Origin of the sequence: Paenibacillus shunpengii (genome assembly GCF_042684905.1) — a bacterium.
Lineage (GTDB): Bacteria > Bacillota > Bacilli > Paenibacillales > Paenibacillaceae > Paenibacillus > Paenibacillus shunpengii.
The window spans coordinates 2,469,459-2,700,144 of record NZ_JBHUMJ010000002.1 but is presented as its reverse complement, the minus strand read 5'-3'; the positions used below and the strand labels follow the sequence as shown (position 1 = coordinate 2,700,144).

The following is a 230,686-nucleotide window of genomic DNA, read 5'->3' as shown; positions in this document are numbered from 1 at the left end:
CCGAGCGAATCTCTTTTTCTTCAGCCGGCACACCCTTATACCCAGGCATTAATTAAGTCCGTACCTCAAATCAGCAGAGGTAGAGAGGAAAGAAGTTACCATCTTCAGGGGGAAATTCCTTCGCCATCAAGCCCACCATCCGGCTGCCGATTTCATACCCGCTGCCCGTTTGTGACTTCACGCTGCCGTGAGGAAGAACCGCAGCTGCGTCAACTGGCAAGTGGACATTTAGCGGCATGCCACTTTCCTTTATAGAGAAGCTGCTATACATTAATTTAAAGAGCATCCGAATAACAGTAGCGAAAGATATGAAGGAGTTGTTGTAGATCATGGAACTGGGATTACAGGGAAAACGGGCCATTATTACAGGTGGCAGTAAGGGCATTGGCCTCGCTACGGCGATGCTGCTCGCATCGGAAGGTGCACAGGTAGCCCTCGTCGCCCGGAACGAAGGACCGCTTAAGGAAGCAGCAGAGCAAATTGTGGCGAAAACAGGAACTGAGCCTTTCATTATCGTGGCAGATGTGTCAGTTGAGGAGGACGTACGCCGCGCGGTGGCTGCAACAGTCGAGAGATTTGGCGGCATCGACATTCTGGTGAACAACGCAGGTATCTCGGCTGGACGACCATTCGAATTAGTGGATACAGCCGCATGGACTGCCGATCTAGATTTGAAATTGTTAGGCGCGGTACATTTCGCTCAGGCTGCGCTGCCATATCTACGAAAGGATGGCGGAGGAGCGATTGTTAACGTTACGGCCGTGGGAGGGAAGACGCCTCTTGGTTCCTCCCTTCCCAGCTCGGTAAGCCGTGCGGCAGGACTGGCTCTGACGAAAGCGATGAGCAAGGATTTGGCGCCAGGCGGGGTTCGCGTAAACGCAGTCTGCATCGGACTCATTCACAGCGATCAGATCGAGAAATTGTGGCAGTCGACAGCGCAAAATCTATCGTGGGAAGAATTCGCGGCCGATCCGCGTCATGACATCCCGTTAGGCAGAATCGGGGAAGCAGATGAAGCCGCTAACGTGATTGCATTCCTTGTGTCGGACGCTGCATCCTATGTAACCGGTACAGCAGTCAATATTGATGGTGGCAAGGCGGCAGTTCTCTAGAGAGCAGATGACAAAGTAAAGTATTGACAGTATAGAATCTCCATGCTAAATTGTAAATTATCTTATTGGTTTAATAGGAATTAACAATTCTAGGTTTTAAGTGTGTTACCCATTATGATTCTGATATATTTTCGACCGGATAACCGGAGACAATGTTCTGTGAAGTGTCACAGCTATTGTCTTCGGTTTTTCTATTTATTTATAACTAGAGGAGGTTAATTAAATGGAATTTCGAAAATTTGGAAGAACAGGTTTAAAGGTATCATCAGTAGCTTTAGGAACTATGGCATTTGGCAGATGGATTGATGAACAAGCTTCATCTACAATTCTGGATTTAGCACTAGATAAGGGTATCAATCTAGTGGATACTGCAAATGTATATGGAGAAGGTGCCTCTGAAACTATCTTGGGTAACTTGCTCAAGGAAAGACGTCATCAAATTGTGTTGGCTACCAAAGTTCACGGTCGTATTGGGTCAGGACCTAATGATGGCGGACAAAGCCGTTACCATATTTATAAAGCAGTTGATGACAGTTTGAGAAGATTGAAGACAGATTACATTGATTTGTATCAGGTTCACCGATTCGATGAGGAAACTCCGCTTGAGGAAACACTCCGTGCACTGGACGATTTAATACATCAAGGAAAAGTGAGGTATATAGGAGCTTCAAATTATGCAGCCTGGCAGCTTGCCAAAGCCCATGGCATCAGCGCTTTACACGGATTACACCGATTCGAGAGTTTACAACCGGAATATAGTCTAATTTCACGTGAAATTGAGAACGAGATCATTCCTTTCGTACAATCAGAACAAGTCGGAGTTATTGTATACAGTCCACTTGGGCGCGGTGTCTTAACCGGGAAATACAAAGAAGGAGAGGCACCTCCTGAAGGCACACGTCTAGCTGCTGGGGAACCGAGACTCCAACAACTTCTTCAGAAGAATGCAATAAGCATTGCCGAGGCCATCAAGCCGCTAGCCCACGAACGAAATTTAACACCTGCACAATATGCCTTGTCCTGGGTGTTAAGTCGTCCTGGTATAACATCAGCGATTCTCGGAGCATCAAAGCCTGAGCATATTACAGAAGCCGCCACTGCGTGGAACGAACGACTGAGTGAAACGGAATTGAAGCGGGCTGATGAAGCCACTGACTTGTTAAGACTGAGAGAAGCAGTTACGAACTAATAAATCTAGTATATATTTCTACCATACCAATGGAGGATATCAATGTTACTTGATATCCTCTATTTTAGTGCGCCCGGCATGGGCGATAGCTCGGCGGTGAAAGTCCGCTACAGGCTTGGCAGTAGGAACTGTTAGCCAATGGCAAGGGTGTCCGCCGCGAGACGGAATCTGAAGGAAGCCGGAGGCAAACCCTCGGTCTGACGAACAGGAATCACATACAAGGCATGACGGGACGGACGAGCTTGCTAATCAAAGCGAAGTCCAATACTGCCCGAATCCCGGCATGTAAATGTGGCAGATGGATGAGGGGAAGGCTATCGCTCTTACCCGGGGAGGTCTCGCAGACGTCCGGTAGGAAAAAAAAATCCGAAAAGACGGAGTAAAGCTTGCTGTGAGAAGTCAGCAGAGGCCATAGTACCGAGAATTTTTTTTTTCGGGAAGGGCCGAACAATCGTGAGTCTTGAGTACATACAGAAAGGAGAGTCGTTGCAATGAAAGCAGAATACCGAAAGGGCTGCCTGCAAAAGGATAGCGTGGAACGCAAAGAATATGCAGGAGTGCAGAGCACCGACCCTCGGGATTGTAGAGAAAGAGACGGTGCAACCGACCTGCTTGAGAGGATACTAAACAGGGATAACCTGAACAAGGCCTACAAGCGGGTCAAACGTAATCACGGAGCGCCGGGAATCGATGGAATGACAGTCGAGGAAGCACTACCGTGGCTACGGGAACACAGAGAGGGGCTTTTGGAAAGTATCCGGGACGGAAGCTACAAACCAAACCCGGTACGGCGTAAAGAAATCCCGAAACCAGATGGAAGTGGAGTGCGGAAGCTCGGTATCCCCACGGTAATAGACCGCGTGATTCAGCAAGCGATATCGCAGCAGCTACAACCCCTGTTCGAACCGTTATTCGCGGAAGGAAGTTATGGCTACCGCCCTGGGCGGAGTGCGCAGCAAGCCATTCGCAAAGTAAAAGAGTATGCGGAGCAGGGATACGACTACGCAGTAGAAATCGATCTATCCAAATATTTTGACACGCTGAACCATGAGCTGCTTATGAATCTTTTGCGCAAACAAATGCAAGACAAGCGCGTAACCGATCTGATCAAGAAGTATCTCAAAAGCGGGGTCATGGAGCACGGAGTGCGACGCGAAACGGAAGAAGGATCACCTCAAGGTGGCCCGCTATCGCCGCTGCTGGCGAATATCTATTTGAATGAGTTCGACCAAGAGATGAAAAGCCGAGAAGTGAATGTGATCCGCTACGCAGATGACATTGTAGTGCTGGCGAAAAGTAAACGTGCAGCAACGCGGCTGTTGGAGTCCTGCCAGAAGTATCTAGAGAAGCGAATGAAACTTCAGATAAATCGGCGGAAAAGCAAAGTCGTAAGCATCGTGGCCCGAAAGCATTTTAAATTCCTTGGTTTTGCTTTGGGAAAGAGCAGGGACCGAGTACACATCCGCGCCCATGGACAATCTCTTGCGAAAGCAAAGAAGAAACTGAAGGAACTCACGAAACGCAGCCAGGGCAAGAATGTCCGTCAAGTAATGGAGCAGGTGAAGGTCTATATTCGCGGCTGGATAGGTTACTTCTACGTAGCCGACATGAAACGGATTCTGCAGAGATGGAACGAATGGCTGAGAAGACGATTCCGTATGTACATCTGGAAACAATGGAAGAAGCCAAGAACAAAGGCGCAAAACCTGCGAAAGCTGGGAATACCAGAGTGGCAGGCCTACCAATGGGCAAACTCACGACTGGGATACTGGCGCATCGCCGGAAGCCCGGTGTTGTCTCGTTCCATAACAAACAAAAGGCTCGCACAAGCAGGGTATTATGACTTCCCTGCTCAGTACGAGCATTTACGTAACTTGCACTTAAGCGGTTGAACCGCCGTATACCGAACGGTACGTACGGTGGTGTGAGAGGTCGGCTACTCAATTAATGGGTAGCCTCCTACTCGATTTTTGAACAGGAGGATTTCTTAAATGGCGAGCGTGAGCATTAAACATTTGTATAAAAGGTATGAAAAAGAAAAAAATTCGGTTGTTCAAGATTTTGATTTGGATATCAAGGATAAAGAGTTCATCGTCTTCGTTGGTCCATCAGGCTGCGGAAAATCCACCACACTTCGTATGATTGCAGGATTAGAAGATGTTACGGAAGGAGAAATCTTCATAGGAGATCAATTGGTTAATCACCTTCCTCCGAAGGATCGGGATATTTCAATGGTTTTTCAAAATTATGCGTTGTATCCTAATCTCTCGGTTTATGAGAATATCGCATTCGGACTGCGCATGCGAAAAATGCCCAAGCACGAAATTGATCAGGCTGTAAAACAGGCAAGCAGGATACTCGAGATAGAACCGTATTTAAGTCGAAAGCCAAAAGATTTGTCGGGTGGACAACGACAGCGTGTAGCGCTGGGACGAGCCATCGTTCGTAATCCAAAATTATTTTTGATGGATGAACCGTTATCCAATCTTGATGCCAAGCTTCGTTCTACTATGCGGATGGAAATCACCAAGCTGCATAAACGGCTGGGCACTACATTTATATTTGTCACACATGATCAAGTTGAGGCAATGACCATGGCTGATCGGATTGTCGTAATGAGAAACGGAGTTATTCAGCAATGTGATACCCCGGAGACCGTATATTCAAAACCAGCTAATTTGTTTGTTGCAAGCTTCATAGGTTCTCCTCAGATTAATTTAATTGAAGGTAAGATAGCCGAGGATCATAAAGGACAGCTCGTTTTTAGAACAAAACGGATTGATATTTCTATTCGCGAAACAAAAGAAGCCTTGCTGCGAAAAAATAACCTAGTGAATAAAACAGTCATTTTAGGCATTCGACCAGAGCATGTGAAGCTGGAGGGATTATTCTCAGAATCGATTATTACTGGTATTTATAAGGACAATGAATTAATGGGAGCAGATCGTTTTTTGTATCTCGATATTGGTGAGGAGAAGCATCTAATTGTAAGAGTAGAGCCAGATCAGCATTTCTCAGACGACGAACAGGTCAAAGTAGTACTGGATTTGTTTAAAGCCCATTTCTTTCATGTGGAATCTGGTATCAGGATAGCCGATTGAAAGAGCTACTTTCGTCGAAAGAGGGTGTATCAGAAATGAACTTAATGAAGCAAAAGTGCCTTCTTCTTGCCGCCATGTTTGTAGTCTTATTTATATTGTCATCTTGTGGGGAAGAGGCAGAATCAGTTACAAATGGAGATTCCGTCTCCTTTGATGAGCTTATAACTACATTCGAATATGAAAGTGATCCCTATTATAGCGAAAAACTATCGGAATGGTCTGAGCAGAATATACCCCTAGCCAAATCTACAATTAAAATAAACGCATCTGAGCCGAAAAACGTTTCACATCCCACAGAAATATACGTGGGTGATTACGAGAATAAACAAAATGTTTTGATATGGAATAGTTCAGAAACAGGCTGGGTTGAGTATGAAGTTGATGTGCCCACAGCCGGGCTTTACGAAATCCATGCTTCTTATATACCTGTAAAGAACACAAAAGATAAAGCTCCAATTCAGTGGGATATCACCATTGACGGCACCAGACCTTTTCGAGAAGCATCCTCAGTTCACCTTTACCGAGCATGGGCAGATGAACTCCCGATTCTAAAAAATTCGGATGGTGATGAGATTCGCCCACGATCCTTCGATATATCTACTTGGAACTCCCAGCCGCTTGTCGATTCGGGAGGGGCTTATTCACAACCTTTACTGTGGGAGTTTACTTCAGGAAAACATATGATTCGATTACATGGACGTGTGCCTGTTGCCCTCGAAAGCTTACAGCTTGTGCCTCAGCAGAATATTCCCACATACGAGGAAGCCTTCGCATCCTATAACAACCAATCCACAACGAATTCGTCAGAAACAATAACAATTCAAGCAGAACAATTCACATCAAAAAACGATACCGCAATTAAAATGTATTCGGATAAAAATGACAGGACTGTACCCCGGTACACCGGCAGAATTATATACAACACTATCGGAGGACAGAGATGGCTCGAGCAGAATCAAGAGATCACTTGGACTTTTGAAGTTCCGGAAACAGGCGTGTACAAATTAGGATTTCGTGCACTACAAAATACCGTAGCCCAAAAAACATCCTTCCGAACTGTGAAAATAGATGGAAAGGTCCCTTTTGAACCTTTTCAAGCCTATGGTTTTCCGTATTCTGCATCCTGGGAAGGCATCGTATTACAAAATTCAAATAAAGATCCATATTTAGTACAACTTGAGAAAGGAGTACATACACTTTCGCTTGCAGTTACCCAGTCACCCGTCAAGCCTATCATTATCGATTTAGAGAAGCTGCTTGCTCATCTTGAAGCAATCGATTGGGATCTCAGAACAATATCTGGTAATAAAGCGAACAGCGATCGAACGCTTGATCGTAACCGAACCTGGGACATGGAGCAAGATTTTCCGGGTATGACCGAGCATATAAGGGCAGCTGCTGCGGCAATGGAAGCACTTGCTGACGACTTGGAAGGAGTTAACGGCAATAAAGATTCCGTCAGTCAAGGTTTGGATACATCAGTCAAAGATTTGCGGGCAATGCTCGGTAATCCTGAAGAAATACCATATAACGTAGATGAAATTTCCTCGATTAGAGAAAAGATAGCTACTTTTATGGATACGTTATCCAAGCAATCCTTGCAACTAGATGAGATTTACATCATTCCGGCAGATGCTTCTCCGCCTAAAATGGTGGCTGGTTGGTTTGACCGGGCTTGGGGGAGTATACAAAACTTTGGATACTCATTTGATACAAGAGACAGTCTGAACGATATGGATGATACCAAGCTAAATATTTGGGTTCAGAGGGGGCGCGATTATGTGGATCAACTACAGCAGCTTGCTGACGAATCATTCACCCCAGAGACAGGAATTGAAGTGAAAGTAAATCTTCTGCCTGATCCAGAGCTCTTGCTTATGTCCAACGCGGCAGGAGTCCAGCCAGATATTGCTTTGGGGCTGACGCAGGATTTGCCTGTCGATTATGCCATAAGAGGCTCTTTACAAGACTTGTCTGAAATGGATGGATTCCAGGAGCTATATCCTCGCTTTAGTCCAGGATCATGGCTGCCGCTACATTATAACGGAGGATATTATGGTGTTCCCGAAACGCAGTCATTTCAAGTTCTTTATTATAGAAAAGACATACTGGAACGATTGAATCTTAAGATTCCCGAAACCTGGCAGGAAGTCTATGACCTTCTACCAACGCTGCAGCAAAACTTCATGAATTTCTATGTCAATCCAAAGGAATATGCAACCTATTTCTATCAAAATGATGTTGAGTTCTACGAACCAGGAGGGCTGAAAACAGCACTTGATCAGCCTGAAGCCTACACCGCATTTAAACAATGGACAGACTTGTTTAACACCTATGCCCTTGAACGAGAAGTGCCTAGTTTTTATCAGCATTTTCGCAGTGGAACCATGCCGATTGGCATCTCTGACTACAATATGTATGTTCAGTTATCAGCAGCAGCACCTGAACTGAATGGAAGATGGGGCATTGCCCTTATTCCAGGAATAGAGCAGGAAGATGGAACGATTAGCAGATGGGCAGGTGGGGGACAACGCACAGGAGTTATTTTTAAACAATCTCAGAAGAAAGAGGAAGCATGGGAATTTATGAAATGGTGGTTATCTACCGAGGTTCAGACACAATACGGATCAGATTTGGAAGCCGTTAATGGCGTTGCTTTTCGATGGAATACGTCAAATGTGGAAGCATTTATCAATCTGCCATGGAAAAAAGAGGATGCTGAGGTCATATTGGAGCAATGGACATGGTATAAAGATATTCCTAATGTTCCAGGCGGATATTACCTGGACCGCGAGCTGAATAATGCCTGGGTGAGGTCTGTAGTCGGGACAGATAACTATATGTCTTCACTGGAGCAAACAGCTCGAGATATCAACCGTGAGCTGATTAGAAAGCAGCAGGAGTTTGGATTTGTGGATGAGCAGGGAGAGACCTTATCGGAAATTGATATTCCGGTCGTTGATCAGCCATGGACAGGAGGCTTAATCGATGTGGAGTAGGGTATGGCATTATCGTATATCATATTTGTTTATCGCTCCTTTTCTAATCTGTTTTACTCTCTTCATCGTTGTTCCGATCACGTCTGCCGTCGCCCTAAGTTTTACTTATTATAACGGCATAGAGCAACCGCGTTTTGTCGGTTGGAGTAATTTTCGATATTTGATTGCCCAGGATATGCTTTTTCTAAAATACGCATTGCCAAATACTTTTAAATTTGCAGTTATCGTCGGTCCTGGAGGATATATCGCGGCATTTCTGCTAGCCTGGCTTATCTCACGCCTGCGTGGAGGTTATCAAAAGTGGGTAGCTCTGGCCATGTATACTCCTTCGTTGACCATTGGTATTGCCATGACGATTATTTGGCTCCCGCTTCTGTCCGGTGATCGGGTAGGCTACTTGAACAGCATATTATTGAAGCTCGGTTTAATTGATGTGCCAAAATTATGGGTTACAAGTCCTGAGCTACTGATGAATTCCATGATCGTGGTTACATTATGGTCAAGCATGGGGGTGGGTTTCCTTGCGATGCTTGCCGGAATACTTAATGTGGATAAGACATTATATGAAGCTGGCCGAATTGACGGCATACGGAACCACCTTCAGGAGCTGTGGTACATTACGATTCCGTCAATGAAGCCCCAAATGCTGTTTGGTGCAGTAATGGCCATCGTCACTACTTTTAAAACGGGTTCAATCGGTGTTGAATTGTCCGGGCTTAATCCTACACCCGAGTATTCTGGACATTTGATTGTCAATCACATCAATGATTACGGATTTATCCGATTTGAGATGGGATATGCGGCAACCGTTTCCGTATTTCTTCTAATATTAATGTATTTTGCGAATAAGCTCAGCTGGGGATTGTTTGGCACAAAGGAGGAGTAAACACTGAAGTCGTCGGGATTAGTGAAAAGAGTCCTTTTCAATGTGTTCATGTTGATTCTGTCAGTCTTAATGCTGCTGCCTATTATATATATTTTTAATCATGCATTTAAGCCCTATCATGAGCTGTTCGTTTATCCGCCAACCTTTTTCGTTAAAGAGCCTAATATTCAAAACTTTGTGGAACTTATCTGGGTTACGTCTAACTCCATCGTTCCTATTTCGCGATACTTGTTTAACAGCTTGTTTGTGTCGTTGATTAGCGTAATGGGTATTACCATAGTCAGTGTTTTGTGTGCTTATCCCTTGTCGAAGCATGCATTTCCCGGTAAAAAGTGGATATTTTCTCTCATTATTCTCATGTTGATGTTTACCCCTGAAGTTATTCAAATTCCCCGATATTTGGTTGTAAGCAATCTTGGTATTTTGAATTCGTATTGGGGGCACTTACTGCCCATGCTTGCACTGCCAGTCGGTGTATTTTTACTTAAGCAATTTATAGATCAAATTCCGGATACACTCCTGGAGGCGTCGCGTATAGACGGTGCTAATGAATTCATTGTGCTTGTAAAAATTATTATACCCATGTGTATGCCTGCGCTTGCTACCGTTGCCATTCTATCCTTCCAAAACTCATGGAGTAATGTGGAAACGTCAGCTTTATTTATGCAGGACGATGAGATGAAGACATTTCCTTTTTTTCTTTCTACATTAACAAGCAACCTGGCAAATAATGTTGCACGTCAGGGAGCTGCAGCTGTGGCTGCATTGATCCTGCTCGTACCTAATCTAATCTTCTTTGTTATTCTTCAAAGTAAGGTCATCTCTACAATGGCACATTCGGGTATCAAATAGATGGAGGAAACAGAATGAAAAGCAGGTTCCGGCGAACTTTTCCGTTGTTACTTGTCATCATGGCGCTGATGTCAGGTGTGCTGCCAGCAACTAACATAGATGCTTCCCAGTTGCCGTATGACACATATTACAAAGATGGTTTTGGTCAATTAATACAAACTCAGGCAGCCTATTTGCCTTCAGAAATTATAGGGTACGATATGGAAGTTACGGCGGAGAAAGACATTGATAACCAGGAGACTGAAATAAGGCAGCTTCATCAGCCGAAAGATCTTTTTGTTGATAAGAAGGATCATATGTATATTGCCGATACAGGAAACAATCGGATTGTAGAGCTTGATGATCAAGGTGTTTTTATTCGAGAGTTGGTTGTTGCTGAGAGTCCTCTAAATAAACCGAGCGGTTTATACGTTGATGAAGCAGGCTTTATCTATGTTGCGGACACAGGGAATAATCGAGTTATTAAGCTTGATGCGAGAGGAAAGCTGGTTAAAGAATTTCCTCGCCCTGAAACGGAATATTTGCCGGAAGACTATAAATACGATCCAGTCAATTTGATTGTAGATAAGCGTGGATTTTTGTATATTACATCGCTTGGCGCTTATCAAGGATTGCTGGAATTAGATCCGGATGGAAACTTTATTGGATTTTTTGGACCCAACAAAGCAGAGTTTTCGCTATTTGATGCTTTTAAGCGATTTGTATATACCCGCGAAATGTATCAAAGAGAATTGAAAAAACTGCCCGGTGCTATTGCAAATGCGACAATTGATAACAATGGATTCATATACACAGTAACGAAAGAGATAGAAACCGATCAAATAAAAAAGTTGAATATTGCGGGTCTGGATCAGCTAGCAGGAAAGGGGGATTTTTCCCACCTCCAAAGTGAGCGTAGTTACGGGGAGTTTCATCAGCATACGCAAAGAGATGCTCTGCCCCAATTAAATGATATTACAGTTGATGCATCAGGAAACATGACAGTTATTGATGGGCTTTGGAATATGATCAGCCAATATGACTCCAACGGAAATTTGTTGTTCTTTTGGGGAGGAGATGTAATTACGGCAACCTCAAAAATAGGTGTTGTCAAATCCCCATCGGCCATTGCTACGAATTCGAACGGAGAGCTGCTTGTTCTGGACAGTACAAATAACTTGATCCAAAAGCTACGATTATCTGAGTTTGGCCATTTGGTTCATGAAGCAAATGCGCTGACTCAGGAAGGAAAATATGAGGAAAGCGAACCCTTATGGGAGGAGGTACACCGTTTAAATGAGCAGTACACCCCTGCACTAATCGGATTGGCGAAAGCAGCATACAAGAAAGAGGAATACAAGAGAGCAGAGGAACTTTTTTATGCCGCAGGAGTTGTCGGAGGTTATTCGGAATCCTTCTGGGAGAATCGCTTGGTATGGTTCCAGAAGCATTTTGGCCTGTTGATGAACCTGGCATTGGCAGCGGGTATTCTATATCTGGCATGGGCAAGACTACGTGGCAAACTTCGGCCCAAAAGTGGATTTGGCTTTCGATTTAAAATTCGCTTTCCGCTGCTTAACCAATTAAGACATGTATTTTATGTAATGAAACACCCGGTAGATGGTTTCTATGCCATTCGATATGAAAGCAAGGCAAGTTTCGCAGGCAGTCTAATCTTGCTTGTCCTCTCAGTTGCTTCCTTAGGTTACATGAGCGCAGGTACCAGCTTTGTCTTCAATCCAGAAATTCAAGCAGGGATTGATTTAATACCTCCGTTGATTCAGTTTGTAGGCTTATGGCTGGGATGGGTTGTTTCGAATTATTTAGTCAGCTCATTGTTAAGAGGAGAAGGGAGATTCAGAGACGTATTTAATAGCAGCACTTACGTCCTATTTCCGATTATTCTAATCGGTATACCCTTAACTTTACTTTCCAATGTACTTACTTTAAATGAATTATCCATTTATCAATTTTTGAAGTTTACGATAATCATATGGATTGTATTATTAACCGTTTGGATGGTGCAAGGGGTACATAATTATACCTTTGTTGAAGCCTTGTTCGTTATTTTACTGTCTGTTTTGACGCTGCTCATTATCGTCATTCTTATCTTTTTGTTTCTTAGTCTCAGTATCGAGCTCGTAAACTTTATAAATTCCTTGTATCAAGAGGTGATTATCCGATGAAAAGGCGTGTCGTTTCCTATCCCACTATTGCTAAAGCATCAATTATATCGCTGCTCCTCATCATGATCGGATGGATTCTCTGGCAAATATGGGGCTTTGACGGAAATGATCAAGCTGTCGAAGTGTCAGCTACTGAACAGTTCAGTGGATATAGTGGTCCGCTTTATAAAGCGGTGCTTCCATCGGAAGAGGCATTTCAGACGATGGCCGAAAACAATCAATTGAAACTAACAGCAGATCGCTCAACAGGCCATTTTCAAATCATCGATAAACTGACGGGCGACATCTGGCGCTCCTATCCAAATCCGGAGCACTGGCAGAAGGAAACCGCAACGGGAACTTGGAAAAATCATCTGCTTTCGCCTATTCTGATTGAATATGTCAATGCCAGCAATTATAAATCTGCTTCGGTTACGGCGGGACTTGTTGAAAATGGAGGCTATTTGGAGGAGTTTCAATTAAAGGGTGATGGCTTTAAAGTCACCTTTGCGTTTCCCAAAGCACAATTTAAGATTCCAATTGAAGTAACGCTTCATGAAGACTATGTGGAAACCAAACTAATGGATGATGGCATTATTGAAGGGGAGCTTAGTTTATTGAATGTTAAATTATACCCGTTATTTGGAGCAGAACCCTCACAAGGACAAGAAGGGTATATTATGCTTCCAGACGGTTCTGGTTCGCTAATTCACTTTGATCAAAATAGAATTATGCCGCAGCTTACTTATAATGAAAGCGTGTATGGTCCAGATCAATCCTACTATAGCGAAAATACAAATCGACAGCGTATTGCTATGCCGGTATTTGGAATGAAATCAGGTGAACAGGCATTTCTCGCTATTGTCAGTGAAGGGGAGTATTATGCCAACATATACGCTGCTCCCGGAGGGTCAGTTGGCAGCTCGAACTGGGTTACAACAGAATGGCAGTACCGAAAACGATTCTTTCAAAGCGTTAGCAGAAGTACAGGAGAGGGGTTCTATACTTACAGTGGAGAAGCGTTTGAAGCAGCAAGCAGATCAGCAAGATATTACCCACTTACGGGTGATAAGAGTAATTATGCCGGTATGGCTGAAAAGTACCGAGACTATTTGATGTCGGAGAAGGGGATTGAACCATTACAGACGGCAGCAGGACAAGATATCCCGCTATTTCTCGACATAGTTGGAGCAGATGCGGAGAAGGGACTTTTATTTGATTCTTATCTGAAGGTCACGACTACGGACGAAGCGACAAAGCTAGTTAACGATATCCATGCCCTCGGAATTTCAAACATGCAGGTTCAATACTCCGGATGGCAGCAGGAAGGGTATAGTTCACACGGTGATTATTTTCCAGTGGATAGGCGCATCGGAGGAAACAGTGGAATGAGAAGTTTTATAGAGTTTGCTCATTCGTTAAACATCCCTGTATATTTGACAGCTAACTATACAAGGAATACCGATGGAAATGGGGGATTTTGGTGGAGAAGGGACGGACTTCGGAATCTTGCCGGTACGGTACTCGAAGAGCAGGAGAGAGGAGAAGAGCAAAAAATCAGGTTCGTAAGCCCGGAGTATTACGAAAAAGAAGTATATTCTGATCTCGCTGATTTTAAAGAGCTTGGTGCAGACGGTATCTATTTTGAGAACGGGATCGGTGAACAGGTTAATACAGATTTTAATACTAGGTACATGGCGGACAGATCAGAGGTGGTAGAAATCCAGAAAAATATTTTTAAGCAAACTAAGGAAACGTTGGGGTCTGTTATTGGAAGTAACTCAAACTTCTATCTATTAGATCAATCCGATCATGTTCATCTGCTATCAAGCGATTATTCCTATGACGTATTCGTAAGTGAATCCATTCCTTTTGCTCAAATCGTACTTCACGGTCTTCGTTCGTACACTTTAGAGTGGTCCAACACAAGAGATGAATGGCAAAGTGGATTTCTTCAAAATATGGAGTACGGCGCATATCCATCCTACATTCTAAGCGGAACTAATGCTGAAAATACGCGGCAGTCGTATTCGCTTTGGCAGTATAGTTTGAAATATGACAACTGGACGGAGCATATTAACTCAGAGTATCAAAAATTGAATGAGGCACTAAAGGAAGTTCAGAATCGCTTTATTACCGGACACCGTACTTTGGCTTCGGGAGTGAAAGAAACCGTATATGAGGGTGGTTACCGAATTCTCGTAAACTATAACGATAAGCCCTATGACAGCCAGGATGTGTATATTCCTGCTCAGGATTTTATTGTTGAGAAAAGCGGGGATTCCATATGAAACGTGGGCATAGACTGAATGCACACCTATTGAGAAAAATAGAGGGGACTTTATTTATAGCACCCTGGGTGGTAGGTTTCTTGACCTTTGTTGCATTTCCGCTGGGCTATTCACTCTACATGAGTTTTCATCAAGTGAAAATCGGAGTAAACAAGGTAGAATATTCGTTCATCGGTTTTCAGCATTATAGAGAGATTTTGGTTGCGAATGGGAGCCTGCTTTATGAACAACTGCTTCCTTTTCTAAAGGAAGCAGCGATGATGATTCCAATTATATTGGTATTCTCGTTAATTGTTGCCATTCTACTGAATGCCAAATTTCCAGGCAGAACCTTATTCAGGGTTATATTCTTTTTGCCCGTCATTTTCTCCTCAGGTCAAATCGTTCAGGAATTCATAGCTCAAGGAGAGGGTTCACTCAGTATGATGGAGACGCTGCGTATTGATTACTACTTAAGGGAATACGTTCCGGCAGCGTGGGCAGAACCCATTGAGAATGTTCTCTCTTCCTTTGTACTTGTATTATGGTATTCGGGTGTTCAAATCCTGATTTTTCTGGCAGGACGTCAAACCCTCCCTGCTTCTGTCTATGAAGCTTCTCGTATTGACGGTTCAAGTCCTTGGAACACCTTCTGGAAGATTACTCTTCCCGGACTAGTCCCGTATATTTTCCTCAATTTGATGTATACAGTTGTTGATTTGTTTACTTTTCCTTCTAACCCAATAATCAGCATGGTCAACACAACGAATTATGGGAGCTCTAGCGCTCTCGCATGGATCTATTTCTCGATCATCTTATTCTTTGTTCTATTGACACTACTTACATTTAGTCGTGTTGATAAAGCATTCGCGGGCAAAAGATAACACAAGGGAGGTGCTGCAAAAGTGAAGATTGAAAGAAAACCGGGCGGAATTACACTGAACAAATTATCGGAGAACAGTTGGCATATCCGTAAGCAACATTGGAAATACCGGATACTTGGTACCGAAATGGATAAAGGACTTCTCTTTAAAGCCATTATCTACATTATATTAATAAATATCGCCTTTATTTATATCAAACCCATTCTATATATGCTAACAACAATGGTAAAAGACGCTAAAAACATTTTAGATCCCTCTGTTATTTGGGTGCCGCGCTCTATTTTTCTCGGGCATTTGCAGGAAGCCAGCGAAATGCTGAATTATGGGAAAAGCTTTCTCATCAGCCTTTCCTTAGCCTCGGCAGTAGCAATCCTTCAGGTATTTTCCTGCGCAATGGCAGGATATGCTTTTGCGAGGCTTGATTTTCCTTTTAAAAAATTATGGGGAACACTATTATTGTTTACTTTCATTATGCCTCCTCAAGTCACCATACTTCCCTCCATTATGCTCTTTAAGGAGTTTGGATGGATGAACACCTTCTTGCCCATGGTTATACCAGCTCTGTTTGGTCACGGCTTGAAGGGAGCGCTGTTTGTAATCATTTATCGATCCTTTTATTCCACGCTGCCGAAGGAGCTTGATGAAGCTGCGCGCATAGACGGTGCAGGTCCTTTCCGGATGTTTTTCCGTGTGATGTTTCCGATCTCCCGTTCTGCAACGATCGTGGTTATTCTGTTCTCCTTTGTATGGAACTGGAATGATTTTTATTTTCCGTCACTTTATATGTTTACTGCGGAGAACGTCCCGCTCTCGATTACACTTGCCAGAATGGCTGGTGAGATGGAACTAGCAGCAGGTGCTGGGGAAATTACAGTCTATGCAGAAGCCATTAAAATGGCAGCTTCTTTCCTCATTATTATGCCGCTTCTTGTTCTTTATTTGTTTGCCCAGCGTTGGTTTATTGAAGGAGTAGAAAGAACTGGGCTCGTTGAATAGCTGAGCAACAAGAGATACGTATGAGCTCGTATGTGCAGGAGTTCAGTAAATACTGATGATCCAATTGACAGAAATAGATAACAGTGATAAATTCATACAAATCATTGTATTCACATCAGAATAATAAAATTAATCGACCGGACGACCGGAGATTGCCCTACTAGGCAACTCCGGTTATTTGTGTTTGTGGCTAAAAAACAAGAAAGAGGTGTGTCTAATGACGAAAAAGAATGAGCGAAAGGTACATCTAAATGTATTTCTAAGGGCAACAGGCCATCACGCAGGAGCTTGGCGACATCCTGATTCGCGTCCTGACCTGGAACTTGATATTCATTATCTTGCATATCTTGCCCAAACAGCAGAGAGAGGAAAGCTAGATTCGGTGTTTTTAGCAGATGGGTATGCAGGGAATGGCAGCAAACTTGAACCGTTCACTCAGTTGGCCGCAATAGCCTCTGTAACAGAACATATTGGTCTTATTGCAACCGTTGGAACGGTATACAATGACCCTTTTCATGTAGCCAGACAGTTTGCTTCACTGGACCATATCAGCGGAGGAAGAGCTGGCTGGAATATAGTTACAGGAGCAGGCTCTGCAGCTCATAATTTCGGAAGAGATGCGCATCCGGAGCATTCCATCCGCTATCATACCGGCGAAGAGTTCGTCGAGGTGGTCAAGCAGCTCTGGGACAGCTGGGAAGATGATGCTCTGATCTTTGATAAAGCAGGAGGCAGGCTAATTGATTCGAATAAGGTGCACGAAATCCATTTCAAGGGACATACCTATGCTGTTCAGGGACCGCTTAATATACCTCGTCCCCCACAAGGATACCCTGTTCTTGTTCAGGCAGGCTCCTCTGAGCGTGGTAAAGAGCTAGCAGCAAAGACAGCGGAAGTCATCTTTACAGCACAACAGACATTCGATGCAGGAAAGAATTTCTATTTTGATGTTAAATCTCGATTAGCTAAGTACGGCAGAACAAATGATGAACTCATCATTTTACCCGGCCTTGCACCCATCGTGGCAGATACTGAAGCTGAAGCTCGTGAGCTGGAAACGGAGCTGCATTCTCTAGTTGATACTGAACAGGCACTGAATGCACTGTCCGAGCGATTTACAGTTAACCTGAACAATTATGATTTAGATGATAGGGTACCGCTTGATAAAGCTAAACCTTCTGAAGAATTTAATGGAATTCGCAGTCGCCAGGAAGTGGTGCTGGATGCAGCTCGTCGTGAGAATTTTACAATACGAGAGCTCTTATATCGAAGCAATGGAGGGCATGGTCATATCACGTTTACAGGATCGGTAATTCAGACGGCTGATTTTATTGAGAACTGGTTTACTAATCACGCAGCAGATGGATTTAACATTTTACCGCAGCTTGTTCCGACAGGATTAGAGGTTTTTGTTGATAAAGTAATTCCCGAACTCCAGAACCGAGGTATATTTCGCACCGAATACGAAGGGAAGACATTGAGGGAAAGTCTTGGTTTAAAACGAATTGAAAATGTCCGGTATATACAGAATCGTTAGTTATTACGGAGGTGAAAGCATAAGTGAGAAATATGTATTTCATTGGAATCATTGTTGTCCTAGTGTTGTTAACAGGGTGCAGTGGAGGCCAGCAATCTGGTCAAGAAGAATCGTTAAACCCAGGGGCAAATGCATCATCCAGCCAACTAGGTGAGTTTAAGAAGCTCGGGGACGAACCGCTTACTCTTTCTTTTTACGTTAGCGGAGCAACATTTACGGATGTCGAATTCGAAACAATGATTGCCGGACCCATCCATGCTAAATATCCGAATGTCAACATCGAACGCATAACTCCTGCTGCTGACACAACCCCTGAAGAAGTCCTCTCTACTCATGTGCCCGATATTATATTTTCAAGTGTATCGCAGCGGCTTGTTCGGACAGGGGTTTTCGAAGATTTGACCGGATTGATAAAAAAGCATCAATTTGATGAGAGTCGTCTTAAACCGATTGCTTACAATTATATTAAGGAAATAACCAAAGGCAAGGGAGATCAGATTTACGCTCTGCCTTTTAACGTAAACCAGCATATTCTCTATTACAACAAGGATATCTTCGACAAGTTTGGAGTGGCCTATCCAACGGATGAGCAAATGACTTGGGATGAGGCGCTTGATTTAGCAAAGCAGCTAACGCGTACCGAGAACGGCACTAACTATGTAGGCCTTGTCGTAGACAACTTGACTGGACTTGCGAAATCTCTTGGTCTTCCTTATCTGGATCGGGAAACAGGGCAGGCAGCTATAGATACGGCGGACTGGGTCAGAGTATTTGAAAAACTGAAGGAAATCTATGAAATACCAGGATATATCGCACAGGATGGTACATGGAACTGGAATCGCGATCACTTTATGAAGGATCAGAACATTGCAATGCGGGCAGCATGGCTTGCTAATATGGTTGGACCCCTTGAAGAATTAAGACAGCAAGGAGTCGAGTTCAACTGGGATATTGCTCCTGTTCCGAATTTCAGCGATCAATTAGGAAAAACAAGAGAAGCACAGATCCATTCTGTGTCTATCAATAGCCAAAGCGAACATAAGGATGAAGCTTTTCAAGTTCTTGCTGAATTGCTCTCTGATGAAGGGCAGCGGATTATTGCGAGAAATGGGCGTGTGCCGTCCATTATTAACCCAGAGCTGGAAACAGAGTTCGGAGCGGACATCCCCGTATTGCAAGGAAAATCTGTTCAAAATGTTTTCATAGGTGAGCCGATTCAAGAACACTATCAGCACCCATTCGAGCCCGAAATCAGCGTCCGTCTTACAGAGGCAGCGGAGGATATGGCTATTAATGGATTAGATGTGAACTCTGCGATCCGAAAAGCGACGGAAGCGATCAATAGGGATGTTGAAACACTAAAGACAACGATTGGACAATAGAAAAAAGAAGGAGGAATAGCAATGAACACAAGTGCACGCCAATTGCATTTAAATGCTTTCTTGTACGGAACGGGGCACCACGAAGCTTCCTGGCGTCTTCCGCAGGCAGAACCGGAGCTTAACCTGGACTTTAATCACATACTCAAAATAGTACAAACAGCCGAGAAAGGTTTGATGGATTCAGTCTTTCTTGCAGATGGTTATGTCGGACGATCAAACAAATTAGAGCCCTTTACGGAGCTCGCTGCGCTGGCTAGCCGAACCAAGCATATTGGTTTGATTGCAACGGTTGGAACGACATATAATGATCCTTTTCATGTCGCGAGGAAATTTGCCTCATTGGACCATATTAGTAAAGGTAGAGCCGGTTGGAATATTGTCACCGGTGCCGGCTCAGCAGCTCATAATTTCGGAAGGGAAGAGCATCCGGAGCACTCACTTAGGTACGAAGAGGCGGATGAATTTGTAGACGTAGTGAAGAAGCTCTGGGACAGCTGGGAGGATGATGCAGTAAGGAATGATAAAGTGGCTGGGCAGCTTATAGACAAGAATAAAGTGCACACGATCGATCATCAGGGAAAGTATTATTCCGTTCAGGGACCTTTAAACATCGCGCGTCCTCCGCAAGGATATCCTGTGCTTGTACAGGCAGGATCCTCAGAAGCGGGTAAAGAGTTTGCAGCCAAAATAGCAGAAGTCATATTTACTGCACATCAAAGTATCGGCAGTGCTCAGCAATTCTATGCCGACGTCAAATCTAGGCTCTTTAAGTATGGAAGATCACCAGATGAGCTCAAAATTCTTCCGGGCATTAGCCCAATTATAGCGGAAACCGAGTCCGAGGCGAGAGATATAGAGGAAGCCCTATTTAATTTTATTGACAAGGAAGGGGCTGTGGCTAGACTTTCTGAAAGGCTGGGCATCGATTTAACAGATCATCCGCTGGATTCTCCTCTTCCTATACATCGCCTGCGAGAAACTAAAGAAGTGAATGGTAATAAAAGCCGCCATCAATTGATACTGGATTTAATCAACGAAGAACGGTTGACATTAAAGCAACTTATCAGCCGTCTTGGAGGGGCCAGAGGGCATTATACATTTACAGGCACTCCATTACAGCTTGCTGATGTGATTGAAACTTGGTTTTTAAATGGAGCCGCTGACGGGTTTAATGTTATGCCCCAAATTTACCCAGATGGGTTGGAAGTATTTGTAGATCAAGTTATTCCTGAATTGCAGAACAGGGGCTTATTTAGGAATTCGTATGAAGGAAACACCTTAAGAGACCGCTTTGGGCTTCGGCGTCCGCAAAACAGCTTAAGTTATCGGCAAATTTCAAGTATTACTAATACGCAGAATATCTAAGGAGAGAATATTACAATGAGTAAATACAGATTATGGATGACGATTGCACTAGTGTTAACACTCCTTACTGCATGCACTGGCAACGAGTCCGGCGGAGCTGCTCAAGGAAGTTCGGTAACCTCCCCATCTGGGGAATCCGGTGAGCAGACGGGTAACTTTAAAAAACTTGGTGATGAACCAATTACATTATCCTTTTACAGCACAAGTGGAACATTCCCTGATGTCGAGTTTAATACTCTAATAGCGGACCCCATCAAAGAGAAGTATCCTAATGTAACAATTGAAAGAATAACACCGGCCGCGACTACGACGCCGGAAGAGGTACTTTCAACACATGTTCCTGATATTATCTACTCCTCGTCATCTTCCCATCAAAGAATTATTCGCACAGGCGCATATGAAGATCTTCGCCAGTTGATCGAACGCCATCAGTTTGACGATTCCCGAATTAAACCCATTTTGTATGACTATATCAAGGAAATGAGCAAGGGTGAGGAGATCTATGCGATTCCATTTAACGCCAATCAGCATGTGCTTTACTATAACAAAGATATATTTGATAAGTTCGGTGTCGAGTACCCAAGCAATGAACAAATGACATGGGACGAAGTGTTGGAAATCGCCGAGAAGTTGACGCGTACAGAAAACGGAGTTAACTATATCGGACTTTCCGTTGACAATTTGACAGGGCTTGCTAAGGGGCTTGGATTGCCGTATGTGGATAAGGAGACTGGGAATGCTGCTTTAGATACTCCGGAATGGCACCGTATATTTGAACTCAATAAACGGATATTTGATATACAAGGATATGTAACTCCTGATGGAACATGGAATTGGGGCCGCGATCAATTTATGAAGGATCAGGTGATTGCGATGCGTGTGACTTGGCTGGCTAACATGGTTGGTCCCTTGGAGGAGCTTAGACAGCAAGGTGTAGAGTTCAATTGGGACATTGCGCCTGCACCGAACTTTGAAGATCAATTAGGTAAAACCAGGGAAGCGCAAATTCATTCTCTATCCGTTAACAGCCAAAGTGAGTACAAAGATGAGGCTTTTCAAGTTATTTCAGAGATTTTGTCGGATGAAGGACAACGCATCCTTGCCCGTAATGGCCGGGTCCCTGCCATTATAAACGAAGAGTTAGAGTCGGAATATGGTCTTGATATTCCTGTCTTGCAAGGGAAAACAGTAGAAAACGTGTTTATTGGCGAACCCCTGCAGGAACATTATATTCATCCATATGAGCTGGAAATCACTCAGCGCTTAACAGAGGCTGCAGAGGATATGGCTGTGAAAGGACTTGATGTTAATTCAGCTATACGGAAAGCAACGGATGCCATTAACAAAGATGTGGAGACACTGCGGACAACACTCGGAGACTTGTAACCATATAATGGGCCGCCTCCTTTCGTCTTCCTCAAATCAGGAGGCGGCCAAAAATGGTAGGGTTACTAGAGTCTTTCACTTCGATATTTAGTTTTCTCTGATAGGTAAGAAATTATAGAGGTACATGCAGCTCGGATTCCAGCGACAAAGCCGAATGCAGGTCCGTGGGAATGACTTGCCAATGGACCAGCAAAGAATAAGCCGGGAACATTAGATTCGAACCTCTCATTTAATATAGGAAAACGATGAGTGAAAGGGTCTTTTTCGACAAGATGCAGAAGATTCGGGGATAGAAAAGGAAGTTTTTCTACATTTATTTGGTAGCCTGTTGCGGCAATAATTTGATCATAGCTTCGCTCATTACCATTTGAAAAACTAAGAACTGCTTGGTTATCTAGAATGTCGGTTCTTACAATTTGCGATGCTGGGAACATTGTAATCTTCCCTTCGACAAATGGCTTTAAAAAATACGCTACACTGCTCTTTCGAGGCCTTTTCCATATATCTTGCTTTTGGTGATCAGAATATAAATAAAATTGCTTAGCCGAATCAATTAATTTTTGGCCGGAAATGAAGTTGTCTTCTTCAGAATAGTTAGGAGCATTTGATCTGAAAATCAGTTCAACATCACTTCCGGCAAGATGTAATAACGCTGCAGCTTCCCAGGCACTTTGTCCACTGCCTATTACGGCGGTTTTGTGGCCTTTATAGGCTGAAAAGTCTGTCTTACCGTATGTGTGTGAGATCCTTGAATCAGGGAGGGAGGAGAGAGGGGCTGGAATAAACGAGAAGTGCTGAAGACCCGTTGCGATAATAACATGCTCTGAAGACCATTCTTTACCTGATTCCCCTGTGACTTTATATTGCTCACCGTTATAGCTGACATCAGCAGCAAGTTCACACGTAATTGAAATAGCAGTTTGTTGTGCAAACCAGAATGCATAATCTACAAATACAGGGCGAGGAAGCGGTGAAGGAAGAGGTGTATTTGTAGCCTCAGAAAATTTCTGAATAGTGAATAACTCTCGAGGATCTGACAAGCTGACAAACTGGGGATTTGTGCGGATAAACATCGATTGCGGCATCTGCTCTTTCCAAAAATGCATTGGCAGTCCCAAAAGAACATAAGAAAGACCTTCGGCTTCTGCATGGGCAGCAAGGGAAAGACCGTATGGTCCTGCACCAATGATAATTAGCTCTGTCATAAGTTATTCTCCTTATGCATTTGATAGATTACTTTATATCTGTATTATATATTCATAATATTGGAATACAAGTAAAATTATATATAATTTAGTTGACAACAACATTTATAAATGGTAGATTTGGTTTGTAAATCAAATTAAATCACTAGGATTTATTGGTTAATTAGGCTACCGGACAACCGGAGACACTTTGGTCAGAGTGTCTTCGGTTTTTTTTATATCCATCTACAGGAGGAGAAATGCTTAATGAACGAAACGATAACGTTGTTAAAGTCCCATCGTTCGATTCGGAGATTTAAAGACGTACCACTAGAGGAGGGTCATTTGCATGAAATTTTGACAGCTGCCCAAGCAGCATCGACTTCATCCAATATTCAAGCTTATAGTGCCGTTATCGTTAGGGACAAAGAAAGAAAAAGCAGATTAGGTGAACTGGCAGAAAATCAACAACAAGTTGAAGAAAGTCCATTGTTTCTCATCTGGTTGGCTGATCTAAACAAGATTAGTAAAGCTATTCAACTTCATGAATCTGCAGAGCTTAAACAGAACACGGAACTGTTCATACTAGCAACGGTAGACGCTACTCTAGCTGCACAAAATGCTGCTGTAGCAGCGGAGTCCTTAGGTTACGGAATCGTTTATATAGGAGGTATTCGTAATCGACCGCAGGAAGTGAGTGATTTACTGGCACTTCCAGACCTGGTTTATCCCGTATTTGGGATGTGTATCGGTGTGCCGAACCAAGAGCCTGACATTAGACCAAGACTTCCTTTTGATGCTGTTTTTTATGAGGAGTTGTATCAAAGCGATAAACTTTCGACATACATTCAGGATTATGACGAAATCACTTCTCGTTACTATGCGACACGCAAGGGCGGCGGTAAAGGCGGTGAGACGAACACCAGATGGTCTAAGGAGATGCTTAAAAGATTTAACGGAGAGCGACATCGTGAGCATATGTATGATTTTCTGAAAAGACGAGGATTTGATTTGACATGACCAAATAATTAGTAATTCGATTACCACTGATTACAGAAACAACGTCTGATTACGAACGGAAAGAGGTTATAGCAAATGAGTAGTTTAACCGGTAAAAAGGCACATTTTAACGTATTCCTTCGAGGTTCAGGCCACCATTCAGCCGCTTGGAAGCATCCGGATTCTGCTCCCCAAGAGGACCTTAGCTTGGAATACTACGTCGAAATTGCAAGGATAGCAGAACGTGGTTTATTTGACTCTTTATTCACAGCTGATAATTACTCTGGTCTTGGAAGAAGGCTTGAGCCGTTCACCTTATTATCTGCACTTGCTGCATTAACAGAGCGGGTAGGTCTAATAGCGACTGTAAGCACGACTTATAATGATCCTTATCACGTTGCCCGTAAGTTTGCCTCATTAGATCACATCAGTAAAGGTCGAGCCGCTTGGAATATTGTAACCGGACATTCTCAAGCAGACGCTGAAAATTTTGGTAGAGATGAGCACCCTGACGTCGAAAAAAGGTATGAAATTGGCAATGAATTTGTTGAGATCACAAAGCAGCTATGGGACAGCTGGGAGGAAGACGCCTTAATTTATGACAAGGTGAAGGGTGTGTCTATCGATACAAACAAAGTCCACGAAATTAAATTTAGAGGTCAATATCATGCTGTAAAAGGGCCTCTTAATATCCCGAGACCACCGCAAGGCTACCCCGTATTGGTTCAGGCAGGTTCATCGGAGGGAGGAAGAGAACTGGCTGCAAAGACCGCAGAAGTCATTTTCACAGCCCAACAGACTCTTGGGGCTGCTCAAGAGTTCTATACCGATGTCAAATCCCGATTGAGTAAGTATGGAAGGAGTCCCCATGAACTCCTTATTATGCCTGGGCTTAGTCCGATTGTTGCAGATACAGAAGCTGAAGCTAGAGAGATTGAAGAAGAATTTAACGGTTTGCTGAATACGAAGGCTGCTCTAAAGAGGCTATCCAGTTATTTTGAAGTTGATCTCTCCGAGTATTCGCTCGATGCACCTGTTCCGGTTGATAAAGCTAAGCCGTTTGGGTCAATAAAGTCAGGCATTACAAGCAGGCAAGAGGTTGTTGTTGACGCTGCGCGCAGAGACCAAATGACCATTCGCCAATTCATCGCCAGAAGCGCAGCTGGTCATGGCCATGTATCCTTTACAGGCTCCGTATTACAGACTGCTGATTTCATTGAGACATGGATCAAGGAGAATGGAGCAGATGGGTTTAATATCCTGCCTCATATCTATTTTGGAGGATTGGAAACGTTTGTGAATAAAGTGATTCCAGAACTGCAGAACCGTGGTTTATTCCGTACTGAATATGAAGGAAAGACTTTACGTGAAAATCTTGGTTTATCAAGACCTGAGAATAAAAATAGAGCTATATGGGCGAAGACACAACAGAAAGAAAAACTTGAAACATATGCAGATTAATAATCAAATCTATTAAATCTGGAGGATACGAGATGTCTATACAATATCGTCAATTAGGAGCAAGCGGCTTAAGAGTCAGCGAAATCAGCCTAGGGAGCTGGCTCACATACGGAGGATATGTAGAACGTGAAAATGCGGTCAACTCCATTCGCAAAGCGTATGAATTAGGCATTAACTTTTTTGATACTGCAAACGTATATGCGAAGGGAGAAGCTGAGAAAGTCGTTGGGGAAACGCTTAAGGACTATGCCCGGGAATCATATGTACTGGCTACGAAAGTATTTGGTAAGATCGGTGATGGACCCAACGATCGCGGCTTATCCCGTAAACATGTGATTGAATCTGCTAATGCAAGTCTTAAAAGACTGGGTCTCGAATATGTTGATATTCTGTACAGTCATCGGTTTGATAATCATACACCTCTGGAAGAAACGCTCCGTGCATTCGATGATCTGGTTCATCAGGGGAAGGTGCTATATATAGGAGTCAGTGAGTGGTCCGCTGCTCAAATTACTGAAGCCTTTGCAATCGCAGATAAATACTTGCTCGATCGGATTATCGTAAATCAGCCAATATACAATCTGTTTGAGAGATATATTGAGAAAGAAATCATTCCGCTTGGGAAACAGAAGGGATTTGGTCAGGTTGTCTTCTCTCCATTAGCGCAAGGTCTTTTGACAGGGAAGTACACCGTCGGAGGACATGTTCCATCAAATTCAAGGGCGGCAAAACATGAGAATTTCAAAGATAAGATAACAAGTGAAAAGCTAGAAAAGGTATCCCAGCTGAAAGAGATAGCGGATGAACTTGGAATAACTTTAAGTCAATTATCACTTGCATGGATTCTGCGTGAGCAAAATGTCTCGAGTGCACTCATTGGAGCAAGTCGTCCTGAGCAAGTAGAGGAGAATGTTAAGGCTTCGGGGATAACTTTGGACGAGGCAATAGAAAAACGCATCACTGACGTGATTCAGAACACCACGCTATTAGTTTAATTAGTCGAACTTTTTATTTAGTAAATGAGAAATAGTGATCATTAAGGAGCAGGACAGCAATCATAGTAAAAACTGAATGTATAAAAAGAGTACTTACTGTATAGTAAGTACTCTTTTTATATGTAATTTGTGTATTTCATTATAAGGTTCCATTTGCTGATAGCAAGGAGATTAAGTAATTGATAGGTGCAGTTATATGTTTATTTTTAGATAACAAAATTTGAGAGTAGAATGGCTGGATTGCACCATGTTTAATCGAAAAACCAGATACAGATTGCTTAGAGAGCTGTTCGGCAACAGCAATTTTGGGAATCATGGCAATACCCATTCCAAAAATTACGCATTGTTTAATACCTTCGATACTTCCCATCTCAGACACCGTTTCATAGGATACCCCATGTTCGTTCATGGATCGTTCCAGTGCTTCTCTGTATGTGCATCCTTTTTCCGTAAAAATGAAAGGGCTGTTATTCAGCTCATGAATGGATACATCATCCCTTCCGCTCAGCGGGTGGTTATTAGGGCAAATGAATACGAGCTCCTCATTACGAATAGATAGAGATCTTAAATCTGGTGCCGATATCGGCGTATTCAGAACGATCGCCATATCGATTTCGTTGTTTTTTAACTTGCGAATATTCTCTTCGTCGGACGTGGGGAAAAAAGTGACATTCAGCTTGGGATATTTCTTGCGGAACATTTGAAAGTAGGGAGGGAGCAGAAATGCGGCAAGCGTTTCCGTCGTTCCTATCCTCAAATCTACCGATGAATCAGGAATGAATAAATTTTCGGCCCCCATGTACCCTTCCACAATCTTATCTGCGTAAGTAAGCAACCTGGATCCATGATCGGTCAGTTTCAATTTGTTGCTGTTTCTTTCAAACAGCTTTGTTCCGAAATGATTTTCAAGTTTCTTAATTTGAACGCTGACTGTGGGCTGCGCATAATTCAGCTGCTCAGCTGCTTTTGTCAAGCTCTGACAGCGTGCGGCTTCACGGAAAGTAATAAAGTACTGGATGTCCATGATATTCCCCCATAGGTGAAGTATTAAACTTTGTAATAGAGTCTATTACGATCCTTAGATATGAGTTCTATTAAGCTCATGATATATTATAAACAATTCCAAGCGGAATACTATAGTATATTGGACAATTCAACGACTAAGGAGTGAAATTTGTACATGAAACATTATTCTCAATGGGCCTCCCGTGGGTTAATTACAGTTCTCATTCTTATTCTTACTGCTTGCAGTAGTACCCCAGAATCAACGGGTCACCAATCTTCAGAACAGGAAACCGAGGAAACAACACCCGTCTCGGGAGGTACACTCGACATCGCATATCCCGCCAATCCAGCTACACTCGATCCTCATTTGACGACCAATCAAGCTACAAGGGATGTTTCTCGTAATATTTATGAGCAGCTATTGACGTTGAATAAAAACTATGAGGTCGTGCCTCAGCTCGCTGAATCCTACGAGATTAGTGAGGACGGTAAAACCTACACCTTCCATTTGCGCCAAGGTGTTACTTTTCATAATGGGAAAGAAATGAAAGCAGAAGATGTGGTCGCTTCCATGGAAAAGTGGCTGTCAACTTCGACCCAAGGACAGGCTAATCTGCAAGGAGCACAATTTTCGGAAGTGGATGATTATACGGTGAAGCTAACACTGGAGAAACCTTCTCTTGTCGGATCCTACATCCTTGCTGACACCTCTCCGTTTCCCGGAATCATGCCCAAAGAGGTCATTGACACCGCAGGTCCAGAGGGAGTTAAGGAGTTCATTGGAACGGGACCTTACAAACTGGAGGAGTGGAACACGGACCAATATGTGCATCTGAATAAATTTTTGGACTACGCGGGGGAGGAAACCGAATCGAATGGGCTCAGCGGCAAGAAAAACGCATATTTAGACGAGATTTACTTCCGTTATGTAACGGATGAATCAACAAGAGTTGCTGGGATTATGACTGGTGAATACGACGTGGCGTTCGGCATTCCTTTTGATAACGCGGATCAAATTGAAGGGACGGACGGCGTAAGCAATTATTTCAGCGAAGGCGGTATAGTGACATATGTATTCAACAAGAAGGCAGGTCCATTCTCGGATCAGAAGTTAAGACAAGCATTCAACACAGCCTTGAATTATGACGAGGCTCTTACGGCTGCATACAGTGACAGTCGTTTTTACGAACTGGATTCGTCGCTTGCGCTAACCTCCCAGACGGATTGGTACAGTGATGCAGGTGCGGAACAATATAATGTGAATGATATCGAGAAAGCGAAACAACTAGTGGAAGAATCAAATTATGACGGTGAAGAAGTAGTGATCCTTACGACTCGTGATTATCCTGAACAGTATAATTTGGCGGTTGTCGCACAAGAAGTGCTTAAGTCTATCGGAGTCAATGCGAAGCTGGACGTCTATGATTGGCCTACAGTTCAGGAACGCCGGACAGACGAGAACAACTTTGATCTGTTCGCGGTGAGCTTTGCTACTCGTGCGACCATTCATCAATACCCGTTCTTGGAATCAAGTGCAAATTATCCAGGTTGGACAGACAGTCCTGAGATTGACAATTTGCTGGGTGAAATTCAGGCTGCCGCATCGATAGAAGAAGCAAAACCGCTCGTTGAACAGCTGAACGAGAAGAACTGGGAGTACCTCCCGATCATCAAGCTCGGCAACATCCAGAACTTAATTGCTGTTCGGGATAACGTTAAAGGCTTTGACGATCTCGTAGGACCTATATTATGGAACGTTTCACTTGACGAATAAGACCTGATTATGTGATCTGTCTATCAAAAAAGGTAGGCAGTTCACTATAAATACGGTATTCAAAGGAGTTAACTCTTATGGCCAAATATATTTTGCAGCGGGTTTTATCTTTGATACCTATTCTGCTAGTCGTGGCTGTCGTTGTATTCCTGCTTATACATTTGACGCCGGGTGATCCTGCCAGCGTTATTTTGGGAGACGAGGCTAGTCCAGAAAGCGTAGCTGAGCTTCGGGCACAGCTTGGACTGGACCTTCCACTGTATCAGCAGTTTATATCCTGGTTCGGAGGCGTCCTTACCGGCGATCTTGGGGATTCCATATTTATGGATATGAGCGTAACGGAGGCTTTCTTTAGCAGGGTACAGCCAACGTTATCTCTCGCTGTTTTGGCGCAAATTATTGCGGTCGTTATCGCTTTGTTCATGGGAATTCTGGCGGCTAGGAAGAGAGGGACTCTTGCAGATCAAGCTGTTATGGGCATTTCCTTGCTGGGGATTTCTGTGCCAAGTTTTTTATTGGGATTATTTTTAATTCTGTTTTTTGCCGTTGAACTGCAGTGGCTCCCCGTCGCTGGATACAGACCTATAAGCGAAGGATTATGGGAACATTTGCGTTATTTGCTGCTACCCGCCATCGCACTTGGAGCAATGCAAGCCGCTTTAATCGCGCGTATGACCCGTTCATCCCTGATAGAGGTTCTGAGTGAGCAGTACATCAAAACGGCACGAGCCAAAGGGCTTAAAGAAAAGATCGTTGTATATAAGCATGCGCTTAAGAATGCGTTCATCCCGATTCTCACGGTAATCGGCGAAACATTCGGAACGCTCATTACAGGAGCATCTGTCATTGAAACCGTCTTTAACATTCCCGGAATCGGGCAATTAATCATTAATTCGATTGAACGGAGAGATTTCGCGCTTATTCAGGGAAGCATCCTGCTTATTACAATTACTTACGTTTTGCTTAATCTGTTGATTGATTTATTGTATGGATTGCTAGATCCGCGTATTAAGCTGAACCGGCGATAGGAAGGAAGAAGTCAGATGATATCAGATAAGCCAATAAAAATTCCTGCTGGTAACACACTGCGGAGGTACTGGACGAATCCGCTGCTGGCTACGGGTACGATATTAATTAGTCTCGTAACGCTGGCTTCGCTCTTGGCTCCATGGATCACTTCCCATGATCCATTGGCTATTGATACTTTGAATCGGTTAAAACCGCCAAGCGGGGAACACATTTTCGGAACGGATAATTTCGGGCGAGACGTGTACGCCCGTGTTATGTACGGACTCAGAGTATCTCTCATGGTTGGTGGAGCAGTAACGTTAATCTCGGGAATTCTCGGATTGCTCGTAGGACTGTTATCTGCTTACTATTCCTTGTGTGATCACATTTTAATGAGAATATGTGATGGATTATATGCCTTTCCGTCCATTTTGCTTGCTATTTCCATCGTCGCTATTATGGGTCCTCGAACCTTTAATGTCATAATCGCTTTATCTATCGTATACATTCCATCAATTGCCCGAATCGTCAGATCCGCGGCGCTCGTCATTAAAGAAAAAACCTATATTGAGGGACTCAGAGCACAGGGTGCAGGTCCTTTTCGTATTATTGGTCTTCATATTTTGCCTAACGTGCTTTCTCCATTGATTGTCCAGGCCTCTTTTATCTTTGCGGTCTCGATTCTTACTGAAGCATCTCTTAGCTTTTTGGGAGCAGGCATTCCGGCTCCTTCCCCGAGTCTTGGCAATTTGCTGCTTGATGGGAAAAACGTCATTTTTAATGCCTGGTGGATGACCGTCTATCCCGGTACTTGCATCATACTGATGATTCTTGGGCTTAATTTGCTCGGAGACGGCTTGCGGGATTTCCTTGATCCAAAGACGAAGGCCAGGAAGCGGCTCAAGAAGAACAACATAAGTAACAAAACAGGGAGGGAACTTCATGAGTCAGACTCCACTTTTGGAAGTTAGACATTTAACGACCATATTTCCGACAGAAACCGGTATTGTGAAGGCGGTCGATGGTGTATCCTTCCATATTGCTCCTGAAGAAACTGTAGGAATTGTAGGCGAATCGGGCTGTGGAAAAAGCGTTACTGCGGAGTCTATTATGCGTCTGTTCGATGAGAAGACGACGGAATACCGTGGGCAGATCATTTATAACGGCGTTGATTTGTTGCAGTTGTCCGAAGAAAAAATGCGTTCGGTCCGCGGAAATGATATTTCGATTATTTTTCAGGATCCGATGTCATCATTAAATCCCGTATATACGATTGGAGATCAGATTGCGGAAGCTATCATGCTGCATCAAAAGCTCGGAAAATCACAAGCCAAACGAAAAGCCGTTCAGCTGCTTAGTTTAACGGGGATTTCTGATCCTGAAGAGAGGCTTCATGCATATCCTCATGAACTATCTGGGGGGATGAGACAACGGGTTATGATTGCACTGGCACTCTCATGTGAACCTCGGCTGTTAATAGCGGATGAACCGACAACCGCACTTGATGTGACGATCCAAGCGCAAATTCTTGAACTCATGAATGAGCTGAAGTCCACTCTTCGGATGGGCATTATGCTCATAACTCATGATTTATCGGTGGTCGCGCAAATGTGCTCAAGGGTCATCGTCATGTACTTGGGGGAAGTCATAGAGGAAGCAGATGTCGTTACTTTGTTTGATCATCCCTTCCATCCCTATACGCTCGGTTTGCTGAAATCCGTCCCACAGATCGAAGGTGTACGAAAGGGAAAATTATATGAAATTAAAGGCACCGTACCGCAAATGGACGAAGTCAGTAACAGCTGCAGATTTTCACCAAGATGTCCTTTTGCAACGGAGATTTGCCGTACAAGCCCTCCAGCATTAGAGGAAGCTTCGGATGGACACAGAGTAAGATGCTGGCACTACAAAGAAATTGCAGCAAATGGAGGGGCGGAACATGAACTCGAATTTGAGCCATACTGAAGAGCCGCTGCTACGGATTGAGCATTTAACAAAGCACTTTGTGTCCAGAAGCGGATCGATTTTGCGTAAAAATCATGTGAAGGCTGTAGAGGACGTCAGCTTTTCAATTTATAAGGGAGAAACCTACGGTTTAGTAGGAGAATCCGGCAGCGGGAAGAGTACAACGGGGAGAACCCTGCTTCGCTTGGCAGAACCGACTTCAGGCAAAGCCTATTTCGAAGATCGCGACATATTTTCTCTTCCATCCAAGGCACTTAAAGCGCTTAGAAAAGACATGCAAATGATTTTTCAAGATCCGCATTCTTCACTGGACCCCAAAAAACGAGTCGGTTACAGCATTGCTGAGCCAATGATGATACATGGACAGGGTACAAAAAAGGAAAGACAGGAAAGAGTATTTGAACTGCTCGAACGAGTAGGGTTTACTGCTCAGCATGCGAACCGATTTCCTTATGAGTTCTCCGGAGGACAGCGGCAGCGGATTGGGATAGCCAAAGCCCTTGCCCTGCAGCCCAAGCTGATCGTATGTGATGAGCCGGTTTCTGCGCTAGATGTATCCATTCAGTCGCAAATTTTAAATTTATTAATCGAGCTTCAGTCCGAATATCGGCTGTCCTATTTATTCATTGCTCATGATCTTAGTGTGGTGAGGCACATTGCCGACCGGATCGGCGTCATGTATCTCGGACATTTGGTAGAACAAGCCCCAACCGATAAGTTGTTCACTCATCCACTTCATCCGTACACTCAGTTCCTGCTATCTGCCGTTCCGGCCCCTCATCCCAAATTAAAGAAGGAACGGATCATATTGCAAGGGGATATTCCATCCCCGCTTCATCCGCCTTCGGGATGTGTGTTTCATACGCGCTGTCCATATGCAATGGAGGTGTGTAAACAGGTACGTCCCGTTTCACTCGAAATTTCGTCCGGTCATAGCGTGCAATGCCATTTATATAACGATCAAGCAGAAGGGAAGGATTTCTAATGTCCAATATCAATTGGAATCAAAAAGAAAACGAAATGTTATCGTTAATTGAAGAGATCGTCAATATCGAGAGCGGCACTTTTCTCAAATCAGGCGTTGATCGAGTGGGAACGACCTTAGCTAATCTTTATAAAAATATCGGTTTTCAGGTTGAATCCGACATTCAAGAAGAAAGAGGCAATAATCTGGTCATTACCCATCCTGAAGCAAACCAGCCGGAGATTCTCATTATTGCTCATATGGATACGGTATTTCCAGAGGGAACGGTTGCAGAACGCCCTTTCACAAGAGATGAAAAAAATGCATATGGACCTGGAGTATTCGATATGAAAGCCAGTCAAATCACGACGCTTTATGCGATTAAGCATTTGATCGAGACGGGTAGCCACAGTTATAAGAACGTTAAGGTAATTCTGAATTCGGATGAAGAAGTAGGTTCCGTTCATTCCCGGCCGTTAATTGAGAAACATGCAAGTTTAAGCAAGTACGCGCTGATCGTGGAGCCAAGCGATGAGGACGGAACGCTGGTAACCGGCAGAAGAGGGGGAGGCAAATACTACTTGACCGTATCCGGAATTGCCGCCCATTCGGGAGCTGAGCCTGAAAAAGGCCGTAGTGCAATTGGAGAGTTGGCGCATAAGATTATTAAGCTCCACGCTTTAACAAATGCCGAAGCTGGCATCCATGTTAATGTAGGAGTCATTGGCGGAGGTACTTCTAGCAACACAATTGCTCCTCATGCGTTCGCTAACATTGACGTCCGGATGGAAACGCCGGAGCAAGCAGATGAGCTTGATCGGAGCATTAGGGATATCTGTTCACGAGTGGATATTGAAGGTACATCTTTAGAGCTTAGAGGAGGCATTACGCGACCTCCAATGATCAAAAACGAGCTTACGGAGGAATTATTGAATATTATACGTGAGGAAGCAAAGTACCTCGGGGAGGAGCTGAGTGATAAAAAGGTAGGCTCCGGTTCGGATGGTAATATCACCTCCTCTGTCGGGATTGCTACAATTGATGCGCTAGGCCCAAGAGGCGGCCATGCTCACAGTAAAGACGAATATTTAGTTATCGAATCACTTGTACCTCGGGTTAAGCTCCTTGCTAATGTAATTGATCGACTCAGCAGTCATAAATAAAGTTTAAGGGGAAAAGCAGTTATGACAAAAGCATATATTATTCACGAGAATGAAAGCTGGATTCTCCCGCTTCGCGAGGCTCTTGAAGAAATGGAAGTGCCCCATGAGTTCTGGCATCTAGATGAGGGCGCGTTGGATTTAAGTCAGCGTCCGCCACAAGGCATATTCTATAACCGAATGAGTGCTTCCTCACATTCTCGCAATCATCGTTACGCACCTGAATACACCTCAAATGTGCTCGCCTGGCTAGAGCATCACGGAAGAACCGTGCTGAATACAAGCCGTGCATTAGAGCTTGAAGTCAATAAAGTTAAACAGTACCTAGAGCTTCAAAAGTTTGGGATTGAGACACCGGCTACCATCGCTGCAGTAGGAAAAAAAGCAATCGTTGAGGCTGCAAACAACTTTCCTTACCGCTCTTTTATCACGAAACATAATCGGGCAGGAAAGGGGCTCGGCGTTTATTTGTTTGAAAGCATAGACAGCTTGGAGACGTACGTGGACAGCGAAGCTTTTGAGGAATCCATTGATGGGGTAACATTGATTCAGCAGTATATTCGGAATGAAGAACATTATATTACCCGCTGTGAATTCATAGACGGTAAGTTCTATTATGCTGTGAGAGTAGATACCTCGGAAGGATTTCAGTTATGTCCGGCGGATGCTTGTCAAATCGGAGACCAGTATTGTCCGGTTGGCGAAGAAGAGCAGGCCAGGAGAAAATTTGAAGTCATCGATGGCTTTAATAGTCCATTAATATCTAAGTACGAAGCCTTTCTTGCGCAGAACGGGATCAGCTTTGCAGGCATTGAATTTATAACGGATTCCACGGGTCGAGCCTACACCTATGACGTTAATACGAACACGAACTATAATCCAGAAGCTGAAAGCCTCGCTGACGTATCCGGTATGAAAGAAATTGCGAGAATCTTATCTGACTATTTAAAACGTGAAATTCAATTAGGTTCTTAAAAAGCACGTTAACCATATCAAACAAAAAGCAAAAGACAGAACCATGCATTCGGATTAAGAAGGCATGATTTGTCTTTTGCTTTTTTTTATCTTTGAACATTTTTTACCGAAGATATCTATATTACTTGAATTTGATTTCTTGTTCGATCTCGTTAATGACTTCAAATGCGCCATCCGAAAGATTGGAACATACAACTGCAAGCAATGAATGATCAGGATAGAAGAGTGCACGAAAGTTTACTCCCGGATCATAACCCATAAGTACATACTTCTCAATTTGCTGCGTATCCTTATGCTGTGTGATCCATAGGCCATATCCATACGCCAAGCCCTCACTCACTTGTACATGGGGCGTTAGGAGCAGATCTGTAAGCTCCGTTGACAGTAGTCCTCCTTCGATCAACTCTTCCCACAGCTTCATCATGTCAATAGCAGTTACATAAGCACCTCCATCAGACCCACCTCTTGCCGGAAGCGAATAGACATTCGTGCGATAGCCAGTTTCGGTTTCTATATAACCGAGTGCTGTCCGTTCAGGCAAGTTATCCATTTCAAAATAACCAGAATCGGTCATTCCTGCCTTCGCAAAAATATGCACTTCCACGTATTCCTGAAAAGCCATCTGACTTACTTGCTCTACAATTAGCCCGAGCAGAATATATCCAGCATTGCTATAATGAAATTTACTGCCGGCAGGATGCTTCATAGGCTCATTTTGGAACAGGGGGAGGAAATCCTCCAGACGACGGATATGATACATCGGTAGTTGAACCCAGAGTTCCTCAAAGTCATTCATTACCTCCTCATCAAAATAGTCGGGGATACCTGAAGTATGCGTTAGCAATTGATGAACGGTAATGCTGGGATCCAAATAAGGGAAGGAATAGGCACTGAGACATTCTTCAATTGTTGTAGTGAAAGCGAGTTTCTTCTGCTCAACCAGCTGGCAGATTGCAATCGCAGTGAATAACTTACAACCTGAAGCAATACCGAAGCGAGTATTCTCTTGGTTGCGAATTTGCTCTGAACGATTTGCATAACCATGGCTGAGCTTAAGAACCTCTTTAATCTCTTTATTGTTAGATTTTGCGTAAATGCTTCCCGAAAAATGGTGTTGTTCCATGAGTTCCTGAATTCGTTCCTGCAGCTTGGTATTCATTTCATCCATCTCCCATCTATGAAAGTGTATAATTCATGTTAGCATGGTGTATGACTGCGAGTGTGGTGATAAATTCCTATAATGGTACTTTACAAGATTTAAAGCTTGCACACTGTTCATAGAGCGCTGTTAGTGCTGGTTATACATTCATCGGTCAACCTGGAATGATGAGGAGAATGTCGTTCTTGGACTCGGCTAATAGTTATTGTCTGATGTAATTGCTGTAGTTAGCATTAGATTATTTGAGTTATTATAGACAAGCAAGACAAAAGCAAGGCAATCTCAAACATACATGAGTTTGCCTTGCTTGTCTTATGCTGCGTATTTCAATCCACACATAACCTTTAATCATCATTCACCAACTCAATACTATCGTTATTCTCTTAAGTACTGAAGAATCATGCTCACAAACTGTTCTGGCATTTGTTGATTTTGATATGAATCTTCTGCTTTGATTGCCGTGATGCTTAGTTTTTGCAGGAGTCCCATCATGGAGGTGAATATAAATGGTGCCGTACGGAAAGGATCAATATCCGCTTTCAATGAACCGTCGCGTATTCCTGATCTTAAGGCATCCGATAAGAAATGCTGTTCTTTGTTCTTGTGAATGAACTCTGCATAGCGTTGTTTCAGATCCTGGTTGGAATTATAGGATTCATAATGAAGATCGAACAGCAGAATAAACTTGAAGTATTCTGGATGAACTCTGGCGTACTCAATCCACAGATTCAGGATCGATTCCAGCTGCATGAGGCCGTTCATCTCAGGGGTAACCTCTCGCATTATAAATTCAGTCATATCCTGCAAAATTTCCATTTGTATTTCAAATATCAAATCATCCATTGAAGGAAAATGCTTGTAGAAGGTAACCCGGCTGACACCTGCGGATTTACATATATCATGAATATTGACACTTAAGAAGCTGTTCTTCATAAACAGCTGTTTGCCGGATGTAATCAATTCTTCACGATTTTTGTTTTTTACAGCTTGCTGCCAGTTTTCGTTCATGATCAAGACACCTGTTTCCTTTCTTTCACATATATATGCCTGCTTCTGTTCATGTTATAGGTGATGGCGAGAGCAGTCAACAGAACGATCGAACCAAGGATATATGGTAAATTCAAATGCCAGTCAAACAAGATACCCGCAAGTAACGGTCCAAGAATGGTACCAAGGCTGGTATAGGTTGTGTTCAATCCTGAAGCATATCCCTGTCTGTCACCTGCTGCGTTGGATATGAGCGTGCTGAGTGTAGGTCTCAAAAAGGCATTAAACGCAAAGAACAGGGAAGAGACAATCAACAGATACACTAAATTGACTTGGAACAGCATTAGCAATAATGAAATTGAGGTCATGACTAACGATAGCCTGATGAGCCCAATTTCCCCAATCCATTTTATAAATCGGTGCAAGAGCCACACTTGAACGATAATCCCAATGATGGCTCCAGTGGTAATGACTATTGAGATTTGTGCGGCAGTATAGCCGTATTTTTGTTCAACGAAGAGCGCATACACGGTCTCATAATTTACCAAACCGAAGGTAATAACAAAGATTAGGATGAGGTAAGGGAAATATGGAGTTCTAAATGATTGTGAGATCTGCTGCCCAATCGGTTCCCGTACTTTACGACTTGCTGCAAGCCGCTTGTCTTCTGTAAGAGTCTCTGGCATGAGAAGAGTCAGGACTGTGGCAATAAGTCCCAATCCCGCTGCGACAAAATACGGAACCCTTATCCCAAATTCGGCAATGATTCCTCCGAGACCAGGTCCGAGAACCATGCCCAGATTCATCGCAGCTCCTAGATATCCCATGCCTTTGGCACGTGTGTCTGAGGTTGTGATATCTGCAACATAAGCCATATTGGAAGGAACCATAAATCCGAGCCCCATTCCTCCAATGAAACGAGCGAGATACAAGAGGGGCAGCGAATTCGATATGGCAAACATGAAATCAGAGATGACCGTGAGAAACAGTCCGAACATGATCATTTTTTTACGTCCCATCTGGTCCGAAAGCTTGCCGCCAATCGGGGAGAATATGAATTGTGCGGCACCGAACGCAGCGACAAGAAATCCTGCAGCTGCTCCCGCAGCATCGAATTGCTTCAGATACTCTGGCAAAATAGGAATAACCATGCCTTGACCCAGCAAAGCGATAAACAAGTTAAGCATCAAGATAAAAAGCGGGAATTTCGTGGATCGATATAAGCTCATAATTCCTCTCCTTGAAAACGTGTTTATGGTTTACGTATTGTAAACTTTACAACATGTAAACCATTTTAAGAAAAAAAGAGAAGGTTGTAAATCAAAAACTTGCCGTTTGTTTGACAGAGGGGTAACGCATAGTATACAGCTCAATATAATAGTTGGTTTACTTTTTGGAGAGAAGAAGTGGTTTTATGGCGAAAGCCAGCTGAAATCTTAAACTCTGCATACTTTCTTTTAGAGGAACACCAGTAATTTTTTCGCATTTTTCTAAACGATATATAACCGTGTTGCGATGAATGTATAGCTCCTTAGCTGTATCGAGCAGATGGCAGTGGTTTTTATAGTAGACATGAAGCGTCTTAAGCAGCTCTTCTCGTTCATTTTCATTTAAAGTCAGGAAGCCTTTGAATGTATCCTCATAGAAATGTTTAAGCTCCTCCACAGGAAGCATTCGAAATAAATATCCTATATCATTCGATTGATAAGTGTGAACAAAGCGTGGCTTCCCCATTTGTTGACCGTAGGTTAAAGCTTTTGCTGCTTCTTCATAGCTAAAACGAATGTCCAAGATATGGGTGAATAAGTTACCTGCTCCAAAAGAGAAGCTCCTGCCTTCGTTGTTGTATAAAAAGTTCGATATTTCCTCAAGCATGCGGACAAATGCAATTTCATCCCACTTCAATTCCTCCACGTAGAACAGGCTGATAAACTGGTCGCTTTTTGTGAACATTGTAAAAGGGATGCCGAGCAGCGAAATTCTCCTTTTAATCAGCTCGTATTTTTTATCACGAAGAGAGATGGCTGTTTCATCAAAAGATAGGGAAGGCTGCTTCAAATAATGCGAAATCTCATCCTCTTTTGCGATACATAGGAGCATACTTCTTGAGGCATCAAGGCCATATTTTTTCCCTCTGTGCAATGCTTCTTGTTCAGATATGAATCCATCGATTAAATCGGAGAAAAATTCATTTTTGTATCTTCGAGAGCGCTCTTTTACAGCCTGGTTTTTTGAAAATTCCATCCCAATTACATGCGCAGCCTGTTCTATTGCGATCATTAACAATTTATCCATCTTCCAATCGTGGTTTAGTTGTATGATATACCCTTCATTGCGGTAGGTATGAATCGGAAAGACAGTCATGTATCTATAATCCGTTTCAAACGAATGGACAAGGCCGAGTGTATCAGGTTCTTTATGACTAAAGGGTACTTGTAAAGCAGATAGGATGTTGTTCAGTAAGCTTCGTATCATTCCATCTTGAAAGTGTTCGCTTTCTTCAACAATCTGCAGCCTATGGCTCAGTAAAATGACTGGGGCGGACAGTATACCAGCGAGCGTTTCTATAATAAGTGCTTTCCCTTTCCCTGCAAAGTCATTGAGCTGAACTGCTTGTTAATCGAAATTGCATATTGGAGCTCATGATTTTTATTCTCTAACAGATAGCCAGTCGATTGTTCTAGAATTTCTCCCAGTGAATGATTAACAGAGGAAAGCTCAATAATGGGGAAGCTGAGAGATTCGGCTTTCTCTAGAACGGACTTGGGTATGTCGAGTTTAAAGCGTTTGGTCTTCACGGCAAGACCTGAGCAGCCCAGCTTGTCCATCTGTTGAATCAAATCCATCATAAGCGCGGGTTCTTTTTTCATGAAATAACCATTAGAGAGGAGCAGCTGTCCCGGTTTGACGTAGTGAATGATGTCAGGAGCATCCATCAGATTCACTGAATCAACTAATCGATCAAGTCCCAATTTGCCAGTAAGAAGCATAGATTTTGAGAATATAGGATTACTTAATAGATGCTTTAAATACAAGAGCAGTACCCCCTTATAATAATTGTGTAATGAAAGATAACATAAAATACTTATTTTTGGAATGTTTTTGTTATACAAGTCTGAAAACGCAAGAAATAATTAGATTTTATGTACAATGACGAACATAAAACATTCAGCTACAATGAAAAAAGAATAAAACAAGTCAGCAAAGCTAACATCTCAAGGTTGTTGAAAGTTTAGGGGGGGTTCTAATGCAGATTACTAGAAAACATGCTTCTGTATTTAACAAAAAAAGAGGGTCACCGAAGACAGGAGTTCTGAAGAGAAATACAAAGCTTATCCGTAACAATCCGGTACTGCTGATCATGATGCTGCCAGGAATCATTTATCTGATCATTAACAATTATTTACCGATGTTTGGTATTTTTATTGCATTTAAAGACATCAATTTCGCCAAAGGTATTTGGGGTAGTGAATGGGTGGGGTGGAGCAATTTTACTTACTTGTTCAGCTCTCAGGATGTATTGCGAATCACAAGAAACACGATTTTGTATAACGGGGCGTTTATCATCCTGGGAACAACAGCTTCCATTACCGTAGCGATTCTATTAAACGAAATCAAAACCAAAATCTTTGCAAGATTTTATCAGAGCGTTATTCTTCTTCCGTATCTCATCTCCATGGTCGTCATTGCCTATTTAGTACTCGCTTTTCTCAATGAAGAGAATGGCTTCATCAACCAAAGTCTGCTTCCATTGCTTGGACATGACTCCGTGTCCTGGTATACCTCGCCAGAATATTGGCCCTATATTCTTACCTTTGTTCACTTGTGGAAAATTATAGGATACTCCTGCATCGTATATTTAGCTGCCATTCTTGGCATTCCTCACGACCTTTATGAATCAGCAACTCTGGATGGTGCATCCAAATGGAAGCAAATTTGGAGCATCACCCTGCCCATGATCACACCAACCATAATCGTGCTGTTTCTTCTTGACGTTGGGCGTATTTTTTACTCTGATTTCGGTCTGTTCTTCCAGGTCCCCCTGAATTCCGGCGCTTTGCAGCCCACGACCGATGTTATAGACACCTATGTGTACAGAGGACTGATGACGTTTGGGGATTTAGGAATGTCATCTGCAGCCGGGTTATACCAGTCCGTTGTCGGATTTATGTTAGTGGTAACGATGAATGGGATGGTGAGGAGAAGAAATAAAGACCTCGCACTATTCTAGAAGGAGGCCAACAAGTGAAGGGAAACGGAATTTTCCAAACAATAACCCATTTGGTGTTAGCCATTCTAAGTATCATGGCTTTACTTCCTTTTGTATTGCTAGTATCCGCTTCGTTGACGGACGAAAAAGCGATCCTGGAGCACGGATACAGTCTAATCCCGGTAGAGTTCAGCTTGGAGGCATATCGTTATCTATTTGATCAGGCCGAAACCATCACGAGAGCTTACGGTATTACTGTGCTTGTGTCTTTAGCGGGGACTTTCCTAGGCGTGCTGATTTCCACTTTGCTTGCTTACCCATTGTCCAGAAGCACTTTGCCATTCCGAAATGCGTTTGCCTTCTTCGTATTTTTTACACTGCTGTTTAACGGAGGTTTGGTATCGTACTATCTCGTCTATACCGAATTGCTGAACCTGAAAGACACAATCTGGGCATTGCTGCTTCCTAACTTGCTGACCAATGGTTTTTTCATTCTTATCATGAAGAGCTTTTTCTCGATATCTATACCGCCAGAAGTCGTAGAATCCGCTTATGTCGACGGAGCAGGCGAGTGGAAGATTTATTACAAAATGGTGTTGCCGCTTTCGTTACCCAGCTTGGCTACAATTGGGCTCATGCTGCTCATATCTTATTGGAATGATTGGTATAACGGACTGATTTTCATTAATGACGGTAAATTATTTAGTATTCAAAATCTGCTGAACCGAATGCTTGCCGATGTGCAGTACCTCCAGCAGAACAATTTGTCCGGAGCAGCCGTTTCTACTTCGCTTCCTATTGCAAGCGTGAGAATGGCGATTGCGGTCATCGGTATTTTGCCTCTGGTTCTAACGTATCCGTTCTTTCAGAAATTTTTTGTCAAAGGTTTAACGATTGGTGCAGTTAAGGGTTGAAGCGAAAATTGAGCTCTGCGAGAACTCTTAAGATGAACTGAATTTATTACGGAGGAGGGCGAAGGTACATGTTCATGAAGCTGTTCAAGCCGGGAATTTTCACGCTTCTGTCTGTTTTCGTATTGTTAACGGGATGCGGGGTGAACGGAAATGACAACAAACAAGCGGCAACCGTAGAGGGGGAATACGAGGTTGTTATGGCTTATCCGGTATTTGGAGACGTCAGTGATGTGTCAAGCGTCGAAACGGCCATGAGTGAGCTGGCTCGGCAGAAAATAGGAGCTACGGTGAAGCTGATTCCGATTACAGGTTCCAATTACAGTAACCAGATGAATCTTATGCTGGCCGGTAGTGAGAAGCTGGACCTCGTATATACCAGTGTATGGATGGGATTTGAAACCCAGGCAAGCCGTGGACAGCTTATACCAATGGACGAACTGCTATCGACTCACGGAGCGAAAATATTAAACGAGGTTCCTTCTTATGGTCTGGAAGCCGGACAGATCCAAGGAGAGACCTATGGTATTCCCAGTTTAAAAGGCTGGGCACTCACGCCTAGTTTTGTTATTGCGACAGAGATCATTAAAGAACTGAATATCAATTCTTCAGGTATTCGTACCTGGACGGATCTTACCTCCGTGCTACAGAAATTGAAAGAAGTCAAGCCTGAAATGATCCCTATGGCTAGTTATAACACTTCCGAGGCACCCGGGACTGCAATGATGTATTTTGACCCCCTAGGGCTTACAGCCGGCGTGCTGCCTTTTGAAGGTGAGGGATATCAATTGTTACAGGCTGAAGAGACAGAGCTATATAACGAGACTGTCAATCTTATGCGTTCTTGGTACCAACAAGGATACTTTAGCAAAGACATTGCTACAACTCAGGAAACAGCGGCGACGCTGGTCAAGAACGGAAAGGCCGCATCCTATATCCGCAATATAAACGATTGCTATTCTGAATCGGTACCAGCAGGAACTGAATTAACCTGCATCCCCATGGAGGAGCCTTACATGACCCGTAACAGCATTTCATCTAATATGATCTCCATCTCGAGAAACAGTGAGCAGCCAGAGAAGGCGATGCAGTTCATGGAACTTCTGTACACTGATTCAGAAATGATGAATCTTTTTGTGAATGGAATAGAGGGAGTGCATTACGTCAAGCAAGGAGATCAAATTGCATTGCCTGAAGGAAAGGACAGTACAGGATATGCTTCAAATCCATCCCTGATCGGCAATAATTTCTTGACCTACGTGTGGTCTGGGAATGATCCGGACATGTGGACTGCTGTTCAGAAGACCAATGGAGCAGCGGTGAAATCAAGGGCTATGGGATTCAGCTTTGACATCTCAGGTGTCAAAAATGAGATTACCGCCGTATCGAATGTAGATAATCAATACAGCACAGGATTCATGACGGGAATTTCCGATCCGGCTTTGATTCCGGAATACGTGTCCAAATTGAAGGCTGCGGGTATTGAGCGCATCATCCAAGAGAAGCAGAAACAGATGGATGAATGGCTTTTGACCAATAAAAAAGATTAAGGATGGTGCTATATTTATGAATTATCCAGTTATTGATGTTCATCATCACATTATTTCTACTTCTCTTCAGGCCAAACAGAGAGAGCTCGGCATAACCATTCCAAGCTTTATGCCCAAATGGACCCCCGAAATCGGAATAGACAAAATGGATCACGCAGGAATTACATATTCCATTTTGTCTGCACCAAGCGATCTTACCTTTCTGAATCAAACCGATGCGAATCCTATGGCCAGAAGTATAAATGAAGAGATCGCCTCATATATCGAACGTCACCCAGAGAGGTATGGAGGCTTTGCCACTATGCCCTTGCCTGATGCTGAGTCCGCTCTTCATGAAGTCAGCTACGCTCTTGATGAATTGAATCTGGACGGTATTGCCATGCTGACAAGCTACCAAGGGAAATATTTGAGTCATCCGGACTATAAAGAGCTGCTTATGGAGCTGAATCGCAGGAAAGCGGTCGTTTTTCTGCACCCCATTCTAATCAAGGAGCATATTGCCGGTCTAAACCCAGCTTTGCTGGAAGGGACGTTCGACACAACAAGAGCCGTAACCACCATGGCAGTGCATCGAATTTTTGAAACGTATCCTGATATCCGCTTTATTTTGCCTCATACAGGGGGGATGGTTCCATATATTAAATGGCGGATTGCTCTAGCCGTTCTCCAAGAACAGTTCCTTCAAACGGAATTGACGGGTGAAATCATTGACGAAGAAATAGCCAAGCTGTCTAGCCTGTATTATGACAGTACGCTGAATTTGGGTACCATTCAGAAGCTGGTCGATCCTTCCCGCATCCTTTTTGGAGCGGACATTCCTTGGCCATCAGACAGTATTCTTAAACTGCAGCGAGAATCGGTCCTGACTGAAGCGTTGTCGATAAGCAGCGCTAATCTTATGAAAATAGCCTATCAAAATGCTTATACATTATTCCCGAGACTGGAGAGGTTGAAGTTAATGGATGGTGTAGAGGTATAATTCTATACAGAGATGGTTGTTATTTGTACCCTGACATCCAAATCATTTTAATGACATGCACCATAGGCTAGTGGTCAGCATATTTTAGCCCATATTTGAAATATGGGAGGACAAAAATGGGATCTTCTTTAGCTCAATATAAGTACAATTTTTATCGTTCTGATAAGCCAATACCATACGAAGAGGTTGCGGACTTAGGTGATGCTATTGATTTAAAGGACCTGCCAACAGATGAGCAACAAAAGCTTCTGAATTCAATGCCACAATTCTTCATTACAACCCCGGACCCCGAGGAAGTCGGGTATACTTTTGTGGATTTGGAGAGTCATCTGAGCTTGCCAAACGAGCAGAATCTTGTCAATAAAGAATTTCATGCTCAACGATTGTTAGGCGTTACGGTTCCTGAGTTCAAAGTTGTTCCTTGCAAAAAAACTTTTAAAACACCATTGGGTAAAGTTAATTTTACTTATCCTTGCTTAAAAAGACGCGACTCTGAATTCTGTATCTATGCTTACATCTACTATCCAACGAATCTGGATCAATTTATTTTAAATGAAATGATGGCTTGTTTAGAATTTGCATCCATTACTGCGGCTGAAACAGCGACTTATACCTTTAATTCGGCATCTGGTTCTCCAATTGAACGCGTCATCAAAGCCGTTCCTAAGACGTTGGAAATTTTTAAATCTACATTTAGTAACTGTGCTTCTAATGCAGAATTATGGGATTATATCAAGCATGATGTTGAGTATGGAGTGGATTATGCTAGCATAAAACTGACGGATTGGTATTAATCAATCCATAGCACCTGCGTCTAGGAGGTGCTTTTTTTCTCTTCTGTATTTATGAAAAGGTCCCATAAGTTAAGAAGCATACAAAAGGCAGCCGACAAGCTGCCTTTTGTATGCCTAGGTCTAGTTCCTCCTCTTCCCATCGGTGGAGTCGGAACTTGCCAGGCTATAGAATTTGATGTTACAGTACACCATTCAAACTTCCGTTTTTCGTGAATAGTTTTTCAATTCTTTTTTCAACAGCTTGGTCTAAAATAAGGGGTGGGGCATGATGAGGCTTGGTTCGAGCATCAATAATGACGTTGTCGCAGCCCCAATGCTTATACGAGTATTCCGCATTCACTCCGTACATGTCATGAGATGGGTTGCTCCGCGTAAAGGTTGACCATAAGAAATTATCAATGGATTCACTTAGAAAATTGCTGTCATCACACAAAATAATGAGCGGGCATTCCGGCATGTCTCCACGCATACGGATCGCGTTTGTCAGTTCTTCCAGCTGCTGTGCAGCATCAGAATAACTGCTGAAAGTAGGGCCTTCTAGTGCCACAGCGCCTGGGAGGACAAGTCTTGGATTAACGAAATCACGCAGCCCTTGTAGCTGTTCTGGAGCTTCCATACAGAGCTCGCGCTTCTTGTCTCCACATGCGGCGAAGACCACCTTGCTCCCTTGATTCAGTCCGCTGCCTGAATAGTCCAGCGTATCAATCGTAGTATTGGTCTGGAAATGAATATCCCGCTTGAGATCTATGCGCTCAAGTATGTATGAGAAAAATTCAGATATATGATGTGTGCTGAGCGGCTGTTCTTCCTCAGCGGCGATGAATAAGTACTTAGCAAGGCTGAGCTGTCCAGTGCCGAGAATTCGATTCGCAATCGTAAGCAGCTCTGCTGGCTGCTTCACCTTGGTATAAGGTGTATATCGTTCCGAGCCAATCGCAAGTAGAAGAGGGTGGACGCCTGCTGCATCGACAGCGTGAACCTCTTTTACTCCAGGTACCTCCTGCTTAACTGCCCCTCCGGTCAGCTGGTGAATAAGATCTCCAAATGCAGTGTCTTCCTGTGGAGGACGGCCAACGACAGTGAACGGCCAAATGGCATTTTGTTTGGCGTACACCTTTCGAACCCGCATCATTGGAAACGGGTGGATCAAGCTATAGTAGCCCAAATGGTCTCCGAACGGCCCTTCCGGTTTCGTTTCACCGGGATGGATCTCTCCGGTAATGACAAAATCCGCATCATGACTAATGCAGAAACCGTCCGCATCATATCCGTACCTGAATCTTCTTCCCGATAACAGACCTGCAAATAATAGTTCGCTTAACCCTTCTGGCAGCGGCATAACCGCCGATAGCGTGTGTGCGGGTGGTCCACCTATGAAGATACTCACCTTAAGCGGCTCACCTTTACGATTGGCTTTATGCTGGTGAATCCCGATTCCGCGGTGAATTTGATAATGCAAGCCGATATCTTCATTGGCTGTGTAATCATTACCGGTAAGCTGTACGCGGTACATCCCCAGGTTGGCTTTCATGATCCCTGCCTTGTCAGGATCTTCTGTATACACTTGAGGAAGTGTCACGAAGGCTCCTCCATCCATGGGCCAGTGCTTGATTAACGGAAGATCGGTTATTTGGATTTCTTTGAAGCCTGAGACGCTGCTTCCCCGTTTGAGCGGGAGGGCTTTAATTGCCGAAGTCGCCGCACTGATGTGGCGAAACGGATTTTTAAGTGCTTTCATGGGATCGTTGCGGAGCGCAATCACATTTTGAGTTGAATCCCAGGTCTGCCGGAACATAAATTTGCTGCGTTCAATGGTTCCAAACAGGTTCGATACCGCACGATATGACGAGCCTTTTACATTTTCAAATAAGAGAGCGGGGCCCCCTGCTTCAAATACTCTCAGGTGGATGGCGGCCATTTCGAGCTCGGGATCGACTTCTTCCCGTACCCGAACCAGATGTCCGTGCCGCTCTAGGTCAAGTAAACATGATTCCAGTGTTGTGTACATTAAAATAAAGTCACTCCTAGCTGAGCCTATTCTACATGTTCTGACGATATGAAGCTGAGCTTAAATACAATGGCTCTTCCTTTAATAGTACTTTCCAGCCATTAAATACTCAACTTCATATTGTTTAGTTCGCTGATTTGTCAAAATAAGACGATTCCGGCACATGCAGAGAGCAGGATGACCACGAGCGGATGAAGCTTATATTTGATAATCGCCAGAAAAGCAGCTGCAGCCGTAAGCAAGGTAGCAAACGTACTCCATTGAAGAATCGTTTCACCATTGCCCCTGAAGCCGAAATGAAGAGCGGCGTACACAATCAGTCCGGTGATGATTGGGCGTAGTCCGTAGAACGAGGATTGTACCAGAGGATTCTTGTTGATCTTGAAAAAGAAGGCGGCGATCAGTATGACGATAAGCAGGGAAGGAAGGATGATGCCTGTTGTGGATGTAACCGCCCCCGGAATTCCAGCGGTATGATAGCCTATCAGTGTAGCGCTGTTGGTAGCAATCGGGCCAGGGGACATTCCGGCGAGAGAAACTATTCGTTGAAACTCTTCAGCGGAGAGCCAGCTATATTTTTCAGCCTCAAACTGAACCATCGGGATAACAGCGTAGCCTCCTCCGAAGGATAGAAGTCCGATCTTAAGAAAAGTAATGAATAATTCCCAGTACAGCATAGTCATTCTCCTAAATGTAATATTCGATCGTTGCTGCCTGTTCCGAAGCCGATTTTTTCTCGGTTTGTACTTTCATTCCGAGTTTTCTCTTAACCGAGATAATGATCATCCCTAGTACAAGTCCAATCAGGATCATGAAGGTTGGATTGATGCTTGTTACCATTAATACAATAAGAGATGCTGCAGCAATCGTGATCGTGGTACGGTCAAACAAGGCGTTCTTAGCCATTTTATAGGCAGCGACGGCAATCAGACCGATAATCGCCCCGTGGATTCCCTTCATCGCGGTCTGAACCTTCGGTTCATGCTGAAAGACAGAATAGATGCTGCTTAGAATAAAAACGATGAGAAAGGTGGGAAGCGTAATCCCAACGGTGGCGGCAACAGCTCCTGGCACTTTACCTATCCGATACCCGATAAAAGCAGAGGCGTTAACGCCAACACCACCTGGAGCAGACCCGGCCAAGGACATTAAGTCATTCATCTCCTGCCTGCTGATCCAGCCCCGCTTCTCCACCATCTCCCGTTCCAGCACGGGAATCATAGCATATCCTCCGCCAAAGGTTGACGGTCCTATCTTAAAGAATAGCCAGAATAATTGAAAATAACGTGAAATGCTGTTCTTCATGTCTGATGTCATGCGGTGTCTTCACCTCTTGTTGACTGAATATAATATATCGTCATTATAGCACCTTTTTATCAAAATGAAATTAACTGCTGGTAAATTAGCTCTAAAAAGTGAGTTTTACACGTATAGTTTCAACTTAATTTGTAAATTTAAGTAATCTTTATTCTAAAATGGAATAAACAGCTCATATAAACTCACATAACATCGGTTAACACGATTATTATGAAGATAATGAAATCCATCTCGAACCACGGATTGGTGCTATAATAGATGGGCAATACGAACATAAGAAATAGTGTTCACAGTCTATTCATCAAAGGAGAATCGTTGATTTATGCGTTTTTTTTCATTCCTGAGCTCATTCTTATCCGCGTGGCGGGATTATCCTGCAGAAATAAATACGGTGCTTGGGGATCGTTATGTCAATTTGCAGCTGCTTGGTGAAGGAAGCTATGGCATGACATACAAATGCTTGGATCAGAAGAGTGGAGCGGTCGTTGCTCTTAAGCAGTCGAGGCCCAGTAAAGGGGAATATGCAGAACATTTGCTTAGAAGAGAAAAGAATATACTTCAGGCGCTACCTCATCCGCAAATTCCTGAACTGCTGGATTTTTTTGTTGAAGGCAAGCATACCTATCTTGTCATGACTTATGTGGAGGGAGACACACTCGAGGATTTGATCTTTGAGCAGGGCTGTATATATGATGAAGCCTCTTGTATTGAAATGACACTGAAGCTGCTGGATGTAGTCCAGTATATTCATAAGAAGGGATATGTTCATCTGGACTTGCGAATTCCGAATGTGCTTTTTCAAGAGGAGAGGCTCTCTGTAATTGATTTTGGTCTGGCAAGACAGATCGGTGAAGAACCTCCGCTTGGATACCAGAGGAATCGAAAGGGCCTGATAACATCCAAAAAGATGAGGAAGACAAGGAGGCCAGAGACGGCTTACCCTCCGAAGTCAGCCCGCAGTTCCTATACAGCGCAGTTCAAGCTGGCGGAGGAGCAATCCGACCTTTCAGATATTGGTCATTTTATGCTGTTCATGCTGTATTCGAGCTATGAATCTGAGGATGGCGCCGATACCGAGCGGAGCTGGCAGGAGGAGCTGTCCATTTCGTCTGAGTTACAGGAGGTCATTGAGCGGCTGCTAGAGCTGAGGGAGCCCTATTCAAGTACAGATGAGTTCTATCATGATTTGCATGTTTTGAAAACAAAATCATTCCTCTAAGTAGAGGAAGTCTTCTTCTATAGAAAGGAAATTACATCATGGCCTTATTTTTAAACATTTTGCTAAACAACGTTATTCCCTTATTTCTTGTTATTGCTGTGGGCTTTATTGTACGACGTACGAGAGGACTTGATGTCAAAACCTTATCGAACATTAACTTTTACATTCTGTCCCCGGCTGTAGTGTTTAATCTTTTATATACGACAGACATTACCATGTCTCTGTTTGGGCAGGTTATCGCCTTCTTCTTTATTTTCATGCTGCTGCAATATGTCGTATGTTCTGTCGTGATCAAAATTCGCAAGCTGGAGGGTGGAATGCCTGCAGCACTGCGAAACAGTGTCCTGTTCGCCAACAGCGCGAATTATGGGCTGCCGATCAACCAGCTTGCCTTCTCGGGCAACCCGCTGACGCTTGGAGTGCAGGTCATTATTCTTATGCTTCAATCATTTATACCCAATACATATGGAATTTACAGCGTCAATGCGCACCGTGCCAAGCTGAAGGATATTTGGAGAACCATTGCCGGACAGCCTGTGATCTACGCGATTCCCGCAGCGCTTCTGTTGAGGTTCCTTGAAGTACCTCTTCCGAATAGCATCCAGACGCCGCTGAATTATTTATATACTGCCTTTATCGGTATGGCATTACTTACGCTCGGTGTACAGCTCGGAGCGATGAAATGGACTTTTGCGAAAAAGGGCAGCACGAATGTAGCCATATCTGTGTTCTTAAGACTCATTGCCGGTCCGCTTCTCGCTGCACTAACCGTATGGATGATGGGGATTGAGGGGCTGGTTGCCAAGGCCTTGATCGTTTCGTCTGCGGTACCGACATCACTCAGCAGCATGATTCTTGCTGTACAATTTGATAATGAACCGGAATTTTCTTCGCAAACGGTCTTTTTTTCGACACTCCTGAGTACGCTGACAGTAACGGGAACGATTGCAGTGCTGCAAATTTAAGCCAGACTCAAACTGGAAAATAAGACTTATGACTAATGGTCGATTGAATCTGCATCGTATACAATAAGGGAACATACATACCCATATCTCCATGAGTATTCACTTCAGGATTGCGCATCATTTCAGTTTTATGAAGCTCGTGAATGTGTAGCTCTATTGTTTGATTAATGATGGAGGGAGAGGGTGAAGGTGCAGAAGATTGCGGTCATTGTGGTGCATGGACTCGGGCTTCAGAAGAAGGAATATGCCGAGAAGTTCATGAAGAAGCTGGACAAAACCTTCTCAGATATAATGCAGGTGCCTTCCGCCAGGCCATATATTGAAGTAGAGCCTGTATATTGGGCGGATGTATTCGGTAAGGAGGAGGAACGGATCTATCAGGAGCTGGTGTTAAGTAAAAAGCTTCGCTACAAGTTTTTGCGTCGTTATCTGATCTATTACTTGGCGGATGCTGTCGCTTATCAGCCAGTAGATACGAACGGGCATAATTACGATGCGGTGCACCAGGCGATCAGTAATGCACTGCACAGCTTATCCCAAAGAGCAGGGAAGAAGGCGCCTTTATGTGTGGTGTCCCACAGTCTGGGCAGTGTCATTGCGAGTAACTTTTTCTACGATTTGCAGTATACTTCAAGGCACTTTCCAGGAGTTGTTGATACCACTTCACCCTTGGAGAGAGGCGATACCCTGACGCATTTCTATTCACTCGGTACAACGCTTCCATTATGGAGTCTGAGATACCGCGATTTTAGCAAACCGATTGTCGTGCCGTCTAAGGAAAGTCAAGAGATTTATCCGGGTCTGCAAGGGGAATGGGTTAATTTTTTTGACAAGGATGATATACTGGGATACCCGTTGCGGAATATTGACCCCGCTTATGAGAAGGCGGTAAAGCAGGACATTGATACAAATGTCGGTAATCCGCTGAGCTTCTGGAACCCTTTCTGTCATAGCGGCTATATGAAGAACCGCAAGGTGGTTAGGCACATATCTGAGAAGCTTGCAGAAACCTATACGTTCATTAATCGAGATCAGGACTCGAGGAAGCGCAGTTCTCTAACAATAGGACAAAAAAAGAAGAAATAATACAGAAGCGATTTGCTGGACGGATTGATTGTAGATTCGTTCATAGCAAATCGCTTCTTTTTAGTTCGTTCATATGGAGGATGCTTTGTGCTCACCAGAAGACTCCTGCTTATGGGATTGTTTTTTCCGAAACACCATATAGAACCAGGTAGAAGCCAAGACATATAAAATTCCTGTGATCGTGAAGGTGATGGCATATCCCTGATAACTGCCGTAGGTTGTAACGAGATAGGATTGGACAGGTCCCATGGTAGCCCAGCCGATCATAAAGGCAGTCTGCATAAGTGAATTCGCGATGCCTCGTCTTCGATCTGACACATGGTCAATTAATATCGATGAAAAAATTGGATTGGCTGCATTCATGAGTGCTTGTCTAAACAAGAAGCTGACGGAAGCGATGAGCACCGAATAGGTGAAGCCGGTCAGCAGCAGGAAAGGCAGAGACATCGTTTGGAATATGAAGACGGCTCGCACGGGTCCTACCCGGCTCACAAGAGAAGGTCCAATCATCATCGAGATGATGGTCATGACTTGGCCTAAAGATATCAGGGCGCTCATCAAGCTGAGACTGATATGAAACCGGTCCGTAAAATACAAGTTTAGATAAGGAACGACGAGGCCTGAACCAATACCGATCAGGAGCTGTGTCATCACAAAGTGCTTAATAATTCGAAAGTCCGATTTGGACTGCTCTGCTGCCGTGTTGGAATGTACACTTGTGTTCATATTCGATTCAGAAACGGTGCTCGAGCGAATAGCAGATACAGGGTTATGTATGACGGGTGAGTCTTTTACTAGAAATAACGGAAGCGTCCCAAGAAATGTAGCTATGCCGCCCAGGAGCAGAACAATCTGTAAGCTCGAAATGCTATGGACCCCAATAAACCCAAGCACATCAGCAAGCACCCCGCCGCCGAAGCTGCCGATGACCTGGGCTGCCAGCACGAGGGAAGCGTGAATGCTAAACAGCCGAAGTCGATTATGCTCAGAGACATTGGCCGCTAGAAACGGGATCGCGAGCACTTGGAAGAAGGAAGCAAATAATCCTGAAGATACAGCCAGCCATAATAGGTGGGGTTCACCTATAGCAAAGGCCCGTCCAATGAAGGTTAGTCCGCTGAAGAGTGCACCAATAACGAGAATCGGCTTCTTGCTTATACGGTCCCCGAGCAGACCTATGGGGATGAACATGATTGCCGTGGCAATGGACTGTACGCTGATAATGGTGCCGTTCATCGTTGCATCGTAGCCTAGATCTTGAATGTACAAATTGTAGAGCACGGAGAACATGCCTCCGCCCATTTGATATAGGATGTTTGCAAGAAAAAAAAGCTGGATATTGCGGGGCCAGCCTCTGATTTCCGTGTTCCATTTCTGCCAAATACTCAAGTTGTCTTCTCCTCCTGTCCTCATCTATTAAGCCTCTATGCAGAGCTGTTTGTCAAGATAAGGATGATAAAACAAAAACAGCCCTGAGCATGCTCCACCCGGGAATGAAGGAGCATGCTCAGGGCTGTTGGTGATGTAACCTGAAAAGCGGAACGGTCAGCTTACGCGGCCAGGCTCGTCTCAGACTGAGACCGAAGCTGCTTGCGGTAGACCATTCTTGAGATCGTCAGACTTACTTCATAGAGTAAAAATAAAGGGATAATGACAAGAATATCGGACATGATATCCGGCGGTGTGATCGTGACGGCAACGACGACGAGAATAAAATAGGATACCTTGCGTGCCTTCGCGAGCTTGGCCGGATTTAATATTCCGAGCTTGGTCAGGAACATGACAACGACAGGCATTTCAAACAATAGTCCAAACGGGACCGTCATGTGAATCATAAACGTGAAGTATTTCTGTGCGGTATACATCGTCTCAAACGAATCAGCTGCCATTTCATTCAGAAAATGAAGCACCATCGGGAACAAAATGAAATAACCGAAGGAAATGCCGAGAATGAACATTAGAGTAAGTACGGGAATAAAGATCAGCGTAGACCGCTGAGCAGCAGTCGGTACAGCAGGCTGAACGAATTTCCATATTTGATAAGCAGCCACAGGAATCGTTAATGTAACAGCAACCACACCTGCGATCATGAAGTACACCCACATGACATCTGAAGGACCAAGAATGATTAGCTTGCGCTCCATATCCGAGACGAGAATATCATAGATGTCCTTCACAAAGATAAAGGCGATGACCATCCAGAGCAGGAAGGTGACGAGCGTCCGAATGAGCCGGCTTCGCAGCTCATCCAGATGCCCAATCATATTTAATTCGTTTGGATTGTTACTCATTGTGACTTCGTTCCGGAACTGCTAACCGAAGCAGAAGTGCCAGCTTCGGAATGTTTTTTCTTCTCATCCTCATCGTTGTCCCCGCCCATGAGTCCACGGGTGGCTCCCTTGAACTCACTGAGCGTCCGGCCAAAGGCCCGTCCAAGCTCAGGCAGCTTCGATGGGCCAAATATGATAAGTGCGATAATAAGAATCAGAATGAGTCCGCCGATTCCGATATTTCCGATGCCAGGCATAATATCATCTCCTGTTGAATGTTAGATTACAATATGATCGAAGAAAAAGCTTATCGTCGAAACTTACAGTCCGAGCTTGAATCCGCTAATTGCCGCAACGCCACAGCGGGCCTTCTTATCTCCCTTACGGTGAGGCCATGTGCTTGTTGGGTTGTTCAGGTCTGTAGTCATTTCGCCGGGATGCTGTACAGAGATAAACAGTGTTTGTTCATCTGGTGTAAAGTATGGACCGGTCAGCTCCGAATCCTTAGGGCCAGATGCGAATTGCAGTGCTTGTCCCTGGCTCTTGCCGGTTGTAGGGATGACGAACAAACCGTTGTTCATGAACGATTTATATACGCCTTTGTTGTGACTGCTGGTGGAAATGTCAGTTACGACCCACAAGTTGCCATTCGAATCGAACGCAAGGTTATCTGGGGAACTGAAGCCGGATTGTCTGCCGCCGGCAGCAAAGATTTCAAAGTTGAATTCAAGAGATCCGAGATCATCGTTGTTTTCAAAAATACGTGTAATATGACCGTGGATATTGCCATGAATATCGTTATTCGTGTGGCAGATAAAGACGGTGCTGTCGAAAGGCGAAATTTCAATATCCTCCGGACGATCGGTTGGAGTGCCGCCAACAATTAGAGCAGCTTGATTGCAATATGTAACGACATCCGCTTGGGAAGTGAACTTTTTCAGCAGCTCTTCCTTCGTACCCGTTACGCCATAAGGATTCTTATAGCTGTCGGAGGAGAGAACCTCCTTCACGGCCTCAATCGTAACAGGAGCCCATTTACCTGATTTGAGATTGGCAACATATAGTGTGCCTTCTTCAAGCAAGGCAGAATTGGAACGGCCGATGGCTTTGTTGTATTTCCCTTTGCTAATAAATTTGTATACGCAGGCATCCTTCTTGTCATCGCCCATGTATACAACAACACGTCCGTCCTTGGCAATACCCATTGCCGTATTCTCGTGATTGAATCGACCCAGAGCAGTATGCTTTTTGCGGAAAGAGGCTTCAAAAGGATCGATCTCCACGACCCAGCCATAGTGGGTCTCTGGCAGCTTTGCTTGTCCGGCAAGCTCTTCAAAATTTTCCTCACAGGACAGCACCGTATTCCATAATGTGACCCCGCCGGAGCAGTTGGCAAATGTACCTTGTGCTTTGGTTGCATTTCCAATTGTTGCGGAGCCTTTGGCAGGACCTGTGATGTCGAAGGAGGTGAAGCCTGTGATACGGCGTGCATATTTTGAAGTCGGATCAAGCTTCCATACCCCTTGCTCATCCCGGTACACTTCAGTTACGGACATCCCTTGGTAATAGAGGCTTTGCTCGATTTGTTTCTTGGTCGGACCGCTGTCCGCTACAGGACCGATTGCAAAGATGTTGGTGTATTCATGATTCGTAACAAGGAGTCCTCGCGTATTCGAGCCTTCAATGGGGAAAAATGCGTTGTAATCTGCACCCTGCCCAAATTTTTCTCCTGCCGGGTTAATAATATCATCGAAGGCGGCTACCACGTCATACTTAAAGTTCTTTGGCAATACGAGCTCGTCTTCCATAGTAGGCTCAATTGGATCGAAGAAGCCTGTAACTTTGTTCGTGTTAAATCCGAAGAGGTGGTTCGCACTCGAAGCTGCGGAGGCTTTGCCGTCAAGTGTACCAAGACCAGCAGAAGCGGCAGCAAGTGCAGCAGCACCTGTACCTAGATAGGATAGAAAGGTTTTGCGATCGATCGTTTTTTCGCTCAAAAGAACACACTCCTTGTCATTTATCAGTCGGATTTTGCCAAATCCTCATGTAAACAAGCATAAGTGTAGTTTGTAAATTCTAAATCATCCCAGTGCAATTGAAATGTAAAATTAACAGATTTGAATGGATGATTTCCAGCTGTTATATAACATACAACTGACATGTTCTAAGCTTGAATGAAGAGGGGGAAGGAGACCATTGATCATAATTTTACATAGCTGAAACAAATTCACAAAGGTTATTTACAAATAAGTGAGTTTGTTGTTAGAATAAATTACACAATTCATCTTCAGTTGTCTAATCAAGTCGCAGGAGCTCGGGACAGGACTCATTTGCATCCTTGATTAACCCTTAAACTGAAGCTGATCCAGGAGGACAAGCCATTGGACTATAATACGGATACGATATATATCGTGGGCGACGCACAGACCTCGGTCAATAATCCGATTACTCAGCAGTTCAGTGCTTTTTTTATCGGTCTGGTGATTGATACGACGAATGATAAGATTGTAGATGCCGGATGCTCTTCGACCATTCCTCTCACCTCGGCCTTTGTCAGAACCCTGTTTGTCGGGAAGACGATGCATGATCTCGATTCGATCAGCGAGCAGGTTCGTTCGAGATATCACGGGTCTTCTCAGAAGGCGATTATTGTCGCCTATAAGGATGCACAGAAGAAATATCGTTCAATTGTTAACCATAATTAAATATAGAGATAGGCTGCTTTATTTATTCGCATGTACCGGCTGTGTCATCTTTACAGGCCTTGCGTACAGCACATCGTAAATGAAATCCAGCAAATCATAATCGGGGTCAGACATGTTCTCATGCTAGGAGCAGCTGCCCATGTTATGGTTTGCTGTTTTTTTATATTCAAGTAAGACCTTAACGTCAGAATTAAAATTACGACTAATAGGGGGCCAATCAGCATGAAACTGTACATTTCGATAGATATGGAAGGTGTCACGGGTCTTGTGGATGACACTTTTGTCGATTCTGCGAAGCGGAACTACAACCGGGGGCAGCGGATTATGACGGCTGAAGCCAATCATGTGATCGAAACGTCGTTTGGTGAAGGAATTCATGAGGTTGTGGTTAATGACAGCCATTCCAAAATGAATAATTTAATTATTGAGGAGCTGTATCCAAGAGCTCAGTTAATATCTGGAGATGTGAAGCCCTACTCCATGATGCAGGGTCTCGATTCCAGCTATGGGGGTGCTGTTTTTCTAGGCTATCATTCCAGAGCGGCACGTCCGGGAGTGCTGAGTCACTCGATGATCTTCGGTATTCGTAATATGTACATTAATGATGTGGCCGTAGGAGAGCTTGGCTTCAACGCTTATGTCGCAGGACATCATGGCGTTCCAATCCTGCTTGTGGCAGGGGATGATGAGACTGCCGCGGAAGCCGAGGAGCTGATACCACATGTCACAACGGCCATCGTGAAAAAACAAATCTCACGCACGTCAGCCCTGTGCTTGACACCCGCCCAGAGCGGTGAACTCCTGCGGGAGAAGACGATTCAGGCCATAGCGAACAAAGAGCGGGTTCATCCGCTGACTCCACCAGAGAAGCCGCTACTAACATTAGAGTTTGCCAATTATGGTCAAGCAGAGTGGGCCCATCTCATGCCCAAAACCCGGATGGAACGTTATTCCCCGGTGGTATCCTATCAGGCAGACGACATCCTCGAAGCCTACCAAGCCATGCTTGTGATGACTGAGCTTGCAATGAGAACTGCATTTTGCTGATAAAGGAGCCCTGTCATGGCACAATATATTCTTCGGAAATTCATATCGATGGTCGTCACGTTATGGCTGATTATCACAATTACCTTCCTATTGATGCATTCGATTCCAGGGTCACCGTTTGATCGTGACGGCAAGGAAGCGAATGCCAATGTCATTCAGAACATGATGTCCTTCTATCATCTGGATGAGCCTCTTTACATTCAATACTTTGAATATATGAAATCTCTTCTCACCCTAGATCTCGGACCTTCGATATCTCATTATCCCGACAGCGTGAACAGTATGATTGAACGCGGATTTCCCGTTTCATTTCAGCTGGGCATAGTCGCCATATGCATCTCCATTCTCATCGGCATCCTTCTGGGAACCATTGCTGCTCTGCAAAAAAACGGCATCATTGACCATATCGCCATGATTCTTGCCGTAATTGGTGTTGCCATTCCAAGCTTTGTGCTTGCCCCGCTGCTTATCAAATATATTGCGGTTGAACTGAAGCTTCTGCCGGTAGCCACATGGGGAACCTGGAAGCACATGGTATTGCCTGCTCTGGCTCTAGCGGCAGGACCGATTGCGACAATCGCAAGGTTAACTCGAGCAAACCTCATTGAGGTACTCACTCAAGATTACATGGATACCGCTAGATCCAAAGGCCTTCCACCCCTCGTCATCGTCGTGAAGCATGGTCTGCGCAATGCAGTACTTCCGGTGATTACACTGCTTGGCGTGCTGCTGGCTAATGTGCTGACAGGAAGCTTTGTCATTGAGAAGATCTTTGCCATACCGGGTATGGGAAAATACTTTGTTGATGGCATTAACAACCGGGATTATTCCGTCATTATGGGAACGACTGTATTCTATAGTGCTTTGCTCATTATGATGATGTTCCTGGTTGATATTTTGTACGGCTTGATTGATCCGCGTATCAAACTTCATAAGAAAGGGGCCTAGGTTATGCAAGCATCCGACGTACCTGATCATCTATTTGTACCCATGAAGCGTGAAGCTAGAGAGGCTGAGGCGATCGTTAGACCCCGCATTCCTGCATGGAAAAGGGCATGGATACTGCTGTACAAGAACAAGCTTGCGTTTGCAGGACTTATTGTCATTATTCTTCTTGGTATTCTCGCTGTGTTCGGTCCTCTTATAGCTGAACACGGCTATGCAGAGCAGAACTTGGTGAATGCCAATCAGCAGCCCTCTGCGGCCCATTGGTTTGGGACGGACGATCTCGGACGTGATGTATTTGCCCGTATTATATACGGGGCGCAGATTTCGCTCGGCGTTGGTGTGATTGCGGCTGTTATTGATTTTGTAATCGGCGTTATCTACGGAGGGATTGCCGGATACTTCGGCGGAAGAATCGATAATGTCATGATGCGGTTTGTAGATATTTTGTACGGAATACCCTATTTGCTCATCGTTATTCTGCTCATGGTCGCCATGGGTCCCGGGCTGCTTACAATTATCGTGGCACTAACTGCGACGGGATGGATTGGAATGGCGCGCATCGTGCGTGGACAGGTTCTGCAGTTGAAATCCTCTGAATATACGCTTGCTGCCAGAGCACTGGGGGCAGGATCGTGGAACATTATTCGAAGACATTTGCTGCCTAATGCGTTCGGTGTCATTATTGTGCAGGTTACATTCTCGGTTCCGTCGGCCATATTCTCAGAAGCGTTCCTCAGCTTCCTCGGTCTTGGTATACAGGCGCCGCTTGCAAGCTGGGGGACGATGGCCAATGACGGGATGTCTACGATTTTGTCCGGATATTGGTGGCGCTTGCTCTTCCCATCCTTATTTATCTCTTTGACGATGCTGGCATTTAATTTGCTGGGTGACGGTCTCCATCAGATATTCGATCCGAAACAGAGGAGGTAACACAAGATGGCAACGAGGAATGATGGGGCAGATCCGCTGCTCGAAATCCATAACCTGCATGTTTCGTTTGCTACATACGGCGGGAGTGTACAGGCTGTGCGAGGTGTTGATTTAACCCTCTATAAAGGAGAAACGCTGGCGATTGTAGGGGAGTCTGGAAGCGGCAAGAGTGTGACCGCGAGAAGCATCATGCGTCTCTTACCCAAGCAGACAGCTACGATTAACAAGGGCAGCATTAAGTATAAAAATACGGAGCTCGTCAGCATGAGCGAGAAACAGATACGAAAGCTTCGCGGAAGCGAACTCACGATGATCTTTCAGGATGCGATGACGGCACTAAATCCCACAATCTCGATTGGCGAGCAGCTGATGGAAGGAATCAGGCATCATCAGAAGCTGTCCAGAGGAGAGGCGAAGAAACGCGCTATGGATATGTTACAGCTCATCGGTATTAAAGATCCGGAGGCGCGGATGAAACAGTATCTGCATGAATTCAGCGGCGGGATGAGACAACGGGTCATGATTGCGATCGCTGCCATAGGGAATCCTTCCATTCTTATTGCAGATGAGCCCACAACAGCGCTTGATGTAACGATCCAGGCACAAATATTGGACTTGTTTAAAATGCTGCAGGCAGAAACCGGTGTATCCATTATCATGATTACTCATGATTTGGGAGTTGTTGCTAATCTAGCCCACCGTGTTTGTGTCATGTATGCAGGTAAGATTGTGGAATCCGGTACGGTAAGGCAGATCTTCTATAATCCAAAGCATCCGTACACGCAAGGACTGCTTGCATCCATGCCCCGTGTAGACGGTGATCGCAGCAAGCCGCTTATATCCATACCCGGAACCCCGCCGGATTTATTTTCTCCACCCAAAGGCTGTCCATATACTGCCCGTTGTCCATATGTAATGGAAGTGTGCGATTCTTATGATCCGCCGTCAGTCAGCATGGACGGAGCGCCTGAACATACAGCCGCCTGCTGGCTGCTCGACGAACGCTCCAAGGGTGTGTTTCCGAAGAAATCTGTACCTACACCAAAAGTGCTTGAACCGGCGATTCGTTCTTCTATTAGTTGAGCGAATAATAGACACATGTATTGCCGGAATTCGAATCAATTTCAATATGAAACAGCTATGAAATTGATTCCATATACATTCATAAACTTAAGGGGGAGTAATCAATGAAGAAACATCGGTCCATGCTGTTGTCGTGCTGTATTGTGATCCTGTGTCTTGTGCTGGCGGCTTGTGGAGGAGGGGGTAGTGGAGCAGACGGAGACGCTGCTGATGCGAACAGTAAGATTCTGCTCGTTAATAATGGTAAGGAGCCGACGTCTCTTGATCCGCCTGTTGGTTTTGATCAGGTCTCAAATGATGTGTTGAATAATTTCATGGAAGGTTTGACCCGTCTTCAGGAAGACCACACCCCAGGTCCAGGAGTAGCCAGTGAGTGGACAGTTACAGAAGATGAGAAGCAGTATACGTTCACATTGCGGGAGGATGCGAAGTGGTCTAACGGTGACCCGGTTACCGCTTCGGATTTTGAATTTGCATTCAAACGCATGTTGGATCCAAATCTTGGTGCTGCATCGGCAACGCTCGCCTATGTTATTGAAGGAGCTGAAGCGTATAACTCGGGAGAAGGAACTGTAGATGACGTACAGGTTACAGCAGTAGATGAACATACCCTCGAAATAAAGCTGAACAAGCCCGCTCCCTGGTTTCTCGGTATGATGTCGAACCCTGCATTCTTCCCCGTACATAAGGCAACCGTTGAAGGAAATGCGCAGTGGGCAGCGGAGGCTTCTTCCATTCTAAGCAACGGACCGTTCAAATTGACGGAATGGAAGCATGATGCTGAGATTCAAATGGTGAAAAATGATCAATATTGGGATGCTGAAAATGTACAGCTGGATGGCATTACGATGAAGATGGTAGATGATTCGACGACAGCTTATCAGCTGTATGAGAGTGGAGAATTGCATATTACGGGAACCCTGCCGCCGGATGTAATTCAATCTCTGATCGACGAAGGTAAAGCAACAATTGAGGATTCAGCAGGAACGTACTTCTATCGTTTTAATACTACGATGGAACCTTTCACAAATGCGAAGATCCGTAAAGCCTTTACCTTGGCTGTAGACAGACAGCAGATTGTAGATCTGGTGATCAAGCAGAAGCATAAGCCGGCAACCGGGCTGGTCTCCTATGGCCTGCTCGAAGGTGAGAACGGAGGGGACTTCCGTGAACAGGGCGGCGAGCTGGTAAAGTTTGATATTGAAGAAGCGAAACGTCTTCTAAGCGAAGGGATGGAGGAAGAAGGATATGATACGCTTCCGTCCGTTACTTTATCCTACAACACGAATGATCTTCATCAGAAAATTGCGGAAACAATGCAGGCCATGATTAAAACGAATCTAGGTATTGATATCACACTGGCGAGTAAGGAGAGCAAGGTGCTGACCGATGAGCAGAAGAGTCTTCAGTTCCAAATGTCAAGAAGCTCATGGCTCCCTGACTTTGCTGACCCGATTAACTTCCTCGACATATTTGTATCCGGTAGTCCTAATAACCGGACAGGCTGGAGCAATAGTGAGTATGACCAGCTGATAGAAGCTGCTTACAGCGAGCCGGATGTGGAGAAACGATTTACGTATTTGCATGAGGCCGAGAGCATACTTATGGAAGAGATGCCGATCATGCCGATGTATTTCTATAATTCCGTGTACTTGCAGAAGGATCATTTAACTGGGGTGCTGCGGCACGCATACGGATATATTGATTACAAGTACGCTGAGCTACAATAAGCAGGGACTTCATACATGCTCTAGCTTGCAGGTTCTCCCGGTGATCGAACCAGATCACTGGGAGTTCCTTTCTATACGTGCCCGAGAGGAGTTGAGCGAAGGAGATGAACGCAGAGTTTAATACGATCTATCCTGATCCATTACGTATGGGGGATACGGTCGGAATTATGGCTCCGGCAAGTCCGGGGGACAGTGCTCGTATAACGAAGGCAGCTGATCATCTGCTCCGTCTTGGCTTACAGGTTCAATTTGGCAAGACAGTCTACAACGAATACGGATATTTGGCCGGAACGGATGAAGACAGAGCTCGTGAGCTGAATGACATGTTCGCCAATCCAGAGATTAAAGCAATTGTATGCGCCAGAGGCGGATATGGAACGGCAAGAATCTCAGATCTGCTGGATTATGAGCTCATTGGGCGTCATCCGAAATTTTTCTGGGGCTATAGTGATATTACATTCCTGCATAACGCTATATTTCAGCGTACGGGTCTGATCACATTTCATGGACCTATGCTGACCTGTCTGGCCGCTGATTCCGTTGATCCACTTACCCTACAAGGCTTTGATATATTGTTCGGTAAGGATATACCACCCTATACAGAGGCAATTTCTCCACTTGAGGTTCTCTTGCCTGGAACGGCAGAAGGGGTTATCGTCGGCGGCAATCTCTCGCTGCTTGTGACGACACTTGGCACTCCTTACGAGATAAATACGGAAGGCAGGCTTCTCTTGATTGAGGATATTGGCGAAGAGCCTTATCGAATAGACCGTATGATGAACCAGCTTCTTCAAGCAGGCAAGCTGGCGGCAGCAGCGGGCATCATCGTGGGTGATTTTCATCATTGTGATCCAGTTAAGCGAGCATTGTCTCTATCACTAGAAGAAGTAATACAGCATTATATTACGAAGGCGGGCAGACCCGCCATGGGTGGGTTTCGAATCGGCCACTGTTCCCCGAATATCACCATTCCTTTAGGGCTTCCTGCACAGTTAGATACAAGTCGCAAGCTTCTCCAATTCGGGTAGGTGTTGAATGAATTGTTCTTGTGGGATTTGGAATAGATCCTCGCTTAAAATTTCAAGGAGGTACATTAAAGTGCGAATACAGAATATTGAGGTCATGCGCAAATATACGCCATTAATCAAGCCTTTTAAAACCGCATTACGAACTGTTACGCAAAGTGAATCCATATTGGTTCGAATGACAGCCAGCGATGGACGAATTGGATGGGGTGAAGCACCGGCTACCGTTGTAATAACAGGAGACAGTCTTGACAGTATTGAGTCAGCTGTACTGTATACCCTAGGGCCTGCTATTCAGGGCAGAAGCCTGCTCTCTTACGAGCAGCTGTTCCAGACAATACATACGGTCATGGTCGGCTCGAGCAGCGCAAAAGCGGCAGTGGATATGGCGATTTATGATTTGCTCGCACAGTACAGCGGTATGCCTCTATATCAATTCCTTGGTGGATATCGGGACCGGATTGAGACGGATTTTACAGTAAGTGTGGGAACGATGGCAGAAATGGCAGATGATGCGGAGCGCTGTGTAGCTGAGGGGTTCAATGTCCTGAAGATTAAAGTGGGGAAAGATCCGATCGAAGAGGACATTGCCAGAATTCAAGAAATTCGCAACCGTGTCGGTAACGAGATAGGGATCAGGCTGGATGCCAATCAGGGCTGGCAAGTAAAGGAAGCGATTCGTTGTATCCGCAAGCTGGAGGATCTGAACCTGAATATAGAGCTGGTGGAACAGCCCGTGAGAGCGGGTAATCTTACAGGGCTCAAGACCGTATCAGACGCTGTGGATACGCTCATTATGGCTGACGAAAGTGTATTCACTCCGAGTCAGGCGCTTGAAGTGCTGCAGCATCGTGCTGCCGATTTGATCAACATTAAGCTGATGAAAGCCGGGGGGATCTACAAGGCCCAAATGATTAATCAGCTTGCCGAAGAATACGGTGTAGAGTGTATGGTGGGAAGTATGATTGAATCGAAAGTAGCGGTAACCGCAGCCGCCCATTTTGCAGCCAGCAAGAAAAACATAACAAGGTTTGATTTTGACGCACCGCTAATGATGGATGGCCAAGATATAAACGGCGGTGTAGTTTATGACGGCAGGGTTATCCGTTTTACGGATGCAGCTGGACTCGGAATTCATAATGTACACATTCAGGAAGGGATGGGGGTAACCGGATGAAACCTTTTGAATACAGACCCGGACTAAAAAAAATGGTAGTGAGTGTTCCGGTTGCAACGGTATGGACCACACCGGAGTCCCCGCGGGCAATGGATGTGAGCGTGCTGCACAATCCAATGGATATGAGAGGCTGGATTGGCAGTCTGACTACGGATGAACGGCTGGATTTGTGCATATCCAATCGCATCCAAACCCAGGTTCTATATGCCGAGGAGGTAGTAGTCTTAGAGGTGAGAGATGGATGGGCGAACATCCGCATACCTAACCAAGCGACAAAGAAGGATCCGCTCGGATATCCGGGCTGGGTTCCTTATATTCAGCTCACGGAATGGAGCCGTGACGTTGCACATGACAGCGGAGTACGATTAAATGCACAGGTGCAAATCAATTCATATGAGCAGAAGAGCGCTCAGGAGCACATTAAAGTTCAAGAGCACATGAATGCTCAAGTGCAGAATACCAATCAAGAGCAAATGAATACTCCTCTGGGGAATAACGTCCAAGAGCAAATGAATACTGTGGTTAATACTCGTATGCATGCTCAAGTTCAAAATAAGCGGGTTCAAGTTCGTGCTAAATTTGCCAGGATGGCGTTATTATCAGAAAAGGCAGGAGTATCTTACTTGGAACTCAGCTATTTAACAAGGCTTCCATTAATGGAAGTGAGAGATACAGAGGTTTATGTTCATTCTCCTCATGGAGTAGGTGTACTCAACAAAACGGATGTTACTATCTTAGATCACTGTATTGGAACAGGCTTAGACCTAGGGAGCCGCATTGCGGCAGAAGCAAGTCGATTTCTGGACCTGGCGTATTTGTGGGGGGGGCTGTCCTCATATGGCTATGATTGTTCGGGTTTTGCATATAGTATGTATGCGTCTCAAGGAATTACCATTCCGCGGGATGCTTCAGATCAGGCTCTAGCAGGAACAGAAGCAGCGAGTAATCAGCTGCGTCCGGGAGACCTGCTTTTTTTTGCATATGAAGAAGGAAAAGGCCGCATTCATCACGTAGGTATATATATAGGAGACGGGAAAATGATTCATTCTCCGGATTCGAAGAGCTGTATTGAGGTGGTGGAATTAACAAGTTACAAATTGATTAAAGAGCATTGCGCATCCAGAAGATACTATGACTAGCCGGTATTTAAACCATGTGATTCTACAGTACTTTATGATTTATTGCAACATTTTATCATCTAACCATTTTACAACTATAGAAATGGGGACTTACAATTAGGGTTAATTATAATAATGAAATTAACGAGATGGATCACTATAGATTAAAGCAATTTGTAGATTGGGTGCTGCAACAAAGCGATTGTTCAATCGGAGATTCAGGCTCGGAGAGCGAAGAACTGGGCCGTAGAATTAAGGAAATGTGGCGTGAATCTTTACAAGAATCTCGAATCGAGAAATTAACTCAGCAAGATACTCCTAGAATCTATATAACTTCTAATTTATCCACTGCAGGTAAGTTAAAGTTCTCTTTATCGAAGGCAGGGATTCGGCAGGAAGCCATGGTATACAGCTTGGAGGATTTCTATGCGGTTGGACCGTTGTGCCATATTGACCAGCAGCAATATGAAACAGAACGTTACATGTGGATGATGAATCATATGGGCTATGATCATTATTATAGTAACGGACTACATCATATTGCAGCAATGAAGCCGATTCTAGAGAATATTCCGGATCATAAATTGATTACGATATGTGCAGGAAGCAATGCACATGACTATATATTTTCACGTTTAGTTTTGCATTTGCTTCGTGGAGTCAAGGCAGAAATCCGGATCTTAAATCCTGAAGAAGAGTATAAGCGTCTGCTTGCGCTAAATCTTTTACCCGTTGTTGATAAAGAATTGGACCACACGGTCTTACATCAGCTCCAAACGGAAGATGTCTCTCAGCTCATACAGAGAATTCAGGGGAATTTGTTATCAGAAGAGAATAGAGCACGATATGCCAGTGAATGGCGGGATATTTCAGGCCGCAGTGAAATGCTGCGCGTATTAATAGAAGGTAAACTGCTGTTTTTGGCGGAAGATGCCTACGATTCTGTAATCATGGAAGTCATTCACGAACAATGTAACCTTCTTCATAGGGTGGAGGATAAATATATTCATAACGAGGAATATGTGTCAGCAGGACTATTGATTGATCCTATACTTGAGCGTTATCCTGAATTAATGAGTGCCCATCTGATATCATATCGTTTTCGATCATTAATAGCGAATAAGAAGCTTGAATTTGTTGGAGTTCCTAATGAGACTCACCAGTATTATCTGAGGCCTGCGAAGGTATAACATTCGTCGTACCGGGAATGGCTGAATTACATCCCTATTTTAGAAAGAGGTGGCATACATGACGGAGCAGCATGTTCATTTAATGTTTGGGATGTCAGAGCAGGGAGTCATGAAAGCTGCATTACATAAAGCGGAAATTCGTCATTCACACAAATTACTCTCGTTTAATGACTGGTTTGCATATGGACCACTGTCTGGCATCGATCTTACGGATGGAGAGAGCAGTCGTATATCGTGGATGTCCCAGCGATTGTCCAATTATGACAAACTGTATACGTACAATCCCGAGCATCAGATAGGAACGGTCATCAGAGCAATCAAGGCGATTCCGGAAGGCAGCAGAATTACGATCTGGCATGGAGATCATGCACATGATCAGATCGGTTTGCGGTTTGCGGTTTATTTGCTACAAGATCGGGAAGTACAGATCGTATTAAACAATGCTGCTGAGGAATACCAAACGCTATTTTTAAGTGAAGTTAGTGACAAAGAGGCTCAGAATAAGATGCCTGTTCTATTACCCGTCAATCTAGCCCAGCTTAAAAAGGAACATTTTATTCCAATGCTGGGTCGGTTGGAACAGAAGGCTTCACTAAGTGATGAACAAAGAATCCAGCTTACCAACGAATGGCAAGATCTCTCTCTAAAGGATCTACCGCTCCGACTATGGGAGAACAATCAGTTTAAATGCAGCGATGAGAACGCACTGGATGATATCATTGATGAGGTTGTGACAGAGCTGGGTTTACAATTTGATGATCACTACGTTCCTGCTTCCAAGGTTGTGGCTGAGGTGCTTGTTAAGCTTCATCGCTATTATTTGCGCAAAGACTTCTTGGAATTTAGACTGCGATCACTGATTGAAACCAAGAAGCTGCAGTTCAAGGGAGCACCCGGACAGCTGCATCGTTATAGTGTAAAGACAGGCTAGATTCAGGTTCTTCAAGTTCTATAAAACAAGCAGTTATAATGCGCTATGTCTTTCGCATAAGCTAGTACAAATAAGCCTTGGCTTGCGAACTGGCTATAATGAGAGGTGTAGAAGATGGAATGTAGAACCGGTTGTGGGGCATGCTGTATCGTGGTGTCCATATCATCTCCGATTCCAGGGATGCCTGAAGGTAAACCCGCCGGCGTAAGATGCGTTCAGCTGACGGAGGACAACAAATGCAGGCTGTTTGGCCTTCCCGAAAGACCCAAAGTATGCAGCAGACTAAAGGCTGAACCGACGATGTGCGGTGATACGAATGATGAGGCCTTCAGCACGATGACGGAATGGGAGAGATGGACTGCACCAGCTCCCAAAATGACAAGAACAAGCTGATATAAGAGGCGGAGAACGATCCATAACACACGTGATTACGTTGCAACCGTCCTTGGTTATTACCGAGGACGGTTGCTTTTTTGTACGTCCAGAGGGGAACACTGGACGCTAACACCACCCGAGTGGAATTTTTGGATGACGAACGACTTTCGCGGAGCGACCGGAGAGAGACAGCCAAAAATGGAAAGAGCCTGGTAAGGCTGAGCAGCTTCCTGCCTCATTTCTGATTAGCTGATAATTGAATCGATCTCTCAACGAATATGACATGAGAAAAAGGCTGGATAAAGAGGACGGGACTCTTTTTCAGTCTTTTTTGTATTTAGGCAAATCAGGTGTCAATTCAACTTGACTTGTCATAAATATGTGATATGGTTATATACATGACTATATAACCATATATCGAACGACAGATGGTGAACAGGTGGTGAGCGTAAATTGAGTAGAGGATTAACGGATAACAAACCTATTTTTCAGCAAATCAAGGAAAAGATCGAGGATCAGATCGTGAACGGCGAGATTAAAGAACACGAACAAATCCCATCAACCAATCAACTTGTGCAGTTCTATAAGATTAACCATCTTACCGTTTCGAAAGGGATCAATCTTATGGTGGATGAAGAGATTATTTATAAAAAGAGAGGTGTAGGCATGTTTGTTGCGGAAGGGGCAAGGGAGAAGCTGCTTGAAGGGCGTAAGGGAGCCTTTGCAGATCAATACATCCTGCCGATGCTGCAGGAAGCGGAGAAGCTCGGAATGACAGATCAGGAGCTCATTAAGTTAATTGAACAACGAAGAGCAAGGGGGACGAACTCATGATCATTGAAATGAATCAGCTCGGTCTGAAATATGGGAAGCATGTAGCGCTCGATAATTTATCCCTAAGTTTGGACAGCGGCAAAATATATGGGCTGCTGGGGAGAAACGGTGCGGGTAAGACCACCTTATTAACGATACTCGCATCGTTTAGACGCCAGACACAAGGTACTCTTCGTATTCATGGAGAGAACCCGTATGAGAATGCCAAAATTATGCGTCATGTGGCTTTTGTGTACGAGATGGATTACTCCGCTGAGACGGAAAAAGTAAAAGTGATGCTGGAATCGGCTGAACGCTACAGGCCATACTTCGATATGGATTATGCCTTGTATTTAGCGAAACGCTTCAAGCTTCCACTCGATAAGGGGATGAGCAGTCTGTCCAAGGGTATGCAGTCTGCCGTTAACGTAACGATTGGACTTGCGGCTCGAGCTCCAGTTACTTTATTTGATGAAGCTTATCTAGGAATGGACGCACCGACTAGAGAGCTGTTCTATAAAGAGCTGTTGGAGGATCATGCGAAACATCCTCGGACGATTATCATGTCTACACATCTGGTATCTGAAATGGACTATTTGTTCGAAGAAGTCATAATCATCAACAAAGGACAGCTTGTACTCAAAGAGACTTCAGATGAGATCTTGTCTCGAGGAGCTACTGTCACAGGAGCAGCTTCCACCGTCGATGCATTTACGAAGGGGATGAAAGTGCTGAATGTACAGCAGTTAGGCGGTACGAAATCAGCAGTCATCTATGGGGAGTTATCACAGGAGCAGCGCCTGGCCACTCAGCAATTGGGGCTGGAATTAGGGAATGTCCCGCTGCAGGATCTATTCATTCAATTAACGGAGGAGGAAGAATCATGATGGAAATGAAACCTTTTGAGAACAGCAAGAAGATCGCATTCGATCTGTTTTATGTCCAGATGGTTTGGACTCTGTGGTATGTCTCATTCTTATTTGTGGTTCAGTTTATGATGCTTCTCCTTCCCGATTTCATCAAGCTGAACGTTTCTGAAATGGAATCACCAGCCTCCATGTATTTTATGAATTTTGGACTTACTGCATCTAAGACCTACATGCTCGTAATCGGGATTATATCCTCTTATGCTTTCCTGAAGCACTATATTCATCAAGGGGTAACCAGGAAGGATTATTTTGTAGGTTCTACAATAGCTGTCATTCTTCTATCCATCCTTCTCCCGATCCTCATGTGGATTCTTTCAGGTGTTCAGTACTTGATATTGGGATGGGCTGGAATACCCCGTCAAGAATCCGTTGTTATTGGATATGAGATGTTTAGCTTGATGCCGTTTATAATATTTACATTGCAGTTTCTAGTTTATTATTTAGCAGGATGGATGGTTTCTATGAGCTTTTATCGCTTTGGCTTCTACGGGGGGATGCTATCGATTCCCGTAGGACTCGCTGGTCTCATACTGCTTGATATGGTGTGGGGCGGTGGTGATGCAGTGGAGCTGCTGTCTGACTGGCTTCCAATCTATCCTATAGATCTCACGACGACAACGGCGATGCTTACTTCATTGGTCCTTGCTGCTGTGTTTATCCTCCTCCACCGATTGATATCCCGAAACATCGTTATCAAAATAAAGTAGCGCGTGTAACAAGAATGCTTTTACCATCATACGACGAAAAGAACGCTGGTTCTCTCACTCGAAGTGAGAATAAACCAGCGTTCTTTGTATAAGTTATCTGGATTGATCATGAATAACACGCTCAATCTGACGAGCAATATGCTCTGTGCCTTGGGCAATGTCCGACCGGTCGAAGTATAGTCTGACATGACGCTCATCCAAATCGAAAGCCTGTTCGAAAAATCCTCCAAGTCCGCGTGCTCTGCGGTCAACCTCTACTAGCACATGTACGCCGTCATGATCCAGATTCATCATGAGCTCAAGCTCTTTAACGCGTCCAGAGAAGGAACTGCTCGGGTAATATTCAAACTCTTGTACAAAAGGAACACCGCGGCCTAGTTTAGACGCATGCTCACAGGATGAAGTTTTGTATCGGAATCCGAGATATTCTACGGCTTCAAAAATAGCAGACATATAATGATGTGGCTCGACTTGAATTGAATCATGGTCTTTGGGATCAATAGCCATCTCAATATCAAGACCTGTACTCAGCCAAACCGGCTGACGATTATATGTTACCGGTGTTTCAAGCGGCAGTGGGAAGGAGAATGGAATCTCCAGCTGCTCGTTACTCTCAATCCGAAGGTTCTTCGATACGTTGAATTTGGCAAGTGTATAGTTATATTCTACTTTACGATCATCCTGTTCACGAATGTAGCGTGTCATCAGCTGAATATATATTTTCTCGATTTCTTGTTCAACACTGCCACCTTTTATGCGAACCACACCTTTCACCGTTTCACCGGGTACATAAGATGTTTTTTCTAATAGCGTGTCAATTTCTGCAGCCCCAATTCCGACTTTGGCCAGCATTTTATTAAAGAACGACATAGAATAAGCAGCCTCCTTATAAATTCATACATTACTCTTCCATATACGCAGTATAAGTCAGACTAGTTTCGTTGAGATGGAATAAATTTATAATGAATCATTTTATTTTCGCTTTTTTTTAAGCTATACTGCTATAAGAGCCTGTTAACGAATAAGGAGTATCGTGAAGGCTAGGAGAAGTCATACCTGTGATCTGCAAATGCTCACGGATGGCAGGAGTAACGGAGGAATTGTTATGCAGCTAATAAATATAGCCATGGTGCAGGAGCAGCTTGACCGGTACGCGAACGAAGATTTGTATCTTCATATGGAAATGACGATGGGTGCCTATGCAGCCCATAATGATAGCTCGAAGCATCCAGCCGCAAATTTCATCAAGAACGTGCCGGTGAGATACAGCAAAGGAACCATTGTTGGTGATACCTACTATAGAGTTGGCTTGAAGACACAAGAAGGCTGGGTTTATACAGAAGGTTTGACGCATTGGGAAGAAAATGAAGAAGGACGCATTCTGCTGGCAGGCCATGACAAAGAAGGTCGATTGATCGTATCTTTGCTGCTCAGTAGAACGTTGTTTTAAGGAAGTGGGGTTCTTATGACGCAAAATATATTAGTAGTACTTCCGCATCCGGATGACGAATCTTTCGGAATGTCAGGAACACTGGCCAAATTTGCAAGCGAAGGAGCACAGGTTACATATGCCTGTCTTACTCTGGGCGAAATGGCGAGGAATATGGGGAATCCTCCAATAGCGAACCGTGTCACGCTGCCCGAAATTCGCAAAGAAGAGCTGAAGCAATCCTGTAGAGCGATCGGAATTCAAGATTTACGGATGCTTGGCTTCCATGACAAAACGATCGAGTTCGAAGACCGTGATCTGCTGGATGGAGCGATTTCTGCACTGATTGAAGAATTGAATCCTTCGATTGTATTTACATTTTATCCAGGCTACAGTGTACATCCAGATCATGATGCAACGGGTGCAGCGGTTGTCAGAGTGGTTGAAGCAATGGATCGGGAGCGAAGACCAGTTGTGCAATGCCTGGCTTTCTCCAACGGTCACAAGGAAGCTATCGGTGAACCGGATGTATTCTATGACATTCAGAAATTTAAGCTCAATAAGGTACAGTCCATCGCAGCACACAGCTCACAGTTCCGTATCTTATCAGGTGAGTCGCTTCTCAAGGACAAGCAATTTGCAGAGCGGCTGATGACGGAATACTTCTGGACTTACCCTCTAAAATAACAGATGCTTATACGGATAATAAAGATAATAGCCAATCCCTTCGTTACAAGGGTTGGCTATTTTTTTATCTTCTTATTCTGCTTGCAGATGGCTCCATTTCTTCACTTCAACAGGCGAAGCCTCTATGGTCAGCTTCGTGCCATCCTCTTCAAAATGAATCGTCTCGACATTCGCATGCTCATGGAAATAGGAGAGAAGATGTCCTTGGTCATATGGAATGTTTAGCGCCACTCGCTCATAATGCCCAAACAGCTGCTGCTTGATAGCAGCTTCCAGCTGATCCAGTCCTTGACCTGTTTTGGCCGATACAAAGACAGCTGGCTTACGAACCTGGATCTCGTTCATTAATTCGCTGCTGAGATCGATTTTGTTATAAACATAGACAACCGGAATTTTATCGGCACCCAGCTCCTTCAACGTTTGATTGGTCACTTCAATCAGCTGCTCGGCATCGGGATTGCTCGCATCTACAACGTGCAGAAGCAGATCGGATTCAAGCACCTCTTCCAGTGTTGAACGAAAGGCTTTGACGAGATGATGCGGAAGCTTGCTTACAAATCCAACCGTATCGGTCAGCAGAAATCTCTTTCGATCCGGGAGCGAGATTTGTCTGACCGAGGTCTGCAAGGTGGCAAAGAGCATATCCTTGGCCAGTACAGCCTTCTCACTCGCCGCATCGTATTTATCAAGCAAGGCATTCATGAGACTGGATTTGCCTGTATTCGTATAGCCGACCAGACTAACTACCGGCATTTCGGTCTTTTGGCGACGTCGGCGCTGTGTTTGACGCTGGGATACGAGCAGCTCCAGTTCACGGTTCAGCTCTGTAATCTTCTCTTCAATCCGTCTTTGGCTTAGCTCCAGCTTGGTTTCTCCTGAACCTCTGTTCTTCGTGCCGACCCCGCCGCGTTGTCTGCCTGAGGAAGAACTGATTCCAGACAATCTAGGTAGTACGTATTGAAGTCTTGCCAGCTCTACTTGAAGCTGGGATTCTCTTGATCTTGCACGCTCCGCAAAAATATTCAGGATCAGTGTTGTCCGGTCCAGGACAGCGGCATCCAGTTTCTTCTCGAGGTTACGAACCTGAGAAGGAGAGAGCTCATCATTAAAGATCACAATGGTAGTCTCCAGCATCTTCAGCAGATTAGAAAGCTCCTCAATCTTCCCGCTGCCTATATAGTGTGCTGGGTGAATACGCTCTGCCTTTTGTGTGAGCACGGCTGCGACCTCAATGTCGCAGGCGTTGGCGAGATTGCCAAGCTCCTCCATGGAGTGTTCAAAATCCTCTTGGCTGTTCATTTGTAGTCCTACAATTACTGCTTTATCTTTAAATGGTTGTGTCATACCATCGTCCTCCTTATGATTACACCTGAAATATAAAAAAACACAGGCTAAACCTTCTGCCTGTGTACAGGTTCAAGAGAACTCGGAGTTACTACGGGAGTACAGCCCGGTAAGGGACTAGATCTGTGAACAAGCATTAAACATCTGAAATAGCCAGTGCTTAACTGCGATTTCCACAGCATCCTATACCGCATGGGTCCTAAAATCACACCGCACGCACAATAGGCATGGTTACATGGTTAAGGACACACCCGTTTATTTGTATAACAAAAGAGGCCAGGGATCTCACTCCTGTCCTCTTCGTCTATCTTCTGTGAAATACCAGCATATGGATAGATCGAATCCGAGTTCTCTGCCTTACACATAAGAGCAGAGTCTTTGCCTATTTAGTTAAGGGCAAAAGAAAATCTAACTCGAATCCAATTAATCATAGCGGTATCCCTCCGTTCCTAAAGTTAACGCTATCTTAGCATAGCTCTATACATAATTCAATGGGCATGCATTGACTATAACTGTTTTCTACCCGTTAAGCGGTGGATCTGTCGTTGAACCTGGGCTTATTGCATACACATCTATAAAGAGGAGCGTGATGATGAGATGATAGATCAAATGGAGCGTTATTTTGAGCTGAAGAAGCTAAAGAAAGATATAGATGATGAGCTGTCGAGCCTGCGCCTGGAGATGATTGATCATCTTACAGCAGAGAATGCGGTCCGTATGGAGCATGGAGAATATGAAGCCAGAATCGTTGTCCAGAACAGGAAGGAATATGATGACGAGCTGCTGTATAAAGCATTGCCGGATCCAGAGGTGTGGAAGCTCCTGTCGAAGGCGGATAGTGGAAAAATAGCAAGCCTGATTAAACTGGGAGTCCTCTCCGAGAAAGGGATCTCGCATACGTATGAGACACGAAGAACAGAGCTGCTTATTGTGAACAGAAAATAGCGGGAGTTATTATGAAATGGATTCATGTATGTTAGGATATATAGAAGCACATGACATTGAAGGGCGGTATGACAAAGACAGGCTATGAAAAACGTGTTAGTTACTGGATACCGGGCTAATGAGCTCGGCATCTTCAATCAGAAGCACCCGGGTATTCCTTATATTAAGCAAGCAATCCGATCCAAGCTGATTACGCTTATTGAGGAAGGCGCCGAGTGGATTATCACCCCGGGTCAGTATGGTGTAGATTTGTGGGCATGCGAGGTTGTCATTGAACTTAAGAAAGAATATCCGCAGCTGAAGCTGTCCATTATATCTGCATTTATGAATCCGGAAGAGAAATGGTCTGATGACAAGAAGGAGTATTACGAAGATATATTAAGAAATGTTGATTATTATGGTATTGTCAGCAAGCAGCCCTATGCGGGTCCTTGGCAGTTTGCGGCGAGAGACGAGCTTCTCTTTCGGAAGACAGATCATATTCTACTGGTTTATGATGAAGAGAACGGTCCCGGGAGTCCACGGTATATAAAAGAAAAAGCGCTTAAGAAGCATCAAGAGGACGGCTACGGAATGACTCTGATCTACTCGGAGGATATTCAGAATATGGCAGACGAAATGAGTGCTTCTATAATGCTCGAGGATAGACAGGGCGAGGATGACGAGTGGATGTGAATTTACAATTTTGCAATCAAAGAACACTCCTTCATTGACACTGATAATCATTATCGTTTACTATATTTTTATACTTGTCTATGATATGGAGGATGTTCACATGCTGATTCAAATAAGAGCAATTACCGTTAAAGAAGGCTACAGCGATGCTGTCGTTGAGCGTTTCGGCCAGCCTGGCGGTCCGATGACTGAAATTCCTGGATTTATTGACCGTACTGTGATGGTGAAGAAAAATCGCAAGAAGGACGAAGAAGTAGAAGAGGTTGTCGTGATGATCCGCTGGGAATCTGAAGATGCCTGGAAGGCTTGGGAGAAGAGCCCCGCTCATATTGCAGGACATCGGAACAGCCGGAATCAAGAGAAACCGGATTATCTGCTGGAGACGAAAGTATCCATGTACGAGGTGAAGGCGACGGTTGCTGAATAACTACCTCTCTATTAATATGTTAATATCAACCACTGTCGTTGAATGACGATGAATAATGAATAATAAGCCATAGGAGAACTCATTCAGTCTAAGGATTGATCGGGTTCTTTTTGCTAAAGGAGGGCTAATCAAGTGATTGAAATAACGGTATCACAAGATGGCACGGCTGACTTTACTTCAATTCAGGAAGCGATGGATCAAATCCCCAATCTTAGAGCCGGGAGCACTGAGCGCTGTACCATATATATAAGAGCAGGTACATATCAAGAGAAGATTCATCTAAGCCATCCAGGGATTCATCTTGTAGGCGAGGATGCGGAAGAGACCATCATTACATACGGAGATTATGCACGCAAGTTATTTTCGGACGGCAGTCCATATCACACGTTTAATACATATACCCTCTTAATTTCCAGTGATGATGTAACGGTCAGTCATCTGACCATAGAAAACAGTGCAGGAAATGGGGAGTCGATTGGTCAAGCCATCGCGGCCTATGTAGATGGTGATCGGGTATCTTTTTACCATTGTCGATTGCTTGGACATCAGGACACTCTATTTACGGGGCCGCTTCCGGAACAGCCCATCGATCGAGGCAGCTTTGGAGGTCCGCGTGACATTTTCCCTAGACGCCCTGTGCGCCAATATTATGAGTCCTGTTATATCGAAGGAGATGTTGATTTTATTTTTGGTTCGGCGACGGCGGTATTTGTAGAATGCGAGGTGTTCTCCAAGCGCAGAAATGTAAATGGAGACGGAATTATAGACAGTACAGCCCCAGGATATATAACCGCTGCATCGACGGCGAGAGATGTGAATTTTGGGTATGTGTTCTGGAACTGCACCTTAACGGGTAATGCAGAGCCGAAGTCAGTGTATTTAGGCAGACCATGGCGTGAATATGCCAAAACCGCATTTATAAACTGTGAACTTGGGCAGCATATTCACACCGCAGGCTGGCACAATTGGGGGAAGCGGGAGCGAGAGCAGACGGTAGGCTATGTGGAGTATGACAGTCATGGTCCTGGCGCTGAAGGTGAGAGAGTCGAGTGGGCTAAGGAACTTAAACCAGAGCAGCTTCATACCTATTCACCAGCTGAGGTTCTACAGGGGAATGACGGTTGGAATCCGGCTCTGAAGAAGAGTTGAACCACCTAGCGGCAGCAGAAAATTCTACTTTTGTACATCCCCATATCCTGTTAAGATGAATTCAGATCACGAGATGATTGCTAATAAAAACAGGAGTGTGACAGATACGGATGGAGATTAGAATTGACGATTTAAGCGGTGTGGAGATTCAACATTTGATAAGACATCATATAGCAAGCATGCTCGATCATTCTCCTCCTGAAAGCGTACATGCGCTGGATCTGAACGGCTTGAAGCAGCCTGAGGTCACGTTCTGGAGTGTATGGGAAGACGGTGAACTGCTGGGGTGCGGAGCTCTTAAGGAACTCGATTCTGAACATGGTGAAGTAAAGTCCATGCGAACCGCTGATGGGCATCTGCGAAAGGGTGTCGCCAGGCTGATGCTGAATCACATTATAACCGAGGCGAAGAATCGTGGATACGGAAGACTTTCACTGGAAACAGGATCGACGGATGATTTTATCCCCGCAAGGATCATGTATGAACAATGCGGCTTTGAGTACTGCCCTCCGTTTGCGGATTACATAGAAGATCCATATAGTGTCTTCATGACAAAAGTGTTATAACGTACAGCTGTGCGGAATTTTCAATAGCTTGATTGGACTTTCTTGAATATGTAAACTTCCAAAAAGCAAGGATAATGCTCCCTTGCTTTTTTATTTTTTTGATAAATGTGCAGCTTACTGATATTAATTCGCATCTAAATTCCTCGTATTTGCTATAAAGAGGGTAATCACAAGAACAAGAATAGAGAGACAATACGTAAAGGTATCGATTGGATCTTCATGGTTAATAATGATAAGCCGAATAATGGCAGTGATACCGATATAGATGAAGTACCTCAGAGGGAAGTGGTAATTATGCGTAAAGTATTTCACAATAAGAGATAGAAACTCAAAATATAGAAAATAAACCAATATTCCTTCGGTAAGATAGTAGTAGGAGGTTGGCTCGCTTTGAATCAATAAGCTGTCAAGAATGACCATCGTTTTACGGACAAGAAACATAGACAGGATAATTGCAAGCAGTAAGAGCATGACATTTAACAGCTGTTGTAAATACTTGGCGATGAAGGATTCCCTTTTGGCTTCTTTCACTTCAATCACTCCTAACCTCAAACAAGGCATATAGCTTGTATAGCTTCATATGAATCAATAACTAGTTTATGCATATCAGTCCAATTACAGAAGTAACTTCTCTCTACGAATCGACTGGAAGTGTCCAAGCATAAGTCAGTACAAAATCATAGAATGGGAGTGGAGGTGATCAATATGGTCAAAATATTTATTGATCCGGGCCATGGAGGAACAGACAGCGGAGCAGTAGGGAATGGACTTCAAGAAAAAGCGCTGACACTTACCATTGCATCCAAGATCCGCTCGATCCTGCTGGCTGAGTATCAGAATGTATCTGTACTGATGAGCCGTACAGGCGATGAGACCGTCACACTGACGCAAAGAACCGATGCTGCTAACGTTTGGGGAGCAGATTACTTCTTGTCTATTCACATTAATGCCGGCGGGGGTACAGGCTATGAGGACTTTATTTATCCAGGTTCGACAGCTCCCACCACAACCTATCAGACGAACATTCATACAGAAATCATGAAGATGATCGCAATGACAGATCGGGGACGTAAATCGGCTAATTTTCACGTATTAAGAGAATCCAATATGCCAGCAATTCTAACTGAGAATGGATTCATAGATTCCGCAGCGGATGCTGCTTTGCTCGCGTCTAATGCACATCTCGATGCTGTAGCTCGTGGACATGTGAATGGACTCGTAAAAAATTTTAACCTGGTCAAGAAAACAAATGTTATTTATCATACGGTCGTAAGCGGAGATACGGTGTATGCGCTGAGCCGGAGGTATGGCAGTACCCTTGCGGATATTAAGGCGTGGAATGATCTCGATGCGAACTATACCATTTATGTAGGGCAAGTACTGCGAGTGAAGTAGAGATGATGTAATTACCATATTGTGGTATAATAGCTGGAATTGTAGCAGATAGGGAGGCACCGCTGTGGGACATACTAGAACTATATTCTGTGTACAATGTCATGCAGAGATTGAATCCAGACACGATTTGGTCGTCAGCTTATCATTCATGTCATTATTGGCTTACCATAATGCTTGTTATGCCAGCGCTCTCAAGGGATGTCAATCCTTCGTTATCAGTGATGAGCCGATCAACGGGACCGCATCCAATTGGATGACTGCTGTATCAATTCTGCTCTCCATCATTTCATTTATTTTTATTAATGGATATGTGGGTGCTATCTTTCTGCTTGTTCCCCTAGTTCGATTCTGTTCGTGGTTTATGTACGAGCGGCATTTAGACTAATACTCCTTTTTTTGATGAGTCGGCCTTTATTTAGGCTGATTTTTTTGTGCTGGGAGTTTTGCATAATAATTCATAGACTTAGAACATATGAATAGATTGGAAGAGAGCTTTAGCGTACAAGATGCAGCCTTAACAGGAGCTGCGGTCATGACGCAAGTTACAACAATCCGCCTTTACGAAGGAGTGATCAGTAATCGTGTCAATGCACAACAAGTTTTCATTGAAGCAGCTACTGTCATGCATACTCATAATCTCTTTATTTCTAATGTTGGGAAGCTCCAGTCTAAGATTAACAACGTTGACAGCTTACGCTGAGGATAATCATACAGAGCGATATAAGCAAACGATTGAAGAATTTGAGTCACTCCGCCTGCTATCCAGCTTCTATGTGGGAGCCAATTCGGCGTCTTTGTCCCTCGTAGACAGACCCCAAACGATATATTATGGTCATCATGCCGTTAATCTTACCTATGATTTCACTGGAAAATCTGGAACCTCTGCTGCATATATGCAGTTTAAGAATGATCAGGGAGGAATCGGAAAACCTCTGCCCGGAATGCCGTCCAAACTCGGTATATGGGTGTATGGTGATGGTGGTAATCACTGGCTCAGAGCACAAATAGAGGACTCCCTCGGAACCAAAACCGCAGCAGATTTCACCTCAGCTTCAGGATTAAGCTGGACCGGCTGGAAGTACATTACCCTGCAAATCCCGGCTGCGCTTACTCCCCCGCTCAAACTCAACCACATTTATGTGGCAGAAACAAAAGATACCAACAAAAATAGTGGTGCTCTCTATTTCGATCAACTGAGCGCTTTTTATACGGATCAGGATATCTATGGGCTTGATATTATCGGAGGACAGCCTATTCAAGCGGGAAACTCCGCTGAACTAACGACCTATGCTACCTACGAAGGAGGAACTCACCCGGTTCTGCTCGAAGAAGGGGTCACTTTCACTAGCAGTAACCAATCGATCGCTACAGTTTCTAGTGGTACCTATGGAACAATTCACGCTATATCACCAGGCCGAGCACTCATTACGGCTGTCCATAACGGCGTATCCGAAGAGATTGAAATAGAAGTGACGGAAGGTGAGGTTCTTCCTATATCTATTCATATGTCCGGACCCTCTCAGCTGGAAATAGGCGATTCTGATACCCTTCGGTTGTATGCCGAATATGCGGATTATGCTTCACCTTTTCTAATAACGAATGAAGCTGAGCTCATTAGCCTCCATCCGGAAGTGCTGACGGTAGACGAATACGGCATGATTCAAGCTCATACAGCCGGTACGGCGAAGCTTATTGCTGAATATGGCGGTCACAGAGCTGAGCTTACGGTTAGGGTAACTGAACCTGTACCTGTGCTGCAAAGCTTGGAGCTTATTGGACCCTCGGCTCTTATCATCGGAAATACAGATGAATTCCAAGTGAATGGGATCTATTCTTTGCTTCCAGAGCCGGTGCCAATTACAGAAGGACTTCGCTATACCAGCAGCCGGCCGGAGATTGTCTCGGTGTCCGAGGATGGTGTATTGACAGGACATGCTGTGGGTGGTTCTCGAATCACGATAACTTACAACGGGATCAGTGCCTCAGCTTATATCGTAGTAAACCTTCCACAGGAGGCACCGAAGCGTGAAGTACGCGCAGCGTGGATTGCAACCGTAGAGAATATAGATTGGCCGATCAAAGGAACAACTCAACCGATAGAGCAGCAGAAGCAGTTCCGTGATCTGCTCGACCGGCTTGAAAACACCGGCATTAATACATTGATCGTACAAGTGAAGCCGACAGCAGACGCTTTCTATCCGTCCGAATATGCGCCATGGTCTGAATGGCTTACGGGAGTGCAGGGTGTGGATCCAGGATATGATCCGTTAGCGTTTATGCTGGAGGAAGCGCATCAGCGTGGAATGGAATTTCACGCCTGGTTTAATCCTTATCGAGTCAGCATGCACAACGATATCACCAAGCTGACAGAGGATCATCCGGCAAGATTGCATCCAGAATGGGTAGAATCTTACGGAGGCAAGCTGTATTTTAATCCGGGTGTCCCTGAGGCGAAGGAATATATCATCGACAGCATTATAGAGGTTGTAAGAAATTACGATATTGATGGTGTTCATTTTGATGATTATTTTTATCCATATCCCGCTGCAAGCGGAGAATTCCCAGATCGTGATACGTATATGGAATACGGTAACGAGTTCGCAAGCATTGCAGATTGGCGCAGGGATAATGTGAACCGCTTTGTTCAGGAAGTCGGAGAAGCGATCAAGCAAGAGAAGAGTAATGTAAAATATGGTATCAGCCCTTTTGGAATATGGAAAAACAAAACGACAGATCCATCTGGTTCAGATACGAATGGTCTTAGCAGCTATGATGCGATTTATGCCGACTCTAAGAAATGGGTCGATGAAGAGTGGATCGACTACATTATGCCTCAAATATATTGGTACATGGGTTATGGACCGGCCGCATACGACAAGCTGACAGATTGGTGGAAAGGCATTGTCACGAATAAGGATGTTCATTTGTATATAGGGCAGGCACTATACCGTAATGGCACAGTAGATGGCTGGCTGAACCCCGAGGAAATTCCGAATCAGATTGCTTATAACCGGAATTATGAGGAGGTCAAGGGTGGGGCCTTTTTCAGTGCAAAATGGTTTACAGATAATGTGCTTGGAATCACGGATCGACTTAGTAATGACCTCTTTAGTGCACCGGCACTTGTTCCGGAGATGCCATGGCTTGATAATCAGGCACCAAACGCTCCAGTTAAAGTGAAAGCCAACTCCACCAAAAAAGCAGTAAGGCTGGAGTGGAATTCAGGAGGCGGTGATGAGGGCTATTATGTCATCTATCGCTTCAATGGAGATAGTGCAGGTAACTTGGATCATGCGGAAAATATAAGAAAGATCGTACAGCGATCGGATCAGAAAAAGCAGAGCTTTGAGGATGCGGGGATTTCGCCAGGAACTTACACCTATGTCATTACGGCTGCAGATCGGCTTCATAATGAGAGTCTAGGGAGCAGGGCAGTTACGATTACACCCAAAAAATAAAACAATAGGAATGGCTCTGTGGATCATCCACAGAGCCATATTTATTAGTTTGTGTTAATCCATCATTACAGGGTGAATCTATGATACATGCTTATGAACGGCGTCTGCATGTTCCGTAGGAGCATTGGATACTTTCTTGGATTTTACCGGCGAGATAAACCAGTAAGCCATGCCCATAAACAAGATCCCCCCAACCATGTTACCAAGGGTAACCGGGATCATATTGTGGAGCCAGCCTCCAAGTGTGATCACTTCGGGTGCATTTGGAAGCAGGGAGGCGAGTGACAGTAAGGTCATATTAGCGACACTGTGCTCATAGCCGCTGGCGATGAATGCGAACAGGCACCACCATATGAGGACGAGCTTTGAGATATCGTCCTTGGCCCGGAAGCTCATCCAGATGGCAAGGCAGACGAGCCAGTTACATAATATTCCTCGAAAGAACAGCTCGGTTAAAGGAGCGGTCATTTTATTCGCTGCAGCTGTAAATATAAGGTGCTCGGCAGGAGCTGCCTTGAATAATCCGGTACCGAGAATCAGAAGACATAGCAGCAATGCGCCGATTAAATTGCCGACAAATACGATTCCCCAATTCTTGAACGTATCCTTATACGTCGTTCTTCCAGCCAATGTGCTCATGGTAAAAAACATATGGTTACCTGTAAATAGTTCTGATCCTGCGAATATGACCAGGGTGAGGGCGAGTCCGAAGGATGCACCCATGACCAAGCCCTGGAAGGGAGATCCGGCTGCCGCTAGTGGGCCTCCCAGGGTAAATATTAAGATAATGGCTAGACCAACATAGGCTCCTGCAAGCAGGGTGGATATAAAATATCGGGGCAGCTGTTCATTCATATAATCTCTCTTGTTTACCGCTGCCTCGATGATGGCTTCTACAGTAGGTTTAAACATGGATTCGATTCCTCCCGCTCCTATAGGGTGTGCTAGACTGCAATCCAGACGGTATTATTCTCGATTTTTACAGGGAAGACCTGAACCTCACCGGTATCGGGTTCCTGTACTTGACCAGTGTACAGGTCAATTTTCCAATCATACAGCGGATCGTACACATAATGACCTGATACGATGCCTTCTGCAAGAGGACCGCCTTTGGGATGAGGATTATGATTCTCTACAGCACAGATATCCCCGTTCGACAGATGGAAGACGGCAATCTCTATACCCTCAATAGTAACAACCCGGCCTAATTGTGCAGGGAAATCAGAGATTTGTCCTGCGGTGTGGAATGTTTTAGCCTCAGTGTTCATGCGGAGCATTCTCCTTTCGAGATCAATTCACTTTCACGCCATACAATTGCTGCTGTACTTCTGTGTCTCCAAGAACCTTCTTCCATGGATCCTCTACATAACGAAGGGCCAGCTCGACTCTGTCTTGAAGTGCCTTGCGCTCTTCTTCATTATCCATGACAACGGCTTTGATCTGTTCAAGTCCCATTCGTTCAACCCACTCAGACGTTCTTTCGAGGTACTTGCCGGTTTCACGGTAATACTGTATTACAGCACTGCACACTTCAATAAGCTCTTCATCTGTCTTCACTTTACCGATGGAATCTGCAAGACGAGCCTTGATTCCGCCGTTGCCGCCGATAAAGATCTCCCAGCCGCCGTCATTGCCGACAATCCCGATATCCTTCGTGCACGCTTCTGCGCAGTTCCGTGGACATCCGTTAACGGCCATTTTGAATTTGGCTGGAAAATCGAGCCGTTCAAATTTGTGCTCCAGAAGAGAGCCCATACTCATGGAATCCTGCGTTCCGAATCGGCAGAACTGGGAGCCAACACAGGTCTTGACGGTTCTTAATGATTTGGCATATGCATAACCTGATGGCATATCAAGCTCTTCCCATACTTTAGGAAGGTCTTCCTTCTTGACACCGACCAAATCCAGGCGCTGGCCACCCGTTACTTTGACAAGCTTCACATTGTATTTCACAGAAACATCGGCGATCTTCTTGAGATCCTCAGGAGTCGTCATACCGCCATACATCCGAGGTACAACCGTGTATGTGCCGTCTTTTTGAATGTTGGCGTTCAAGCGCTCGTTAACAAAACGCGATTCTTTCTCATCCTTGTGCGTTCCCGGATGAACCATGCCTAGATAATAGTTAATGGCAGGGCGGCATTTGGAGCAGCCTTCTGGCTGCTTCCAGCCAAGCACATTCATTACTTCTTTGGTGGTGCTGAGCCCTTTTTCACGTATTTCCGCGACAATCTCATCTCGGCTGAGATCGGTGCAGCCACAAATTCCTTGTTTGGCATTAGCTGCAAATCCGTCTCCAAGCACATATTGCAGAATCTGTTCTACGACAGGCTTACATCCTCCGCAGGAGCGTGTAGCACCAGTGCATGCCTTAATTTCATCGAGAGTGGTCTTGCCTTCAACGGTAATGGCATTGACAATTGTACCTTTGGTAACGCCATTACATCCGCACACAATTTCATCATCAGACATGGTATCCACTGCGCTTGCTTTCTTATGACCGCCGCAGCCGGTTCCCATCAGGGAGCTGTACAGTTCATCTGTCATAACAGCGTGCTGCTTGATCAGCTTCTGAAGCTCGGCAGAGCTGTCAATATTTCCGAACAAGACGGCTCCGACCATTACATTGTCTTTAAGCAATATTTTCTTATACGTACGTTTCCAATCGTCCTTCTGGGAGATAACCGTGTGCTCTTGTCCTTCGATAAATTCACCGGTCGAGAACACATCCACACCCGATATTTTGAGCTTCGTGGATACCACAGAGCCTTCATAAGGAGCTGTATCTGCTCCGCTGATGTGCTTGGCAAGCACCATACCTTGCTCAAACAGAGGAGCGACAAGGCCATAACAAGTGCCGCGATGCTCTGCACATTCTCCGACCGCATAGACATCTTCCATAGAAGTGCGCATATAATCATCGACCACGATACCACGATTTACATCAATTCCGCTATCCCGTGCAACACCGATATTTGGCTTGATGCCAACTGCCATAACGACAAAATCGGCTTCCAGCTCCGTATCGTCAGCAAATCGCAATCCTTGAACCCTGTTGTCACCGTACAGCTCTTTCGTTTGTGCTCCCATCTTGAACTTAATTCCTTGCCGCTCAAGCTCTGCTAAGAGCATCTGTGAAGCATCTCGATCCAGTTGACGCTCCATGAGGGTGTCCATCAAGTGAACTACAGTAACGTCCATTCCGAGCTGGACTAGTCCTTTCGCAGCTTCAAGACCGAGCAGTCCGCCGCCGATTACGGCCGCTTTGCTATATTGTTTAGACGCTTCAAGCATTTCATTACAGTCAGCAATGTCCCGGAAACCAACCACACCTTGTTTATCACTGCCTGGTACAGGAAGGATAAAGGAGTTTGAGCCTGTAGCAATGATAACCTTGTCATAGGGTACCTTGAGTCCATTCTCTGTAATCACTTCACGCGTATTTGCGTCGATGCGTTCCACTTTGGTTCCTGTATAAAGACGAATACCTTGATTGTCGTACCATTCCAAATCGTTCAGAATAATATCCTCTACCGTCTTGCTGCCTTCCAGAACATAAGATAACATAATCCGATTATAGTTCGGATAAGGCTCGCTGCCAAAGACCGTAATATCAAATCTTGTTGTCAGCTTAAGGATCTGTTCTACCGTGCTGATCCCTGCCATACCATTGCCGATGATGACCAATTTTTCCTTCGTTGTATTCATCATGCTTGCCCCCCAGGTAATCCGTTATTTATGTCATTATCATAATGAAAGTGAAGAGAATATATTGTGATTCATATCACATAAATTGTAATTCTATAACTTGTTATGTAACCTTCATGACAATGCGCTTGGAATGATTGACAATTGAAATTCATTCATAATTTTCCTTAAATTATGATGAACAGGAAAAAGGATTCCTTATTATTCCAGCGAATTAGAGAAGATGCTATAGTTGATAACGTTTTCATTCGTTATAGAAAGTGGAGAGTGCAGCAGATGAAACTCCGTTCAAGATCATCCTTGCGTTTTAAATTTATCACCGGCTTTTGCTTGATTATGGCTCCGCTCGTGCTGTTTCTATACTTTAACAATGTGTATGCGATGAGTGTGGTTCGCGACCAGGTATCTCTGACAAACCGAAACTATGTCCTCAAAAATGTCGAAGAGAACGAGCGCATCCTTAAAGAAACCAATCGCTACTTATATAGTTTGGGGGAACAGGATCCAGATATCATTTCGTTGTTTTTTCTGCCCTATGGCAGTGGTGACTACACGATTGCTAAGCAGAGGATCGTAAATAAATTCAGGACAGATCTCGGGTTCTATGATCTCCTGGACGGCTTGTTTCTGTATGATACCGTTCATAAGGATACGCTGCTAGCTACACAGCGGGGGTATGATGAGAAAATAAATGCTCTCTCAGCCATTATGCCTGCAGCTGCTTCGGTAGACGCAGAAGTCCCGACACATAAATGGGAAATTGTTCAGACCAAGGGAACCTATCATCTCGTAAAAACGGTGCGTATTAACGAGCAATTCATCGCTGGGGCCTGGGTGCCGATCAACAGCTTAAATGAGCGTATACACCGTGCGGATTGGGGCGAAGGCGGAGGATCGGTTATTTTATCAGGAGAAGGGGAGGCGCTCTCCGGCACAGTGGTGCCTGACAATGTGGTGAAGCTTGCGTCCGCATTTCAATTAGAGAAGTCAGAAGAGGATTCGCTCTACGAAATCGTAGGTGATTCTGAACGCGAAGAACGATATTTACTAATTGACGTTCCCGCACATGACGGAGCCATTCATTATGTTGTCATGCTGCCCGAAGCGAGCATTGTACGGAACCTGCCTGTATTTCAGCAGATTATCCGGTTTATCCCAGTCGTGGCTGTTCTACTGCTTGTCTCTGTATTGTTCTTCTTGAGACAGGTGTTGTTTAAACCGATGAATACACTGATAACCGGAATGAGAAAGGTCAGCAGGGGCGATCTGAGTGTGAAGCTAAGACCATCCTCTTCGCCTGAATTTACTTTTGTAACAGATACGTTTAACCAAATGACCGAAGAAGTCCAGCAGCTGAAGATAAGCATGTACGAGGAGCAGCTTCGTGTACAGGAGGCTGAGCTCAAGCAGCTTCAAATGCAGATTAATCCGCATTTTTATCTCAATTCACTTCACATTATTCATAGTCTTGCCGCACTTCACAAGCATGAGCTCGTTCAGAAGATGGCGGAGCATCTTGCCGGCTATTTTCGCTTCAGTATGCAGGCGGATCGAAGCCTGATTACGATCAAGGATGAAATCCTGCATATTAAAAATTATCTCGAAATTCAAAAGCTGCGTTTTCCTGAACGTCTGCAATATGGGCTGACCATGAATCCGGATATTGAAGAAATGCTGATTCCACCGCTCACCATACAGCCTTTTGTAGAGAATTCAATTGTCCATGGCTTCCGAAAAGGGAGGAGCATACTACATTTGGATATTATGCTTGATTATGTCCCCGATGAACAGCAGCTGACCATACGAATTCAGGATAACGGCACGGGTTTCTCCGAGGACGTACTCGTAAGGCTTCAGCAGGGAGAGCTGCATCCTGAAGAAGCAACCGGACGAAGCATTGGAATATGGAATGTCAAGCATCGGCTTGAGAAAGTCAAGGGATTCGAGCCTCGGATACAGTTTGAGAACGGCCCTGATGGCGGCGCCTTAGTATACTTGACGATTAACTATACAGAGAGCAGCAACGTGAGAGAGGAGAATAAGGATGTACAGCTTGCTCATCGTGGATGATGAATATTACGCGCTGGAAGCCATGAAGCATGCCGTGGATTGGAGTGATATCGGATTTGACAGGTGTTATACGGCGATGTCGGCTGACGAAGCAAGAGAGGTTCTCATACAAGAGAAGATCGATATCATGATCTGTGACATTGAAATGCCGGAGGAGGATGGGCTGTCACTCCAAAGCTGGGTCCGGGAGCAAGTGCCGCAGCTGGAGACCATCTTTTTAACAGGGCATGCTGAATTCTCTTACGCGCAGAAGGCAATTCAGATGCACAGCTTCGATTATTTGCTAAAGCCGATTCAATCCGCTGATCTGATCCATACCGTAAAGCGTGCTATGGAAAAAAAGAGTCTTGACGATGAATTTGCTCGATTAAAAGAACAGTATAGGGATTATCTAAATGAAGAGAGATTCTGGAGTACGAAGCGAATCACTAAATTCTGGAAGGATCTATATTCGGGCCGTTCTCCGCTCACAGAATCTCAGTTTCATGAGCTGAAGCTGATCTATCACGCAGATGTTGAGGGAAGTGCGAGCATACTGCCAATTCTATTCAAAGTCGAGGAGTGGCTCAGAATATTCCCGGCCAAGGACCTGGATATCCTGGAGTTCGGGCTCTGCAATGCGGCAGAGGAGATTGTGCTCAGCGGTGCAGCGGGACATGTCATTCTAGATCAAAGGGGATATGTCCTTATCCTGCTCCAGGAGCCGCTTCCTGCCCATCAAATACTGGATCATTGCAAAGATTATATTGCCCGATGCAGTACATATCTCTCGGCCCGGATCTCATGCTGTATCGGAAATTATACAAGCATATGGAAGCTTCCCGATGCTTATAAGATGCTGATGCAGGAGCATCGGCACCATATCGCAGGAAGTGAGGATGTTTATTATCTCCGCTCAGACCGCGCAGGACATACAGATGTGAAGGAACTGGTGCCTCTGCCTTGGATCGAAGATATCGCCGTGCTGCTGGCAACCGGAAAAATCAAAGAAGTACTGCAAAAGACAGATGAGCTCATTGACTGGATGCAGCAACAGAGCTCGCTCACCGCTGAGCTGCTGGAGTCATTTTATCACGCGCTGCTTCACACCATCATTTCGCTTCTGCACAAGAACGGTATTGCTCTACACAGCTTATACTCAGGAGATGAGCCTATGGAGAGAGAAGTGACACGCTCGATCCAAACGCTCAGAGATTGGGCGCATCAGTTAATTACACGTGCATTTGCACTTCTCCATCCAGAAGGGGAGGATACGTATTCTGCGATTGAGAAGGTCTGTCTGTATATTAATGGAAGGCTTGATCAGGACTTGGGCAGGGAGGAGCTGGCTGAGTTTGCAGAGCTGCATCCGGCTTATTTATCAAGGCTTTTCAAAAAAGAAAAAGGCTTGTCCATTTCGGATTATATTGCGCAGGCGAGGATTGCAAAGGCGAAGGAGCTGCTCTGTACAACCCTGTCGACAGTAACCGATATTGCAAGTAAAGTCGGGTATTACAATTATCAACATTTCACGAAGATGTTTAAGAAGCATACAGGTATGACTCCCCAGCAGTATCGAAGAGAGTACAGTCAGCGGATAGAAAGGCAATAAACACAAAGGACGGTCGTTTAAGAACGGTCGTTCTTTTTGCATAAATGACGGATGTCATGAAAACACATACCTGGGGTTACGAGACGTGATATTCGGCAGGCCCGACACCTTCTTATAATAAAGCTACCGCTGCAGTAGGAGGGGCTGTGAAGCTTATGAGAAGGGGGAGTCGAAGGTAAAGCTATGCCACACACAGTAAAGAAAAAAAGAACCATACTGTACAACCTTAAGAAATACAAGGTGCTGTACCTTATGTTTTTGCCGGGTGTCGTATTTTTGCTGATCAACAATTATTTGCCGATGTTTGGGGTTGTCATAGCTTTCAAGAATGTGAACTACGCGGATGGAATTATGGGGAGTCCGTGGGCGGGGCTGGACAATTTCAAGTACTTGTTCGGTACCTCTGACGCATGGGAGATTACACGCAATACACTGGCCTACAACGTCGTATTCATTCTACTCAATCTGGTGCTTGGTGCAGGCCTGGCGATCTTGCTCAGTGAAGTAAAGGGGAGATTCTCATCCAAGTTCTATCAATCCGTGATGCTGCTTCCTTACTTCCTGTCCATGATCGTCGTAAGTTATCTGGTGCTTGCCTTCCTGGGCAAAGATTCAGGATTTATGAACACCAGCTTCCTGCCGTTATTCGGCAAGGAGCCAATTGATTGGTATACGGAGACGGAATATTGGCCTTACATTCTGCCTTTCGTCAATACCTGGAAGAACATTGGCTATTATGTGGTTATTTATTTGGCTGCGGTCATTGGCATTGATGAAGAGTATTATGAGGCTGCTGTACTGGATGGAGCGGGGAAATGGAGTCAGGTATGGTATATAACCGTGCCGTTCCTCTATCCGTTAATGATTGTTATGACACTGCTTCAGATCGGACGTATTTTCTATGCAGATTTCGGGCTGTTCTATCAGGTACCGCTTGAATCCGGTGCGCTGTTCCCGGTCACTAACGTGCTTGATACGTATGTGTACCGTACGTTCCTGATTGGTGGAGACATCGGCATGTCGTCAGCTGCAGGTTTGTATCAGGCTGTAGTTGGATTTGTGCTTGTATTGGTGTCCAATTCCATCGTCCGCAGGATCGATAAAGATAACGCACTATTCTAGTCAAGGAGGAGAGTTCCTGATATGAGTTCCCGTAAACCGCTGCATATATCGGGCAAATCGAAGGTTGTCATTCATGCCTTTTTTATCTTCTATGCCGCTATATGTATTCTGCCGCTTGTGCTTGTGCTGTCTATTTCCCTCTCAGATGAGACAACAGTCATCGCAAACGGATACAAGTTCATTCCCGAGCAGTTTAGTATAAGCGCTTACGATTTCTTGTTCAAAGATATGGAGCAGATCGTTCGCTCTTACGGCGTATCCATCTTCGTAACCGTTGTTGGAACCGTCATCAGTGTAGCGTTGACCGCATTTTATGCGTATCCGCTGTCGAGGCGGGACCTGCCGTACAAAGGATTTTTCGCCTTCTTCATCTTCTTCACCATGCTGTTTAACGGCGGATTGGTACCTTGGTATCTCGTTTATGTCAATCTGCTTGATCTGAAAAATACGTTATGGGTTCTGATCATGCCGATGCTGATGTCTCCATTTTTTGTACTCGTCATGCGGACCTTCTTCGCCAATTCCATACCTGTCTCGATTCTTGAATCTGCGAGAGTGGATGGAGCCGGAGAGCTGCGGACATTTATCAGAATTGTGCTGCCGTTATCACTTCCCGTACTTGCTACGGTAGCGCTGTTCAGTACGCTGAATTATTGGAACGACTGGTATCTGAGTATGATCTTTATTTCGGATAACAAAACGATCAGTCTGCAGTATTTAATGTACCGCACCTTGCTGGATATCCAGTATTTAACGAGCAACTCTAACGTTGCTTCGCAGATATCTTCACAAGGCGGAATGCTGGATCTGCCGAACAAAACGCTGCAGATGGCTATGGCGGTCGTAGGGATTGGACCGATTGTGCTCGCCTATCCGTTCTTCCAGCGTTATTTCATCAAGGGTCTGACCGTAGGAGCTGTAAAAGGCTGATTTTATGTTTTCATAAATCATTATTGGGAGGTCTATGCAGATGAATCAACAGAGAAAGGCTCGGGGGACACGTGCAAGGAGGAAGCCTTTATTCCTCGCTGCAATTCTAACCTTCGTCATGGTGCTGAGTGCTTGCGGAGGAGGAGAAGCGGAGCCTGCGAGCAGTAATACAGGAACGAGCGGAGGTACAGATTCAGGTGGTAAAACGGAGAAGCCTTATGAAGTCTCCCTGTTCTATCCGGGAACTCCGCAGAAGGATGTTGCACTTGTAGAAGCGGAGATCAATAAGTATATGGAGCCAAAGATTGGCGCAACGCTGAAGATTAATGCCATCGATTGGGGTCAATGGGATAACAAGCTGAACCTCATGATCTCGTCGGGGGAGAAATCGGATATTATCTTTACGGCAGCCTGGCAGAATTACACAGTCAACGTGGCGAAGAGCGCGTTCCTGCCGCTGAATGATCTGCTGGAATCTCATGGACAGGAAATTGTCAAGAATTTGGATCCTGCCTTCCTCGAAGGCTCCCAGGTCGATGGAAAGAATTATGGCGTACCGAGTAACAAGGAGCTGGCAGCGACCCGTGGTGTCCTCGTCAGAAAGGATCTGCTGGAGAAGTACAAATTGGATATAACCAATGTGAAGACTTGGGCAGATCTGGAACCGCTGCTCAAGACCATCAAAGAGAATGAACCGGGCGTGACTCCATTCTACATGTCCAACTCTACAGGAAATGGTCTGCTCGATAACCTGGATTGGGACTATCTCGGCGACGCCTCTGTTCCGGGTGTTATACGTAAGATGGGTTCCGAAACTACAGTGCTGAATGAGGTGGAGACACCGGAATTCAAGGAAGCGGCTGCGCTTGCCCGCAAATGGTATGAGGCCGGCTACATTAATAGTGATGCAGCAACCTCAACCGTCTTCCCTAAGGATCAGGCCAAGGCAGGTAAAGTGTTTATGTGGACGGACGGGATGAAGCCGGGCAAGGACAAGGAAGAAGAGAGCTATGTCGGATTCCCGCTCACTCAGATTGAGATGACGCAGCCGACCATAACGACAGGTGATACCTCAGGAGCCATGCTAGCCATCTCCCGTACTTCTGAGAATCCGGAGAAGGCCATGCAGGTCATTAACCTGCTGCACTCCGACCCGGTTGTCAATAATTTGCTTAACTTTGGAATTGAAGGCACACATTATGTGAAAAAAGAAGGCAGTGACAGCATCATCAGTCTTCCTGAAGGAACCGATCCGAATAACCGGACTTATAACCCGGGTGCTCAGTGGCAGCTTGGCAATCAATTCCTAAACTACTTGTGGGATAATGAAGATCCAGAGAAATGGGATAAATTTAAAGACTTTAATGCCAGAGGTGTGAAATCGCCTGCGCTTGGATTCACGTTCAACAGCCAGCCGGTCAAGAACGAGATTGCTGCTGTTAATAATGTTAACAAGCAGTTTAAGCCAGCACTGACCTCCGGTGCCGTAGATCCAAATGAAATGATTCCAAAATATGCAGAGAAGCTGAAGGCAGCGGGTATTGATAAGATCATAGCGGAGAAGCAGAAGCAGCTTGATGCATTTTTGGCCAAGAAATAGAATCGTAATGTAATTAGAGCAGATTGTTATAGAGAATAGCATCCGATCCGATATGCTCCCATCATAGTAGACAGTAGAACTCTAAAACACTACTTCTACCGTGATGGGAGTATTTGGCTACTTTATTGTTTCGAATATATTGTCTCATTTTTATTGCTTACCTGTTGATTCAGAATTGTTGGTTTCGATATGGACTTTCCTTTTCATCACCCGCATTTGCTGCTAATTTGAATGCATGGCTATAGTCGTTCATAACCATTTTGCTGTTAACGCTTCCATTATAGTAGGCAGCGTTGTACACTTACAGATGGAGTTGAAAATTCCCTAGTCGAATAGGTACATACAATTAAATAAGAGGAGTGGCATACTGGAGATGGAACTGTCAGGTATATGGAAGCTGATGCATTTTGACGTTGGGGAGAAGAATCCGCTTGAGCTTGCCGCACCAGGATTCGATGATCGATTCTGGATCGGGGCGAGTGTACCGGGAGATGTTCATACGGCTTTAGTGGAACGGGGGATTATTGATCCGCCGTATTACGGTCATAATGACATCAAGAGCCGGTGGATTGAGCAAAAAGAATGGTGGTACCGTACAACGTTCACCTTGGATCAGGTCAGTGAGGCCGGAGAGAAGACCGAGCTTCAATTTGCAGGTCTGGATACGTTCGCGACCATCTATGTGAATGGACATGAGATTGGCAAGACGGACAATATGCTGATGTCGCATCAGTTTGACATAACCCGAATTGCCCGTAAGGGGTGGAATTCAGTAGCAATCAAGTTTGATCCGCTGTCGCTGCATCATAAGGACAAGGAGTTATTTGATTGGTCTTCCTATACCAAAGAGCGTCCATGGATTCGGAAGGCAGCCATGAACTTTGGCTGGGATTGGGGTCCCCGCATGGTCACTGTCGGTGTGTGGGGTAAAGTCCATGTGAAGCAATACCGCCATGCCAAGATTGAACATATCGCGTCAGTGACCGCAGCTCTATCGGAAGCAAAGGCAGAGGTTCATGTGAGCGCTGCTATTAAAAGATATGTAAAGCAGGCGGATTATCGCCTTTCTATAAATATTGTAGAGCATGATGGAAGGATCGCTGCTGCAGCTGAGCTTCCAGTCGAACAAGCGGGTGCAGACTTTAAGCTTGAAATTCCTGCGCCTAAGCTCTGGTGGACGCATGATTTGGGAGAGCCGTATTTGTACAGAATTGAGGTCAAGCTGTATGAGGGCGATGACTTGCTTGATACTTATGAAGAAGCCTTGGGTATTCGGACACTCGAGCTGGCGCTGAAGGACTCGCAGGATAGAAATTCGTTCGCATTTATACTAAATGGCGTCAAAGTCTATGCCAAAGGTGCCAACTGGATTCCTGCCGATCATCTGATCGGATCGATCCCGGATCAGAAGTACTGCGATCTGGTTGATCTCGCGGCAGAGGGTCAGATGAACATGCTGCGTGTATGGGCAGGCGGCATTTATGAGAAGGACGTTTTCTATGAGGCGTGTGACCGCAGAGGCATCCTCGTATGGCAGGATTTCGCTTTTGCAAATGCGCTATTCCCTGATTTTAACCGGGATTTCATGGATAATGTGAGACGCGAAGTGGTAGATAATGTGCTGCGTCTGCGGAATCACCCATCTCTTGCATTGTGGTGTGGAAATAATGAGATTGATTGGCTCTATGACATGAAGACGTCAAGTGGTGATATCCGGAGTCCATTCTACGGGGAGAGCATCTATCATGAGCTGATTCCTGAATTGCTTGAAGAGCTGGACCCTTCCCGTCCGTACTGGCCTTCATCACCTTATGGCGCTGAGTCAGGACAGGATGCGAATGATCCCGCTACAGGAGATCGGCACAATTGGCAGGTCTGGCACGGCTCAGTCTATCCAAGAAAGCATGGAGAAGAGCCCGTGCTGGATTACAGCATTCAAGGGGTAACCTTCAAGAATTATAAGCAAGATTATGCGCTGTTTAGCAGTGAATTTGGCATGCATGCCTCAGCTAATCGCTATACACTTGAGAAAAATATGCCCCCAGGCGAGTTCTATTGGGGAAGCCAGGAAATGGCTTACCGGAACAAGGACACCAATCATCAGAAGGGGATATTGTTAATGGAAGGCTATACAGGCATTCCGTCCGATATTGAAGAGTACATGAATTTCTCTATGCTCACACAGGCGGAAGGATTGAAGTATGGCATAGAGCACTTCAGACGAAATAATGACCGTAATAGTGGTGCGCTGGTCTGGCAGTTAAATGACAGCTGGCCGGGAACAAGCTGGGCGATGATTGATTATGAGCTTCTGCCTAAGGCCTCTTACTACTACGGGAAACGATTCTTTCATCCTTTGCTCTTATCCCTTGAATATGAAGCTGGTGAACCGCTTCGTTTATGGCTTGTCAATGATACGCCGAAGTCCGTGAGTGGAGTAATTGACCTGAAGGTATATACTTTTGATGGAGAGATCATATATGCGGCTTCCTATGAGGCACAAGCAGATCCAATCTCGTCGAAGGTGTATGCTGTGCTTGATGAAGCAGATATCCTGCAAGGATTCGGTCCTAGTGAAGTTATGATTGAGTTGTCATCCAGCTCGCTGCAAGTCCCTGCCAATCGCTATTACTTAAGAGACCCGAAGGATCTAAGTCTGGAGAAGACTCATCTTCACGTTCAGGTAGATGAGATGAATAGCACGGTAACGATAACGGCTGTGGACCATATGGCTCGATTTGTCAAGCTGGACCTGCCTAAGGGAAATGTCAAATTCAGTGACAACTACTTTGATCTGCTTCCTGGTGAGCAGAAAGTTGTAACGATCACACATCGTTATGGAGAAAATTTGCCTTGGTCAGAGCTTAGAGTCAGTGCACTTAACGAGGCATCAGCTACTCAAGTGAAGCAGACGAGTCGTATTCATTAATTTTATGGATGAAGCGGCAGCTGATGTAACTCATTACTGAAAGCTCAGAATAACACGCTGCACACATAAACAAGCCCTTCCTCCAATGATTAGGAGAGAGGGCTTGTTTGTTATACGGTTTACTTCACAAGGATTCATTTCAACTCCGTCACGACACTTGCCGGCTCCGGGTTCGGGGTGATATGCTCACGGAACAACTGATAAGTATTCCAGGCGTCTCCATTCTCAAGTAGAGATTTGCTGATATAAATACCTTCCTCGATCGAAGGTGCATGCTCTGCGATATATAACCGGACACCTGCATTAAAGATGACTTGATTCATAAACGGCATCATCCCTTTGCCTTGCAGAACTTCGAGCGTGACTTCAGCCTGCTTGGCTGCGGTCCATTTTATATCAGGAACATAAGAATCAATATCATACATTTCGGGATCAAGCACGAGCAGTGTGGTCTGACCATTCTGCGCAAGATAGGTCCGGGTTGGCCTGTGGATATGCAAGTCTTCGGAGCCTTCCGATCCTTGAATGATCATAGCCCTTCGATAGTTCAAATCCGTCAACAGCTTGGCTGTTTTCTCAAACACGGTATTATGAAAAATACCAAACACCAGATAAGGAGAGTGGCTGTAATCAATCAGCTTCTCTGCAGTATTAAAGATGGTGCGCAGCCCCATTTCCTCACGGAGCTGACGAAGCCCGCTCAGCCTACCGCTGTATCGTTCTGCTTGTACGAAGCGTACGCCGCTCGCTTCCGCTGCCTGCTGGCAGCTGGCGTCATCAGCGGTATCTGTGTTGATACCGAGTGCTCTGAACAATACCGGATAGGTTACTCCCCATTTGGGAGGAAGAGGCTCGGAGCCATGTAGTGTTACTTTGACACCGGCAGCTGCAACGACAAACGCGGTCGCTAGTGAGGCGTAATAAGAATTACTGCGTCCATCATATGGCCCGGCAAAATCAATGCCTTCATGAGCATAGCTGCGATCAGCATATTTACGGCAAATGTCAACAAATGCTTTTAATTCATCCGTGCTTTCCATTTTGAGTCTTGCTGATGCAAGGAAAGCACCGATCTGAACAGGCGTTGCCGTTTGTGACAAGATTAGCTCTGCACACCTAGCGGCTTCCTCGTAGGTCAAATCACGAGAGCCTCTTTTACCTCTGCCCACTTCCTTAAGAAAATGGTTCATATTCATAGGGTTACCTCCTTACGATGCTTAAGCTTTGAGCATTTGATGGGCCTTGACGATGGAGACAGCGACGTCTACGATCCGTTTTCGTTCATTCATCGCCTTTTTGCGGAGAAGGTCGTAAGCCTCGGATTCACTAATACGATTAATATCACTAAGAATACCTTTAGCCATGTCAATCCATTTACGATCCTCGATCCTGGCGAGCAGCTGTTTGCGTTCACTGGCCCATTCCTGTCTTTCGAAAAAACGTTTCTCACTAAAGTGCAGCGTCCAATCAAGCTCATGCTCCTTCATGGCAGGAGTCAATATTCCATCAATGGGTGCCTCGACTTCACAGGAAGTGATAGAAGCACTAGCTGCATCCGGACTGCACCACCACAAGAGAGGCAGAGGCTTGATCTGAATCAGCTTCTCGCTCCACGACTGAATCTCGTACACAGGCAGGTGCAAGATGGCGGCGTCTGCCTTGGATATATGCGCGTGGATGTCGGCTTCATTACCCGCAGCGAGAACAAGATAACCACTGGACTCCAGCAGGGATTGGGGGCGAGTATGCTCTTGTGTCAGGCCGGCATCTTGGACATGGGTTTCTACAAGTAATAAAGAACGCATGGAAGCCTGGGCACCTCCTTATTTGTTGAAAAATCATAATGCCATGGATTGGTTCCGTTTCATCATTTTGTTCATTTTCTCTCGTTTGTTTCCAAAAAGCAATCCTTATTTTGTGAAAAAACACACTGTTATTATTAAATTTGTGAGAAAACCTCACGTCAAATCAGTTTATTATACATAGATATTAATGTAACATGGATCACTGCGTAAAGTATATTGACATAAAATAAAAAACAAATTATAGTAATAACATCAAATTCATAAACGTCTTCGAATACAATGGCGTATTCGTCTAGGAATGGCAACGAAGCCTGACCTCGTTTGATCCAGGGAACAACTGTGTTCTCTGTTGATAGCGCGGCAGGCTTTTTTTGTTCATAAAGAGAGGGATTTCGGAAGGGAGAGGTACAATATGTCTGAACGCAGCAAATTAGTACTTATCGGTAACGGGATGGCTGGTATTCGAACCATTGAGCATCTGCTCAAGCTTGCACCGGAGAAATACGAAATAACCGTTTTCGGGGAGGAGCCTTACCCAAATTACAATAGAATCATGTTGTCTTCGGTACTCGCGGGTGGAACGTCAGTAGATGACATTATCATAAATGAATGGTCTTGGTATGAGGAGCATCATATTCGCTTATATACAGGGGATCCTGTTATTGAAGTCAATACAATGAAGAAGACGGTCACTTCCGCATCAGGAGTAGAGGCGCCATATGATCAGTTGATTTTTGCAACAGGATCTAAAGCATTTATACTCCCTCTGCCCGGCGCGGATAAAGAAGGCGTTATCGGCTTCCGAGATGTGAAGGACTGTGAAACGATGTTCGAAGCTTCCGCTAATTATAAGAAGGCGGCCGTCATCGGGGGAGGATTGCTGGGCCTAGAAGCGGCGCGTGGTCTCCTGAATTTGGGCATGGATGTGACGGTCATTCATAACAGTGAGTATCTAATGAACCGACAGCTCGACATTCCAGCATCAACCATGCTGCGCAAGGAGCTTGAAGGGCAGGGTATGAAGTTCTTACTGAATAAGCAAACGGCAGAGCTAGTCGGACGGAGGCGTGTAAGTGGGCTCAAATTCCGGGATGGGGAGAAGCTGGCTGCTGACCTGGTTGTCATGGCTGTCGGCATTCTGCCCAATGTAACACTTGCTAAGAGTGCCGGACTTGCGGTGAAACGTGGAATCATCGTAAACGACAGTATGGAAACCAGTATACCGGGGGTATATGCGGTAGGTGAATGTGCAGAGCACAATGGAATTACTTATGGGTTGGTAGCACCCCTTTATGAGCAAGGGAATGTGCTGGCTAAACATTTGGCGAATGTGGAGCACCAGGGTTATCACGGCTCCGTTACTTCGACGAAGCTGAAGGTGTCCGGTGTCGATGTATTCTCGGCAGGTGATTATCTGGATGCAGAGGATACCCGTTCCTTGCGTTACCAAGATGATATCGACGGTGTTTACAAAAAAATCGTGCTCCGCGGTGATCAGCTGGTTGGAGCCGTATTGTTCGGAGATACAAATGATGGAGCTTCCTTGTTCTCGCTTATCCGCAGCGGGGAGTCGATTGCGGGACGAGAGAAAGAGCTGCTTCTTGGAATGAAGCTGGATACGGCCTCTGCAGGTGCCAAAATCATGGATATGCCCATGGACGAAATCGTCTGCGGCTGTAACGGCGTTACGAAGCAGACTGTCGTTGATGCCATTGGTCAGGGCTGTCATAGTGTTGCTGAAGTCAAGGGCTGTACCAAAGCATCAGCTTCATGCGGCGGCTGTAAACCGATCGTTGAACAGCTGATTACCGCTTATGCAGGGGATGCAGCGAAGACAGGAATGAAGGAAGGGATCTGTTCCTGTACAACACTTGATCGTGAGGAGATCATTGCAGGTATTAAGGAAATGGGTCTGAAGAATGTGAAGGAAGTCATGAACGTCATGGGCTGGAATGAGCCGGAAGGCTGTACCAAATGCAGACCCGCACTGAACTATTATCTTGGCATGCTATGGCCGTCTGAATATGTAGACCAGAAGGAGTCCCGTTTCACGAACGAGCGTTATCATGCGAACATTCAAAAGGATGGAACGTTCTCAGTAGTACCACGGATATATGGCGGTGTTACTTCTCCGGGTGAACTGAAGCGGATTGCTGAGGTTGCGGAAAAATATGATGTACCTATGGTGAAATTCACTGGTGGACAGCGTCTCGATCTGCTTGGTGTCAAGAAAGAAGATTTGCCTAGCATGTGGGAGGATCTCGATATGCCTTCTGGTCATGCTTATGGCAAAACACTCCGCACGGTCAAGACCTGTGTGGGATCAACCTTCTGTCGATTTGGAACGAAGGACTCCATCGCGATGGGCATCCGGCTTGAAAAGACATTCGAAGGATTAAATGCTCCGCATAAAGTGAAAATGGCGGTATCCGGTTGTCCTCGTAACTGTGCCGAATCCGTAATTAAAGACGTGGGTGTGGTCGCACTGGATGGAGCATGGGAGATCTATGTTGGAGGTAACGGCGGGATTAAGGTTAGAGCCGGAGAGCTGTTATGCACAGTGAAAACAGAGGATGAAGTCGTCGAATGGTCTGCTGCATTCCTTCAATATTATAGAGAACAAGCGAGCTGGGGTGTGCGTACTTCAGATTGGATCGAAAAAGTTGGCCTCGAATCTATCAAGGAAGCACTAGCTGATGCACAGTATAGAACTGAGCTTGTGTCTCGGATCAATGAGACATTGGCAAAAACGGTAGATCCATGGAAAGAGATCGCTCAGAACAAAGAGCTTCGGAAGAACTTCGAGCCGCTGAATCGTTATCAGCTCTCACATGAATAGGGATAAATAGGGGGAGACATAAGCCATGAGTCATAAATATTTGGTAGCATACGAATCCGATATTGATGTCCTAGGAACAAGAGTTGTGATGATTGAGAACACCGAGGTTGCTCTGTTCAAGCTGAGTGACGGTACCATTAAGGCGCTCGAGAATCGTTGTCCCCACAAGGGAGGGAAGCTCTCGGAAGGGATGGTATGCGGCAGTAATGTGCACTGCCCGCTTCATGACTGGAAAGTCCATCTCTGCAGCGGAGAGGTTCAAGCACCGGATGAGGGCAAGGTTGATGCCTATGCGCTCGAAATAGATCCGGCGAGCGGTGCCGTTTATGTAACGTTATGAAGAAGAACAGCGGATATGTAAGCATAGTTGGTGCAGGTCCTGGAGACCCTGAGCTGCTCACATTGAAGGCACTTCGGTGTATGGAGAAGGCAGATATTATTCTGTATGATCGTCTGGTGAACGAAGAGATTCTCAGCTATGCGCGGCCTGAGGCAAGGAGAATCTACTGCGGCAAAGCGCCTGGCGTTCATGCCATGACTCAGCAAAAGATACAGCAGAAGCTTATCGAATACGCAGCAGCAGGCCATCATGTCGTCAGATTGAAGGGTGGAGATCCATTCGTCTTCGGCCGAGGAGGCGAAGAGGCGCTTGCTCTGGCTGAACGAGGAATTGCTTATGAAGTCATTCCTGGAGTTACTTCCGCGATTGGAGCCGGCAGCTCCGCTCTTATTCCACTTACGCACCGTGGTGCAGCGGTTTCGTTCGCCTGCATAACGGCAAGCCGAAAGGAAGAGGGTGGAGATCAGCAGGAGATAGGCAAGCTTGCCATGTATGTGGACACCTTGGTTATATATATGGGAGTGAGTCATATCTCAACTATTCGCACTGAGCTGATCGCATCCGGAAAAAAAGTGGATACACCGGTTGCTATCATTGAGAGAGGGACCACGGAGCAGGAGCGAATCATGGTTACAACTTTGGATCAGCTCGAGGAGACTGCCAAGATCAATGCGATTGAGAATCCGGCTCTCATTATTATTGGTGAGGTTGTGAAGGTGAGAGAGGAGCTGCTGCAGTTACAGCAGCAGCTGCCTGCTCGAATGGAGCAGATTGGATAAGGGAATAGTTATGGTAGTTTATAAACCATCATTTTGAAGAGCATGCCAAGAGATAGGCGATTACGTCTACCTTGGTGTGCTTTTTTAGTATGCTAGAGGTGTGAAATGATGGACATGAGATTGCGAGTTACAATATTTACATTATATTGCTATAATTTAGTTTGTTTCGTCCTGAAAACACTATTTGCTAAGTTAATGGATTGAGCGAAAGGAGTTGTTCGATTGAGTAGTTTAGACACCCTTGAAAGAGCACTTAGAAAAGATAAGATCGTTAGCTGTGTTGTATATAAAGGTGAATCTGTCATTTTTGAATATTACAAAAACCGGAAAGCCAAAGAGAAACCCTTCAAAATCAATTCGGTTACCAAGAGTATTACGTCCGCATTGTTAGGGATCGCGATTGAGCAAGGCTATATTGAGAACGAGGATGTTTTCGATTGGTCATTATTTCGAAGACATGGATAGTACAAAGAAGAACATAACGATAAGACACTTACTAACGATGTCCTCCGGCTTGAAATGGCCAGGTAATGAAGCGATGATCCCATCCAAGAACTGGGTGAGGTTTGTTCTCGAACAGCCCGTTGAGTCGGAGCCAGGAAATGACATGAAGTATAGCTGTGGTAATTCACATCTGTTAAGCGCTATATTGCAGAAGGCAACACAAATGAATACAGTTGATTTTGCGAAGAAGAATCTGTTTGGACCGTTAGGTATTGAAGATTTTAAATGGTATCAGGATGCACACGGAATTGCGATCGGTGGATTCAGCATGGCAATGAAGACAGAGGATATGCTGAAATTCGGGCTGCTATACTTACATAACGGAAAATGGAATTCGAAACAGCTGGTTCCCGCCGAGTGGATTGATAAATCAACAAGAAATCTGGCGGTAGAGGAAACGTCATACGGCTACCATTGGTGGATATTAAGAGACAAGAATACCTTAAGTGAAGAGGATAAGACCTTCTATGCCATGGGTATGGGCGGGCAATACATCTTTGTTAACAAACAGAGACAATTAGCTGCTGTGTTTACAAGTAATCTAACCGATGATGTTTCAAGTCCTATCCATTATTATAAGAATTATATTTTGAAGCTGCGAGAGGGATAAACGAAGATGAAAATTATCGTAACAGGTGGAGCAATTATACGAGATAAGCTCGGCCGGATATTAATGCAGAGAAGATCGGATTATGGGGATTGGGGTCTTCGATAACCCTTGAATTTAAGTTCTTGGAAGATATTTTGATCGAGGATATAAGCTCCGTGCAAAGACCTGTATTTGAAGATTTGAAGAGAGATCAGCAAGGGACAGTGATTAATATGAGGAAATAAAACGAAATATCACACTAGAAGGAGATGCTATTATGTCTATGAATATGAGGTTTAGAGAAGTGATTCCTATCCTACGGATCTTCGATGAGAGGAAAGCAAGAGAGTTTTATATCGAATATTTAGAGTTTCAGGTGGATTGGGAGCATCGTTTTGAGACGAATCTACCCTTGTATATGCAGATATCCAAGAATGGACTTAGGATACATTTAAGCGAGCATTATGGAGATTGCAGTCCAGGAGGAGCCATTCGAATCGAAATAGATGATATTCATCATTTCCATCAAAATCTGCTAGCCAAACAATACCGCTTCTCCAGACCTGGATTAGAAAGCACGCCTTGGGGCAGTGAGGAATGCTGTGTCATTGATCCATTTGGAAACAGGCTTATTTTTTATGGGTCCACAGATAAGTAAGTGATTACGAACAGGGGGAGAGAATAATGAGCAGCCCTATCGTCTATCAAATAGATCAGGTTACCTTTTACCTTAAGGAACCTATTGATTTGAGCTGGCTTAGTCAGCTTGGAACTGTATTTGCGGTGTTTGATCAGCAGGATTCAGGTAATATTAGCTTTGGGGTAGAGCAGGCAGGAGAGAAGCGGTTTGTAAAATTTGCCGGAGCCCGGACGATGGAATACGAAGGAGACCCTCAGTATGCAGTCGCTAAATTGGTGGAAGCTGCCTCGTTGTATAAGGAGCTAAAACATCCGGTCCTAGTGGAGCTTATCGACCATTTTGAAGTAGCTTCAGGCTATGTGGCAATATTTAAATGGTTTGATGGCGAATGCCTTCACTCTCACTGGGCTTATCCTCCTCCAGCCAAATATACAGATCCTGATTCTCCGTACTATAGGTTCAAGCATTTATCCATCGAGAAAAGACTTCGGTCATTAAATTGCATCTTTGACTTTCATGTTTTTGCAGAGGAAAAAGGCTATTCCGCCATTGATTTCTATGATGGAAGTGTTCTATATGATTTTGTGAATGATGAAACTAGAATTTGTGATATTGATTACTATGAAAAGAAACCATTTTACAATCAGATGGGAAGATTATGGGGATCATCCAGATTCATGTCTCCAGAAGAATTTGAACTCGGTGCAGAGATTGATAGTCGAACCAATGTGTATACCATGGGAGCAACGGCATTTGTGTTATTGGGCGGTGAGCTTGATCGATCCTTTGAGAGTTGGGATGTAAGTGAAGCACTGTATAAGGTGGCGCGGAAAGCAACTAGTCAGGACAGGCGCAAGAGGTACAGCTCTGTAAAAGAGTTTTATAAGGCTTGGAATGAAGTGGTGAATTCGTAATTTGAAAAGCACCAAATAACCCTCCAAAGGAGTTTAATTTCACATGGAGGGTAGTTAGTTTTAGCTCTTAATTAATGAATGGTCTGAACTCTTTAGCCACTCTGTCAAATTCCTGAGAAAAATCTCTTGTATTGTTGAGCTCTTTCGGTAATTCGTCCATTAATAAACGGACTTGTTCTCTTAACTCAGCATTCGTTTGGATGTTGGATTCGTCTGGATTTGAAACTTGATTTCTTACCAGGCCTATATATTGATGATTTAGTATGTGAAACTCATTATCCAGATTAGCAAGTTCGAGAAAGTTATTTGTATTTTTTTGTTCAAAAAGATCTAATCGATCACACACCATATTAATATAAGCTATAACATCAACCATCAGTGGAGAAATTTCATCAGGTTCTCCGCTTTCCTCAATAAGAGCTAAGGACCGATCCAGCGATTGGAGACTTAAAATAAATCCGTTATAGTAGGCTTTAGCCTCGTTTTTTGACTGATTATATCCGTTTAGAAAAATAATCGATAGTAGAAGAAGAACTATAACGACTAAAACAATGATTATAGCGTATTTTTTTTTACTCATAACAGTTTAAGAAGCTCCTTTCCGCGAAGGAGTGATTTTCCAGTGACACTATATCCTCTAAAAAATCCTGTGAAATGTATGTGTTATTACCTTCTTTTTTCTTCATCAATATCCCCCTGTTCATTTGTTATTCAAGATTCATTATCCAGAATAACAAATGGAGCGTACCATATATTAATAAGTAATAAAAGACAATTTTTACTAATATAATTCATCCCTTATTAGAAGTATTGTGAGTCCTAACTCTGTAAGAAACTATATAAGATAAACTGTATTTAATTTGGAGGCTGATTAGGTTGAAGAAGTTTACCGAAATCGGAATCGGCAATCGATGGTTCATCCGAACCGAATTTGAGCATGAGGATGGATCGGAAAGTGAAATCAAGGGCTTTACGAGACCATTCAAGCTGAAATCGGTATATATTCGAATTTGGATAGGCAAGAAAGTACTGATAATAGATTCAAAGGAAGGAATAAAGTGGGTAGGGAAGGGAAAGAAAAAACTTAAATTGTTAGTTGGGTTTTATGGGATTTAATAAAGATTCGATATTGAGTCGTTTCAATTATATATGGATATAATGACCCGCCTAAGGTAGAATGACCTATCTAAGACAGGGTTATTTTCAATTCATTTCCGTATTGATCGTACCCGAACAAAAGTTTGGTTATAATCAAATATTACCAGTAAAAATATGGTATGATTCTTTACGAGTCAGGTTGCAATACATAATGTATCAATGAGACGGAGGATCACAAGATATGATGAAAGTAACTTATAACCACTCAGTAGTTTCCTCAAATTCGTTACTAGATCTGGTGAATGAGTTGTATCCAATTGGGGAAGTGAAGGAGTGTCGCTTTCTAGTAAACGGATTAAATGATACATATTTAGTGAAAACTCCAAGAGAACAATATGTTCTGAGGATATACAAAGCCCATTGGCGCACCAAAGCAGATATTTTGTTCGAGGTGGAGCTTCTGATTGATTTGAAAGGAAAGGGAATATCCGTTTCTTCCCCGGTACCAACAAAAAATAACGAATATCTGTATGATTTACAGGCACCCGAAGGTTTGCGTTACATGGTGCTATTTACATACGCAGAAGGTGAATATTCTGAAGCAGAAGATAAAAGTGAATGGTTTGGTGAAGAGGTAGCTCGAATGCATCTTGCTATGGATGAGTTTAAAAGTGAACATACCAGATTTGAGATTGATTTGAATCATCTTTTGGATGAGCCGTTACAGAATATTCGTCCTTTTTTATCACACAGACCTGAGGACTTTAATTATTTGGAAACGTTATCAGTGGTACTTCGAAGTCGAATTGAAGAATTATCACATGACCTTGAGTGGGGTGTATGTCATGGCGATCTCCATGGAGGAAATGTACATTTTCATGAAGATACGCTGACGCAGTTTGACTTTGATTGCTGTGGCTATGGATACCGATCGTATGACGTTTCGGTGTATCTTTGGAACAAAGTGATGCATAAAGAGAAGGATGCTTTTGAGAACAAGAATTGGACATTATTTATTAACTCCTATCAAAGGATCAAACCCCTGTATAGTACGGAACTCAGCGCTATTCCTTTATTCGTAGCGATCAGAGATATTTGGCTAATGGGTCTTCATACAGGTAATGCACCGATATGGGGAGCTTGGCAAAATGATCATTATTTTAATGAACATATTAAGTTCTTACGGAATTGGTGTGAAGCTCAAGGAATTGTCGTACAAAATCAAGCCATTAGCGGCTAGTAGAGAATGTGATAAATTTGTAGCCAGCGGTATTTAATATGAAAAGTGAGGTGCTTCCATTGGTAACGAAATAAAATGAGAGAATCTAAATGTGAAATAGCATGTGAATTTTCTCTTGTTAGGTTTAGAATCAATCGAAGAGGAGAATGGACATGCTGAATAAATTAAGTGAATCCATCTATTATCTATCTAATCAAAATGATAAAGAAAGACCAACATTGGGGTTAATTTGTGGAGAAAAGTATAGCCTCGTGGTCGATGGTGGGAACTCCGCTGTACATGCTAGACAATTTTTGAAGGAAATTTGAACATTTAGATGTACCGCCTATCAAATACTTGGTTATCACTCATGCCCATTGGGATCATTTCTTAGGGATGAATGAATTCAATACGACGGTTATTGTGAATAGCTTAACCCATCAAAAAATGGATGTTTGGCGAAAGTATTCCTATGATGATCGTTCACTCCAAGAGTATGTAGAGTCTAATAAAATAACTTCGCAGTGTATGGAAATAATTCAGCAAGAAATACCGGAGAGAGATCAATTTAAATTAAGCTCTCCCGATTTAGTGTTCGAAGAATCTCTAACTGTTGATCTGGGGAATAAGGTCTGTATTCTTGAACGGATTAGAAGTACGCACACGGATGATTCTACAATCGTTTATGTCCCCGATGATAAGACTATTTTTCTAGGTGATAGTGTGTATGGGACGACTACGGATGCTATATTTCATTATAAAGCCTCTCAATTACTACCTATGATCGAAGATATCCAAAAGTATGATGCAAATCATTTTCTGCTCGGCCATGAATCCATTTGTGATCTGGATGAGATGAACGTATTCTGGAATCAACTCACCTCGTGCAATAGAGCTGTGAAATCCATATCATTGGATCATGCGATTGAGTGTTTTGAACAAAATAATCTTAGAAGTCCTCAGGGTGACGAGCTTTTCTTCCTGAAAGCCTTTGTAAATGATCAAATATTGATATCGAAATAAAAGAAGTTGGCAGCCACCAGCCTTGGATAAGAAATATCTAGGCCTGGTGGTTATGAATCTATGCAGTATATACCCATATAAGGCAGAGGCAGAGCAAATATCATTTTAGGCTTAGAGGAGATTTGAATGTCAAATATCATATTTATAGGTCCCATTAGTACAGGGAAATCAACAATTGCTGAATTAGGGAGAAATATAAATATTGGAAATCGTTTGAAGCTCACTTGGTGGTCAGGGTCCTTGAGGAATACAGAGATCATATTATTGATTTTGGAGCAGGTCATTCTGTCTATGAAGACCCAGAGTCATTTGGGAAAGTTGAGAAAGCAATGTTAAGTGAACCTTTTGTCTTCTTGTTAATTCCTTCACAGAATCGTGAGAAGTCAGCGCTAATTCTATGTGAACGGTCGGGGCTTGATTTCAACCGACATTTTGTTGACCATGAATCGAATTATAAGCTGGCCAAGCAAATCGTATATACCGAAGATCGAGAACCGGAAGAAACGATGAAAGAGATATTAAGTCAAATTTTGAATGAAAAGAGGTAGTGTATGATCACATTTGAGCAAAACAACATTAAATTTAATTTTAGGGTTGCTGGTATCGCTGTTCATCAAAATAGAATACTTTTACATACGACTCTCACAGATGACTTCTGGAATTTACCTGGTGGCAGGGTAGAATTTAACGAATCTACAGATCAGACGATTAGTAGAGAAATGGAAGAAGAGCTGGGTATCAAAGTTAAAATCAAAGGACTGTTATTTGTTAACGAGGACTTTTTTGAGTATGATGGCAAATTGTTTCATGAGATTGGCTTCTATTATTTGATTGATTTTCCTGAGGGACATGAAATTACAGAGATTCAGGATCAATTCATAGGCATTGAAGAAGGCGGGAAATTAATATTTCAATGGTTTACTATCGATCAATTGGAGCAGTTGAATGTATATCCTCGAATTTTGAAGAGCCAGTTATTGAAGTTAAAAGAAAAGAATGAAATTCAACATATAATAAATCGACAATAGCAGGAAGATATTATTGAATACTAAGAAATATCGAAGAGAGATCCGTGGTGCGTTATGTGAAAAGAAAATATTCAGGAGGTGATTATCATTCGAATTCATATCATTGGTGGTGCAGGAAGCGGTAAGTCTCATATTGCTAATCTTTTGCAAAAGGAGTTAAATATACGACACTACGATCTGGATGATATCTTTTGGGATAATTCTAGTGAACATTATGGGGTTAAGACTCCAGAGGATGTTAGGAGAAGGAAGCTTGAAAGAGTACTACAGTTCGATCAGTGGATACTTGAAGGAGTCTACATTAAATGGGTTGAACCAAGCTTATCTACTGCAGACAAAATATTCGTATTAAAGCCTTCCTTAGAATTGCAAGAAAGGAGGATCTGGGATCGATATTACAAACGATTAGCGGGTGAACTGCCAAGTAAAAAGAAGGAAACGAAGGAAGGGATATATAAACTAATTGACTGGAATAGAAATTACAATGATACAAAGTTATCGCAATTTATACAGGAGTTTTCTTATAAAGAGAAGTTAATCGTCCTTGAGAACAATATGGATATATATAAGTATTTATAATTAGGATGAGAAAAAATGGCTCTCAGGATACATATTCAAATCCAGTCTGAACTATTTGTAGTCAGGGGTGGTTAAACAGGAGTGAACGTGTGATGTGTGAGGCATCAGCAAATAATCGACTAGAGAGAATTAGGGGGCTTGCTCACGAAACGATTGAAGCCATGGCTAGCGAGCGGTAATCCGATTCCAACAATTTGACTGCCCCTTGAGTTTTCATAAGTCTTTGTAGCCATTAAGTGAAAAGGAGTGAATGGTATGTATGTTCATCGAAGTCTGGAAGAGCAGGATCTTGAGATCATCAGTTCATTTCCGCAAACTGAAAAAGAATTAAAATATGTAAGTCCCAAATTCACGTATCCACTAACACCCTCGCAAATACTTCAAATATCTGAAGGTCGGTTAGAGCTAACGGTAGTACTGGATCAAAGAACTAGCGAAGTGGTTGGCTATGCCAATATTTATAGAGATAATTCGGACGAAAGTATTTGCTGGCTGGGTAACGTTATTGTCTCGCCTATTTATAGAGGTCAAGGAGCAGCTCCGTATTTAATTGAAGTCATGCTGAGCAAGGCTAAATACAACTTGGGGTATCATACGGTACGATTAGCATGTCACAGCACGAACTCGAGAGGTTTAGCTTTTTACACCAAGCAAGGCTTCAAACCGTTCGATATTAAATTAATGAACTTTGGAAATGAGAGATTGATAACGATACATATGCACAAAGAGCTTATTTGAAATTTTATAAAACGGAGAAAGAAAGGATAAACATGAAAATTAAAAACATTGTTATCATCATTTCTGTTTTATTAAATCTAGGCTTGATTGCTTACATTTATTCAAGGTCGGATCATTTGGAGGATGTCTATTCTGGCATGTCCTTCAATCTTCAGCATGAATTAATTCAGTTAGAGGACTCAATTGGTTACCAAATAGAGAAGGATTGGTCAGAAGCGGACACCGTAATTGAAAAAATAGAGGATATCAATGAGGATATTGATACGTTAATGGATACCGGTAAAGCATTGGCCTTGATCTCAGAAGAGCAGGAAGAAGATTTGTGGAATCTTTCCCGTTATTTTTCACAGTTTCCGACGTATTCCGGATATCCTAATACAGATTTAACTGCTAGTGATATGAATGAACTTGTAGAACTCAGAAATAAACTTAGGTCAGTCGGATGGGGTATGCAAGTAGGGTACTCTGGAGATTGGGACAGCTTCTCAGCAAAAATAAATGAATTGATCCGGCTATAATGAAAGGGATATGATCATATGCCATACGATGCCGTAATAACGAGTAAAGAAATAAATATATTGGTAGAGTATCTTCCTTATTTTGAAGACCCAGACTCTATTTTTTTCACTGAGAAAAATGGGTATCTGCTTGAAAGCGAAGAAGTGTTAAGGTTCCGCAAAGAATTGGATCGTACCGGATTTCTCATGGTTTTTGATTGGACAGCGTGGATCAGTGAACAGGAGATTTATAGAAATGTGGAACACGATATTCAAGACCACATTATGAAGTTAGATATGGAAGCCCTTAGAAAATTAATGACCAGCTACATCCGTGGTGATCGATTCAATGAAGGGTTGTTTATACATGCCATAATTAAAGGACATATCACGCATATACTGCGTAGAATCAAAGAACACTAAGAAAAGATGTTTCATAAGACCGATAGACGAGTTTGATTCGGTTATCATGCTCGGATGTTGAGATTAAAGACATAATCAGATTTGAGATTCTAGCATTTAAAGAGAGTTTTTTCTGTAATAAAATGGATATAAGAGAGAAAAAGGGAGGAGGCATATTGTGAGCAGGTTAGTTATTATCACCGTAGGTAAGACACATAGTGGAAAAACGACGTTTGCCCGAGCTTTGGAGCAAGAGCTCCATCCCTCACTCGTCATCGATCAGGATAATCATGCAGCATTTATCAATACATACTATAGAAGCTTGCTGCCTGAACATGGACCTAACCATATTAAATTCGCGCTCACTCAAACCATTGTAGATTATGCGGTAGAGCAGACAGACTATCATCTCATTTTATGCAATTCAAATCGGAGCTATAAGAGTCGTTTAGATTTGCTATCCAGATTTCATAAAGGTGGATTTATCAGCGTCATTGTTCATTTAGATCCTCCGGATCATGTCCTTGAGGAGCGAGTTGCTCGTAGTCAGCGGGATACAGCGATATTTAGAAGTGCATCCTCTTTTAAAGAGGTCCTTCACCGACAGCAAGCTGAGACAGAGAATACTGACGTGGTATTACCATCCGAAGGAGAAGCAAATTATTTGTTTCATGTAACTCATCCTGATGAAATTCATAAGACCATCCATGGCATTATTGATCTAAGCACTCTAAATTTGTCATCTTTAATGGATAAAGCAGGCGGAAAATTGCAAGAACATGACGCAGACGCATGAATACAGATTATTATTCAGAATTACTTTTAGTATGGAACTACTCTCGTTTTATTATTTTTCCTCTAATAGTATAATAAATGTATCTCTTAATAGATTGAACAAAAACTAGAACGCTTCTTTGGTAAATCTGTTAGATAATTAAAGGGGAATGGTTATGATTAAAACGCAGCCAGTTGATCGGAGAGTGACTAAGACCAAACAGGCATTAAAAGAGGCTCTGCTGAAGTGGATGTTATTCAAATCATTCAATGAAATTACAATAACGGACATTGTAATTTCAGCAGAATTAAATAGAGGTACTTTTTACAAGCATTACTCCTGTAAAGAGGAGCTGTTGGAGGAAGTTTTTGAGGATGTTCTATCTGATCTGATCTATGCGTATCGGAGCCCTTATATGAATTATCAGAACTTTAATATACAAAGCCTAGATCCGTCAGCCATTAAAATTTTCGATCATGTACAGCAATTTCGTTCCTTCTATACTTTATTAGTGAAAACAAGTATATTGCCGGAGTATCATACTCGCATATACGAAGCGCTAAAAAGTTTATATATGGAGGATGTAACGATAATTTCTCCTAACCCAGCGATTGATAAAGAACTCATGGCCTGCTATCAGGCCAACGCTGTCCTGGGAATTATTACAGAATGGGTGCAAAGTAATTATAAATATAATCCTGCGTATATGGCTGAGCAGCTGCTGGAATTGACAAGGCTTAATCGTTCGAATGAAACATATCATACAAATTTTAGTGAGGCATAAAGTAATAGCTTCGGTTGTTCATCACCGAAGCTATTACATAGCTTTATTTATCAGTTGCTTGTCCAGCCGCCATCGACAGGTAATTCTACGCCAGTGATGAATTTGGCTTCATCGGAAGCAAGGAACAAGTAAGCATGAGCAATATCCATAGCTTCCCCTGCATGAGGAGGGAGGGGTGCCAAATTCTTGTAGTTCTCACCCATCTCTACTTGTGATTTAATGCCGGCCTTCTCAACCATTCCAGTGAAAATAGCTCCCGGGTGAACAGAATTAACACGGATGTTATCTTTTCCGAACCATTGAGCTGCATGCTTCGTCAATGAACGGACTGCGCCTTTAGAAGCACTGTATGCAGCACCTTGTGCGTCGGCGATACCGCCAATAATTCCTGCAATCGAAGAGGTATTTACAATAGAACCCTTCCCGTTCTTTTGCATGTGTGGAATGACAGCTTTCATACCGAGCCATACACCAGAAGTGTTAATGTCCATAACCTTATTCCAATCGGTTACTTCAGCATCGAGAATGCCTTTAGCAATATGAATACCGGCATTGTTCACTAGAATATCGATCTTTCCATATTTAGCGATCGTTTCTTCCACAACGACATTCCATGATTCAGGATTTGATACATCGAGTTTAAGTGCTACGGCATCTCCTCCTGAAGCGATGATTTCGTTTACTTTTTCTTGCAGGACGTCTTGGACGACGTCAGTAGCTACCACCTTTGCTCCTTCTCTTGCAAAAAGTTGGGCTCCAGCAAGACCCATGCCGCTAGCTGCTCCTGTAATGATCGCTACTTTACCTGTTAATCTTCCCATGTTCAAACATCCTTTCTATTAATACATCAATAAGGTATAAAAGTGGTGTATTCCATTCTTGTAGAATGTCGAATTTCCTAACCCTACGTGTTACGGTATTAGTATAATTTGAAATGCTACTGAAGCTCAATCAGCAAATGAAAGCGCTTTTGTTGCTTAAGCAATACATGAAACAGTTGTGATGATTATGTTAGGTAATATGTAAGATAACGAACAGATGCATAGTAAAGTGTTTATTTTTGTGTTGTTCTTATTATGCGATCAAGTGACCCGTTATTTATCAATACTTAATCTCCCGTTACAGAAACCGTCCTACAAATATCTAGAACAGATATGCCTGGCACATTTGAATGCGTTCCCTTTTGAAAATGTAAGCAAATTACTCTATTATCATCAAAATAAAGATAGGAATATAAGGTGTCAATTATATCAAACTAGTGAACAATAAATTTAGCGTTTAATATAGTAATGGAGAAACCGAGATTAAGTACTTGAGATCCTCACAACAACTAATACGAGTGGTGGATGAGGAATTTCGGTTGCCCAAACTGCCTGTAAGAGAAGCAATTGAAGTATTAAATGAGTTAGAAATTAACATCTTTGCAGATCAGAGAAGTGGAGGGAACTGAACGTGAACGTCGATCAGCTATTCGAAACTGAACCGGAGTTTGAAACGAGTAAGCTGTTATTAAGAAAAATAACAATGGATGATACAGAGGCTTACTATGAGCTGGCATCTGATCCAGCTGTTGCTACGTATACCTTGTGGGACAAGCATCAATCGATTACAGATTCTAGGGCATTTATTAGTCGTTTAATCCAAAAATATAGCGAGAAAGAAGCATATCACTGGGGCATTATTGATAAAGCCAAAAATAAGCTGATCGGCAGAACAGGATTTATTCAGTGGGATTTGGCACACGAGAGAACTGAGATTGGATTTGCCCTTTCGCGTCTGTATTGGAATCAAGGTATAATTACGGAAGCGACCCGTCTGATCATCGAGTATGGCTTTACGCACTTGGGCTTTAATCGTATTGAGGGTAGATGCAGTTATAATAATGCGGGTTCCGCGCGTGCGATGGAGAAGCTGGGTATGAAATGGGAAGGGATACTAAGAGGTCAGCTGAAAATGAAGGGCGAGTTCGTGGATCAAAGAATGTATGCCATTTTAAGGGATGATTTTGATAGCGTTAACAATAGTTCTACTTTATAAGTTCTCAAATTCTGATATCAACAACAGGAGGAAATAACAATGATCGTTATGATCAATGGGGCATTTGGGTCAGGAAAGACGACGCAAGCAGAGAATTTAGCCAAGCTTATTCCTAACAGTATGATCGTAGATCCCGAGCTGTCTGGTTATTTATTGAGAGAGTTAATACCTGATTTGATGAGACAGGAGCACGAGCGAAGCGGGGATTTTCAAGATTTGGACTTGTGGAGAGTGCTTGTCGTGGAAGTCGCTAAGATGGTCAAGCTCAAATATAACAGGAACCTGATTGTTCCAATGACGCTGTATAAACCATACAATTTTAATTACATTAAGGATGCGTTTGAGAAGCTGGATAAAGTATACCATTTCACTCTAATGGCTTCTAAGGCTTCGATCCATGAGAGGCTGACCATTCGAGGGGATACCGTAGGGGGATGGCAGTTTCAGCAGACCGAAAAATGCTTGAGTGCTCTTCAAGCCAGTGTATTCTCAGAACATATTGATTCCGAAAAACTCAATGCAGATGAAATCACGCAGTACATACTGAAGCAAATTGAATTACAATGAATTGTTAGGAGGGGTTAGATTGAAACCACTCACTGTCATTTCCCGATTAGGTGAGTTTCAAGGATATGGAACAAGCGAGGTTGCATTCTTTGACCGCTATGATGAGCTATCCCGTAAAGTTATTCGCCATTATATTCTTATCCTTGAAGGAGTCAAAATAATGCATGAACCATGGGGATGGACAAACGAATGGTATGTTGATTTGATAGATATTAAATTGAATGACGCTGAGATGGTACTAACAGATTTATACATAGATATAGTTGTAGAAGGCAATGGACCGACTTATAGATTAATCGACCTAGAAGAATATGCAGATGCGGTTAGCCAAGGTCTAATCGATATGAAGGATATGAACAAACACTTGACTCAAGTTCAAATGTTTCTTGAAAATTATCTTCATAGAGGAAAAGTGTTCCCGCCAAAACAGATTGAAGAGCTTTGCAAAGTAAATATGGGTGAAGAGGACAACTGCCGATGATTGATTCAAAGGATTTTGTACAAATTCAGGAATTATGCACCAGATTAAAGCTGGGCATAGTTGCAGGAACACCAGAGCAGGTTACTGGTGGATTGCTGCACAAGATGTATTCAATTGTTACTGACCGCGGAACATATGCCATCAAGATGTTAAATCCAGAAATAATGCAGAGGCCCACAGCACTTCAGAATTACAAAAATGCCGAACGTATTGCTAGAATGGCTGCAATGAATCAAATATCTGCATTGCCGGCGATCTCAGTCGATGACGAGTCTATTCATCTGGTTGGATCTAACTTTTATCTCATATTTAAATGGATTGAAGGTGGAAGCTTGAGCCTAGATCAAATACGACTGACTCATTGTGAGATCGTTGGGGATTTGCTGGCAAGGATTCATGCTGTTGATTTTGCGGTTATAGGTGTTGTTGATCATGCTTCACACGAAGCTGCCATTATTAATTGGAACTATTATTTAGACAAAGGAAGGATCGCTAACGCGGTTTGGGCTAACCTGTTAGAAGAAAATATGGATCTACTGTATGAGTCGAATGCTCAAGCAGTGGCTTCAGTTAAGGTATTAAGTACAGTGGATCGGATTATAAGCCATCGAGATTTAGATCCAAAGAATATAATGTGGCATGACGATCTACCTGTAATTATTGATTGGGAAGCAGCGGGTTACATAAATCAATGGCAGGATATGACGGAGACATTACTCTATTGGTGTGTAGATACACAGGGACGAATGATTCCTGAAAAATTTACAGCGTTCATGAGAGGATACAAGAAGCAGCCGGTTTCAATAGAGATAGACTGGCGGGCTGTGCTGTATAATGGATTGATAGGGAAGCTGGATTGGCTGGAGTATAACTTAAAAAGATCTTTGTATATGGAATGCAGGGATGCACAGGAACAACAGCTAGGAGAGGAGCAGGTTCTATTAACGCTCAAAGGAATCCAGAACTTTATCGAATTCATTCCTTCCTTTGAGGAAGTGTTGAAACATGAGTTTAATACATGAGTGTAAAAAAGGAGAATAGAGATGCCATACACTAACCTATTGTTTGATCTGGACGGCACATTGACTGATCCGAAGCTGGGAATTACGAAGTCGGTTCAACATGCGCTGGGTAAAATGAATATTTCTGTTGCCAGCTTGGAAGAGCTGAACAAATTCATAGGGCCGCCGCTGCGCGTTTCCTTCAAAGATTTTTATCAATTTGATGAGGCACAGATTGAAGCTGCTGTTGATTATTATCGAGAATATTTTAGTGTTACCGGACTCTTCGAGAATGCTGTATTTCCTGGAGTTAGAGAGATGCTCGAACGTTTAAGCTGCGACCCACTGATGCGGTTGTTTATTGCGACTTCCAAGCCGGAAGTATATGCGAAGCAAATATTGGAGCATTACGAGCTCAGCACCTATTTTGAATACATATGCGGAAGCGAGCTGGACGGAGCACGATCTGCCAAAGTTGAAATTATCGGATATCTCATGGAGAATTACAATTTGGATCCAGATCAAACGGTAATGATTGGTGATCGTAAACATGACATTATCGGTGCTCACCATCAACATATTGCCTCCATTGCTGTGGGATTTGGATACGGAAGCGAGGAAGAGTTGACCTCTGAGCAGCCCACCCACTATGTAAAAAGTGTGGAGGAATTAAGCGATTTCTTATCTTTAAATCACCATGGAGGATGATCATGATTACTTATCGCGAACTTACCCCTGCGGATGTACATCAATTGAAGGAGATTGATCGCTCCGAGCATATTGAGCTCATATACGAAATGGACAATGATCAGCTAGTTGAGATTAAGATGGATCACGAGTGTCCGAACTGGGACGACGATTTGCTGCGTGAAATGGAGGAAAGGTTCATCTACGAGCTTGAAAAAGGCGGAATGGCCGTTGGTGCATTTGCAGGCGATATCTTGGTCGGATTCGGAGTGCTTGCCCACAAGCCTAGAGGCGTTCGACAGGATCAACTACAAGTGGATCTTATGTATGTGTCAAGACAATACAGGAGACAAGGCATTGGGACTCAGCTGTTGGATCGGCTCTCAGAAGAGGCCAGGTCCAGGGGTGCTGCCGCTCTGTACATCTCGTCAACGGAGACCAGGTCAGCCGTTTCTTTTTATCAGAGTAATGGAAGTCATTTATCTAAAGAAATCGATGAAGAGCTGTTTAACAAGGAACCAAAGGATATTCATATGAAGATTAAGCTTTAAATGATAGAGCAGAGAAGTACTTAATAAAATGACGTAATCTAACATGAGTGGGACGTTTTCTAACATTTACGGACGACAACATAATGAATAAGAGGTGAGTGGATGAAACAAATTATTGCGATGGGCGGAGGCGGTTTTTCAATGGAACCGGACAACCTACTGCTGGATAAGTACATATTAGAGCAGGCAGGAACAGCTTCACCAAAAGTATGTTTTATCCCTACGGCCAGCGGAGATGCTGATAACTATGTCGAGCGTTTCTATCATGCGTTTAGCACATTGAATTGTACACCTGTTCATCTTTCTCTCTTTCGGCCTAATTTTCAAGACTTGGAGAGTTATGTGCTTGATCAAGATATTGTCTATGTTGGTGGGGGAAGCACTCGTAATATGCTCGTCCTCTGGAAGGAGTGGGGGCTGGATCGAATTCTTCATTCTGCTTATGAAAAAGGAGTTATTCTCGCAGGGCTTAGTGCAGGATCTATTTGCTGGTTTGAAGAGGGACTCACCGATCCGTTAAATGCTTCGGTATATAAGCTGAATGGCTTAGGCCTCTTAGAAGGGAGCCACTGCCCGCATTATGACGGTGAGGTCAATAGAAGGCCTGGCTACCACAAGCTCATTTCGGAAGGAGCGATGAAGCCAGGGTATGGTGTGGATGACGGGGCTGCGCTGCATTTTGCAGATGATGTGTTATTAAGAACAGTCAGCTCTAGAATTGGTGCCAAGTCCCACTATGTGTCCATTAACGACCAGCAAGAAGTGGATGAGCAAGCCCTGAATGTCGTATTTCTGGGGGAACGAGTATAACATAGGGAGTCCATCCATGAGATGGGCTTTTTTTATGTTCATTTGTTCAACAATGTATTAATTTATAAAGTTTGGTTTACAATTAAAGTAAAAAGTGATATCATGAATATATCAAAACAATATTGTAGAAAGATGTGGTGATGTTTATTGTTCCAGGAGAAAAAGGTGTTTCGTGTAAACGGATTCGTAGGTCTGCTTGTTGTTGTTGTGCTCCTTGCTGCCGGAGTCTATGCCTTTACCACAGATGAAACAGGCGGTTATGTTGCAGGCTCCATTCTTGCTGTCATTGCTGTCTTGCTGGCTACGGGGATGACGGTTGTTCAGCCGAATCAAGCGATGGTGCTTACATTTTTCGGTAAGTATATGGGGGTTATCCGCGACAGTGGGTTTTATATGACCATTCCGCTCTCGGCACAGAAGAAGGTATCGCTTCGTGTCCGTAACTTCAACAGCTCGATGCTCAAAGTAAATGATGTGGAAGGGAATCCGATTGAGATTGAAGCTGTGGTTGTCTTCTCCGTCGTGGATTCCGCGAAGGCGTTGTTTGAGGTTGATGATTATGAATCCTTCGTTGAAATTCAGAGTGAGACCGCACTGCGCCATGTGGCCAGTAAATATGCATATGATAATCTTGACGGAGCTGGATTCTCTCTGCGAAGCAATGCGGAGGAGATCGCCATGGAGCTCACGAATGAGCTGCAGGCTCGTCTGGAAATTGCAGGAGTTAACGTGCGTGAATCCCGCTTGACACATCTGGCGTACTCTACAGAGATTGCAAGCGCGATGCTGCAAAGACAACAGGCGTCTGCTATTATCTCCGCTCGGGAGAAAATTGTAGAAGGTGCGGTCACGATGGTACAGCTTGCAATTGAACGGCTTGAGAAAGAAGGAGCTGTTGAACTTGACGAGGAACGCAAAGCTGCGATGATTAATAATCTGCTTGTTGCTGTCGTTTCTGATCGTTCTGCCCAGCCGGTCATTAACACCAGCTCACTTTATTAATGAGAGGCATCCGCATTAATGGCAGGTAAGAAGAAGAGCTTCCCTCTCCGCCTCGACCAGGCTACGTATGAGGCTTTGGAGCGCTGGGCAGCTGATGAATTCCGAAGCGTAAATGGTCATATTGAGTTTCTGTTAAGAGAAGCTCTAAGAGATGCGGGGAGACTACCCGGCCCCAAGCGGATTACTAACAATAACGAAGAGTGATAAGAGCATCACATCAAGATTTAACATCAGTTAGGTTAAGTCTTGACACTAACGTATATAATATGGAATAGGAAGAAGAGGAGCTGTCTTTAGATGACGCTGCTCTTTTCCTCATTTCAAGACTTCATTCACATAATGTTTATATTTTTGACAAAACAATGTAATGAAATAGCTACAAAGAGTCATATAGTTCATTGAAAAGATGGTTTATGCTTAAGATATAAATATATTACTTTAGATATTTCTCGAGGGGACTTGTTTAGTTATGAACAAAAAGTTAGTAAAATGGTGGCCGTTCCTGGCACTGGGACTTGCGGGCGTACTTGTTATAGGTGGTTTAATCTTATTCTTCCAAGGTAACAGCATGGTTCCATCTGCACTGGATAGAGGTCAGACCGTGCAAGAAGAAGAGGATCTAAGCAATTATGAGATCGTAACCGTCGAAATTAATGATAAGGGCTTCTCTCCTAGTCACATCGAAGTGAAGCAAGGTGTACCAACGAAGATTAACTTTAAGAAAGTGACGAACCTTACTCATATTACCAGCCTTGTCTCAGAGGATATTGATATGCTTCAATATTTGCAGAAAGGCGACAATTATTATACCGTGGATACAACACTCGAGCCGGGGACTTATAACTTTAATTGCGGAATGTATATGACCTTTGGCACGCTGACGGTTAAATAATAAGATAGCAAGAAGCAGTATCTTATCCTTTAAGATAAAATACTGCTTCTTTTTTGCAGCTTAATGATCGTTTTGGTTGTGGTACATGTTTTATAATTTATGCATTGAGTTCAGCAGCTATGGCAGCGGACTTCTTGCCCTGCTTCTGCAGCCATGTTTTTCTCCATTGCAGACTCATGGCAATGACCAGAATACAAGCAGCTGCAGCGACGACGCTTAGAATCAAGAATCCAGGGGTGTAGCTTCCAACCGATTTGTATAGGTTTCCGAGGAGAAGCGGCAGCGCATACCCACCTAATCCTCCGGCCGCACCGACAATTCCTGTCATGAGACCAATCTCAGCGCCGAACCGAAGCGGAACGAGCTGAAACACCGAACCGTTACCGGCACCAAGGCACATCATGCCGATGAACAAGAGCACAACGACGACTGGGAGTGGAGGCAGGAATGAAACACCTACCAGCATGAGAGCAGCTCCTGCATAGAGGAATGTTAGAATACGTGTTCCTCCGAAGCGGTCAGAGAGCATGCCTCCGACTGGACGGAAGAAGCTGCCCGCAATAATACAGAATGTTGCAATATCGGCTGCCTGTACAGCAGATAGGCCATATTGCGTATTGAAGAAGATCGTTAAGTAATTGGATAGACCGACAAATCCACCGAAGGTAACACAATAAAATAAACAGAGAATCAGTGCGTCTTTTTGTTTTAAGACATGGGCATATTGCGCAAAGGTCTTAGGAGCAGGGCGATTCGGGCTGTTCTTGGCAAAGATCGTAAAGAGGATAAAGACGATGATGATGGGAATCATGGCGAGTCCGAATACGACTTCCCAGCTTCCGAAATGTGTAGCAAGTCGGTTGGCAAATAGAGTGGCAAGTACGGTTCCACTATTACCTGCTCCGGCAATTCCCATGGCCAGACCTTGGTGCTCTTTTGGATACCACTGGCTCGCCAGTGGAAGTGCTGCAGCAAAGGAAGCGCCAGCTACACCAAGGAGCAGTGCAACAACATACAGCTGATCGAGTGAGCTGACCCATTGCCAGCCGAGAATTAAAGGAATCAAGGTGACGATCATCCCGATCTGCGCAGTAAGCTTGGGACCAATGTGGTCGGTCAGATACCCGAAGAGCAGTCGAAGTATGGAGCCGCTTAATACCGGAAGTGCAACCAGATTTGCTTTTTGGGCTGCATCCATCGGGTAATCTCCTGCAATGACAACACTAAGCGGACCAATCAAGCCCCAGATCATAAAACTGATGTCGAAATAGAAAAATGCACCGAAGAGTGTGGGGTTATGCCCGCTTTTCCAGAAACTTTTTTTCTCCATCCTAATCTCTCCCTTTTATCTTTAAATAGATCAGATCCATCATGAAGAGGGATCTCAACTGCATCAAAAATAGCCGCAATTCGCCCCTTACTTAAAGGGTTCGAGCTGCGGCCTCATTGCCGTGACATATGATTCACTTCATTGTGAATCGCTATGTATTCTGTTTGGATGACTGTACACTGAATTATAGAAATTGATTTTCGATATGTCAAGATACTTAACGCAATTTATTGAAAAAAATGAAAGTAATCGTATGAAAGCATTTTGTGTTAAAAATATTGACATAGAATCGGGTATCCTATATTCTCTTATATATAAGTTCAGCACAACGGAGTGCTGTTTCGTGAGGCAGCGCAGCCCCTTTTTCTTTTTTTGAAAAAGGGGCTTTTTTGTTCTTTTTCACTCATATAAAGATCGTGGTTTCTCTACAGAGATAGGCATGGGATGGAGGAATACTAGATGAAGAAGCAGTTGGTTGTCGTTGGAAACGGAATGGCCGGCATGAAATGTATAGAGGAGATTATTCAACTGAATCGTGGACTTTATGAAATAACGGTAATTGGCGCAGAGCCGAGGCCGAACTATAATCGGATCGAATTGTCCAAAGTGCTTCAGGGCGGAACTTCATTTGGAGATATTATTATTCATGACTGGACCTGGTACGAACAGAACGGGATCAAACTTTACACGGGAGAGAAGGTCACACGGATTCATCGGAAGAAAAAAAGGATAGAAACTTCCTCTGGAATGAAGCTGTCTTATGATGATCTTCTGATTGCGACAGGTTCATCAGCCTTTATACCACCGATCCCGGGAAGTGATCAGGAAGGTGTTATTGCTTTTCGAAGCATGGATGATTGTCTTCTTATGATGGATTATGCCAAGAAGTTTAAGAAAGCCATTGTTATTGGCGGAGGGCTGCTGGGACTGGAAGCTGCAAGAGGACTGCTGAACCTGGGGATGGAGACCGAAGTGATACACAATGCAGCGTACTTGATGAATAGACAGCTGGATCCGATGTCTGCAGGACTGCTGCAGACGGAGCTGGAAGCGCAAGGAATGAAATTCCGACTTGGTCAGCAAACGGTGCAAATCATTGGAGACGGCCGGGCTAAGGGAATTCGGCTTGCCAATGGAAACAAGCTGATGGCGGATCTGATTGTTTTTGCCGTGGGAATCAGCCCTAATGTAGACATTGGGAGAGACAGCGGACTTGCCGTGAGTCGCGGGATTATTGTTGATGATTACATGCAGACAAGTGATAAGTATATCTATGCGGTCGGAGAATGTGCCGAGCATCAGGGAATCTGTTATGGACTGGTTGCACCGCTGTACGATCAGGCGAGAGTTCTGGCACGTAAGCTGTGCCATATGGAAACCGAAGCATATCAAGGCTCAATTCCCTATTCCAAGCTGAAGGTGTCCGGTGTCGAGCTATTCTCTGTTGGGGAGATTGGACCGGATATCGGTATAGCAGTTCAGGAGTATGACCGGCTGCAGTTCAAATATAAAAAAGTGACGATGCGTGACGGTAAGCTTGCTGGTGCTATTTTATATGGAGATACAACCGAATCCCAGACCATGCTAGGATATATCAAACGTCAAGCAGACGCCACTGAGCTTGCGGCAATGAAGCCTGCATCAGCTGGTGAGAACCGGATGGAAGCTCTTGTTGCTGCGATGCCGGGAGGCGAGACGGTATGTGCCTGCAACCAAGTGTCCAAATCAGCGATTGTGAAGGTAATGGAGAAGGATGGTCTTACGACTGCGGATGAAGTGAAGCAGAAGACGAAGGCATCCGGATCATGCGGCGGGTGCAGGCCCATGCTGGAGGCGCTGGTGAAGGTAACGCTGTCAGGTGCTTCGATGCCAGCCAGCGGTGCGGAGCAGGAATCTGTAACAGATCACAGCATCTGCTCCTGCATGTCTACCGGGCACGAGGAGCTGATACATCTCATTCGTACGACAGGTGTTAAATCGTCAGCAGAAGTACGAGAGTTACTTGATTTAACTGCAGATCAAGAAGAGGGGTGCCGGACCTGTGAAGAAACGATTGCATACTACATACAGCGAAACCGATCGCAAGGAGCTAAGCATCGCTCATTACCGATAGATACATTTGATGAATTTATAAGCTGGTGCGCTGAGCAGCAGGTTCCAGCTTCAATCTATGCTGCTGCCTCAGAGGAAGCTGAGTCCGTGTTCGGGATCTTGCTGCATGATATTGCTATTCAAGCGTGCCCCGCTGGATACGAAATCTACGTAGGAGGTCATGCAAGGCATCCTGTAACAGAGGGACAGCTCTTAAGTATCACTGACACGAGAGAAGGGGCAATACGTGCTGCTCAATACACTGTGGAGCTCTACAGCACCGAGGGCTGGTTCAACGAGAAAACGTGGGAATGGGTGGAGCGCACAGGGATTGGGAGCATTCGAGAACGCGTTATGGAGCTGGAGTATAAGCTGCTGGAATTTGCTTGAACGATATAGATGTGGTGATAAAAAGGAGTGGAACTCAGCATGAAAATAGCAGGCTCTTCAGAAGTGATGAATCATAATCAAGAAGCTGCTTCAGTACTGCCCGGTGCAATTCATCATGCAACAACCCAATGCCCATTCTGCAGTGTGCAGTGCAAAGCGGAGGTTACGATAGAATCCCGTGAGGATGTCTCTAAATCGACAACCCGCGTATTTCAGTACGTAACAGAATCCAAAGGAACGCTGAACAAAGCTTCCGAAGGAAGAATATGCGTCAAGGGCATGAATGCGCACCAGCATACGACAAGTGCCAGACGAATTACGTCTCCGTTAATCAAAAAGGATGGGGAACTGACGGAAGCTACCTGGGAGGAAGCGATTCAGTACATTGCAGGCAAGATACAGTCGCTGCCAAGCAATGCTGTCGGCGTATACGGCGGCGGATCACTGACCAATGAGACAGCCTACATGCTCGGGAAATTTGCGCGGATTGGCATCGGCACTAAATACATCGACTACAATGGACGGTTTTGTATGTCTGCTGCTGCATCCGCGGGTGCTAAGGTATTTGGAATGGATCGGGGCCTTACCTTTCCTTTATCTGATATTGAGGATGCAAAATGTATCATACTCGCCGGTACCAATATTGCAGAGTGTCAGCCTACACTTATGCCGTACTTTACTAGAGCTCAAGAAAAAGGTGCGGTGATTATTGTGATTGATCCGCGCAGAACATCGACAGCTGCTATGGCTGATCTTCATCTCGCTGTTCGTCCGGGAATGGATATGCTGCTTGCTGATGGAATGCTAAAATGGCTGAGGGAGCAGGGGCTCTTGGATGAAGCGTTTATTGCAAACAGAACAAACGGCTATGAACAATTGACGGCATATCTTGATAAGCTGGATTGGAAGTATATTACGGATAATACGGGTGTATCTGAGGAGAATTTGAAGCTTGCTGCTGATATGTTCGGTAAGGCGAAGACAGGTATGGTACTAACGGCGAGAGGCGTGGAGTAGCAGACAGATGGACATCTCGCGGTCAGGCATTTTATTAATTTGCTGCTAGCGACAGGGAAGATCGGCCGACAAGGCTGCGGGTACGGAGCGATCACAGGACAAGGGAATGGTCAGGGAGGCAGAGAGCATGGTCAAAAGGCTGATCAGCTTCCTGGATATCGCTCCATTGAGGATGAGCAGGACCGTAATTACATCGCTTCTGTGTGGGGCGTTGAACCTGATGAAATTCCTAGAAAGGGAGTATCTGCTTACGAAATGATGGAGCTCGTTCATACAGAGGCAATTGAAGCGCTGTTTGTGATGGGCTCGAATCCCATTGTTTCGAATCCTAACGCTACACTCGTCGAAGAAGCACTGGAGAAGGTTCCTTTCTTGGCGGTGGCAGATATGTTCCTATCCGAAACGGCACGCTTAGCGGATGTTGTTCTTCCCGTAAGCTCATATATAGAGAACACGGGTACGCTCACGAATCTGGAAGGGCGGGTACTCCTGCGTGAAGCGGTGACGCCGCCGCCCGGGAATTGCAGGCATGATTGGGAGATTCTTCGGGAGCTTGCAGCAGCTCTTGGTAAAGGCAAATACTTTGACTATACCTCGGCAGAGGAAATATTCAATGAGCTTCGAATCGCCAGTAAGGGTGGTATTGCCGATTATTATGGCATCACTTATGATCGTCTGCGGAGGGAAGAAGGAGTGTACTGGCCTTGTCCTGCGGAAGACGAAGAGGGAGCCGGCAGAATTTTTGAAGAGCGATTTGCACATGCTGATGGCAGAGCTGTATTTACAGCAGAAGAAAGTGAAATGGTTAAGGAAAGATTGTCCAAGGAATATCCTCTTATGCTGACGAATGGCCGGGTACTGTCTCATTATCTGACAGGAGTACAGACAAGACTGAGTCCAGGACTTGCTTCGCGTCAGGTCGAAAACTTCGTCGAGATTCATCCCGATACGGCACGTCACTATATGATTAAGGAACAGAGCTGGGTAAGAATCACCTCTCGATACGGAGAGTTCCAGGTTCGGTGCCGTTTCAATGAGCAGATCCGAAAGGATACCTTATTTGTACCAATGCACTGGGGAGGGGTCCAAAATGTGAATCGAGCCACACGCGGCGAGCTGGACCCTTTTTGTAAAATGCCGGGATTTAAGACGACAGCGGTGCGAATCGAAATGAGCTATTAACACGAATGTGAATCATCTTGATTAGTATGGTTCTATAACGAAGCTCATTTATAAAAATATCAAAGGCTCCTTCCAGCATTCCGCTGAGAGGAGCCTTTGATTCTAGAGAACAGATTTAATGGAGTAAAGCTCTATTTAATGGTTAATCACTTTTTCAGCTAAATGTATGTCGCTTTTTTTTACGAAGATTTCATACTGTGCGGAGAATCCGCCCAAACTGACTCCAGAGGAGCCGGTATCTGTTATTTGTGTCCTATAATCAACCTGATGGCTGTTTAGCTTATAAATGATTTTCTGGAAGTGTTCTTGATTGTGTGACATGTAGATACTAATTGTGTATCGAGAAAAGATCCTTCGCCAGAGAACAAAGAGTAACTTATCTAGATTTCCAATCATCTCACCACTCCTATATACATTCACATAGATGCCTATATCAGAATAAAGAAATGTGTATCTGCAGAATTCAGCTGCAGAATTCAGCTGCTGCATCCGCCGCCACAGGAAGAACCTCCGCACGATGAGCCTCCATCCGATGTATCACTTGGTGAAGAGTCAGAAGCATTTGAATCGGACCGTTCATGTTCATTCGAGTGGAAGCCGGAACATCCGCCGCCACCGCTGGTATCTTGCGCTTTACGAAGCTCTTCCTCAGAAGGTGGAGCCTCCTCGAATAAGTAAGAAGTAGACGTAGATATGAGCAGGATAGAGAGGATAGGGTCCATCGCTGCATTGCTTCGTAACACATTCGGTGAAGTCTTCTGTTGGTTTTTTACAGACAACGTATCTTGTCTTAACAAATCATCCAATTGCAGGTGAGCTTCTCTGATCTGATGGCTAAGTGTAAGCAGCAGCTCCTCCTGAAGCTGCTTCACATCGAGATCATTTGTTACCCTAAGTCTTGCGGTTATCACTTCATCGTTCGGATCATGCTCTATTCTCCTGAGGATCCCTTCCTCTATAGGCTGCTTGAAGAAAGGTCTGGATAATTGCTCGTTCTCTGGAAAGATTATAAAGAGACGACTGTATAGGAGATCGTACCAGGCTCTCTCACTGATACGTTCAGCTTCGCTTGGCTGTACACTATGCGGCTGATGGTGGATGAAATCACCGGTGAATTTTCGGCAAAAGTCCTCATAGTCTCGTGTAAACATTAGCATTTCATGCCAAATGACGTCCGTATCATTACTGTACATCGGCACATTTTTGAGTACAGCGCAGAGAATAAAGTATCGCTTAAGTTCAAGCAGCATCCAGTTATATTTCTCGGCTGTATAACGATGCTTGGACATGACTCGGTCTCTCACCTGATTCATATATGTATCGTTTAATGCATCCTCAAGACGAGCAGCCAATCTGTTCAGTGAATGGACAGATGACATGATTCCTAGTTGCTCGGGAAGGTTATGCGAGTAGATAAATTCAGGTGCTTCAATTCTCTTCTTCGGATTAGGCTTGTGCTCATTTGTACCAAATAGGGAAGTGATCTTTTTAAATAATCCCATGGCGTTGTACCTCCTATCCATAAACTTAAAGCTTACTTCCATCTTACCATGAAATAATAAGACAGAATATAGGTGTTCATTTTGAGCTTGCAACATGTGAGTAACTATGTTATCTTATACCTGTAACCGGTTACACATAGTCGAGGTGACAGAGATGGCAACAATTAAAGATGTAGCGCGTCAAGCAGGCGTATCGGTGGCCACGGTGTCCCGGGTACTCAATAGCGCAGGATATGTTCATGAGGATACACGCAAGAAAGTAGAGGATGCCATCCTGGCATTGAATTATTCACCGAATGAAGTTGCGAGATCTTTATATAAACGTAAGTCGAAGCTGATCGGACTGCTTATTCCTGATATCACGAATCCTTACTTCCCTCAGATCGCAAGAGGTGTGGAGGATGAAATGCGGGAGAATGATTACCGTATTATTATTGGAAACAGTGATGAGAATGAACAGAAAGAGCTGGAATACTTGCAAACGTTTACTCAAAATAATGTGGTCGGCGTGATCACGCTGACAAATAATCCGGATACGAATACGTACGCTTCCTTTAGCCTGCCAGTTGTATTCCTAGACCGGACATCTCATGATAAACCTTCGGTTTATGCAGATGGATGGCAGGGAGGCAGACTTGCCGCGGAAGCGATTATAGCCGGGGGCAGCAGAGAAGTTACGGTGATGCAGGGTCCTGCTCATGTCAAACCGGCTCAGGATCGATACCAAGGAGCATTAGATGCTCTCAAAGAAGCGGGAATGGATTATCATGTAATCCAGACTTCTAGCTTTTCATTTCATAACGTAGATAGACTGGCTACGAATCTGTTTGATACTTATCCTTCTACGGACGGCATTATTGCAAGTAATGATCTGGCAGCGATTGCAGTGATTCATGAAGCCGTAAGACGAGGCAGAAGAGTTCCAGAGGATGTGCAGATCGTCGGATTTGATGATATTCCGATCAGCGGATTGTTATCACCGGCACTGTCAACCATTAGACAACCTGCATATGAGATGGGAAGAGCAGCAGCCCGGCTGTTGATAAATTTAATCGATAACAAACATAATATGGAGGCCTACATTCAGTTTCCAGTTGAGTATATTGAACGGAATACAACCCGAAAGGTGGCGCGAAATAAATGAGTAAAAAAGCAAAAGTAACGGTCATTGGCAGTTCCTCCATGGACCTTGTCGTGACGTCTAGTAAACGCCCTGGTGCAGGAGAAACGGTGCTTGGAGAATCCTTCAAGACGGTGCCGGGGGGCAAAGGAGCGAACCAGGCAGTCGCTGCAGCCAGACTCGGTGCTGAGGTTACGATGATCGGGCGTGTGGGTGATGACCATTACGGCAAGATCATCTTGGACAATTTTAAACAAAACGGAGTCATTGTCGACTATGTGGAACCGGTTACAGATATGGAAAGTGGTACGGCTCATATTATCTTGGCAGAAGGTGACAACAGCATCGTTTTTGTGAAAGCAGCGAACGATGAGGTGACACCGGCTTATGTAGAGCAGACCGTAGAAGTGATCAAGAATTCGGATATCGTGCTGATTCAACAGGAGATTCCAGAGGAAACAGTGGAGCATGTTGCAGCACTGTGCAGTGAGCTTGGCGTGCCGCTCATGTTAAATCCGGCACCTGCCCGGCCTGTGAGCGATGAACTCATTGAGAAGGCTGCCTATATTACACCGAATGAGCATGAAGCCAAGATCATCTTTGACGGAGCAAGCGTGCATGATTCCCTTCGTAAGTATCCGAACAAGCTGCTTGTTACCGAAGGGAAAAACGGAGTCCGCTTCTATGATGGAGCCGAAGAGATTCTGGTTCCAAGTTATGCTGTGGAAGCAGTCGATACAACCGGTGCAGGTGATACCTTCAATGCTGCCTTTGCCGTTGCACTGGCGGAAGGCAAATCACTGCAGGATAGTATTAAATTCGCCAACCGTGCGGCATCGCTGTCTGTCATGAAGTTCGGTGCACAAGGCGGAATGCCGACACGAGATGAAGTGGAGGCGAATCTGTAATGAAGAAGCAAGGAATAATTAATAGTCATATCACCAAGGTGCTTGCGGATTTAGGACACACGGATCAAATTGTGATAGCGGATATCGGACTTCCTGTGCCTGAAGGTGTTCATAAGATCGACCTTTCCATAAAGCTGGGCACACCCAGCTTCATGGAAGTAGTAGAGGCGATTGCTGAAGATATGGAGATCGAGAAGGTCATTCTGGCTGAAGAGATTAAATCGGAGAATGTGGAAGCGCTCCATTTTATACAAGAGAAGTTTATAAATCATTCGGTGGAATATCATTCGCACGAGCAGTTCAAGAAGCTAACACAAGACGCTAAGGTTATTATTCGCACAGGGGAAGCAAAGCCTTATGCTAATTGCATCTTACAGTCCGGTGTGTACTTCTGACAGATTCGGCATCAAGGAGGGAAATCATTATGCATATTCAGATGAAAGGAATTCATAAGGCATTTGGAACGAATCAAGTGCTGACAGGTGTGGATTTTGATCTGGTTGAAGGTGAAGTACATGCGCTCATGGGTGAGAATGGAGCCGGCAAATCAACACTGATGAATATTCTAATCGGACTGCATCCGCGGAACGAGGGAACGATTCTGATAGATGGGAAAGAGACTTATTTTTCTAATCCCAAAGAAGCAGAGCAGTTCGGTATTGCCTTTATCCATCAGGAGCTGAACATTTGGCCGGATATGACGGTGCTGGAAAACTTGTTTATCGGCAAAGAGCTGACCAGTAAAGCAGGGTTTTTAAATACGAAACAGATGAAAGCGCTGGCAAAATCGCAGTTTGAGAAGCTGGCCGTCAGCATTCCGCTGGATCAGGATGCCGGAGAATGCTCGGTAGGACAGCAGCAAATGATTGAGATTGCCAAAGCACTCATGACCAATGCTAAAGTCATTGTAATGGATGAGCCGACAGCTGCACTGACAGAGCGTGAGATCGAGAAGCTGTTTGCGGTCATTAACTCACTTCGCAAGCAGGGTGTATCCATCGTTTATATCTCGCACCGGATGGAGGAGATCTTTACGATCTGTGATCGAATTACGGTGATGCGTGACGGGAAGACCGTGGACACCAAGCCAATTCCAGATACGAGCTTTGAGGAAGTCGTTAGAAAAATGGTTGGCCGAGAATTAACGGAACGTTATCCTGCCAGAAACCCGAAACCGGGTGAGGTCGTACTGGAAGTCAAGAATATCGGCCGCAAGGACGCTTTTGACAATGTAAGCTTCAGCGTTAGATCTGGTGAAATTGTGGGCTTCTCTGGGCTCATGGGTGCAGGAAGAACTGAAATCATGCGTGCACTGTTTGGACTTGACTCCCTTCATAGTGGAGAGATGTGGGTACGAGGCAAGAAGGTTAATATCCGCAAGCCTGATGATGCAGTGAAGCACGGAATTGGCTTTATTACGGAAGATCGTAAGGATGAAGGTCTGGTGCTTGATTTTTCTATACGTGAAAATATGGTGCTTCCTAATCTGTTCAGCTTCAGTGGCAAAGCAGGTCTAATCTCCAGTAAGAAAGAGAAGGATTTTGTAGATACTCTGATTAAACGGCTTCTGATTAAGACAGAATCTTCTGAAACAGCTGCCAGAAATTTATCGGGTGGGAATCAGCAAAAAGTCGTTATTGCTAAATGGGTAGGTATCGGACCAAGTGTCCTAATCCTTGATGAACCGACACGAGGCGTTGACGTGGGTGCCAAGCGGGAAATCTATCAGTTGATGAATGAGCTGACAGACCGCGGTGTTGCGATTATCATGGTATCTTCTGAGCTGCCGGAGGTGCTCGGTATGAGTGATCGGATCATCGTTGTCCACGAGGGACAGATCAGTGGAGAACTCAGCCGCGAAGAAGCTACACAAGAGAAAATTATGACACTAGCAACAGGAGGACAATAACATGACCAGTGTAAAGGAAACGAGTAATAAAAAAGGACTTCAGTTGTCACAGCTTGCAGGGAAGCTTGGGCCGCTGCTCGGACTCATCCTGCTTATCGTTATTGTAACGATTATGAATCCGGGATTTTTGGAACCGCTTAACATATTGAATTTGCTCAGACAGGTATCGATTAACGCACTGCTTGCATTTGGTATGACCTTTGTCATTTTGACTGGCGGTATCGATCTGTCCGTCGGTTCGATCTTGGCACTGTCCAGTGCCATTGTCGCTAACCTGATGCTGTCTGGTCTAGATCCGATTCTTGCCATCATTGTCGGGGTATTGCTGGGCGGAATTATGGGGATGATGAACGGACTCATGATTACCAAAGGTAAGATGGCACCTTTCATTGCAACACTTGCCAGTATGACGATCTTCCGGGGATTAACCCTAGTGTACACGAACGGGAATCCTATTACGGGTCTTGGAGACAGCATGGCATTCCAGCTGTTTGGACGTGGATATTTCCTAGGCATTCCGGTGCCGGCCATTACGATGATGATTACATTTGCTATTCTGTGGGTCATTCTGCATAAAACATCATTTGGACGCAAAACGTATGCCATCGGCGGTAATGAGAAGGCTGCGCTTGTATCAGGTATCAAGGTCGATCGTGTCAAAATTATGATCTATTCTCTTGCAGGTATGATGGCTGCACTTGCGGGTGCCATTCTGACTTCCCGTCTTAACTCTGCACAGCCGACAGCCGGTGAGTCTTATGAGCTCGATGCAATCGCTGCTGTCGTACTAGGTGGTACAAGCTTGACAGGAGGCCGCGGGCTCATTGTAGGAACCTTAATCGGGGCACTGATTATCGGAGTTCTTAACAATGGTCTGAACCTGCTCGGTGTATCATCATTCTATCAAATGGTCGTCAAAGGTGTCGTTATCGTTATTGCGGTACTGATTGACCGTAAGAAATCTGCATAAGAGGAGTAGAGACATGATGAAAAAATTAACCTTATTGTTCACTGCAGTACTCATGATCATTATGACGGGCTGTTCCATGCAGCCGCCAGAGTGGGCTAAACCGAACAACAACGGTAACACAGATGATATAAAAATCGGACTATCCATATCTACTTTGAATAATCCATTTTTCGTTGCCTTAAAAGACGGTGTTGTTGCTGAAGCAGAAAAGCAAGGGATCGAGGTTGTTATTGTAGATGCACAGGATGATTCCGCGAAGCAATCCAATGACGTAGATGATCTGATTCAGCAAGGTGTGAACGCACTGCTCATTAATCCGACGGATTCGGCGGCGATCTCGAACGTAGTACAAACGGCAAACTCGCTCGGTATTCCTGTTATTACGCTGGACCGTTCAGCAGACCAAGGTGAAGTAGAAGCATTGGTGGCATCAGATAACGTGAAGGGTGGAGAAATGGCAGCTCAGTATATTATAGAGCAGCTTGGCGAAGGAGCAAAAGTCATTGAGCTGGAAGGTGTGGCAGGTGCGTCTGCGACACGGGAGCGTGGTCAGGGCTTCCACAATATTGCCGATGAGAAGCTTGATGTCGTGGCTAAGCAGCCGGCCGATTTTGATCGGACCAAAGGGTTGAATGTCATGGAGAACCTGCTTCAAGGCAATCCGGATGCGGAGGCCGTATTTGCCCACAATGATGAGATGGCGCTTGGAGCACTTGAGGCCATTCAAAGCTCAGGCAGAGATGTCATCGTGGTTGGTTTTGATGGTAACGAGGATGCGATTAAGTCCATTAATGCCGGAGGGCTGACCGCTTCAGTTGCACAACAGCCGGCACTCATAGGTGAACTCGCTGTTCAAGCCGCAGCGGACGTGCTTCAAGGCAATGAAGTAGAAGAAATGATTGCCGCACCACTGAAATTGGTGACGAAAGAATAAGAAGAGTTTGGCTTCATATTGAAAACACCTTCAAAAACATCTATCGACTATCTGAGGTCGGAGATGAACTTGGAGGTGTTTTTTGGGTTGGAACGTTAAAACTAGCACAATTGTGTTATTATGAGGGAAAAATTTTGTATATGTTGGAATCATATGGGTATTTCAAATGTTTGTTGTAATTAAAGCTTTATTGACTAATCAGACTATTGATCCCTTCAGCATTATCTTTTTCTGTATCGGATTGGGTTGGATTGTTCAAGGAATCAGAAAAAAGCGAGCAAATAATAAATAGAATTCTCCTTTAAATGTATATCTTAGCTTCAGGTTTTAGAGCATCTGTATTTTTAATTCTTACAGCAACTCTAGCATTGTATTTCTCCACATTGATCCAGGCGATCAATTGATCAGGTCCATATGTATTTACATAATCAGCGAATATGACTTCACCATTACTTTCAACAATCTCAGTATATGATCGGAAGGGATGATTTCCCTCCAGGCTGCTTAGAAAACGATCAAATTCATATTGCAACGCTTGTAAATTGTGCCCGACTTCTTCAATCACGTCATAGTAGGCGGCAGTATTATGCTCATCAAGAATGGCAATGATCATCTAGAACCTCCTTAGCCCTCAGCTTAATTTTATAATCTTCATGCCCTCTATCAAATCTTGAGACAGGTCAATACGTGATAGTATTTGTTCTCTCAATTCTTGCGTAGAGAGGAAAGCGCTATACTTACTATGCTTCCTTAGCAGTTCTTCTTCGTTTTCTGTAATTGCCATTTCTATAATTTCAACGGATTCATTACCGTTGTTTAAATAACGGTGTCGTATACCTCTTTCATGATATCCTATGGATGCAATTGCATGGATAACCCTTAAATCGATCAACGAGCACTCATCTAAGATTTGTTCAACCACTGACTGTTGGCTGTCCCATAGATTTCGATTCTCGAGATCTGAAATTTTGCCAGATGTTACATCATTTCTAGAGAGCCTATATACATCAACGATTTGTTTAACGACTGCAGCATTTTTCTGTGCTGTCCTAAAATCCATTATTTATCATCTCCTAGGAGGAATCTTCTCATGTTTGATTTAAAAAGTGACTCAAGTATGTCTCCAATCGTAGGTATGTTGTATTCGGCTGTGGAACAAAATTGCGAGCGCCTTCGGATGATTACACAAGGGATGACGCAAGATGAGCTGGATTACAGAGGGCCTGACGATCGTCATAATAGTGCTGCCCAGCTGATTAAACATCTCATGTATGTAGATTTGAACTGGGTGTACAGAATTAAGGGACAACCCTTGCCTTCAACATATAGGGATAAATACGGCCCCATGATTGATGAAGATGGCAGACTTCCCATGATTGCTGGAGTCTCAGTTGATACATTTATGTCAGATTATACAAACGTATTAGCGCTGTTACGAGATACGTGCAGGAAGCTGACTGATGCAGATCTGGAACAAGTCGTCAGGTTCGGACATGAGAATGAGAAAGAAGCAACGATTCGTTGGGGGATATGGCACATGGCAGACCATAACCGTTATCATCAGGCACATATTAACCAGCTTCGTAAATGGTATCGAAACAATGAAACAAGGTCCAAGTGAGTCACTTGTAATACAGCAGTCTGTTTGCAGCGGCGTTTCGGAAGTCCGTTGGTGTGAGATGAGTGATCTGTTTGAAGGACTTCATAAAATGCTGGCTGTCATGGTATCCGAGCTGCATGGCTATCTCTTGAACTGTCTGATTTGTGTCCGACAAGAGAAAGGCAGCCGCTTCCATCTTCTGCTGTATAATATACTGTTTAAGGGTGACGCCTGCAACAGATGCGAACAGGTGTGACAGGTATTTCGAGTTATATCCGAAATAATCAGCAATTGCCGATACCTTAAGTGCTTCAAATCGATTCCAGTTAATATAATCTACAATATCATTATAGAGCTGAAGCTGTTTCAGCTTCTTGCCGGATATATTGTCCTCAGCATAGGACTGATGATACAGCTCACACAGAATGGTGGTCGCCATATAATTACCGAGTGTAGGATCCTGATAACTGCGCATGGAGTCCTGCAGCTGTTTCATCATGATGACAATCTTGTCCATGCCTCGAAGGCGGCCTTTATGTGGAATGAAGATGTGGTGCTGAACAGGCTGATAATCTCGGATTGGAATGGTGCAGGAGGGTTCTTCAGATGTGAAATGAAGCCAGTAAAAGCTGCAATCGGATTCCTTGTAACCGAATTGCTTCGTTCTAGGCGGCATCAGCAGAAAATCTCCTTCTTCGAGCACATGCTCTCCCCGATCATCTGCGATGAACAGCCTGCCCTTGGTCTGGACGAACAGCTCGTAATCCATCAGTATTCTACTCATATGTACCCAGTCCGGAGCAGGTGATGCGAACTTTCCTGTCATTTGCATTATTAGGGGCTTCTCTATATTAAATGTGTATCCATCCATCGATGTATGTCCTCCGTAAGTATCTGTCTTTTTCACACCTTCAGCTTACTGTATCTTATTATAATATATTGGTATGAAATGGCACCACTTGTTGATCTCAACTATGAATTAACATTCTATACTCCTATGCATCTATATGTCATTTTCTGACTTTTTTACACGAATTCGAACGTTTCTCCACTTCACTCCTACATATGAAATCGTTATTCTGAAAGAGCAAGCTGAACCGTATAGAAGAGTCTCGGAAGGTGGTAGAAGGATGTCTGCAAAGGAAGAAGCAGTAAAAGGTCATGTATTGCAGGATTTTGCTATGAACCAGGTGCACTTAACTGGAGAGTTTCATATCAACGCATTTGCGAAGGAGCTCGACTATTTACATAGCTATGATCTGGATCGTCTGCTCGCTGGGTTTCGGGAGAACCGAGGTCTTCCTCCTAAGGCAGGGAAGTATCCAGGATGGGAGGATACCGAGATTCGGGGACATACGCTCGGGCATTTCATGACTGCATGTGCTCAAGCTTATGAGCAAACGAGTGATCCGGATCTGCTTAAGAAATTGGAATATATCATAGCAGAGCTTGCCCAATGTCAATTTGAAAGCGGTTATTTGTCGGCATTTCCCGAGAGCTTGATCGATAATATTGAGAAGAGACAACCCGCCTGGGTTCCATGGTACACCATACATAAACTGATCGCCGGACTTATCGCTGTTTACCAAGGAACACAGTTGGCCGATGCCAAGCGCATTGTCTGTAAATTAGGAGACTGGGTTGCATTACGCACCTCCCGCTGGTCACATGAGCTGCAAACGATCGTGCTTTCTGTAGAATATGGCGGAATGAATGACTGCTTGTATGATCTATTTAAAATATCGTCAGATCCGAAGCACTTGGAAGCGGCTCACAAATTTGACGAGATCCCCTTGTTCAAAGCAATCGCTCAGGGAGCAGATATATTAAAAGGCAAGCATGCGAACACAACGATTCCTAAATTTCTGGGAGCGCTTAACCGTTATCGAACGCTTGGTGAGAGTGAAAAATTTTATCTGGAGGCAGCCAAGAAATTTTGGGATATCGTGGTTAATCATCACACATATATAACCGGCGGCAACAGTGAATCCGAGCATTTTGGAGAGCCAGATATTCTGGATGCAAGACGCTCCGATATTACATGCGAGACCTGTAACAGCTACAACATGCTGAAGCTGACTCGGGAGCTGTTCAAACTAACCGGCGACAAGAAATATGCCGACTATTACGAAACGAGCTACATAAATGCGATTCTCTCCTCGCAAAATCCCGAAACGGGAATGACAATGTATTTTCAGCCGATGGCAACCGGTTATTTCAAAATATACAGCTCTCCATTTGAGCACTTCTGGTGCTGTACAGGTACGGGAATGGAGAGCTTTACGAAGCTGAATGACAGCATATATTTTTACAATGACAACGAGCTGTACGTGAATCAATTTATTAGCTCCAGGCTCGATTTTGCACAAGAGAATATGAGCATTACACAAACCGCCTCTATACCGGATCGTGATGATGTCCAGTTTACGATTGAAACCACAGATGGCCGAGACAGGGCAATGAAGCTCTATGTAAGAGTACCTAATTGGGTCAAGGGTGAAATGACTGTTTTACTAAATGGCAAGCGGTTTGAACCTGAGATCAAAAATGAATATCTGGAGGTAGACCGCACCTGGCACAGCGGAGATGTACTGGATTTAGTTCTGCCCATGAAGGTGCTCGCCTGCAGCCTCCCTGACAATCCGGCAGCAGTGGGTTTCCAATACGGTCCAATTGTTCTCAGCGCAGCTCTAGGAAATGAAGATATGACGTTATCCAGCACAGGCATCATGGTGCAAGTGCCAACGAAGCGGATGCGGATCAAGGACTTTATCATTCCAAACGGAATGACTCCCAAAGAATGGATTCAGTCCGTAGAAGAGCATGTGGTCAAAGACGAGGATCGGATGGAGTTTCGATTAAGGAATACCGATGAGGATGAACGGTTGATCTTTACACCTCATTATAAGCAGCATAAAGAACGATATGGTATCTACTGGAACATGGTTGAACCAGATTCGGAGGAGCTGAAGCGTCATTTGGAGCTTGGCAGACTTGAGAACCTTACTAAGGAGGCAACGATTGACAGCGTTCAGGTAGGCAATGATCAGTATGAGCTCCAGCATGGGATCAGAGGAGAGAATACGTTCAGCGGAGCTTGGGATGGCCAGAATGGCAGGCTTGCAAATGACAAGGGCTGGTTCAGCTATACAATGGCGGTTGATCCAGATGATGTGAATGTGCTCCAGGTGACGTACTTCCTCATCAACCATAATCGTGCCATGAACATTTATGTGAATGATCAGCTTCTCGCGCGAGAGGAAACCGGTTATGAACGCAGAAGAGAGTTTGTAACCAAGGAGTATCCGATTCCGCAAGCCTTAATCAACAAGAGCAGTCAAATTGTCGTTAAGTTCATGCCTGAAGCAGATTTGAATGGAATTTATGGTGTGCTGCGAACAATGCGGCCGCTTAACAAGGAAGCATAAGTTATCAAGTACTAAAAATAACACAATGGATCATTCCCTTAGAATTCAAAAGGAGGAACTTTTTAATGGACGCTTATTTGTTTGTGCATTTTAAAGAAAAGAAAACACCAGATGGTGAACAGGTTTATTTTGGTTTGAGCAGGGATGGTCTAAACTGGGAGCAGGTCAATGATGGAAATCCTGTGCTGTGGAGTGAACAGGGAGATCGAGGAGTCAGAGATCATACCATTGTGCGGACGAGAGAAGGGAAGTTCTTCATCATTGCAACCGATTTGAGTCTGGCAAACGGATTTAACACGAAGTACAAGAGCAGCTGGGCCAGCATTTCAAGAGAAGGAAGCAAGTGCTTGTCGTTGTGGGAGTCGGAGGATCTGGTGAACTGGTCTGAGCAGAGAATGATTGAGCTTGGAAATGAGGACTTTGGCTGTCTGTGGGCACCAGATGTCATTTATGACACCAAGAATGAGGACTATGTTCTCCATTGGTCTTCAGCACATGCTTCAAATAATTTCGGACATAAGGCGATCTATTACTCGCGAACGAAGGATTTCGTTCACTTCTCGAAACCGGAGATGCTGTGCCGCAAAGATGGGAGCGGAATTATTGATTCCGCAATTTATGAAGAGAACGGATTCTTTTATCGTTTTCTAAAAAGCGAGAAGGATCCAGAGGGAATCATTCTGCAAAAGGGCAGTACGCTGACTGGAGAGCATACCCGGATTGAAGCCTTTGATGAAGAAATGGCGAAGCTGGGACATCACGCTTATGAAGCGCCAACGGCATTTAAGGTAAAGGATGGCAGATGGTGTCTGCTGCTCGACTTTTTCGGTGTTGAAGGTGAAGGACAAGGCTATGTGCCATTTTTGGCAGATGATATCGACAGTGGAAGGTTTATTCGTTCTGACGAGAGCTTCAGCTTCCCATATGGCTTCAAGCACGGAACCGTGCTGCCGATTACCATGGAGGAGTATGAGCGCATTCAGAATTGGAATTTTGCACGGGATCGTCTGACGAAGCAAGAAGCGGAAATATGATAGTTGAAGTTGAAGTTGAAGGAACGGATTATTCATGATTGAAAAAATACAGCTGGTTTAAATGATAGATAACGTAAGACGGACTGCATGGTTACTAGAGTCTGTCTTACGTTTATTTTGTTCTTTCACTGCTTACAGGCTGTGCTTTCATAGACGAGGCCGCTTGCCAACGCTCTTAAAGCATTTCGCGTACAGGAATTCTAGATGAAGAAATCGAAAAAGATGAGAAGGAAATGAAAGAATAGATTCATAGAAAGCAGGGATGTAATGAGCACACTTCGTATCGATGCCCATCAGCATTTTATTGATTATGCAACTGTTGATTATCCATGGATTGATGATCGTCATGGGGCATTAAAAAGGCCGTTTATGCCAGCGGACTTAAAGCCTCTTCTCGATTCCATGTCATTTAACGGTTCAATCGCCGTTCAAGCTAGACAATCACTTCATGAAACCGAGTGGCTTCTCTCGCTTGCGGATGAATTCGACTTCGTTTACGGTGTGGTCGGCTGGGTCGATCTATGTTCGCCTGCGGTGTCGGCGCAATTGGAGAGTTTCGGTGCTCATCCCAAGCTGAAGGGAATCAGACATGTGATTCAGGATGAGCCTGATGATCGCTTTATGCTGCGGGATGATTTTCTTCACGGACTTAGTCTCTTGGGCAGGTACGGATTAACTTATGATCTGCTTCTATTTGAGCGGCATCTTCCGAATGCGTCAATATTAACGCAAATGTTCCCAGAACAGAAGTTCGTCTTGGATCATTTGGCAAAACCTAGGATCATGGAGGGGCAGCTGGACTCATGGAGAAGCGGTATACAGGAACTCGCCAAATCACCAAATGTGTATTGCAAGCTGTCTGGAATGGTAACCGAAGCAGACTGGGCAAATTGGAGGGAAGAGGATTTTGTCCCTTACCTGGATACCGTCTTTGAAGCCTTTGGTCCGGATCGGTTGATGATTGGCTCCGATTGGCCCGTTTGCACGGTGAGCCGGGATTACAGAGCAGTGATGAACGTAGTCATCACATATATTAATCAGCTTCCAACAGAGATTCAAGACCGTATTCTGGGCGGAAATTGTGCACGATTCTATAACATCGATGAAATGTAAAGCCGAGTTAGAAGCTGCAAACATCATTTAACACAAAAAGGTAGAACTCATCTCCTGAACTCCATATACTTAACATGAACGACTTGTCCGTACAGGCCTGTAAATAAGCAATGAATCTAATGACAATCAGGGAGTGTGACCAATGAATACGACGATGCCTATCATTATCGCACACAGGGGAGCAGCAGGAGTTGCACCGGAAAATACACTGGCTTCTTTCGAGCTTGCTCTTACGCAAGGCTGTAATGCATTTGAACTGGACATTCATCTCTCCAAGGATGAGGAGATCATAGTCATTCATGATTACACCATTGACCGTACAACAGATGGTACGGGAGCGGTTCAGGATATGACCTTGGATGAACTGAGAAGCTACGATGCCGGGAGCTGGTATGATGCACAGTATCAAGGGCAGAAGATTCCCACGCTCAGAGAAGTTTTCGAATTAGCTCCCAAGGATTTGATGATTAACGTTGAAATTAAAGGCGGACTGGAAGCGGGAATCGAGCAGAAGCTGGTAAACCTCCTGCGGGAATATGACCGGACAGAACAGGTCGTCGTTTCTTCCTTCCACTTTGGTGCTTTGCAGAAGCTACAAGCTCTGGATTCTTCAATTAAGCTCGGACTTCTGTACCATCAGGATTTTCAGCATCCTGAATATTTACCAGATGCAGTAGGCGTGAGTACGTATTCCCTTCATCCTTACTATAAGCAGCTTACAGATAACCAGCTAAATGCGGCTCTGGAAAAAGGACTTGAGGTGTATCCTTGGACGGTAAATGAGGCAGCAGATATGAAACGTATGGTAGAGCTTCGAGTAAGTGGAATCATTACAGATTACCCGGAGAGATTACAGCAAGTATTGGGTGAGCTTCAAGCGAGTCTGAAGTAGACTAGTATAAAGAATTCATCAGACCTGTGCGAATGGCATTGCCTATATAAATACGATAAAACAGTGCTTGGATGAAGACATGCCTATCGTCCAGACAAGCACTGTTTTTTTTGCGGATTCAAGTTGATATTCATATCATCCGTCGGTACTCAAGTGGAGTGCAGCCTGTCTTCTGCTTGAATAGGGCATTGAAATAGGACACATCCTGATAGCCTACAGCGGCTGCGATGTTACTGACTTTTTGCGAGGTCGTACGAAGCAGACGTCCTGCCGCATGGATTCTTACATTTTGCAGATAATCGGTCATGTTCATCCCCATATGGCGTTTAAATACCCGGTGAAACTGCCGCTCGCTGAGCCCCATTTTACGCGCCATCTCCTGTACGGTGATTCGATAGCCATATCCTTCATGCAGCTCACTCAGTACAGCTTCCAGATGGATGGAATTCTCATCTTCTCTAAGATCATCTGCCGTTTCCATCCGGTTGATCAGCAGGAGCAGTTGTAAGATGCCGCTGTAGAGTGCTAGTTCTCTTCCAAGCCTGTGGACTTGGTATTCTCGGTGTAATTGCTGGAATAAAGTTAGTAGTTCTCCATATTTATCACTGTACTGGCGATATTCATGCATTGTCAGCAGAGGATTCAGCACATCACTACCAGGAATGGGAGCCACGGTCTGTCTAAACTCAGCCAGCGCCAGTACGCAATTGTAGACAATAAGCGGCTGTCCCTTAGTTATGCCGTGAGGTCTGAAGACATGAGACGTGCCTTGAGGCAGTAAAAAGAGATCCCCTTGCTTAACCGGCAGGGTAATACCGCTCAGGATATGTGTACCGCTGCCTTCAGCAACATAGCTGATCTCAAAGAAGTCATGCTGATGCTCGGATAGCTCATATGATTCTACACTGCGATTGAGATATAACGGTAAACCCTGTGAAAATAAGGATTCGCCTCGTATCATATCTATTCTCCGTTTGGCACTAATCATATCACCTGTCTCCTTATGTATCGTCTCTTCCTAAATAATGTCCGATTAGCCAGCATGATTTGTCTGATTACACCATATAAAGCGCTATCAATCATCGTAGAATGAAAGAGAGGAAAACACAAGGGAAGATATTCGACGAAGGAAGGCAGGAGAGGTTGATGAATCCACAAGCAGCACTTTCAGTGAGCCAAGTCACCTGTGAATATCGTGAGGAATTACTCGGGAGCAATCAGTTCGTCCCCCGATTTGGATGGAAATTGAATTCGAAGGAAAGAGGAATCAAGCAGCAGGCGTATCATCTTGTTGTCTCAGATCTGCCTGACTTCAGCTTATATCTATGGGATACCGGAAGAATTGAATCCGATCAATCCATTCATATTGAATATGGCGGTCCCGCTCTACAGTCCAGAACACGCTACTATTACCGAGTTAAGGTGTGGGATCAGCAGGGCAATTGTTCAGAATGGAGCAGTACAGGATGGTGGGAGACCGCATTCCTTAGTTCTAATGAATGGCAGGCAGAATGGATTATGCCGAAGCAGCTGCCCGTTGTCCAGCAGGCTCAGGAATGGCCCGATTCTCCACCTGTTTCGCTGCTCCGAACAACGTTCCAGCTGAAGCAGAATATCGTATCTGCCCGAGTGTATGCTACGGCAGCAGGCTTGTACGACTTGCATTTGAATGGAGAACGCGTCGGGGAGGAGCTGCTTGCCCCAGGATGGACCAGTTATCATCACCGGCATCAATACCAAACGTACGATGTAACCCGTTATCTGCATGCAGGCGGCAATGGTATTGGTATTCAAGCAGCAGACGGCTGGTATTCAGGGCGTATCTCCTGGGAGAAGGGATTTCGCAGCGCTTATGGAGAACACCGTGCAGTGCTGCTGGAGCTGCATGTGCAATATGCAGATGGCACTGAAGAGGTTGTAGTCACGGATACGACATGGAAGGCATCCGAAGGGCCTATTCGCTACACTAGTATATATGATGGTGAAATTTATGATGCGAGACTTGAACAGGCAGGATGGAGTGAGTATGAATATGATGACAGCGGATGGGAGGGTGTTTCTCGATCGGATATGCCTTATCATCCGCTGACTGCACAAGAGAACTGGCCAGTGAAGGTAACGGAAACGATTCATCCTATATCGGTACTGCATACCCCCCGTGGTGAAACGGTGCTCGATATGGGACAGAACATGGTTGGGCGAGTCCGAATAAAGATGAATCTGGATGAAGGAACGAAGATTACGCTATATCATGCGGAAGTACTGGATCGGGAAGGGAATTTTTATACCGGGAATCTGCGAAGTGCGAAGCAGTTAGTCGAATATACCACACGGGGGAATGGTGAAGACAACTATGCACCGGCCTTTACCTTCATGGGATTCAGATATATTCGTATTGCAGGACTCGAGAAGCTTGATGATTCGGTTATCATAAAGGGCTTCACGGGGGAAGTCATGCATTCTGATATGGTTCAGACCGGGCAATTCGACTGCTCTGACGAGCGGGTGAATCGGCTTCAGCAAAATATCGTTTGGGGACAACGCGGCAACTTTGTAGATATTCCAACCGATTGTCCGCAGCGGGATGAACGTCTTGGATGGACGGGCGATGCTCAGGTATTTATACGTACAGCAGCATTTAATTATCAGGTGGCTCCCTTCTTCGCCAAATGGCTGCGAGATCTGGCGGCTGATCAGAGAGAAGACGGAAGTGTACCCTTTACGATTCCGAACATCTTGAAATGGAATAAAGATACATCGGCAGCTTGGGGGGATGCGGCGGTCATATGTCCCTGGACACAGTATCAATGCTACGGAGACATCAGACTGTTATCCGAGCAGTATGACAGCATGAAAGCTTGGGTGAACTATATTCGAGGCGAAGGTGAATATGAATATTTATGGAACACAGGTCACCATTTCGGTGACTGGCTTGCCCTTGATGCGAAGGAGAACAGCTATGTGGGGGCAACACCACTCGATCTGATTGCTACATCCTTCTATGCATATTCTGTTGATTTTGTAAGAAATGCAGCTGTTGTTCTGGGCAGATCCGAAGATGTGAAAAAATACAGTGATTTGCTGTATCAGGTACGGAGAGCTTATCTGAATGAATTTGTCACTCCAGCAGGTCGTCTGGCTGCTCCTATGCAGACTGCACATGTGCTTGCTCTGATGTTCGGTCTTGTAGAAGGAGACGCGAGAAGAAGAACAGCAAGTGAGCTTAATCGAATGGTCGTGCAGAACGGCTATCATTTAACGACAGGATTTGTAGGTACTCCTTATTTGTGCATTGTCTTGTCTGAAAATGGCTATCATGAGACAGCAGTCAAATTACTGCTGCAGGACAGTTATCCATCATGGCTGTATTCGATTACACAAGGGGCTACAACGATATGGGAGCATTGGGATGGTATCAAGTCTGATGGATCTTTTTGGAGTGATGATATGAACTCCTATAATCATTATGCCTACGGTGCAATCGGGGACTGGATGTATCGATATCTTGCAGGTCTTGATATGGAGGATTCGGATATCGCTTATAAAAAGATTCGCATACATCCAAGATTTGCAGCGGGACAGCTTAAGCATGCTTCAGCTAAGCTGGATTCTCCTTACGGAAGGATTGAATCCTCATGGCTAGAAGATAAGGGACTTAGAACGGTACAAATTCAGATCCCTGTAAATACAGAAGCTAAGATTATTCTGGAGGGAGCGAATCTCGATCAGCTATTGGAAAGTGGTCATCCCGTAAAGGATGTGGAAGGAATCATTGATATAAGCCGCACAGCTGAAGCAGTAGTGCTTAGAGCAGGCTCAGGAGAGTATGTGTTCAGCTATAAATATTCATAATTACAAATATACGAAAAGAAAAAGAACGTATAAGCCTACTATTCGTCAGTAGGCTTATACGTCTTATGAGAATGATGAAGCGCGGAATAGCTGCGTCGATATGCGGATGAGAGCCATATACCCCGCGCTTCCTGCTTATCGCTTTTTTGTTTTCTGTTCCTCATCCGGCGCCTCCAGTATATCTTCGGTCAGGTTGGCTTTGGTTATAGAACCGGATTGATCAAGCAGGTCAAAAGGCTTATGGTTCTCGTCTGATTCAGGAATCGGTTCCACGCCAGCTCCGCGATCGGTTTTATCGTGAGTCATCAGAATCACCCTTTCCATTCTCGACTTAGTATGCACGCTGTTCAGCGTAAATATGTACGTCATTACCTCGGTTTCGGATCGATGAAACATTCGGAGCAGTCAGATGGACAAGTTGCCCCGAATGGAATTTGTATAATCATCGTAGTTATGCCTTATTCTGACTTACAATCTCAAGCAGCTGTTCAGACATATACTCTGGGCTGAAGGTAAGGCCACCATTAATCCATTCAATAATAATCCCGAAGATAGCATAAGCAATGTAGCTGGCTTGGATGTCAGGATTGATCTTCGTATGTGGTCCGTGCTCAGCTATGCTCTCCAGAGATAGATCCTTCAGTACATTGCATATACGATTCTGGAAACCGGATAACTTGTCTGATTTAACGATCAGAATATAGAAATCGGCGAATTTATATACATGATCAAACACCTTAACAGCAGCAGAGGTCAATTTGCTGATATCCAGCACTTCGACATGCATATAAGGATCACGATAGGATTCAATCAGATCGGAAATTACATCATCTAATATTTCCTCTAAGATATCTTCTTTATATTGATAATGCTTGTAGAAGGTGCCGCGGTTAAGATTAGCGATACGAACCAAGTCAGTGATCGAAATCTCTTTGAACTCTTTTTCTTTCATCAGTTGAATGAGTGCATCCTTTAATGCCTGCTTGGATTTAACGATTCTACGATCTATGGAATCATGTATATCCGTCATTCTCGAAGTCCTCCTTTTGAGGTATAGATTGTGTTAATAGACATTCAGCAGTTTAATTGTATGTTAGTATACAAAACGCTGTTTTTTTGCTGATTGAATAATTGTTTGCTCATTCATTATAATATAAAAGTGAACACTTAATGAACAATTGTTCGTTATTTTATTAATGTAAACGTATACGATAATATAGGAGGTTATACAAAATGAGACTTCAAAACAAAGTGGCTGTTATTACAGGTGCAGCTTCCGGTATGGGTAAAGAAACGGCGATTCTGTATGCTCAAGAAGGAGCGAAGGTTGTCGTGTCCGATTTGAATCTAGAAGGTGCAAATGCAACTGTTGAAACGATTAAAGCTGCGGGCGGAGAGGCATTTGCAATTAAGACCAACGTCGCTTCTCTCGAAGATATTAATACGCTGATTGATACAACAGTTGAGAAATACGGTACGGTTGATGTTCTGGTGAACAATGCAGGGATTATGGACAACTTTGAACCCGCTGGTGAGATTGAAGATGAGAAATGGGAGCGTATCTTCGCTATCAATACTACGAGCGTAATGCGTGCAACACGTAAAGTGCTTCCGATCTTCATGGAGAAGCAAAGCGGTGTAATTATCAACATTGCATCAGCTGGAGGACTTCAAGGTGCTCGTGCAGGTGCATCTTATACAGCATCTAAGCATGCTGTTGTTGGCTTCACCAAAAATACAGGCTTCATGTACGCCAAAGAAGGAATCAGATGTGTGGCCATTGCTCCAGGCGGAGTAGAAACGAACATCAGCGCTTCCATGACTGGCGTTAGTCAATATGGCATGGGCCGCTCCCAAGCAGGACTGGCTATCAATCCACGTATTGGTAAACCCGCTGAGATTGCACAGGTTGCATTGTTCCTCGCATCCGACGAAGCTAGCTTCGTGAACGGAACGGTTATTAGTGCAGATGCTGGTTGGATGGCATACTAAGATCGTTAAGTACTAGTAGAATTAATAAGGCCCGCTGTTTGTCAGCGGGCTTTTTTCTTATGGGGAAAGGTCTTATATCAAATACATCAATTTAATAAAGATAGATTGGAATACAAGCAGCCTCGGCTCTAACTTAATCTACTATAAGGAGACGTGAATTAAAAAGGAGGATCCTACCCTAGTGAAGTGGACAGATATTAAAGGGCACTATGACGTAGCATATAGTCTTGGTCACAATTGTCTGGCTGCAAGTCAGTTGAATCACAGCCGAATTCGTACAATGGCAGGCGTCATCGACTGGATGATTACACCTCAGCTGTCAGGTGTAACGGAGCTGCTTCGTAATCGCTTCAAATATATGATGCAGCCTGAGAATATGACTGTAATCGGTGTTAATCCACTGGCAGAGTGCTATATTGTGAGAGATGCTGCATATGATATATACTCACATCATGATTTTCCACTGGTATCGAACACTCCACATCATTTAGCCAGCTATTCCATATTACAAGATAAGATAGAGCGTAGATCCGCGCGATTTTTGAATAGAATGATCCTTAACAAGAAAACTTTGTTTTTGCGTACAGAGGCTACACGGCATGAAACGGCGGAGCTGATTGATGTTTTGCAAAAGATGACAGCAGGTGAATTCAGGCTCTTGGTAGTTAACCATGCTTCTGTTCAAAATGTGGTAGAAATCGATTGGGAGCTCCCCAACGTTTGCACCCTGCTGATCCCTCAAGTCGATAATATGTTTGAAGACAACCATAGCATCTGGCGGTACATCCTTCAGGATATATATGCGACGCAATATTAACAACTTACTCCCTCGTTATACAGCACAATGCTGTTGCTCCTCAAGCTGTTACGTACATCAATAATTCTCTGATTACGGCTTCCCCGATAGAGTAGACTTACGTCCTTCTGCTCCTCTATAAACCTCCCATCGATAAGAATGTCACACAGAAGCAGGAGCTGTTTACGTTTCTTGTTGGCAAGCAGTGCTTCAAAGGTAAAGCCAGAATAAGCCCAAATCGTTTTGTCAGGACATTTCGCTTTAAAATGCTCGACAAATTGAATACATTCCTCTGCCGAGAAGAATGGATCTCCGCCGCATAGAGTCAAACCATCTACAAGGGGATTATGTTTAACATCTTGAATGATGCGTTTCTGTTCTGCATCTGTAAATGGAGTACCTGCATCAAAATTCCATGAGTCCTTATTAAAACAGCCTGGGCAGGCATGCCGGCACCCACTGATAAACACGACGGCTCGCAGTCCTGCCCCTTCATTAACGGATTCAGGGATATACCCGCATATATTCATTGATGCTTCACCCGGTCTCGTACTTCGGCTTGCTTCGCTTCGTTAAATCGGAGTGTATAATCACCGGTCAAATATCCTGTAACCCTCCGCAGCCGGCTGAAATGCACTTGCTCTTCAGTCACACCACAAGAGGGACACGTCGTTCCGATGACCCCTTCATACCCGCAATCAGGACAACGGTCAATCGGGTGATTAACAGAGAAATAGCCCATATTCTGTGTGAGCGCATATTGAATGATTTTGCGTAAAGCGATTTGATTATGGCGAACATTTCCATCCAGCTCTACATAGGAGATCGCACCAGCATTGCACAATTCGTGAAATGGAGCCTCAAGCTCTATCTTTCGGGCACTGCTAATGGAGTAATAGACGGGCACGTGAAAGGAATTCGTATAATACTCCCGATCCGTGACTTCAGGTATCCGTCCATATTGTTCTCTATCCATCTGTGTGAATTTACCGGATAATCCCTCTGCCGGAGTGGCGAAGAGCGTAATATTAAGGTTATACTCTTCGCTTTTGCGATCACAGAATGCCCGCATCGTTTCTATAATTTTCAGTCCTTCGTTATAGGCGAGCTCACTCTCTCCATGATGCTGTCCGAGAAGGGCCTTGAGGCATTCAGCCAGCCCAATGAATCCGATGGAAAGTGTTCCATGCTTCAGGAGATTGCCAACGGGCTCGTCAGGATGAAGCTGATCTCCACCTTCCCAGACGCCTTCTCTCATCATGAAGTCCGAAGCTTTAGCAGGCTGTATAGATTGAAGTGAGTATCGATGGAGCAAACCCGAGAGCGCAGTCTCCATGGAGTAATGCAGATTTTTATAAAAACCGTTCAGATTGGCAGCTTGTCGTTGATGCAGAATAATACCTTGCTCGATGCCAAGTTTGACTAAATTGACCGTATTAAAGGAGAGATTGCCCTTGCCAGACAGTCTGTTTCTGCCGAAGCGATCTGCAATCGTTCTCGTTCTGCAGCCCATCGTGGCCATGATCGTATCTGGTTCTCCTTCCCGATAGTAAGGGAGGTTGAAAGAAGCATCGATATTTATAAAATTCGGGTACAGCCTGCGGCTGGTGCAGTCTACGGCCTTTAAAAACAAGTCATAGTTTGGATCGCCTTCCCGCTGATTTACACCTTGCTTGCACTGAAAAATATGCTGCGGAAACACAGGTGTTTCCCCATGACCCAAGCCTGAGATCGCTGCATCGAGAAGAGAGTGGGATACGAGTCTCCCCTCCGGTGAGGTGCACATTCCGTAATTCAATGATGTGAAAGGGATCTGACCACCAGCGCGACTGCTCATGGTATTCAAATTATGGATCAGCGATTCGGCAGCTTGTCTTGTTTCTGTGATGGTTTCATCATGAGCAAACGTGAAGGATTTGGGCGATAGAGTCCGGGCCTTCTCGCTCGCAAAGTGAATATCCACATCTTCAATCTCTCCTGTTTCTTCAAACAATTGCTGGCCTTTGCGGTAATGCTTGATGAATGAGCGATTGACATATGGTGCCAGGTCCCAGTCGATCTTGCTGGCGGATACACCGCCGAACTGGCTGTTTTGTTGAGATTGAAAAATAATGGCGACCAGTGCCATGGCTGACATAATCGATCTTGGTGTTCTTACAGAGCCATTCCCCGTATTAAATCCTCGTTCTAGCAGGCGGTCAAACGGAATAAATATACAATTTGTGGTGCCCAGTGCATATTGGTCCAGATCGTGAACATAAATATATCCTTGTTCAACTGCTCGTGCGACATAAGGGGGGAGAACATGCTTTAATGCGTATTCCTTGGATGCTTCAGAACCAATCTTGCTCATCTTCCCGCTGAAAGAGTCCCCGTTCAAGTTCGCATTCTCGCGAAGCACATCCTGTTCTTTTGAGTCTATAATCCGTTTTATGATATCGGTGAGGTCATCTGATTTCTTTTTCACCGTCATTGCAGCTTCAATTTGTGCCATTTTGCTCCTCCTTTGAAATTTGAATATATGAAATGAGGTAGACATACATACAATATGTAGGTGTTTATAATTATCATAATCACTATATATAGGAAAGGGTATGAAAAATATCACAGTGGCTTGCTGCTGTTTATGACATATACTTGCCTTAAAGCAGGATGGTAGAAAATGATTTAAGACATAAACCACCGATACAAAGCTGGGGAACCATGCTATGTTTGGATTGCGTATTTTCTTGAACGAATAAAACAAAGATGGAGGAGGATGGGAGTGGAAGCAAATATGCAGGCAGGAATATCAGCGAGCGGAGAGGATAAAAAGATACCGAAGGTCGGCCAATTACTTGCCGTCCTGCTGTCAGGGGCATTTGTCGCCATACTTAATGAGACACTGCTGAACGTTGCGCTGGTTCAAATTATGGGAGATCTCAGCATTGATCCGCATTTGGCGCAGTGGTTGTCAACTAGCTACATGCTCGTGATCGGCGTATTGATTCCGGTGTCTGCTTACCTGGTTCAACGCTTTACGACGAGACAGCTGTATTTATCCGCTATGATTCTTTTCTTAACAGGTACATTAATCGCCGGCTTCAGCGCAAACTTCGCAATATTGATATCAGGACGCGTTGTGCAGGCCATTGGTACGGCAGTGCTTATTCCCTTAATGACCAACATTATTCTGGCTGTCATACCGATTGAACGAAGAGGCGCTGCAATGGGACTGGTGGGGCTTGTACTTATGTTTGCACCTGCAATCGGACCTACCTTATCTGGTTTTATACTTCAATTTTTATCTTGGAGATGGCTGTTTTTCTTGGTTGCTCCGATTGTATTGATGACCATCCTATTCGGATATTGGAGACTGAAGAACGTTACACGGACTTCCAGACCGAAACTGGATGTCATCTCGATTATACTGTCAACCATTGGCTTTGGTGGATTGGTATTTGGCTTCGGAAGCCTTGGAGAAGGCGGCGGTGAGGGGGCAGTCAGCAGTTACGTTTACTATGTGCTTGGTGCAGGTGCAATCTCCTTGATTCTCTTCGTATTGCGTCAGATAAGATTGAAGACACCAGTCATGGATATGCGGGTATTTCGTAATTCCATGTTCACTATTGCGGTTGTGTTATCCATCATTGTGACGATGACGATGTTCGCCATGATGCTGGTATTACCTATATATCTGCAGCAGGTTCTTCTCTACAGTACGCTAACAACAGGACTTGTCATGTTGCCAGGAGGTCTTCTTAACGGACTGATGTCTCCCGTGATGGGCCGCCTATTCGACAAGTATGGACCAAGGGTGTTGTTAATTCCAGGGATCAGCATGCTCATCTTGACGATTATTGGCTTTATGCAAACCGAGCTTCTTCAATCGCCATGGATCGTAATGGGACTGCAAACCGTGCTGATGATTTCAATCGCGATGATTATGATGCCTTCCCAAACGAACGGGCTCAATGCCCTGCCTACCGAGCTATATCCTCACGGAACCGCAGTGCTGAGTACATTGCAGCAGACATCTGGTGCGCTTGGAGCGGCTGTGTTCATATCCATCATGCAATCCGGTCAGAACAAAGCACTTGCAGGGATAGCAAACCCAGGTCAGGCAGAGCAGGCTGCCGCGATGACAGCTGGAGTGCAGGATGCATTTATGATCGGGCTCATTCTTGCCTGTGCCGGGTTTGTAATTGCTTTGTTCGTGAACAGAGTTAATACAGACGGAGGTTCCCACGAAACGCCTGAACATAAGGAAGAAGTGAAGGAACTGGCCGCGAATCCGGCCGTAGAATAGTGCAGTAGAGCGACAGAACAACAGAGCAACAAAACAGAAGGAACCAGTTATTTAGTTGCAAAATAGGTAGAGTTTAGAAAAAAGGAGCAGCCGCGCATCATTAAATGCGCGGTTTTTTTCTGCAGTTTGGGTCTGTAAAGTTAATAATTATGGTAATATATAGTCTTGCAGAAAAACACAAACTGAAATGGAAAGGAAGTAAGGATTGCTTAAATTTACATCACACAAGAAATCGGTATGGAAATGGACCTTCTTTTTCTTGCTGCTCCTGCTTAGCTGGGTATGGAATCTGGCTTATTACAACAGCATGCAGCTGGATAAACCGTTATTTCCTAAGCAGTATATGACTGCCATTAATCATCTTACGGAGATCAAGGTTTATTATTTGGAGAATAAGGATCAGGGGAAGAAAGTAAGCCAAATTCATATTAAAGAGCTGCCTCATACCGCAATCGGAAGTCCAACAACCCAAATAGAATATGATTACCAGAATCTTAAACGGTTTTATATTGATCTCAGACCGGAAGAGAATACGAAGATAGATACAGAACAGGACAAGGACATCGTCATTCGGGAGATTGAGGTGTATTATGATGATGGTTCTACAGAGACAGTTCCGATTGGAGAGATCGTTGTTCGGCCTTATCCTGAGAAAGGATATGTTACGGATATGGGTTCAAGCGGTGCATCCTCAGATGGAAGCGGTCATGATTACCTGAGAGTGGTCACTAAAGCTTGGCTGACGAAGGTAGAGATGACCCATACGGAAGAGCTCTCTTCACTCATTGATTATACACTGTACGGTAAGCCGGCAGATCAGGTTACTTATCCGAAGGAAGTGGTCCCTGACGATCGCATCACCTTAAGATATCAGTGGAAGCTCCCTGAGGATCCTAGTGAGTTCATGATCTACGAAGCGTTGGCGTTAATGCATTTTAATACACCCGAAGATAAAGAAATTGTAGATTTCAGCTTTATGATCAATAATCTAAGTTATTCCGAAGAACAGATCCGGTCCATTGTACAGGAGGTGAACTAATGTCTCCATCCATACGAAGCACGGTGGCACCCCTTCGCAAAATGGGATGGGGATTTCTATTTGTACTCATTGATTTAAACTTGGGTCCTATTGATATCCTGCCTGATTTTGTAGGTTTTATCTTGATATACTTCGGCTTAAGCCGGCTCGGTGAGCGTTTCAAAGATTTTAGCCGAGCTAAAGGATTCAGCCTTATTTTATTATTCATGTCCATAGCCGGTATATTTGTTCCGCCAGTCGATTATAACAGCTTTGCTTCTATTCCTCTGTATGTTCATATATTTGCGGAATTACTTAGTCTGCTTACGCTGTTCCTGCTTGTCTTTATATTTAGAGGACTCACAGTAATCGGAGAATCCGGTGTGTTTCATAATGTGAAGATTCAGGAAGTGATCAGTCTCAGAAAAAATGGATTACTTGGTCTACATGCCCTTCTTATGATCATGTATCCCTTGGCATTTAATATGGACGACACGATATTAACGGTTATATTCATATTTACTATCATTCAGATTGTATTCTATCTTCTGTTCATAGCTCTGCTGTTCCGGATGGCCAAAACCATGGAGAAGTGGAGCGAATCTGTCAGCAGATAGACTGCTCGTTGATTCATGACTGAGCTTCTAGAGATTGGTTTAAAATAACGATATAACTGTAGGAAGGAGGGGAAGCATATGGCAAGGGAAGTCTATTCCGTTCCCTATGGATATGAACCCCAGGAGGACGAGATCAAAGGAACTTTGATCTATTATGATGATTTTGACGGGGTGGAGGACAAGGAGCTCGCAAACGCATTAGAATTAACAGAAGCGAAAAAATTTAAGAAGCTGGTTCTCTATCCCCTTCACGATGCTACCATTAAGCGCATGCTGAAGCACAGTACACAGCCCTTCTATAAGAGAGAGGACCGGCTGCATGACTGGAAGCGTGACCAGTCAAATGAAAGGCTCATTATGGTTGAGGGATGGGAGGGCAAGCGGAAGAAATATACACCGATGGAGGCTGCTTTACGGCATCTGACAGAGTACTATCCAGCACCTCATTTCGTATATATCTCGCCTTTGTATGCGAACTTGTTCGCTTCTTACTCCTTCTTTGAAGAATGGATAAAGAGGATCCGATTAATTATAAATGATAAGCCGAGAGAGCTTCATCCGAGCCTAATGAAGTACGAGAATCGTTGGGAGATTATCACAGGCCGAGATGAGAACAAATCACATTGATCCCAAACCGTTTCCTTGAATAAAGGAGCGGTTTTTTTATTGTTATTGGCAACCATTAGGTTCACTCAACACCTGAAAAATTCATACTAAGATTATAAATATTTTCTCTAGTCCATACCAATTTACGCGATCTTGTAGATGTACCTATATCAGAAATATAGATAAAGAGAGAAATTCAAATCCAGAATAATCCTTTAACAATAATTATATAATAAATTAAAGTAAAAATTTATTGTGAAACGATAAATAATATGCTAAATTCAATAAGAAATTTATTTTGGTGAGGTGTTTGTATGAAACAAGGTTCAACATTATTTCTAAAAGCAGCTGTTTTTCTTATCGGAATCCCGGTGCTTGTGCTCTGTATTGTTGGTCTGCCTTGGTTACTGAGTAACCCAGCGAATCCAGAATTTGCGTATATGCTGTATCCGATTGTAATCATGCTGTATGTGTCTGTGATCCCTTTCTTTATAGGGCTCTTTCAGGCGTTTCGGCTTCTAAGCTACATTGACAAGAATAAGGCGTTCTCTGTAATCTCAGTTAAAGCTTTAAAAACGATTAAAACCTGTGCATTCTCGATAAGTATCCTGTATGTTATCATCCTTCCGTTCATTTTTCTATTGGCTGAGAAAGACGACGCACCTGGCCTAATTATTATAGGCATGGTATTGATCTTTGCTCCTCTGGTGGTAGCCGTATTCGCCGCTGTTCTCCAGAAGCTGATGCAGGAAGCGATTGATATTAAATCAGAAAATGACCTAATCATCTGAGGTGGAATAATATGGCCATAATTATAAATATTGATGTCATGCTGGCGAAGAGAAAAATGAGTGTTACTGAGCTCTCCGAGCGAATCGGGATCACGATGGCGAATCTTTCTATACTGAAGAATGGAAAAGCCAAAGCCATTCGGTTAACAACGCTGGAGGCGATATGTAAAGCATTAGACTGCCAGCCAGGAGATATTTTGGAATATCGAATGGATGATGATTCAGCAGAAGTAGAGCTCTGATTAAAATGACATCTATTAGTACATCATTTCAGCCGATCCTTTAACCAACCCTGTGAAGTAAGTAAGAAGACTTACGGAAGGGTAAGCGTTGACCAGGTCGGCTGATTTTTGTTAGGGATAAGAAGTTGCGTCAGTTTACATAATATCTAATATGTGTGACTTTATAATGTTATGGTGCCTAAGCTTATTCCTAACTTGATTCAATGTTATTTCTAGATTGATTTATTGACCAACAGAATATCCTTTCTTAAAATGGTTTAATTAGGTTGTATCTTCAAACTTTTAAAGAAATGAAAGAAGGCGGACTGATGAACTGGAAACGGATCGCTCTAGCGGGTGTGATTACGACGCTATTATCTACTGTCCACGGATTTCCCCACCACGAGGCATCAGCAGCAGAAAATAAAACGATACAAGTGAATATTGATGACGAACAAGTAAGACTGACAGCTTCTTCTTATCTTGAGCGGGGTACGGTAATGGTTCCAATCACGATGCTTCACAAGCTGTCGAAAGCACAGATCCAGTGGAATAATGCGAGCAAGACAGTTACTGTGCAGATGAACGGACAATCCTTTGTTCTTAATCCGGGTGTAGCGAAGGTTTCATATGCTGGTAAGTTGTACAATTTAAAAGAAAAGGTTCAATTAATCAATCATCGCGTAATGGTGCCTGCGTCATTTCTCAGTGAAATCTCAGATTCATCTATGCGATTTGATAAAATGGACCAAATTTTATATCTCACCACAAACCGATATTACACCATGACCGCTCCTCAGCATGGAGAAATTCAATTACAAGCGGCACAGGTGAATAAGTATGATTATGTAAAGGGAATGAACCTTATCATTAATGGAGAGTCTCATCCTTTTACGAGTTGGGAAGGCATGTGGAACTGGAGCTATAAGCCTGATATTTATGTGGAGGACCTTACGAATGACGGACGAGAAGAGCTTGCAGTCATTAATACACTCGGATATGGAACAGGACTCATGGAGAAGGATGTCCACATTGTAAATCTGCACAATCACAAGGAAATTCCGATTGAATCCTTCGAGGATATTATCAAAGAACAGATTGATTCCACTATTACAACGCAGGATGGGAAAGTTACTGTGTCTCTGAAGATAAAAGAACAAGAGGAAATCAAGCACGTACTTGAGGAATATACAGGGAATCCTCCGGATTATTTCTATTCTGAGCTTGGCTTCGGAGCCATTGTCTATTATTTTATCGATAATGGACAGCTTAGTGCACGTCTCGGGGCTTCGGCAAGCACCGTTACTTTCTCGGGAGATGTGATCATTGATTACAAATATGAGGGCGGTCGTTTCCTAGCAGACAAAGTGAGTTATACGTCTTATCAGAAATAAAGCCATCACATCATGTGTATATAGCCCATCTGGTATCAACTTTTTAATATGGGAATAATTACAATTGATGTGTGAAAAATTCATGATAAAGACAGGATTTGTTTTCGAACGTTTTTCGGAATTGTGTTATGATGAATGACGGAGAGATTTTTATCTAAATATAAATAAATACAAATGAATGTTTGGTTATTGGAGGAGATTCGATGTTTAAATGGTTAAAAGGTAAATCTGCTGAAAAAATGGATGTACTTGAGATTTCAGCCCCGCTGACAGGAACCGTAGTTCCACTTGCGAATGTTCCTGATGAAGCGTTCGCTTCGAAGGCAATGGGTGAGGGAGTAGCGATCGAGCCGACAGAAGGCAAGGTTGTAGCTCCTTTTGATGGCAAAGTCGCTCATTTGATTGAGAAGAGCAAGCACGCTGTTATTCTTGAGCATGCAACAGGAGTACAAGTACTTATTCACATCGGTGTTAACACCGTTTCTATGAAAGGTGAAGGCTTCAAGGCTCATGTCAGCACAGGGGATGAAGTAAAAGCAGGTCAGCTTCTGATCGAATTTGACATCGCAGCCATTCAAGCAGCAGGATACCCGGTGGTTACGCCTGTATTGATCCCGGCTGGCATTGATGCAGTGAAAAGTGTGGAGCCGAACGAATCCGCTGGCAGCGTAAGTGCGCAGTCCGGCAGTGTGATTAAAGTTCATCTAAATTAGGTTGAACAAGGACCTCATTTCTTACATCACATAAGAGATGAGGTCCCTTTTTCATGCAGGATCACTGTTTCTTAACCGCAGAAATGAGCATAAACATAGGTCTTCTCAGCTCTTCTTCGTATGCTGGGCTCGACCTTAACATCTCAGGTGTTGGCTTCAGCTCGGATAATCGAGTCAACTGAAAGCCTGCAGACAAGAGTTCATTTACATAGGTGGAAACTGTACGATGGTATTTCATCACCGTATGACCTAGAAAATCAGCTTCACGGATACCCTCAAGGTGGTAGTTGTCAACAGGCCAGTGTAATTTAGTGCCCTCGGTATCATAATAGAAATCTTGGGCTGCTAGTGCTGTAAACATCGGATGCTCCACAGAGAAAACAAAATGACCATCAGGCGTCAGTATTTGATGTACTTTATGACATAGTTGTTTAAAGTCTTCAATATAGTGGATTGCCAGCGAGCTGATTACGACCTCGAATGATTCATCGCTCACACTCAGATCTTCAATTGCCGCTCTTCTATATTCTATATGCTGATGATCAGTCAGAGCTCTGGCACGTTCCAGCATTTTCGCTGATATATCCATTCCAAGTACATATGTAGCACCTTGTTCCTCAGCATAGCGACAGTGCCAGCCATAACCACAGCCTAGATCAAGGACGGATTTGTCCTTAAGGTGTGGGATCATTCGTCTCAGCTCGGGCCATTCCCCAGCTGCCTCCAATCCGCCGGTCGAGCGGGGCATACGGCTGTATTCGTTGAAAAAGGTCGATTCATCATACTTATTTTGCTTCATAACAGAAGGCTCCTTCTCTAGTCATCTCCCTATTCATACTCTACGGACTTAAGGTCAAAGATTCTAGACTATAGACTAATTATAATCATTTATTACCTTGAGAAGCAGTCTATCCAATATGAAAAACCGCAGCTTCACCCCGTATGACGGGTTATGAAAGTGCGGTTTATTGTCCGTTGTGGAGGTTTTGAATCACTACGGCTGATAGTGTGAAGAGCTGTGAGGATAATAATAATGATACGGACTGCCCTTGACCCATTCATAATCATCGTCCGAATATCCATGCGGAGCATAACTTGATTGATGAAAAACACCTTGAGGAGGGATATTATTTCCCTGTCCAGCTGTTCCTTGGGTGTGATTCACAGTCCGATGAGTGCTGTTCTTTCCTTGCGTGCTGCTCTTTGCTTGTTTACAGCCAGGCGGTGGACCAAGAATAACAGATTCTTGAATAGGTAGGGCCGCTTCCGCATATTTTTGTTCATCTACACAGTAAGCAAGATTCATAATTTCTTTCGGTGTGAACCGAAGGAAGTCAGAGCCGTACACAATGTCAGGTGTCGGTTCATCAAAGATCGTAAGAAAATGTGTGTTGTCCTTCATGGACACAATCCAGTGGAACCAACCTTTAGGAAACATGGAGACCTGACCGGGCCTCAGCCGATAGGACATCAGCTTTTGTGTAAAAGGATCAAACACGGAGGTTACGACTTCTCCGCTAATGACATACACCAGCTCATTGACGTTCGTGTGCCAGTGAGGCTGAACGATGATATTCTTGCTCATATGTGCATTGAAAAAACCAGTTTCAATTGCAGGCATTTGCTCTGCAAACATCTGTGTAATGTAATTATGCGCATCTCTCTTATAAGTAGTGACCGCATTGGAATCCCCGCTAAGATTGAGGGATGGAGATTGTAAGACTGGATTGGTCTTCATGAGCTGCTGTTCCTCCCATTCTGTACACCACATTCTGTACGTGAGCAACTTTTTTTCAGCATATGCCTAGATCATTTGATTTGCTCCCGAGTGCGATAATTTTTAATCGTTTTAGGAAAAAGGTTTGTCGAAATTGATATGAAAGCGCTATAATTGAAATTAATGTAAAAAGAATATCCAAATTCATATCATGGGGTTAAGGGAGCGGAAATAATGAGAAAGAGCAAGACCTTCTATAATATATTCATTCCTGTTCTCATCCTGAGCTTGGGACTCGTTATATCCTTTGGAAGTTATATTTATGTGTCAACTACTAACTCTGTCGTTGATCGGATTAGTGACAGTCAGCAGAGTCTGATCTCCCAGATTCGTAACACACTGGAGCAGAAGATTCAGACGATTGAATATGCCTTCAACACCTACAGTACAACCAAATCCTTCACTGATGTAATCAATAACCCGCTTACAGAGCAGGAATTCCAGACCTATCAGGAGGTAAACTCCCAGCTGAACTACATTGCTTCACTTGGGCTGGATGGAGTTCAATATTCTCTCATTAGTCTCAAGCAAGACTGGAGCATTACCAATGGCTCCTTATCCCGGCTGACAGATGAAGAGAAAAGTGAATTGTACAATAAATATATAAGCGAAAAGAGCGAGGATCTATTCTGGGTAAAGACCGAGGACGGAATTCAATTTGTACATACCCTGCCCGTATTCTCGAACAATAAGCAAGCCATTGCACTGTCTTCTATATCGTTAAAGACGCTTAATAACACACTGCAGTCACAGCCGGATACACCCGTTTATATTTTGAACAAACAGGGTGAGCTTCTGTATTCGGCGGATACGGAACACCCGCAGCTGAGTGATGTCCAGATCAAACAAATCATGGATGCAGCCTCCAGTCGGCCGCAGACAGGGAAGCTGACGATCCCGGGCGATACGCAGGCAGAAGTGAATGTCATTTATGCCAAATCCTCGTATAATAACTGGACGTTTGTGACGCTGCTGGATGATAAGGCGGTTAGTGAAGCGATGTCTGCCACTCGCATCGGTATCGTAGTCATGGGGTTAATCATCATGATATTAATTTTTATCATCGCTTATTTCTTGTCCGTATACCTGTCTAAGCCGATTCGCAAGATCCAGCGCAGCTTAGCGCACAGCTCAGAACCGATGATGAAGGATGAGGTAGACTGGATCATCAGATCTATTGACTCGATCGTGTCAGAGAAGGAAAGTCTGGAGCATTTGATGGAGGCGGAGAAGCCGAAGCTCGAAACACAGTTTGTTCTGAATTTGCTGCATAACCGATTAACGTCTGATGAGGCTTGGCGTAGTATGTCCCGCTTCGGATATCGAGTCCAAGAGGACAAGGTCTATGTCACCATGCTTGTACAAATGGACCGCTATCATGATAAACAATTGTCCGATAAGGATGTTTTGCTGCTCGCGGTAAACAATCTAGTACAGGACATCGTTCCTCAGGGAGGAAGACTGCTCCCTGTTGTTATGAATGAGCGTACGCAAGCTACGATCCTTATGTTCGAAGGAGACAGTGAGCAGGAGATCCGTAAGAAGATCATTGCCTATGCCAAACAGATTATCCGATCCTCACGAGAATATCTAAGACTGCCTGTCAGTATCGGTGTAAGTCAGAGCTATACCGATTTACTTAAGAGCCGTGAAGCTTGCGAGATGAGCATAGAGGCTCTTCATCAGAGACTTAATTTAGGAAAAGAGTCGATCATCTTCTTTGATGATATCTCGACGGTCATCTCGGGACCAATGGTTCTTCATTATCCGGCAGAGCTTGAGACACAGCTGTTTGATGCGATCCGGCTGGGTGATGAGAGTGCCGTTCTTCGTGCGCTGTATCCATTGCTCGCTGACATGATGAAGCACAGCAAGAACCCGATGAATCTGGAAGTGACACTGATGCGCTTCGTTAATAATTTGATTCAATTGGAACAGCACATTGGTGCTGAAGTGCTCTTAACTCCGGATAACGCTAATTTATACCACCGCTTATTGAATATTCGCAACCCGGAGGAGATTGAACGTATTCTGGTCGATGAAGTGATACTGCCCATGGTTAAATGCATGAAGGAGAAGACCAATCACCAATTCAGGTCAATCGCAGACCGCATTGCATCCATCATCCGAGCTGAATACGATCAGGAATTGTCGTTGGAATCCATCAGTGAAAGACTTCATTATAGTCCCAACTATCTAAGCAGCATCTTCAAAAAGGAGTATGGCATGACGTTTACGGAATTTCTGATGAACTATCGATTAGATATCGCAAGAAAATGGCTGGTGGATACGGATATGACCATTAAAGATATTGCCGAGCGATTACAGTATCAGAATCCTCAAAATTTTATTAGATCCTTCCGCAAGAAAGAGCATGTGACACCTGGAGCTTATCGAAAAATGAAGCTTCAAGCATGACAATCAGGCTTGAAGATCAGGGACTTTGTCATGTCAAACAAAAGAAGTTCGGAGCAAGCGAGCAAAATGAAATGCGCGCAGACCGAACTTCTTTGTTTTATATTCAACTATCCTTTTACTGCACCGAGCAGTGCGCCTTTGGTAAAATGCTTCTGCACGAATGGATAAGCAATCAGCATGGGAAGTGTAGCCACAACGATGACGGCCATCTTGATGGTCTGTGCAGGCGGGATAATATCAACCGCAGAGCTGTCGCCTTCCATGCCGCTGGAGACAATAACGATTTGTCTCAGAAGGACCTGCAAAGGCCATTTGTCTGAATCCGTCAGGTACAGAATGGCATTCGTGTAGGTATTCCAATAGGTTACCCCATAGAACAAGGACAGTGTAGCAATCGACGGAAGGGCGAGCGGCAGCATAATGCTCCCTAGAATTCGGAAATCATTCGCTCCGTCGATCTTGGCAGATTCTTCGAGACTATCTGGCAGTGCTTGGAAGAAGTTTCTCATAATAATCAGGTTAAATGCATTGATTGCAACGGGCAGGATCAACGACCAGTACGAATCAATCAAGCCGGTGGCTTTGACAACCAGAAAAGTAGGAATCATACCACCGCTGAACAGCATGGAGAATACGACAATGAAGTTAATGAAGCTTCTTCCATATAAATACCTGCGGGACAAGCCATAAGCCATCAGCGCAGTCAGGAGCATACTTACAGCCGTTCCCACGATTGTCGTACCAATCGATACCGCAAGACCTTGGAAGATCGTCGAGGTCGAGAAGATGTACTTGTATGCATCCAGGGAGAACGTTGTAGGGAATAACACGAACTTCTTCTCAACCAGCTCCTGCGTAGATGCAAACGAGCTTGCGAGTACATTAATGAAGGGAAGCAGACAAGCCAGGGCGATCAGTGCTAGCAGCGTGTAATTGACAACATTAAATATGCGGCTTCCCAGGGACTCTTTTTTATAGGCGGGTTTCTTGGCAGTTGCAGCCATAGGATGAGGACCTCCTTCTATTTCGGATGTAAGTATTATTGAGATATATACACCTTATCAAGGAGACCAAATTCCGTATATAATCATGTCCTACGGCTTTCATTTCACGTTAAAAAGCGGCTTCTTACACTGATAATCCTGATATTAAATAATGATCATGAGCTACATTAATCCCTGCTAAACCCGCATTCCAGCAGTGAATATAGCTGATGATTATATACGTAACGGACCATATGAGGGTATGCTTGGCTTCGAACAACCGACTCAGCATCATTGCATGTTGAAGAAGTATTTTTCAAGGAGGTCGACAGCGATTGAAGGAAGCAGATACCCCGGCCGTTTCATATCAGGTGGGCACACGTAAGAAAAAAGAGATGTTTCAACCCTTTCATTTTTTAAAGAAATACAAGCTGCTCTATTTAATGATTTTACCCGGATTTCTATTCTTTGTTGTATTTAAGTACTTGCCAATGGGCGGACTCATTATTTCCTTTCAGGATTATCAGCCCTATCTTGGTATTCAAGGGAGTCCTTGGGTCGGCTTCAAGCATTTCATTAGGTTGTTTACTGAACCGACATTCGCCATGCTCCTCAGCAACACCTTAATCTTATTTGCACTTGAGCTTGTCGTCTTCTTTCCATTACCTATCATACTTGCACTCATGCTTAACGAAGTCAGACACAAGCTGTTCAAGAGCTCGATTCAAACGATCATTTACATTCCGCATTTCATGTCATGGGTTATCATCGTCTCCATTACATATGTATTTCTGAATGTGGACGGCGGTGTTGTAAATGAGATCATTGCTGCATTAGGCGGTCAGAAGATTAGCTTCTTGACTTCGCCGGAGTGGCTGCGTCCAATGTACATCGGTCAAATCATCTGGAAAGAAGTCGGCTGGTCTACCATTATCTATCTGGCAGCGATTACAGTAGTAGATACCCAGCTCTATGAAGCCGCTGAAATGGATGGTGCGAGCAGGCTTCGTAAGATTTGGCATGTTACCTTGCCGGCCATTAGACCCGTGATCATTACACTGCTCATACTTAAGATCGGCAACACGCTTGAACTAGGATTTGAGCATATGTTCCTGCTCCTGAACTCACTCAATCGGGAGGTTGGGGAAATCTTTGATACTTATGTATATACTGCCGGTCTGAAGAATGGACAGCTCAGCTTCAGTACCACAGTAGGCTTGTTTAAAGGGCTGGTAGGACTTATCCTCGTCATGATTGCCAATAAGCTGGCGAAGAAGTTTGGAGAAGACGGTGTGTATTAATCTTTTTTTATCATATATAAAAAGGGGATATGTACATGAAACAAAAACAATTATCTAAATTGTTAGCGCTTACTATTGCAGGTGGACTTGTGCTTAGTGCTTGTGGAGGAGATACGTCAGGATCTTCTGAGCCGTCCGTTGATGCGGATGGCAAAGCCAATATTACCTGGCTGAATATTCTTCATACGGCATCGCCGCCAACAGAAACGGTACTGAACAAGATTGAAGAGGCAACCAATGCAAACATTGAATTCTCATGGATTCCGGATGCTTCGAAGGAAGAGCGTCTGAATACGTCACTTGCTTCGGATTCTCTGGCTGACATTGTAACGATCACATTGATGGAGAACTCCTCTGTCCGTAACGCACTAAAAGCGGGTGTGTTCTGGGAGGTTGGTCCTTACCTGGATGAATTTCCGAACCTAGCGACGATTTCAGAAGACATGCGGAATTCCGCGTCCATTGAGGGCAAGCTCTACGGAATTCCGATGCAGAAGCAAGTGGCGAGAAATGGTGTCGTCATTCGGAAGGATTGGCTGGACAAATTGGGACTTGAAGTGCCGAAGACGACAGACGAATTAATGGAGGTTGCCAAAGCCTTCACAGAGCAGGATCCTGATGGGAACGGTGCGAAGGATACGACAGGCTTCATGGACCGCAGTGACCTGATCTATGGCGCATTCAAGACCTTGAGCTCCTATTTCGGCACACCAAGTGTATGGAGTGTAGGAGAGGATGGCAAGGTAACGCCTGAGTTTGAGACAGAAGGCTATGTTAAAACGATGGATTATATGAAAGAGCTATATGAGAACGGATACATTAACCAGGACTTTGCTGTTACAGCGAAGACAGATCAGCAGCAGAATTTTGCTCAAGGTAAAGCCGGTATTTATGTAGGTGCTCTATTCGACAGCAAGAACCTGCTTAACATGGCTAAGGGTGTTCAGGACGATATGGAGCTTACACTTGTCAACGACATTACATCAACGGGCAATGAAGCGGATCGCGCAATCTGGTCGATCTCCAATGGGGTTGGCGGATTGCTGGCATTCCCTAAATCGGAAGTCAAGGACGAAGCTGAGCTCAAACGCCTCCTGCAATTCATGGACGATCTCATGTCCGAGGAAGTCTACACACTGATGACCTACGGTATTGAAGGAACACATTACACGGTGAATGAGGAAAAAGCAGTAACGATTACGAACACAGAATTGTGGCAGCAAGAGGTTCAGCCATTCGCTTCCTCCAGACCTAACGAGACCGGTTACGAGATTCATGACAACGATCCACTGAAGAAGGAATCTGACCGTCTGATCGAGGAGAATTCAACGTTTGCCGTGCTGAACCCTCTGTATTCGCTCGAATCCGCTACCTTCTCATCTCAAGGATCTGAGCTGCAAAAAACGATCGTTGATGCAACCTACAAATATATTCTGGGCAAAATCAACCTCGATCAATTTAATGAAGCCGTAAGCAGCTGGAGAAAAGCAGGTGGTGATCAGATTATCTCAGAATACGAAGCTGCTTACCAGGCTGTGCATGGTCAATAACCCGATCCTTATGACATATTCTTCTTGATCACTGCGGATGTATTTCAACTAGTTTCATAGTCGTTAAAATGTATTGCCGCTTCGTTCTTCAGCAGGACCTATTGAAGACGGAGCGGCTTATCGATCACAAAGGAGGATGTATTTGAGATGAATCAAACAAACCAGACTAGCTGTGCGCACAGAATGGCACATTCTATTATGGAGCGGACACCAAGGCTGTATGAGGATAAAGGATATAACGAGAAGTGGTCCTATGATTACGGGGTTATCCTCAAAGGATTTGAGCGCTTATGGCGTACCACCGGAGAACAGAAATACTTCGATTATATTAAGAGCAATATGGATCACTTCATTCAGGAGGATGGATCGATTCGAGGCTATAGGCAGGACGAGCATAACATTGATCACTTGAATAATGGCAAGCTTCTATATGTCCTGTATGAGGAAACGGGTGAAGATAAATACAAACTTGCAGCCTCTACTTTGAGGAAGCAGCTGCTGACGCATCCCCGGACTTCCGAGGGGGCTTTTTGGCATAAAGAAATATATCCTTATCAGATCTGGCTGGATGGCTTATATATGGGCTCCCCGTTCTACTTGGAGTATTTGCTTACGTTTGAGTCCGAGGGGGATCTTGGTGACGTAACGAAGCAATTCATTCTATGCGAGAAGCATACGAGAGACGACAGAACCGGGTTATTATTCCACGCTTGGGATGAGAAACGTGTACAGCCGTGGTGCGACAAGAGTACCGGACTGTCACCGAATTTCTGGGGCAGATCACTGGGCTGGTTCCTCATGGCCATCACTGACGTTCTTGAGCTCCTGCCTAAGGAGCATGCGGACTATAACGAGCTCGAACGAATATTCAAGGATACGCTGACGGCAGTAGCAGACTTTCAGGATGCGGATTCCGGAGTATGGTACCAGGTTGTGAATGAGGCTGGACGCAAAGGTAACTATTTGGAAGCCTCGGCTTCCAGCATGTTCACCTATGCGATGGCGAAGGGAATTCGACTGGGACTTCTCGGTTCTGAATGGAACAATTCATTAGAGCGGGCATTCCAGGGGCTCATTGCTGAATTTATATTAGAAACCAAGGAAGGCTGGCTCAATCTTAACAAGACTTGTCAAGTGGCGGGACTGGGTGGTGCAGATCGTCGTGATGGGACCTATGCGTATTACATTAGCGAACCGATTATTACGAATGATCAGAAGGGACTCGGTGCTTTCCTCTTGGCTTGTGCTGAATACGAGGAGCTGGTTCAGGCTGGTGAGTTAAGTCTGCCCGTAACGGGAGGAGCTCAGCAATGACCATCTATAACATTGATGATTACGGTGCACATAAAAACAGCAGTCAGCTGTCCACCAAAGCCATTACAGCGGCTATTGCTGCTGCTGAAGCAGCAGGGGGAGGAACGGTAGTGATCCCTGCGGGTACTTATGCTACTGGAGCAGTCATACTTCGGAGCAACATCCATCTGTATTTAAGTCCTGGCGCTACATTGTCCTTCAGTGACAAGCCAGAGGATTATCCTGTAGTCACCTCTCGCTGGGAAGGTGTGAAACGGGAGGTTCACGCTTCCTGTATCTATGGTGAACAGCTGGAGAATGTAATGATCTCAGGGACAGGCCGGATTGAAGGCAATGGTGCACTGTGGTGGGATAAGCAGCGGAATCGTCCGGAGGAGCTCACATATCCTAGACCGAAGCTGATCAGCTTCGACAGCTGCCGCCGAGTCACGATCAAGGATGTACAGCTGTTTAACTCGCCAAGCTGGACAGTGAATCCGATTCTATGCCATGACGTCACTATTGATAATCTCTCGATTCTGAATCCCGCCGATTCACCGAATACAGACGGCATTAATCCCGAATCCTGTTCGAACGTCAGAATCAGCAATTGTCATATCGATGTCGGAGATGACTGTATCGCGATCAAAGCAGGTACGGAGGATACAGCTCACCGAGTTCCGTGTGAGAACATCACGATTACGAACTGTACAATGGTTCATGGGCATGGAGCTGTCGTTATTGGCAGCGAGATGAGCGGTGATGTGCGCAATGTGGTGATATCAAACTGTGTCTTCAAGCATACGGACCGGGGCATTCGTCTTAAGTCAAGACGGGGACGTGGCGGCACGGTTGAAGATATTCGCGTAAGCAATATCGTCATGGAGGATGTCATCTGTCCATTTATATTAAATCTATACTACTTCTGCGGTCCTCGCGGAACAGACAAATATGTATGGGACAAAAATCCGTATCCTGTGACGATTGAAACTCCACGATTTCGGCGGATTCATTTCTCAGGGATTACGGCCCGTAACGTTCATGCAGCAGCAGGGTTTATCTATGGTCTGGCAGAGCAATATGTCTCTGAAATTACATTTGATCAGATTGATATTACCATGGCAGAAAATGCGACACCCGCTGTCCCTGCGATGATGGCGGGAATCGAAGAGATGAACAATCGAGGGTTCTTCCTTGGGAATGTAAGGGATGTTCGGTTTCGAAACGTGACGATCGAGAATCATCAGGGACCTGCCTTTTATGTGGAGAATGGAGACACCGTTAAATTTGAGGGCTGTGAGTCGAGAAATACGGACCGTGCAGAAGAGCTCATTCATGAAGCTGCGGTAAAGCCTTCTCAGGAGAATCCGGTATGAAGCCATCACAGGCAGATCCACTGTGGCAGCTGTTAGGAGAGCTTCCTGAAGGAGGCGTATCGAACTCACGATTGCTGACTGAAGAGGAGAAGGAGGGCTATCTTCTTCAGACAATCATGCTAGAACTGTATGGAATGGAGCAGGTATCTATATCAATGGCGCTTCCGTTAAACCAGAAAGGTCCATATCCTGTCGTTGTATTTAACCATTCCCATGGCGGCAATTATGCGGGAGGACGCAACGAATTTCTAACGAGCAGTCATTATCTGCAGCAGCCATCCTTTGCCAAGACACTGACCTCTATGGGATATGCGGCTTGTTGTATGGATATGCGCGGATTCAACGAGCGCTCCGGCCGAACAGAAAGCGAGCTTGTCAAAGAAATGCTGTGGCGGGGAGAAGTATTATGGGGCAGAATGCTTCGTGATAATCAATGCTTGCTTGACTATATTTGTACACGAGAGGATATAGATTCCAGCCGCATTGGTACGATCGGCATGTCTATGGGAGCACTTATGTCGTGGTGGCTTGCGGCACTGGATGATCGAATCAAGGTGGTCGTTGATATTTGTGGTCAGGTCGATGCCCACACCTTGATTATGAAGAGGGGCCTTGATCATCACGGATTCTATTCATATGTTCCCGGCTTGCTTAAGCATTTCACAACCCTTTCCATTCAGGAAAGGATCGTCCCGCGCCCGAGACTGAGCCTAAACGGGCGGGATGATCGGTTATGTCCTTATGAAGGAGTCATGCTGCTGGCTGATGGCCTTGAATCTGCATATGAGAAGGCTGGATATCCTGAGCATTGGCAGCATATAGAGACCGGATCGGGACATATGGAAACCGCAGAGATGCGTTATGCCTGGAAGGATTTCTTAGTCAAATATTTGTAATCTACTATTCATCTTGTATAGGGAGGCGTTAGCTTGATTACGAACAATACGAAAGAGACGAATATCAAGACCATTCAGAATCCGATACTTCCCGGATTTAATCCTGACCCTTGTATGATCCGTGTGAACGATATGTATTATATTGCGGTTTCTTCCTTCGAATGGCTGCCGGGTGTTCGAATCTATCAATCGGATAATCTGGCGGATTGGGAGTTTTGTACGGATGTGTTAACAGATCAAGTGAACCTTAAGGGTAATCCCAAGAACTGCAGTATCTGGGCTCCACAGCTAAGCTTCCATGAAGGTCTGTATTACTTGATGTATACCGATGTGAAGAGCACAAAACGACCTTTTAAAGACACCCATAATTACCTCATTACATCCCAGTCAATTACAGGGCCATGGTCAGAGCCCATCTATTTGAACAGCAGCGGGTTTGATCCATCCCTGTATCATGATGACGACGGGCGAAAATGGCTGTTAAACTGCTTGTGGGATTATCGAATTACGGAAGGGAATAAGTCCAGCGGAATTGTCATTCAAGAATACGATCCGGAGCAGCAGAGATTGATTGGAGAACCCATTAAGCTCTTTGATTGTACGCCGCTCAAGAAGACGGAAGCTCCTCATATCTATAAACGAAACGGATATTACTACTTAATTACAGCGGAAGGTGGAACGGGCAGCGGACATGCGGTTACAGTAGCCCGGTCTACGGAGCTGCTCGGTCCTTACGAAGTGGATCCTCAATATCCAATGCTGACTTCAAGTGATAACCCGGAGCTTGAGCTTCAGTGCGCCGGGCATGGGAGCTTGATTGAAACGCCTGAGGGTGAGTGGTACATGGCTCATTTATGCACTCGGCCGGTTGAAGGAAAGTACCCTATTCTGGGCAGGGAAACCGCATTGCAGCAGGTCTACTGGGATTCAGAAGGCTGGCTTCGATTAACTTCTGGTGGTCACTCACCTCAGACAGAGGTTCCGCTTCCCAAGGGTGCGGTGGTTAGAGGGAAGCGCAGCACAGACTTCTATGATGATTTTACGGGAGCTGGGTTGAGGCCCGAGTGGAATACACTTCGTATCGTGGCAGACGATCGATGGTGCAATTTATCAGAAAGACCCGGTTATTTGAGAATTCATGCAGGAGAATCGGCTCAAAGTCTGTTCGAGCATCATATCTTAGCAGTTCGACAGGCGGATACGCATTTCCGAGCCGAAACAGAGCTGGACTACGAGCCAGCGATGTATCTGCAAATGGCAGGACTCATGCTGTATTTAAACGAAGACAATTATTGGTTTGCTTATGTAACTCGAGAGAAAGAACTGGGTAAAGTGCTGCGTCTTATGCGCTGTGAAAAAGATGAATTTACACTGGAGCCCGTCATCGTGAAGCTTGAAGAGGGTAAGCCTTTACAGCTCGCTGTCGATGTATCCGGCGTAAATGGACAATTCTATTACCGGACAGAGGAAGGCGAATGGAATGAGCTCGGTGAGGCCCATCATGTCGGATTTTTATCCGGAGGGTTCACGGGGAACTTTGTTGGAATTGCAGCTCATGATATGAATCAGTTCATGGGCAGCTATGCGGACTTTTCATATTTTCGTTATACAGGCCAGAAATAGTTAAAGCACAAATAAATGACAGTGAACAAAAATAAACAAGGCATGAGTCATCTTTCATCCAAAAAAGAGACTCGTGCCTTATTTTTTATGCATACATACGAGCTGACACAGGTTCAAACCTTATCGCTCATATGAAAGCTTCAGTTCGCTTTTTTGGCTTTTCCTGACTTTGCGGTTTTTGAGTACTGTTCCTTGATAAGATCGGCAGTTAGCTGGCCAGATAGAGTAACCATAGGAACGCCTCCGCCTGGATGCGTAGACCCGCCGACAAAAAACAGATTCTCAATCAAATCACTGCGGCTGGGCACCTTGAATCCACCGTTCATCTTACGGTCTGTGGCCACACCATAAATGGAACCGCCATTAGCGCCATATAACCGCTGAAGATCGTCGGGGATAAAAGTATACTCGAATTCGATGTGCTGGCGTATATCCGTAAGTCCCATTCGTTCAAGCTTATTCAGGACAAGCTCCCGATACTCTTCTGCATTGGATTCGAAGCTTTTACCCGGCTTAAGCGGCGGAACGTGGGTGAGGACGAACAAATTTTCTTTTCCCTCCGGAGCTTGAGTGGCGTCCGATTTACTGGAAACCCCGATGTACACCGTTGGATCATTGGAAGGAATGCCCTTGTTAAAGATATCATCAAATTCCTTCGCCGGATCCTGAGAGAAGAAGAAGTTATGATGGAGCAGCTGCTCGTACTTCTTGTTGACCCCTAATAGCAGAACAAGCCCGGATACGGTTGGCGCGAATTTATTCAGCTTCTTAGCTGAGTTCAGAGCCCCGTTCTGATCCTTCAATAACGAATGATAGGTTGGGATGGCCTCCAAATTCGATACGACAAGGTCTGCATCCAGCACGGTTCCATCGTGCAGCGTTACGCCAGTTGCTATATTATCCTTCGTGTTAATCTTCGTTACCTTGGCGTCGGTACGTACAGTTACGCCTTGCTCATGGAGAACCTTCAGTATTCCCTTAGCTATATTGTACATTCCGCCTTCCACATAATAGATCCCGAGTCCCAGCTGCACATAGATGAGCTGAGACAGGACAGCAGGAGCATGGTAAGGGGATGAGCCAATATACATAATAAAGAAGTTAAACAGCTGTCTTAAATGCTTGTCTTTTAGATATTTGTCGGTGCTTTGTGCCATGGTACGAAGCGGGTCCATCGCCAGCAGCTCTTTGATTGAATGCATCCCGCGAAGCTCATCAAGACCTGAGAGACTTCTGGCATAAATGCTGCGTCGATTCATATCGTACTGCTTCTGACAGTACTGAAGATATTTCAAGAAGTCTGCGGCGTCCTCCGTGGAGATTTCTTTAATGGTGGACAGCATTTCCGGCAGGTCACTGGTCACATCAATGGATACACCATCTTCAAAAAAAGTTCGCCACTGCGGCTCAATTCGTACGAGCTTCATATAATCGGATAGCTGGCGTCCAGTGCTCTCAAACAGCTGTTCCAATACCCATGGCATCGTCAATATAGATGGACCTGTATCGAAGGAGTAGCCTTCACCGGATCGAACATTCAGCTTACCCCCGGCACGTTCATTTTTTTCTAGGACAGTTACTTCATGACCATCGGCTGCAAGTCTCATAGCTGCTGACAGCCCGCCCAATCCTCCGCCGATGACAATCATTTTTTTGCGCATATTTATTCTCCTCTTCTCGTTCTCTGATCTCGTTGCACCGTATAAAGTAGGTGATGTACGGATCATAATTGAAGTAAAAATGCTTAATTACCATACTTACCGGAAGTGAGATGAAATAAACGGCAGGTGACGTTCAATTTCCTGCTCATAGATAGAGGAGGATGCATGTGATGTCACTGATATGGATATTGGCTGGCCTGATCTCCGGCATCTTGTTATGGTCAGAGCTTAGGCTGCTGCCGGGAAGCAGCCTAAGGCAACTAGCAGATAATAATGATCGAGAGCAATCCCTTGGTAAATCGGCGCACGAAGCGAAGAGAATGACCATAAGTGTGATCATTCCTGCTCGGAATGAAGAAAAAAATATTGGCAGGCTACTGAAGTCCTTGCGAGAACAGATGAATCCACAAGATGAAATCATTGTCGTGGATGATAATTCGTCAGATCGTACGGCCGAGATCGCACACCGTCGGGGGGCCATGATCATTAAAGCGGGTCCGCTTCCGAGAGGCTGGATGGGAAAATGTCATGCCTGCTGGAGAGGGGCGGCGGCTGCGAACGGAGAAATGCTGATCTTTCTAGACGCGGATACTTATCTGAAGAAGGGTGGGCTTAGTCAGCTGGTAGATGCTTATCCATCCGGCCTGATGTCCGTTCAGCCTTTTCATGACACCTGGTCTGCTTACGAGAAGCTGTCCGGGATATTTAATATCATTGTCGCGGTGTCTGCCGGAAGCGGCAAGAAGGGAACAGGAGCTTACGGTCCATGTGTAGTGACCAGCAGAGAAGCTTATGATAACGTCGGCGGACATGAGCAGGTAAAGGGTGAGATATTGGATCATCATGCACTGGCTCTTCGATTTGAAGCCGCAGGATATCCGGTTGTTAATTATATTGGCAGAGGAGCGCTTCATTTTCGGATGTATCCGGGAGGCGTTAGAGAGCTGTTTCAGGGCTGGATTAAGAGTATGGCTTCCGGCGCAGCAGCAACTCGATTCTCCAAGCTCTTTACTGTCGTTCTATTTCTGATGGGTGCATTCACGGCAGCTCTATCCCTGCTATCCTGGGACTACGGCATCATGTCTGTTGTTGTGTACGGACTGTATTCAGCACTTATGGCAGGGCTCCTTGGCAAAGTAGGGAAGTTCGGAGCTATATCGGCCATACTTTATCCGGTCCCGCTGCTTGCTTTTTTCAGTGTATTCTCCGTATCGATACTTCACACCTTTGTTAACAGGCAGGTTCGCTGGAAGGGAAGGGAGCTGACCCTTGATCCTGAGGAGAATCAATAAGGATAACGAACAGAAGAGGGATGTCCATGGATTCACAGATGTCGAGTGTTATATGTAATATAGGAGTCAATGCAGGGGCTTGGCTTCTCATTCACCTGCTTGTGACTGCAGTTCACGCCAGGCTGCCGGATCGCTGGTTTGCAGTCACTGGATACCCGGCTTCTAAAAAGGAACTGTTATTCTACACGAACGCGCTGAAGATCAAAGCTTGGAAGAATCGTCTTCCTGACGGTGGAGGCTGGTCGAAGCAAGGCTTTCGTAAAAAAAGGATCGAAGAGAGGAGTGAAGCCTACTTGGAGCGGTACCAGCTAGAGGCTCATCGTGGGGAATGGTGCCACCTCATTTCGATGCTGCCTGCACCTTTGTTCTTCCTCTGGAATAGTCCCATGGTTGGGATGATGATGGTCCTATATGCGCTGGCGGCCAATCTGCCCTGCATATTTGCCCTCCGGTATAACCGGGCTCGGATCCTCCGTCTTCTGGATAGAAGAACAGCTCCGATGTCCAGCGATTCTGTTGTACAAATAGACCCAGGCACAAGATGATCGCCTGGGTCTGATAGAAGGTGCTTATACTTCAATGGATTTGATGATGCGGGCAGGGTTGCCCCCAACGACGACGTTGTCTGGCACATCCTTGGTGACAACGGCTCCACTGGCAACGACGACGTTATTCCCGATGGTTACCCCTGGATTAATGATTGCGCGGCCGCCGATCCAGACGTTGTCTCCAATGGTAACCGGTTTGCCGAATTCCTCATATCGTTCACAGCGCGACACTGGATCAAGTGGATGCGTTGCCGTGTAAATATGTACACCTGGCGCAAGCAGACAATTTTTACCGATTCTCACCTCGCACACATCAAGGATAACGCAGTCAAAGTTGGCGTAGAAGCCGTCTCCGACATGAATGTTGTATCCATAATCGCAGCGGAAGGTCGATTCCACATAAATATTGTCTCCAACACTTCCAAACAATTTACGAAGCAGATCACTCCGGTGCTCGCGGTCGCTTTCAATAGACTGATTGTAGAGCCGGGTCAGCCTTCTAGCGTGCTCACGATCCTTTGTAAGCTCGGCGTCACCCGCCAAGTATAACTCCCCTGCAAGCATTTTCTCTTTTTCTGTCCTCATGGTGAACTTTCCTCCTGGCGTAATTCATTCAATATATGATTATCGCGAAATATAAGATCTCGTGCAAGGAGGAAGTACGTGAACTCATTCCTTCTTATGACTGCAGCGATGACGGTGATCCCTATGGATTGCTAGTACTGAACACCTTCACTTGTCAAGTCCAGCCATTCTACTTCCTGCTGTGACAGCTGAACGTTGGCCCCTTGATCGCAGGAAGCCAGCTCCGCTGGATTGCGTGCGCCGATCAAGGCACAGGTAGGGTAGTTCTGATTCAGTACATACGCCAGTGCGATCTGAATGACGGTAACGCCTTTATCTTCTGCAAGCTGCTTCGCTCGACGGAGCCGCTCCCAGTTCTGATCATTATAGAACACACGCACAAGATCAGCATCATCCTTGTTATCAGGTGTAAATTTACCAGTGAAAAATCCTCGGGCCTGCGACGACCAGGATAACAGAGGGAGCTGGGTTTCTTCATGCCACTTACTCGTTTCTTGATCGACGGATACACATCCCGGCCAGAAGGGTTCATTCGCCTTGGCAAGACTTAAATTCGGACTGCTGAATGTAAAACCGGCAAGTCCATTGCTTGCCGCATATGCATTCGCTTCCGTAAGACGCTGCCAGCTCCAGTTGGATGCACCTGCGGCTCCAATCCGGCCGGCAGCAATATGCTCATTCAGTGCATCGATGATATGCTCGACAGGAATAGACGGATCATCCCGATGAAGGCCGTACAGCTCGATGTGATCGGTCTGCAGACGCTCCAGGCTGACAGCCAGATCGTGATCAATAGCCTGTTTGTTCACCCGCGGGCCCTGTCTGTCGTGATGAGCCCCCTTTGTGAAGATGGCAATCTTGTCCCGATTGCCTGACTCCTGCAGGTAGCGTCCGATAACCTCTTCACTTTGACCTCCGGTATAGATATGTGCAGTATCGATCGTGTTGCCGCCGATGGCCAAGAATGCTTCAATATTGGTCACGACCTGATCATAATTTTCATGCATGAAATAATCGGAACCTTTAATCAAACGAGAAATAGGCTTCTTTGATCCCTGAATCGAAATATATTCCATAACCGTTTCCTCCTTAAGAGTAATGTGCAGAATTGTTCTTCTTGACTAATTAGAGGGTAATTCTTTCCCGCTTCGTAGCCGAGACAAGAGCGGACTCAACGACTCTCATATTGCGGACGGCATCTGACGGTGTAAATGCAGGTGTACTGCGTTCAAAGACGACATCGGCAAAATGATCGACCATAGCAGAGTATTGATTAATGACCGGCACCTCGATCTCACGTTTGCCCAGCTTGCCATTCACGATAAACCCTGCTTCGCTGTCATGACTGCAAACGAAGGCAGATGGGACTTCAATGGTTCCGTCCGTCCCAAGCACTTCAAGCCGATTTCGGAAGGACGCCCACATACCACAATCGAAGATCAGTGAGACATCATTCGGAAATTCGAGGAAGCCGGAAGTCATCATGTCTACATCCCCGTGCTTCGGCGAGAAGAACGATTGTGCTGTTACGGCATCCGGCTCCAGTCCGGTCAAGAAGCGGGCAGCACTAATTGGATAGCAGCCGACATCATATATAGACCCGCCGCCCATCTCCTTGTTAAAGCGGATGTTGTTTGTACTTTCTCCGCTGTTGAATGTAAAGTTTGCATGGAGACCACGAACGGTGCCGATCTCACCGGAAGCGATTACATCTTTGATCATTTGATATCTGGGATGATGACGATACATGAATGCCTCAGCCAAATGAACGCCTGCTTGCTCACAAGCGATTACCATTCGCTCCGCTTCCTCAGCCGTTAACGCGATGGGTTTCTCACACAGCACGTGCTTACCTGCTTCGGCAGCTTTGATCGTCCATTCCATATGCAGATGGTTCGGCAATGGGATATAGACAGCATCGATGTCGTCTGAGGCAAGCAGCTCTTCATAGCTGCCATAAGCATGTTGGATGTTCAGTTCCTTGGCGGCTTCTTCTGCTTTTGCTTGATCCCGGCTGGCGATCGCAGTGACTTCATTAAACTGGGAGTATTGCAGTCCGGGAATGACGGATTTTCTTCCTATATTGGCAGTGCTGAGTATACCCCATCGAAGTTTTTTACTCATATGCTTTATATCCTCCTGACTAAATATTATGATGATATTGTCATTGTATTGAATTTGGAATGAAATTAAAATAATACGATTTTGTGTTCGAATAACACAATATTGTTCTACATTGGAGGAGTAGGCGATGCAGCGGCAAAGTCACTTGGTCACAACTCAAAATCCTCGGTTTTTTTGTTATCCCGAATCGGTAGGAATGTACAGCGATATGCCTAAACATACGGTGACAAGACAGAAGGGAGCATTAAACAATTTTAATATTCACTATATTGCTTCCGGTAAGGGCTACATCGAAATTGATGGCATGCTGCAGGAGCTTGGTGCGGGTGATGCCTTCTTGTACTTCCCGCTGCAGGAGCAGCGATATTTCAGCAATGAGCAAGAGCCTTGGGACATTCGGTGGGTTCACTTCTATGGAAGCAATATGACAGAATATATGCTGGATCAGGGATTTCAGCATCATCGAATATGGACCCTGCGGAATGGGGCCGAGTGGGAAAAAGCTCATCTCGAGCTATTGACCGAAGCGGAAAATAACAAAATGTTGAATCCTACAATGCTGTCTACGCTTACTTTTGCCGTCGTGACGGAGTTTGTCCATCAGGCTGTCCCGCGCACGGGTAATGGCAGTAAATCCGGAGGATCCATTCAGCGTATTCTAGATCTGCTGCCTGAGCTTCAACAGGAGGCGGTAAAGCCGTTCGAGCTTGAACTGTGGGCAAATAAAGCGGGAGTTAGCGTTCATTATTTTTGCAAATTGTTCCGTAAGGCCATTAATATGACACCTATGGATTTCGTAACCCAGTGCAGACTCCAATATGCGAAGCAGGCGCTACTGGTACAGGAAGAGCGTACAATAGGAGACATCGCCTCAGAAGCGGGGTACCCTAGCAGCAGCTACTTCAACCGCAAGTTTCTGGAGCATGAGGGCGTTACACCCACGGAGTATCGGAGATTATTTGGCAGGACGAATTGAAGGTTTAGGATATTTTCCAATGATTGAGACGCAACTTATGGCGTGCTTTCGCGTTACATTGATATGGCATGACGTTTAATACAACCTGGAAGGAATTTTACTTCTATGAAATTACGAACACTCGTCTTACTATCCATTATCATTGGCTTCTTGCTTGCGGCAATATCACCCATCTTCGATTCCGATGTGATTAAGGATGCAGAACAGTTAAACCATCATGAGCTAGGGCTGCCTTTTCCGTTTCTCGTTCAGCATACGACACTGACACCAATGGAGGACGCTTTTCCATTTGAGCTTGGAATGCTTGATCCAAGAGAGCATCCGAGCAGCATTATTCCTTTTTCATATTTTCTAAATGGATTGTTTTATTCCGGAACGGTTTGTTTAATCTTGTGGATCGCGAACCGAGTGTACATTATCATTCGGAGATAGGAACAGAATAGTAATCGCAATAGAGCCGCTGACTTAAACTGAACTCCCGTTGCTGGACATTCTAACAGCTAGAGGATCAGTTCATTCTAGCGGCTTTTTTCAATATCGTTGTGCGTTTTGTTGTTTCGATATTCTTTTGGGGTCATCTGATGATGTTTTTTAAACGACTGAATAAAGTGATTCACATGATTGAACCCAACCTTCTGGGCAATCTCTGTAATCGTATATTGGGTAGATTCTAGCAGCTCACAGCTTCTTTTAATTCGGTACTCAACCAAATAAGTATAGGGAGTCATATGTATGCTTTTCTTAAAGCTGCGGGTACACTCCGAAATACTTAAATGCGCTACGTCTGCAATTTCCTTCAACGTTATCGTGCTCGTGTAGTGTTGGTGGATATAGCTAAGCATCAATTGCATTCGTTCCTGCTGTAGTTTGTTATGTTTAGAAGACTCTTCTGAAGATACTGAAATATGAGAGATGAAGATAAGCCATAGCTGAACCGTATCTATGGAAATTTCATATTGCCATCCCCACTTTTTTGGTGAATCAAATTTCTTCTTCAGCTTCCAGAGGATTTGCAGGAATTCATTATGCCACGCCTCATTCCCCGGGATCTCAACGGACAGCAGGGAAGAATTCGTGAAGGGAAGAACATGGCTTTTCTCCATCGCACTATTAGAGTAAAAAGCGAGCAGCTTTTCAGGAAAATTAAAACTGACATACTGGCCGTCTGAAGTTAAGTGCGTAACAATATGAAGAACCCCTTTATTAATAAAAATAGCCTGTCCTTCTAGCAAATCATAATTAATTCCATTAATTTGAATTGTTAATTTCCCTCTGGTCACTAAAGTGAATTGCAAGTCCTCATGCCAATGCAGATCATTAAATCCCCGTCCTCGCGGAATTGATTCACGGATGGAATGGGTGTACATAATGTAAGGAAATCTCTCGTCAGGGTATTGGATGGTTTCGTGCAATTGTTTTTTCAATCGTAAGGCTCCTTTAATTGACGATATTTCTATATAATTCAATGATATATTTACACAAAATAGCAAATGGTGATGATATTATTATATCCAGCTTCGGCTTATCTGTGCACAGATAATCAAATTTGTAACTATGATTACTGGGAGGAGCCATGTTAAAACATAATAAACCATCCATGATTTCGCATCCATTTGTTTTGTTGTTTATCAGTATATTATCTGTTTCGATATCTTCCATCATGATCAAATTCTCGGATACACCGACTTCGGTGGCTGGGATGTACAGACTCTTCATCTCCGTTATCATCATGCTCGCGTTCGTTCCGAGGAAACAGCTCGTTTCCATTCAACTGAGTAAAAGAGAAGGCTGTATCGTTCTTCTTGCTGGTGTATTTTTAGGGTTATACTTTTTGTTTTGGATGGAATCACTCGTCTACACCTCTGTTGCAAGCTCTATGGTGATCTTGTCATTGCAGCCGTTATTTGTAATGCTCGGTTCCTATTTTTTGTTCAAGGAACGTGTTAGCCTGCTGACGGTTTTGTGCATGATCATTGCTCTCTTTGGTTCCATCTTCATCGCATGGGGAGACATCAGCATCTCAAGAGAAGCTTTATTTGGAGATGGCTTGTCCTTCATCGGTACCCTGTTCGTGTCCGCTTATTTACTCATGGGCCAAAAAGTAAGCAACAAAATCGATGCCAATGCTTACAGCATTATTGTCTTCTTTATTGGTGGCACAGTGATGCTCATCTATAATTTGTTTCAAAATTATTCACTGGTTCAATATCACCTATCGGACTGGATCTATTTTTTGCTGCTTGCCATTATTCCGACTATTTTTGGCCAATACATTTTTAATATATTGTTGAATTCTATTGGGGCAACTACCGTTTCAGTAGGGATCATCGGAGAGCCGGTGCTCGCCATTATTCTTGCTTATTTCTTCTTGGGGGAAATGATATCAGTGTTTCAGCTGATAGGCGGCATGCTGACTCTAATGGGTATGGGATTGTATTTCTGGTCAAAATCGTTGAAGTACAGTGTTCAGCGTACGAACTGATTTGATGTATAATGATGATCTAACTAACATGAAGAGCCTGTCGTAGGAGTGGAGTTGATTTAATGCTTAAGAAGTTTGGATTTTGGTTACCATTATTCAGTCTATTCGTGTGCTTATATAATGCTATAGGTGAGGATGACAAGAACTTATTACTATATTTCACGAGTCCTCATCTAATGTATATTGAAAGTTACACCTCTATTGGACGTCAATTCGACGGTATGTTAGCCATATACTTAATTAATATCGTCGGATGGCTTGTGATCGGTATAATTATTGATCTTATGGTAAAAGCGATTAAACGGAGATAAAAAATAGGCAGCATTTCAAGCAGGGGGGAAGTTCCACCTATCACTTGAACTGCTGCTATTTTTATCTAAATCGACTCAATCTGCCCCGCGTCAGGCGGGAACCAGAGATACCGCAAATCAACCCATCCTTGAGATCCCGGCCTGATGCCTCGGACAGAGGGAAGGAAGGAGGTCTGAAAGGGACGGTCGTACAAGACGTACAGATGATCCTGTTCGATCAGTTGTTCTTCGATCTGCTGCAGCATACGTAATCTCGCATTGGACTCCCGGGTCAACATTATCCGGTTGAGTCCTTCTATGATGTCTGCTTCAACAGAACACTCTACATGGGAGGATAAAGTTAAGTATAAGTCATGACGACGGAGAGACTCGTCCCTGTCCATTAGGAGAGAGAACAGAATGAGATCCGACTCCATCCGAATAGGACCTTTAAAATCCTCGGGCATAAACACCTTTACTCTGACTTCGTAACCAAATCGCTCTAGGCGCTCCTTAATATTCATCGCGTCAGGTCGATATTGCGGAATCGTGATGAGTACAAGGTAGGTGCCATCTACGGCATCTGGCAGCAGAGCTTCTGGATGGATTGCGGCTCCGATCGGCTCTTCATACTTAATGCACTGAAAAACATGCTTGCGTACATTAGGATCTTTCAGCGGTCCCTGTTTTCTCGTATTGCAGGTAAGCAGCTTGCGTACCGTGGTATGTGAACTATACTGGCTACGGTTCTGCTGAACATGGTTGCTACCAAGCAGTACATGAAAGAGCGGGTCAGCTCCGTCCTGAGCTTCCGTATTCTGTTCCGGCAGTGACCAAGGAATCTGAATAATCTCCACAATGTCCAAGTGAGGACGCGAAATAAAATAAGCCGAGAACGCCTCAAGGATACACATGCTGGAATTAAACTCGGTTACCTTAAAGGGGCCCGTTCCACTGAATCGGATCTCATCGTGTTCTGTTGCTTCGTCCAGGCCGGAGGGAACGATCACAGCCCTGCTTGTACACAAGAACGGCAAAAAGTGCTCATTCGGAGTGTTCAGCGTAAACCTAACACAGGTGCTGCTGAGCGCTGTAACGTACGCGATGGACTGAACGATAAAATTATACAGCAAAGGCTCTTGATGCAGTCTTAATCGCTCAAAGGTGTAAACGATATCGTCAGCAGTGAGCGTTTTTCCGTGATGAAAGTAAACATCCTTGCGCAAATAAAATACCCACGTCATCCGATCCTTACTGACATCATAGTCATGAGCAAGATGAGGGGTGACTTCACCCGTCTCGTTCCGAGTCAGAAGTCCGTCATAGATGTGACTTGCGACAAAAGACTCTGCCAGCAGATTCATAGCCAGCGGGTCCATCGTATGAATTTGCTGACGCAATGGCAGGCGAAGAATATCAATCTGCTCTTTATCCTCGTTCACCTGGGTGTGATGTCCGAAATATCGCATAAGCCATCCTTGTAGACGACCGGGCAATTTTGCAGAATCTGTATATTCCTTAATATCATCCATCACTTTCTTGATCTCATGGCGGTCAATCGCCTTAATCATGGAGATGGCGGCAATCTCCTCTGGATCAACCCGAAATTTAAGCTCAGAGCGCTTACCTCGTCCCCGTTGTGAATGCCACTCAATCCAGCCTTCGGCTTCCATTTTACGAATAATATTAAGGGCATTGCGGTGTGTGCATTCCAGCGTTTCTGCCATCTCATCGAGAGTAATTTGTACGCTTGCTTCGCTTCCATAGTAACCATGCAGTCGTAAAAATTGGGAATGAAGCTTCATTCGTCATTCAGCCCCTTACTAAAATACGAAATTTACATAAGTATATTTTCTATTTATTTTCATATTTTATCACCTAAAATTAGGATTATAAACCTAAAGTTTTGGGGGACGCTCAAATGAAGTTAAATTTACCTGTCATAAAATCACCTGCGCGCAGCTTATTCACACTCCTGGGTGCTGTGATTCTTGCGATCATCCACCAGTATCTGTTCTTCGAACATGCACCTGGACTATCCATTCCTGTATTTATCCTACTGTTCTATAGTTATGTACTGGGATTTGCCGGGGATCGGCTGCACGGACTATCACCCTTTGTTATTTTTTTGTTTGCAGTTATTTTCATGCTGTCGTTAACTTACTTACTCTTTGATAATCCGATATTTTATGTGCTCAATATTCTGATCCTCCCCGTCCTGGTTGCTTACCATGTGACATTGCTGCTGGGTTACAATCCTCAGGTTTGGTGGAAGACTGGAATTATTAAAGATATACTGTCGCATTTAATTCCAAGGACCCTTAGACATATCCCTACTGCCTTTACCAGTGTCACTTCTGCATACTCCAAGCGGGTTAATGAAGGCTCAAGAGCCGTCAGCCGTAAAATCGTATTCGGTCTTGCCATCTCCGCACCGCTTGTCATTATTGTGATCTCCTTGCTGTCTTCTGCTGACGGTATGTTTGAGAGAGTGATGTTCGGTATACCGAGGTGGTTAGATGAAATTACCTATAGTGAAGGATTTTTTCGATTCATGTGGATCTTGTTGTTCACGTTGTTCTTCTTCGGTTATGTATACGGATTTATTCATCCAGTGTCCGTGAGGAAGACAGATCCGGAGACGGCGCATTGGAAAGAAGCAGACATCGCCACTCCTCAAGAAGGAGATCTATCGAAGGGGGAACCTGAGTGGAGATCATTAGCAGAAACAGCGGGTACCAAGGATAGAATATCAGAGAGCGGGCCTGATTCTCATCGCCTTCGACTGGATCCGATTATTGCCTCCACCGTTCTGACGATGGTGAATGTCGTCTACCTGCTGTTCGTTATTCTGCAGTTCACTTATTTATTTGGAGCCTTTGAGGGAGCGCTGCCCGAAGGCATGACTTATGCGGATTATGCAAGAAGGGGCTTTGCCGAGCTGATGCTGGTCGCGCTGCTTAATTTTGGAATTCTGATGGGGGTACTCCTGTATACGGACGATAGTGGCTCAGGCGTACTTCGAATTATTCAAAAAGTGCTGCTCTACATTCTCGTGATCTGTTCGATCATCATTTTGTATTCGGCCTTTTCCAGACTGGCACTGTATGAAGAAGCCTATGGCTTTACTTATCTCCGATATCTCGTGCATGCGTTCATGCTGCTTCTCGCCATACTTATGGTTATTGCCGGCCTGCGGATCCATTTTGAACGAATTCCTCTGGCCAAGTGCTATATTGTCTTCGGGTTTGCAGCGTATGTTGCGATTAATTATGCAGGGATGGACACCTATATTGCCGAGAAAAATATCGAGCGGTACCATATCCACCAAAAGATGGATCCGTATTTCCTTAGCTCATTGTCCATGGATGCTGTGCCTGTGCTCATTGAGTTCAGCAGGGAGTATCCCGAGATTCAAAATGATCTTAAGGCAGACTATAATAGACTGAATGAGAGAGAACAAGCTTGGCCTTCCTTCAACGTAGCCGAATATCGGGCACATCAGGCACTGAAGGCATATTTTGAACAGGAGTAGAGCCATATCTTTCTCTTACAACATATAGATTGCGGGGATATTATCGGATGGCAAATTTGTCAGAAATCGAACAAAACATATTGCAGTCGGCTGAGGTATATGTGAAGCATGAATTGGGGCAGGAGAATACAGGCCATGACTGGTGGCATATTCACCGGGTCGTAAGGTCAGCTGAAAAAATAGCTGCGGCAGAGCATGCGGACATGTTCGTCTGTATGCTTGCTGCCTATCTTCATGACATCGCTGATGAGAAGCTGAATCCTTCCAAAGAGGCAGGAATGGCCAAGGTTGAGAACTGGCTTCAGGAGCATTCGATAGCCGTTAAAGATCGGGAGCATATTCTGGAGATTATCTCCACCATGTCCTACAACGGCGGTCATAACCCGCCAATGCGCACGATCGAAGGTCAAGTGGTTCAGGATGCGGACAGGCTGGATGCGGTTGGGGCGATATCCATTGCCAGGGCGTTTGTCTATGCAGGCGCCAAAGGTCATCTGATCTATGATCCATCCATTAAGCCAAGAGAAGCCATGTCGACAGATCAATATCGCAATGAAGAGAGCACGGCAATTAATCATTTTTATGAGAAGCTTCTGAAATTAAAGGATCTAATGAACACCGAGTATGGACGAAAGCTTGCAGAACAAAGGCATGCCTTCATGGAGCAGTATTTGGAGCAATTTTTTAACGAATGGGAAGGTGAAGTGGTGTAAGCAGTTAAAGGACATATGAAATTGATATAGGTAGTTGCAAATAAATTAGAAGACAGAGGAGCTACATCACAATGGGAGTAGAGATCGAACGCAAATTTATGCTTACAGCCTATCCAATAGCTTTAATACAAGCTGGAGATATCGTCATTATGAAAGAGCAGTTTATAGAACAGACGTATCTGGCGCTGGACGGGGATCAGGAGCTGAGAGCCCGGAAGATAACAGATCTGAGCACAAACGAAGTAGAATATACCCATACCTTCAAGAAAGGGTGGGGCTTGGCACGAGAGGAAGTCGAATACCATATCTCGGAAGGGCTGTACAAGCAGATTATGGAGGCTCACGGGACCATTCCGCTGACGAAGAAGCGAACTACGGCTGCGTGGAATAACAGAGTAATCGAGATCGATGAATATGACCAGATCCAGCTGGCGGTGCTGGAGGTGGAATTCCTGACTCTACAGGAAGCAGAGAATTTCATTGCACCCGAATGGTTCGGCCGGGATATTAGTACGAGCAAGGAGTACAGTAATAAGAAAGTATGGAGTGATCTGCAGAACCGGGGCGAGTAATAGAACATGAGCAGTCTGGAATACATCAGAATTGGTCGTATGCAGGAGATAGAAGTCGGCGAAAGCCGGCTTTTTTCTCATATACACGAACTATCTTGAAACATATTTTATTATTTAGACGTTAAGCTCTATGAGGTTTGAATAAATGGAGGGATATGAAATGAACTCGGGATTCAAAAAAGCAGGTGCGGCCCTTGCTGCCAGCGCCATCCTTTTATCAGCATACTCGGTAGAGCCGACTGCTGTCAGAGCAGAAACGGACATAAAATATGAACTGTATTTGGATTCGAATGAATTAATCAGCGGCAGTACAGTCGTAGACAAGGGATTAGCCTATTTGCCTTTGAAGACAATAGCCGAGCAGCTAGGAGCAAACGTTGTTCAAAACGGAAATCGTATTACAGTAAGAGGCAAGGTGTATTCCTTTGCAATTCGGATTGGAAGCAATACAGCGGTGTTAAATGGTAAAAGTACGAGGATGAAGGGTTCTCCAAGGACAAGGAACGAGGAAGTTTTTGTGCCTGCTAAGTTCTTGGTAGACGCTCTAAAAGGTACGGGTCTGAAATATGAACCTGAAGTGAAAACCATTGTTGCTTCGGATATCTATTCTGGTCACAACAAGAGTCATTACGGAGGTTTGAATTATCGTATTTCTAGTGACGGGAAATTATCAGCAACGAATAGCGAAGGTGTAACAAAACAGCTATATGATTTCCAAACAGAAACATATAATCCACATACCTTCGAATTTACAAAAACAAATCAAGGGCTCATTATCCTAAGGATCACAGATATTTACGGCGAGCCCATGGTTCAACAGCAGGTATTTACCGTGATCATGAAGAACGGTGCAGTAATCAGGCAATCCAAGGTAAATTATTTTAAACGATTCGCAAATAATGCGGCAGTATCTGTGAACGGAAAAGAACTTGTGCTTACCGATGGGATAAAGCTTCGGATATTAGAGGACCATACAGGATCTGTGAAGGAAACCTATGATCTGATCGAGCTCGGCGGAGTAGAGGGTAAATATGCTGTGGAAGCAGTGGAGGATGATTTCTTTTTAATTCGCTCCAATACCAAAGGTCTCCTAACATATATTGATAGGCGGACAGGGGAACGAATTGCACTGTACAAGGAGTTGCTTCCATTAGAAGAGCAGCAATATGCAGATAATAACGATGTCCCCTATTATGGTGATGAAATCTATTTTTTAAGAAGAACAGAACAAAATTTGGAGTTTAAAATTACAGAAGGACTGAGTGGAAAGCAGTATACGAAATCAATAAATATTTCTTCCTTATAGTGCTTCTAGTGTAGTCAAAAGGGCCGCAGTTCAATCCATTTCATATCATTATCAGCAGTCGGTCCGCATCCCGTTTACAAGCAATCGGGTTACCTCAACTCTTTTTATATGTATGTGAAAATAATCACAAATTAACAATAGGATTCATGTTACATTGTAGTCAAGAGATAAGAAGGAGATGAGAGTCATGAGAGAGTTAATGCCCGATCAAATAACCCGCTTGTATTTACAGAACTGTTATACCTGTGAGGATGCTGCATTATGCGCTACAGAAGAAGATTGCCTCAATTGTTGGACAGAGCAGGGCTTGATTGACAACAAGGAAGAAAAAGCAGCGGAGAATACACAGCATTATTTACGGATGATGCACGTGTAATGAATGGAGAGAATGAGCGCTTTAATTAAATATAGGCTGAACAGCAGCTGATCCAAAGCATGGAGGCGTATGCTTACGACGACATGCTTTTTTTTGTTGGCGAAAGCTTCCCCTTATATCCTGGGATTAAAAAGAGTATAATGATAGATATCTAAAGGAGGTGAATCCTTTTGCTATGGTTTGAGCTTCAAGATCTGCATCATTTGATTCCATATTTGGCATCTGCCGGCTTGGTATTTGCCGTTACCTGTGCATCGCTGCTTCATCTGATGGGAAGACTCGAGGAATTTGGGATAAGGCGAACTGCGGAATGGCCGGAATTCATTCCATCTCAGCGCCTGACTGGAGAAAAACGGGCTGTACGCTCCATATTAAGAATGATTCGTAGAATTAAAATTTCTCCTGATGATGATTCAGATGAGTGCCTTCACTCGTTGATAACACGCAAGATCGATCAACGAGGAGGATATCAATGGACAAATCAAAAGGATTCCCTGGACGGACGTTACGGTTATACGGCATTATCGCAAGTGTGCTCATCGCATTATTGTTATCAGGCTGCGGTTCGAATGTAACAGAGATTACGAGTAGTACGCCTGGTTTTTTTAATCATTACATTGTGTTTCCCATATCTTATGTCATAACACATATGGCGGGATGGTTTCAGGGAAGCTACGGGCTTGCGATTATTGTATTGACGATTGTTGTACGCTTGCTGCTGTTCCCGCTCATGCTCAGACAGACGAAATCTCAGCAAAACATGAAGCGTGTGATGAAGGGAATGCAGCCAGAGCTGGATGCGCTCAAGAAAAAATACGAGAATAAGAAAGATCCGGAAAGTGCGCAGAAGATGCAGCAGGAGATGCTTGAGCTCTACAAGAAGCACAAGTTCAACCCGCTTAATATTGGGTGTCTGCCGATTCTAATTCAGCTGCCTATATTGACTGGTGTATATACCGCCATTAGGCTTATGCCGGAAATGAGCAGTCACACCTTCTTGTGGTTCACACTTGGAGAGCCGGATGTGATTCTGGCGATTATTGTAGCGGCGATCTACTTGCTGCAGACCCGAATTTCGATGAAGAACATGCCTGCAGAGCAGCGGAAGCAGTTTGCTATAATGGGCTATATATCTCCGATTATGATGGCGTTCTTCTCGATCAGTGCACCTGCAGCGATTCCATTATATTGGATGGCCGGAGGAACTTTTCTTATTGTTCAGACCCTGCTGTTCCAAAAGCTGTATCCAATGGAGCTTGTTGAAGATGACAGTCCTGCTTCCCCAGCACCCAAGACCAAAGGCACGAACCCGGCTTAATCAGGATAAAGCCCTTTTACTTCGTTTAAGAAGTAGAAGGGCTTTTTTGCTTGAGAAGGATAACGCAGTGTTACTGATCTTATATAAAATCACTTAAATGGTTCTGATCATTCTGACGATATTATATAGAGTCTGCTCTATTATCATGCTCTGATCGACACATTATTGAATACATAGGAGTGAAATAATGATTATTCAAGGGGGTTACAACTACTATATTGTAGTGCTCTCCGTTATTATTGCCATTTTGGCTTCTTATTCTGCGCTCAGTATCACGTCTAAAATATCCAATTCCAAAGGCAAAATGCAGCTATTCTGGCTGTTTGCGGGAGCTCTTGTGATGGGAGCTGGAATATGGTCTATGCATTTTGTCGGAATGCTGGCTTTTCATGTTCACACGGCCGTGAAATATGATGTGTGGCTTACGGTGCTCTCTATGGTGGCGAGTGTCGTTTCCTCCTTTATTGCGTTTTACATCACCAAGCCTCAATATGTCAGCCGGTTGAAAATTGCATTCGGTGGGTTCTTCATGGGCAGCGGGATCATTATGATGCACTATGTCGGGATGGAAGCCATGATTATGCCGATGGACATCAGCTATGATCCCGTGCTCTGGATCCTGTCCGCCATCATCGCTTATGCCGCATCGTATGCAGCGCTGTTCTTGTTCTTGAAATTCCGGAATCAAGCCTCTGCCAGCTGGTTGAAATGGGTATCCTCCATCGTCATGGGCTTTGCGGTCTGCGGAATGCATTACACAGGTATGAAGGCCGCTACATTCACAGGTCATGAACAGATGCCGATACATGATCACGCAGCTTCGGTGGATTTGTTTTTACTATACGGCGTGACGGTATCAACATTCATTATTTTACTAGTGTCATGGTGCGCCTTATTTCTTGACCGCCATGTGCTTGAGAGAATGGCCTACGAGGACAGTCTTACAGGGCTGCCTAATCGTAATGAGATGAATCGATTCTTTGATACCTATGCAGATGATGAAGAGCTGGCGGTGTTATTTCTGGACTTGGATCAGTTCAAAGCGATTAACGATACACTGGGGCATGACATCGGTGATCTGCTCATTCAGGAGGTAGGGTCTCGCTTAAAACCGTTTTCAAATGTTGATCTGCAGGTTTTTCGAATCGGTGGAGATGAGTTCTTGTTCATTATTAAAAATTGCAGCCTACAGCAAGCAGAAGCTTATGCGGAGAGGATTATCAAAGAAATTAAGAAGGTTCATCGAATTGAAGGAAATGAGCTCTATGTGACGGGCAGTATTGGAATCAGTGTCGGATCTATTCAGCATACAGAACGGTCTAGTCTGCTGAAAAATGCGGATACCGCTATGTACAAGGCCAAAGGACTCGGCAAGAACCAGTACTGCATCTATACGGAGGATATGGGTGTCAAAGAAGTAAGGAAGATGGAGCTGGAGAAGGATTTGCAGCTTGCAATCGAGCAGCAGCAGTTCTATATGGTGTACCAGCCGAAGTGTAATGTGAGGACGAACAGCTTGGTCGGATTTGAGGCATTGATTAGATGGCAGCATCCTCGATTAGGCCAGATATCTCCAGGTGAATTCATTCCGATTGCCGAAGAGACAGGACTTGTGATACCGATGACCAAGTGGGTGCTGTTAGAAGCTTGCCGCCAGTGTAAAGAATGGCAGTCACAGGGGATTTATCAGCCCATCTCGGTCAATTTATCGGTTCGGTTGTTTCAGACCGATAATCTGACGGAGTTAATCCCATGGGTGCTACAGGAGACTGGGCTTGAGCCAGAAATGCTTGAGCTCGAAATTACGGAGTCTATGGTCTTCCACGATATCAATGATATCATCCTGCAGCTGCATCGAATTCGAAATACAGGAGTCCGTATCTCCATGGATGATTTTGGCACAGGATATTCTTCAATAGGCTTGCTGGACCGACTTCCTATTGATACATTGAAGCTCGATCGTCTATTCACTTACGATCTGGACACGCCCAGCAAACGTGCGATTGTTCACGCTATTATATTGATGGCGGAGAAACTCCATCTCGAAGTCATCGCAGAGGGTGTAGAGAACGAGGAGCACATCGAGTTCCTAACTGAGCTTGGATGTTATGTCATGCAAGGCTATTACTATGGAAAACCGATGAAGAATGAGCAGATTGGAGAGTGGATTCAAGACTTCCAAGTACCGGAGAAAGTGAGTAGTTAAGTATTCATAGAGACTGCCATCATATGACGGTCTTTCTTTTTTAAATGGAGCTAACAACTTTCAATATAGACGAAACGTCTTTACTCTAGGGAGGGATTAGTGTGAACGAGAATGAGGGATCTGAAAAATTTAGCAAATTCGTATTATGGGTCTTCATTAGCACCATAGCTGAAATAATTACCTTGTATGTTCTTAGCTCAATGAATCCACACGATGACGGTTTTAATGCCTATTTTCGTTCGGTTAGCGGCTTCTTTTCTTTCTTTATAGGGTTGATCATTCCACTTACGATAATTATATTTCTATTCTTTTTTGTAATGCTGCTGCTGCATGACCGACTGAGAGGATTATCACGGCTGATTATAATCTTCTACTATTTATTTATATGCGTACTTTCAGGGTTATTACTGTACTTCGTATTCGATCCGAATTGGTATATGCTCTACTTGAGTTCATTCATTCCACCAGTCTTATTTGGTATTGTTCTAGAGAAGGGATGGTTGAGATAAACTTAAGAGCTAGGTTACTAGATTAGGAGTTCATTGTATTATTAGGAAGTTAGACATCATGCATTATTTTTGTAGAAGCACTGTGATGGTTGTTGAACAGATAATCTGGTTGTCTGAAGTTCGTAGATATTGGTTGTGTGAGGAAATTTCTGAATTTCTGAGATAAGAGAGTCATAGGAAATCAATTAAAGATCGGATAAAACAAATAAAAAATAAATACAGAGGGGATTAAAGAATGAATCCAATACTAATTGACTTTCCAAACCAATTTACAACAGAAAGGCTATTGATCAGAATACCTCAACCTGGTGATGGCAAAATAGTGTACGAAAGTATAATCTCATCGATCAATAAGCTCAAGCAATGGTTACCTTTTGCACAATACGAACAAAGTGAACTGACAATTGAAGCAAATTTACGAGAAGCACATGTAAAGTTTATTAAGAGAGAAGATCTGAGATTTCTGATATTTGATAAAGAAACTAACCAATTCATTGGTTCATCTGGATTGCATAGGCCAGATTGGGAGATTGGTAAATTCGAAATCGGTTACTGGATTGATACGCGTAAGAGTGGAAATGGATATATGACTGAAGCAGTGCAAGGGATAACAAATTTTGCCTTTACAGAGTTGAAGGCTAGAAGAGTAGAAATTCGTTGTGATACTTTAAATTATAAAAGTAAGGCTATTCCAGAACGGATAGGCTTTCAATTAGAAGGTACATTAAGATGTGATGATTTATCAGTAGATAAAAGTCAAACAAGAGATACTCATATATATGCTCTAGTTAGTTCGGATATCTAATATTGAAGTGGGACAAAAGTGGTATGAAATTCTCTTAAATTAGAAAACCTGACGTTATACCACATGAGGGATTTACTGAGTGGGAACTAATTCCTTGGTGCTGGTTACAGGTTGCTGAAGGAACACCTACTGAAGGTAATGGTCCATTACATTTGGGAACAACAAATAGTGATTAATAAGATGGACAAATAGGATTATAACTTGTAGAAGGCAGGAACTGTTTATAACAACATACTCACGACGGTGGAAATATCTGAAATTGAAAGCTATAATATTCCATATATTTCATGGAGAGGGGACCATTCATGAACCAAAAACCGTCAAAAGAAGAATACGCCGGAGACATCGGTGAGTATATCCGGTTAGTGCCAGAAGGCAGCATCATTGACATCCTGCTCGCACAGGAGAAGCAAATGACGGAGCTGCTGTCATCCTTGACAGAAAGCCAGGGTACTTATCAGTATGCCGAAGGAAAATGGACGCTTAAAGAAGTCGTGGGCCACATTGTGGACTCGGAGCGGGTCATGACGTATCGCCTGCTCCGGTTTGCAAGAGGGGACCAGACACCTCTGCCCGGGTTCGACCAGGAAGTGTTCATTCCTCCTTTTGGAGGCTGGACAATTGCGCAATTGGCCGAAGACTACAAGGCTGTAAGACAAGCAACGATCACGCTGCTACGCGGGCTGCCGGTGGAGGCTTGGTCTCGTAAGGGAACGGCCAACGACGTAAACATAACGGTGCGCGCTCTCGCGTACGGTATTGCGGGACATGAACTCCACCATATGGGGATCATCCGCACTCGGTACTTAAGTTAGTTGTCCAGAAGATCGGGACGGAAGCTGCATAAATGGCTTCCGTCCTATTTTGTATGCGTTCCTTCCCTACCCATTTCTAGAGAGTCGTTAGTCGTCATAGGTTTTCTGGATTTATTCAATTTCTAACGGCAATTCACTAAGTCTACCGCTTTGTCCTCATGTGGATACCGTAAAGCTTAGGATACTTAAATAAACATAGGCTATCTTAATAATACATTATATTAAGAGGTATGGGGCGATGTTATTCTCAATATGTGGAGTAAATGAATAGCAAAAGGAGGGGGTTAAGATAAAAGGAGGGTAAGCAAGGTCTTACTAGAGTCATAGGAAAATTATTAATTAGAATTATTTACCAGGAGGGAAAAGCGGTGTATCGTATTCAAACCGATGATAATCAATTGTCCGTATATAATCATAATTTGTTTTTTCATAAGATCATTCCGAGTATTCTGTTAGATGATGAAGTTGAGATTGACCTGACTTTAGTGGAAACGGAGATTACAAATCATTCAGAGGAGCTTCACTCTTATGTGATTCACTATAGCAATGCTGCTGAGAAGATTAATCTATCTATTCAGATGGATACTTATAAAGATGGTCTTATAGCCTATATAAAATCAAATCTCCCTATCGATTCATTTAAAAATACGAGAACATTCTTATCTAACTGTTCTATAAAATTAAGAGTAAGTAATCTTGACGTCAGTGAAGGATTTATGGCGAATTATTTGTTCTCCAAATGGTGGACAAGACCTCAATTCGGTAAACATGTCTCAAATCTGAAGCCCAAAACCCAGTCTCTATTATGGAAATGTAATTCTGAATATCATCACTTATTACCTTTAACGGACGACCAGAATAAAACCGAATTGTCTTCAGACGGAGAAGAATTAATAATAAGTATTTGTCCTTACTCCGGGGGTTTAACTAATATTTCTTCAACTCTCTTTGTTCTTGGAAAAGGAGATGATCCTTATGAGTTAACGAGAGAGACCACAGAGAGAGGCTTTGATGTATTAAATTCTTGTGGTAAGCCTGCTAAGGATCGGAAGTTTCCGAACATTCTTGAATATCTTGGCTGGTGTACTTGGGATGCATTTTATCACGAAGTTGATTCAGAAAAGATTATAAAAAAGGCAAGAGAGTTCAAACAAAAGGAATTACCAGTAAAGTGGCTGATGATTGATGATGGCTGGTCAGAGACTAAAGACAATAAACTACTGTCATTCAGAGAAGAAGCAGCGAAATTCCCAAGTGGACTCAAGAAAACAATCAATATATTAAAAAGTGAATATGACTTTCTAAAGGTTGGAGTTTGGCATGCTTTCACTGGTTATTGGCAAGGTATTCATCCAGATAGTGATTAGGTTGCTACTATGAAGGACAGCTTATATAAGACAAATAGCGGTAGAATCTTCCCTTCACCAGTGGAACAAAAAGGGTTTGCGTTCTGGAGCGAATGGCATAATTATCTCAAAAAACAAGGCGTCGATTTTGTAAAAGTAGATAACCAAAGTGCACTTCTTGATTATGTGAAGTACCAGATGCCAATTGGAGAAGCTGCCAAAAATGCTCACGAATCACTAGAAGCATCCGTTGGACTCCATTTTGGAAGCACTATTATTAATTGTATGGGTATGTCTTTGGAACAGCTATGGCATAGACCGATGACAGCCGTATCAAGGAATAGTGATGACTTCTACCCGAATAAGGAACAAAATTTTAAAGAGCACGCCATGCAGAATGCATATAATTCACTCTATCATAGGAACTTTATATGGGGAGATTGGGATATGTGGTGGACCCAGCACGAACATGCTGTAAATAATGCGGTCTTACGGGCGGTTAGTGGAGGACCTGTATATATTAGCGATCCTCTTGAAGCAACGGATGCGAAACAACTGTGGCCCCTGATCTTGTCAGACGGCAGGGTGCTTCGATGTGATCAAGGCGGTGTTTCTACGGAAGATTGCATCATGAGAGATCCTAATGAGGAAGCAATTCCACTAAAAATTTGGAATACCTCAGGTGAATCGGCAGTGATTGCTGCCTTCAATGTTAATCTTTATCAACTTGATGTTAGAGGTGAGGTCGGACCAAAAGATATACCGAGCTTGAAAGGCAATGATTTTATCATATTCGATCACTTTGAACAGAAAGCGTATCGGTTAGACCATAGTTCAACTCTTCCCCTCACATTAAAAGATAATGAAGTGAAGATATTTGTACTTGTGCCCATAAAAGAAGGTTTTGCTTCCTGTGGACTTTTGGATAAGTACACATCAACAGCGGCAATAGAGAAGCAATACGATTATGGAAACAGAAAAGTAGTTATATTAAAAGGCGGGGGAGGCTTGTTTGGTTTTTATTCTCAAAAAGAACCAAAAGAAGTTCTGGTATGTGGTCAGCCGGTCAATGTTCACTTGTTAGATCAATTATACACCGTTCATATAGAAGCAGTTGAATCAGAAGTTCTTATAGAAATTGTAATCGATTAAGCAGAAGATTTTTTAACTAAGGGGGATGGGATTGGATGAACAAAAATAAAATATTACCTTTTGAAAGTGAGTTTTTCATAGGTTGTAATTATTGGGCTTCTCATGCTGGTACTGCAATGTGGTCCAATTGGCAAGAGAGTATTGTTGATGAAGATCTTCAACAGATGGCACAAGAGGGGATAGAAGTCATAAGAGTATTCCCCCTCTGGCCCGACTTTCAGCCAATCGATATGCTCTATGGTGTGGAGGGTCAAGAAAGGGGTTACCGATTTGGTGAAGAGCGATTCTTAGATAATGAAGCAGAAAAAGCAGGCGTATCAGAAGAGATGATGGGACGGTTTGTTAAGTTCACTGAGCTCGCAGAAAAACACGGTATTAAGTTAATCGTCGGCTTAATTACTGGATGGATGAGCGGGAGGTTATTCGTTCCTCCTGCATTACGTGGAAGATCTATTCTTACAGATCCAAGATCAATCCAATGGCAAGTCAGATTCATTAAATATTTTATTAAAAAAATGAAATATTCGAACGCAATTATTGCCTGGGACCTGGGGAATGAATGTAATTGCATGGGTACGGTTAACACAAGAGAAGAAGCATGGTTATGGACATGCACGTTGTCTAATGCGATAAAATCTTCAGACCCTGTCCGACCTCTAATCTCAGGCATGCATAGTTTATCACCAAATGGAAAATGGACAATGCAGGATCAAGGGGAATTAACCGATATCCTGACAACACATCCATACCCGTTGTGGACTCCTCATGTTGGGGTCGATCCTATCAATACGATTAGGCCAATTGTTCACGCAACTGCGGAAAGCTTATATTATGCTGATCTTGGGGGAAAGCCTTGTTTTGCTGAAGAAATTGGAACAATGGGTCCCATGATTTCAAGTGAACAAATTGCGGGTGATTTTGCTCGTGCAAGTCTGTTCTCATTATGGGCTCATGGCTGTCATGGAATGGTATGGTGGTGTGCCTACGATCAGACGAAATTAAATGCTGCTCCTTATGATTGGGTTGCCGTTGAAGGAGAGTTAGGCCTTATTACTGAAGATCGAAGAGTTAAACCCGTGCTAAAGGAAATGAACCGTTTAAACCAGGTCATTAAGAACCTTCCATTTGAAGAATTACCTCCAAGAAATATTGATGCTGTTTGTATTCTTAACACCAATCAAGATCACTGGGCAGTTGCCTTAGGTGCATTTACTTTATCAAAACAAAGTGGGTTTGATCTTGAATTCCAATTGGAAGACCAGCCCTTAAAAGAATCAGATGTTTATATTCTTCCAAGTGTAAGTGGCTTTGACGGAATTCCTAAGCAACGCTGGAACGATTTACTTGACCGTGTGTATAAAGGTGCAGCTTTATTTATTACCCTTGCAGATGGATTTTTACTCGATTTTGAGCAGCTTACAGGTCTTTCTGTGCAAACTCGGAGTCATCGCAGAGGAAGTGAAACCTTAACAATATTAGGTGATCCTCAAACATTTGAACTAGAGCTGAACAATCCTATTAAACTCAGCCTAAAGTCCATAGGTGCAGAAATTCTAGGTACAGAAAGCGATGGAAACATATGTTTCTCAAAATCCAAATATGGAGAAGGAACCGTATTCTTACTGACGTATCCTATTGAGAAGTATGCTGTTGAAAGTAAGGAGTCGCTCTATTACCCTGAACAATATCCTTATTGGAAGATCTATAGAGAGGTGTACAGCCACTTTGAACATAAGAGAGTTGTTAAAGTGGATTGTCAGGATATTGGAATAACAGAACATCCTATAAATGAATTGGAGCGCATCGTTATATTGGTGAATTATAGTCCTGAAGATAAGAAGATTCCGCTTCACATGGTAGATGGATGGCATATAAATGCAACGTATTATGGTGAAATTGTAGAATTGCCGGATGGACAACAAATTAGTGAACTACCAGCGAATGAAGCTGTAATAATTAGTGTAAGCTCCTAAACTTATATAGGGGATGATTGAAGTGTACTGTACACCAGATTATATAGAGGCAACACGTATTACTCTTCCCAGCGGTAAGCGGATTCCATTCGGATGGGAGGCAGCTCCCATTGGTTCCGATCCCGATAGGGTAACTCAATTACATTGGAACGTTCCTGGGGATTACATGCAATCAAGTACTAGATTCCGATTAACGGTAGCAATAGATGTTAGAGAAGAGAAAATGGTGCAGATCTATAGCCTGGCTTCCAAAAAAGTGCTTGGATATCTTGATATCCGATTCTCTTCAGTTTTTCAAACCTATGAGGTTATCTTCACTCAAGAAGATACATTAGTAGCAATTAGGGAAGGCGTAGGTCTTAAATTAATTAAGGGCAGTGAGCCTTTGTGGTTCTTTACAGACGGGAGCGATAAAGCTTCTATTGAGCTTGTATTCAAACCACATCTTCTGACAGAAACAAAACAAGGTAATATAACCAACTTTCGTAATCGCTTTGCATCCTTAGCAAGTATACAGCAATTTGGCTGGATGGAGGGATGTGTACTAGATGGACTAATGGATTTAGGATATAGCGAAACTGCAAAATCTCATTTGGATTTATATGTGAGCACGGAGCTAGATAAATTGATCTATGAAGATCCTAGAAGTCAGCCTGTAGATGGACAATTTTACGGTATTGAATCATTGCTCCCAATTGCCATCATGGCCAAAATATATCCGCAAAATCCAATTCTATATCAAGCTATAAATTATATGAATAGCAGGAAGAACAAAGAGGGGGCTATCCAGGATAAGAGTGAAGTTTCTTGTGAAGGGAACTACACGATAGCCTACCCTTTAGCTTGTTTGGCGAATACCCTTGATGATAGTCAGTTAGCAGAAGAATCATTATTACAATTAGCCGTGAGAAGGAAATTGCTCTGGAAAGAACACACTTTATATCTGCGCTTTTTAGAAAATGGTTCGCATACTTTCAAAAACTGGGGAAGAGCTTATGTATGGTATCTGTTAGGGATTGCCCGCACATTCAAAGAGCTGAAAAGTCAGAATCGGCTGTCGGAAGCTTCTGAAGAATATTGGAAAGAAGAATTCATTCGTGCTTGGAATGTGGCCTGGTCTTATAGAAATAATAAAGGGTTATGGTTCTGTTATGTTGATGATTCGGGTACGGGAGTCGAAATATCTACTTCCGCAGGAATCGCTGCAGCTACAGCTCTAGGTATTGAACTGAAATATCTATCGAGTTCATACCAGCCAGAGTTAAAGAGAACCTTAAATTCGCTCCTCACCTTCCTTACTCCAGATGGATTAATTACGGGGACTTCTCAAGGTAATAAGGGAGGAGAGGATTTGCAAAGGAATGGGTACAGAGTACTTTCACAAGTAAGCATGGGGCTGCTAGCTCAGTTGATCAATGCTTTAGAAGAACTGGACAGCAATAAGTAAACTAAATTTGTTATTGAAAGGAAACAAGCTAGCCGATGGTGACGTACACCATCGGCTTTTTTTGACGGGGTCTCTGCTTCATCATTTACATTTCATTCCTTCTGACACTTTATAGTAAGACGTTATTTTAACCCTTTCCTGGTTAACAGCATTTTTGCAAAGACTCGTAAGATAGCCAAACCCTTGCTGCGTCTAGATTTATCGATTGTTATCAAAACAATCTTATTGCGGAAAGTAACCGGGGTAGACTACATTCTATAACACGGAAAGCGATTACAAACTAAAAAGGAATGAGGTTGGTACTTATGAATGTTATTTACGACATGGGAGCAGAGCCTCCGGATACGACGATATTACAGCAAAAGCGCAGGGTAAAAATATGGTTGAGACTTAAGCAGGATAAGTACCTTTACCTTTTAGGTTTACCCGGATTCATTGCGCTAATTGTGTTTAAGTTCTTTCCTATGTACGGTATCCTTATTTCCTTCCAAGATTATTCTCCATTCTTAGGGTTTATGAAGAGCGAGTGGGTCGGTTTAGAACATTTTGAACGACTGTTTTCAGATCCAGACTTTCCGGTTCTGCTTCGGAATACACTAGCCATTAACCTCATGGGCTTGATCTTCTTTTTCCCAATACCGATCATCCTTGCTTTAATGTTAAACGAAGTAAAAAGGGAAGTCTTCAAGCGTACAATTCAATCCATTGTGTATTTGCCGCACTTTTTGTCTTGGGTTATTATCGCTAGTTTGACCTTCACATTCTTCGCGACGGGGGAAGGCCTCATTAATAAAATGTTGCTTCAGCTTGGCTTTTCTCCGATGGATTGGTTAACGAATCCGAATTATTTTTGGGCCATGCTGACAGGCCAGAGCATATGGAAAGAAGCCGGTTGGGGAACTATTCTATTCTTAGCTGCCATTGCTGGTGTGGATCCTCAGCTCTATGAAGCGGCTCGGATGGATGGAGCCAGCAGATTTAGACAGATGTGGCATATTACACTCCCTGCAATTCGCAACGTCATTATTATCCTCTTGATTCTTAGAATGGGCAATATGATGGATGTCGGACTTGAGCAGGTATTCTTAATGCAAAATAGTTTGGTATCCGAAGTATCTGATGTATTTGATACATACGTATATCGTGTCGGGATTCAACAATCCGAATTCAGTTACAGTACCGCAGTTGGTTTGTTTAAATCTGTGGTCGGATTGATTCTTATTCTAGGATCTAACTGGCTGGCCAAGAAGTTCGGGAACGAAGGATTCTTCTAACAATTGCAGAAAGGGGGATTTATGTGAGCTATTCTTTCTCTGAGAAAATTTTTTCTGTCGCTAATTACTTGTTATTAACGGTTATAGGACTTGTCTCATTGTTTCCTTTTTATTATATCATCGTAGGATCATTTACTTCTTCGACTTCTTTCACCTCAAGTGAAATTTCCCTGTACCCCAAGGAGTTTTCGCTTGAAGCTTACCAATATATTCTATCTACCAGCACATTTTTACAGTCAATCGGCGTTAGTACGTACTTGGCAGTAGTAGGCACCTTACTTAGCTTGATTGTCACCGCAGCCTTCAGTTACATGATTTCACGTAAAAGACTCTATGGAAGAAAGGTATTTATCACCTTATTAATCATCACCCTGCTCTTTAATCCGGGTATTATCCCGAATTATTTGATAGTTCAGCAGTTTGGGCTTATGAACTCGTTATGGGCCATCATTTTACCTGGCCTAATTAGTGCGTGGAACGCTCTATTAATTAAAACCTTCTTCAACAGTATTCCAGACAGTCTGGAGGAATCCGCTTATATAGATGGAGCGAATGACCTTCGAATCTTCTTCCAGATTGTTATTCCATTGTCTCTGCCAGCCATGGCTGCATTTGGTCTGTTCTTTGCAGTTGGCTATTGGAACACCTTCTTTAACGCCGTATTGTATCTTACCGATAACGAGAAGTGGCCTTTACAAGTGCTTCTTCAGCAGATGCTCGTCAGTTCGTCTACAAATATTGGGGATGCAGCAGCAGGTGCAGGTGGAGAAGTTCAGGTAACGCCGGAGATCATCAAGATGGCAGCCATTGTCATCGCAACGGTACCTATCCTTATGGTGTATCCATTCCTACAGAAGCATTTTGCTAAAGGCGTTATGCTAGGATCTGTTAAGGGATGATCACAATAAATTGAATTAGTATGTGAAGCACTCTGCTAAAGGAGGCGTGATATGCTTTATTTTATCTTAACTTGAGAAGGAGAGAACTGCGTGTCTGAACAAGCTGTATTTTCATGAAATTAACTTCAATCAGCCTTCCTTGTCGGTCTTGGCCAGGAACTCCATTTAATTTGATGTGTAGAAAACGCTTACGTAATTTTTAAGAAGGAGTAGATGTTGTGCTAATAAAAAAAACTTCAGGTCTTATGGCCGTAATTTTATTGGTAGTTACCTTACTTAGCTCATTTAGTGTCATAGTTCCTCAGCATGTAGAGGCAGCCGAACAGAACAATGCAGTCGATCACATGAGCTATGCAGGGCGTGTAACGGAAGATGTATATCTTGAGACGGATGGAATTCTAGATGAGGCCGTTTGGTCATTAGACACCCCGGTAACAAACGTGACAGTGGGCACAGCCGCGGATAATGACATTAGATTTAACACAGTCTGGAGCTCAACATATTTGTATGTAGGAGTGCAAGTTCTAGATACAACCGTTGTGAACAATCATAATGATACACAGCTGTATGAGGATGATTCTGTTGAGATTTTTCTGGACGGTAATAATGGGAAGACCAATGCCTATCAGAGTGACGATTATCAGATTATGATTCGGTCAGATAATCGGCTTGCTGTAAAGCAGAAAAGTGCGGATGTTGTTCTAGACGGTCTGCATACGGCTACTAGTCCAATCGAAGGCGGATACAATGTGGAGTTGAGAATTCCTTGGGCAAGCCTTGGTGTGACGCCTGAGGAAAGATTAAAGATAGGATTTGATATAAGCAACAATGATAACGACACGACTGACGGTGTAGGTGGTCGTGCAGCTCAATTAACATGGAACGCTAAGGGAAACACGAACTATGGGAATACTTCAACCTTTGGAACGTTGTCCTTAGCAGGGAACACTAAGCCCGTTATCTCGACCGAAGGAAGTCCCACGATCGATGGGACCCTATCGGAAAATACTTGGCATTTAGATTATTCCTTATCTTTCAGTAATAATGAAGTCGAATTTGGTTCATTATCCGATCCACACTTTCTTTATTTAGGGTTTAAGGTAGGAGATGCTGAAGTTCATCGTGATTCCGATACGGATCCAAGAAATGATGATAGCATCGAAATCTTCCTTGATGGCAATAACGCTAAAACGAACAGTTATGAGGAAGAAAATGATCGTCATTTTGTTATCGGTTACGGTGATCTGGTCCCTGTTGAAATAAGGGGACGAGCTATTGACAACGTCAAGTCTCGTTCTGTGGCCATGGATGGGGGTTGGGCAGTTGAGGTTGCCATTCCGTGGAGTACATTAGGCATCGTTCCGAGTGATGGAATCATGTTAGGTTTTGACGTTGCTGTGAATGATGACGATAACGGGGGAAGCCGGGACGAACAGGCAATCTGGAGTGGTGATGAGTATAACGAAGCAGATACTTCGGGTTTTGGTCTCTTGATCGTGAATAACGAGAATATTGTGAAACCATCTTACGAAGGTCCAAAAGCCACGTTCGTAGATGAAGCATCCGATCTCTCCAAAATATTTGAAAAATCCAGCAATATTGTGACTGCATCCTGGCCAAGCGCTCTGCCGAAAGAGCCACGGATTCTTAACAACGGTGGTACAGAGGATTATGTCATCTATAAAAGTCCATCATCTTTGGACATTTTGGACTTTGTAATCGAAGAATGGGTTAACACAGATCCTGCACCATTCATGAAATTTTATGTATCGAATGACAACCAGTCTTATCGTCCATTAGATCCTGGAGTACATCTCCAATCTGAAGCTTATGAAACTGCCTCCCGTGATAACGGATGGTATACAAAGTACAAACATACGTCATCAAATCTTCCTGAAGGAGCAGTCTATCTCAAGATTGAATTCACGAATAATGGAGCATCCAATGGGCATAAATCTCTGCTTGAGAATGTGTCATTTAATTACAAAACTCTTGAGTTACGAGAAGAGTATGAGGGGCCTCGAGTTACATTTGAAGACCCTGCTACGTCACAAGCGTTAATTTACAAGAAATCAACCTCAGGAAATCTAACAACAAGTTCAATAGCTCAAGGCGGACCGTTAATTGCGGATCGAATTAAAATTTACAATGGATGGGAAGATAACACATGGATTATGTATAAAAATCCAGAAAACGGATCTGATATTGTCGATTTTGAAATTGAAACGGTTGAGAAGAACGGTAATTGGATTCGGTTATCCGTATCTCCTGATGAGAATAATTGGACGGTGTTGTCAGAAGGAGCACACTACCAAATTGAAACGCTCATTAACCCAGATGCCGAGGAGACCGCAAACTACGGAAAATACTTATATAAGTCAGAGAATATGCCGGAAGGTCACAAATATATTAAACTTGAATTCATGAATCCAAGTGGAGCGGCAAGAGATTCGTCGGTCACGAAGGTTCGAATTGATTACAAGAAAGATAACCTGCCTCCATCGTCTCTTACTGCAATCAATGAATTCACCTTCTTAAATGAATCTATTTCCGGAGATGTTTATGGTCAAGATGGAGATGGTGATCCATTAACCTTCTCTATTTTGCAAGCTCCTAAGCATGGTACAGCTGTTATTCCTGATTCGACTGAAGATCGATGGACGTACACGCCTAAAGAAGGATTCGTTGGATATGACATTTTTCTAGTAGAGGTCTCTGACAGTCGTGGAGCCACCTCGATGACCAAAGTGGTCGTCAACATTACCGATCGACCTTCGAATTTAACGTACTACGTCGATATAAGCAATGGCAATAATCAGAATACCGGTCTTTCAGAAGACCAAGCCTTCCAGACCATCCAACGGGCTGCGGATATGACAAAGCCTGGTGATACGGTATTAATCATGGATGGAACCTATGTGGAGGATTTCAGTCGCGGAGATAATGAGGGTGTCGTCGTTATTAGACGCAGTGGCGCACCCAATTATCCTATCACTTATAAAAATTATCCAGGGCATAAACCGAAACTTCATGTGAAAAAGGGCTGGAACCATATCCTGATCAACTCGGCCTCGTATATCACTATTGAAGGCTTAGAGATATCTGGTAATGGCAAAAACATTACTTATGAACAGGCGAAAGAAGTGACTGATCTGTTCTACTCCGGGGACTTTAGCTGGATGGACGAGCGCATTCTGAGAACTCAAACTAACGGTATTAGTGTACGACCGCACAGCGTGAGCGCAAATTTTGTGGATAAAGCGATACCTTCACATATCATCATTCGAAACAACTATGTTCATGATGTACCAGGTGGAGGAATCAATACCGATCAAGCGGATTACGTAACAATTGAACATAATACCGTGCATGATACAGCGCAGAGCAGTTCTTTTGGGCAGAGCGGTATCTCGATCTTCCATGCTCAGGATTCTGCGAAGTATGATGCGAACGACTATCAATATATCATTCGAAATAATGTATCTTACAACAATTATGTAAGGGTTGAGGCATTTCGTTTTAAAACGATTACAGACGGTAATGGCATTATAATTGACGACTTCTCGAACGGACAGATTAAAGCTTTGTATCCGAATAGTGTGGCCATTCCTTACGCAGGTCGTACGTTAGTGGAGAACAATCTGGTATACCACAACGGTGGGTCTGGCATTCATTCTTATCATTCACATAACATCGATATCTTTAACAACACGGCATATGACAATGCGAGAACTCCGGAACTTATTCACTGGGGCAATATGTTTATCCAGGACGGTAAAGATTCAAGAATGATGAACAATATCATCGTCACCACGAACCCCAAAGGAAATGCAACGAGTAACATTAAAAACACGAACGTCAAATACGATTATAATATTTACTTCGGAGGAGTCGCAGCAGGCGTGCCAGCAGCGATTAAAGGGCCAAATGATGTCATTGCAGATCCGCGGTTTGTGGATCCGGCAGGCTTAGATTTCCGTCTGCTTCCGGACTCTCCAGCAATTAATACGGGTAACAGTAATATTGGAACTGATTTCGATTTGGATGGAGTGCCTAGACCATGGGGAGCATCCCTTGATCGGGGAGCTTACGAATATTACGAGGACCTTGAAGCTCCGACACCTCCTAAGAATTTAACAGCATCTGAGATCACACAATCTAGTTTCGTATTAAATTGGACGAAGTCCATCGATGACGTTGGGGTTAAGGGATACCATGTGTATCAGGGAGATAAACAAATCGGCACAGTAACAGGCACAACTTACGACATCATGGGGTTAAACAGCAGAACGAAGTATTCAATTAAGGTAAAAGCCTATGATATATCAGGAAAACAATCTATGCCGAGCGAAACTCTTGATGTCACAACTTCTCCTGCAGCTAATGAAGGAGGTTCGTCGTCGGAAACGCCTAAGGAGTCAACAAATTCTCCAGAAAAATCAACCGATAAGGTAATAAATACAGCTCAACTGGAAGAAGGAGCCGTGTATAATACCGAAGTGGAGATGGATGCGCTGCTAAAAGCAATCGAGAATGCTGATCAGAACGTAACCATAGTCGTGCCTGACAATACTGACGCAAACTCGGTAAAAGTTAAACTAAATTCTGAAGTTCTTACAAAGGCAATTGAAAATGGAATAGAGCGAATAACAATAAAAAACGACTTCGTTACTGTATCCTACACCTTACAGACTTTAGAAGCTGTTAAAGACAATGTGGTGTTTATCATCACCAACCTTGATCAATCTGGGCTGGATTCAAGTAAGGTGACTAAACTTGAATTCTCAGTTTTGATGGATGGGAAGGCTATTTTAAACTTGGGATCTAAAGAATCAATCCAAATTACCATTCCATTCACTCTAGCTGATATGGAGAAAAAGCATATGGTCGTGGCGTACCATATTTCAGAAGACGGTAAGAAATCATATAAGAAAGGTAAGTATGACCTCAACAGCAAAGAGCTATCGTTCTATACGAACCAGCTTGGCAAATACGAGGTCATGAGCAATGAAACGAAGTTCTCTGATCTGCATCATGTACAATGGGCTGAGGAAGCGATCGAATACTTGGCTGCGTTACAAATCGTGAAAGGTTACAGTGAACAAGCCTTTAAGCCACATGGTGAAATTACCCGTGCAGAGTTTCTGCAAATGTTAATTAATGCTTACGATCTTAAGGATACATCTGAATCAACAGCAAATTTCAAGGATGTAAAAGAGGATGCATGGTATATTGCAGTAATTGCAAGTGCTCATAAGTTAGGTATTGTAAGTGGTTACAAGGATAACACATTCAAACCGAATCGTACCATTACTCGGGAAGAGATGATTGTAATGGCGGCAAATACTGTTAAGGCTTCAGGAACGAAGCTGAATTCCATTAAAGAGAAGGTAGTATTTAGTGATCATTCAGAAATAAGTAATTATGCAGCAGACGCAGTTTACGATTTACAGCAGGCTGGGATCTTAAACGGGTTAAATAACGGTAAATTTAGTCCGAATAGAACCGCTACGCGAGCTGAATCTGCGGTAATTATTCAGCGGTTGCTTTAGGCGTTGTAACAGTTTATATTTATAAACAATGCACACCCCCTTCAGTATAAACTGTCGGGGGTGTGCATTGTTATCATATATTTCCTTTATGTGTTTCGCGATATTGTGAGGGAGTAACGCCTTCATGCTTCTTGAACACACGATTAAACCAAGAATGCTGATATCCCGTTCTTTCTGCAATTTCATTGATCCGAAGATCAGTATCCAGCAGCATCTTCTTCGCTTTCTCAATACGCACCTTTGATACATATTCCACGTAATTAATGCCCGTCGTTTGTTTAAAGGATCGGCTTAGGGAGGAAATATTTGCAGCACCAACCTGTTCAGCGTATTCCTCGAAGGACCAGTCCTTCATATAGTGCTCTTCAATTAATTGGATAACCTTCTTGACGGCTTGTTTGAGCTGGGTATTGTAAGAGTTGTTCATTTCCCTGATATACGGAATAATAATTTTGTTCTTAAACCAAGTTTCCATTTCTGCTAATTGTTTTAATTTTCCAAGTTCAACGTATAGATTGGTACTGCCTTGGATTGCAAACACGTTAAAGCCGGACTGAAGCAGTGTTTGATGGACGTTGCCTACGAGTTGAGCCATAGCTTGCTGTACATAAAGCTCGATGCCTGTTGTTTCGTTCAGTTCTTGCATAAGTGATTTAAACGCTTGTAATGCTTCCTCCTCTTGTCCAAGGCGAATGTAATGTTGAAGAAGCTTCTCCGCTTCAAAAGGATATTGGAATTTGAAATCTCCTTTAAGTGAAATGTCATCAATCTCTATGATCTGGTTCGACTCCGTTAGATTACGGTATTTCATAATCTGATAAGCATCTTCAAGTGTCTGTGGGATATCCTTCAATTGAAGTCCAGAACCACTTACTGTAATGGTAACTTGAATCTTGAGGAGGCTTAACAATGTGGTCGCAATGTGTTCTGACAGCGACCGTAGTTCTTCTCTCACAGCCGATTCTGGGTGATTTGACGAGAAACCAGTAATAATTGCAAGATTCATATTCTGCAAGTTAACAACATGTGAATCAGGAACTCGAATGCCAGTTAACTCATTAACGATATTGGCCGCTGCGAAGCAAGCAAGCTGATAATCGTCTTGTTTGAATTTACCTTCTTCTTGCATAAGTCCAAACAATTGAATCACGACAATTGCAAATTGTTGATTAGAGGTATTCCAACCGTAATAATGGAGCTGTCTCTTCAACTCCGGCTCCTTCATATAATTGAGGTGACCCTGGATCAGCTGAAGGATGAAGCTTTCCCTTAGGCTAGGTAGTTGTTTCTCTAATTCGTTTTGTAAATGCAGACTCGTAAGTGAGAGCTTGTCCATATGCATTCCAATAAATTCAAGCTCATCTGTGTCGTGTCTTATGTCTTCCTTGCCGGAAGGAGAGACTTTGGATAATAACCGAGCTACAGGCTGATAGATTCTTTTGGAAGCGATCCAAGACAGTATAATCGAGACAAGCAAACCTATAATGCTGATGAACAAGATCATTCTAGACATAAAGACCACCGGTGCAGATACCTGTGATAAATCTGTAGCAGTTGCCAGAATCCACTCCGATCCCAATCGCTGAAAGGATTCATAATTAATTGAATACCGTTTTTGTTCATGTTCAAATACGAATGATTCGTGAGTTTTTTGCTTGATTTTATGTAATACCATAGTTTTGAGGTGATCTCTTGGGAAAGCCGATCCCAACTGATCATCGCTTTGTTGGAACAGCGGGTCACCAGTGCTATCGAATAGCAACGATACCCCAGTTTTATCAAAGCTTCCGAAGTACTCTCTTAGCTTGTGTGAGGACAGCTGAACGATAATGACAGCATGCTCATTCGCATTTCCCCCACTGATCTGATGGAACAGCATGTATTTAAAGGAGTCTTCACTATATTGGTTCGTGCTAGCGGATAGCTCTGAGGGATTGATCTCACTTGACCAATAGATATCTTCTCTGACTTCAAGCAGTTTATGTAATTTGATTCGAAGCTCAGCGTTATCTAATTCATTATATCCGCCTAAATTGGACATCAAAGTAGCCGTTGAGTCGATATATAAATAGACCTCTTCAATTAACGGATTGGTTTCGCTCATGATTGAGAGTGAACGGAAAATTTCACGAGTCAGGTTCGGCTCTGAAGATAAGTCATTTTCTAGATTGTCCTTATTAAACAGTGGATTAAACGCCCACTGCGACGTACTTTGTTCAAGCAGGCTAATTTGTTGATCAAACTGACTTATTGAACTCGCCAACACCTGTTCATGAGAGCCGGTAAGCTCCAATTCAATTCGCTCGCGACCAATCGAGTATAAGCTTAACCCGATTAAAGCCGTTGGCAAACAAGTAATCAGGAGTAATAGAATCAAGCTTTTTCGAAAGATGGGTGATGGAATTAAGTTGCTGCCCCACTTCGATATACGTGAGACCGATTTGCTCACAAGTTCATCTCCTTTATGATAAATAGAATCATGATTGTAGTAAAATCATTATAACAGGATATGCTTCTTTTTTTAGGAATTTTATGGATTTCCTCATTCGCATATTATTTGCAAGCGCTTACCTTCAAGTGAAATTATACTTATCTTATATGTTTCCATTCGTAATCAAAACAGTCTTATTGCGGAAAGGAGTCGGATGGTATTACATTTATACCGCAGATGGAACGAAATACAAACGATGAGGAGATGCAGAGATTTAAGTCCCTGTCTGCTATTAGAAATAAAACTGAAAATTACATGACTAAGGGGGAAAATTTAATGAGAAGAAAAACAACCTCAATAAAAGTACTGTCTCTAAGCTTGGCCTTAACGACTATTTTAGCGGGATGCGGAAGCAACAGTAGTTCAAATAATAATGAGTCACCTTCATCAGTCCAATCGAAGAAACAGACCGAAATTAGTATTTTCACAATCAATTATTCTGCTGAGACACCTCAAGCGGACAACGTGATAGAGCTGGAGATGGAGAAGCGCACGGATACGAAGTTGGACATTACTTTCCAACCTGCTAACAGTTTTGACGATAAGTTCAAGGTAACGCTCTCTTCCGGACAATTACCGGACGTCATGCTGACCAAGTGGATATGGGATTCTGCTGTCTTAAAGGCCATTGAGCAAGGTGCTTTTTGGGATCTCACACCATTCATAAAGGATTATCCGAACTTAGCTTCGGTTTATGCTGATGCAATTGAAAATACAAAGGTAAATGGAAAGGTATATGGCATTCCTCGTCCTCGTCCGTTGGTTGGGGGTCAAGGATTCCCGATGCTGCGTGAGGATTGGTTAAAGAATTTAAACCTAGAAATACCACAAACGATGGATGAGCTGTATAATGTTTTGAAAGCGTTCACGGAAGAGGATCCGGACCAGAATGGCAAGAAGGACACAATGGGTTACATCGGAAACGTTGCAGAGAATTGGATGGATAAGCTGACCTTCGTTGAAGATGTATTCCATGGTCATAACGATTCGTTCAAATATGTTGATGGCAAGATCATTTGGCGTGATTTGGAGCCTGCTGAAAAAGATGCGTTGTTGTGGATGAAGAAGACGTACGATGAAGGCATATTGGCACCTGATTTCGCCATTATTAAGAATTCTCAGATGTCTGATTTCTTAAAGCAGGGCAAAGTGGGAATGTTACCTTACGCCATGGATGCTTCTCAGATCGGAGATATGCTTACCACTCTTCGAGCAACGACGCCTGAAGCTGGTCTAGTCCATGTACCTACCCTGGAATCTCCTGCAACCGGACAGCCATTCTATCCGAAAGAAGGCGGATTTTTCGGAAACTACTTGATTTCCAAGAAAGTACCAGAGGCGAAATTGAGAGCCATTCTTGAATTCTTTGATTATGGGGCTACGGAAGAAGGTATGGAACTTGCCAGCTACGGTTTAGCAGATCAGCATTTTTCTGTTGTAGAAGGATTGAAGACGACTACTGAAGAACACAAGAAGAGTGGTTTAGGAAATTACAACAACATCTGGACGTTGGTTGATGAGCATGCACGAATTCAGCCAAAGAACGGATTTCCAGTTGAATATTATGAACGAGACAAAGAAGTCATTAAGACACGGATCGAGCTTGGCTATTATAATAATATGAACGGCGTCACGTCTGAGACGGAGAATAAATATATGCCTGAATGGGGCAAGAAGGTTCAGGATATGAAAATTCGCGTCATTATGGGCAAGGAATCCATTGAAGCATGGGATAAGTTCGTAGACACAATGAAGAACAATCCGGACGTACAGAAAATGCTAGAAGAGAAGCTAGCAAGCTATCAAGCACTGGGTAGAGACTAAATTATTGAATAAGGCTTTACAGAAACGAGAGGATGAGATCACCGTGAAGAAACGTTTTTTTTCTGATGAAAGCTTTTGGAATACAAAAATTGAAATTAACCCCAAGATCGTTGCACGCTCTTCCCATTTTATTGATCTATTGTATGAGGCGGATCAGGAAAAAGGATTTCATATCAATTTGCACTCTTGGACCATCCCGGTTTATGAGGTAACCAAGGATACACCTACATTCCATATTGGCAAAAGAATGATGCAGCATACGGGAGAAGGTAAGGCTTTCTACATGAACTCAAAGAACTTCATTGGAAGCAATAAGAATCATCCGTTAGGTCACGCTCCTGGCTTTGGTGTAGACGTTCCCATACCTGAAGAAGCCATTCCGGATAAGGAATCTGACGCTCATATGGCTCTAATTGATTATGAGCAAGGTATAGTTTGGGATATGTGGGCAGCTGAGAAAAAACCAGACGGTACTTGGTGGTCCTGCACAGGCATACGATATGACCTGAACGGAAGCGGAGTCTTCGACCCTGCAGAATTCGGAATTCATAATGGCGAAAGCATTCATTTGTATGGCCCTTCCCGTGCATCAGGAGTACCCATCATTGCTGGCTTAATCATGCATGATGAAATTATGGAAGGACGAATTGAACACAAACTGGCTTGTGCATGCTCTATGGTCGGGCTACTTGAGCATTGTTATCCTCCTGCTATTTGGACAGACGGCGCGGTTCCTAATGGAATTCCGGAAGGAGCATTGATTCAATTAGATCCAGGTCTAGACTTGGATACTTATGATCTGACTCGTGAAGAGAAGATTATTGCCAGAGCGCTTCAAGAATATGGCGCGGTGTTCACGGATTATTCTGGAGGAGTTACATTGTATGGTGAAGGGTTATGGGCGAATAAAGATAAAGATTGGGATGGACTACTTGACGAGAACGGATTACGAAAGATCCCGTTTGATAAGTACCGGTTTGTCGAGACAGGCGTAACCATGGAAAAAGGCATGGTGCCGATGCCCCACCACCATCTCTTTAAAGCTTATCATGAGAAAACTGGCCTACCGGAAAATATCATTATTAAATAAATACGTTTATTCTATGGTTGAGCCACTTGAAAACAAGTATAAAACAGGTAGAATCTACATTTTAAGTTATGAATTGCGACACCTAGTTCAAAAAATATAAAAATGGCCCATGGCCTGATTCGTGTAACAGGAGAATCAGGCCATATTGGAGGAATCGAAGAGATACTGAGACCAGATGAAATTTCGGAAATTGCTTGGTTAGATATCGAACAGGCAGATGAATTAATGCCTTATCATAAGAACGGCTTTAGGAGCTTAATTTACGGCAATGAAATTACATATTTTAATGAAGGGATCAAGTAAACAAGATCAACGGGATTTTATATATAAGAACACTTGTGCGTAAAAATAAATTGAGGTAATATTTTACTAGCATCAAATCTAGCGTTGAACAAAAAATGAGGTGTTATATCTAATGAAATCCACGGACCTGATTATTATGAATTTTGAAGAAGTACGAAGAAGAAGTATGAAAGTATGGACATCCATACCTTCTGAGTATTTGAATTGGAAGCCAGATGATCAAGCAATGAGCTGCATTGAAATGATTCGTCACGTATTAGAATCGGAATATTATTACCATTTAGCCATATTAAATCGTGGAAGTTTAAAGAGCTTTGCTTCACCATTTGAGTCACAACCGTATACATCTGTGGAGAGCGAAATTGAATTCGCTAAGCCATATAGAAATGCATTTCTCGAAACAGTCAGTTCATTTGAACAATCCGACCTGGAGGATATTAAAATTGATCGCTCAGATGTTGGGTATATAAGAACACTCGGAGATATGTTATTAAGAATTGCATATCATGAATCTGTACATACGGGTCAATTGCTTGATTACTTACGGACTGCAGAGGTTCCAAGAATAAGAATATGGGATTAATATAGAGTCGTCCATGATTGATAGATTGACGAATAGGCTGTTTCCTTAAAGAGGGACGGTCTATTTCTTTTTCCTGCAGTATCAGTCATCTACTTTGACAAAAATAAAGAAATGCAATACTATACTCTTAGTTAATCGTAATAATTACTAATAAACGAAAGTATATATGACAGGAGAATACCATGGGTCAACAGAAAAACAAATCAAAGATGCTGCCAAAATCAAAGGGAATCGATGCCGCATCCGTATATAGTCCAGCTGAGTGCAGAAGAAAGGTAAAGCATATCGTACTGAACGAAGCGAATGCCAAGATTGTTGAGGAGTTTTTGCAGATTCAACAAATGCAGGATAAATTTGAAGCTGCTGATGTACCGATGCCGAATAAGATCGTCATGTTCGGACCTCCGGGTACAGGTAAAACGCTGACTGCTTTTTATATTGCTGAACGATTGAATCTGCCGCTCATCATGGTTCGCTTGGATGCGATCATTCACAGTCATTTGGGGGAGACAGGCAGTAATTTGCGAAAAATATTTGAGTATGCCAAATCTACTTCATGTGTGCTGTTCTTGGATGAGGTGGATGCTATCGCCAGGGCCAGAGATTCAATTGATGAAGTTAAAGAGATGGCTCGCGTTGTTAATACTCTGCTCCAGTGCCTGGACGAATTTGATGGCTCCAGTATATTTGTAGCTGCCACCAATCTTCAAGCTGAACTTGATCACGCCATTTGGCGCAGATTTGATACGCGGATGCACTATGATCTGCCTGAGGAGACGGAGTGCAGGAGTTATATATCTAAGTTATTGTGGAATGAGGCTGTGGAATCCAATTTAATTGATGACGCCGCTCAGTTGTTAAAGGGCTGCAGCTTTGCAGATATGGAGCAGGTGATGATCAAAGCCAGACGCAAAGTAATCATTGAAGAGAGCAGTATGGATTACACGAAGATAAAAAATGCATTTAATGACTATTTTCCGAACACGATGGTCCAATAAAGCAAGAGTCATAGAACTGATCAACTCTATTCTTTTTCGTCTTATGTTGACAGAAGTGAAAGAATGTAATAAAGTGTTTTTAGTTAATCGTAATGATTACGAATAAATAGCGACAGGCAAAGAAAGAGAGGATCATGATGCAAAAAGGAATCCACCCAACCTACCAAATGGTCATATTCTTGGATGCAAGTGCAGACTACAAGTTTCTCAGTGGCTCTACGAAGACTTCATCAGAGTTCATGGAATGGGAGGACGGTAACAGCTATCCCGTCATTCGTGTAGATTCCAGCTCAGCGTCCCATCCGTTCTTCACCGGAAGACAAAAGAATACGGAAATTGGCGGGCGTGTTGATAAGTTCAAACAGAGACTTAAGCATAAAAAGTAAAAATTTATTATAAAGGGACGTGAAACGCAATGAGAGTAATTGTGACTTTGGCTTGCACTGAGACAGGTGATCGGAATTATACAACGACGAAGAACAAACGGAATCACCCCGAAAGGTTAGAGATGAAAAAATACAGCCCGAGATTAAAAAGATATACGCTGCATCGTGAAACTCGTTAATTCTAAGAATTGCAATATGTCTGATATAGGGTGTTGAATAAAAGGTCGAAAGAAGGTTGTTTCGTTGGCAAAGAAATCCAAAGTAGTGAAGGAACTAAAGAGACAGCAAATGGTTCAAAAATATGCGGATAAACGCAGGGAGTTAAAAGAAAAGGGAGATTATGAAGCGCTGCAGAAGCTGCCGAGAGATTCTTCACCAACAAGGCTCCATAATCGTTGTGCAGTCAGCGGAAGACCACGTGGATATATTAGTAAATTTGGTGTGTCCCGAATTGTATTCCGAGAACTGGCGCACAAGGGTCAGATCCCTGGAGTAAAGAAATCCAGCTGGTAACCTTGTAATGGATACTCTATAAGGCTTCCTTACTTATATGGAAGCCTTATTGTACTAAGTGTTGATTTTAATACTTCCGTCTATTTGTTATTCAATCCAGAAATTACATTTGAAAGGGAGCTGTACAATGGATCTGCAAAACGCTGCGAACGATGGCAGAATACCCGTCACTGTGCTAAGTGGATACTTAGGCGCTGGAAAGACAACGATCATGAATCACGTGTTAAACAATCGAGAGGGTCTTAGAGTAGCAGTCATCGTTAATGACTTGGGCGAGGTCAATATCGATGCTGATTTGATACGAGATGGAGGCGGCTTATCTCGAACAGATGAGAAATTGGTTGAGATGTCTAATGGCTGTATCTGCTGTACGCTGCGTGAAGATCTTCTTGTCGAAGTGGAACGACTTGCTAAGGAACAAAAGTTTGATTACATATTAATAGAATCAACCGGGATTGGAGAGCCTGTACCCGTAGCTCAAACCTTCAGCTATGTAGATGAAGAGAACGGCATAGATCTAACTAAATATACTCGCCTTGATACGATGGTTACGGTGGTGGATGCTGCACAGTTCTGGATCGATTTTAATTCTAAAGAATCTTTAAAAGACCGCGGTCAGGCAGTCGGTGAAGAAGATCAACGTGGGATTGTACACTTATTAACGGATCAGGTCGAATTCTGTGACGTACTGATCCTTAATAAGATAGATCTTATTACAGAAGAAGAATTGATTCGTCTTGAGAAGGCATTAACTGCCTTACAGCCCGAGGCGAAGCTGATTCATGCAGTACAAGGACGTGTAGATCCACAAGATATTCTAAATACAGGCCGCTTCAACTTCGATAAAGCAAGTCAGTCTGCAGGCTGGATTAAAGAAATGTTAAAGGAAGAACACGTACCAGAGACAGAAGAATATGGAATTCACTCCTTTGTGTATAAACGCAAGTTACCCTTTCATCCGGAAAGGCTGCTCCGCTGGATATCTAAATATCCTTCGACGATTGTTCGATCCAAGGGACTGATGTGGCTCGCTACCCGCAATAATCTAGCCTTATCATTTAGTCATGCGGGGACATCGAAACAGCTCTCTCCAGCAGGAGTGTGGATTGCTTCACTGAGCCAGGAAGAAATTGACTTTCATTTCAATGGGAGGATCCCGGATATTCCCGACTGGGATGATGTGTGGGGAGACCGGATTACTAAGATGGTGTTCATTGGAATTGATATGAATCGCACCGAAATTGAGGAGAGTCTTGATGCAGCACTATTAACTGAAGCTGAGCTTCTCTCTAATTGGAGAGAATTCAAGGATCCATTTCCTAAGTTCCAATAAACACATTACTATTTCTATCCAATGATATCTAGCGAATACTAATAGCGAAGTCCTTGAGAGCAAGCTTACTCAGGGACTTCTTTTTTATGGAATGAAAGCTCCCCTCATCGTTGTATCGTCTATATCTAAAATAGTAACTTATTATATAGCTGCACATTATACATTTAGGATACAATAACTTTACAACAATACATGCAAACAGAAGGAGTAGATATGAGCAGCATCAATGTACCGAAGGCCTACGTGATACACAAGATCGAAGCAAAGCCTTATGATCAAGTTATTGCATTTGTCATAAAAATGAGGAAGGAAGTATTTCCTATGCTGTCATCGGAACAGCTTCCACAGGATTTGGATCAATTTGAGCAGCATTATGTGCTGAGAAAGAATGCCGCATTTTTTGCTGCTACAGCTGAGGACGGTTCTGTGCTGGGTACGATTGGAATCTGTCCCTACGATGGGAGACTTAAGCAGATCGAAGGAAGGTATGACTTATCTACAACCGCTGAAGTCGTCAAGTGTTACACGGACTCCACTTGTCGCCGTTCAGGCATTGGTACGGCGTTATTCGAAGCAGCGGCCTCTTTTAGCCGGGCTGCCGGTTATGAAACGTTATATTTGCATACGCATGCTTTCTTACCAGGCGCCATACCTTTTTGGACAGCAAAAGGCTTCAAGGACAGATTGGCTGAAGATGATCCTGTATGGCAGACGCTGCATATGGATATGACATTATGAAGGACGATTAAACCTGTGCAGTAAGGATATATGACAGGCAAATAAGCGCATTGACCTACCATCGTTCTACTTAACCTCAAACAGCATATATTTTGGAGAATAACGGCTGTGAGAGGAGGATGAATTTGATGAGTGATGCGTTGTATGAGCATCGGTTTTGGCTGCAAATTCTTGGTGATCATTGTCGGTTTATTTTTACTGCGCTTTCACTTAAGGAAAAAGAGGAAGTCGCCACCGCTGAACGTTTGATGAACCGATTTGATACCCTGCTCAATGAAGCGAGACGTTCGGATGCATCGACAAATATATCAAATCTGACCTATGAAGCCCATCGAGCCACAGAAGAACTTCGAAACTTCAAATTATATTTGCTGGAACGTCAGCTTATGGGTAAGGTAGATATCCTTCTGACGCCTTCCTTCATTAATCATATGGTTAACGAATTAGAGGAGTATCAGCGGATATTAAAAGCGCTGCTTGAAGGGCAAGATGTCCCCGTATTTCATCCGCTCCATTATGATATGCTATGGCTGCAGGATGCATATGGCCATGCAGCCAGTCTGGCTGCTGATTTGGATTTTGCTGAAATGCAGCTTATTGAGAAAAGTAATGCATTTCAGAACAATTTCAAAGGATTTTACCTCAAGTCAGTGGAAATGGCAGGATATTTACGTACGCATTTAAAAGACTTTCCTGCACTCACAAAATTTCATGCGGATGTAGACCTTGAAATGAAAGTATTCATGCACTTTCTGGCAGAACTTGAGGAATTGGAGCTGCGCGGTGAAGTGTTGGATCGAATCAATCCGTTAATGCCAGACCATATGTATCGAGAAGAATGTTATTATTTATCAAAGCTGGCTGCACTGGGTGAAATACAAAGCCCTAATTGCGATCCAACCAAGCCAAGAGTTTCTAACTAAGTGAACTTAAAAAGGATGACTTCTGATTTCATCGGAGGTTGTCTTTTTTTAATTCGAAAATACAGGATTTATATAACTAATATCGTTTCCTTGCCCTCTTTTATCATTATGTTTATCCCTGTTGAGAAATGGCCGCAAGAATCCTATGCCATTTTGTGGGCTTAAGACTTTAACGGCCGGATATTTTTAATATTCTTTCTTCCTACGATTACGAAACATACGAACAACCGCGACGATTACGATAATCCATAATGCAAAACTGAGCAAAGAGAGCACGGGTGCGCCCAAGGAGAAGCCTGCAAACGGATTAAACAATGATCCTATAATGGTACCTAATGCCAACCCGCCGAATAGGCCGCCAAGACCGCCAAATCCAGTTCCTCGTGTAGGCGTCGTTCTGGGTTGGGAAGGATTGTTCACATTATTATCCTGTCTTCCCTGATTTGTGCGATTCGGGTTACGAATTCCGGGATTATAGCTGCGTCTTGGTGAACGAAAACTGCCCCGTCGAAAAGGTTCAACAGTTCCGCTTTGTTCCATTTGATAGGATTCCTCAGGTGGATCGGGTGTGGCGCTAATCTCAGCTACAGAAAATCCATTCATTATGATCAAGATAAGGAGTACGATCATCCATTTTCTCATATGTTTATCACCTCACCCGTAGTTTACCCTTAATGCCATAGAACATTCGAAATGAAAGAAGTGAGTAACATACCGAAATTTGGTAAGGATTCTCGAAAAGTAACGCAAAAAGAGTGGAAGAGCTTCGGGAGACAAAGCGACTAAGAAGTATCGAACAGGCTGATCTTAGGATCGGCTCCTTTTTTGTTGTTTTTTTGCTTAAAATGAACTTTTATAGCGATATAAATCTCTTATTTATGAAAAGGGGGGAGTCTATGAACATAAGCCGTCTTGTTAAACAAGCTCAAAAGGGGAAGAAAGAGGCTTTATTACAGCTCATCTTAGCTGATCAGGACGCTTATTACCGTCTTGCCTACAAATACATGGGAAATAAGCATGATGCTATGGATGCAATGGAAGATATGATCGTAACTCTATATGAGAAGCTCGATCAGTTACAGAAGCGAGAAGCTTTTTACAGTTGGAGTAAAACGATACTTGTTAATCATTGCGGATCATTACTCCGTAAAAAAGAAAAATGGATTCTCATTGATGGAGAACAGGAGTCATTCATAACGAATCTGACTGAAGACGATCCTTATCTTCAATTTGAATCTGAAATGGACATGAGCATGCTTCTGTCGAAGCTCAGTCCACGTCAGCGTGAAGCGATCGAGCTTCGTTATATACATGACCTTCCTTATCAGGCCATTGCAGACATGACAGATACACCGATTGGTACGATCAAATCCAGAATCTCACAGGGGTTAGTGAAATTGAAATCAATGAACGGAGGTGATCGTTATGAGAACGATCGAGGAGAGATTACAAGAACACAAGCAGACCTCGGACAGAATACAGGCACCGTCAGAGCTGGAAAGCAGACTTCGTAATGCACTAGACCGTGTACCGAATAAAAAGAAGAAAAACGAAGCTGTACTGTGGTTTGGGCTATCCGCTGCCGCCTTAGTATTCATGATTGGAACCTATCAATATCCGGCATTAACTTATTACGGAAACAAAATATTGAATATGGAGCTGAACGCATCCAGCTTCTCAGAAGCTGCCGAAGAGGGATACGGGCAGCTTGTAAACAAGAGTATAACTCTAGATGATGGTACTGTGATTACGGTTGAGAGGGTAATAGCCGATGATAATGCATTCACTATGCATTACTCTATTGATCGACCAAAGGGATCCGTATTTAGTAGTGATATTGGCTCATTTCGTTACAATGTCGGAAACATACAAGGCTTTATGACAAATTCGCCTGCAATAGGAGGTGGAGGAAATTCCAGTGAAGATGAAAGAAAATATGAAGGAGTGTATAGCTTTGAGCCAATCAGTCCCTTCTCTAGAACATTAACCGTCACATTTAATGAGTGGCTTGATAATGGAGAAAGTGTATCTTATCCAATTTCTTTCAAATTTGATGCCAGCAAAGCAATGAAGAGCCTGGTGAAAGAGAAAATCTCTCGATCTGTTTCTGTAGATTCAGGAGTAATATATTTTGAATCCCTAACTGCTTCACCAAGCTCAATCCTCATAAAAGGGCATATTAGAATAGAAGAAGAGCATGAACATTGGTTTTTCGGCAGGTCACTGCTCTATGTAAATGGAATCGAAATGAAGCCTACCACAACGCAAATCCAATTTAACAACACTACCGGCTTAAGTGATTTTGAGCTTAGATTTGATACGTTGCCAACTGAAGTAATAAGAAGTCTTGAAATATTGGTTAAAGATTCCAGTGGATACTATAAAATACCAGAATCCATCTCTCTTGCCTCACCATCTGATCAATCCATTAAAATGGGTAGTGAAAAAATTTGGATTCGAAGTGTTAGCAAAACGGAAACAGGATATGATGTCGTAGTTGCTTCTAAGCAATTTACAATTCTGGATAAGAATAATTTATATGTAGAAGCTGGGGGGAGCCAGGTTCCTGTATCATCCATTTCTTCTCAGCGTCCTTGGGATTTGGGCAATGGCAATATTTTGTGGGAACGAACCTATTCCTTTAATACATCAGACAGACCGGAGACATTACATCTCGATGGATATCATTATATTAAGACATATAATAAGCGTGTAACCATTCCTATTGATTAAAAGAAGGAAGCTGTAAGTAACCAGAAGCTAGCCGATCCAGTTATATGATGGAAAAGCCCACCCGATAACCAAATCGGATGGGCATATTTTTGCGACTACTACTTATTAATATCCTTTAAATGCCTTTGCAATGATAACTAGCAAAATGAAGAGAACGAGGATTGCAGCAACGCTGTTTCCATCTTTATGAGAACCACCATAAGTTCCGCCAACATATTCATATCCGCTCATTTACTTCACCTCCTTGCTGGTCATGCTTACATTCTATGCATTTTCATATGATTTGACTGGTTAAATGTCCTTACAGTGTAAATATCCTCAAATGTCATAGGTGGTGACAACTTCACCAATACGTGACAGTAGCCTAATTGAGCTTCACTGAATAATCTAGAACGTATGATGAATCAGGTCTAGGAAAGGATGTGGGTCATGCAAGCGGGTTCTCAAGACATTGAAAAAGGGTGGATCGCGTACACTTCAAACCGTGGCGGATCTTATGATATCTGGCTATATCAACTGAATGGAGGTTTAAATTCGAGGATAACGGATGGGATGGGCATGGAATTCTCTGTCCCTTTCTGGGCTCCAGATAACAGCAAAATTGCTTTCATTGGTGTGAATAATGTAGTCTTTGTGCTCGATATCGCGACGCGTGCGATCGCCAGAATCGATCAGATAGAACCTTACACGCTGCTCGATTGGTCACCAGACAGCCGGTCACTTGTTTATGTGAAGAATGGGCGAATCATGATCTATGATACCTTCACACACCGGAGTTATTTCTTATTAGAGGTAGGAGCTCGTGATGCACAGTGGTTCCCTTCCGGTAAAGAGTTAATATTTGCAGCTCCCGACATTAACGGAAATACACAAATTTACCGTATTCGGACCGATGGTTCAAATCGGAGACAAATTACGCGGAATACGGGCGGCCCGCTTCATCAGCTTCGGATTTCTCCAGATGGCAAATTTGCATTGTATACCTTCCCGGGTGCAAGCAAATCATTGATTTCGGTTGTAAATTTAGAAACCGGGGCTACGAATACACTTGCAGGGGGATCACTTTCTAAAAATTATTTTCCTGCCTGGTCCCCTGATTCACAAAACATCGCTTACAGTGCAACCGAATTTAAGGAGCCCACTTATTATTCGCACATCCAAATCGACAGTTTCATGGGCAACCATCAAAGGACGATTACGATATCTAATTGTTTCTCCACACCAGTTGACTGGTCTCCAGACGGTAAAAAAATCGCATACTTATCAGGATGCACCAATGCAGAAAGGGCGAGTCAGCTCTGGATTGTGGATATTAGTGAGCAGAGGCCGGTATACCTGCTTAACGGAGGTCAAATGACCGCTCTTCAGTGGTCCCCTAAGATTCGAAGGCCGCCACATTATACTTTCACAAGCTTCATATACATGGTATCCTTTCCATATCCCGCTAATTGGAGTCAGGTGAGTGAGGAAAGGTACGAAGGACCAGACGGTTTTTTTCAAGTATCCGCCATATCCGGCAGTGAGGATATTTCCGATGTATGCAGTTCCGAAGCCTATCATCCGTTAATGCCCTATGGCTCTTCACCAATGGTGATCCAGACATCGATTCAACATCAAGATGCATGCTTCATTTACCCATCGGCAGATCAGCCTCCAGAAATGAATCAACAAGCAGCGCTTATTGTCAGATACCCACGACCTGTTCAAATTGGAGGGACCTATTATAATTACTTTATCTTGTATGCTGATGTGAATCATATTCGGTCAATCGGCGGAAGACTGACATTTATTCAGTAGCATGCAGCGGAAAACAACTTTCTAAATGACCGATTGCATCTTAAGTGTCTTGGATCGGTCATTAGGATCCGTTGATTATTTATAGTGAGGAGGCTAGTCTCTTGATTCAATTGGAAAAAACACCATCCGTTTATCTAATCTCTGGTCCACTGGGAGTTGGGAAATCGACAGTATCCAAGGCTTTGGCTGATACAATGAACCAGTGTGCTTTAATCGAAGGAGATCTGCTTCTTCATGTATACCGTGGAGATACTGAACCCGAATGGGAGGAGCGCCTTCGAATCGCATGGCTAAATATTACGGCAGTTACAAGGAATTTGATTATGAACGGAATTCCTGTCGTTATCGATTTTGTCGTCGAAGATGAGCTTGAGTGGTTTCGCGAACAGTTATCGGATCTGGGTGTGGAGCTTCACTACGCAGTGCTGCATGCAGAGCCGGATACGCTGAACACACGACTTCAACAGAGAGGGGATGGACAGTACATTGAGCGATCACTCTTTCTGCGAACCCAATTAATATCTTCTTCTAGCAATCAGGCCTTCCTGATTGATGCCGGTCATAAGCGTCCAGATGAGCTTGCAAAGGAAATTTTTGAAGATGTGAGGTTTCGTCTAGCTCATACATAAAATCAAAAAAAAGCCCTGAGTTTTTCTATGTTAAGAAAAACTGAGGGCAGACCCTAAGCTTCTCTAAAAATAAGAAAAGCTTAGGGTTTTTTTGCTATTGCAATATGCAATGATTTCACACTATCTTAACATTTGAGCAATCAGGGAGAAAATAATGACGATCACGAACAATAAGGTCATATGATTCAAGGAGAAGATAAACATCTTCTTCGCCCAGCCCGTAATGTCTGATTTGCGATAGCTCACCAAGCTGAAGATGAACCAGGCGAGACTTAATGCAAAGGCAATTCCGGCAATGTAAGGATTAAACGGCCAGAACAGGGCGCTTGAAGCGATAAGCAATATCAGATAAAAATTGGTTTGCAAATAAGTCCGCTTGATTCCTTTTACAACAGGCAGCATAGGTACTTTGGCTGCTTTGTACTCGTCCAATCGGCGGATGGCGATCGCATAGAAATGCGGCATTTGCCATATGAGCATCGTCGCAACCAGCGCCCAGATTTCGAAGTGTCCGAGCTCGCTCGAGATGACAGACCACCCAATAAGCGGAGGAACGGCTCCGGAGATACTGCCTACTTCCGTATTGTAAATGGTTGTCCGTTTGGTCCACATCGTATAAGGCACAACATATAGGAATAATCCGAGAAATCCAAAAAATGCAGCCATCGGTGAGCTAAAATAGAGCAGGAGTATACCGAGAGCACTCATCAGGAATCCGAGGATAAGACCTGACTTTGTATCCACTTTGCCTGTGACGGTCGGGCGATCCTTGGTTCGCTGCATAATGGCATCGATGTCCCGGTCGTACAGATTGTTAAATGTACCCGCAGAACCGATAACGAGCGAGGAACCAATAATCGACAAGATAATAGCACCCAAATGGTCAATAAACGAAACATTGAATACATAGAGCGCCATACTAAGTCCGGCAAACATCGCGATGAGATTTGATTTTATGATTCCTGTCTTAATGGTCGCAAAGAAAACCTGTGGCAGGGATTGAACATCCGCTTGCGCACTTGATCCTGAACTGTTATTAATTGTACTCATAATTCCACTCACTTCTATGATTAAATTAGTATATGAATCAATTTCATAATACCTTTGGTTGCTTCAATCAAGACTATATATAGAAAAAAATGATTTTATTTGTCTATATATAGTTTCAATTTCACCTTTTTAATGATTTATGAAATTGATTCTATCTATATAGATTGAACTAAATTTGATCTACTGTCTAGCCTGAATGTTACATGTTCCTGTTAAATCTTTAGTTCAACTGTATACAGCATACCAATTTTTAAAGGAAAAATGTTTGTTTGTAAAATATTTAATAATTCATTCAATAAATTGTGAACTTCTTATTAACTTTTTCATAAAGGTATTTTAATATTCAGAAAATGTGTTCTTCCTACCTATGCGTTTTCATACTTTTGTCGATGAATGCCTTTCATTTTTACATAATCTGGATCTTTCTTTACAATCTCCCACTGGGCTTTGAATATAGCTGCTGCCTCCGCCTTTACCGGATCATTCTGAAATGGCAGAAGGGAGCCATCCTCCTTGGCATATTTTCTCCCGCCTTTATGATTTGCATATCTTCTTGCACGTGTGTAGCCCATTTGTAAAAATTTCCGTGCCATGTCCATTCCTACAAAATCGTCCTGCTTCTTATATTGAAGAAACATGTCGTATATCTTTTTGGAGGATTCCTTCGCTATTTCGGGTGTTTTGAATCTCCAGTGGGGGAGAATCTCGCTCTTGTAGGGCTCAACAAGCAGAACACCTTGTTCTCCACGGCCAATCGTATAAAGTTCCGGGTGCTGTCTAAGGTCAAGTTCGTCATATTTTAAATCATAATCGAATGATTTCATCGCAGATCAGTTCCTCCTGTTGGCTGAGTATACTTCTATATACCCTGCCTAGAGTCACCTCACCATTTCAAGGAACCTTGTTGCTGCGCTGGATATGGGCATATTACGCATAATCATAACGCCTACCTTGGATGGAGGCAGATTAATATCCAGTTCAATCTCAAATAAAGAGCCTTCCCTCAATTCTTTAGACACGAATTCACGAGTGACATACGATATCCCTAAACCCCTTCGGGCAAATTCAATAAGCAAGTCCACACTGCCGACTTCAATCTCAGGCTTCAGCTCATATCCATATCGTTGAAACAGTTCAGTGACGGCCATTCTGGCCCGGCTGTTACGCGAGAATAAAATGACAGGATATTCCATCAGCTCTTCCATAGACAGCTGTACCCCTTTGAGCTCTGCATAATGTTCTCCTGCGACAAAACAATCCTGAAGCTGAATACTTTCGGTTACTTCAAGATGGGAATCGACGATTGGCATTCGGACGACACCGAGATCAATGCGGCCTTCTTTGAGGTAAGAGATGACCTCAGGTGTGGTTCCATGGTTAAGATGCAGCTTGACGCCCGGGTATTTCGCGTGATAATCCTCAAGAAATGGAAGCAGGTAGTGTTTAAATAACGAATCACTGCCTCCCACACGGAGTTCTCCGCTGTCCAGATTTTTTAATGCTGCCATTTTTTCCTCGGCAAGTGAGATCATAATTTGAGACTGTTCTATATATGAAAATAGAATGGTTCCTTCCTGTGTTAGATTAACTCCCTTGGAGGTACGATAAAACAGCGTCACGCCAAAGCTCTCTTCAAGCTGTTTAATAGCATGGCTTACGCTAGGTTGTGTAAGGTACAATGCTTTTGCTGCCTGGGTTAAACTCCCTGTTTTGGCAGCCCAATAGAAAACTTTGTATAGTTCATAATTATTTGTCATAGATGTGGTCTATATCTCCTCTGAAATATATTAATTACATGTATAACTGTTCTTTGTATTATAGTGTAACTAAGAAATAGATACCAGAGATGATCGCAGCCATACGAAATTTTCGGTGACTGTGTACTCTCAGCAGGAAGGAGATCATGGAAGTGAACCCTACAACTTTTGTATTGTTTGGAGCTACAGGCGATTTGGCCAAACGAAAAATATATCCAGCACTATATCATTTGTTTCTAAACGGAAAGCTGCCAGAGACATTTTCTCTGATTGGTCTAGGAAGAAGAAGCTTATCTGATGAAACCTTCCAGGCCCATGTTAAGCAGTCTCTTTTTGATTTTTATCGTTTCGAAGTGAAGGAAGATCATACGTTACAAGCATTTCTAAGCTTATTCGGCTTTAATATTTTAAATATTGATAAACAAGAGGATTTTGTTCAATTAAAAGAACGCATTCAAGCGTGGGAGCAGGCTCATGAAGGCCGTGCGAATCGTTTCTTCTACCTTTCTGTAGGACCCGAGTTCTTCGGAACGATCGCATCGCAGATCGAGAACAGCGGACTCGGTGAGGTTACGGGCTGGAAGAGACTTGTCATCGAGAAGCCTTTCGGACATGACCTGGCTTCGGCTCGGGTACTGAATGCTCAGCTCAGCGAGGCATTCTCTGAAGAGGAAATATACAGAATAGACCATTACCTCGGCAAGCCGATGGTTCAGCGTCTTGAAGCATTACAGCAAGCGAACCCGGTCATTCAGGCCTTGTGGAATAATCGTTACATTGCAAACGTTCAGATTACGGCGGATGAAACCGTTGGAGTGGAAGAACGTGCAGGCTACTATGATCATGTCGGTGCTGTACGTGACATGTTCCAGAATCATATGCTGCAGTTGCTCATGATGCTGGCCATCCAGGTGCCCCAGAACAGCCCATCTGCAGAGAATGTCAGATTGAAGAAGAAAAAGGTGCTTGAAGCCCTTGAACCTCTGCAGAGACAGGATGTTGCCACACGCATCGTGCGCGGACAATACACTGCTGGAACACTTCGTGGAACGCCAGTCCAAGGATATACTGCAGAGCCCGGTATTGCAGAAGATTCGATGAATGATACGTTTATCGCTGCCAAGCTGAACATTGACAACTACTACTGGCGTGGAGTTCCGTTCTATATCCGTACGGGCAAACGTTTGAAATCCAAGCACACACGGATGGTTGTTGAATTCAAAGATCCGATTAAATCACTTGGAAGTACTCAACAATCCATTACGCCTAATCTGCTCATCTTTGATATTGGTCCAGATGAAGGAATCACGCTGCAGCTGAATACGAAGGACCGTGAGCATCATGGCGGGTTCAAGCCGGTCAACATCGATCTATATCCTGACCGGACCGAAGCACCTGAAGCTTATGAGACCTTGATTAACGATGCCTTGATTGGCGACTCGACCTTCTTCGTGCACTGGGATGAAGTGGAGCTATCCTGGAAATGGGTACAACCAATACTTGAGGCTTTTGCTGAGAATGAAGTGCCGCTTCATCCGTACCCTGCAGGTTCTCACGGTCCGGCAGCAGCAAATGAAATGCTTGCTCATGACGGTTATCGTTGGTGGTTTGATGAGCCGGCTGAGACCTTTGCCTTACATGAAATGGAGACTACTGCTGAAGATGAATCTTCAGAAGCTACTCCCGTTGCACAAGTTATTGTAGGATAAATTTGGGTAAGTTCTGTTCATCTGAATGAATTTCACATTCTTAGTACAAGATGTGAGATGTGAGATTCATTCGTCTACAGATTAATTTATATATTTACCAAATCGATATTAAAACACATTACAGGAGGCTACACAAAATGAAATTCTTTATTGACACAGCGAATGTACAGGATATTAAAACCGCTTATAAAATCGGAGTGCTATCTGGAGTAACAACGAATCCATCTTTGGTAGCCAAAGAAGGCGTAAAATTTGAAGATCGAATTGAAGAAATTTTGCAGCTTGTACCTGATGTAGAATCCGTATCTGCAGAAGTAACGCCTGACGCGATATCGGCAGAAGAGATGATTGAACAGGCCAATGAGCTCATTAAGATTAATAACAACGATAAGAACATTACGATCAAGCTGCCAATGACCCTCGCAGGTCTTGAAGCATGCCGTTATCTTGCCAATAAAGGTGTCAAAACTAACGTTACATTGATATTCACAGTGAACCAAGCGCTTCTTGCTGCACGTGCAGGTGCGACTTATGTATCACCATTCCTTGGCCGTTTGGACGATATCTCAGAAGATGGCGTTCAATTGGTATCCAAAGTAGCTGAATTGTTCCGTACGCACAACCTGGATACACAAATCATCGCAGCATCTGTGCGTCATCCGGATCATGTAACACGTGTTGCTATGGCAGGTGCGCACATCGCTACTGTACCTTTCTCCGTTATTGAGCAAATCTCTAAGCATCCACTGACTGATCAAGGTCTTGAGAAATTTGCAGCGGATTGGC

The 230,686-nt window shown here is 43.9% G+C and carries 208 protein-coding genes and 3 pseudogenes (2 of these 211 only partly in view); 162 read left to right on the top strand and 49 right to left on the bottom strand.

Going from position 1 to position 230,686, the window contains the following annotated elements; translation table 11 throughout:
• The 16 genes from ACFSVM_RS12610 to ACFSVM_RS12535 form a co-directional block, all read left to right on the top strand.
• On the top strand, positions 1–255 hold the final stretch of the coding sequence (locus ACFSVM_RS12610) for an ABC transporter ATP-binding protein (protein WP_379262477.1). 1,770 nt of this gene lie to the left of the window's left edge; only the last 255 of its 2,025 coding nucleotides appear in the window; its start codon lies beyond the left edge, outside the window; the stop codon is at positions 253–255.
• 74 nt (positions 256–329) lie between these two features.
• Positions 330–1,112: an SDR family NAD(P)-dependent oxidoreductase gene (locus ACFSVM_RS12605; protein WP_379262475.1), complete on the top strand. Its 783-nt coding sequence runs from the start codon at positions 330–332 to the stop codon at positions 1,110–1,112.
• Between the two features lie 223 nt (positions 1,113–1,335).
• Positions 1,336–2,301 carry an aldo/keto reductase gene (locus tag ACFSVM_RS12600; RefSeq protein ID WP_076313609.1) on the top strand — a complete coding sequence of 322 codons (966 nt, stop codon included), beginning with the start codon at positions 1,336–1,338 and terminating at the stop codon, positions 2,299–2,301.
• Between the two features lie 491 nt (positions 2,302–2,792).
• Entirely contained in the window at positions 2,793–4,193 is a 1,401-nt protein-coding gene (gene ltrA / locus ACFSVM_RS12595; protein ID WP_379262472.1) for a group II intron reverse transcriptase/maturase, read from the top strand.
• Between the two features lie 99 nt (positions 4,194–4,292).
• Positions 4,293–5,402 (top strand): ABC transporter ATP-binding protein, encoded by a 1,110-nt coding sequence (locus ACFSVM_RS12590; protein WP_379262470.1) that lies wholly within the window; start codon positions 4,293–4,295, stop codon positions 5,400–5,402.
• Between the two features lie 35 nt (positions 5,403–5,437).
• Positions 5,438–8,401 (top strand): extracellular solute-binding protein, encoded by a 2,964-nt coding sequence (locus tag ACFSVM_RS12585; RefSeq protein ID WP_379262468.1) that lies wholly within the window; start codon positions 5,438–5,440, stop codon positions 8,399–8,401.
• Positions 8,391–9,287 carry a carbohydrate ABC transporter permease gene (locus ACFSVM_RS12580; RefSeq protein ID WP_076313612.1) on the top strand — a complete coding sequence of 299 codons (897 nt, stop codon included), beginning with the start codon at positions 8,391–8,393 and terminating at the stop codon, positions 9,285–9,287. The genes ACFSVM_RS12585 and ACFSVM_RS12580 overlap by 11 nt, the downstream gene beginning before the upstream one ends.
• Before the next feature lie 48 nt (positions 9,288–9,335).
• Positions 9,336–10,139, top strand: a complete 804-nt coding sequence (locus ACFSVM_RS12575; protein ID WP_083655967.1) for a carbohydrate ABC transporter permease — start codon at positions 9,336–9,338, stop codon at positions 10,137–10,139.
• Positions 10,140–10,153: 14 nt separating this feature from the next.
• A complete protein-coding gene (locus ACFSVM_RS12570) occupies positions 10,154–12,304 on the top strand; it encodes a YIP1 family protein (protein ID WP_076313614.1) in 2,151 nt (716 codons plus the stop codon).
• Positions 12,301–14,574 (top strand): DUF5696 domain-containing protein, encoded by a 2,274-nt coding sequence (locus ACFSVM_RS12565; RefSeq protein ID WP_076313615.1) that lies wholly within the window; start codon positions 12,301–12,303, stop codon positions 14,572–14,574. Before ACFSVM_RS12570 ends, ACFSVM_RS12565 begins: the two co-directional genes overlap by 4 nt.
• Complete coding sequence (locus ACFSVM_RS12560; protein WP_076313616.1) at positions 14,571–15,437, top strand: carbohydrate ABC transporter permease; 867 nt, start codon at positions 14,571–14,573, stop codon at positions 15,435–15,437. The genes ACFSVM_RS12565 and ACFSVM_RS12560 overlap by 4 nt, the downstream gene beginning before the upstream one ends.
• 21 nt (positions 15,438–15,458) lie before the next feature.
• Positions 15,459–16,433: a carbohydrate ABC transporter permease gene (locus ACFSVM_RS12555; RefSeq protein WP_256702882.1), complete on the top strand. Its 975-nt coding sequence runs from the start codon at positions 15,459–15,461 to the stop codon at positions 16,431–16,433.
• Positions 16,434–16,650: 217 nt separating this feature from the next.
• Positions 16,651–17,970 (top strand): LLM class flavin-dependent oxidoreductase, encoded by a 1,320-nt coding sequence (locus ACFSVM_RS12550; RefSeq protein ID WP_379262465.1) that lies wholly within the window; start codon positions 16,651–16,653, stop codon positions 17,968–17,970.
• 32 nt (positions 17,971–18,002) lie between these two features.
• Complete coding sequence (locus ACFSVM_RS12545) at positions 18,003–19,352, top strand: ABC transporter substrate-binding protein (protein ID WP_379262995.1); 1,350 nt, start codon at positions 18,003–18,005, stop codon at positions 19,350–19,352.
• A 21-nt stretch (positions 19,353–19,373) separates the two neighbouring features.
• A complete protein-coding gene (locus ACFSVM_RS12540; protein ID WP_076313618.1) occupies positions 19,374–20,717 on the top strand; it encodes an LLM class flavin-dependent oxidoreductase in 1,344 nt (447 codons plus the stop codon).
• A gap of 15 nt (positions 20,718–20,732) precedes the next feature.
• Positions 20,733–22,103, top strand: a complete 1,371-nt coding sequence (locus ACFSVM_RS12535) for an ABC transporter substrate-binding protein (RefSeq protein WP_076313619.1) — start codon at positions 20,733–20,735, stop codon at positions 22,101–22,103.
• A 65-nt stretch (positions 22,104–22,168) separates the two neighbouring features.
• Here ACFSVM_RS12535 and ACFSVM_RS12530 read toward each other — a convergent pair whose 3' ends face one another.
• Entirely contained in the window at positions 22,169–23,308 is a 1,140-nt protein-coding gene (locus ACFSVM_RS12530) for an NAD(P)-binding domain-containing protein (RefSeq protein ID WP_379262462.1), read from the bottom strand.
• Between the two features lie 246 nt (positions 23,309–23,554).
• On the opposite strand from ACFSVM_RS12530, the gene nfsA reads away from it, so the two are divergent.
• The 3 genes from nfsA (at position 23,555) to ACFSVM_RS12515 (ending at position 26,742) form a co-directional block, all read left to right on the top strand.
• A complete protein-coding gene (gene nfsA / locus ACFSVM_RS12525) occupies positions 23,555–24,307 on the top strand; it encodes an oxygen-insensitive NADPH nitroreductase (protein WP_379262460.1) in 753 nt (250 codons plus the stop codon).
• A 75-nt stretch (positions 24,308–24,382) separates the two neighbouring features.
• Positions 24,383–25,747, top strand: a complete 1,365-nt coding sequence (locus ACFSVM_RS12520) for an LLM class flavin-dependent oxidoreductase (RefSeq protein WP_379262458.1) — start codon at positions 24,383–24,385, stop codon at positions 25,745–25,747.
• A 32-nt stretch (positions 25,748–25,779) separates the two neighbouring features.
• Positions 25,780–26,742 carry an aldo/keto reductase family protein gene (locus tag ACFSVM_RS12515; RefSeq protein WP_379262456.1) on the top strand — a complete coding sequence of 321 codons (963 nt, stop codon included), beginning with the start codon at positions 25,780–25,782 and terminating at the stop codon, positions 26,740–26,742.
• Between the two features lie 139 nt (positions 26,743–26,881).
• Here the strand turns inward: ACFSVM_RS12515 and ACFSVM_RS12510 are convergent, their stop codons facing one another.
• Positions 26,882–27,766 (bottom strand): LysR family transcriptional regulator, encoded by an 885-nt coding sequence (locus tag ACFSVM_RS12510; RefSeq protein WP_076313623.1) that lies wholly within the window; start codon positions 27,764–27,766, stop codon positions 26,882–26,884.
• A gap of 156 nt (positions 27,767–27,922) precedes the next feature.
• On the opposite strand from ACFSVM_RS12510, the gene ACFSVM_RS12505 reads away from it, so the two are divergent.
• From ACFSVM_RS12505 to ACFSVM_RS12475, 7 genes are all read left to right on the top strand, one after another.
• Positions 27,923–29,521, top strand: a complete 1,599-nt coding sequence (locus ACFSVM_RS12505) for an ABC transporter substrate-binding protein (RefSeq protein ID WP_076313624.1) — start codon at positions 27,923–27,925, stop codon at positions 29,519–29,521.
• 77 nt (positions 29,522–29,598) lie between these two features.
• The gene (locus ACFSVM_RS12500; protein ID WP_076313625.1) at positions 29,599–30,549 is read left to right on the top strand and encodes an ABC transporter permease; all 951 of its coding nucleotides are present in this window, start codon (positions 29,599–29,601) and stop codon (positions 30,547–30,549) included.
• Positions 30,550–30,564: 15 nt separating this feature from the next.
• Entirely contained in the window at positions 30,565–31,500 is a 936-nt protein-coding gene (locus ACFSVM_RS12495; RefSeq protein ID WP_076313626.1) for an ABC transporter permease, read from the top strand.
• Positions 31,472–32,494 (top strand): ABC transporter ATP-binding protein, encoded by a 1,023-nt coding sequence (locus tag ACFSVM_RS12490; RefSeq protein ID WP_076313627.1) that lies wholly within the window; start codon positions 31,472–31,474, stop codon positions 32,492–32,494. The genes ACFSVM_RS12495 and ACFSVM_RS12490 overlap by 29 nt, the downstream gene beginning before the upstream one ends.
• Positions 32,469–33,479, top strand: coding sequence for an ABC transporter ATP-binding protein (locus tag ACFSVM_RS12485; protein ID WP_076313628.1), 1,011 nt, complete (start codon positions 32,469–32,471; stop codon positions 33,477–33,479). Before ACFSVM_RS12490 ends, ACFSVM_RS12485 begins: the two co-directional genes overlap by 26 nt.
• Positions 33,479–34,621, top strand: a complete 1,143-nt coding sequence (locus tag ACFSVM_RS12480; protein ID WP_076313629.1) for a M20 family metallopeptidase — start codon at positions 33,479–33,481, stop codon at positions 34,619–34,621. Before ACFSVM_RS12485 ends, ACFSVM_RS12480 begins: the two co-directional genes overlap by 1 nt.
• Before the next feature lie 21 nt (positions 34,622–34,642).
• The gene (locus tag ACFSVM_RS12475; protein WP_379262451.1) at positions 34,643–35,593 is read left to right on the top strand and encodes an ATP-grasp domain-containing protein; all 951 of its coding nucleotides are present in this window, start codon (positions 34,643–34,645) and stop codon (positions 35,591–35,593) included.
• A gap of 121 nt (positions 35,594–35,714) precedes the next feature.
• Here ACFSVM_RS12475 and ACFSVM_RS12470 read toward each other — a convergent pair whose 3' ends face one another.
• The 5 genes from ACFSVM_RS12470 to ACFSVM_RS12450 form a co-directional block, all read right to left on the bottom strand.
• A complete protein-coding gene (locus ACFSVM_RS12470) occupies positions 35,715–36,752 on the bottom strand; it encodes a serine hydrolase domain-containing protein (RefSeq protein WP_379262449.1) in 1,038 nt (345 codons plus the stop codon).
• Between the two features lie 375 nt (positions 36,753–37,127).
• Positions 37,128–37,760, bottom strand: a complete 633-nt coding sequence (locus ACFSVM_RS12465) for a TetR/AcrR family transcriptional regulator (RefSeq protein ID WP_379262447.1) — start codon at positions 37,758–37,760, stop codon at positions 37,128–37,130.
• Between the two features lie 2 nt (positions 37,761–37,762).
• Entirely contained in the window at positions 37,763–38,968 is a 1,206-nt protein-coding gene (locus ACFSVM_RS12460) for an MFS transporter (RefSeq protein WP_379262445.1), read from the bottom strand.
• Between the two features lie 157 nt (positions 38,969–39,125).
• A complete protein-coding gene (locus ACFSVM_RS12455; RefSeq protein WP_379262443.1) occupies positions 39,126–40,103 on the bottom strand; it encodes a PucR family transcriptional regulator in 978 nt (325 codons plus the stop codon).
• Between the two features lie 200 nt (positions 40,104–40,303).
• Positions 40,304–40,774, bottom strand: a complete 471-nt coding sequence (locus ACFSVM_RS12450; RefSeq protein WP_379262441.1) for a PucR family transcriptional regulator ligand-binding domain-containing protein — start codon at positions 40,772–40,774, stop codon at positions 40,304–40,306.
• Positions 40,775–40,986: 212 nt separating this feature from the next.
• Here ACFSVM_RS12450 and ACFSVM_RS12445 point away from each other — a divergent pair, with 212 nt between their 5' ends.
• The 5 genes from ACFSVM_RS12445 to ACFSVM_RS12425 all read left to right on the top strand — a co-directional run bounded on the left by ACFSVM_RS12445 (position 40,987) and on the right by ACFSVM_RS12425 (position 46,183).
• Complete coding sequence (locus ACFSVM_RS12445; protein ID WP_379262439.1) at positions 40,987–41,970, top strand: ABC transporter permease; 984 nt, start codon at positions 40,987–40,989, stop codon at positions 41,968–41,970.
• 14 nt (positions 41,971–41,984) lie between these two features.
• Complete coding sequence (locus ACFSVM_RS12440; protein ID WP_379262437.1) at positions 41,985–42,863, top strand: carbohydrate ABC transporter permease; 879 nt, start codon at positions 41,985–41,987, stop codon at positions 42,861–42,863.
• Between the two features lie 68 nt (positions 42,864–42,931).
• Positions 42,932–44,410 (top strand): ABC transporter substrate-binding protein, encoded by a 1,479-nt coding sequence (locus ACFSVM_RS12435; RefSeq protein WP_379262435.1) that lies wholly within the window; start codon positions 42,932–42,934, stop codon positions 44,408–44,410.
• Between the two features lie 16 nt (positions 44,411–44,426).
• Positions 44,427–45,389, top strand: coding sequence for an amidohydrolase family protein (locus ACFSVM_RS12430; RefSeq protein WP_379262433.1), 963 nt, complete (start codon positions 44,427–44,429; stop codon positions 45,387–45,389).
• Between the two features lie 116 nt (positions 45,390–45,505).
• Positions 45,506–46,183, top strand: a complete 678-nt coding sequence (locus ACFSVM_RS12425; protein WP_379262431.1) for a hypothetical protein — start codon at positions 45,506–45,508, stop codon at positions 46,181–46,183.
• Positions 46,184–46,361: 178 nt separating this feature from the next.
• Here the strand turns inward: ACFSVM_RS12425 and ACFSVM_RS12420 are convergent, their stop codons facing one another.
• The 3 genes from ACFSVM_RS12420 to ACFSVM_RS12410 form a co-directional block, all read right to left on the bottom strand.
• The gene (locus ACFSVM_RS12420) at positions 46,362–48,191 is read right to left on the bottom strand and encodes a UbiD family decarboxylase (protein WP_379262429.1); all 1,830 of its coding nucleotides are present in this window, start codon (positions 48,189–48,191) and stop codon (positions 46,362–46,364) included.
• Between the two features lie 140 nt (positions 48,192–48,331).
• The gene (locus ACFSVM_RS12415) at positions 48,332–48,868 is read right to left on the bottom strand and encodes a chromate transporter (RefSeq protein ID WP_379262427.1); all 537 of its coding nucleotides are present in this window, start codon (positions 48,866–48,868) and stop codon (positions 48,332–48,334) included.
• Between the two features lie 10 nt (positions 48,869–48,878).
• The gene (locus tag ACFSVM_RS12410) at positions 48,879–49,508 is read right to left on the bottom strand and encodes a chromate transporter (RefSeq protein ID WP_379262425.1); all 630 of its coding nucleotides are present in this window, start codon (positions 49,506–49,508) and stop codon (positions 48,879–48,881) included.
• A 322-nt stretch (positions 49,509–49,830) separates the two neighbouring features.
• Between ACFSVM_RS12410 and ACFSVM_RS12405 the strand changes: the two genes are divergently transcribed.
• The 3 genes from ACFSVM_RS12405 to ACFSVM_RS12395 all read left to right on the top strand — a co-directional run bounded on the left by ACFSVM_RS12405 (position 49,831) and on the right by ACFSVM_RS12395 (position 52,778).
• Entirely contained in the window at positions 49,831–50,727 is an 897-nt protein-coding gene (locus tag ACFSVM_RS12405) for a serine/threonine protein kinase (protein WP_379262423.1), read from the top strand.
• 38 nt (positions 50,728–50,765) lie between these two features.
• Positions 50,766–51,692 (top strand): AEC family transporter, encoded by a 927-nt coding sequence (locus ACFSVM_RS12400; protein WP_379262421.1) that lies wholly within the window; start codon positions 50,766–50,768, stop codon positions 51,690–51,692.
• Between the two features lie 183 nt (positions 51,693–51,875).
• On the top strand, positions 51,876–52,778 hold the full coding sequence (locus ACFSVM_RS12395; protein WP_379262420.1) for a chemotaxis protein: 903 nt from the start codon (positions 51,876–51,878) through the stop codon (positions 52,776–52,778).
• Between the two features lie 69 nt (positions 52,779–52,847).
• Here ACFSVM_RS12395 and ACFSVM_RS12390 read toward each other — a convergent pair whose 3' ends face one another.
• The 4 genes from ACFSVM_RS12390 to ACFSVM_RS12375 form a co-directional block, all read right to left on the bottom strand.
• A complete protein-coding gene (locus tag ACFSVM_RS12390; protein ID WP_379262418.1) occupies positions 52,848–54,167 on the bottom strand; it encodes an MFS transporter in 1,320 nt (439 codons plus the stop codon).
• A 161-nt stretch (positions 54,168–54,328) separates the two neighbouring features.
• Positions 54,329–55,069: a twin-arginine translocase subunit TatC gene (gene tatC, locus ACFSVM_RS12385; RefSeq protein ID WP_076313645.1), complete on the bottom strand. Its 741-nt coding sequence runs from the start codon at positions 55,067–55,069 to the stop codon at positions 54,329–54,331.
• Positions 55,066–55,305, bottom strand: coding sequence for a twin-arginine translocase TatA/TatE family subunit (gene tatA / locus ACFSVM_RS12380; RefSeq protein WP_076313646.1), 240 nt, complete (start codon positions 55,303–55,305; stop codon positions 55,066–55,068). Before tatA ends, tatC begins: the two co-directional genes overlap by 4 nt.
• Before the next feature lie 63 nt (positions 55,306–55,368).
• Entirely contained in the window at positions 55,369–57,045 is a 1,677-nt protein-coding gene (locus tag ACFSVM_RS12375) for a PhoX family protein (RefSeq protein WP_379262415.1), read from the bottom strand.
• Positions 57,046–57,429: 384 nt separating this feature from the next.
• Between ACFSVM_RS12375 and ACFSVM_RS12370 the strand changes: the two genes are divergently transcribed.
• From ACFSVM_RS12370 to ACFSVM_RS12300, 15 genes are all read left to right on the top strand, one after another.
• Positions 57,430–57,753, top strand: a complete 324-nt coding sequence (locus ACFSVM_RS12370; RefSeq protein WP_076313647.1) for a DUF3870 domain-containing protein — start codon at positions 57,430–57,432, stop codon at positions 57,751–57,753.
• Between the two features lie 222 nt (positions 57,754–57,975).
• Positions 57,976–58,800: a M55 family metallopeptidase gene (locus ACFSVM_RS12365; RefSeq protein WP_076313648.1), complete on the top strand. Its 825-nt coding sequence runs from the start codon at positions 57,976–57,978 to the stop codon at positions 58,798–58,800.
• 15 nt (positions 58,801–58,815) lie between these two features.
• Positions 58,816–59,748, top strand: coding sequence for an ABC transporter permease (locus ACFSVM_RS12360; RefSeq protein ID WP_076313649.1), 933 nt, complete (start codon positions 58,816–58,818; stop codon positions 59,746–59,748).
• Between the two features lie 3 nt (positions 59,749–59,751).
• The gene (locus ACFSVM_RS12355) at positions 59,752–60,678 is read left to right on the top strand and encodes an ABC transporter permease (RefSeq protein ID WP_379262410.1); all 927 of its coding nucleotides are present in this window, start codon (positions 59,752–59,754) and stop codon (positions 60,676–60,678) included.
• A 6-nt stretch (positions 60,679–60,684) separates the two neighbouring features.
• Positions 60,685–61,761: an ABC transporter ATP-binding protein gene (locus ACFSVM_RS12350; RefSeq protein WP_379262408.1), complete on the top strand. Its 1,077-nt coding sequence runs from the start codon at positions 60,685–60,687 to the stop codon at positions 61,759–61,761.
• A 104-nt stretch (positions 61,762–61,865) separates the two neighbouring features.
• The gene (locus ACFSVM_RS12345; RefSeq protein ID WP_379262406.1) at positions 61,866–63,491 is read left to right on the top strand and encodes a peptide ABC transporter substrate-binding protein; all 1,626 of its coding nucleotides are present in this window, start codon (positions 61,866–61,868) and stop codon (positions 63,489–63,491) included.
• 104 nt (positions 63,492–63,595) lie between these two features.
• Positions 63,596–64,519, top strand: a complete 924-nt coding sequence (locus ACFSVM_RS12340; RefSeq protein WP_379262404.1) for a S66 peptidase family protein — start codon at positions 63,596–63,598, stop codon at positions 64,517–64,519.
• A gap of 70 nt (positions 64,520–64,589) precedes the next feature.
• Positions 64,590–65,693: a dipeptide epimerase gene (locus tag ACFSVM_RS12335; RefSeq protein WP_379262402.1), complete on the top strand. Its 1,104-nt coding sequence runs from the start codon at positions 64,590–64,592 to the stop codon at positions 65,691–65,693.
• Positions 65,690–66,832, top strand: coding sequence for a C40 family peptidase (locus ACFSVM_RS12330; protein ID WP_379262400.1), 1,143 nt, complete (start codon positions 65,690–65,692; stop codon positions 66,830–66,832). The genes ACFSVM_RS12335 and ACFSVM_RS12330 overlap by 4 nt, the downstream gene beginning before the upstream one ends.
• A 128-nt stretch (positions 66,833–66,960) precedes the next feature.
• The gene (locus ACFSVM_RS12325; protein ID WP_379262398.1) at positions 66,961–68,001 is read left to right on the top strand and encodes a DUF1835 domain-containing protein; all 1,041 of its coding nucleotides are present in this window, start codon (positions 66,961–66,963) and stop codon (positions 67,999–68,001) included.
• 58 nt (positions 68,002–68,059) lie between these two features.
• The gene (locus tag ACFSVM_RS12320; RefSeq protein WP_090724226.1) at positions 68,060–68,932 is read left to right on the top strand and encodes a DUF1835 domain-containing protein; all 873 of its coding nucleotides are present in this window, start codon (positions 68,060–68,062) and stop codon (positions 68,930–68,932) included.
• A gap of 114 nt (positions 68,933–69,046) precedes the next feature.
• Positions 69,047–69,325, top strand: coding sequence for a YkgJ family cysteine cluster protein (locus ACFSVM_RS12315; protein WP_379262396.1), 279 nt, complete (start codon positions 69,047–69,049; stop codon positions 69,323–69,325).
• A 435-nt stretch (positions 69,326–69,760) separates the two neighbouring features.
• Positions 69,761–70,141, top strand: coding sequence for a GntR family transcriptional regulator (locus ACFSVM_RS12310; RefSeq protein WP_076313659.1), 381 nt, complete (start codon positions 69,761–69,763; stop codon positions 70,139–70,141).
• The gene (locus ACFSVM_RS12305; protein WP_379262393.1) at positions 70,138–71,007 is read left to right on the top strand and encodes an ATP-binding cassette domain-containing protein; all 870 of its coding nucleotides are present in this window, start codon (positions 70,138–70,140) and stop codon (positions 71,005–71,007) included. Before ACFSVM_RS12310 ends, ACFSVM_RS12305 begins: the two co-directional genes overlap by 4 nt.
• Positions 71,004–71,756, top strand: coding sequence for a hypothetical protein (locus ACFSVM_RS12300; RefSeq protein WP_379262391.1), 753 nt, complete (start codon positions 71,004–71,006; stop codon positions 71,754–71,756). The genes ACFSVM_RS12305 and ACFSVM_RS12300 overlap by 4 nt, the downstream gene beginning before the upstream one ends.
• Positions 71,757–71,849: 93 nt before the next feature.
• Here ACFSVM_RS12300 and ACFSVM_RS12295 read toward each other — a convergent pair whose 3' ends face one another.
• On the bottom strand, positions 71,850–72,626 hold the full coding sequence (locus ACFSVM_RS12295) for a sporulation protein (RefSeq protein WP_076313662.1): 777 nt from the start codon (positions 72,624–72,626) through the stop codon (positions 71,850–71,852).
• Positions 72,627–72,861: 235 nt separating this feature from the next.
• Here ACFSVM_RS12295 and ACFSVM_RS12290 point away from each other — a divergent pair, with 235 nt between their 5' ends.
• Positions 72,862–73,206, top strand: a complete 345-nt coding sequence (locus ACFSVM_RS12290) for a YojF family protein (RefSeq protein ID WP_076314085.1) — start codon at positions 72,862–72,864, stop codon at positions 73,204–73,206.
• A gap of 15 nt (positions 73,207–73,221) precedes the next feature.
• A complete protein-coding gene (bshB2, locus tag ACFSVM_RS12285) occupies positions 73,222–73,872 on the top strand; it encodes a bacillithiol biosynthesis deacetylase BshB2 (RefSeq protein ID WP_076313663.1) in 651 nt (216 codons plus the stop codon).
• 72 nt (positions 73,873–73,944) lie between these two features.
• On the opposite strand, the gene hflX is transcribed toward bshB2, so the two are convergent.
• Complete coding sequence (hflX, locus tag ACFSVM_RS12280; RefSeq protein WP_379262388.1) at positions 73,945–75,216, bottom strand: GTPase HflX; 1,272 nt, start codon at positions 75,214–75,216, stop codon at positions 73,945–73,947.
• 597 nt (positions 75,217–75,813) lie between these two features.
• Between hflX and ACFSVM_RS12275 the strand changes: the two genes are divergently transcribed.
• The 5 genes from ACFSVM_RS12275 to ACFSVM_RS12255 all read left to right on the top strand — a co-directional run bounded on the left by ACFSVM_RS12275 (position 75,814) and on the right by ACFSVM_RS12255 (position 78,978).
• A complete protein-coding gene (locus tag ACFSVM_RS12275; protein ID WP_379262386.1) occupies positions 75,814–76,161 on the top strand; it encodes a hypothetical protein in 348 nt (115 codons plus the stop codon).
• Positions 76,162–76,245: 84 nt separating this feature from the next.
• Positions 76,246–76,836 carry a DUF1273 domain-containing protein gene (locus tag ACFSVM_RS12270; protein WP_379262384.1) on the top strand — a complete coding sequence of 197 codons (591 nt, stop codon included), beginning with the start codon at positions 76,246–76,248 and terminating at the stop codon, positions 76,834–76,836.
• A 100-nt stretch (positions 76,837–76,936) separates the two neighbouring features.
• Positions 76,937–77,263 (top strand): antibiotic biosynthesis monooxygenase family protein, encoded by a 327-nt coding sequence (locus ACFSVM_RS12265; RefSeq protein ID WP_076313667.1) that lies wholly within the window; start codon positions 76,937–76,939, stop codon positions 77,261–77,263.
• 132 nt (positions 77,264–77,395) lie between these two features.
• Positions 77,396–78,412: a pectinesterase family protein gene (locus ACFSVM_RS12260; RefSeq protein ID WP_379262381.1), complete on the top strand. Its 1,017-nt coding sequence runs from the start codon at positions 77,396–77,398 to the stop codon at positions 78,410–78,412.
• Between the two features lie 110 nt (positions 78,413–78,522).
• Positions 78,523–78,978 (top strand): GNAT family N-acetyltransferase, encoded by a 456-nt coding sequence (locus ACFSVM_RS12255; RefSeq protein WP_076313668.1) that lies wholly within the window; start codon positions 78,523–78,525, stop codon positions 78,976–78,978.
• 123 nt (positions 78,979–79,101) lie between these two features.
• On the opposite strand, the gene psiE is transcribed toward ACFSVM_RS12255, so the two are convergent.
• The gene (gene psiE, locus ACFSVM_RS12250; protein ID WP_256209682.1) at positions 79,102–79,509 is read right to left on the bottom strand and encodes a phosphate-starvation-inducible protein PsiE; all 408 of its coding nucleotides are present in this window, start codon (positions 79,507–79,509) and stop codon (positions 79,102–79,104) included.
• Between the two features lie 174 nt (positions 79,510–79,683).
• Between psiE and ACFSVM_RS12245 the strand changes: the two genes are divergently transcribed.
• The 3 genes from ACFSVM_RS12245 to ACFSVM_RS12235 all read left to right on the top strand — a co-directional run bounded on the left by ACFSVM_RS12245 (position 79,684) and on the right by ACFSVM_RS12235 (position 83,831).
• On the top strand, positions 79,684–80,373 hold the full coding sequence (locus tag ACFSVM_RS12245) for an N-acetylmuramoyl-L-alanine amidase (protein ID WP_090724236.1): 690 nt from the start codon (positions 79,684–79,686) through the stop codon (positions 80,371–80,373).
• Positions 80,374–80,437: 64 nt separating this feature from the next.
• Positions 80,438–80,758 (top strand): hypothetical protein, encoded by a 321-nt coding sequence (locus ACFSVM_RS12240; protein ID WP_379262378.1) that lies wholly within the window; start codon positions 80,438–80,440, stop codon positions 80,756–80,758.
• 298 nt (positions 80,759–81,056) lie between these two features.
• On the top strand, positions 81,057–83,831 hold the full coding sequence (locus ACFSVM_RS12235) for a family 10 glycosylhydrolase (RefSeq protein ID WP_379262376.1): 2,775 nt from the start codon (positions 81,057–81,059) through the stop codon (positions 83,829–83,831).
• A gap of 78 nt (positions 83,832–83,909) precedes the next feature.
• Here ACFSVM_RS12235 and ACFSVM_RS12230 read toward each other — a convergent pair whose 3' ends face one another.
• The 3 genes from ACFSVM_RS12230 to nirB (ACFSVM_RS12220) are packed head-to-tail and all read right to left on the bottom strand — an operon-like array spanning position 83,910 to position 87,539.
• Complete coding sequence (locus ACFSVM_RS12230) at positions 83,910–84,743, bottom strand: formate/nitrite transporter family protein (RefSeq protein WP_090724238.1); 834 nt, start codon at positions 84,741–84,743, stop codon at positions 83,910–83,912.
• Positions 84,744–84,775: 32 nt separating this feature from the next.
• Entirely contained in the window at positions 84,776–85,099 is a 324-nt protein-coding gene (nirD, locus tag ACFSVM_RS12225) for a nitrite reductase small subunit NirD (protein WP_090724239.1), read from the bottom strand.
• Between the two features lie 22 nt (positions 85,100–85,121).
• A complete protein-coding gene (gene nirB, locus ACFSVM_RS12220; RefSeq protein ID WP_379262993.1) occupies positions 85,122–87,539 on the bottom strand; it encodes a nitrite reductase large subunit NirB in 2,418 nt (805 codons plus the stop codon).
• A 276-nt stretch (positions 87,540–87,815) separates the two neighbouring features.
• Here nirB (ACFSVM_RS12220) and ACFSVM_RS12215 point away from each other — a divergent pair, with 276 nt between their 5' ends.
• The 6 genes from ACFSVM_RS12215 (at position 87,816) to ACFSVM_RS12190 (ending at position 97,781) form a co-directional block, all read left to right on the top strand.
• The gene (locus ACFSVM_RS12215; protein WP_177178691.1) at positions 87,816–89,609 is read left to right on the top strand and encodes a sensor histidine kinase; all 1,794 of its coding nucleotides are present in this window, start codon (positions 87,816–87,818) and stop codon (positions 89,607–89,609) included.
• The gene (locus tag ACFSVM_RS12210; protein ID WP_076313675.1) at positions 89,584–91,200 is read left to right on the top strand and encodes a response regulator transcription factor; all 1,617 of its coding nucleotides are present in this window, start codon (positions 89,584–89,586) and stop codon (positions 91,198–91,200) included. The genes ACFSVM_RS12215 and ACFSVM_RS12210 overlap by 26 nt, the downstream gene beginning before the upstream one ends.
• 183 nt (positions 91,201–91,383) lie before the next feature.
• Positions 91,384–92,322, top strand: coding sequence for an ABC transporter permease (locus ACFSVM_RS12205; RefSeq protein WP_076313676.1), 939 nt, complete (start codon positions 91,384–91,386; stop codon positions 92,320–92,322).
• 21 nt (positions 92,323–92,343) lie between these two features.
• Positions 92,344–93,252, top strand: a complete 909-nt coding sequence (locus tag ACFSVM_RS12200; protein WP_090724243.1) for a carbohydrate ABC transporter permease — start codon at positions 92,344–92,346, stop codon at positions 93,250–93,252.
• A 40-nt stretch (positions 93,253–93,292) separates the two neighbouring features.
• Positions 93,293–94,852: an ABC transporter substrate-binding protein gene (locus ACFSVM_RS12195; RefSeq protein WP_379262371.1), complete on the top strand. Its 1,560-nt coding sequence runs from the start codon at positions 93,293–93,295 to the stop codon at positions 94,850–94,852.
• A gap of 373 nt (positions 94,853–95,225) precedes the next feature.
• Entirely contained in the window at positions 95,226–97,781 is a 2,556-nt protein-coding gene (locus ACFSVM_RS12190; protein WP_379262369.1) for a beta-mannosidase, read from the top strand.
• A gap of 134 nt (positions 97,782–97,915) precedes the next feature.
• Here the strand turns inward: ACFSVM_RS12190 and ACFSVM_RS12185 are convergent, their stop codons facing one another.
• Positions 97,916–98,977, bottom strand: coding sequence for an anthranilate phosphoribosyltransferase (locus ACFSVM_RS12185; protein WP_076313693.1), 1,062 nt, complete (start codon positions 98,975–98,977; stop codon positions 97,916–97,918).
• Between the two features lie 21 nt (positions 98,978–98,998).
• Positions 98,999–99,586 (bottom strand): ANTAR domain-containing response regulator, encoded by a 588-nt coding sequence (locus tag ACFSVM_RS12180; RefSeq protein ID WP_076313694.1) that lies wholly within the window; start codon positions 99,584–99,586, stop codon positions 98,999–99,001.
• A gap of 412 nt (positions 99,587–99,998) precedes the next feature.
• Between ACFSVM_RS12180 and nirB (ACFSVM_RS12175) the strand changes: the two genes are divergently transcribed.
• The 7 genes from nirB (ACFSVM_RS12175) to ACFSVM_RS12145 all read left to right on the top strand — a co-directional run bounded on the left by nirB (ACFSVM_RS12175) (position 99,999) and on the right by ACFSVM_RS12145 (position 106,191).
• Positions 99,999–102,425, top strand: a complete 2,427-nt coding sequence (gene nirB, locus ACFSVM_RS12175) for a nitrite reductase large subunit NirB (RefSeq protein WP_090724250.1) — start codon at positions 99,999–100,001, stop codon at positions 102,423–102,425.
• Positions 102,426–102,450: 25 nt separating this feature from the next.
• Positions 102,451–102,765, top strand: coding sequence for a Rieske 2Fe-2S domain-containing protein (locus ACFSVM_RS12170; RefSeq protein ID WP_076313696.1), 315 nt, complete (start codon positions 102,451–102,453; stop codon positions 102,763–102,765).
• Positions 102,762–103,544 (top strand): uroporphyrinogen-III C-methyltransferase, encoded by a 783-nt coding sequence (gene cobA / locus ACFSVM_RS12165; protein ID WP_379262365.1) that lies wholly within the window; start codon positions 102,762–102,764, stop codon positions 103,542–103,544. The genes ACFSVM_RS12170 and cobA overlap by 4 nt, the downstream gene beginning before the upstream one ends.
• 222 nt (positions 103,545–103,766) lie before the next feature.
• Positions 103,767–104,009, top strand: coding sequence for a hypothetical protein (locus ACFSVM_RS12160; protein ID WP_379262363.1), 243 nt, complete (start codon positions 103,767–103,769; stop codon positions 104,007–104,009).
• Positions 104,002–104,658 carry a serine hydrolase domain-containing protein gene (locus tag ACFSVM_RS12155; protein ID WP_379262361.1) on the top strand — a complete coding sequence of 219 codons (657 nt, stop codon included), beginning with the start codon at positions 104,002–104,004 and terminating at the stop codon, positions 104,656–104,658. The genes ACFSVM_RS12160 and ACFSVM_RS12155 overlap by 8 nt, the downstream gene beginning before the upstream one ends.
• A 256-nt stretch (positions 104,659–104,914) precedes the next feature.
• The gene (locus ACFSVM_RS12150) at positions 104,915–105,295 is read left to right on the top strand and encodes a glyoxalase superfamily protein (RefSeq protein ID WP_379262359.1); all 381 of its coding nucleotides are present in this window, start codon (positions 104,915–104,917) and stop codon (positions 105,293–105,295) included.
• Positions 105,296–105,318: 23 nt separating this feature from the next.
• Positions 105,319–106,191, top strand: coding sequence for a serine/threonine protein kinase (locus ACFSVM_RS12145; protein WP_379262991.1), 873 nt, complete (start codon positions 105,319–105,321; stop codon positions 106,189–106,191).
• 67 nt (positions 106,192–106,258) lie between these two features.
• On the opposite strand, the gene ACFSVM_RS12140 is transcribed toward ACFSVM_RS12145, so the two are convergent.
• Positions 106,259–106,771 (bottom strand): hypothetical protein, encoded by a 513-nt coding sequence (locus ACFSVM_RS12140; protein WP_379262357.1) that lies wholly within the window; start codon positions 106,769–106,771, stop codon positions 106,259–106,261.
• Positions 106,772–107,067: 296 nt separating this feature from the next.
• Between ACFSVM_RS12140 and ACFSVM_RS12135 the strand changes: the two genes are divergently transcribed.
• The 11 genes from ACFSVM_RS12135 (at position 107,068) to ACFSVM_RS12085 (ending at position 114,334) form a co-directional block, all read left to right on the top strand.
• Positions 107,068–107,307: a DUF3977 family protein gene (locus tag ACFSVM_RS12135; RefSeq protein ID WP_379262355.1), complete on the top strand. Its 240-nt coding sequence runs from the start codon at positions 107,068–107,070 to the stop codon at positions 107,305–107,307.
• Between the two features lie 223 nt (positions 107,308–107,530).
• Positions 107,531–108,529, top strand: a complete 999-nt coding sequence (locus ACFSVM_RS12130; protein WP_379262353.1) for a phosphotransferase enzyme family protein — start codon at positions 107,531–107,533, stop codon at positions 108,527–108,529.
• A 336-nt stretch (positions 108,530–108,865) separates the two neighbouring features.
• Positions 108,866–109,531, top strand: a complete 666-nt coding sequence (locus ACFSVM_RS12125; protein ID WP_379262351.1) for an MBL fold metallo-hydrolase — start codon at positions 108,866–108,868, stop codon at positions 109,529–109,531.
• 227 nt (positions 109,532–109,758) lie between these two features.
• Entirely contained in the window at positions 109,759–110,079 is a 321-nt protein-coding gene (locus tag ACFSVM_RS12120) for a hypothetical protein (protein ID WP_379262349.1), read from the top strand.
• Between the two features lie 3 nt (positions 110,080–110,082).
• Positions 110,083–110,559: an NUDIX hydrolase gene (locus ACFSVM_RS12115; protein ID WP_076313704.1), complete on the top strand. Its 477-nt coding sequence runs from the start codon at positions 110,083–110,085 to the stop codon at positions 110,557–110,559.
• 78 nt (positions 110,560–110,637) lie between these two features.
• The gene (locus ACFSVM_RS12110; RefSeq protein WP_083655935.1) at positions 110,638–111,138 is read left to right on the top strand and encodes a hypothetical protein; all 501 of its coding nucleotides are present in this window, start codon (positions 110,638–110,640) and stop codon (positions 111,136–111,138) included.
• Positions 111,139–111,393: 255 nt separating this feature from the next.
• Entirely contained in the window at positions 111,394–111,876 is a 483-nt protein-coding gene (locus ACFSVM_RS12105) for a GNAT family N-acetyltransferase (protein WP_379262346.1), read from the top strand.
• A 32-nt stretch (positions 111,877–111,908) separates the two neighbouring features.
• Entirely contained in the window at positions 111,909–112,394 is a 486-nt protein-coding gene (locus ACFSVM_RS12100; RefSeq protein ID WP_379262344.1) for a hypothetical protein, read from the top strand.
• 18 nt (positions 112,395–112,412) lie between these two features.
• Positions 112,413–112,796 carry a DUF6508 domain-containing protein gene (locus tag ACFSVM_RS12095; protein WP_379262342.1) on the top strand — a complete coding sequence of 128 codons (384 nt, stop codon included), beginning with the start codon at positions 112,413–112,415 and terminating at the stop codon, positions 112,794–112,796.
• A 157-nt stretch (positions 112,797–112,953) separates the two neighbouring features.
• Positions 112,954–113,571, top strand: a complete 618-nt coding sequence (locus tag ACFSVM_RS12090) for an AAA family ATPase (protein WP_379262340.1) — start codon at positions 112,954–112,956, stop codon at positions 113,569–113,571.
• Positions 113,572–113,725: 154 nt separating this feature from the next.
• Positions 113,726–114,334: a TetR/AcrR family transcriptional regulator gene (locus ACFSVM_RS12085; RefSeq protein WP_379262338.1), complete on the top strand. Its 609-nt coding sequence runs from the start codon at positions 113,726–113,728 to the stop codon at positions 114,332–114,334.
• 50 nt (positions 114,335–114,384) lie between these two features.
• Here the strand turns inward: ACFSVM_RS12085 and ACFSVM_RS12080 are convergent, their stop codons facing one another.
• Positions 114,385–115,155 carry an SDR family NAD(P)-dependent oxidoreductase gene (locus ACFSVM_RS12080; protein ID WP_047910407.1) on the bottom strand — a complete coding sequence of 257 codons (771 nt, stop codon included), beginning with the start codon at positions 115,153–115,155 and terminating at the stop codon, positions 114,385–114,387.
• Between the two features lie 631 nt (positions 115,156–115,786).
• Between ACFSVM_RS12080 and ACFSVM_RS12075 the strand changes: the two genes are divergently transcribed.
• The 10 genes from ACFSVM_RS12075 (at position 115,787) to ACFSVM_RS12030 (ending at position 122,362) form a co-directional block, all read left to right on the top strand.
• Entirely contained in the window at positions 115,787–116,371 is a 585-nt protein-coding gene (locus ACFSVM_RS12075; protein WP_379262335.1) for a GNAT family N-acetyltransferase, read from the top strand.
• A 39-nt stretch (positions 116,372–116,410) separates the two neighbouring features.
• Complete coding sequence (locus tag ACFSVM_RS12070; RefSeq protein ID WP_379262333.1) at positions 116,411–116,938, top strand: tunicamycin resistance protein; 528 nt, start codon at positions 116,411–116,413, stop codon at positions 116,936–116,938.
• 19 nt (positions 116,939–116,957) lie between these two features.
• Positions 116,958–117,419 carry a DUF402 domain-containing protein gene (locus ACFSVM_RS12065; RefSeq protein ID WP_379262331.1) on the top strand — a complete coding sequence of 154 codons (462 nt, stop codon included), beginning with the start codon at positions 116,958–116,960 and terminating at the stop codon, positions 117,417–117,419.
• Complete coding sequence (locus ACFSVM_RS12060) at positions 117,416–118,441, top strand: phosphotransferase (protein WP_076313712.1); 1,026 nt, start codon at positions 117,416–117,418, stop codon at positions 118,439–118,441. Before ACFSVM_RS12065 ends, ACFSVM_RS12060 begins: the two co-directional genes overlap by 4 nt.
• 21 nt (positions 118,442–118,462) lie before the next feature.
• Complete coding sequence (locus ACFSVM_RS12055; RefSeq protein ID WP_379262329.1) at positions 118,463–119,128, top strand: HAD family hydrolase; 666 nt, start codon at positions 118,463–118,465, stop codon at positions 119,126–119,128.
• Positions 119,129–119,130: 2 nt separating this feature from the next.
• Positions 119,131–119,658 carry a GNAT family N-acetyltransferase gene (locus ACFSVM_RS12050; RefSeq protein ID WP_379262327.1) on the top strand — a complete coding sequence of 176 codons (528 nt, stop codon included), beginning with the start codon at positions 119,131–119,133 and terminating at the stop codon, positions 119,656–119,658.
• Positions 119,659–119,760: 102 nt separating this feature from the next.
• Positions 119,761–120,468 (top strand): Type 1 glutamine amidotransferase-like domain-containing protein, encoded by a 708-nt coding sequence (locus ACFSVM_RS12045; protein ID WP_379262325.1) that lies wholly within the window; start codon positions 119,761–119,763, stop codon positions 120,466–120,468.
• 165 nt (positions 120,469–120,633) lie between these two features.
• Positions 120,634–121,470 (top strand): SPFH domain-containing protein, encoded by an 837-nt coding sequence (locus tag ACFSVM_RS12040; RefSeq protein WP_379262323.1) that lies wholly within the window; start codon positions 120,634–120,636, stop codon positions 121,468–121,470.
• An 18-nt stretch (positions 121,471–121,488) separates the two neighbouring features.
• Positions 121,489–121,674 (top strand): toxin-antitoxin system HicB family antitoxin, encoded by a 186-nt coding sequence (locus ACFSVM_RS12035; protein WP_090724283.1) that lies wholly within the window; start codon positions 121,489–121,491, stop codon positions 121,672–121,674.
• Positions 121,675–121,939: 265 nt separating this feature from the next.
• Positions 121,940–122,362, top strand: coding sequence for a cupredoxin domain-containing protein (locus ACFSVM_RS12030; RefSeq protein WP_076313717.1), 423 nt, complete (start codon positions 121,940–121,942; stop codon positions 122,360–122,362).
• Between the two features lie 97 nt (positions 122,363–122,459).
• Here the strand turns inward: ACFSVM_RS12030 and ACFSVM_RS12025 are convergent, their stop codons facing one another.
• Positions 122,460–123,692, bottom strand: a complete 1,233-nt coding sequence (locus ACFSVM_RS12025; RefSeq protein ID WP_090724284.1) for a nitrate/nitrite transporter — start codon at positions 123,690–123,692, stop codon at positions 122,460–122,462.
• 459 nt (positions 123,693–124,151) lie between these two features.
• Between ACFSVM_RS12025 and nirB (ACFSVM_RS12020) the strand changes: the two genes are divergently transcribed.
• Both nirB (ACFSVM_RS12020) and nasC read left to right on the top strand, forming a co-directional pair.
• Positions 124,152–126,173 (top strand): nitrite reductase large subunit NirB, encoded by a 2,022-nt coding sequence (gene nirB, locus ACFSVM_RS12020; RefSeq protein WP_379262320.1) that lies wholly within the window; start codon positions 124,152–124,154, stop codon positions 126,171–126,173.
• Between the two features lie 66 nt (positions 126,174–126,239).
• Positions 126,240–128,372 (top strand): annotated as a pseudogene (nasC, locus tag ACFSVM_RS12015) (assimilatory nitrate reductase catalytic subunit NasC).
• Positions 128,373–128,848: 476 nt separating this feature from the next.
• Here nasC and ACFSVM_RS12010 read toward each other — a convergent pair.
• Positions 128,849–129,874: a hypothetical protein gene (locus tag ACFSVM_RS12010; RefSeq protein ID WP_076313721.1), complete on the bottom strand. Its 1,026-nt coding sequence runs from the start codon at positions 129,872–129,874 to the stop codon at positions 128,849–128,851.
• Positions 129,875–130,028: 154 nt separating this feature from the next.
• Between ACFSVM_RS12010 and ACFSVM_RS12005 the strand changes: the two genes are divergently transcribed.
• The 6 genes from ACFSVM_RS12005 to rbsB are packed head-to-tail and all read left to right on the top strand — an operon-like array spanning position 130,029 to position 135,715.
• Positions 130,029–131,018 carry a LacI family DNA-binding transcriptional regulator gene (locus ACFSVM_RS12005; RefSeq protein WP_076313722.1) on the top strand — a complete coding sequence of 330 codons (990 nt, stop codon included), beginning with the start codon at positions 130,029–130,031 and terminating at the stop codon, positions 131,016–131,018.
• A complete protein-coding gene (gene rbsK / locus ACFSVM_RS12000) occupies positions 131,015–131,902 on the top strand; it encodes a ribokinase (protein WP_076313723.1) in 888 nt (295 codons plus the stop codon). The genes ACFSVM_RS12005 and rbsK overlap by 4 nt, the downstream gene beginning before the upstream one ends.
• Positions 131,902–132,297, top strand: a complete 396-nt coding sequence (gene rbsD, locus ACFSVM_RS11995; RefSeq protein ID WP_076313724.1) for a D-ribose pyranase — start codon at positions 131,902–131,904, stop codon at positions 132,295–132,297. The genes rbsK and rbsD overlap by 1 nt, the downstream gene beginning before the upstream one ends.
• Positions 132,298–132,326: 29 nt before the next feature.
• Positions 132,327–133,811, top strand: a complete 1,485-nt coding sequence (locus ACFSVM_RS11990; RefSeq protein WP_076313725.1) for a sugar ABC transporter ATP-binding protein — start codon at positions 132,327–132,329, stop codon at positions 133,809–133,811.
• A gap of 1 nt (position 133,812) precedes the next feature.
• Entirely contained in the window at positions 133,813–134,781 is a 969-nt protein-coding gene (locus ACFSVM_RS11985; protein ID WP_274338381.1) for an ABC transporter permease subunit, read from the top strand.
• A gap of 16 nt (positions 134,782–134,797) precedes the next feature.
• Positions 134,798–135,715, top strand: coding sequence for a ribose ABC transporter substrate-binding protein RbsB (rbsB, locus tag ACFSVM_RS11980; RefSeq protein ID WP_076313727.1), 918 nt, complete (start codon positions 134,798–134,800; stop codon positions 135,713–135,715).
• Between the two features lie 301 nt (positions 135,716–136,016).
• Here the strand turns inward: rbsB and ACFSVM_RS11975 are convergent, their stop codons facing one another.
• Complete coding sequence (locus ACFSVM_RS11975; RefSeq protein ID WP_076313729.1) at positions 136,017–136,328, bottom strand: hypothetical protein; 312 nt, start codon at positions 136,326–136,328, stop codon at positions 136,017–136,019.
• Between the two features lie 18 nt (positions 136,329–136,346).
• Positions 136,347–136,775 (bottom strand): hypothetical protein, encoded by a 429-nt coding sequence (locus tag ACFSVM_RS11970; RefSeq protein ID WP_379262316.1) that lies wholly within the window; start codon positions 136,773–136,775, stop codon positions 136,347–136,349.
• Positions 136,776–136,805: 30 nt separating this feature from the next.
• On the opposite strand from ACFSVM_RS11970, the gene ACFSVM_RS11965 reads away from it, so the two are divergent.
• Positions 136,806–137,336, top strand: coding sequence for a DinB family protein (locus ACFSVM_RS11965; RefSeq protein ID WP_076313731.1), 531 nt, complete (start codon positions 136,806–136,808; stop codon positions 137,334–137,336).
• Position 137,337: 1 nt separating this feature from the next.
• Here the strand turns inward: ACFSVM_RS11965 and ACFSVM_RS11960 are convergent, their stop codons facing one another.
• Positions 137,338–138,186, bottom strand: a complete 849-nt coding sequence (locus tag ACFSVM_RS11960; protein ID WP_379262314.1) for a helix-turn-helix transcriptional regulator — start codon at positions 138,184–138,186, stop codon at positions 137,338–137,340.
• 259 nt (positions 138,187–138,445) lie between these two features.
• On the opposite strand from ACFSVM_RS11960, the gene ACFSVM_RS11955 reads away from it, so the two are divergent.
• The 4 genes from ACFSVM_RS11955 to ACFSVM_RS11940 all read left to right on the top strand — a co-directional run bounded on the left by ACFSVM_RS11955 (position 138,446) and on the right by ACFSVM_RS11940 (position 143,782).
• Positions 138,446–140,743: a glycoside hydrolase family 127 protein gene (locus ACFSVM_RS11955; RefSeq protein WP_379262312.1), complete on the top strand. Its 2,298-nt coding sequence runs from the start codon at positions 138,446–138,448 to the stop codon at positions 140,741–140,743.
• 65 nt (positions 140,744–140,808) lie between these two features.
• Positions 140,809–141,777, top strand: coding sequence for a glycoside hydrolase family 43 protein (locus ACFSVM_RS11950; RefSeq protein ID WP_076313733.1), 969 nt, complete (start codon positions 140,809–140,811; stop codon positions 141,775–141,777).
• Between the two features lie 267 nt (positions 141,778–142,044).
• Positions 142,045–142,890: an amidohydrolase family protein gene (locus ACFSVM_RS11945; protein WP_379262310.1), complete on the top strand. Its 846-nt coding sequence runs from the start codon at positions 142,045–142,047 to the stop codon at positions 142,888–142,890.
• A gap of 142 nt (positions 142,891–143,032) precedes the next feature.
• Positions 143,033–143,782: a glycerophosphodiester phosphodiesterase gene (locus ACFSVM_RS11940; RefSeq protein WP_379262308.1), complete on the top strand. Its 750-nt coding sequence runs from the start codon at positions 143,033–143,035 to the stop codon at positions 143,780–143,782.
• A gap of 130 nt (positions 143,783–143,912) precedes the next feature.
• Here the strand turns inward: ACFSVM_RS11940 and ACFSVM_RS11935 are convergent, their stop codons facing one another.
• Entirely contained in the window at positions 143,913–144,770 is an 858-nt protein-coding gene (locus tag ACFSVM_RS11935) for a helix-turn-helix transcriptional regulator (RefSeq protein ID WP_076313736.1), read from the bottom strand.
• 158 nt (positions 144,771–144,928) lie between these two features.
• Here ACFSVM_RS11935 and ACFSVM_RS11930 point away from each other — a divergent pair, with 158 nt between their 5' ends.
• Positions 144,929–147,634: a family 78 glycoside hydrolase catalytic domain gene (locus tag ACFSVM_RS11930; protein WP_379262305.1), complete on the top strand. Its 2,706-nt coding sequence runs from the start codon at positions 144,929–144,931 to the stop codon at positions 147,632–147,634.
• A 135-nt stretch (positions 147,635–147,769) separates the two neighbouring features.
• Here ACFSVM_RS11930 and ACFSVM_RS11925 read toward each other — a convergent pair whose 3' ends face one another.
• Both ACFSVM_RS11925 and ACFSVM_RS11920 read right to left on the bottom strand, forming a co-directional pair.
• A complete protein-coding gene (locus tag ACFSVM_RS11925; RefSeq protein WP_177178693.1) occupies positions 147,770–147,940 on the bottom strand; it encodes a hypothetical protein in 171 nt (56 codons plus the stop codon).
• Positions 147,941–148,085: 145 nt separating this feature from the next.
• Positions 148,086–148,664 carry a TetR/AcrR family transcriptional regulator gene (locus ACFSVM_RS11920; RefSeq protein ID WP_076313738.1) on the bottom strand — a complete coding sequence of 193 codons (579 nt, stop codon included), beginning with the start codon at positions 148,662–148,664 and terminating at the stop codon, positions 148,086–148,088.
• A 203-nt stretch (positions 148,665–148,867) separates the two neighbouring features.
• On the opposite strand from ACFSVM_RS11920, the gene ACFSVM_RS11915 reads away from it, so the two are divergent.
• Both ACFSVM_RS11915 and ACFSVM_RS11910 read left to right on the top strand, forming a co-directional pair.
• On the top strand, positions 148,868–149,626 hold the full coding sequence (locus ACFSVM_RS11915) for an SDR family oxidoreductase (RefSeq protein WP_379262303.1): 759 nt from the start codon (positions 148,868–148,870) through the stop codon (positions 149,624–149,626).
• Between the two features lie 181 nt (positions 149,627–149,807).
• Positions 149,808–150,443 carry a DUF1796 family putative cysteine peptidase gene (locus ACFSVM_RS11910; RefSeq protein WP_379262301.1) on the top strand — a complete coding sequence of 212 codons (636 nt, stop codon included), beginning with the start codon at positions 149,808–149,810 and terminating at the stop codon, positions 150,441–150,443.
• On the opposite strand, the gene nrdG is transcribed toward ACFSVM_RS11910, so the two are convergent.
• Both nrdG and ACFSVM_RS11900 read right to left on the bottom strand, forming a co-directional pair.
• Entirely contained in the window at positions 150,440–150,952 is a 513-nt protein-coding gene (gene nrdG / locus ACFSVM_RS11905) for an anaerobic ribonucleoside-triphosphate reductase activating protein (RefSeq protein WP_076313741.1), read from the bottom strand. The two genes, ACFSVM_RS11910 and nrdG, sit on opposite strands and share 4 nt — an antisense overlap.
• Complete coding sequence (locus ACFSVM_RS11900; protein ID WP_379262299.1) at positions 150,949–152,916, bottom strand: anaerobic ribonucleoside triphosphate reductase; 1,968 nt, start codon at positions 152,914–152,916, stop codon at positions 150,949–150,951. Before ACFSVM_RS11900 ends, nrdG begins: the two co-directional genes overlap by 4 nt.
• 270 nt (positions 152,917–153,186) lie before the next feature.
• On the opposite strand from ACFSVM_RS11900, the gene ACFSVM_RS11895 reads away from it, so the two are divergent.
• The 8 genes from ACFSVM_RS11895 to ACFSVM_RS11860 all read left to right on the top strand — a co-directional run bounded on the left by ACFSVM_RS11895 (position 153,187) and on the right by ACFSVM_RS11860 (position 160,070).
• Positions 153,187–154,710, top strand: coding sequence for an MDR family MFS transporter (locus ACFSVM_RS11895; protein WP_379262297.1), 1,524 nt, complete (start codon positions 153,187–153,189; stop codon positions 154,708–154,710).
• A gap of 205 nt (positions 154,711–154,915) precedes the next feature.
• Entirely contained in the window at positions 154,916–155,749 is an 834-nt protein-coding gene (locus tag ACFSVM_RS11890; RefSeq protein WP_379262295.1) for a hypothetical protein, read from the top strand.
• Positions 155,749–156,345 carry a hypothetical protein gene (locus ACFSVM_RS11885; RefSeq protein WP_379262293.1) on the top strand — a complete coding sequence of 199 codons (597 nt, stop codon included), beginning with the start codon at positions 155,749–155,751 and terminating at the stop codon, positions 156,343–156,345. Before ACFSVM_RS11890 ends, ACFSVM_RS11885 begins: the two co-directional genes overlap by 1 nt.
• Positions 156,346–156,423: 78 nt before the next feature.
• A complete protein-coding gene (locus tag ACFSVM_RS11880; protein ID WP_379262291.1) occupies positions 156,424–156,972 on the top strand; it encodes a hypothetical protein in 549 nt (182 codons plus the stop codon).
• Between the two features lie 293 nt (positions 156,973–157,265).
• Positions 157,266–157,742, top strand: a complete 477-nt coding sequence (locus tag ACFSVM_RS11875; protein ID WP_076313746.1) for a DUF2975 domain-containing protein — start codon at positions 157,266–157,268, stop codon at positions 157,740–157,742.
• A gap of 11 nt (positions 157,743–157,753) precedes the next feature.
• Positions 157,754–157,984, top strand: a complete 231-nt coding sequence (locus ACFSVM_RS11870) for a helix-turn-helix domain-containing protein (RefSeq protein ID WP_076313747.1) — start codon at positions 157,754–157,756, stop codon at positions 157,982–157,984.
• 308 nt (positions 157,985–158,292) lie between these two features.
• Positions 158,293–159,357: a stalk domain-containing protein gene (locus ACFSVM_RS11865; RefSeq protein WP_379262289.1), complete on the top strand. Its 1,065-nt coding sequence runs from the start codon at positions 158,293–158,295 to the stop codon at positions 159,355–159,357.
• Between the two features lie 203 nt (positions 159,358–159,560).
• Complete coding sequence (locus tag ACFSVM_RS11860) at positions 159,561–160,070, top strand: PTS sugar transporter subunit IIA (RefSeq protein WP_076313749.1); 510 nt, start codon at positions 159,561–159,563, stop codon at positions 160,068–160,070.
• A 61-nt stretch (positions 160,071–160,131) separates the two neighbouring features.
• On the opposite strand, the gene ACFSVM_RS11855 is transcribed toward ACFSVM_RS11860, so the two are convergent.
• Together ACFSVM_RS11855 and ACFSVM_RS11850 are read right to left on the bottom strand one after the other, a co-directional pair.
• Positions 160,132–160,869 carry a class I SAM-dependent methyltransferase gene (locus tag ACFSVM_RS11855; protein WP_379262287.1) on the bottom strand — a complete coding sequence of 246 codons (738 nt, stop codon included), beginning with the start codon at positions 160,867–160,869 and terminating at the stop codon, positions 160,132–160,134.
• A gap of 195 nt (positions 160,870–161,064) precedes the next feature.
• Entirely contained in the window at positions 161,065–161,808 is a 744-nt protein-coding gene (locus ACFSVM_RS11850) for a cupin domain-containing protein (RefSeq protein WP_379262285.1), read from the bottom strand.
• Between the two features lie 213 nt (positions 161,809–162,021).
• Between ACFSVM_RS11850 and ACFSVM_RS11845 the strand changes: the two genes are divergently transcribed.
• Complete coding sequence (locus ACFSVM_RS11845) at positions 162,022–164,265, top strand: AraC family transcriptional regulator (protein ID WP_076313752.1); 2,244 nt, start codon at positions 162,022–162,024, stop codon at positions 164,263–164,265.
• Positions 164,266–164,372: 107 nt separating this feature from the next.
• On the opposite strand, the gene ACFSVM_RS11840 is transcribed toward ACFSVM_RS11845, so the two are convergent.
• Positions 164,373–165,269 (bottom strand): carbohydrate ABC transporter permease, encoded by an 897-nt coding sequence (locus tag ACFSVM_RS11840; RefSeq protein WP_076313753.1) that lies wholly within the window; start codon positions 165,267–165,269, stop codon positions 164,373–164,375.
• Between the two features lie 374 nt (positions 165,270–165,643).
• On the opposite strand from ACFSVM_RS11840, the gene ACFSVM_RS11835 reads away from it, so the two are divergent.
• The 6 genes from ACFSVM_RS11835 (at position 165,644) to ACFSVM_RS11810 (ending at position 173,287) form a co-directional block, all read left to right on the top strand.
• On the top strand, positions 165,644–166,549 hold the full coding sequence (locus ACFSVM_RS11835) for an ABC transporter permease (protein ID WP_081872274.1): 906 nt from the start codon (positions 165,644–165,646) through the stop codon (positions 166,547–166,549).
• A 35-nt stretch (positions 166,550–166,584) separates the two neighbouring features.
• The gene (locus ACFSVM_RS11830; protein ID WP_076313754.1) at positions 166,585–168,099 is read left to right on the top strand and encodes an extracellular solute-binding protein; all 1,515 of its coding nucleotides are present in this window, start codon (positions 166,585–166,587) and stop codon (positions 168,097–168,099) included.
• Between the two features lie 147 nt (positions 168,100–168,246).
• The gene (locus ACFSVM_RS11825) at positions 168,247–169,413 is read left to right on the top strand and encodes a glycoside hydrolase family 88/105 protein (RefSeq protein ID WP_076313755.1); all 1,167 of its coding nucleotides are present in this window, start codon (positions 168,247–168,249) and stop codon (positions 169,411–169,413) included.
• Positions 169,410–170,768, top strand: a complete 1,359-nt coding sequence (locus tag ACFSVM_RS11820; RefSeq protein WP_076313756.1) for a glycoside hydrolase family 28 protein — start codon at positions 169,410–169,412, stop codon at positions 170,766–170,768. The genes ACFSVM_RS11825 and ACFSVM_RS11820 overlap by 4 nt, the downstream gene beginning before the upstream one ends.
• Positions 170,765–171,664 (top strand): alpha/beta hydrolase family protein, encoded by a 900-nt coding sequence (locus ACFSVM_RS11815; RefSeq protein WP_076313757.1) that lies wholly within the window; start codon positions 170,765–170,767, stop codon positions 171,662–171,664. Before ACFSVM_RS11820 ends, ACFSVM_RS11815 begins: the two co-directional genes overlap by 4 nt.
• A 114-nt stretch (positions 171,665–171,778) precedes the next feature.
• Positions 171,779–173,287 carry a glycoside hydrolase family 43 protein gene (locus ACFSVM_RS11810; RefSeq protein WP_083655973.1) on the top strand — a complete coding sequence of 503 codons (1,509 nt, stop codon included), beginning with the start codon at positions 171,779–171,781 and terminating at the stop codon, positions 173,285–173,287.
• A 140-nt stretch (positions 173,288–173,427) separates the two neighbouring features.
• On the opposite strand, the gene ACFSVM_RS11805 is transcribed toward ACFSVM_RS11810, so the two are convergent.
• On the bottom strand, positions 173,428–174,948 hold the full coding sequence (locus tag ACFSVM_RS11805; RefSeq protein WP_379262281.1) for a phytoene desaturase family protein: 1,521 nt from the start codon (positions 174,946–174,948) through the stop codon (positions 173,428–173,430).
• 170 nt (positions 174,949–175,118) lie between these two features.
• Here ACFSVM_RS11805 and ACFSVM_RS11800 point away from each other — a divergent pair, with 170 nt between their 5' ends.
• Both ACFSVM_RS11800 and ACFSVM_RS11795 read left to right on the top strand, forming a co-directional pair.
• Positions 175,119–176,240 carry a glycosyltransferase gene (locus ACFSVM_RS11800; protein WP_179085558.1) on the top strand — a complete coding sequence of 374 codons (1,122 nt, stop codon included), beginning with the start codon at positions 175,119–175,121 and terminating at the stop codon, positions 176,238–176,240.
• A 26-nt stretch (positions 176,241–176,266) separates the two neighbouring features.
• The gene (locus ACFSVM_RS11795; protein WP_076313760.1) at positions 176,267–176,785 is read left to right on the top strand and encodes a glycosyl-4,4'-diaponeurosporenoate acyltransferase CrtO family protein; all 519 of its coding nucleotides are present in this window, start codon (positions 176,267–176,269) and stop codon (positions 176,783–176,785) included.
• Between the two features lie 24 nt (positions 176,786–176,809).
• Here ACFSVM_RS11795 and ACFSVM_RS11790 read toward each other — a convergent pair whose 3' ends face one another.
• The 3 genes from ACFSVM_RS11790 to ACFSVM_RS11780 form a co-directional block, all read right to left on the bottom strand.
• A complete protein-coding gene (locus tag ACFSVM_RS11790) occupies positions 176,810–177,373 on the bottom strand; it encodes a maltose acetyltransferase domain-containing protein (protein ID WP_076313761.1) in 564 nt (187 codons plus the stop codon).
• 131 nt (positions 177,374–177,504) lie between these two features.
• Positions 177,505–178,449 carry an aldo/keto reductase gene (locus tag ACFSVM_RS11785; RefSeq protein ID WP_076313762.1) on the bottom strand — a complete coding sequence of 315 codons (945 nt, stop codon included), beginning with the start codon at positions 178,447–178,449 and terminating at the stop codon, positions 177,505–177,507.
• A gap of 49 nt (positions 178,450–178,498) precedes the next feature.
• Positions 178,499–179,497, bottom strand: a complete 999-nt coding sequence (locus ACFSVM_RS11780) for a Gfo/Idh/MocA family protein (RefSeq protein WP_076313763.1) — start codon at positions 179,495–179,497, stop codon at positions 178,499–178,501.
• Positions 179,498–179,624: 127 nt separating this feature from the next.
• On the opposite strand from ACFSVM_RS11780, the gene ACFSVM_RS11775 reads away from it, so the two are divergent.
• A complete protein-coding gene (locus tag ACFSVM_RS11775) occupies positions 179,625–180,473 on the top strand; it encodes an AraC family transcriptional regulator (RefSeq protein WP_090724333.1) in 849 nt (282 codons plus the stop codon).
• Positions 180,474–180,578: 105 nt separating this feature from the next.
• Complete coding sequence (locus ACFSVM_RS11770; protein ID WP_379262277.1) at positions 180,579–180,905, top strand: hypothetical protein; 327 nt, start codon at positions 180,579–180,581, stop codon at positions 180,903–180,905.
• Positions 180,906–180,991: 86 nt separating this feature from the next.
• Here ACFSVM_RS11770 and ACFSVM_RS11765 read toward each other — a convergent pair whose 3' ends face one another.
• Positions 180,992–181,897, bottom strand: coding sequence for a helix-turn-helix domain-containing protein (locus ACFSVM_RS11765; RefSeq protein ID WP_379262275.1), 906 nt, complete (start codon positions 181,895–181,897; stop codon positions 180,992–180,994).
• Positions 181,898–182,046: 149 nt separating this feature from the next.
• On the opposite strand from ACFSVM_RS11765, the gene ACFSVM_RS11760 reads away from it, so the two are divergent.
• Positions 182,047–182,955: a DMT family transporter gene (locus ACFSVM_RS11760; RefSeq protein WP_076313767.1), complete on the top strand. Its 909-nt coding sequence runs from the start codon at positions 182,047–182,049 to the stop codon at positions 182,953–182,955.
• A gap of 376 nt (positions 182,956–183,331) precedes the next feature.
• Here ACFSVM_RS11760 and ACFSVM_RS11755 read toward each other — a convergent pair whose 3' ends face one another.
• Positions 183,332–185,050: an ABC transporter substrate-binding protein gene (locus ACFSVM_RS11755; RefSeq protein WP_379262273.1), complete on the bottom strand. Its 1,719-nt coding sequence runs from the start codon at positions 185,048–185,050 to the stop codon at positions 183,332–183,334.
• Positions 185,051–185,166: 116 nt separating this feature from the next.
• Between ACFSVM_RS11755 and ACFSVM_RS11750 the strand changes: the two genes are divergently transcribed.
• The 17 genes and pseudogenes from ACFSVM_RS11750 to ACFSVM_RS11670 all read left to right on the top strand — a co-directional run bounded on the left by ACFSVM_RS11750 (position 185,167) and on the right by ACFSVM_RS11670 (position 209,043).
• Complete coding sequence (locus tag ACFSVM_RS11750) at positions 185,167–186,780, top strand: DUF4153 domain-containing protein (protein ID WP_379262271.1); 1,614 nt, start codon at positions 185,167–185,169, stop codon at positions 186,778–186,780.
• Positions 186,781–186,827: 47 nt separating this feature from the next.
• Entirely contained in the window at positions 186,828–187,493 is a 666-nt protein-coding gene (locus tag ACFSVM_RS11745) for an HD domain-containing protein (protein ID WP_379262269.1), read from the top strand.
• Positions 187,494–187,564: 71 nt separating this feature from the next.
• Positions 187,565–188,065: a CYTH domain-containing protein gene (locus ACFSVM_RS11740; protein WP_379262267.1), complete on the top strand. Its 501-nt coding sequence runs from the start codon at positions 187,565–187,567 to the stop codon at positions 188,063–188,065.
• Between the two features lie 160 nt (positions 188,066–188,225).
• A complete protein-coding gene (locus ACFSVM_RS11735) occupies positions 188,226–189,371 on the top strand; it encodes a copper amine oxidase N-terminal domain-containing protein (RefSeq protein ID WP_379262265.1) in 1,146 nt (381 codons plus the stop codon).
• 187 nt (positions 189,372–189,558) lie between these two features.
• Positions 189,559–189,747: a hypothetical protein gene (locus ACFSVM_RS11730; protein ID WP_076313774.1), complete on the top strand. Its 189-nt coding sequence runs from the start codon at positions 189,559–189,561 to the stop codon at positions 189,745–189,747.
• 170 nt (positions 189,748–189,917) lie between these two features.
• Positions 189,918–190,322, top strand: a complete 405-nt coding sequence (locus tag ACFSVM_RS11725) for a hypothetical protein (protein ID WP_143757742.1) — start codon at positions 189,918–189,920, stop codon at positions 190,320–190,322.
• Positions 190,220–191,065, top strand: a complete 846-nt coding sequence (gene yidC, locus ACFSVM_RS11720) for a membrane protein insertase YidC (RefSeq protein WP_076313775.1) — start codon at positions 190,220–190,222, stop codon at positions 191,063–191,065. The genes ACFSVM_RS11725 and yidC overlap by 103 nt, the downstream gene beginning before the upstream one ends.
• Before the next feature lie 187 nt (positions 191,066–191,252).
• Positions 191,253–193,271: a bifunctional diguanylate cyclase/phosphodiesterase gene (locus ACFSVM_RS11715; RefSeq protein ID WP_379262262.1), complete on the top strand. Its 2,019-nt coding sequence runs from the start codon at positions 191,253–191,255 to the stop codon at positions 193,269–193,271.
• 744 nt (positions 193,272–194,015) lie between these two features.
• Positions 194,016–194,585, top strand: coding sequence for a GNAT family N-acetyltransferase (locus tag ACFSVM_RS11710; protein ID WP_076313778.1), 570 nt, complete (start codon positions 194,016–194,018; stop codon positions 194,583–194,585).
• A pseudogene (locus ACFSVM_RS11705) lies at positions 194,578–194,752 on the top strand (VOC family protein); the annotation flags it as partial. The gene ACFSVM_RS11710 and the pseudogene ACFSVM_RS11705, both read left to right, overlap by 8 nt.
• A gap of 138 nt (positions 194,753–194,890) precedes the next feature.
• Positions 194,891–195,400 (top strand): DinB family protein, encoded by a 510-nt coding sequence (locus tag ACFSVM_RS11700; protein ID WP_076313779.1) that lies wholly within the window; start codon positions 194,891–194,893, stop codon positions 195,398–195,400.
• A gap of 578 nt (positions 195,401–195,978) precedes the next feature.
• A pseudogene (locus ACFSVM_RS11695) lies at positions 195,979–197,898 on the top strand (Sip1-related alpha-galactosidase).
• Positions 197,899–197,933: 35 nt separating this feature from the next.
• Entirely contained in the window at positions 197,934–199,871 is a 1,938-nt protein-coding gene (locus tag ACFSVM_RS11690; protein ID WP_379262259.1) for a glycoside hydrolase 5 family protein, read from the top strand.
• A gap of 22 nt (positions 199,872–199,893) precedes the next feature.
• Complete coding sequence (locus tag ACFSVM_RS11685) at positions 199,894–201,318, top strand: glycoside hydrolase family 88 protein (RefSeq protein ID WP_379262257.1); 1,425 nt, start codon at positions 199,894–199,896, stop codon at positions 201,316–201,318.
• A gap of 323 nt (positions 201,319–201,641) precedes the next feature.
• Positions 201,642–202,592: an ABC transporter permease gene (locus tag ACFSVM_RS11680; protein ID WP_379262988.1), complete on the top strand. Its 951-nt coding sequence runs from the start codon at positions 201,642–201,644 to the stop codon at positions 202,590–202,592.
• A 23-nt stretch (positions 202,593–202,615) separates the two neighbouring features.
• Positions 202,616–203,491 (top strand): carbohydrate ABC transporter permease, encoded by an 876-nt coding sequence (locus ACFSVM_RS11675; RefSeq protein WP_076313783.1) that lies wholly within the window; start codon positions 202,616–202,618, stop codon positions 203,489–203,491.
• A 218-nt stretch (positions 203,492–203,709) separates the two neighbouring features.
• Complete coding sequence (locus tag ACFSVM_RS11670; protein WP_379262254.1) at positions 203,710–209,043, top strand: sugar-binding protein; 5,334 nt, start codon at positions 203,710–203,712, stop codon at positions 209,041–209,043.
• A gap of 73 nt (positions 209,044–209,116) precedes the next feature.
• On the opposite strand, the gene ACFSVM_RS11665 is transcribed toward ACFSVM_RS11670, so the two are convergent.
• Positions 209,117–211,492, bottom strand: a complete 2,376-nt coding sequence (locus tag ACFSVM_RS11665; protein ID WP_379262252.1) for an AraC family transcriptional regulator — start codon at positions 211,490–211,492, stop codon at positions 209,117–209,119.
• A 318-nt stretch (positions 211,493–211,810) separates the two neighbouring features.
• Here ACFSVM_RS11665 and ACFSVM_RS11660 point away from each other — a divergent pair, with 318 nt between their 5' ends.
• The 10 genes from ACFSVM_RS11660 (at position 211,811) to ACFSVM_RS11615 (ending at position 220,225) form a co-directional block, all read left to right on the top strand.
• The gene (locus ACFSVM_RS11660) at positions 211,811–213,358 is read left to right on the top strand and encodes an extracellular solute-binding protein (RefSeq protein ID WP_379262250.1); all 1,548 of its coding nucleotides are present in this window, start codon (positions 211,811–211,813) and stop codon (positions 213,356–213,358) included.
• Between the two features lie 43 nt (positions 213,359–213,401).
• Positions 213,402–214,448: a hypothetical protein gene (locus ACFSVM_RS11655; RefSeq protein WP_379262248.1), complete on the top strand. Its 1,047-nt coding sequence runs from the start codon at positions 213,402–213,404 to the stop codon at positions 214,446–214,448.
• 415 nt (positions 214,449–214,863) lie between these two features.
• Positions 214,864–215,334, top strand: coding sequence for a DinB family protein (locus ACFSVM_RS11650; RefSeq protein WP_076313789.1), 471 nt, complete (start codon positions 214,864–214,866; stop codon positions 215,332–215,334).
• Between the two features lie 182 nt (positions 215,335–215,516).
• Entirely contained in the window at positions 215,517–216,332 is an 816-nt protein-coding gene (locus tag ACFSVM_RS11645; protein ID WP_379262245.1) for an AAA family ATPase, read from the top strand.
• 137 nt (positions 216,333–216,469) lie between these two features.
• Positions 216,470–216,718, top strand: a complete 249-nt coding sequence (locus ACFSVM_RS11640; protein ID WP_379262986.1) for a type B 50S ribosomal protein L31 — start codon at positions 216,470–216,472, stop codon at positions 216,716–216,718.
• Positions 216,719–216,747: 29 nt separating this feature from the next.
• Positions 216,748–216,897: a 50S ribosomal protein L33 gene (rpmG, locus tag ACFSVM_RS11635; protein ID WP_076313791.1), complete on the top strand. Its 150-nt coding sequence runs from the start codon at positions 216,748–216,750 to the stop codon at positions 216,895–216,897.
• Positions 216,898–216,961: 64 nt separating this feature from the next.
• On the top strand, positions 216,962–217,231 hold the full coding sequence (rpsN, locus tag ACFSVM_RS11630) for a 30S ribosomal protein S14 (RefSeq protein WP_076313792.1): 270 nt from the start codon (positions 216,962–216,964) through the stop codon (positions 217,229–217,231).
• A gap of 127 nt (positions 217,232–217,358) precedes the next feature.
• A complete protein-coding gene (locus ACFSVM_RS11625) occupies positions 217,359–218,564 on the top strand; it encodes a GTP-binding protein (protein ID WP_076313793.1) in 1,206 nt (401 codons plus the stop codon).
• Between the two features lie 213 nt (positions 218,565–218,777).
• The gene (locus ACFSVM_RS11620; RefSeq protein WP_379262242.1) at positions 218,778–219,302 is read left to right on the top strand and encodes a GNAT family N-acetyltransferase; all 525 of its coding nucleotides are present in this window, start codon (positions 218,778–218,780) and stop codon (positions 219,300–219,302) included.
• 128 nt (positions 219,303–219,430) lie between these two features.
• On the top strand, positions 219,431–220,225 hold the full coding sequence (locus ACFSVM_RS11615; protein ID WP_379262240.1) for a DUF2935 domain-containing protein: 795 nt from the start codon (positions 219,431–219,433) through the stop codon (positions 220,223–220,225).
• Positions 220,226–220,411: 186 nt separating this feature from the next.
• Here the strand turns inward: ACFSVM_RS11615 and ACFSVM_RS11610 are convergent, their stop codons facing one another.
• Positions 220,412–220,867, bottom strand: coding sequence for a hypothetical protein (locus ACFSVM_RS11610; protein WP_379262238.1), 456 nt, complete (start codon positions 220,865–220,867; stop codon positions 220,412–220,414).
• A 254-nt stretch (positions 220,868–221,121) separates the two neighbouring features.
• Here ACFSVM_RS11610 and ACFSVM_RS11605 point away from each other — a divergent pair, with 254 nt between their 5' ends.
• Positions 221,122–221,739, top strand: coding sequence for an RNA polymerase sigma factor (locus ACFSVM_RS11605; protein ID WP_379262236.1), 618 nt, complete (start codon positions 221,122–221,124; stop codon positions 221,737–221,739).
• Entirely contained in the window at positions 221,651–222,958 is a 1,308-nt protein-coding gene (locus ACFSVM_RS11600; protein WP_379262234.1) for a DUF4179 domain-containing protein, read from the top strand. Before ACFSVM_RS11605 ends, ACFSVM_RS11600 begins: the two co-directional genes overlap by 89 nt.
• 105 nt (positions 222,959–223,063) lie before the next feature.
• On the opposite strand, the gene ACFSVM_RS11595 is transcribed toward ACFSVM_RS11600, so the two are convergent.
• Positions 223,064–223,189, bottom strand: a complete 126-nt coding sequence (locus tag ACFSVM_RS11595; protein ID WP_143757745.1) for a sporulation protein YjcZ — start codon at positions 223,187–223,189, stop codon at positions 223,064–223,066.
• Between the two features lie 198 nt (positions 223,190–223,387).
• Between ACFSVM_RS11595 and ACFSVM_RS11590 the strand changes: the two genes are divergently transcribed.
• Both ACFSVM_RS11590 and ACFSVM_RS11585 read left to right on the top strand, forming a co-directional pair.
• A complete protein-coding gene (locus tag ACFSVM_RS11590) occupies positions 223,388–224,755 on the top strand; it encodes a hypothetical protein (RefSeq protein ID WP_379262232.1) in 1,368 nt (455 codons plus the stop codon).
• Positions 224,756–224,856: 101 nt separating this feature from the next.
• Positions 224,857–225,384 (top strand): AAA family ATPase, encoded by a 528-nt coding sequence (locus tag ACFSVM_RS11585; RefSeq protein WP_379262230.1) that lies wholly within the window; start codon positions 224,857–224,859, stop codon positions 225,382–225,384.
• Positions 225,385–225,504: 120 nt separating this feature from the next.
• On the opposite strand, the gene cyoE is transcribed toward ACFSVM_RS11585, so the two are convergent.
• From cyoE to ACFSVM_RS11570, 3 genes are all read right to left on the bottom strand, one after another.
• A complete protein-coding gene (cyoE, locus tag ACFSVM_RS11580) occupies positions 225,505–226,434 on the bottom strand; it encodes a heme o synthase (protein ID WP_076313800.1) in 930 nt (309 codons plus the stop codon).
• A 365-nt stretch (positions 226,435–226,799) separates the two neighbouring features.
• Positions 226,800–227,258, bottom strand: a complete 459-nt coding sequence (locus ACFSVM_RS11575; RefSeq protein ID WP_076313801.1) for a DUF4385 domain-containing protein — start codon at positions 227,256–227,258, stop codon at positions 226,800–226,802.
• 54 nt (positions 227,259–227,312) lie between these two features.
• A complete protein-coding gene (locus ACFSVM_RS11570; RefSeq protein ID WP_090724383.1) occupies positions 227,313–228,191 on the bottom strand; it encodes a LysR family transcriptional regulator in 879 nt (292 codons plus the stop codon).
• Between the two features lie 152 nt (positions 228,192–228,343).
• Here ACFSVM_RS11570 and zwf point away from each other — a divergent pair, with 152 nt between their 5' ends.
• Both zwf and fsa read left to right on the top strand, forming a co-directional pair.
• Positions 228,344–229,900, top strand: coding sequence for a glucose-6-phosphate dehydrogenase (gene zwf / locus ACFSVM_RS11565; protein ID WP_076314094.1), 1,557 nt, complete (start codon positions 228,344–228,346; stop codon positions 229,898–229,900).
• 137 nt (positions 229,901–230,037) lie between these two features.
• Positions 230,038–230,686, top strand: the 5' portion of a protein-coding gene (gene fsa, locus ACFSVM_RS11560) for a fructose-6-phosphate aldolase (protein ID WP_076313803.1). 17 nt of this gene lie beyond the right edge of the window; only the first 649 of its 666 coding nucleotides appear in the window; its start codon is at positions 230,038–230,040; its stop codon lies off the right edge, out of view.

Excerpts from the sequence above, each read along its gene's own strand:
- ACFSVM_RS11865 (WP_379262289.1), top strand. The coding sequence starts at position 158,293 with ATGAACTGGAAACGGATCGCTCTAGCGGGTGTGATTACGACGCTATTA.
- ACFSVM_RS12365 (WP_076313648.1), top strand. The coding sequence starts at position 57,976 with ATGAAACTGTACATTTCGATAGATATGGAAGGTGTCACGGGTCTTGTG.
- ACFSVM_RS11740 (WP_379262267.1), top strand. The coding sequence starts at position 187,565 with ATGGGAGTAGAGATCGAACGCAAATTTATGCTTACAGCCTATCCAATA.
- ACFSVM_RS12475 (WP_379262451.1), top strand. The coding sequence starts at position 34,643 with ATGACAAAAGCATATATTATTCACGAGAATGAAAGCTGGATTCTCCCG.
- hflX (WP_379262388.1), bottom strand. The coding sequence starts at position 75,216 with ATGACACAACCATTTAAAGATAAAGCAGTAATTGTAGGACTACAAATG.
- ACFSVM_RS12425 (WP_379262431.1), top strand. The coding sequence starts at position 45,506 with ATGGGATCTTCTTTAGCTCAATATAAGTACAATTTTTATCGTTCTGAT.
- ACFSVM_RS11930 (WP_379262305.1), top strand. The coding sequence starts at position 144,929 with ATGAATCCACAAGCAGCACTTTCAGTGAGCCAAGTCACCTGTGAATAT.
- ACFSVM_RS11710 (WP_076313778.1), top strand. The coding sequence starts at position 194,016 with ATGAATCCAATACTAATTGACTTTCCAAACCAATTTACAACAGAAAGG.
- ACFSVM_RS11800 (WP_179085558.1), top strand. The coding sequence starts at position 175,119 with ATGTCACTGATATGGATATTGGCTGGCCTGATCTCCGGCATCTTGTTA.
- ACFSVM_RS12030 (WP_076313717.1), top strand. The coding sequence starts at position 121,940 with ATGAACAAAAAGTTAGTAAAATGGTGGCCGTTCCTGGCACTGGGACTT.
- ACFSVM_RS12205 (WP_076313676.1), top strand. The coding sequence starts at position 91,384 with ATGCCACACACAGTAAAGAAAAAAAGAACCATACTGTACAACCTTAAG.
- ACFSVM_RS12400 (WP_379262421.1), top strand. The coding sequence starts at position 50,766 with ATGGCCTTATTTTTAAACATTTTGCTAAACAACGTTATTCCCTTATTT.
- ACFSVM_RS11900 (WP_379262299.1), bottom strand. The coding sequence starts at position 152,916 with ATGGCACAAATTGAAGCTGCAATGACGGTGAAAAAGAAATCAGATGAC.
- ACFSVM_RS11570 (WP_090724383.1), bottom strand. The coding sequence starts at position 228,191 with ATGACAAATAATTATGAACTATACAAAGTTTTCTATTGGGCTGCCAAA.
- ACFSVM_RS11810 (WP_083655973.1), top strand. The coding sequence starts at position 171,779 with ATGATCCGTGTGAACGATATGTATTATATTGCGGTTTCTTCCTTCGAA.
- ACFSVM_RS11600 (WP_379262234.1), top strand. The coding sequence starts at position 221,651 with ATGAGAACGATCGAGGAGAGATTACAAGAACACAAGCAGACCTCGGAC.
- ACFSVM_RS11775 (WP_090724333.1), top strand. The coding sequence starts at position 179,625 with ATGCAGCGGCAAAGTCACTTGGTCACAACTCAAAATCCTCGGTTTTTT.
- ACFSVM_RS12025 (WP_090724284.1), bottom strand. The coding sequence starts at position 123,692 with ATGGAGAAAAAAAGTTTCTGGAAAAGCGGGCATAACCCCACACTCTTC.
- ACFSVM_RS11875 (WP_076313746.1), top strand. The coding sequence starts at position 157,266 with ATGAAACAAGGTTCAACATTATTTCTAAAAGCAGCTGTTTTTCTTATC.
- yidC (WP_076313775.1), top strand. The coding sequence starts at position 190,220 with ATGGACAAATCAAAAGGATTCCCTGGACGGACGTTACGGTTATACGGC.
- ACFSVM_RS12495 (WP_076313626.1), top strand. The coding sequence starts at position 30,565 with ATGATATCAGATAAGCCAATAAAAATTCCTGCTGGTAACACACTGCGG.
- rpmG (WP_076313791.1), top strand. The coding sequence starts at position 216,748 with ATGAGAGTAATTGTGACTTTGGCTTGCACTGAGACAGGTGATCGGAAT.
- ACFSVM_RS12050 (WP_379262327.1), top strand. The coding sequence starts at position 119,131 with ATGATTACTTATCGCGAACTTACCCCTGCGGATGTACATCAATTGAAG.
- ACFSVM_RS12295 (WP_076313662.1), bottom strand. The coding sequence starts at position 72,626 with ATGTCGTTCTTTAATAAAATGCTGGCCAAAGTCGGAATTGGGGCTGCA.
- ACFSVM_RS12435 (WP_379262435.1), top strand. The coding sequence starts at position 42,932 with ATGTTCATGAAGCTGTTCAAGCCGGGAATTTTCACGCTTCTGTCTGTT.
- ACFSVM_RS12415 (WP_379262427.1), bottom strand. The coding sequence starts at position 48,868 with ATGCTGTACTGGGAATTATTCATTACTTTTCTTAAGATCGGACTTCTA.
- ltrA (WP_379262472.1), top strand. The coding sequence starts at position 2,793 with ATGAAAGCAGAATACCGAAAGGGCTGCCTGCAAAAGGATAGCGTGGAA.
- ACFSVM_RS12300 (WP_379262391.1), top strand. The coding sequence starts at position 71,004 with ATGATGGAAATGAAACCTTTTGAGAACAGCAAGAAGATCGCATTCGAT.
- ACFSVM_RS11815 (WP_076313757.1), top strand. The coding sequence starts at position 170,765 with ATGAAGCCATCACAGGCAGATCCACTGTGGCAGCTGTTAGGAGAGCTT.
- ACFSVM_RS11590 (WP_379262232.1), top strand. The coding sequence starts at position 223,388 with ATGCAAGCGGGTTCTCAAGACATTGAAAAAGGGTGGATCGCGTACACT.
- bshB2 (WP_076313663.1), top strand. The coding sequence starts at position 73,222 with ATGACGCAAAATATATTAGTAGTACTTCCGCATCCGGATGACGAATCT.
- ACFSVM_RS11955 (WP_379262312.1), top strand. The coding sequence starts at position 138,446 with ATGTCTGCAAAGGAAGAAGCAGTAAAAGGTCATGTATTGCAGGATTTT.
- ACFSVM_RS11860 (WP_076313749.1), top strand. The coding sequence starts at position 159,561 with ATGTTTAAATGGTTAAAAGGTAAATCTGCTGAAAAAATGGATGTACTT.
- nirB (WP_090724250.1), top strand. The coding sequence starts at position 99,999 with ATGTCTGAACGCAGCAAATTAGTACTTATCGGTAACGGGATGGCTGGT.
- ACFSVM_RS12600 (WP_076313609.1), top strand. The coding sequence starts at position 1,336 with ATGGAATTTCGAAAATTTGGAAGAACAGGTTTAAAGGTATCATCAGTA.
- ACFSVM_RS12080 (WP_047910407.1), bottom strand. The coding sequence starts at position 115,155 with ATGGGAAGATTAACAGGTAAAGTAGCGATCATTACAGGAGCAGCTAGC.
- ACFSVM_RS11965 (WP_076313731.1), top strand. The coding sequence starts at position 136,806 with ATGTTTGATTTAAAAAGTGACTCAAGTATGTCTCCAATCGTAGGTATG.
- ACFSVM_RS12470 (WP_379262449.1), bottom strand. The coding sequence starts at position 36,752 with ATGAATACCAAGCTGCAGGAACGAATTCAGGAACTCATGGAACAACAC.
- ACFSVM_RS11575 (WP_076313801.1), bottom strand. The coding sequence starts at position 227,258 with ATGAAATCATTCGATTATGATTTAAAATATGACGAACTTGACCTTAGA.
- ACFSVM_RS12130 (WP_379262353.1), top strand. The coding sequence starts at position 107,531 with ATGATGAAAGTAACTTATAACCACTCAGTAGTTTCCTCAAATTCGTTA.
- ACFSVM_RS11605 (WP_379262236.1), top strand. The coding sequence starts at position 221,122 with ATGAACATAAGCCGTCTTGTTAAACAAGCTCAAAAGGGGAAGAAAGAG.
- ACFSVM_RS12100 (WP_379262344.1), top strand. The coding sequence starts at position 111,909 with ATGAAAATTAAAAACATTGTTATCATCATTTCTGTTTTATTAAATCTA.
- ACFSVM_RS12455 (WP_379262443.1), bottom strand. The coding sequence starts at position 40,103 with ATGACTGTCTTTCCGATTCATACCTACCGCAATGAAGGGTATATCATA.
- ACFSVM_RS12550 (WP_379262465.1), top strand. The coding sequence starts at position 16,651 with ATGACGAAAAAGAATGAGCGAAAGGTACATCTAAATGTATTTCTAAGG.
- ACFSVM_RS12185 (WP_076313693.1), bottom strand. The coding sequence starts at position 98,977 with ATGAATATGAACCATTTTCTTAAGGAAGTGGGCAGAGGTAAAAGAGGC.
- ACFSVM_RS12115 (WP_076313704.1), top strand. The coding sequence starts at position 110,083 with ATGATCACATTTGAGCAAAACAACATTAAATTTAATTTTAGGGTTGCT.
- ACFSVM_RS12345 (WP_379262406.1), top strand. The coding sequence starts at position 61,866 with ATGAAGAAACATCGGTCCATGCTGTTGTCGTGCTGTATTGTGATCCTG.
- ACFSVM_RS11745 (WP_379262269.1), top strand. The coding sequence starts at position 186,828 with ATGGCAAATTTGTCAGAAATCGAACAAAACATATTGCAGTCGGCTGAG.
- ACFSVM_RS12255 (WP_076313668.1), top strand. The coding sequence starts at position 78,523 with ATGGAGATTAGAATTGACGATTTAAGCGGTGTGGAGATTCAACATTTG.
- nfsA (WP_379262460.1), top strand. The coding sequence starts at position 23,555 with ATGAACGAAACGATAACGTTGTTAAAGTCCCATCGTTCGATTCGGAGA.
- ACFSVM_RS12410 (WP_379262425.1), bottom strand. The coding sequence starts at position 49,508 with ATGACATCAGACATGAAGAACAGCATTTCACGTTATTTTCAATTATTC.
- ACFSVM_RS12005 (WP_076313722.1), top strand. The coding sequence starts at position 130,029 with ATGGCAACAATTAAAGATGTAGCGCGTCAAGCAGGCGTATCGGTGGCC.
- ACFSVM_RS12420 (WP_379262429.1), bottom strand. The coding sequence starts at position 48,191 with ATGTACACAACACTGGAATCATGTTTACTTGACCTAGAGCGGCACGGA.
- ACFSVM_RS11780 (WP_076313763.1), bottom strand. The coding sequence starts at position 179,497 with ATGAGTAAAAAACTTCGATGGGGTATACTCAGCACTGCCAATATAGGA.
- ACFSVM_RS12505 (WP_076313624.1), top strand. The coding sequence starts at position 27,923 with ATGAAACATTATTCTCAATGGGCCTCCCGTGGGTTAATTACAGTTCTC.
- ACFSVM_RS12140 (WP_379262357.1), bottom strand. The coding sequence starts at position 106,771 with ATGAGTAAAAAAAAATACGCTATAATCATTGTTTTAGTCGTTATAGTT.
- ACFSVM_RS11960 (WP_379262314.1), bottom strand. The coding sequence starts at position 138,186 with ATGGATGGATACACATTTAATATAGAGAAGCCCCTAATAATGCAAATG.
- ACFSVM_RS11805 (WP_379262281.1), bottom strand. The coding sequence starts at position 174,948 with ATGCGCAAAAAAATGATTGTCATCGGCGGAGGATTGGGCGGGCTGTCA.
- ACFSVM_RS12180 (WP_076313694.1), bottom strand. The coding sequence starts at position 99,586 with ATGCGTTCTTTATTACTTGTAGAAACCCATGTCCAAGATGCCGGCCTG.
- ACFSVM_RS12545 (WP_379262995.1), top strand. The coding sequence starts at position 18,003 with ATGTATTTCATTGGAATCATTGTTGTCCTAGTGTTGTTAACAGGGTGC.
- ACFSVM_RS12320 (WP_090724226.1), top strand. The coding sequence starts at position 68,060 with ATGACGGAGCAGCATGTTCATTTAATGTTTGGGATGTCAGAGCAGGGA.
- ACFSVM_RS12330 (WP_379262400.1), top strand. The coding sequence starts at position 65,690 with ATGAAACCTTTTGAATACAGACCCGGACTAAAAAAAATGGTAGTGAGT.
- rbsB (WP_076313727.1), top strand. The coding sequence starts at position 134,798 with ATGAAAAAATTAACCTTATTGTTCACTGCAGTACTCATGATCATTATG.
- ACFSVM_RS11595 (WP_143757745.1), bottom strand. The coding sequence starts at position 223,189 with ATGAGCGGATATGAATATGTTGGCGGAACTTATGGTGGTTCTCATAAA.
- ACFSVM_RS11870 (WP_076313747.1), top strand. The coding sequence starts at position 157,754 with ATGGCCATAATTATAAATATTGATGTCATGCTGGCGAAGAGAAAAATG.
- ACFSVM_RS12560 (WP_076313616.1), top strand. The coding sequence starts at position 14,571 with ATGAAACGTGGGCATAGACTGAATGCACACCTATTGAGAAAAATAGAG.
- ACFSVM_RS12570 (WP_076313614.1), top strand. The coding sequence starts at position 10,154 with ATGAAAAGCAGGTTCCGGCGAACTTTTCCGTTGTTACTTGTCATCATG.
- ACFSVM_RS11650 (WP_076313789.1), top strand. The coding sequence starts at position 214,864 with ATGAAATCCACGGACCTGATTATTATGAATTTTGAAGAAGTACGAAGA.
- ACFSVM_RS12575 (WP_083655967.1), top strand. The coding sequence starts at position 9,336 with ATGTTGATTCTGTCAGTCTTAATGCTGCTGCCTATTATATATATTTTT.
- ACFSVM_RS11985 (WP_274338381.1), top strand. The coding sequence starts at position 133,813 with ATGACCAGTGTAAAGGAAACGAGTAATAAAAAAGGACTTCAGTTGTCA.
- ACFSVM_RS12500 (WP_076313625.1), top strand. The coding sequence starts at position 29,599 with ATGGCCAAATATATTTTGCAGCGGGTTTTATCTTTGATACCTATTCTG.
- ACFSVM_RS12200 (WP_090724243.1), top strand. The coding sequence starts at position 92,344 with ATGAGTTCCCGTAAACCGCTGCATATATCGGGCAAATCGAAGGTTGTC.
- ACFSVM_RS12590 (WP_379262470.1), top strand. The coding sequence starts at position 4,293 with ATGGCGAGCGTGAGCATTAAACATTTGTATAAAAGGTATGAAAAAGAA.
- ACFSVM_RS11970 (WP_379262316.1), bottom strand. The coding sequence starts at position 136,775 with ATGGATTTTAGGACAGCACAGAAAAATGCTGCAGTCGTTAAACAAATC.
- ACFSVM_RS11625 (WP_076313793.1), top strand. The coding sequence starts at position 217,359 with ATGGATCTGCAAAACGCTGCGAACGATGGCAGAATACCCGTCACTGTG.
- ACFSVM_RS11925 (WP_177178693.1), bottom strand. The coding sequence starts at position 147,940 with ATGACTCACGATAAAACCGATCGCGGAGCTGGCGTGGAACCGATTCCT.
- ACFSVM_RS11680 (WP_379262988.1), top strand. The coding sequence starts at position 201,642 with ATGGGAGCAGAGCCTCCGGATACGACGATATTACAGCAAAAGCGCAGG.
- ACFSVM_RS11735 (WP_379262265.1), top strand. The coding sequence starts at position 188,226 with ATGAACTCGGGATTCAAAAAAGCAGGTGCGGCCCTTGCTGCCAGCGCC.
- ACFSVM_RS11660 (WP_379262250.1), top strand. The coding sequence starts at position 211,811 with ATGAGAAGAAAAACAACCTCAATAAAAGTACTGTCTCTAAGCTTGGCC.
- ACFSVM_RS11920 (WP_076313738.1), bottom strand. The coding sequence starts at position 148,664 with ATGACGGATATACATGATTCCATAGATCGTAGAATCGTTAAATCCAAG.
- ACFSVM_RS11690 (WP_379262259.1), top strand. The coding sequence starts at position 197,934 with ATGAACAAAAATAAAATATTACCTTTTGAAAGTGAGTTTTTCATAGGT.
- ACFSVM_RS11755 (WP_379262273.1), bottom strand. The coding sequence starts at position 185,050 with ATGAAGCTTCATTCCCAATTTTTACGACTGCATGGTTACTATGGAAGC.
- ACFSVM_RS11975 (WP_076313729.1), bottom strand. The coding sequence starts at position 136,328 with ATGATCATTGCCATTCTTGATGAGCATAATACTGCCGCCTACTATGAC.
- ACFSVM_RS12535 (WP_076313619.1), top strand. The coding sequence starts at position 20,733 with ATGAGTAAATACAGATTATGGATGACGATTGCACTAGTGTTAACACTC.
- ACFSVM_RS12540 (WP_076313618.1), top strand. The coding sequence starts at position 19,374 with ATGAACACAAGTGCACGCCAATTGCATTTAAATGCTTTCTTGTACGGA.
- ACFSVM_RS11785 (WP_076313762.1), bottom strand. The coding sequence starts at position 178,449 with ATGGAATATATTTCGATTCAGGGATCAAAGAAGCCTATTTCTCGTTTG.
- ACFSVM_RS12565 (WP_076313615.1), top strand. The coding sequence starts at position 12,301 with ATGAAAAGGCGTGTCGTTTCCTATCCCACTATTGCTAAAGCATCAATT.
- ACFSVM_RS11645 (WP_379262245.1), top strand. The coding sequence starts at position 215,517 with ATGGGTCAACAGAAAAACAAATCAAAGATGCTGCCAAAATCAAAGGGA.
- ACFSVM_RS11615 (WP_379262240.1), top strand. The coding sequence starts at position 219,431 with ATGAGTGATGCGTTGTATGAGCATCGGTTTTGGCTGCAAATTCTTGGT.
- ACFSVM_RS12490 (WP_076313627.1), top strand. The coding sequence starts at position 31,472 with ATGAGTCAGACTCCACTTTTGGAAGTTAGACATTTAACGACCATATTT.
- ACFSVM_RS11760 (WP_076313767.1), top strand. The coding sequence starts at position 182,047 with ATGTTAAAACATAATAAACCATCCATGATTTCGCATCCATTTGTTTTG.
- ACFSVM_RS11700 (WP_076313779.1), top strand. The coding sequence starts at position 194,891 with ATGAACCAAAAACCGTCAAAAGAAGAATACGCCGGAGACATCGGTGAG.
- ACFSVM_RS12210 (WP_076313675.1), top strand. The coding sequence starts at position 89,584 with ATGTACAGCTTGCTCATCGTGGATGATGAATATTACGCGCTGGAAGCC.
- ACFSVM_RS12305 (WP_379262393.1), top strand. The coding sequence starts at position 70,138 with ATGATCATTGAAATGAATCAGCTCGGTCTGAAATATGGGAAGCATGTA.
- ACFSVM_RS11990 (WP_076313725.1), top strand. The coding sequence starts at position 132,327 with ATGCATATTCAGATGAAAGGAATTCATAAGGCATTTGGAACGAATCAA.
- ACFSVM_RS12215 (WP_177178691.1), top strand. The coding sequence starts at position 87,816 with ATGAAACTCCGTTCAAGATCATCCTTGCGTTTTAAATTTATCACCGGC.
- ACFSVM_RS11820 (WP_076313756.1), top strand. The coding sequence starts at position 169,410 with ATGACCATCTATAACATTGATGATTACGGTGCACATAAAAACAGCAGT.
- ACFSVM_RS12605 (WP_379262475.1), top strand. The coding sequence starts at position 330 with ATGGAACTGGGATTACAGGGAAAACGGGCCATTATTACAGGTGGCAGT.
- nirB (WP_379262993.1), bottom strand. The coding sequence starts at position 87,539 with ATGAATACAACGAAGGAAAAATTGGTCATCATCGGCAATGGTATGGCA.
- ACFSVM_RS11950 (WP_076313733.1), top strand. The coding sequence starts at position 140,809 with ATGGACGCTTATTTGTTTGTGCATTTTAAAGAAAAGAAAACACCAGAT.
- nrdG (WP_076313741.1), bottom strand. The coding sequence starts at position 150,952 with ATGAATATATGCGGGTATATCCCTGAATCCGTTAATGAAGGGGCAGGA.
- ACFSVM_RS11940 (WP_379262308.1), top strand. The coding sequence starts at position 143,033 with ATGAATACGACGATGCCTATCATTATCGCACACAGGGGAGCAGCAGGA.
- ACFSVM_RS12485 (WP_076313628.1), top strand. The coding sequence starts at position 32,469 with ATGAACTCGAATTTGAGCCATACTGAAGAGCCGCTGCTACGGATTGAG.
- ACFSVM_RS11770 (WP_379262277.1), top strand. The coding sequence starts at position 180,579 with ATGAAATTACGAACACTCGTCTTACTATCCATTATCATTGGCTTCTTG.
- ACFSVM_RS12245 (WP_090724236.1), top strand. The coding sequence starts at position 79,684 with ATGGTCAAAATATTTATTGATCCGGGCCATGGAGGAACAGACAGCGGA.
- ACFSVM_RS12510 (WP_076313623.1), bottom strand. The coding sequence starts at position 27,766 with ATGGACATCCAGTACTTTATTACTTTCCGTGAAGCCGCACGCTGTCAG.
- ACFSVM_RS12350 (WP_379262408.1), top strand. The coding sequence starts at position 60,685 with ATGGCAACGAGGAATGATGGGGCAGATCCGCTGCTCGAAATCCATAAC.
- ACFSVM_RS11850 (WP_379262285.1), bottom strand. The coding sequence starts at position 161,808 with ATGAAGACCAATCCAGTCTTACAATCTCCATCCCTCAATCTTAGCGGG.
- ACFSVM_RS11830 (WP_076313754.1), top strand. The coding sequence starts at position 166,585 with ATGAAACAAAAACAATTATCTAAATTGTTAGCGCTTACTATTGCAGGT.
- ACFSVM_RS12325 (WP_379262398.1), top strand. The coding sequence starts at position 66,961 with ATGGATCACTATAGATTAAAGCAATTTGTAGATTGGGTGCTGCAACAA.
- ACFSVM_RS12010 (WP_076313721.1), bottom strand. The coding sequence starts at position 129,874 with ATGGGATTATTTAAAAAGATCACTTCCCTATTTGGTACAAATGAGCAC.
- ACFSVM_RS11620 (WP_379262242.1), top strand. The coding sequence starts at position 218,778 with ATGAGCAGCATCAATGTACCGAAGGCCTACGTGATACACAAGATCGAA.
- ACFSVM_RS12170 (WP_076313696.1), top strand. The coding sequence starts at position 102,451 with ATGAGTCATAAATATTTGGTAGCATACGAATCCGATATTGATGTCCTA.
- ACFSVM_RS12045 (WP_379262325.1), top strand. The coding sequence starts at position 119,761 with ATGAAACAAATTATTGCGATGGGCGGAGGCGGTTTTTCAATGGAACCG.
- ACFSVM_RS12105 (WP_379262346.1), top strand. The coding sequence starts at position 111,394 with ATGTATGTTCATCGAAGTCTGGAAGAGCAGGATCTTGAGATCATCAGT.
- ACFSVM_RS11845 (WP_076313752.1), top strand. The coding sequence starts at position 162,022 with ATGAGAAAGAGCAAGACCTTCTATAATATATTCATTCCTGTTCTCATC.
- ACFSVM_RS11790 (WP_076313761.1), bottom strand. The coding sequence starts at position 177,373 with ATGAGGACAGAAAAAGAGAAAATGCTTGCAGGGGAGTTATACTTGGCG.
- ACFSVM_RS12515 (WP_379262456.1), top strand. The coding sequence starts at position 25,780 with ATGTCTATACAATATCGTCAATTAGGAGCAAGCGGCTTAAGAGTCAGC.
- ACFSVM_RS12035 (WP_090724283.1), top strand. The coding sequence starts at position 121,489 with ATGGCAGGTAAGAAGAAGAGCTTCCCTCTCCGCCTCGACCAGGCTACG.
- tatA (WP_076313646.1), bottom strand. The coding sequence starts at position 55,305 with ATGCCTGGCATCGGAAATATCGGAATCGGCGGACTCATTCTGATTCTT.
- ACFSVM_RS12275 (WP_379262386.1), top strand. The coding sequence starts at position 75,814 with ATGATAGATCAAATGGAGCGTTATTTTGAGCTGAAGAAGCTAAAGAAA.
- ACFSVM_RS11835 (WP_081872274.1), top strand. The coding sequence starts at position 165,644 with ATGTTTCAACCCTTTCATTTTTTAAAGAAATACAAGCTGCTCTATTTA.
- ACFSVM_RS12195 (WP_379262371.1), top strand. The coding sequence starts at position 93,293 with ATGAATCAACAGAGAAAGGCTCGGGGGACACGTGCAAGGAGGAAGCCT.
- ACFSVM_RS12265 (WP_076313667.1), top strand. The coding sequence starts at position 76,937 with ATGCTGATTCAAATAAGAGCAATTACCGTTAAAGAAGGCTACAGCGAT.
- ACFSVM_RS12360 (WP_076313649.1), top strand. The coding sequence starts at position 58,816 with ATGGCACAATATATTCTTCGGAAATTCATATCGATGGTCGTCACGTTA.
- cyoE (WP_076313800.1), bottom strand. The coding sequence starts at position 226,434 with ATGAGTACAATTAATAACAGTTCAGGATCAAGTGCGCAAGCGGATGTT.
- ACFSVM_RS12095 (WP_379262342.1), top strand. The coding sequence starts at position 112,413 with ATGCCATACGATGCCGTAATAACGAGTAAAGAAATAAATATATTGGTA.
- ACFSVM_RS12355 (WP_379262410.1), top strand. The coding sequence starts at position 59,752 with ATGCAAGCATCCGACGTACCTGATCATCTATTTGTACCCATGAAGCGT.
- ACFSVM_RS12190 (WP_379262369.1), top strand. The coding sequence starts at position 95,226 with ATGGAACTGTCAGGTATATGGAAGCTGATGCATTTTGACGTTGGGGAG.
- ACFSVM_RS12340 (WP_379262404.1), top strand. The coding sequence starts at position 63,596 with ATGAACGCAGAGTTTAATACGATCTATCCTGATCCATTACGTATGGGG.
- ACFSVM_RS12445 (WP_379262439.1), top strand. The coding sequence starts at position 40,987 with ATGCAGATTACTAGAAAACATGCTTCTGTATTTAACAAAAAAAGAGGG.
- nirD (WP_090724239.1), bottom strand. The coding sequence starts at position 85,099 with ATGAACACTGAGGCTAAAACATTCCACACCGCAGGACAAATCTCTGAT.
- ACFSVM_RS11750 (WP_379262271.1), top strand. The coding sequence starts at position 185,167 with ATGAAGTTAAATTTACCTGTCATAAAATCACCTGCGCGCAGCTTATTC.
- ACFSVM_RS11825 (WP_076313755.1), top strand. The coding sequence starts at position 168,247 with ATGAATCAAACAAACCAGACTAGCTGTGCGCACAGAATGGCACATTCT.
- cobA (WP_379262365.1), top strand. The coding sequence starts at position 102,762 with ATGAAGAAGAACAGCGGATATGTAAGCATAGTTGGTGCAGGTCCTGGA.
- ACFSVM_RS12460 (WP_379262445.1), bottom strand. The coding sequence starts at position 38,968 with ATGAGCTTATATCGATCCACGAAATTCCCGCTTTTTATCTTGATGCTT.
- ACFSVM_RS12315 (WP_379262396.1), top strand. The coding sequence starts at position 69,047 with ATGGAATGTAGAACCGGTTGTGGGGCATGCTGTATCGTGGTGTCCATA.
- ACFSVM_RS11795 (WP_076313760.1), top strand. The coding sequence starts at position 176,267 with ATGGATTCACAGATGTCGAGTGTTATATGTAATATAGGAGTCAATGCA.
- ACFSVM_RS11640 (WP_379262986.1), top strand. The coding sequence starts at position 216,470 with ATGCAAAAAGGAATCCACCCAACCTACCAAATGGTCATATTCTTGGAT.
- ACFSVM_RS12585 (WP_379262468.1), top strand. The coding sequence starts at position 5,438 with ATGAACTTAATGAAGCAAAAGTGCCTTCTTCTTGCCGCCATGTTTGTA.
- tatC (WP_076313645.1), bottom strand. The coding sequence starts at position 55,069 with ATGAGTAACAATCCAAACGAATTAAATATGATTGGGCATCTGGATGAG.
- ACFSVM_RS12520 (WP_379262458.1), top strand. The coding sequence starts at position 24,383 with ATGAGTAGTTTAACCGGTAAAAAGGCACATTTTAACGTATTCCTTCGA.
- ACFSVM_RS11715 (WP_379262262.1), top strand. The coding sequence starts at position 191,253 with ATGATTATTCAAGGGGGTTACAACTACTATATTGTAGTGCTCTCCGTT.
- ACFSVM_RS11935 (WP_076313736.1), bottom strand. The coding sequence starts at position 144,770 with ATGATTAGTGCCAAACGGAGAATAGATATGATACGAGGCGAATCCTTA.
- ACFSVM_RS11840 (WP_076313753.1), bottom strand. The coding sequence starts at position 165,269 with ATGGCTGCAACTGCCAAGAAACCCGCCTATAAAAAAGAGTCCCTGGGA.
- ACFSVM_RS12580 (WP_076313612.1), top strand. The coding sequence starts at position 8,391 with ATGTGGAGTAGGGTATGGCATTATCGTATATCATATTTGTTTATCGCT.
- ACFSVM_RS12085 (WP_379262338.1), top strand. The coding sequence starts at position 113,726 with ATGATTAAAACGCAGCCAGTTGATCGGAGAGTGACTAAGACCAAACAG.
- rbsK (WP_076313723.1), top strand. The coding sequence starts at position 131,015 with ATGAGTAAAAAAGCAAAAGTAACGGTCATTGGCAGTTCCTCCATGGAC.
- ACFSVM_RS12060 (WP_076313712.1), top strand. The coding sequence starts at position 117,416 with ATGATTGATTCAAAGGATTTTGTACAAATTCAGGAATTATGCACCAGA.
- ACFSVM_RS12465 (WP_379262447.1), bottom strand. The coding sequence starts at position 37,760 with ATGAACGAAAACTGGCAGCAAGCTGTAAAAAACAAAAATCGTGAAGAA.
- ACFSVM_RS12150 (WP_379262359.1), top strand. The coding sequence starts at position 104,915 with ATGTCTATGAATATGAGGTTTAGAGAAGTGATTCCTATCCTACGGATC.
- ACFSVM_RS12270 (WP_379262384.1), top strand. The coding sequence starts at position 76,246 with ATGAAAAACGTGTTAGTTACTGGATACCGGGCTAATGAGCTCGGCATC.
- ACFSVM_RS11880 (WP_379262291.1), top strand. The coding sequence starts at position 156,424 with ATGGCAAGGGAAGTCTATTCCGTTCCCTATGGATATGAACCCCAGGAG.
- ACFSVM_RS11885 (WP_379262293.1), top strand. The coding sequence starts at position 155,749 with ATGTCTCCATCCATACGAAGCACGGTGGCACCCCTTCGCAAAATGGGA.
- ACFSVM_RS12055 (WP_379262329.1), top strand. The coding sequence starts at position 118,463 with ATGCCATACACTAACCTATTGTTTGATCTGGACGGCACATTGACTGAT.
- ACFSVM_RS11855 (WP_379262287.1), bottom strand. The coding sequence starts at position 160,869 with ATGAAGCAAAATAAGTATGATGAATCGACCTTTTTCAACGAATACAGC.
- ACFSVM_RS11945 (WP_379262310.1), top strand. The coding sequence starts at position 142,045 with ATGAGCACACTTCGTATCGATGCCCATCAGCATTTTATTGATTATGCA.
- ACFSVM_RS11915 (WP_379262303.1), top strand. The coding sequence starts at position 148,868 with ATGAGACTTCAAAACAAAGTGGCTGTTATTACAGGTGCAGCTTCCGGT.
- ACFSVM_RS12230 (WP_090724238.1), bottom strand. The coding sequence starts at position 84,743 with ATGTTTAAACCTACTGTAGAAGCCATCATCGAGGCAGCGGTAAACAAG.
- ACFSVM_RS11730 (WP_076313774.1), top strand. The coding sequence starts at position 189,559 with ATGAGAGAGTTAATGCCCGATCAAATAACCCGCTTGTATTTACAGAAC.
- ACFSVM_RS12530 (WP_379262462.1), bottom strand. The coding sequence starts at position 23,308 with ATGACAGAGCTAATTATCATTGGTGCAGGACCATACGGTCTTTCCCTT.
- ACFSVM_RS12480 (WP_076313629.1), top strand. The coding sequence starts at position 33,479 with ATGTCCAATATCAATTGGAATCAAAAAGAAAACGAAATGTTATCGTTA.
- rbsD (WP_076313724.1), top strand. The coding sequence starts at position 131,902 with ATGAAGAAGCAAGGAATAATTAATAGTCATATCACCAAGGTGCTTGCG.
- ACFSVM_RS12430 (WP_379262433.1), top strand. The coding sequence starts at position 44,427 with ATGAATTATCCAGTTATTGATGTTCATCATCACATTATTTCTACTTCT.
- ACFSVM_RS12290 (WP_076314085.1), top strand. The coding sequence starts at position 72,862 with ATGCAGCTAATAAATATAGCCATGGTGCAGGAGCAGCTTGACCGGTAC.
- ACFSVM_RS12070 (WP_379262333.1), top strand. The coding sequence starts at position 116,411 with ATGATCGTTATGATCAATGGGGCATTTGGGTCAGGAAAGACGACGCAA.
- ACFSVM_RS12405 (WP_379262423.1), top strand. The coding sequence starts at position 49,831 with ATGCGTTTTTTTTCATTCCTGAGCTCATTCTTATCCGCGTGGCGGGAT.
- ACFSVM_RS12155 (WP_379262361.1), top strand. The coding sequence starts at position 104,002 with ATGGATAGTACAAAGAAGAACATAACGATAAGACACTTACTAACGATG.
- ACFSVM_RS11610 (WP_379262238.1), bottom strand. The coding sequence starts at position 220,867 with ATGAGAAAATGGATGATCGTACTCCTTATCTTGATCATAATGAATGGA.
- nirB (WP_379262320.1), top strand. The coding sequence starts at position 124,152 with ATGAAGAAGCAGTTGGTTGTCGTTGGAAACGGAATGGCCGGCATGAAA.